Below are 187,553 nucleotides of genomic sequence, written 5' to 3'. Positions count from 1 at the left end.
CTGCACCATACATAGCGGTAACGGGATTCGAACCCGTGTTCCAGCCTTGAGAGGGCTGTGTCCTAGTCCCCTAGACGATACCGCCTCTGCTTCGCCTCTGGCGAAGCAGAGGCGTTATCACCGTTTCATTTCCTGTCGCAATCGCCGAGCGATTGCTCCTGGTCGTACCCGCCTCGAGCGAAGCAGAGGCGTTATCACCGTTTCATTTGCTGTCGCAATCGCTGAGCGATTGCTCCTGGTCGTACCCGCCTCGAGCGAAGCAGAGGCGTTATCACCGTTTCCTTTCCTGTCGCACTCGCCGAGCGATTGCTCCTGGCCGTTCCCACCACCATCGCCCATCGCACACCAGCAGGCCCCCGTAACCCGAAGCCTTGCAAAGTAATTGAGCGCCCCGTCCACCTCAACCGCGCACAAACATATACACCGGCCAGCGTACGAACGTCCTGCGACAGGCCAGGAGGGACTCGAACCCCCAACCGCCGGTTTTGGAGACCGGTGCTCTACCAATTGAGCTACTGACCTACACCCACCCGCGGGAACCGGCACCGCCCCCCGAGCAAACGAAGCAGGTCGCGACGGTCCCACGAGAAAAGGGGTGACTGAGGGGACTTGAACCCCCAACCCCCGGAGCCACAGTCCGGTGCTCTAACCAGTTGAGCTACAGCCACCAGCGAAACCGCAGGCGCGGAGACGACAGCGGCGAGCTTGCGCTCGCCGCAGATCGGGCACCCAACGGGGAGAGTTTAATCACCGCCCCGGACGTTATCAACGCTGGGCCCCGCGCCCCGCGCCCGTGCCGGTGCCGACTCCCGTCCCCCGCGCAGCCGCGCGCCGCGCCAGGGAGTCCCCCGCCAGCGCGAAGAGGGACATCGGGTTCACGGTGACCGTCCCGTAGCGAACGATCAGGTGGAGGTGCGGACCGGTCACGCGGCCGGTCGCTCCCACGGCGCCAAGGATCGCCCCACGAGCCACGGTGTCACCCACGGCCACATCCTGACGCGAGAGGTGAAGATACGCGCTGGTGAGGCCGCTTCCGTGGTCCACATACACCACGTTCCCGCCGTAATAGAACCGGTCCACGATCCGCACGACCCCACGATTGACTGCCCGCACCGCGGCGCCGGTCGCCCCGGCGAAGTCGGTCCCCATGTGGCGCGAGGTGATGGTGCCGTTGAACTCCCGTCCGCGGCCAAAACCACTCGTTATGCGCGACGCCCGAGGCAGACGCCACGCCCCCTCCCAGAGCGCCGGCGTGGCGTGGGAGGCCTCCGCGACCTGGCGCGCACGATCCGACTCCCGTCGAATCCGCGACGCGAGCGCCGAATCTGGTGCACGGGAAAATGCCGGCGAGACGCGAAGCCGCTCCACTGGATAGCTCGTCCGCGCCGGCACCACGCGCACTCGCACCGTGTCGGTCTGCTCGCCAGGCATGCAGCGAACACGGAGGGTCACGCTGCTGGACTCCGCATCGATCGGCAACGCGGCGAACGAAACAGCCCCTCCACCTCTCGGCACGAAATGCAGCGGCTGCCCAGCCACCTCGCCTTCCGGCCGAACCCCCAACGCCTCCGTCTGCTCGACCAGGACGCGGAAGAGTGCACCCGGAACGGGCGCGCGCGGTTCAATTGCCACAGCCAGAGAGTCCGCGCAGCTCCACCGCGCGCGCCCGGTCGCATTGGACTCGCCATGGGCGAGCGCCACCAGCGCGAGCGTCCCGGCGCCGACGACGCGCTTCACGACGACACGGCTCCCGCCCGGCCATCCGGACGACGTGCCGAACGGTACGGCAGCACGAACAGGTAGAGCCCCGAGAACACCAGGAGCGCCAACGGGAACAGCGGTGAATAGGTGACCCAGGCCGGCGGCTCGCCTCGGATCCTGAAGGCGAAGTTGGCGATGACGGTCACCGTGAACGCGATCGACACCCAGCGATGGAACTGCCGCACACCCTTGCTCCAGGTCATGCGAACCTCCCCCGCCCACGCCGGCGGGTGGTTTCTGTGATTTGTCCCGCCATGCCCACGCCCCCACCCACATACTCGGCGAGGTGCTCGCCGGTGATCGTCGATCGGGCAGCGACGAGTTTGGCCGGCGTCCCCTCGAACACCACGCGACCACCGTCATGGCCCGCGCCAGGACCGAGGTCGATGATCCAATCGGCATGCGCCATCACCGACTGATGGTGCTCGATCACGATCACCGACTTTCCGGCGTCCACCAGCCGGTCAAGCAGCCCGAGCAGTTGCTTCAGGTCAGCCAGATGCAGGCCGGTCGTCGGCTCGTCCAGCACATACACGCCGCCCGACTCCGCCATATGCGTCGCCAGCTTGAGCCGCTGCCGCTCGCCGCCCGACAGCGTGGTGAGCGGTTGCCCGAGACGCAGGTACCCCAGGCCCACGTCGGCCATCCGCTGCACGATGGCGTGTGCGGCCGGGAGGGCCGCGGCGCCACCGCCAAAGAATACCGAGGCTTCATCGACGGAGAGATCGAGCACGTCCGCGATGTTCCGGCCACCGAGCCGATACTTCAGCACCGCCGCCTGGAATCGCCGCCCTTCGCATTCCTCGCAGACCGTCGTCACGCCCGACATCATCCCGAGGTCGGTGTAGATCACGCCGGCTCCGTTGCACGCCGGGCAGGCACCCTCGGAGTTGGCGCTGAAGAGCGCCGGCTTCACGTGGTTGGCCTTCGCAAATGCCTTGCGTATCGGTTCGAGCAGGTCGGTGTAGGTGGCCGGGTTGCTGCGGCGCGACCCGTGGATGGCCGCCTGGTCGATCGTCACGACACCTTCGCGCGAACTCACCGCCCCATGGATCAGCGAACTCTTGCCAGACCCGGCGACGCCGGTAACCACCACCAGCACGCCTAACGGGATGTCCACGTCGACGTTCTTGAGGTTGTTGGTCTTCGCACCCCGGACCTTCATCACCCCGGTCGCCGTGCGCGTCGCGGTCTTGAGGGACGCCCGATCGCTCAGGTGACGACCGGTGAGCGTGCAGCTCGCCCTGAGGCCGTCGAGCGATCCCTCGAACGCGATGCTCCCCCCCGCCGCTCCCGCGCCCGGCCCGAGGTCAACGACATGGTCGGCAATGGCGATCATCTCCGGCTTGTGCTCGACCACGAGGACCGTGTTGCCCTTGTCCCGCAGGCGCAACAGCAGCTCGTTCATGCGCCGGATGTCGTGCGGATGCAGCCCGATGGTTGGCTCATCGAACACATAGGTGACATCGGTCAGCGACGAGCCGAGGTGCCGCACCATCTTCGTCCGTTGAGCCTCGCCGCCCGACAGCGTGCCCGACGGGCGATCGAGGCTGAGGTAGCCCAGTCCGATCTCGACGAACGAGTCGAGTGTGTGCCGGAGCGAGGCGAGGAGCGGCGCCACGGACGGCTCATGGATACCGCGCACCCACTCCGCGAGGTCGTTGACCTGCATCCTGCACACCTCGGCGATGTTGCGGCCGTTGACCTCCGACGAGCGTGCGGCGGCATTGAGTCGCGTCCCCGCACAGTCCGGACACCGCGTGAAGGTCACCGCCCGATCGACGAACGCGCGGATGTGCGGTTGCAGCGCGTCGACGTCCTTTGAAAGAAACGACTTCTGGATGCGCGGGACGAGCCCCTCGTGCGTGAGGTTGGCGCCGGCGACCTTCACCTTCGTGGCCTTCTGATACAGGAACTGCTCCCGCGCCTTGCGACTGAACGTGCGGATCGGCGTGTCAGGATCGATGCCGGCGGCGATGAACATGCGCACGCCCCAGCCGTCCGCGGTGTACCCCGGCACGGTGATCGCACCTTCGTTGAGCGACTTCCCCTCGTCGAACAGCTGCGTGAGATCGATGTCGTTGACCGAACCCATGCCCTCACATCGCGGGCACATGCCCCCCGCGATCGTGAAGGTCTTCTTCTCTGATTTCCCCTCCCCCTTCTCCACCGTGAGGCGCCCGACCCCGCTGACCGTCGGCACGTTGAACGCGAAGGCATTGGGGGACCCGATGTGCGGTTTGCCGATGCGACTGAACAGCACGCGCAGCAAGGCATTGGTGTCGGTCACCGTGCCGACCGTCGAGCGCGCGTTGGGGCCCATTCGCTCCTGATCGACGATGATCGCGGTCGTAAGACCTTCGAGCACGTCCACGTCCGGCCGGCCGAGCGAAGGCATGAATCCCTGCAGGAACGCGCTGTACGTCTCGTTGATCAGGCGCTGGGATTCGGCGGCGATCGTGCTGAACACCAACGACGACTTGCCGGAGCCGGAGACGCCGGTGAACACGGTCAGCCGATGCTTGGGAATCTCCACGCTGACGTTCCTGAGGTTGTTCTCCCGCGCGCCCTGCACACGGATCACGTCATGGCGCACGCCGGCGCGGGCGCCCGCGACGAGTGGGCTCACGGGAGCCGCCTCAGCAGGTCGACCAGCTTCCCGCCCATCATGTTCCAGCCGTAACGCGCGCCACCGAACTCCCGCTTCTGAGTCGCGGTGAAGCCGGACTGCACGATGGTCAGATGCGTGCCCGCATTGCTCGGCGCGAGGATGAACGTCACCACGGTCTCCAGAAACGGCACCGTCCACGTGTAGCTGAGCTTCCGCTGCGGCTCGATCTCGAGCACCCGACAGTTTACGGTGCCGTCCCAGCCTGGGTACGGCTGCGTGCGGAACATGAACGCAGCTCCGGGCTCGAGCCGGAAGTCGAGGGCCGGAAGCAACCACTCGGCGAGGAGTTCGGGCTCGGTCAGCGCACGCCAAACCTTCGCTGGCGCGTGCGCGAGGTCGAACTCCACGACAAGGGTCTGCGCGGTTGCCTGGGCCCTGGGGTCGGCGGATGTCATGGGTCCATGGTCTCCAGAAGGCGTTCGAGGCGTCGGCCGCGTTCCACCCAGAACGCGCTGTAGGTGGCGATCCAATCACGGACGGGCGCCAGTCGCTCGGCGACCAGCCGGTAACGACGCTCGCGACCCTGCCGCCGCTCGGCGACCAGTCCCGCATCGAGCAGCAAGCGCAAGTGCTGCGAGACGGCGGGTCGGCTCATGTCGAAGTGTGCGGCGATGTCGGTCACCGAGCGCTCCCCCCGCGTGAGCCGGTCCAGCATCTCGCGACGCGCGGGATGACTGATGGCAGCGAAAACCAGATCGGGTCGGGCGGGCGCAGTCGCCATGACTGCAATATGTAAGCGATAGCTTACGCGTCAAGTCAAAGCAGCCGAGAGAACCGGGGCGCCGCCGCCACGAACACCCACACGACGAGCACGAATGGCGCCGTCAGCGCCGGTACGCCCATCGGCTGCAGCGCCGCAGAGAGCGTGGCCGAGAGCACGGTCGCGAGGGCCACGGCGGTTGCGACGTACGCGAGCGATGTCACGCTCGGTGCGTACGCGGCCGACAGTGCGATGGCCGTGAGCACGCCGTTGAAGCCGAGCGCACCGCTGCGAAGCGCGGGCTCACCGGCGCCGAGTGCCCAGCCGAGGAGCAGCCCGGCGAGGGAACCAGCGAGAGCGGCAAGACACGCGACGCTCGAGCTGACGAGGAGGCCGAGGGCGAACAGTGCGCCGGTGATGACGTTGTCCTGCAGGAAGACCTGCGCGACACCTGACGCGAGCCCGTGGGCCACGGTCGACGTGCTGACGACGCCTTCGACTGTCGCCGCACCGGGAAGCCCGGCGATCGGACGTGCGTCAGTGGCCAGCACCGCGGCGAATCGGGACGCCGCGAGAACGAAACACAGGGTGGTGACCACGAACGGCGCGGTCAGCGCGGGCAGTCGGGATGCTGCAAACAGTTGGAGCAAGGCGGCCATGGCCACCGTGCTGCACGCGGCACCGAGCACCACGCAGATCCACGTCAGGACATTCGGTTCGAGGAAAACGACCAGCGCGACGCCGACCAGAGCGCCGTTGAAGCCAAAGAGGCCGGCGCGCACGTCGCTGCGATCGGCGTCAAGCAACACAGCGGTCGCCGTGCCAACGGCTGCGCCGATGAGCGTCGCCAGGCCGTAGAGCACCGAGTGCCAGGAGATACCGGCCAGAAAGATCAGTCCGGTGAAGCTGTTGTTCTGCAGCATGACCTGACCAACGCCACGCAGCACCGCATCGAGGAAAGCCACCGGATGCAGTCGACCGTCCGCGTCGTCGATCGCCAGGCCTGACGAGTTCCACCTCATGGCGCAGGCAGCCGAGGGCCGAGGGACGCGTCGCTCGTCTGCTCGAGGACGCCGGGCACGCCGTCGTCGACCGCGGCCTGCAGTCTTCGCACTTCTTCGAGGATCCCCATGAAACGGTTGCCGAAGGGCGTGAAGCGATACTCCACCTCGATGGGAGGCTTCTCGCCGAATGCACGACGCTCGAGGATCCCGAAGCGAATCATCTTCTGCAGCCGCTCGTTCATCACCTTGGTCGACAGACCTTCGCAGGCGCGCAGGAAGGCGCTGGGTCGGTGATGGCCTTCGGCGCACAATTGCAGCAGCCGCACCGACCACTTGCATCCGACGATGTTCTCGACCATCGCGGCGACGGGAACGGGTTGTCGCTGCACCACCGCCGCGGGTCCATCGAACCGGGTATCACGCTGGATCATCTGCTCCACCTTACCGAAAAGTGCGTTCCTGACGACGTGTCCCGACCAACATACGTTCGGCGGAGCACGGGCGCACAAGGCGCCCCATCACCCGACACTTGCGCAGGAGATGCCTTGAGCGACGCCGTCCGCATTCCAGGATACACGTTGGGCACCGGTGCCCTTGCTCGGTCCCCGGTGACGCTTTCCGACTTCGAGCTCATGAAGAAGAGCGTCCTCTTCACCGGCGACGACGTAGCCGCGCTCCGGCGGTCGCACGATATCGTGAAGGACCAGGTCGAAGCGATCCTCGATGTGTGGTACGGATTCGTGGGCTCGAACCCGCACCTGCTGGCCTCGTTCACCGGCACCACCGATGGCCAGCCGCTGAGTGCGTACCTGGGCGGCGTCCGGCGAAGATTCGGGCAGTGGATCCTCGACACCGCACGCGCCGAATACGACCAGGCATGGCTCGACTACCAGCACGAGATCGGACTGCGGCACCACCGCACGAAGAAGAACCGCACCGATGGGGCGGCGTCGAGCGCCATCGTGCCGTTCCGAGATCTCTTCCTGTTGATCTTCCCGGTGACCGTCACGCTCAAGCCGTTCCTCGCGGGCCAGGGGCGCACCGCGGACGAAGTCGATCGGATGTACGCGGCGTGGGTGAAGTCCTGCCTCCTGCAGGTGACCCTGTGGAGCCACGCCTATGTGCGCGACGGCGACTTCTGATCACTGCTGACCGGCCGCGCTCGGCGGAACGCGCCTGACGATGTTCCCGCCAGGCGCCTCCGAGACCGGACCCTGAGATCGACACCTCGGTTCGCGCTCGGCGGTGTTCCCGCCAGGCGCCTCCGGGGTCAGGCCGTCAGGTCGACACCCTCGGTACGCGCCCGGCGCACTTCCCGCCAGGCGCGCCGGGATCAGGCCGTGAGGTCAACACCGAGGTCAAACTTCCCGACGTAGCCGTTGCCCTTGCGGGACAGGTCGAGGAGCAGACTGGTGCCTCCGCTCCTGAAGATGTCGTCCTGGGCGTTGCGCAGCCATCCGGTGCGCTTCGCCGAATACGGCGCGCGCGCATACACCGCTTCGGTGTGCGCTTCGTCGAAATAGAGCTGCGACGTGAAGTCGTGGTGTTTGCCGCCTTCGACCGGCGTCCTCACCTTCACGTGCAGGTGAACGGCACGGCCTTCGTACCAGCCGGGATAGATCGTGTGGAAGCGCACGAGACCCGTGGCGTCCGATACCTGCAGCCCACGCAGGAACTTCTTGCCCCGCGTGTCGAACTTGCCCTGGAAGTCGACGACGTCCGAGTAGACGCCAACGGCATCGCACTGCCACAGGTCGACGGTCGCACCTACCAGCGGCATGCAGTTGCCCGCGACCACCTTCGTCAGGCGCAGCTCAACGTCGAGGGGCGTCCCCTGGCGCACCGAGCCATCGGTCGGGTCGGCGCGGATGTCGGTGCGGTTGAGCTTCTCGTCGACGAAGTAGGGCCCTTCCATCTGCTCGGGCCGCACGACGCACGCGGGGAGCCACCCCGGAGCGGTGCGCGGCGCGGCGGCGATTGCCTCGGCGTTGAGGGCGCGAACACCAAGCAGGCCGGCTCCTCCGATGCCGAAGAGCGTGAGCACTTCCCGCCGCGACAAGACTCTTCCTACCGGCGCGTCATCGTTTTCCATGGTGCGATTTCCCTGGTGTTTGGGAGCGAAAGGCTGGTGACCTCGCGGAGCGGTGATCTTACGACTTCAGGGAGACGCGTCCAGAGGTGCAGCCGACCTGAACAGCACACGAGCCCAGGGTACCTGCCGGCCTCGGTGCGGAGGGCCCTCCCCTCCGAAGGATCCCTCGTCGGTGACCCGCGGACTTGTACCGATGCTGCGCGCGGCGCAGGTTCGCCTCCATGCCCGCACCATTCCTTCCCGCCGCCCGCCGCCGAAACGCGTTGGCGGTGCTCGCGTTCACCGCCCTGCTCACGCTGCTTCCACGCGTGTTCGCTGCTCAGGCGCCGGATCGTTGGGCTCTGGTCGGCGGCACGGTGATTCCGGCAACCGGAGGCGCAGCGGTCACCGATGCCGTGGTGCTCGTGGAGGGACGGCACATTCGCGCGGTGGGCCCTCGTGCGTCGACGCGCCTGCCCGTGGGTACGCGCGAAGTCGATGCGCGCGGGCGCTTCATCCTCCCGGGGATGATCGACGCGAACGTGCATCTCGTGCTGATGATCACGCCCGAGTTCTACGTGAAGTACGAAGAGCGCTTTTCTGACATCGCCGTGCAGGGCGCGCAGATCGCGCTCAAGTTCGGGCTGACCACGGTCATGGACTCGTGGGGGCCACTTGGCCCGCTGCTCGAAGCACGTCGCCGAATCTCGAACGGCAGCGTCGAGGCCGCGCGTGTGCTGGTGGCCGGCAACATCGCGGGGCTCGGCGGGCCGTTCAGCCCGTATTTCATGGGCACATACGACCTCCGTGGCACCGACCTGCGCTACGGCGGCTGGGTCCACCCGATCATCCAGGCACGCATCAACGCGATGTGGGAGGCCGGGGCCGGTCCTGAACTCCTCGGCATGACGGCCACCGAAGCGGGTCGCGCGATCGCGACGTACCTCGGGCAGGGTCCCGACTTTCTCAAGGTGGCGGTCAGCGCGCACGGCATCGGGCCGGTCGAACCGTTGATGTTCTCGTCCGCCGCACTGGCGGCGATGCGAAACGCGACGCGGCAGGCCGGCAAGCACTTCCAGACGCACACGTTTTCGCTCGAAAGCCTGCGCGAGGCCGTGGCCGTGCACCCGCAGTTGCTCCAGCACCCGAACGTGATGAGCGTACCTCCGTCGACACCGGCGCAGCTCGCGATGCTCGACTCGCTGCTCGCGGAGATTCGGAGACTCGGCATCTACTCAGCGCCGCTCGCCGTGCCTCACGATGCGCAACAGGCGGTCTATGAATCGTGGACCGCTGATGACACGCGCCGCGACCCGCACCTGGGCGCGGTGATCCAGGGGCGTCAGCGCGGCAGCACGCGCGAAGCGTTCGAGGCGCGCCGCGTCCTGCTCCAACGATGGATTGCCAGCGGCGTGAAGTTCGTGATCGGCACCGACCAGGGACCGGAGGCCGCCGAGCTCGGACCCGTGGTCTGGGGACGCATGGGTCGGCGGCATTTCGAGGTCATGGAAGGCCTGCAACAGGCGGGCGCGCGTCCGATGGACATCATCGTCGCCGCCACGCGCCACGGCGCCGAAGCCTACGGACTGGCCGATTCGCTGGGGACGATCGAGGTCGGCAAAGTGGCCGACCTGCTGGTCGTCGACGACGACCCACTGCGCGATGTCGGCAACCTTCGGCGGATCCACCAGGTGATCAAGGGTGGACGTGTGGTGAGCCGCGATGCGTTGCCGACCGTCAAGGTGCTGGAGTTCGATCCGGCGGCGCGCTGGCCGCGTTAGGCCGGGCCCCGGCCTCAGGGCAGGACCGGGTTCCCCTTTCCGCGCACCACCTCGCCGCCTTTCATGACGAAGTTCACCCGCTCGAGTTCCGTGACATCGGCGAGTGGATCGCCGGGCACGGCGATGAGATCGGCAAAGTGTCCCGGCGCGAGGAGGCCGACCTTCTTTCCCCATCCCATGAGGTCCGCCGCGTTGACCGTCGCCATCTGGATCATCTGCATGCTCGTCAGCGGCAACTGTTTGAGATAGCGGAACTGGCGCGCGTTGAGCCCGTGCGGGTACACGCCGGCATCGGTGCCGAAGGCGAACCTGACGCCGGCCCTGATCGCGCGTCCCCAGTTGGCGTTCTGGTTCACGCGGAGCGTGCGCTCCTTCTCGATGATCTTGTCTGGCAGCCCCATCGCCTTCCCTTCCGAGAGGATCCACTCGTCGGTGAGAATGTCGGGGACCAGGTAGGTGCCGTGCTCGAGCGCGAGCCGCACACCTTCCTCGTCGATCAGGCCCGCGTGTTCAATGCTGTTTGCGCCCGCCTTGATCGCCATGCGGATCGCCTCGGCGCCGTGGGCGTGTGCTGCGACCCGCTTGTCCCACATCTTTGCCTCGGCGACGAGCGCGTTCATCTCCTCCTGCGAGAACTGGGGCGCTCCCACCGATTCCTCCTCGGAGAGCACACCCGCGCCGGCGGAGAACTTGATGAGGTTCGCGCCGTACTTGACGTTCTCGCGAATGCGCTTGCGGATCTCGTCGATGCCGTCGACGGTCCCGCCCGACGACCTGATCGCGAGGTACGGCGAGAAGCCGTTGAGATCGCCGTGGCCACCGGTGGCCGAGAGCGCCCGTGAGGCCACCGCCATCCGCGGGCCGGGGATGTCACCGCGATCGATGGCATTTCGCAGCGCGACGTCCACGTACTCCGGGGCCGCGACGTCACGAACCGAGGTGAATCCGGCTTCGAGCGTCCGGCGCGCATTCAGGTGCGCGGTGACGGCGATGTCGATCGGCGAGCGGCGGAACAACCCCTCGTAGTAGTCGGTTCGCGTGCTCGTCAGGTGTGTATGGACGTCGATCAGGCCAGGGAGCAGCGTGGCCGAACCGAGGTCGATCACCCGGTAGCCGCTCGGGATGGCGAGCTTTGCGCCCGCCGCAACGATCGTGTCGCCGTCAATGAGCACGACGGCATCGTCGACCCGCTGTCCCGCTTTGGGGTCGATGAGATGGGCGGCGCGCACCGCGATCCGGCGCGGCGCTGACGTCGGTGCCTGCTGCGCGCCGAGGGGCGCGGCGAACGCGAGGGCAACCAAGAGGGATGCACGCATGACGGTCAGGTGGGGGACAACGACGAACGCCATCGAGCGAGGCGTTGCCTCATTCTGGCGAGCCATGGGGCGATCGGATAGTCGGGGGCTACCTTCCCCCTGCCCTGGGCCACGTCGTGCCGCTGCGGTGCTCGGCGTCACGCCACCATGGCGATGTGGCCTGTTCGCCGGCTCCAGGGGGCCGCAAGCTCGGCAGGGGGCGAACGAAAGCGGCGCCGATCAGTTGATCGGCGCCGTCGCGGGCCCAATCGAACCCCAGCCGTCTTCAGTCCTTCGCGCGATCGAGATACTCGCCCGTGCTCGGATTCACACGGACGCGCTCGCCGGATGCGATGAACTCGGGCACGTTGATCGTCACGCCGTTCTCCAGCCTGGCCGGCTTGTAGGAGGACGTCTTGGTCGCGGTCTTCATGACCGGGGACGTGTCCACGATCTCGAACACGAGGTACTGCGGCAGTTCGATCCCGATCGGGCGGCCGTCATAGTACTCGGCCAGGATCTGCATGTTGGGCACCATCCACTGGGCATTGTCCCCCAGGGCCTCGGCGTCCATCTCGATCTGGTCGAAGTTCTCGGTGTTCATGAAGTGGTACGTGTCGCCGCCCGAGTAGAGGAACTGCAGCTCGTGCGTCTCCATGGACGCCTTTTCGATCGCGTCGTCGGCGCGGAAGCGATGCTCGAAGTTCGAGCCGTTCCGGAGGTTCCTCATCTTGGTCTGCACCATCGCACGCAGATTGCCGGGTGTGTGATGGCGGAAGTCGATCACGCGGCAGGGATCGCCTTCGAAGACGATCACCATGCCTTTTCGAATCTGGGTCGCGGGAACAGCCATTGGTCAGTCGGAAAGCGGTAAAGTTTTGCAGCCATGCAACTTATGCAGCAGCAAGCCTGCTGTGAAGGGCCCGGGGTATTGGGTAGCGGGTGAGTTTGGCCCTCTACCGGGTAGTGGCCTGACCCAGCTACCGGGGCCTGGCCGACCGGCCGCCGATCGCCGTGTGCCCTCGCCCCGGGGCGGGAGCGCGGGTCAGCAGCATCATGACTGGCGCGACTCTGCGATCGTCGGCGCGGGCGTGAAGATCGCGCAGCTGCGATCCGTGATCCCTTCGTCCGTGTCGACGCGAGTGTGACGATCGTGACCGACTCGAGTGAGGCCGCTTCCGTCGATTCGAGCACGCCCGCGGGCCGGATACGTGGGAGGCGTGTCGAGAGGTTTCCCTGAGGCGCCTCGCGAGGTTCCGCAGGCGGACAGCACTTGCGGAAGACCCGACGCAGTACGGGAGACCCCGATGCAGTTACGAGCGACCCGAGGGCTTCCAGGCGGCCAGGAGAGGCTGCAGGCCACGCCACACGTTGCCGGCGACCACCTTCGCCCCAGCGGGGTTGGGGTGGATCCCATCGCGCTGATTGAGGCTGGCAACGCCCGCGATCCCGTCCAGCAGGAATGGCAGCAAGGTCGCTTGCTCCTCACGGGCAACCAGTTCAAAGCTCTCGTGAAAACGGCGGGTGTACGCCTCGCCCAGGTTGGGAGGTGCCTCCATCTGCACGAGGGCGACCTGTGCGCTGGGCAGGCGCTCGCGCACGTGGCGGATGATGGCGCGCAGGTTTGCTCGCGTGGAATCGATGTCGAGACCCCTCAGGCCATCGTTGGCCCCGGTCTCGATGACGACGACCGCGTAGGGATTTCGCAGCAGCCAGTCGATGCGCCGGAGCGCGCCAGCGGAGGTTTCGCCGCTCAGGCCCGCATTCTGGATCGCGATCCTGTAACCCGCGGAGTCCGCCATCCGTTGCATGACGGAGGGATAGGCGTCGTTGGGATCATCCAGCCCGTAGCCCGCGGTGAGGGACGTGCCGACCATCAGCACCTCGGCCGTACCGGACGCCGGGGTCTCAGGCGTGGGGGCGGTCGCGGCAGAGGGCGTGGCCGAATCGGGCGCGGCGGTCCCGGACGTATCTTGTTTCGCGTTGCTGCAGGCCAACGACGCGCAGAGAACGACACTCAGTCCAAATCGCATGCTTGAAGCTCGACAGCTCACGAAAGAGTTCGACAGCGGGACGCATCGCCTGACGGTGCTGCGCGACGTCGGGTTCCAGATCGAGCAGGGCGCCCTGGTGGCGATCGTCGGCCCGTCGGGCAGCGGCAAGACGACGCTGCTCGGCCTGCTCGCCGGCCTCGATACCCCGTCACGCGGCCAGGTGTTGCTGGACGGCGCCGACCTCACGGCGATGACCGAGGACCAGCGCGCCCAGCTACGCGGCGAGAAAGTTGGGTTCGTGTTTCAGTCCTTTCAATTGATCCCGACGCTCACCGCCATCGAAAACGTGCAGGTTCCTCTCGAACTTCGTGGCGAGACGCGGGCAGCGAGCCGAGCCCGTGATCTCCTCGAGCGTGTCGGGCTGGCGGACCGCCTCGACCACTTCCCCTCCCAGCTCTCCGGGGGCGAGCAGCAGCGCGTGGCGATTGCGCGGGCGTTCGTGAACCAGCCGCGGATTCTCTTTGCGGACGAGCCCACGGGCAACCTCGACGGGGCCACCGGCGCGCGGATCGTGGCGCTGCTCGAACAGCTCAACCGTGAATCGGGTTCCACCGTCGTCCTCGTCACGCACGATATCGGGCTGGCCGAGCGTACTCAGCGCGTGATTCGCCTGGCGGACGGCGTGGTGGTGGAAGACCGCCGGACGGCGCACGCCGTGCCGGGCGGCAACGGCCACGGCACCCTGCCCTCCGCGAGCGCGCGCACGGCCGGGGAACCCGCGTGAACGCCGCCGGCCATTCCGGGACCAACGCGCCGCTCCGCGCGCTCTTTTCGCTGGCCTGGCGCGAGTCGCGCAGTACGCGCCGGCGGCTGCTGCTCTACATGTCGTCCATCTCGTTAGGCGTCGCCGCGCTCGTGGCGATCGACTCCTACGCGGGGAACGTGACGCGGTCGGTGCGCGAACAGTCAAAGGCCCTTCTTGGGGGCGACGTCGCGCTGTATCCTCGCGGCGCCTTCACCCCTCGTGCCGATTCCCTGCTCGACTCACTCGCGGGAGAAGGCCTGGCGATCGTGCGACAGTCGTCCTTCGCGTCCATGGCCCTCACGCCGCGCACCGGTTCCACGCGGCTGGCCCAGGTGCGCGCGGTGACCAGCGGCTTCCCGCTCTACGGTGAGGTCACGACGGCGCCCGCCGGCGCCTGGTCCGGGCTGCACGAGGCGAAGGTCGCCGTGGTCGACCCGTCGCTGCTGGTCTCGCTCGGCGCACAGGTGGGGGATTCGGTACGGCTCGGCTACGCCTCGTTTGTCATTTCCGCCGCCCTCTCCAGCGTGCCCGGAGACCCCGGCTTTGCGTCGACCTTCGGTCCGCGCATCTACATCAGCGATCGCTGGCTGGGCGAGACCCGGCTGCTCACGTTCGGGAGCCGCGCGGACTACGAGGGCTTCGTGCGACTCCCCGACGGCACGAACGTCGAGAGCTGGCTCGCGCCGCTGCGCGCGCGCTTCGACTCGTCGGGCGTGCGGGCCCGGACGGTTGCCCAGCGCGAGAACTCGGTGACCGAGGGCATCGACACGCTGGCTGACTTTCTCGGAATCGTCGGCATCATTGCGCTGCTCCTGGGTGGCGTTGGCGTGGCGAGCGGCGTGAACGCGTGGGTCGCCCGCAAGATCGATATCGTGGCCGTGCTCCGGTGCGTGGGCGCGACGAGCCGCCAGGTGATGTTGATCTACGCCACGCAGGCCGCGGCGATGGGGCTCATCGGAGCCGCGGCCGGCGCGCTCATGGGGGTCGGCATCCAGTTCGCGCTCCCGGGGCTCATCAGGGACTACCTCCCGGTGGACGTGACGACGCGCCTGGAGCCCATGGCAATCGGCACCGGTGTACTCCTCGGCGTGTGGATCGCGCTGGCCTTTGCGCTGCGGCCCCTCGTGGCGATTCGGCGCATTTCTCCGCTGCAGGCGATTCGACGGTCGGTGGATCCGACCGCCGGCCGGCGCCGCGGGGCGGACTGGGCCCTTCGCTTCGTGAACCTGTTCATCGTCGCCACGGTCATCGGGATCGCGGCGACGCGCGCAAACTCGCTCCGCGAACTCGCGGCGTTCAGTGGCGGAATCGCGGGCGTGATCCTGCTGCTCTGGGCCAGTGCCGTTGGCCTGTCGCGCGGCGCGCGACGCGCGCTCAGACAGGGATGGCCATATGTCGTGCGACAGGGCGTGGCGAACCTCTACCGTCCGGCAAACCAGACACGTGCGGTGATCCTGTCACTGGGGTTTGGCGCATTCCTCGTTTCGACGCTCTACCTGGTACAGGCCAACCTCCTGCAGCAGCTCCGCGTCACGCAGCAGTCCTCCAGAGGGAACCTGATCTTCTTCGATGTGCAGGGCGATCAGGGCGCCGGCATGGACACGATCCTCCGCCGCATCGACGGGGTACAGCTGATCGAGCGCACGCCCATCGTGACGATGCGGATCTCGGCGGTGAACGGGCGCCCCGTGACCCGCCAGCGGCTCAATCCAACGGACGCGGAGCGGCAGCAGCAGCGACAGTCGCCCGACAGCGCGCAACCGCGGGGCTGGGCCACACGACGCGAGTACCGATCCACCTATCGCGACTCGCTCACCTCATCGGAGAAGCTCGTTGCCGGGACCTGGTTCGGCGCGACGAAGGGACCCGGAGGCACGCTGATCGATGAGGTGTCTCTGGACGCGGAGATCGCGGCCGACCTTGGTGTGACCGTCGGCGACAGCGTGACCTGGGATGTGCAGGGCGCAAAGGTCGTGACACGCGTGACCAGTCTCCGCGAAGTCAACTGGGCGCGCTTCGAGACGAACTTCTTTGCCGTGTTCCCGTCGCGAACGCTCGAGGACGCCCCACAGACCTTTGTGGTACTCGCCGCAGCCCAGGAAGGTCGTCCGATCGGCGAAGCCCAGCGCTCCGTCGTGCAGCGCTACCCGAATGTAGCGAGCATCGACCTGACGATGGTCCGTCGCACGATCTCGGAGATCTCCAACCGCGCGACGCTGGCGATCCGCTTCCTCACGATCTTCAGCCTGGCGATGGGTGTGCCGGTACTCTTCAGCGCCGTGGCCGCCACGCGCCGGGAACGCGTCCGTGAGGGAGTGCTGCTCAAGACGCTTGGTGCGACCCGGCGGCAGATCGGCCGTATCCTGCTGTCCGAATACGCGTTGTTAGGCTCGCTTGGCGCCCTGTCCGGCATCGTGCTCTCGATGGGCGGCGCGTGGGCCATCATGCGGTGGACGTTCGAGCAGCCCTTTGCGCCGGCCACGCTGGCGGCGATCGGCATCGGCGTGGCCATGCTGCTGATGGCCGTCGGCATCGGCCTGCTCAGCGGTCGCGACGTCTTCAGGGAGACCGCGATGACCGCGCTGCGGGAGAACTAGCGGCGGTCAGTTGAGCCGCACCACCCAGATCCTGGCCCCGGAGTTCGTCACCGTCCCGCCGCCTGGCGTCTTCAGGTTGAGTGTCACCGCCGGGGAGCCGGCGGCGCGGCGGTGGAGGTAGTAGTTCCCTGAGCCGGAGAACGACGTCGAGGTGAAGGTGCCCGGGAAGCTGGTCACCAGCAGCGGATAGACGCCGTTGTTCACCCCGCTCTGCACGTCGCGCATGTCCCAGCTCGCGTATGTGTAGCGAGGGTTGAGTCCCGGGATGGCGAGGTTGTCGGTGTAGTTGGCGACCAGCCAGCCCCCGATGACTTCGTCGAACGTGCGGCCGGCGCGGAGCGTGAGGTTGGCGATATCCACCTCCGGGCCCTTCGCCAGGTTGCGGAAGAAGGCCCGCGCGTTGCCGCTGGAATAGTGGTCGGCGGCGTAGCGCACGAGCGCCCATGCGGCGCCCCGCTGCGCCAGCTCGGTGCGCGTGCGCGCCGAGGTCGGACTGGCGGTATCCGGGTGCAGCAGCCAGAAGCGGAAGCGCGTGAGGTTCTGGCGATAGAAGGCCAGGTAGTCGTTCTGCTGCGAAGCGCTTGGGTTCACATCGCTCGTCCGCAGGCTCTGGAAGTCACCAAAGCCACTGACGCGTCGACCCACGACCTCCTCGGCAAAGTGCGACAGCGCCTCGTTGAGCCACGCGACCTCGAAGGCCTTTACCTCGGGATTGTACTGCCGCACACTCTGGTTGATCATGTGCTGGAACTCGTGCGCGATCGTGCCGCGGGTCACCTGACGCACACCGGCGGTGGTCCTGGCATTGCCGTTGATCGTGGCGTTGGGGTCCGGCGCGAGCAGGTAGAAGATCTCCTGTTCGTTGGTCTGGTTGCGACAGTCGTTCGTCGCGGGGTACTCGTTGCGCCGGATGAGATCTCCGCCGAAGAAGAATCCGCCGACGATCCCGCCGGAGCCCGCCGGCGTGAGCTTGTTCACCTCTGGTGTATAGAGGATGCCGACGCGCTGGTCGTTGTTGAGGTCCGTGGGGGCTCCGAACCACAGGGTGTCTGCCGGGAAGATGACCTGATCGAACTCCTGCGCTATCTCGTTGTAGTCGGTCGTCGAGAGCTTGCCGGGTGGCGACGCGAGGTCTTCCATGATGGTCGCGCGCGCCGAGACGGTGCGCACGACGGCGCGCACCGTGATGAAGTCGCGGCAGATGTTCTTGCCGGTGTTGAGGTTCGGGACGCGGATGGTGACCGTGTCGCCGGGCGCGGCGACCGCGGCCGCTGCCTGCACCGACATTGCGCTCCCGGCGCCGCCGAGTGACCTACGGCGCCCCTGTGTCGAAGGCAACGCGTCACTCGTGACGGCACGCTCGTAGGCGCGCAGGCGGTTCTCGACGTCGTCGACCCGCTGCATCGCCTGCATGGCGAGAATAGCACGGGGATCGCGCAGACCGTAGCTCGAGGCCAGCGGGCGCGCGCTCGCCGATGTCGAGGACAGGGAAAACGTGAAGTTGAGCGTGTCGTCCTGCACCGGTTTCGCGTTGCCAACCACGTACAGGAAGTCCTGCTGCGCGGCGGGGGCGGTGAGCGTCGTGCACCCAAAGGCCGCCGATCCGCGCAGACGCCGGACTTCACCGACCGCGTAGGCGGTGGGCGCCGCGCAGGGATTGGGGTCGACGATGAACAGCGCGCTTGCCGTCGCCGAACCGCTGCGGGCCGTGATGGCGGCTTCGCCTGGCGCAACACCCTTCACCCACCCCGTGTTCGAGACCGTGGCGATTGCCGGATTGGACGAGGACCATTGCAGACTCGCGCCGGTCACGGTCTGCCCATTGCCATCGACCACGCGCGCGGTGAACTGCACGGAGTCACCGACGACCACGAACTCCGCCGAGACTGACAGGCTCACCGTCGTGGCGGACTGCCCCGGGTCAACCGTATCCTCGCTCCGGCAGGCAGCGAGGGCGACGAGGGCGAGCAACAGCAGTCGGTTCTTCATGCGCAGCACGGCGAGTGGTCGGTGGTGACACGCGGGGTACGCATCCGAGGGGCCGGAGCCGGACGTTCGCACGCGTCCCCGGCCTGAGACACTCAGGTACCCCTCATACCCTTGTTGAGATACGGCAGTGGGCCGCTACCGGACGGGCTCCACTCTGAAGAAGTCGATCCCCGCCGCCTGCTGGCCGAGGTCGACTGTCGCGACGCTGGTGAAGGTCCGAAGGTCGAAGATTTCGAGCGTCCCTGGCTCCGACCCCTTTCCCTCTTCGGTCACAAAGGCGTAGCGATTGTCGGGCGATACGACCACGCCATGCACCACCCCCTTGAACGTCGGGATGCGCTGCAGCTCGGCGCCGGTGGCGAGATCAAAGACGGAGAGCGACTTGCCGCGCTTGTTGGTGGCAAGGAGCAGCTTGCCGTCGGGCGAGACCGCGAGGTTGTACACGCCATCACCCGCGGCAAATCGGCGGGTCATTGCCCATGTGGCAAAGTCGATCTCCACGATCTCGTTGGACTTGTTGCACGCGACGTAGATGCGATCTCCCTTGACGGACGGTTGCGCCCAGGTCGGGGAGCACTGCACGTTCGTGGCACTGGCCATCGCCGCATCGTGGCTGGCCGCGCCACCGTGGCCCGCGTGCGGCATGGCGCCCGGGGCACCCTTCATCCCGGCCTCCTTGCCCCTCGCGAGCATGAAGTGCCGAGACACCTCGAGCGAACGGGTGTCGATCTCCGCCAGCACGTCATCCATCATGCACGCCGAATACTGGTGCGTACCCTGTGGGTTCACGCGCGAGCCGTGCGGCATGGTGCAGGTCGTGATGCGTGCGATCTCGACCATCTCATCGGTGGACACCACGGAGACGGACGATGGCACCATTTCGCCGTGCACATTGAAGTTGACGATGAACGCTAGCGAGCCATCGGGCGTCGTCTGGATGGTGGCCGGAAAGAGGCCGAGCGTGATGCGGCCGAGGAGCTTGTCGTCGGCGGTGCTGAACTTCCAGAAGGTGCCGTACGGCGTCCCATGCGCGATCGAGACGTAATACGCAGACCCGTCGGGCGAGACGCTCACGCCGTGCGGCCCATTGATCTCGGTCGGCATCATGCCAACGCGCTGTTGCCGCTCGATGCGCGCGCCCCTGGGGCCAAAGCGCACGAGGGCCAGCTGATCCGCGGACTCGGCGACGGTGAAGACCAGGTAGTCCTGGGTCGGCGGTTCGGGTCGAGGAGCGACCTTTCCCGCGGTGGACTGGGCCCCGGCATTCAGGGCCCAAAGCACGAACACCGCGGCAGCAACGCGTGAGCGGAGGGAGGACATGGGTTCAAGCTACACGTCAGTCCTCGTGGGCGGGATGGGCGGCGCCCTATATGCGCCGGCACGGGGCAGCCGGGTTCGTCGGCGCCGCGGGTTCAGATCCGTCCAGCCGGTTTGCTCCGTCCCGGGGTCGCCCTGCGCGGCCGCGTTCGCCACATCGCGCGTCGTTCGTTGCGACGGGCGGACCTAACGACGCAGCACGTACACCCCGCCCAACCGCAACGTGGTCACGTCCTGTGGCTGCGAGAACAACTCGCCCACGAGCCGCACGCGCGAGTTCACCTCGAGCGAGGCACCGGCAACCGCGGTCAGACGCGTGAGGTCCACTTCCACCTCCGTGGTGTCCACGTTGTTCAGCCGATCGGTGAACCCGACCCTGAACCGCGGACGCAGCGCCGTTGCACCGACGCCGAGATACGGCCGGAGCCGCGACTGCGCGCGGAAGGTGAGGACTCCCTCCACGCCAACCATGTTCGGCTCGTACGTGTCCTCCGACGGACGGTCGGCGTAGCAGGTGCCCGCGGGGTTGCCCACCTGGATCACGTCGGGCGAACACGTGATGGGACCCTTGACCTCCCCGATGGTGGCGTGCGCCCGCACCAGGACCGACGTGCGGCCGCCGCCGAGCGCGCGACCGTAGCCGAGCGCCACGGCAAACAGATTCGGCGTCGCGTCCATCACCGTGATTGGCGGGAGGTATGTGGCCTCCAGGGCAAACCCGGCGCCGAGGCCGATCGCCACCCGCGGGCGCGGAAACACCGGCGTAAGCTCGGTGTTCTCCGTCTTGCTGTTGGTGTAACAGGTCTCCGGTCGGCGGATGTCCTCGCTCGGCGTCGGCACATAGGTCGCGTCGAAGCCGAGCCGTACTTCGCCGCGCGCCATCGGGACCACGTTCCCGCCCGGCGAAAACGCGATTGGCGCCGCGAAGAAGGCCAGCATCTTCGCCTCCCGGCTATCGGATCCCGGGCGACAGACCTGGGCCTCGAGCTGGACGGCGCCAACGGTCACGACAGCGGCAAGGGCAACGCGGGCGAGATGGTTCATGGCAGGCCTAACGAATGGTGAAGGTCACGCGAACGACGGCCGTCACGTCCTTGTCGATGGACGTCACATCGTTGATACCGTAGTCCGCGATTTCGGTGGAGAACCGCGGGGTAATCTGGAAGACACCCATACGCGCCTCGCGCACTGCGCCGATCTGGCCACCGGTGCTCCGCACGATGGCTTCGGCACGGGCGCGTGCGTCGCGCGTGGCTTCTTCGAGCAGCTGTGTCCGGATGTCGGACAGCCGGGTGTACACGTACTCCGGCGCCTGCGCCTGAACCGGGATGCCCTCGGCGATGAGGCTGCTGATGCGCTGCGACGAGCGGGTGATGCCGTCGACGTCGGGCGAGCGCACCTCGAAGCTCTGTGACGCCCGATTCGTGAGGATGCGCCCGGTCTCGCGACCATCGTCGGTGAGTTCGGGAACTCCGGCCGCCTCGACGGGCCGGGCGGTCACCAGGGAATCTCCGATGCGCTCGGACGTAAGGAACTGCCTGACACGAACGGCGTGGCGTGAGAGCTCCTGTGACGCGGTGGCGAGCGACGGCGACTGTACCGCCACCGTGAGCCGCCAGACGACAAAGTCGGATCGGATCGGGCGTCGTGCCGAGCCCGTGACCGCGACCTCTTCATTGCCGCGTCGGATGTCCTTGAGCGAGCTCGAAACGGCGATGAGCCCGATGACGAGCCCGAGCGCGAGGGCGGCGAGCCCGTACAGGTGTTGGCTTTTGCGATCGTCCATGTGATGCAGAGGGTAGTCGGTGGGGGCGGTGGAGGCCGGTGTGGGCGACGAAAGGTGGAAGAGAGCCGATGGGGGGCGGGTTCCGGAAGATGGAAGCCGTCCCGATCTCGATCGGCCGACCCGGACGTTACCTGACGAGGAACGATGGGCCCCCGTGGGGCGCGCCACCCGGTGGCCCGATTCAGGATCGCGGGAGCGCCTGCAGCAGGTCGGCCAGCAGATCCTCCGCGTCCTCGAGCCCGACGGAGAGCCGGAGCAGGTTGTCCGGCGTCGGTGAATCCGGCCCTTCGATCGACTTGCGATGTTCGACGAGGCTCTCGGTCCCACCTAACGAGGTGGCCCTGGTGAACAGACGCAACCGACCGGTGACGGCCATGGACTCGGCAGCGCCACCACGCACCTGAATGGCGAGCATCCCGCCGAAGCGCGTCATTTGCCGGCGCGCGACCTCGTGCCCGGGATGGGTCGGGAGCCCCGGATAGTGGACCGCCTCCAGCCCTGGGTGCGCGGCGAGCGACTGGGCGAGAACAGACGCGCTCGCGCACTGCTGCGAAAATCGGCAGGCCAACGAGGCGATCCCCCGGTGCACCAACCACGCGTCGAACGGCGAGGGCACGGCGCCAGTGGTCGACTGCAGCAGCCGTATGCGCGCCCAGAAGTCGTCCGTGTGGCGAGTAACGAGGGCGCCGCCCAGCACGTCGGAGTGGCCGCCGTGGTACTTGGTGGTCGAATACATCGCGAGGTCCGCCCCGAGCGCCAGGACGCGCTGGCCGATCGGCGTACCCCAGGTGTTGTCGACCACCAGCCGCGCGTGCCCACCGTGTGCGATGTCCGCCAGGGCGGCAACGTCGCTGACAGTCAGCGTGGGGTTCGACGGCGTCTCGGCCCACACGAGTGCGGTGCTCGGCCGCATGGCCGCCTCGACCGCGGCCAGGTTGCTCGTGTCGACGATCGAGTGCTCCAACCCCCAGGTCGCAAACACCTGGGCGAGCAGCTTCTTTGTCCCGTAGTACACCTCACGCGGGCAGATCACGTGATCGCCCGGCCTGAGCGCCTGCAGCACCGCGGTCGTCGCTGCAAGCCCGGACGAGAACGCCGCCGCGTCGGCACCGGCGTCGAGCGCGGCCAGCGCGGACTCGAGACTCGTGCGGTTGGGCGCCTTTTCGCGCGAGTAGATGTATCCGCTGGCGAAGGATCCGTCTTCGTTGCGGAGGTACGTCGTGCTGAGCGTGATGGGCTCGGCGATCGCGCCGGTGGCGGGATCAGGCTGGCGGCCGGCCCGGACCGCGATGGTGGCGAGACGCATGGACAGAAGCTACATGCCCGAAGCTTCGCTGGCGCCTCAGCCGATGCGCAGTATGAGGAGCAGCACGTCGTAGAGCGCGTGCGTCCAGGCTGTGATGCCGAAGCCACGGAGCACGTACAGCCCACTGAAGGCGAGGCCGGCGACCGTCCGGAAGGTGAACGACGCCATCGTGAACTGATCGCCGTAGCTGCCGACGTAGTGGAACGCCGAAAAGATCACGGCGCCCGCCATGGTGGCGAAGAGGCCGCTCGCCCACGGCCCCCACGAAAATGCCGTGCGGCCGACCCAGAGCAGCGCGCCGACCAGGATGACCCTGAACAGCAATTCTTCGTAGAGTCCCGCACCGAGCGACACCATGAGCGTGGCCGGCGCGCCGAGGTTCTGGTCCGCCATGGCGAGGCGCGCCATGGGGCCCAGCAGCCGCGTCGTGATGGCTCCGACGACGGTGCCGAACACGACGGCGAGCACGAGCGACTCAGCGAACATCGGGATGAACATCCGGCCGTGGATGCCGCCATGCTTCCTGACGTCCCGGTAGACTGCGACGCCGACGACACCGGCGAGCACTGCGACAAACACCAGCGGCCCGCGGGCGCCGAAAAGGGCGATGAACGGCGCCTTGATCATGACGTCGGCGCCGTTGCGCACCCCACCGCTTGCGCCACTCAGCGCCGCGGCGAGCAGCTCGTAGAGCACGAAGAGCGGGAGGGCGAACGTGAAGCTGTAGCGCGGAGCCCGGCTGTCGTGCAGGTAGGTTCGGCGGGTGGATGGAAGCGGCGTCAGGCGCATGAAGGAACCTACGCGCCGCGGGTGGCCGGCGTTTCCCGCGGCCCGCGCGTTCCCGCGAACGTCGTTCCCAATGGCGGGTAGTGGGTCAGTTGACCCACTCCCCAATGGCGCCTTCAAGCCGAGGTCCGCAGGTTTCCGATCCACCGTGCGGGGCCAAAGGCTCCGTGAATCCTCAACAACGGATCTCCTCCATGGCCCGCGCTCGCACATGCCTTGTATACGTCGGCATCAAGTCGCACGTCGTTGCCTTCGACCGGAAGACAGGCGCTGAAGTCTGGCGTGTTCAGCTGCCAGCGAAGTACAAGAGCAGCGCCTCTTTCGTGACGGTGGTTCGCGACGCTGACGGGCTGTTTGCCGCGTGCGCGGGCGAGATCTTCGCCATCGATCCGAGGAACGGAACCTTGCAGTGGAAGGACGAACTCAAGAAGCTCGGCACGGGACTCGTCACGATCGCCACGGACCTCGGGGGTTCAACCGCGATCGAGGCGCTCGGCGAATATGCGGCGCAGCAGGCGGCCGCTGCGGCCAGCGCCACGCTCTGACAACGCCGTCCGGCGTCGGCCCTGGATCCGGAAACACATTGGGTCGTACGGCGCGACAGGTGCATGAACGGAAACGGCCGGGCGCGATGGCCCGGCCGTTTCACGTGGAGCTACGGACGCGCGCCTAGCAGCCTGCAGGCGGCTTGTTGATCGTGACGCGCGCCAGACACTCGGCGTTCGGAATCGGCATGACCCGGGCGACGAAGTGGTTCGGCCGGTCGAGCGGGAGCTGACCCAGCCGGCCATAACGCCGCATGTCGTGCCAGCGGTGTCCCTCGAAGAGCAGCGAGAGCCACGACTCGTACAACAGCGCGTCCAGCTGCTGCGCCTGCGTGGTGCCGAGGGAGGCGAGCGCGGTCAGGCCACCCGACGTCGTGCGTACCGCATTGATGTCCTGCAGCGCCGCGTTGGCGTTGCCGGTCATGATATTGGCCTCGGCGCGAAGGAGCAGGAGTTCTTCGGCGCGAACGACCGGACCCGGCGAAGAGTTCGTGGGATAGATCGCGAACTTCTGCGTGGCCGGAATGCCACCGGCACCCGGTGCGGGCACCGGAGCGGCCAGCGGCGTGAGCTTGGCCTTGCGCAGGTCAGCGCTGTCCGCCCCCGTAATCGGCTGGGCGTGCGCGTACAGCTGCCCGTTCACGACGGACGACGCCCCGTTCTGCGTATCGCCGGCTGTGGTCGAGTAGATGTGATACACCCCCTGGTCGAGGATCGTGCGCGTCACGGCCGACCCGAGCGCCGGGATCCACGTCTCGGCCAGCGCGGTGAGACCAGCCTGGTAGCAGCTGGCGCCGCAGCCTAACGACCCGCGATAGATGTTCGCCCGCGCCGCAATGGCCCGGTTGAACCGCAGGAAGGTCGACGGCGTGTTGAACCCGGTCCACCCGGTGTGCATGGTGAACGGGAACGCGGCGCCGCCGGCCTGCAGGTCCGCCTTGGCCGCGTCGAGCGTGCCAACGATGAACTTGTAGGCCGAGTCGCGCGTGACGAACGGCGCCGGCTGCGTGATGACGTCGGTGATCGTCACGGGAATGCCGAGCGTGTCCCGCGAGATGATCAGGTACAGCGCGTCGAGGGCCGCGATGGTGTTGGAGAAGCCCTTCGCCGCCCGCTTCTGCGCGTCGGTGAGCGTCGAGGCGTCGATGGTCTTGTTGAACGCCTTGACGTTGCGCATCTGCTGGAATCGCCCGTTCCAGTTCCCCGCCGCAAAGCCCGCCGGGTCCAGTTTGGGCCCCGGGATGCCGATGAGGTAGTTGGAGACGGAACGGGCGTCCGTGGTGGAGTACTGGTACGACTCGCGACCGAAGTAGCCGAAGTCGTTGACCATCCCGGACCATTGGTCGCGCTCGGCATCGAGGATACCGGTGGCGAGCAGCTGAATGCCGTTCGGGTCCTTCGCGACGCCCTCGACCGTCGGCCGGTTGTAGTCGCGGACGTTGAGCGCGTCGGGGTTGCACGCCGACACGGCCATGACGGCCGCGGCGGCGATCACCGCGCGTGCGAACTGGCGGTTCATGGAGTGCCTCGAGGGAATGAAGGTGGTTGTCATGAGGATCACCACCCGAGGTCGACGGAGAGGAAGAACGAGCGGGTCGGCGGGAACGGCGCAAGGTCGACGACGCGCGCGACCACGGAGCCACCGTTGTTCACTTCGGGATCGAAGCCGTTGAACGGCGTGATCATGAAGAGGTTGCGACCCGAGAACGTCAGGCGACCGGAACGGGCGCCGGGGATCTTGCTGAACCAGCCCTGCGGCATGTCGTACGACAGTGCCACTTCGCGCAGCTTGGCAAACGAGGCCTTCTGGACGTAGTAGGTCGCGTCCGAGCCACCGCCCCACGCGTTGTAGCGCCACTCACCCTTGGTGGCGCCGATCGCCGGGTCGGGTGAGGGATCGTCGTAGTCCCACGTGTTGCCGCCCTCGTCGTACAGGTTGAGCGTGAGGCTCGACATGTAGCCGCCGTGCTTGTAGTCCGCCACCGTGGTCAGGGTCAGGCGGTTCCACTGCACATCGTTGGCGAAATTCATCGTGTACCGGGCATTGCCATCGCCCAGCGGTGAGTTGCCCACCGTCTGGCCGTTGATCTTCTTGTTGCCGAAGATCATCGAGACCGGGTAGCCCTGGGTGAACAACAGGCGGCCGTAGGCGCCACCAAAGCCACCACCCGACGGCGCGCCGAACGGCGTCACGCCCGGAGGAAACTCGGTCACGTCCTGACGGTTCTGGTACCACGTGGAGCGCGAGGTCCACGTGAGGTTGTCGGTCTGGACCGGGATGGCGGTGAGACCGATTTCGTAGCCCTTCGACTGCATCTCGCCGCCGTTGATGATGCTCGACGTCACACCGGTCGATGGCGCTGGCACCGGGCGCACCAACAGGTCGGTGATGCGGCGGTTGAAGTACGTCGCCTCCACCCGCAGGCGATCACGCCACATCGACGCGTCGAAACCGACTTCGACCTCGTTGTTCACTTCGGGCTTGGCGTCCGGGTTGTTCACGACCGTCGACTGCACCACCGACGTGGCGCCGCCGATCTGGCCACCGCTCGCGAGCACGAGGAAGCGCTCGCCGTACTGCGGCTGGTTGCCGGCCTTCCCGTACGAGGCGCGGACCTTGAACTCGCCGACGCCCTGGATCGGATTGACGAACCGGTACGACGCTGACGCACGCGGGAAGTAGAAGTACTTCTCCGGGTCGCCGTTCACCGACGATCGCTCGGCGCGAACCGCGGCCGAGAGGTAGAGCTTCTCGCCAAAGAGGAGCAACTCCTCCTGTGCGAGGTACGCCTGGTTGCGCACGAGCTGGCGACTCTGCTCCGCCGTGAGGTTCTGGGCCTGTGCGTTGGCGTTCACCTGCTGCGGTCCGAGACCGCGCGCGATCAGGTTGTAGTCGTTCAGGGCGCGCTCTTCGTACTGGAGACCGACCTGCGTGGTCGCGTTCATCCACGAGAACGAGGTGTTGTTCCACACCGCGGACAGCGTCCCGTTCATGAAGCGGTTGGTGCCGTTGCCCTGAATCACACCGCCCGGGAAGTTGCCGGCCTGCGGCGTGCCAAGACGCAGCTGCTGCAGGGTGGGCGGGCCGTATACATACGACTCGTTGCTGTAGCGATCCACCCCACCGATCGCCGTCACGTTCACGTTGTTCTTGTCCGACGCATAGGCCGCGTACGTGCCACGCCCGGAGAAAATCATGCGCCAGATGTCCTCATCGTTCTTCATGAGGTCGTACGTCTGGAACGGATTCGAGCTGGTGCGGATCGAACCGCCCGGGAACGGATTGTCGACGATCATCCCGTTCGCCTGACGACGGCTCCAGTCGGTGATGGCCGGCGTGTAGCCAAAGGCGTAGAGCGGCGACGAGAATGTGTTGTCGTTGTTCGAAATGCCGCGGGCGCCCTTGGAGCGCAGGATGTTGGTGCCGACCGACAAATTGATCTTGGAACCGATCGAGTGGTCGACGTTGGCCCGGATGCCCTGGCGCTTGGCGTACGTGTTGACCGCCGTGCCCTGCTCGTCCTTGTTGTTGGCCGAGACGAAGTAGCGCGAGTTCGAGCCAAAGCCGCCAGTCAACGTCGCCACGGTCTCATACGACGGGTCGCTGCGACCGAAGAGCTGGTCGACCATGTCGTAGTACGGGCAGTTGGGCGTGCAGTTCGCGTTGATGACCGGCACCGCGTCGGCATTGCCGCCGTAGAAGTCGAGCACCTGCTGCGCGTTCTTCCAGTGGCGCGAACCGGGGTTGTTCATCAGGGTGAACGTGCCGACCCGCTGCGTCAGGTTGAAACGCGGGGCGCCGCCGGAACCGCGCTTGGTCGTGATCACGACCACGCCGTTGGTCGCCTGCGATCCGTAGATAGCCGATGCGGCCGCGGACTTCAGGATCTCGACGCTCTCGATGTCGTTCGGGTTGATGTCGGCCAGGCGGTTGGTGCCGTTCTCTTCGCCGGAGTTGAGCTGGCCGGTGAGCACCGACTGCCGGGTCGCGCGCACGGAGTTCGAGATGATGACGCCGTCAACGACGAAAAGGGGCTGAATGTTGCCGAGCAGCGACGAGGCGCCTCGGACCTGGACCTGAGCACCGCCGCCGGGCGCGCCGTTGTTCATCGAGAACTGGACGCCGACCGTCTTGCCCTGCAGCGCGTTTTCGATGGAGACCGCCGGGACGCGCGCGATGTTCTCCGCCGTCACGGCCGAGATCGCCGTCGCCGCGTTCTTGCGGTCGATCGTCGTGGCGGCACCGGTGATCGTCACGCCCTCGAGCTGCAGGACGTCCTTCTCGAGCGAGAAGTTCTGCGTGTTGGCGTTCGCATCCACGCGCAGCTGCGCGCGCTTGTAGCCGATCGCACGCACCTGGATGGTGACATCGCCGCTCGGCGCGCGCAGGCGGTACTGCCCTTGCTCGTTGGTCCGGGCGCCGCCGGCGCTCCCGACCACTCCGACAATGGCGTCGCTCAACGGCTGTCCGGTCCCTGCAACCGTGACCGTGCCGCTGATTTCGCGCTGTTGGGCAGCGGCCGGCTGGCTGCCGACCACCATCGCCAACGTCGCGAGGGTGAACACAAGGAACTTTCGCACTGGAACCTCCCCTGGGTAGGGAATGAAGGCACGCCGCCAGGTGCGGGCATGCGACCCGCAGGCGGCGCGTGGAGGTTGGGGCCCCCACGAGCCGGCAATTCTCGCTGGCGGCCGTAGTAAGTCAAGAAATCGTGACGAGAGGATTGGGGATGGCCGGACCCCTGGCGTGATGAACGGTGTCGGACCAGCGGTCGAACGGACGCGCGGTTCCCTCGGCACGCCCGTGTTCACACGTCGCTTCGCCGCCCCGGGGAGCACGGTTTTTCCTGCCATCTCGCAGCCGACTGGCTGAGTCTGAGCGAGGCGGCCGCCCAGGTCGGGACAGGCCCGCGGCGGCCTCTTGCCGAGGTCCGGTGCAGCCCCGAGGTTGGCCGTATCACCTCTTGAGCCCGCCCCATGCGCCGATCCGTCGGGTCCACCCTTCTCGTCCTCTGCGCGGCCGCGCCACTCGTCGCGCAGAGCACGACTCGTCAGGCAGCCTTCACCGCCAGCGACGCGCTGGATGTCACCACGTGGACCGTCGCCGACCTCTCTGCTGACGGCCGATGGATCGCCGCGACGTCCACCACGCGCCGCGCCTCCCTTGGCGTCGACTACCGACGCGACGGCGACCCGTCGTACATCCGACCGGCGAGCCTCCGACTGCAGGTCATCGATTCCCGCACGGGCGATTCGACTGCGGTCCTTCCCGGTCCAGCCAACGTCCGCGCCGTCACCTGGTCTCCCAACGGTCAGCGTCTTGGCCTTCTGTTGCTTCAGGGTGAGCGCTTCGTGCCGCACACGTGGGATCGCGCGACACGCCGGCTCACGCGGCACGTCGTGCCGGCCGGGAGCTATGTCGCCGAGAACTCGGATCTGCAGTGGACCGCTGATGGGTCGCGCATCCTGGTCGCCGTGCGTCCCGAATCCTGGCTCACGCGCGTCTCCACCGAGTTTGATCGCATGACCCGTGGGCCCATCTTCGTCCAGGACTCCCGCGATCCGTTCCTCGCGTGGGACGCTCTGCGGCGGCTGGGAAACATCAGGTCGGTGGTGTCCATCGAACTCGCCAGCGGCCGGGTTTCCACACTCGTGCCCGAAGGCATGATCTCGCAGTACCGGCTCAGCGCCGATGACTCGATCGTGACGTATGCCGACGACATCACCGCCAGGACCGACTACGACGTGATCTTTGGCAGCGAGCAGAAGCTGCTGGCGCGACGGGTTTCGAGCGGGGAAGTCGTCACGGTGCATCCGACGCTCAAGGGGATGACGCTGACGTGGGCGGACGACGGTCGCCGCTACGCCATGACGCGCGAGGGCCGGGTGTCGGTGGCGCGTATTGGGGTGAGCGGCCTCCGACAGATCGCGGGACCGGACAGCGGAAGTCGAGCTGCGGAGGCCGACACCTCGGCGACGGCGCGCGCCGCGCGGGCCAACCAGCGCTTTGCCGCGTCGCGATGGTCGCCGGCCGGCGACGCGCTGCTGCTCACCAACCCGCAGGGCTTCTGGATCGCGGACACCACGGGTCGCCGCACGCTGGTGCTGCCCACGGACACGTTGCCTTCGTCTCCCCGCTACGTCCCCGCCGCCTGGAGCACCGACGGACGGTACGTGTACTTCACCTATGCCTCACGCACGCGATGGGAGCGAGGACTTGTGCGCCTCGACCGCACGTCAGGCGCGGTGCAACCGTTGGTGCAGGACGCAAAGCTCTACCAGGGGTTCCGTCTTGCCCGCGCCGGCGACGTGATGGTGTTCTCGTCAGGCGACGGCAACCGCCCGACGGATCTGCACGTGGCCGACGGCGCCATGCAGAACGTGCGCCGCCTGACGAATGCGAACCCCTGGTTGTCCCAGCGAACGCTCGCACGCACGGAGCTGCTGACCTATCGCGACGTCGACGGGCGCACGCGCTACGGCGTGGCGTACCTGCCTCCCTCGGGCACCGGACCTCGCCCCACGCTGTTCAACGTCTACGAGGACTTCTTTGACGACACGTTCGACGCGACGGTGAACGTCCTCGTGTCGGCGGGCTACGTGGTCGTGAAGCCCTCGGTGGCGTTCGAGACCGGCTTTCCGGGAGAAGCGTGGCTCAAGGGCGTGACCTCGGCGGCGAATGCGCTGATCGACCGCGGGATCGCCGACTCGGCGAAGCTCGGCGTGTTTGGCACGAGCTACGGCGGCTACGCGACCAACCTGCTCATCACGCAGACGAACCGCTTCAAGGCCGCGGCGAACACGTCCGGCAAGGTGGACCTCATCTCGTTCTACACCGACAGCCCTCGGCTCGGCGTGCGCAACATCCACGCGGCCGAAAAGAGCCAGGATCGCATCGGAGCCACGCTGTGGCAGCAACCGCAGAAGTACGTCGCGCACTCAGCGATCATGTTTGCCGATCGGATCACGACACCCCTCCTGCTCCTCACCGGCGAGCAGGATTCGAACGTGCCGGCCGGGAACTCGCGCGAGATGTATTACGCCCTGCGTCGCCTGGGAAAGGAGGTGACGTGGGTCAACTACATGAACTCCGGGCACGGCATCCCCGGCACCAACGTCGCGGAGTTCACGGACTACCACGATCGCCTGCTGTCCTTCTTTGGCCAGCACCTCAACGGGCGGCCGGCGCAGGCGACGCAACCGTAGGCGGTGGCAGTGTCGTAGTGGTCAGCCTGTGCCAGGCGCGCGGGACCCGCGACCAACCTGTCGCACGTCGGGCGGCAGGCGGTCGAGCAGCGGGCGCAGGTCGGTCGCGCGATCGACCGTGGTCACGAACGTGATACCGTCGAGCGTCACCACGAGCAGGTTGTCGACGCCGAACAGCACCACGTCAGAGCCCTCGGCGTGCACGATGTTGCCCGTCGCCTCGACAAAATGCGAGCTGCCGTGGCCGCCGTTGCCGTCATCGTCGAGATCGCGGGCACGCTTGAGGGATGCCCAGGTGCCAACATCGTCCCACCCGAACTCGCCGGGAACGACGACCAGCATGTCGCTCCGCTCGAACAGGCCGCGTTCGATGGACGTCGACTGCACGGACGCAAAGAACGCGTCGTGGGCACCGTTGGCGAGCGCGTCCAGGGCCGTCGCCACCTCGGGGGTGAGCTTGCGCAGGGCGTCGAGCATCACGCGTGAGCGCCAGACGCACACGCCGGTATGCCAGACCGCGCGGCGCTCGATCAACGAGGCCGCCAGTTTCGCTGACGGCTTCTCCACGAACTGCGACACGAAGGCCGCGCCGCCGCCCGCAAAGGGCTGGTCGATGGCCACCGCGGCCGCGGGCACCGCGTAACCGAACGCCGGATCGGCCCGCCGCGCCGGACTCCCGATGGTGACGATCACGTCATCGCGCGCCGCCACGCCACCGGCGTGCCGAAGGGTGTGCCGAAAGGCATCAGGAAAGGACACCGCAATGTCGGCGTGCAGCAGCGCCACCAGGGTGTCGGGTCCGGCGCGTCGCGCCACCTCCTGGGCGCCGAGGGCAACGGCGGCCGCCGTGCCTAACGGTCGCGGTTCGACGAGCACGTTCTGCGCCGGTACCGTGGGGATTGCCGCCCGGATGGCGTCGGCAATGTCGGCGCTCGTGACCACCAGCACACGCTCGGCGGGAATGAGCGGGTCCAGCCGTCCGATGCATTCGTCGATCAGTGGTCCTTCGCCGAGCAAGCGCAGGAGCTGCTTGGGTCGCGACGGGCTCGACAGCGGCCAGAAGCGCGAACCAATGCCGCCAGCGAGCACCACGGCCCACATGGCAGCATCCGCGCCCAGCAGCGGGGTCGCCGAGCGCTGCTCGCCGGGCAGCACACTGGCGCCGGCTTCGGTGGCGATGATCGTCGGCGCGGTCGGGGTCGGGATCGACAACGTGAATCGGTGGTCAGGGCCTCGCGTGCTGGCGCGCGAGTGCGTGAAGGGTAAGGGCTCGGGGGTGGGCGCGGAACGGGGAGCGCGCGCGCGGGGTTCATTGGGTCGCGGAACCACCACCTCACGGCGCGGTATCGACGAACGGGCTCCGAGTGCATCTGCTGAAGCCAGGCGCGCCGAACCGCCACCGCCGCCCCAAATGCTCTCACCCCAGGACCTGAGTCGCGTCGACATGAAGGCGGTGCTGCGCGATGCCGCGCGCAAGCAGGGCTTCGTGACGCCGATGTTCGAGCACATCGCGCCCCGTTACGATGCGTTCACGCGACTCTTCAGCTTTGGGATGGACGCGAGGTGGAAAGGCACCATGCTCGGCTGGTTGGCGGCGCAGCATCCCGCGCCGGCGCGCATCCTCGATGTGGCGTGTGGCACCGGCGATCTGGCGCTGGTCGCTGCGCGGCGGTTCCCCAACGCGATGGTCACCGGCGTCGATGCCGCGGAGCGCATGATCGAGTTGGCCAGGTGCCGCACGAGTGCTGCGCGCAGCACCAGCGTGCAGTTTCTTGTTCAGGATCTCACCCGCACCTCGTGCGCGTCAGCGTCGATCGACGCGATGCTCGCGGGATACGCCTTTCGCAACATCCCGCGGCTCGACGACGGGCTCGCCGAGGCTGCGCGCGTCGTGCGGCCCGGCGGCTGGCTCTACACACTCGACTTCTATCGTCCGACCGCGGCCTGGTGGCGCGCCACCTTCCTCGGCTGGCTGCGAGCCAGCGGAAGCGCTGTGGGGTGGTGGTGGCATCGGGCGCCAGTGATCTATGCGTACATCGCCGACTCGATCGACGCGTGGGTCGACGTCGATGGATTCGAGGCTGCGCTGGCGCGGCACGGTTTTTCGGTGGAGCAACGACGCATCGTGCTGCTGGGTGGCGTTGCTATGCACGCGGCACGACGCCAATGAGGTCACGGCGCCAGTGGGCGCCCGTCGCGTCAGGCCGCGGGATCGCTCGTGGCGGAGCCGACGGGCTCGAGGTGCGTTAAAGATGCGCGGACCGATGCCCGGTGAGGGACGGAGGGCGCAGGCTCGAGGATCGACGACGGTTCGCGTCGGAGCGCGATCGAGAAGGTCGACCCGAGTCCCTCGGCGCTCTTTACCGACAGGCGCATCCCCATGCGCTCGCACAGTTGTCGGCTGATCGCGAGCCCCAGCCCGTTTCCTCCCTGCACGCGCGCGGAGGGGGCGGCGGGCTCGAAGGGTTCGAAGATGGTCCGTTGGCGGTCGGGCGCGATGCCCGGCCCCGTGTCGATCACGTCGAGGCGCTCCGGGACGCCGAGCGACGAGAGCCGCAGGACCACACGAACCGAGCCTTCGCGTGTGAACGCCAGCGCGTTGCGCACGAGGTGGATGATCACCTGCCGCAGATGGACCGGATCGGCGGCGACGGTGTGCACGCCGACGGGCACCTCGATGCCGAGCCGCACCTGCGGACGGACGCGAGGCTCGAGCCCTGCGATGACGTCCCGCAGGAGCGGCGCGAGTTCACACTGCTGCATGTCCACCTCGACTCGGCCGGCTTCGATCATCGCGAGATCCAGGATGTCGTCGACGAGGCCGAGGAGATTGGCGCCGCTGGTCCGGATCCGATGGAGGTGCTCGAGGTCACGGGGCGATGCGGTCGTCGAGAGCGAGCGCGTGAGCAGCGTCGAGAATCCGATAACCGAGTTGAGCGGGGTGCGGAGGGCGTGACTCATGCTGGCCAGGAAGGTGCTTTTCGCCCGGTTGGCGGCGTCGGCGCGCCGCGAGGCCTCCTCGAGGTCCGTGGCCATCTGCTTGCGCGCCGCCACATCGCGCTCCAGGACGTCCTGTGCCTGACGAAGACTCGCCGCCATGTCGACCAGCCGGCGCTCGGTGGCGTGCGCGCGACTGAGTTGAAGCTCCGCGTCGGCCCGCCGCGCCTCAAGCGCGCAGCGATGCCTGGCATTGCGAATCACCCGGCGACGCACGGCGCTGGCCCAGTCGGCAGCGACTCCCGTGAACAGGAGCCCGGCGAGGAGAAAGAGCACCGTGGCCGCGGCGCCAAGGAACGACGGAGTCGCCACGACGGCCAGCGGGAGATGTGCCGCGCTGCCCAGCAGCGCACCGAGCCAGACGAGTCGCGGCTCGTTGTAGAACGCCGTCAGGGCGGTCGCGATGAAGAACATGAAGCGACTCGAGTCGGCGAAGCGCAGCTCCCATGACACGAGCGCAGCCGCCACGTGCAGCATGAGCACGAGGGCCAGGCGCTGGCGCGCATTGCGACCTCGGACGAGCACAGCCAGGAGAAGGAGGCTGGTCGCCGCTCCCCCGGGGATCGGCTCCCGCTGCCACAGCGCCAGCACCACGGCCGCGAGCAGCAGACCGACGAGGGCCACGCGCGTGCGCCGCGTCGCGCGCTCATGAAGCGCCGCGAGCGCGCGCTCGACGAGGTGTCGCGAACGATCACTGTCTCCGTCGAAGTCGCAGGTGACTCGCGGAGCACGTGAGGCTGCCGATCCGGCCATGTGCTTCCCAGGCGGGTGATGGATGCACGGCCGACGGCCATGCCCCTTCCGCGGAAGTATCGGCGGGCGGCGGCGGGTTGATTAGCCGCGCGCGACTTCGGGCGTTGCCTCTGGCGCAGCGCCGGCCACCTCGGGCAGAACCCGCGGCGAGGCCGTGGGAAGGACGGGAAGGTGGAAGCTGATCGTGGTGCCCTGCCCCACGGCACTTGCCACGCTGATCGCGCCGCCGTGCGCCTCCACGATCCCGCGCGCGATGGCGAGGCCCAGACCCGTCCCCGCCGTGCGGCCGGATCGGCGGGCGTGCCAGAACCGATCAAAGATGTGCGGCAGCGCCTCGGCCGGAATACCGATGCCGGTATCGGAGACCTCGACGTGCAGCCCGGCGGGCGCCTCGCGCACCTCGATCGTGATGCGGCCCTCGCGATCCGTGAACTTGACCGCGTTGGCGAGCAGGTTGGCGATCACCTGTTCGATGCGAATCGCGTCGATGTGTGCCGGCAGCGCGCCGTTGGAGCGGAACTCCAGGCTGATGCCGCGCTCCGCGGCCGGCTCCGCGACCATGGCGAGCGCGCGACGCGCCACGTCAACGAGGTCGGCATCGTCCCGATCGATACGCAGGTGTCCGGACTCGATGGTGGAGACATCGAGCAGGTCCTGGATCAGGCGATTCATGAAGGCCACGCCGTCCTGGATGCCGCGCGCCAGTTCACGGCGCCCCGCGGCGTCGTCCGGCGGCTGATCGGCGAGGACGCGGGCACACATCGCGATCCCGCTCAGCGGGTTGCGCAGGTCGTGGGAGACGACCTGCAGGATCTCGTCGCGCGCACGCGACGCGCGACGCGCTTCGTCGTAGAGCATCGCGTTGTCGATCGCGACGGCGACGCGGTCCGCGAACGCGTGCGCGACCGCGACATCGTCGTCGGCCGCACGACGCGCCGGATCGGTGGTCACGAGCGTGAGCACGCCGAACACTCGACCGCGGGCACGCAGCGGGAACGACTGCGACGTGATCGCGCCGAGCGCCGTCACCGCGGGCTCGGTGCTCCCGCGGAGATCCTGAATCGCGTGCTGCCCGGTCGCGAGGACCCGCGCCACCGGGAATGGGTGTTCGGGTGCGGACTCGAGGCGACCCTCCATGCGCCGGAGCACACGGGTGCGGTCCGGGTCGTCGTGCACCGAACATCGGCGCCGCCACTCGCCGCTCGGCTCGACGAGGTCGAGGATCGCGCAATCTCCCAACAACGGGATGCCTGCGTGAACGGCTACGACCAGCGTGGGTTCCACCTCGAGCGACGACGTGAGATCCACGCCCGCGCGCGCCAGGAAGCGCTGGCGCTCGTCCGCCCGCACGCGCTGCGTGATGTCGCGCATGACAACCGTGTAGAGCCTGGATCCGTCGACATCGAGCCGGGAGATCGACGCTTCGGCGGGGAACTCCGAGCCGTCGCGACGCCGCCCGAAGATGGCGCGGCGCTCCCCCATGCGGCGGGCCACCTCGGGCCCGCGACCGAACGCCTCGACGTGCTGCACGTGTGCGGTGCGATACCGCTCCGGGAGAAGAAGCGCGAGCGGCTGCCCGATCATCTCCGAAGCCTGGTATCCGAACAGCGACTCCGCGCCGTTATTGAAAAGCGTGATCCGCTGATCGGCGTCGATCGAGATAATCGCGTCGGACGCGATCGTGAGGATCCCCTCGAACGTGCGCCGTGCCGACTGCAGTTCGTGTTCGACGGTGACCTGTCGGTGCCGGGAGCGCAGCGCCACGATCGCGGCGCCCATCGTGCCCAGCGCCGCGAGGCCGGAGAGCACCACCGCATCCCGCGGCAGCCCGCCAGCGTCGTCCCGGATCAGCGCGACGACCAGCGCCACGATGGCGAGCACACACGCCGACACCGAGAGGACGAACCCGTTCCGCCACGCCTGTGACGGTTCCGACATGACGACTCCCGTGCAAGGTGGTCCCGCCAGGGGTCACGTCTGGACGAGCAACCCCAATCTCAGCGCAAACTGCACGTACTGCGCCCGGTGGGACAAGCCAAGCTTCTCGTTGATACGCTGTTTGTACGTGTCGACGGTCTTCGGACTGATGAACAGTCGCTCGCCGATCTCCGGCGCGGAATATCCCTGTGCCGTGAGTCGCAGCACGTCGCGCTCGCGCTCGGTCAGGCGTGCAAAACGCTCCTTGTCGACCGTATGCGGATCCTTTTGGGTGAGTCCGCGGGCGAGCACGCGCGCAGCGGCGTGCCGCACGTAGACGTCGCCCTTGGCGACCGCGCGCACCGCGTCGACGAGCTCGCGATCCGCCGCGCTCTTCACCAGGTACCCGGCGGCTCCCGCCTCGAGGAGCGGCACGAGGTAGTCCTCCTCCGGGTGCATCGTCAGGATCAGGACGCGGGCCTCCGTGCCCTTCGCCGCGATCGCCTTGGTAGCCGTCGCGCCGTCCATGCCGGCCATCGACAGGTCCATCACGACGACGTGCGGTTGAAAGCGATCGACGAGCGTGATGGCCTCCTGGCCGTCGCGCGCCTCGCCGACGACGTCGATATCCCGCGCGGTGCCCAGCACGGCCTTGAGGCCGGCGCGCACCACGGCGTGATCGTCCGCCAGTACCACACGAATCAGGTCGGTTGACATCTGTCCCTCGTCAGGCAGGAGTGGATGCCGCGCCCGCCAGGTACGGCTGGGCAACGGTGGAGCGTGGACGACGCGGCAGCACGAGCCGCGTGCGCGCGCGCCCTGCGTCCCAGGTCTGCTGCAATGAGCCCCCCGCCAGTTCGATGCGCTGGCGGATCGACTCGATGGCTTCGGCGTCGGTGGGAACCCGGTGGTCGAATCGGCCGTTGTCCTCGATCGCCAGGTGGAGTGCGCCATCCGCGAAGCCGAGCGACACGGCGACCGCGGTCGCGTCGCGCACCATGACGGCCTCGCGCAGCGCCGACTGCGCGACGCGGTACACCAACGCCCCCGCCCCATCGCGAACATCGGCCATGTCTGCGTCAGCATCCAGCGACACCCGCGACGTGCCCATATCGCCGTACTCCTTGACCAATTGGTGCAGCGCGGCCCCGAGCCCCTCGTCTTCGAGCAGGCGCGGATGCGCCGCCTGTGAGACCGCGCGAATCTCGTCGAGGACGTCGGACGCAATGCGTCGAACGCGTTCGAGTCGCTCGCGCGCCGCGGCATCGCGCGTGGTGGCGGATGCCGCGCGCAGTTCGAGCAACGCCGCCGTAATCGACTGCGCCGTCGAGTCGTACAGATCGCGCGCCAGCTGGCTGCGCTCGCGATCGCCCTGCGTCACGACACGCTGCGCAAGCTGGTGCAACCGATCGCGATCGCGCAGCACTTCGTCGAACATCGCGTTGAGCGTACGAGCCACGCGCCGCATGTCGCCATCGGCAAGCGGCATCTCAGGTACGCGCGCACCCGCGTCACCGCTGCGGAACCGCTCGAGTGTTCGCTCGATCTGGCGGAGCGGGCCGAGCGCGAGCACGCCAAGACCGATACTCACGACGAGACTGGTGAAGAGTGCCGAGCCGACCACCGCGAGCCCTCGCGACCCATCAATGCCACGCGTACTCGTCACCACGAGACCGGCGATCGCCGCGATCACGATCACCGCGTTCGTGCCGGCAAGCTTGAGTACCAGTGGCGCCGCGAGCATCCGCCGCATCACGCCCGAAACGGGAGCTGCGGCCGACCCGGTTTCTCGTGGTTCGGAGAGTGCTGTCATGGTCGCGGTGCGTGGGCCGAAACGGGCCGACCCTTTGTGCTCCAAAGGATGGCGCCGGTCAGGACCAGGCAGTGTCGGGAGCCCACCCGTTTCCCGTCAGGAATAACCCTACGCCCCGCGCCCTGGGCCGCACCCTCCAGCGGCTGTGCCGAACCCGGCCTGCTCAGCGCAGCAATGTCAGGATCGTCTGGCCGTCACCATGCGCCACACGCAACACCAGGTCGTGGCCGGCAGAGTCCTTCATGATGTCCACCGAGCGTACGTCGCCGATTCCGCGCGTGAGATGGCGCGTGGACGACGGCTCGCCGAGCATGATCTCGATCCGGCGGTCGTGGTGGTCCCACGCCGCCCCCTGGAACGGATAGCCGCGGTGTTGCGCCTGTGCGCCAATCTCCGGGTCGTCGACTTCGAGGATCGCCGGACGTCCCGCGTTGTGTCGCGTGAATTCGTCCAGTCGGCGCGTCCACTCGGCATCGGGTACGGCCGAAAAGGCGCCGACTTCGCCGGCGCTCCCGGGAACGGCAAACACCGCACACTGCGCCCCGCGCACCAGCGCCGTGGCCGTGCTGCCCACCAGGAGACGGTCCACCAATCCGTGGCCCCGGCTCCCGGTCACGATCGCGTCCACGTGGGTCGACTTCGCGAAATCGAGCAGCGCGCGCGAGGCCGAGCCCGTAAGGGTGACGGTCTCGAGCGTGACGCCGGCGGGCACGGAGAGTTCGGCGCGGAATCGCGCAAAGGCGGCATCGACACCGGATCCGTATTCGGTGATCCAGGCGGCATAGATCGCGGGCTGCAGGTCGACGCGCGGGGCAACGTGGGCGAGGTAGACGATCTGGATCCCAGGGAGGTGGTCGAGCGCGGCCTGCGCCGCGCCGAGGCTCGCCTGGCTGAAGTCCGTGGCGATGAGCAGTCGCGCGGGCGAATGCGCGTAGCCCTGCGGCACCATGAAAACCGGCGTACGGGCCCGGCGCAGCACGTGGAGTGCGGTTTCTCCGCCAAACAATCGATCGAGCAGGTCGTGGCGCCCGATCCCGATCACCACGAGCCGCGCGTCCAGCTCATCGGTAGCGCGGGCAATGAACGTTGCCGGGTCACCCGCGCGCATCTCGACGCGGGTCGGTGGGCTCTCCCCCACCAGCTCGCGGATCTGGTCCTGGACCCGTTGCTGCATCGAGGCACGTCGCGCGGTCTCCGTCTCGTCAGGCGGCAGGAGGATGCCAAACTCTGTCGCGACGATTGGCGCGGGCGGTACCACCGCGAGTGCGACCAGCGACGCGTGCTCGAGCCGCGCCAGTTCGGCCGCGGCCCGCACCGCCGCATCGGCCCCGGTGGAGCCGTCCGTCGCCACGACGATGGGGCCAAGGCGGGTGGACCGTGCGCCAGGGACGGTCGGGGCTGCTGCAGACGTTGCGGGGACCGGGGTCATGGGAACCTCCTCGTCGTGGGCCAATGGGCCGCACCTCGCGACCCGCATCGAGTCTGGTTCCGGATGATACCCCGCAACATGGGCAACTCCCCGACCTGGGGGTGCGGGTTTGGGCGGCAGCGTTCCCGTCTACGCGCCCACGCGCTTCCGCAGCGTGGAATGCCGGCGACCGTACGTCCAGTAGACGACCACCCCAATGAACAGCCAGATGAAGAGCCGCTCCCAGGTGGCCCATGGCAGGCCGATCATCTGCGCGAGACAGGTGAGGGCACCGAGGATCGGCGTCCACGGCATCCACGGCGTGCGGAAGGGTCGTGGAGCGTCGGGGTTGGTCTTGCGCAGCACGATGATGCCGATGCACGCGAGCACGAACGCGAGCAGCGTTCCCATGCTCACGAGCTGGCTCAGCAGGTGCAACGGGAGCAGGCCGGCGGCGATCGAGATGATGACGCCGACCAGCATCGTGGACACGTGCGGTGTGCGGAAACGCGGATGGACCCTCGCAAACAGCGGGGGCAGCAGTCCGTCGCGGCTCATCGAGAAGAAGATGCGTGTCTGACCGATCAACTGGACCATCATCGTGCTGAAGAGGCCGAACAGGGCGGACACCTTGATGAACGGGCTGAGCCAGGTGAGCCCCGTCGCATCGATGCCGACGGCGAGCGGGTCGGCCACGTTGAGCTTGGAGTAGTGCACGATGCCGGTGAGCACGATCGCCACGGCGACGTAGAGGACGGTGCAGATCGCGAGCGACGACAGGATGGCGACGGGCATGTCCCGCTGCGGCTGTTTGGCCTCCTGGGCCGCGGTACTCACGGCATCGAACCCGATGAACGCAAAGAAGATGACGCCGGCACCACGCAGCACCCCGCTCCAGCCGAACTCGCCGAACACGCCGGTGTTGGGCGGCACGAAGGGTGTGAGGTTCGCTTTTTGCACGTAGGCGACACCGGCGGCGACGAACACGACGAGGACCAGCGACTTCACAACCACGAGCACGGCGTTCGCGTTCGCGCTCTCCTTGATCCCGACCACCAGCAGCGCCGAGACGGCGAGCACGATCAGCGCCGCGGGCAGATTGAACACGCCGCCGGCCACGCTGCCACTGGCCATGGTCACCGTCACGCCCGGCGCCGCGGTGAGCGCTGCCGGCAGCTCGATCCCCACGTCGCGCAGGAGCGACACGGCGTAGCCCGACCAGCCCACGGCGATGGTGGACGCCGAGAGCGCGTATTCGAGGATGAGATCCCAGCCGATGATCCAGGCGATCAGCTCACCGACGGTGGCATACGCGTAGGTGTAGGCGCTCCCGGCGACCGGGATCATCGCCGCCAACTCGGCGTAGCAGAGCCCCGCGAACCCGCAGGCCACCGCGGCCACGAGCATCGAGAGGACCAGCGCAGGCCCGGCGTTCTGCGAGGCCGCCGTGCCGGTGAGCACGAAGATCCCGGTGCCGATGATCGACCCGATCCCTAACGCGGTGAGGTTGAACGGGCCCAGCGACCGCTTGAGGACGCCGCGCTCGGCTTCGGCCGTGAGTTCGGCGACGGGTTTGCGCAGGAAGAGCGACATGCAGGTGGGGCGGTGGCGCGGCGGCATGCCGCACGCCCTGAGCATGCGCCCTCAGCGCGCTGACAGGGGTCAGGCCCGTGTCAGGCCCCTCGGACGACGCACCGCCCACGGAGGACGCCGCCATTCACGTGAGAATCCATGGCGCACCGGAGCGAGCAGGCCCACGAGGACCGCGTCGCGGGCCGCGCAACCATCGTGAGATTCCATGGCGCACCGGACCTCCCATCGTCCGCCCGTGGTCACCCCCCGACCCGTTCGCCCCAGCGGTATCCCCCCTTGAGCACCGTCACGATGTAGCGCGGGTTCGTGGGGTCGTCCTCCAGCTTGCGCCGCAGCTCCGCGACGTGGGTATCCACCGTGCGGCTCACGACGGAGTCATCATAGCCCCACACGTCCCGCAGCAGATCGACGCGCGGGACCAGCTCACCGTGGCGCCTCACGAGGGCAACGAGCAGGTCGAACTCCCGCGGACGCAGCGGCACCTCGCGGCCCCGGCGCAGCACGCGGCGGCCGCCAATGTCGATCGCGAGATCCCCGCTCTGCACATGTTGGGGGAGCACGCTGCCAGGAACCTCGCGCGGCCTCACTCGCCGCAGCAGGGCCTCGACGCGTGCGATCAGCTCGAGCAGACCGAACGGCTTGGCCACGTAGTCGTCGGCGCCAAAGCGGAACCCGCGCACCTTGTCCGCTTCTTCGCCAAGCGCGCTCAGGATCAACACCGGCGTCTCCTGCCCGGCCTCGCGCAGCGCACGCAGCACCCGGTAGCCGTCTCCGTCGGGCAGCATGAGGTCGAGGATGATCAGGTCGTGGCCGCCGGCGCGCGCGCGATGGAGCCCGTCGGTCGCCGTCGCCGCCACGTCCACTTCGTGGCCTTCGAACTCGAGGTTGCTGCGCAGGCCGCGCGCCAGGGACTCGTTGTCCTCCACAATCAGAATGCGACTCATCGCGCCACCAGCGCCTGCTCCGCGCGTTCGCGTCGCGGCGGCGGCGCCGTATCGAGTTCCACCAGAAACGTCGCCCCGCCCCCCTCACTCTCCTCGATCCAGGCGCGCCCCCGCATCGTGCTCACCAGGTCGTGTACCACCGCGAGGCCGAGCCCCGTACCACCCTGCCCCTGTGCGTGGGGAAGCCGCACGTACGGGAGCCACACGCGGTCTCGCTCCTCGGGGGGAACGCCGCGCCCCCCGTCGATGACCTGGATCCGCATGCGGCCATCGCGCGCGCGCACCACGACTCGGATGGGACGCTCGCGCCCCCCGTACTTGATGGCGTTGTCGAGCAGGTTGAGCACCACCTGACGCAGCATGGCACGCTCACCGGTGACGCGACTCCGATCATCCACCTCGACCTCGATTCGCACGCCTGACGCTTCAGCCAGCGGTTGCAGCATGGCCGCGGCTTCGTGCACCACGGGCGCGAGGTTCACACCGGCCAGCGTCGGCGCGGGAACGGCGCGTCGTTGTCGTCCGAAGGCAAGCACGTTTTCCACCATGTGCATCAGGCGACCCGCTTCGCGCACGATTGTTTCCGCGGCCTCACGGCGATCGGCAGGCGTCGGCGCCCGGTCCAGCAGCAATGTCTCGCCGTAGAGCATGATCTGGGTGAGGGGCGTGCGCAGCTCGTGCGACACGCTCGACGTGAAGTCGGCGCGCATCTGCGCCAGGTCGTGTTCGCGACGGAGCTGCACGAGCGCCACGGCCCCCAGCACGGCGGTCAGCGCGAGCAGCCCGATGAGCAGCGGCACGCGACTGCGCGACGGCGACCCTACCGACACGTTGCCGATCGCCGAGTTGCGGAGGGCCAACGTGGCGGCGAAGCCGGCCTCATCGAGCGCGACGGTCGCGACGTAGGGAGACGACGCGCCCTCGTCCGCCCCGAACCGCGACAGGTCGGTTGCGCTGTCGCGCACCACGAGGGTGAGCACGGTGCGGTTCTCACGGGCGGCGACGATGGACGCCGGAAGCAGCGGCGCATCGACGTAGATACGACTCGGAACCTCGGTGCCGAGCGCCGACGGACACACCGTGAAGGCATACAGTGCGATCGGCGCCCCCAAACGCACAAAGCGGACTCCGATGACCAGAAAGCGCTGCGCGGCGCCATGGCCGACCCGTGTCAGCAGGTACGGCTCCTCGGGAGGCGGCAATCGTTGCGCCGCGCGCCGCGCCGCGGCGGCCAGCGCGTCGCGGTCTGCGCCGGCGAGCGCGGCGGGCTGCACCTCCACCGCCCCTGATCGGAGATCGACGCGCACGAGCCGACGGTCCGTATCACTGACGCCGGCGCGGCACGGCAGGACGCCGGCCGCCGACTGCCCGAGCACGGCGAGCGAGACCAGCGGATCGAACGGTGAGACCGCGAGCCCGGTGGTGGCCGCGCCTAACGCCTGCCGCGCCTCACCCAGCCAACGTTCGCGGAAGCGATCGCGAAACTCGGTGGCCGCCATGGTCGCGTACTCGCGGAGGGCGCGCTCTGCCGTGCGACGCTGAGACTGCGCCGCGTTGTGCGCCTCGTAGGCGAGGAGCGCCGCGAGCAGCACCACCATCGTCGCCACGGCGACGACGAGTGAGACACGCGATGGGGAGAGGGTACCCGGACGGGCAGGCATGGTCGTACGGAACGTTAGCGACCCACGTCCCCGCCCGGGGTGGCCGCGAGCACCGCGTGGCCCTGACGTAGTCCTGACGCGGCCCTGACACACGCGGCCCCGATCGGGGCGCGCGACACACGCGCCGCCCCGACGATTGTCGCGTCAGCGTCCCTGGCCGGCCGATGGCACGCCAGGATCCACGTGCCGACGAACGAATCGCACCACCACATAGCCGCCGGCGGTGAGCAGCAGCAGCGGCAGGGCATACACGAGGAGATTGAATCCCTGTGGCTCCGGTTCCAACAGCACCCACTCACCGTACTTCTCGATGAAATAGGCCCGTACCTGGTCAGGCGTCCGGCCCTGGGCGAGCTGCTCGCGGACCAGGTGCTTCATTTCCACGGCGAGATCCGCGGGCGAGTCCTGGATCGACAGGCCCTGACACACCGGGCACCGCAACCCAGAGGAGACCTCGCGCGCCACGCGGTCAAGCGTTGAATCGCGCGCGATGATTGGCGCGGGCGCCGGTACCGGCGCACGCGGCTGTTGGAGCGCGGCAACCAGGGCCAACACGGTCCACATCGACATCACGGTTCTCGCGGTGTCGCAAGGAGGGAATCGAGCTTCGCGGCCAGCAGCGCATCCGTGACGGGCCCGATGTGCTTGTACGCCACCCGCCCATCGCGTCCGATGAAGAACGTTTCTGGCACGCCGTAGAGCCCGTAGTCGATCGCCGTGCGCTTGCGGGAGTCCTCAAGCGAAGGGTACGGCTGCCCGCCCATCTCCACGATCCAACGTTTGCCGTTGTCCGGCGTGTCGTCGTAGAGGACGCCGAGGAACTTCACGCCCTGTTTCTCGTAGTCGACCGCGGCGTCAGAGAGCGCGCGGTGCTCGGCGCGGCAGGGGAGGCACCAGGACGCCCAGAAGTTGAGAACCACCACCTGCCCCTGGAATTGCGAGAGGCGTACCGTGTCACCTTCGGCACGCGCCTGGCTGGCCTCACCCTTCGCGAAGATCGGCAGGGCGAAGTCCGGCGCCTGACGCCCCGGGAGCTGCGAGGGAACGGCCTTGGGATCGCGCGTCGTACCGTACGCGAGCAGCGCAATGATCGGCAGAGCGATCGCGCCGGCGATCGACGCCCGTCGCCAGTTCATGTCTCGATCCTCAGGTGGCGGCCACGGGGGCCGACGGCGTGCCGCTCGCCTCGCGCTCCGCTCGCTCCGTCGCCGTCGACTCAACGGGCGCCCGACGCGGCGCGGGCACCATGGCAATCAGCGCACCGAGACAGATGATCATCCCGCCCGCCCAGATCCACGGGACCAGCGGCTCCACGATGACGCGCAGCGTGGCGTTGCTGCCGTCCTGCTTGAACGACATGAGGTTCACGTACACGTCTCCCCAGGCGCGGCTGCGCACCGCCGGCGTGGGAATCGGCTGCTGCGAGGTGGGATAGAAGTTCATCCGCGGATCCATCCGCCCGACCTCGCGGCCCGCCTTGAGCACGGCGACCGTCGCGCCGATCACCGCGCGCTGTGGCTCCTGGCGGCCCCACACTTCTTCGAGGCGGATGTCGAGACCCTGCACGCGCATCGACTGCCCCTTGGCGAGCGTCGCCTCGTGTTCGCTCTTGAAGGTTGCCGACGCGGTGATGGCGACCGCGACCGCCACGACGCCGAGGTGCGCCACATAGCCCCCGTAGCGTCGACGATTGGTGTTGACGAGGCGAGAAAGCGCCGTGGTCGCGGCCTCGCCACGCTGACGCATGCGCGCGCGGGCGCCCGCCACGAACTCGCCAACGTTCGCCACCGCCGCGAAGCCCGAAAAGGCGAACGCGAGCACCGCGTACGGATTGCGGGCCCCGGCCAGGAGCCCGAGCACGGCCGCGACCAGCGCACCCCCAACCGGCGGCAACATCTTTGCGCGCAGTGTCTCCCGGTCCGCCGCTTTCCACGGAAGCGCAGGACCGACTCCCATGAGGAACAGGAGCGCCATGCAGATCGGGAGCGTCATGCGATTGTAGAACGGTTCGCCCACGCTCACCTTCACTCCGCGCGCGGCCTCGGCCACGATCGGGAAGAGCGTGCCGACGAGCACCGTGAAGCAAAACGCCGTGAACAGCAGGTTCTGCATCAGAAACACGGTCCCGCGAGAGGCGACCCCCTCCAATCGCCCGTCGCCGGAGAGGCGCTCGGAATTTCCGGCCACGAGGACGAAGCTGAGCAGGAGCACGATCGCGATCGCCGCGAGGAAGTAGAAGCCGATCGGTCCTTCGCCAAAGGCGTGCACCGACGACAGCACCCCCGATCGCGTGAGGAACGTACCAAGGATCGTGAGCGCAAACGTGGCGACGATCAGGTTGAGGTTCCACAAGCGCAGCAGCCCGCGCCGCTCCTGGACCATCACCGAATGCAGGAAGGCCGTGGCCGTGAGCCACGGCATGAACGACGCATTCTCCACCGGATCCCACGCCCAGTACCCGCCCCAGCCCAGGACCTCATACGACCACCACATGCCGGCGATGATCGCGGCGGTGAGGAACGCCCACGCACCCATCGTCCAGCGGCGCGAAAGACGGATCCACGCGTCCCCGTTCACCTCGCCCGAGGCCATCGCCCCGATGGCGAACGCAAACGGAACGGTCATCCCGACGTAGCCCAGGTAGAGCAGCGGCGGGTGCACACCCATCAGGATGTGGTTCTGCAGCAGGGGATTTGGTCCAGGGCCGTCGGTCGGGACCGGAGAGACGAGCCCAAAGGGATTGGCCGGACCAACGAGGAGGAACTGGAAGAAGATGCCGGTGCCCAGCATCGTCGCGCTGGTGTACGGAATCAGGGCACCGGGCCGCTCGCGGTTCCAGAACACCACGAGCGCCGTGAGCAATGAGAGCACCCACGCCCAGAACAGGATCGAGCCCTCGAGCGCTCCCCAGAGTGAAATCACCGTATAGAACAGCGGCGTGGCCCGGCTCCCCACCTGCGCGACGTAGCTGACGCTGAAGTCGTGCGCCGCGAGCGCATAGATCATGGCGAACGTCGCCGCCGTGACCATGCCGAACTGGATGAACGTCGCGGTGTAACCGGCCGCGAGCCACGTGGGCCGTTCGCGCCGGGCCCCGAGGATGGTGAGCACCAGCGCGGCCACGGACGCGCCTAACGCCACCAGCAGCGCGCTGGCCCCGAGGACGCGCGTCACGAGGTCGACCCGCCCTTGATCAGCGACCGGTACATCTCCTGCGGCTTCTCACCCGGTTTGGGCGCCCGGTACTCCTCCGAGTGCTTGATCATCAGGTTCTTCGACTCGAAGACGCCGTCCCGGCGAAAGCGCCCCTCGACGACGACGCCCATGCCGTCGCGGAACATCTGCGGCGGAGCACCCTTGGAATGGACCAGCACTTCGCTCGTCCCCTCACGCACGCGAAACCGGAGATCGAGCGCGTCGGCATCCCACTTGACCGACCCCGGCGCAACCTGGCCGCCCAGCCGCACCGCGCGATCATACGCCGCGTCGCCCTTGGCCAGCAGTTCCTGCGGCGTGTAGAAGTAGACGACGTCGCCCTCGATGTTGCCGAGCATCAGCCAGCCAAAGGCTCCGACCACGATGACGGTCGCGATCACCAACGTGGCGGTCCGGCGTCCGGTCGCGTTGCTCATGCGTGGCCCCCATGCGTGTTGCGCACACGATCGAAGCGGCGCACCGCCCCGGCGCGGACGTGCCGCAGAAAGAGTCCATACGCGAGGATCGCGATCCAGGTGATGGCGAACGCCGCGATGATGTACGGGCGATTGTCAGGCACGGATCCCTCCGTCGAGGAGCGCGGCGTGGTCCTCGAGGTCGTCGGCGGCAAGCTGGAGCTGCGCCGAGTGGTAACGATGCGCAATGAACCCCAGCACCACGAGCATCATCGCGAGCGCGTTCAGGCGCAACGGCAGGGTATATGAAGCATCGAGCGTCATCTCGGTGGACTGTACCTGGTGCAGCGTGCGCCACCAGCGCACGGACATGTACACGATCGGCACGTTCAGCGCGCCAAGAATACCGACCACCGCGCTCCATTGGGCACGGCGCTCCGGATCGTCGACGAATCGCCGAAGGATGAGGTAGGCGAGGAACATGAAGAACAACACGGCCGTCGAGGTGGTGCGCGGCTCCCATGTCCACCAGATCCCCCAGGCTGGCCGGCCCCACAACATCCCCAGCACGAGCGTCAACCCCGTGAGCAGCGAGCCAACCTCGGCGGCCGAGGCGGCCAGCAAGTCGTCGGTGCGTTGTCCCTTCCAGAGGTAGCGCAGGCTCGCGATCGCGACCACGAAGAACGCAATGAACGCGTTCCACGCGGCCGGCACGTGCACGTACATGATCTTCTGCAGGTGCGCCATGTCCCGATCGGGAGGGCTCGTCAGCACCCCATGCGCTTGCGCCGCGACCAGCCCGATCAGGCCCGCCACCGCCACCCACCCCCAGGCAAACCTTGGTGAGCGGTCTGTGGCTGCCGTCGACACATCGAACGTAGACACCGTCATCCTCACACCTCGATTGCGTATTCGAATCCCGCCAGCGACGCCGCAATGAAGATGGCGTCGTACGCGATCAGCAGCCGGACCCACGCTCCGGCCTCCCGCATCAGGTCACCCGAAAGCAGAGCGGTGGAGGCCTGCACCGAGGCGAGCAGGGCGGGAATCATCATCGGGAACAGCAGCAACGGAAGCAGGACCTCGCGCGAGCGACTCCGGCTCGACATGGCTGCATAAAAGGTACCCAGGGTCACGAACCCCACCGTGCCGAGCACCAGGACGGCCAGCTGGGCCCCCCAGCCACCGGACACGGTGACGTTGAAAAGCACCAGCGCCACGGGGATCACGATCAGCTCGACCAGAAAGACGAACGCCAGGTTCGCGAGCAGCTTGCCGGCAAAAATCGACCACCGGGAGCCGGGGTAGAGCAGCAACGGCTCGAGCGCGCCGCCGTCCAGCTCCAGCTGATAACACCGGTTGAACGCCAGAACGCCGCTGAAGAGGATCGCGAGCCAGATGGCCCCCACCGCGGCCTCGCGCATGGCCTCCGTGTCGGGGCCGAGGGCAAACCCGAACAGCATCAGGACGAGGACACCAAGGAACGTCACCGCGTTCACCGTGGCCCGCGAGCGCCGCTCCGCGGTCAGGTCCTTGAGCGCCACGGCCCAGGTGCGCCTCCAGTCGTCGCGAATGCTCATCCGAGGGCTCCGGACGCGAGGGCGATGCCCGACGATTCAGCAGCCCTCGGCGGGTCGACCGCGAGCCGGCCCTGGTGCATCGTGACCACTCGGTCGAGCAGTCCCATGGCGCTCTGCCGGTCGTGCAGCACGATCACCGCCGCCCCGCCCTGCGTCGCCACGACGTCACGCACCACGTCGTTCACGAGCGCAACCCCTGCCCGGTCAAACGAGTTGTAGGGTTCGTCGAGGAGCAGCACACGCGGCGATTGCAGCAGGAGCCGGCCCAGGGCGAGCCGCCGTTGCATGCCTGACGAGAAGGTGCGCACACGTTCGTCGCGCTCGCCGAGCAGGCCCACGCGTTCGAGGATGGCGTCGATCCCCTGGTGGTCGCGACCCAGCATGTTGGCGGCGAACGCCAGGTTTTCGAAGGCCGTCAGGTCGTCGTAGAGACCGGGGTTGAACGACATCAGGGCGATGACCGACCGCACCCACTCAGGCTCCCTCCGGACATCCCGCCCGAACACGCGCACGTTGCCATGCGTGGCGCGGAGCGACGTGGCAATGATCCGCAGCAGCGTGCTCTTGCCGCTGCCGTTGTGTCCCTCGATGCCGAGCACCATGCCGGTGGGCACGTCGAGCGAAACGCCGCGTAGTGCCCACCGACGCCCGAACCGCCGCGTCACGCCGTCGACAGAAATGGCGCAGGACGCGGCGGCCTCACGAGCAGGAGAATCCGGCGTCGCCACGGACCCAATCTAACGGGGTGGGGCGGACCGTTGCCGCCGGCAGTACTATTCCGCTCGCCAAGAGACCCGCGCGGGAGCACCCCGGTGGCCAACGTCGTCACGACCGATCCCCCCGTTCCGCCCCACCCTTCGAGCACGACGGGTGGCGACGCCAGGCTGCCCCGGAGCTTCTACTTCGCCGACGGCCAGCTCCAGCGCGACCTCAGTATCCGCGACCTGGCCGCCGCCTACCGCAATCCCCACGGCACGCTGTGGGTGCACATCGACATCGGAAGCCGCCAGCAGGTGGCCCTGCTCGAAAAGGTGTTCGGGTTCCACCCGCTGCCCATCGAAGACGTGCTCAATCCGCTGAGCCGTCCAAAGGTGGACCCCTACGACACGTTCCTGTTCGTCACGTTGCGCGCGGTGCGCTTTCACGACGCGACGGACGACCCGTACGACCTCGAAACCACGAATCTCTACTTCTTCATCGGCGCGAACTTTCTGGTGACCGCCCAGGCGGGCCCGTCGCCGCCAGTGGATCAGGTGGCCGAACTGAGCCTGCGCACGGCGGATCTCGTCGCGCGCGGCCCCGCCCGACTCGCACACCAGATCATGGACGTCGCCGTCGACGCCTTCTTCCCGATCCTCGAGCGAGTCGACGAGTTCCTCGACTCGCTGGAGGAGCGCGTCTTTGCGTCGTTCGACGAGGACGCCCTGCGCGACATCTTTGCGGTCAAGCGCATGGTGCTCTCGCTCAGGCGATACCTCGCGCCACAGCGCGAAATCTTCAACGTGCTCTCGAATCGGCCGTCGACGCTGCTGACGCCGGACCTCCAGCTCTACTTCCGGGATATCTACGACCACATGCTGCGTATCAACGACTCGATGGACACCTATCGGGATCTGCTGAGCAGCACGATGGAGTCGTACCTCTCGCAGGTGTCGAACCGGCTCAACCTCGTGACGAAGGGCCTGAGCGTCATCGCGACGCTCAGCGTCCCGTTCGTGGTGGTCAGCGGCATGTGGGGCATGAACTTCACGCGCATTCCGCTCGCCGAGCATCCGTGGGGCTTCGAGTTGATGCTGGTGCTCCAGCTCGGGATCGGCATCGGCCTGATCGCGCTGCTGCGCTGGCGAAAATGGCTCTGAGGCTTCCTCAGGGCAGCGGGCCCCGCCAGGCCGCGAGGCCCAGTTCGAGGAGCAGCACCGCGAGCGCGATGCCAAGCGGCCAGCGGTAGAGTTCTACATACCGCGTGTAGACCCGCGTGCGCACCGGTGTGCGCTCCAGCTGGTCGATCTCGGTAGTGATCCGGTCGAGCGCCGCCGCATCCCGCGCGCGGAAGTAGCGCCCGCCGCTCTGCTCGGCGATCTCCGTCAGCAGCGCATCGTCGATCTCGACAGGTCTGTTCTCGTAGCGCAACCCGAACACGCCTCGGCCCACCGGCACGGGTGCCATCCCTTCGGTACCCACCCCGATCGCGTAGATCCTGATGCCGAACGCGGCGGCGGCCTGGGCGGCCGTGCGCGGGTCGATCGTGCCGCGATTGTTCACGCCGTCGGTGAGCAGGACCATCACGCGCGAGCGTCCCGGCGCGTTGCGCAAGCGGTTCGCGGCCGTGGCGATCGCGGTCCCGATCGCCGTCCCATCCTCCAGCTGCCCTGGCTGCAGGTTCTCCAGCGCGGCGAGCACCACGGGATAGTCGGTCGTGAGGGGCACCTGCGTGAGCGCCTCGCCGCTGAACGCGACCACGCCGATGCGATCCGACGTTCGCAGCTGAACGAACTGCTTGACCTTGTCGCGGGCCACCTCGAGGCGGTTCTGCGGCTGGAAGTCCTCGGCGAGCATCGAGCTCGAGATGTCGAAGGCAATGACGATGTTGATGCCCTCGCTGTTCGATTGCGCCGAACGGCCCGCCATGCGCGGACGCGCCAGCGCCACCACAAGGCCGGCGAGGGCCAACGTACGAAACGTCACCAGGGCACGGGCAATCCAGCGACCGGCTCTTGGCCCTTTGGCCAGCACGCTGGTGCGCGAAAACACGATGGCCGCTCGCCCACCGTGCCGACGCCGCCAGAGCCACAGCGGGACCAGCAGGAGCGCAAGGAGGATCCAGGGACTCTCAAACGACAGGCGGGAGAACGCGAGCAAGGCCGAGGTCGTGACAGGGTGGTCCAGACAGCAGGAACAATGAAGCCGGTGCGCGTCGAGGTCGCTTGGGCGGGTCCGCAACGCTCGGCACCGCAGGCGCCGCCACCTGCCGGTCGCGGCCGTTCAGCGAGCGGTCCCGGCCACCGTGTACCCCCGAGCCCGCCAGTCGCCTCACCGTGAGGGGTCTCACATCCGCATGGTGACCCCTTCCCCTTCACTGCCACACCCTGTCGCTTCTTCTCCCCACGTGCGGCCCTCGGTCGGAGCCATCGCCCCCTATCTGCCGATACGACAACGGGAAAGATGGCGCCACGACAACGTTTGCGCTGGAACGCGGCGTGCATTGCAATCGTCTGGTTTCCTGATGTTCCCCTGCCCCTCCTGAACGAATGACCGAAGAATCGCTTCTCGCCAAATTGTCCGACGCTGTTCTGCTCGTGGGACGAGACGGGGTCATCGCGAAGGCCAGCAAGGGGGTGGAGAAAGTACTTGGGCACGGCATGCCCGAGCTGCGTGGTCGGCGCGTGGCCAGCTTGCTGCACGAGGATTGTGTCGCTGAAGCGACTCAGGCTCTGCTGCGCGTCGCCGAGGGGGCCGAGCTGCACATCCCGCAGCGGTGGCAGGTCCGCGGCGCGGACGGGGCGTTCGTTCACGTGGAGTGCACCGCCACGCGACTCGCCGATGCGCCCCCCGAGCGGAGCGTGGTGCTCGCCATCCGCATTGCGCCGGCCGTTGACGACGCCGCGCCGGTCAACGGGCTTCGCGATCCGCTCACGGGGCTCGCCTCGCGCGCTCTCTTTCGCGACCGGGTGCAGCACGCCCTGGCCCGCGCGCATCGCCAGCAGCTTCCGCTCGCGGTGCTCATCCTCGAGTTCGACGACTTCCGCGCCGGAGCACACCGCGCACAGGTCGGACAGATCGAGCGCATCATCGCCGCCGCGGCCAATCGGCTGACGACGTGCCTGCGCTCCTCCGACTCCGCGGCGCGCTTCGAAGGCGCGCGATTCGGGATCCTGCTCGAGGACATGGCCGACGAGAGCAACTTCGTCCAGGTGGCCGAGCGCATCGGTCAGTCCTTCGCCGTGCCGCTCACCATCGACGGCCTCGGGTTCGTCGGCAACGCGAACCTTGGCATCGCGAGCGCCACGCCTGACGACAGCCCCGACGACCTGCTGCGCCATGCCGACGTGGCTCTGCGCGCCGCCAGGCGGCGTGGGCGCGGCGCCTGTGAGTTGTTCGACGCGCGTGTGCACGAACCCGCGCTGGCCCACACGCGCCTCGAAGACGACCTGCGACGGGCCATCGATGCCAGCGAGTTTTCGCTGGTCTATCAGCCCATCGTCATCCTGCGCAGCCGCCGCATCGCCGGCGTGGAGGCGCTCGTGCGCTGGAACCACCGCACGCGCGGGCTCGTGCCTGCGGCCGCGTTCATTCCGGTCGCCGAGGAGACGGGCCTGATCCTGCCCCTCGGCAAGTGGGTGCTGCGCGAGGCCTGTCGTCAGGCGCGCGTGTGGCAGGACTCGATCGGCCCCGATCGCTCGCTCACCGTGACGGTGAACATCACGCCAAAGCAGCTGCTGCACGCCAGCTTCGTCGACGACGTGGCCGAGGCGATCTCAGCGAGCGGCATCGAGCCGCATCGCCTGGTGCTCGAGATCTCCGAAGGTGGCCTCGCCCGCAACAAGGTCGAGGCGCTGCAGCGCCTGCGGCACGTGCGTACCCTCGGCGTCCGCATCGCGATCGACGACTACGGCTCGCGCGGCGCCTCGCTCGGCGATCCCTCTGACATTCCGGTCGACATCCTCAAGATCGACCGCAGCTACGTGAGCCAGGTGACCCGACGGCCCGAGGAGCACGCCGCCACGCGCGCCATCGTGGCGTTAGGCAAGCTCAAGCGCCTGCGCACCGTGGCCGAGGGCATCGAGCGCGAGGAGCAGCTCACCGAACTGCTCCGGTTCAAGTGCGAATACGGCCAGGGGGCCTTGTTCTCCGAGCCGGTCAGCGCCGCCGGGTTCCTGGAACTGCTGCGCCGGGACTGATCGCGCACGTGCCACGCGGCCCTTTCACGAGCCTGGTCACGGGATTGTGACAGGGAGGGAAGAGTGGCTCCGCTGCGCTCGCAGCGTCACGCCACGATCCGGCGCCGTGCCAGGTACGGTGGCTCGGGGCCGGTTCGCCGCCCGGAGTGGCGCTCAGGCGCGGCGTGGCCTCACTCCGGCAACGCACTGGCACTCGTGAGGCTCGGCGCGCCCACGATGTACTCCTCACGATACAGTCGTACGAACTCGAAGAAGTACTGGATCGCGAGCGGCCCGAGCAGCACACCAAGGAGCCCGAAGTACTTCACGCCGGCGAACGCGCCGATGAGCGTGACCATCGGATGGATGTTCGACACGCGACGATACACCAGCGGACGGATGACGTTGTCCACGTTGCTCGCGATCACCGCGCCGATCACGATGAGGATCGCCGCCGAGCCGTAGCGCTGTTGCAGGAGGAGCATCACGCTCGCCGGGAGCCACACGAGTGCCGATCCCAGGACCGGGAGGATCGACGCGAATCCGGTGACCACCGCCCAGAACATCGGGTTCGGGATGCCCGCCAGCAAAAAGCCGATGCCGACCAGCGTGCCCTGCACCGCCGACGTCAGTACCGTCCCCAGCACGGTGGCATGTGTTACGGAGTAGAAACGGTCCTTGAGTTCCCCGGCGGACGCCTCGGAAAATGGCAGTACGCTGCTGAACACGCGCCACGACGTATCGGCGGAAACGAGCATGTAGTAGAGCGCGAAGAACGAGATGACCAGGTTGAGCGTCGCTCGCGCGGCGCCCCCAACGACGTCGAACGCCTGCTGCGAGAGCCATGTGAAGAAGGTGCCGCTCGCCTTGGCCAGCTCTGCTCCGATGTCCACGCGACCGATGCGCGGCAGCCGCCCGAGGCGGCTGAACAGGTCGGAGCCCTGCGCGGACCGGATCATCTCGGGCGCCTGATCGGCGACGAGGGCAACGATCCACATCACCGGGACGGCGATGACGAGGACCGCGAAGATGAGCGTGAGAGACGCCGCGAGTTCCGGCCGGCCGGTCTTTGTGAGCAACCAGCGATGCACCGGCGCGCACAACACGTAGAGGACCGCCGCGCCAAGCAGGCCGACGGCGAACGACGAGATGGCAATCGCGATCGCGATGCCAAGCACCACGATGAGCAGGCCGGCGCGTTCGCGCTTGTGGTGGAGGATCTGCATCGATTCCGGTCGAGGTGACGGGAGAAATCTGCACCTGACGCGGCGGCGTGTCGCCTATCGTCGCAGAATCCTGGCGCGGCCGGCCACTTCGGCCTCGATCCGGCCGCACATGATGTCACAGAGTCGAAACACCGACGAATCCGCGAGTCCGTAGTAGCTGTACAGCCCCTCCTTGCGACGGCGCACGAACCCGGCCGAGTGCAGCAGCGCGAGATGCTTCGACACATTGGCCTGGGTCAGGCCCGTGCGATCCACGATCTCACCGACGCTTCGCTCGCTGTCTCGCAGCACGCTCAGAATGCTCAGGCGTGCCTGGTCCGCCAGCACCTTGAATCGACCGGCGACCAGCCCGAGCAACTCGGGAGACATCTCCTTCGGCACGTCAGGACACTCCGGGAGAAAGGCAGGCACCTCTGGTGCCGAATGATAGCCAGGGCTGGCGCCTACAGATCCACGCCCACGGGGCGGCAGCCAAAGGCACGCCGTGCCGCGAGCATCCGTTCCAGCGGGCAGAACCCCGTGAAACTCGATTGCAGCAGGTTGAAGCCGACAAAGGCTGTGAACGCCAGCCAGGCCGGGTGATGGAGACGGGACAACAGGAGCGAGATCAGCACGAACGATCCGGCGAACCGGAAGAGCACGATGCGAGGGCACATGGTGGACTGGGTCCAGGGTGAGGTTGCAGCTCAGTCGAGCGCCGGCGCTCCGCGAGCACGTTGGCGCGAGGCGAGCTCCCAATAGAGCAGTGGTACGACCACCATGGTGAGCAAGGTGGCAACGACGGCGCCCGAGATGAGCGCGACGGCCAGGCCCTGAAAGATCGGATCGAGCACCATGACGAGCCCCCCGATCACGACCGCGGCGGCCGTCAGCGCAATCGGCCGAAAGCGCACAGCGCCGGCGTCAATCACCGCCTCACGCAGTGTCCGGCCGCCGGCAACCGACTGCTCGATGAAATCGACGAGCAAAATCGAGTTGCGCACGATGATGCCGGCCAGCGCAATCATCCCGATCATGGACGTCGCCGTGAAGAAGGCGCCACTGAGCGCGTGACCTGGCAGGATGCCGATCAACGTCAGAGGAATGGGCGCCATGATGACGAGCGGCGTCGTAAAGGACTGGAACCATCCGACGACGAGCACATAGATGAGGATCAGCACGGCGCCGAACGCGATACCCAGATCGCGGAATACTTCGATGGTCACCTGCCACTCTCCATCCCACTTGACCGCGAGTTCGTCCACTTGCGCGGGCGCCGTCGCGTTGTAGCGGGACAGGCGGTGTCCGTCGATGCGCACGGAGTCGAGTCGGCGATTCATCTCGAGAATCGCATACACCGGCGACTCGATCGTCCCGGCAACATCGCCGGTCACATAGATGGATGGCCGCAGATCCTTGCGGATGCGAACCCCCTCGCGCCGCACCGCTTCCACATGAACGAATCGGGCAAGTGGCTGCGGTCCGGTCGTCGTGGCTACCGGGATCGCCAGCAGCCCCTCGATCGAAGACCGATCGGCCAGGGCAAGGCGCGGCACGATCGTCACCGGTTCGCGCGCCGTGAGTGACGGAGCAAGACCCGTCGGCTGCCCCGAGAGCGCCAGCACGAGCGTCTGTGACACCTGCTCTGCGTCGACACCGGCCTGCGCGGCGACCGCGCGATCGATGCGAAACGTGCGCAGGCCCTGGGCATCCTCGATCGTCCAGTCGACGTCGACCACGCCGGGCGTACGCTCGAACACCCTCTTCACCTCAGCGGCCGCTCGCACGCGCAGGGAGTCGTTGGGGCCGTACACTTCGGCGACGAGCGTGGAGAGCACCGGTGGCCCGGGGGGAATCTCCGTCACCTTGGCCGAAGCGCCGTAGCCACGCGCAATCGAGTCGATGACGGGCCGCACCGCGACGGCAATCTCGTGGCTCTGTCGACTGCGTTCATCCCTGGATGTCAGGTTCACCTGCACGTCCACGACGTTCGCCCCGCGACGGAGAAAGTAGTGGCGAACGAGCCCGTTGAAGTTGAACGGTGCTGCTGTCCCCGCGTACACCTCGGTACTGCGCACCTCGGGCACCGCCCGCAAGCGCGCGGCAATCGCCTCGCCGAGCGCCTGGCTCGATTCGAGCGACGTGCCCTCCGGAAGGTCAACGACCACCTGGAACTCGGACTTGTTGTCGAACGGGAGCATCTTGACCTGCACGGCACGCACGGCAACCAGCCCCATTGACGCGAACAAGAGGAGCGCGGTCGCACCGTAGAACGCGAGGCGCGTGCTGCGCCGCTCGATGAGGGGCGTCATGATGCCCGTGTAGAATCGACGGAAGCGCCCTCCGTTCTCCGCTTCTGATGCGTGCTCGGCGTCGTCTACGCGCTGCGTCACATGTCCGCGAAGCAGCCGCAACGCAAGATACGGCGTCACGATCAGGGCAACCGCGAGAGAGGCGATCATCGCCACCGACGCGCCGACGGGGATCGGTCGCATGTACGGCCCCATCAGGCCGGATACCATCGCCATCGGCAGAATCGCCGCAATGACGGTCAGCGTGGCGAGGATCGTTGGGTTGCCAACCTCGTCGACCGCCTCCACCGCTGCCTCCTCGGGCGGCCTGCGGGCCAGCTGCATGTGGCGATAGATGTTTTCCACCACCACGATCGCATCATCCACGAGAATGCCGATCGAAAAGATGAGCGCGAAGAGTGTGATGCGATTGAGCGTATACCCCAGCGCGTAGTACGCGAAGATCGTGAGCCCCAGCGTCACCGGTACGGCAATGAGGACAACGAGAGCCTCACGCCACCCGAGGAACAATCCCACCAGCAGCGTCACGGAGATTGTCGCGAGCATCAGGTGCAGGATGAGTTCTTCGGCTTTCTCCGCCGCCGTCTCGCCGTAGTCCCGCGTAACATCGAGCGACACGTCGGCCGGGAGAATGCGTTCACGCGCCGCCTCGATCCGCTCGCGCACGGCATGCGTGACGGTCGTCGCGTTCGCGCCCTTGCGCTTTGCGACGGTGATCGTGACCGCCTGTCGCGGCGCCCCATCACGGGTCGCGTGCGTGACGTAGTCGGTGACGTCGCCGAACTCTTCATGCACCGTCGCCACATCGCGCACGAGCACCGGGACACCCTGCCGCGCCGTCACGACGACGAGACCCACGTCACTCGCCGAAGAGAGCCCGTTGCCGGCCCACACGCGATACACTTCGTTGCCCGCTGCGAACTCCCCCGCCTGCACGCGCGCGCTGGCGCCGCGGAGTGCCATCGCCACTTCACCAGGCGACACGCCACGGGCCGCGAGCGCCGACGCATCGATGTCCACACGCATCTGGCGCGGCTGACCACCAATGACGGACGTCTCCGCGACGTCGATCACCGTCCGGATCTCGTCCTCGAGGTGGAGCGCGACCTGGCGCAGCGCGTTCGAGGAGTACGTGCCGGAAGAAAGCGTCAGGGCCATCACCGGCACGTCGTCGATCGAGTGCGCCTTCACCAGCGGAGGCGTCGCGCCAGGCGGCATCACGCCGACAGACGCCTGCAGCTTTGCATGCACGCGCGTCAGGCTGCGCTCCTGGTCCTCCCCCACCGCGAACCGCACCGTGACCAGCGCGTGGCCGTCGCTCGACTTCGTATAGACGTGCTCGACACCGGGAATCTCCCACATGCGTCGCTCGACGGGACGCGAGACCAGGTTCTCGATTTCCGTTGGGCCCGCGCCGGGCAGGGCGACGATCACATCGATCATCGGTACCGAGATCTGCGGCTCCTCCTCGCGCGGCGTCGCGAGGAGTCCCAGCAATCCCACGGCAAGCGAGGCCAGCGTGGCCAGCGGCGTCAGGCGCGATGTGAGGAACGCGCGAGCGATCCGTCCCGAGATTCCCATGGGCTACTCCCGTGCGCCGAGAGCCGGCACGACGATGGTCTCGCCCACGCGAAGACCGGATAGCACCTCCACGCGATCACCGTAGGTCGCCCCGACGCGCACCCATCGCGTCATCGCGCGCGCGCCGTCTACGACGTTCACTCCCGCGAGATCCCCCTCTCGCCGAACTGACGCCGAGGGCACCAGGTGCACCGTTCGTGGCCCCTGCGGCAGGCGCATGGTCGCGGCCCCTCCAGCCACGAGGTGGCCCCGCGGGTTTGGTACCACCGCGTTGATCGTGAGCAGACCTGCCACCGCTGCCGGGACGATGCCTTCGATCGTCCCACGGGCCACCGTGCCCTCGACGAGAACCTCGACCACCGAACCCCGGGCGAGGCTTCTGACCGATGATGGCGACGCGGTCACCGACACGCGGAGGGACCGCTGGTCCTGCACGACGACGAGGGGAGTTCCCGGTGCCGCGAGCGCACCTGCATCGACGAAGCGGCGTGTAACGATCCCGTCGAACGGCGCCCGCACCACCGCGTACGCCGACACGGCCAGCAGCTCGGCCTCACCCGCGCGTGCGGCCTGCAACGCGGCACGTGCCCGTTCGAGGCCCGCCTCGGCCGCCTCCAGCTGAACCCGGGGCGCGGCGCTGTCAGCGAACAGCCGACGGATGCGCTCCGCCTGTTGGCGCGCCTCGGTGTGCGCCGCCTCCGCCGCGGCGATCGCTCCCTGCACCTGCGCGCGCTTGGCGTCGATCTCCTTCGAGTCAAGCCTGACGAGCTCCTGACCCTGTGTCACGGATTGTCCCTCCTTCACGATCACCGCGGTGACGGCGCCAACCAGGCGCGTGCTCAGGGTGGCCTGCAGGATCGGTTCGGCAATGCCGGCGGCGTCGAGCGTGGCGACGATCGTGGTGTCGCGGACCTCATAGCGGGTACCGCTCGAATCGGCGGTGCGGACGACGGCCTTGGACGCCTCGCGCGGGTCACCGCCACAGGCCACGAAGACCGCGATGGCGAGGAGAGGAGTAGAGTTGCGACCGAGAGGGCACATCATGGGGGAGGTCGGGAGGGTCAGCGCGCGTCGGCGTCCGGCGCGAGATCATCGAGAACGCGAAGTGTTGCCGGGTCCAGGCCTCGAGCACGGAGGCGCTCGGCCGTGGCAATGATCACGTCGAATCGAGCGGCGACGAGGGTGAGTTGCGCCTGCGTGGCGGCGGCCTGCGCGTCGAGCAGTTCCGCGATGGTCCCGAGCCCGCCCTCATAGCGACGTGCGACGATTCGCTGCGCGTCGGTGCTCTGGCGGACCATGCGCTCGACGATGTCGAGGCGGGCCAGGTTCACACTCCATCGGGACTCAGCGCGCGCGAGGTCGAGCGCGCTCTCGGCAACGGCGCCGTCACGCATGGCCTCCGCCTCACGGAGTCGCCCTTCACTCGCCAGGCGATCGCCGATCTCCGACGCTCCCGCGAACGGCGTCCAGGACGCCATCACGCCCACGGTCCAGTTCTTCTGGCCATCGAATGGCCGGAGCGCCGAGTTCCAGTCGTATCGTGCAAAGCCGTTGAGTCGCGGGACGTAGAGGCTCCGTGCACGGCGAACGTCCATCGCTGCCGCGTTGGCGCCGGCGTTCGCTGCGCGCACATCCTGACGGCCCGCAATCATCGACGTATCCGAACGCTGGGCGAAGCGACGCAGCGCATCAGCGGCTGGAAGCCGGGAAGGCAGCGTGAGCGTTTCGTCGTCAGGCGTGCCGAGCACGGTCGCGAAGGCCAGCCGCGCGATGGCCAGCTCACCCTTCGCTGCGACGAGCTGCGTCTCGATGTCTCCGGCCTTGACACCGGCCAGCATGGCGTCCGCGCTGGTAACCACGCCATTCCTCGCCAGGGTCTCGGCGAAGCGGAGGTGCTCGCGAGCCGCCTGCAGCGCAACGCCAAGCGTGGCCAGTTTCTCGGCGGCGAGCACCGCCCCGTAGTAGGCTCTGATCACCTCAACGCGTTGACCGGTCAGCGTCCACGCGGCGGTGGCGCTGGCTGCGTCATGAGCCTGCGCTGCCGCGCGTCGTCCGACCCAGGCATCGGCGTTGAAGAGCGGTTGTTCGAACACGAGGCCACCGAGGTGGTTCGTGACCGCCGACGGGTAGTTGAGCCGTGTGGGCTCGAAGTCCTGCTGGGTGATTGCACGCTGCCGCAGCAGGGTACCGAAGGCGCCGATCGGGTCGGTCGTGCGGGCAATGCCTGCCTCGATACGCATGGTTGGGAGCACGCCGCGGAGCGCCGCGATCGTGGCCGCGCGCTGCGTCGCCACGGCGGCGCGTGCCCGGCGGTTTGCGAATCCTGCCTCGTCCGCGCGACGCAAGGCCTCTGCGAGGTCGATGGGTCCTCCCTGTGCGGGTACGCACCGGGGGAGAACGACCGCCAGGGCGGCGAGGACTGCGAGCGTGACGTGGTGGACCGAGCGCATGTACGATGCCGGGCGTGTGGCCATACTATATAACTATGTAGTTATATAGCCGCATAGACACCACGACGCAAGCCTCGGCCTCCCGAACGCACGCGCGGGGCACCGGATCACCGATGCCCCGCGTTCGTCACAAGGCGGCCCGCCTGACCGGGCTAGATCCCGTTGACCTGCACGCAGCCCTTCGGAAGCGGCGAGCGCTGGTTGCACTCGTCCGCCGGGAGCGGCACGAGCGGGTACACGAGATGACTCGGCAACGCCTTGGGCAGCTGGTTGAGGCGCCCGTATCGGCGCATGTCGTGCCAGCGATGGCCGTACTCGAACAGCAGCGAGTAGCGCCGGTTGTACAGGATCTCCGTCACCAGGTCACCGTCGAACGTGTCGGCCAGCGGCGCCAGACCGCCGGACACGGTCCTGATGATGTTCAGGTCCGCGATCGCCGCCGCGCGGTTCCCGAGACCGTTGTAGGCCTCGGCACGCAGGAGGATCAGCTCCTCGTTCTTGATGATCGGAATCGAGGACACGTTCGTCGGGTAGATCGTGAAGCGCAGGTTCGACGTGATCCCCTGGTTCGAGAGCGTCGCGCCCGTCGTCACCTTGGACGTGCGAAGGTCTGGCTGCCCGTTGGCCCGGAGCTGGGCATCGGTCAGGATCGACGGGTGCGCCACCAGCGCGCGCGGCGCCGGGTCGAACAGGCCGTTGGTTGCATCGCCCGCGCTCGCCGAGAACACGTGATACGCTCCCGTGGCCAGCGTGGCCGTGGTGGGCGACGTCGTGGAGATGAAGCTCTCGTTGATGGCCGTCAGCGCGTCCTGCCACCGGCCGCGGTAGACCTCGGCGCGCGCCTTGATCGCGCGGTTGAAGCGGAGGAACGTCGCCGGCGTCGAGAGGCCCGTGAACCCGGAGTGCATTGTGAACGGAAACGCGGTACCGCCGGCGTTCAGGTGCGTCCTCGCTTCATCGAGCAATTGCGCCACCCGATCGAAGCCCTGATCCCGGGTCACGAACGCACCCAGGTTCTTGGCTGTGGGATCCACCTCGAGCACGATGCCGAAGGTGTCACGCACGCGCAGCTGATCGATGAAGGCCATCGCCATGAAGGTCTTGGTGAATCCCTTCACCGCTTCCTTCTGCGCGGCCGAGTAGTCCGGCACCTTGTCGACGATGTCGAGGATGGTCTGCGCGGCGAGCACCTGCTGGTACGTGGCCGACCATCCGAGGTCGGTCCCGAAGCCGCCGGGTGTGAGCGGCTGCGCCAGCCACGCGAGCACGAAGCGCGCTTCCGCCTGATCGAGGTTGTAGGACTCGCGCCCGAACACGCCGAGCGTGGACGCGTACCCGCCGATCGTGCCGCGCGCGCCCACGAGCAGCCCGAGCACGGTCGTGTTGACGACCGACGCCTTGGGTGCCGCGAGGAGCTGATCGATGTTCGGCGAGTTGAGATTGGGAACATTCACTTCCTTGCAGGCGCCCATCGCGGCCATCGTCCCGACGAGTGCGATCGTGGCCAGCCGCCGCGTGGCGGAATGGAATCGAAGTCGCATGGGTCAGAACTCCAGGCTGAGGTTGAGCCAGAACGTGCGGCTGGCCGGGTACGCGGCCAGTTCGCGGTTGCGCTGGACGGAACCGGGCACGTTGCCGGCGCCAAAGTTCTCCGCCTCGGGGTCGCCACCGCGGAACTGCGTCCACCAGTACAGATTGCGGCCGCTGAGCTGCAACCGCGCGTTGGTCACTCGCGACGTCAGGGACTGCACCAGGCTGTTGGGGACGTCGTAGCCGAGCGTCACCTCGCGCAGTTTGGTGTAGGACGCATCCTGGTAGTAGATGCTGGTCACCGAGAGGTACGTCGTGCGCCGGAACTCGCCAACTTTGCGACCGGAGGCCATCACGTCGTCGTAGTCGCGGCTGTTCTGGCCGAGGTCGTAGTGGCGCCAGGTGCCGTTGGCGAGCATGCCGCCCTGCTGACGATCGAGCAGCGCGAACGCGGTGAAGCGCCCGATCCTGAACTCGTTGGACCATCCACCGGTCCAGTCGGGATTGCCGTCGCCCATCAGCACGCCGTTGGGGTAGAGCTTGCGACCGGGCTCCGGGAGCGTGTCGTTGCCATAGAGCTGCGTCGCGGACTTGCCCTGTTCGATCTTCACCGCGCCCACCTGGAACGTGCTGAGCAGGAACGCCGGCACCGGCAGGTGTGTGATGGTGCTGCGGTTGAGCCCGAGGTTGAAGCGTGACGTCCACGTCAGCCCGGGGCGCTGGATCGGGAAGAGGGACACCGAGCTCTCCAGGCCGCGCACGCGCATCTCGGCGCCGTTCGAGATCTCCGAGGCGTAGCCGCTCGTCGGCGGCAACGTGCGCGTGATGAGCAGGTCGGAGATGTCACGCTGGAACGCCGTGAAGTCGAGCGTGCCGCGGTTGCCGAAGAGCGTGGCGTCAAAGCCGACCTCCAGCTCGCGCTGACGCTCCGGACGGAGGTCGGGCGCGGCGCGATTGGCGCCGATCCTGAACGCGCCCTGCCCCGCGATGTTCGACAGGTTGAGTGCCGTGAACTTCTGGCCATACAGCGGCTGGTTGCCGGTCTCGCCGTAGGCCACACGCAGCTTGAGTTCATCCACGCGACCGGGAGCGAGGCCGGGCATACGATACGACGCGGAGGCCTTGGGGAAGATGAAGAACTTGCCCGGGTCGCCGTTGTTGGAGCTGCGATCGGCGCGCGCGCCGACGGTGAGCAGCAGCCGGTCGTTGTACAGCCACTCCGTCTGTCCAAAGACCCCGAAGTCCTCGGTGAGAGCACGGGCTTCGTCCACCTCGCGCTGCGTGCCCGCGGTCACCACCTCGAGCCCACCGAGCAGTCCGAGTCCCGCGCCGCGGTTCGAGGCAAACTTGCGTCGCTCGTATTGGGTGCCCAACTGGCTCGTCGCCGTCCAGCCCGAGATCGGCCGCCATTCGTGTACCACGTTGAGGTTCATGTTCGCCTGCGTGTTGCTGCCGTCCGATACCACCGTCGTGCCGGGCAGTCCGTCGAGCGGCTCGTACTGCAGTTCAGGCGGCGAATACACCTCGTTGTGCTGCTGGAACACGTCCGCTCCGCCGTAGCCAACGAAGCGCAGCGACTGCTTGTTGTTGGCCCACACGTCCCACGTGAGCCTCGCATTCGAGATGTTGCGCCACACGCCTTCTTCGTTCTTGAACAGGGCAATCGTGTGCAGGGGATTGGAGTTGTAGAACGGGTTCACCGGCCAGGTGCCATCGGGCCGCTGCCGCAGGTCGAGGAAGCTCGGGATCTTGGTGAGCGTGTAGGCGATCGAGTTGCCGGCGTTGTCGTTGCCGAAGAGTCCGCGGTCGCTCAGCGTCCGAAGCACTTCCGTGCCCACCTGCAGCTCCATGCGATCGGAGAGCCGCTGGTCGAGGTTCACGCGAAGGCCATACTTCTGGGCGAACGTGTTCTTCACGATGCCGCCTTCATCCCGCGCGTTGCCGGACACGAAGTAGCGCGTGTCCTGCGAGCCACCGCTCACGCTGAGTGTGCCTTCCTTGTTGAACGGACGCTCGCCGTAGGCAAGGTCTTCGTAGTCGATGACGCGGTTGGGGTCGTAGTATGGCGTGGCGTTCGGCCACACCCCCAGGGCGTCCTGCAGCGTCTTGAAGCGCCGCGAACCGTTGCGATATGCCAACGACGCCGTGCCGGCGCCCGTGCGCAGGCTGAACTGCGGCCGACCGGCCTGGCCGCGCTTGGTCGTGATGATGATCACGCCGCCCGACGCCTTGGAACCGTAGATGGCCGACGCGGCCGAGCCCTTCAGCACGTCGATCGACTCGATGTCGTTGGGATTGATGTCGGCGATCCGGTTCACCGGGTTCTCCTGGCTCGCCGATGAAATGGCGCTGCCCGCCGCGCGAGTCACGCGGTTCGTGCCACTGCCGATCGACACGTCGCTGGTGATGACGCCATCCACCACGTACAGCGGCTGCGCGCTGCCCAGGATCGAGGAAATGCCGCGAATGCGCACGCGATTGCCACCGCCCGGCGCCCCGGTGCTCGTGGAGATCTGTGCACCGGCGATCTTTCCCTGAAATGCCTGGTCCACCGACTGCGCCGAGACGCGCGAGACCTGCTCGGCGCTCACGCTGGCGATCGAGGTGGGGAGGTTGCGGCGCGAGATGCCCGTCGCCTGCCCCGTGATCACCACCTGGTCGAGCTTGAGCGCGTCACGCCGCATCACGATCCGGACCGTGGTCTCACCCGCGGCCACGTGCGCCTCGACGGGCGGATACCCCAGCCGACGCGCGACGAGCGTCACCGCGCCATCCGGCACGCGCAGACTGAACGTGCCGTCTTCCCGGGAGAGCCCGCCGGTCGTCGTGCCGCGCACCTGGATTTGCGCCGATGCAATCGGCGCGTTGCTGCCTTCCTCGACGACGGATCCGGTGATCTGTCGCCCCTGCGCCCTGGCCTCGGGGCTCGCGAGCGCGAGTCCGGCGAGCAGGGCGAACCATCGACGTGACATGTGCGGAGGTGTGAAGGGTGGTCGGGTCGTGATCAGTAGGTCCACCACGGCGTGGTCGTGCCAGCCGGCATGTGACGCAGGCCGTGCTGCGCCATCTCCTTCAGCCGCTCGGCGGGAGTGAGCGGGCCACTCCAGCAGTGCGGCTTCTGGTCGCCGTACATGAAGAAGCCTTCGTAGTGCGGGTTCTGCGTCGTCTTCATCCAGGCCTGCAGATCGCGCGTCGCGCGGTCCAGAAAATACGTGTCTGCATCTCCGGTGTAGATGTGCAGTTTGTCAATGAGCTGGGGACCAACGGTGTTCCAGTTGCGCTTGAGATACTCCAGCAGGTCGTGATGCTCGCGCCAGTAGTCGGCAACCGTGCGGTCGATGACGCCCGTCTTCTTGTCGAACACCGGCTTGAAATAGCCATCGGCACCCACCGGACCGTAGACGGCCGACCAGATGTCGATCTGCTGCCCTGAACGGCCCTTCGTACCGTTCACCAGTTCCATCCAGTTGCGCTGCTGCGACGTCTGTCGCACCTCGCCGTTTACCTCACGTGAATTGATCGTCGGGGTGCGGTGCCACTCGGTGATCTGCTTGTAGTAGGCGTTCTCGTCCTTGTAGATGTTGATGCCTTCGACATCCGTGAACGTGACGGGATCCGGGCAATAGGCCCACGTGCCGCCGAAAAAGGCCGGGTGGTAGATCTGCAGGGCGAGCGCTTCCCACCCGCCGGTGGAACCGCCGTGCAGCCAGCGCGCCCAGGGCTCGCGGATCGTGCGATACCGCTTCTCGATCTCGGGGATCAGCTCCTGCATGATGGCGTCGCCATACGGGCCGACGTTCACCGAGTTCACGGCGTAGGAGTCGTCGAAATACGGCGTGGGGTGCTGGAACGTCGCGACGATCATGCGCGGGTAGTTGTCCTTCACCCACTCCCGGTGGATGTCGCTGCCTTCCTCGAACCGGAGCGGCGCGGCCGTGGAAAAGTGGCCCTGCTCGTACAGGATGGGATAGCGGATCGTCGACGTCTGGTAGTCGCGGGGCAGCAGCACCGTAGCGCCGAGGTAGATCGGGCGCCCCCAGAACTTCGTGAGCGTGGGCGACTCGAAGCGGAACCGCTCGACCCACGCCGTGTTCGTGGGCATCGGGATCGGCGGGATCACCTGATCCGCGACCAGGCGAACCGTGGTGGACTGCGCGGGGTCGATGCGAACGCGCTTGGGCACCGAGTAGAGATTGCCCGGCGATCGGTTCCACTGCTGCCCTTCCCACTGGTCGTCATGCATCCACACGACCTTGCCGTCAGCCCGCTTGAACTCGGAGTAGACGCTGATCATGCCCTGCACCCAGTAGTCGCCCGGTGGGATGTCGGCGAGATCCCACACGGGATGTCCGAGGTCGGTGCCATCGATCACGGCCACGCCACCCGGCGCCAGGCGTTGGAAGTCCCGCGCGAACATTGGCGTCCCGACGCGACTGATCTGCAGCCTGGGCTCGGCCTGGTTGGTGCGCGCAAAGATCACATACGCGCGTCCGGTCATCGCTTCACGACGCGCCGTCGCCGGTATCTCCACCTCGAAACGGAGTTTCGCTCGACCCGTTGGCCAACCCGGGGGCGTCGTGGCCTGGGCGGATACCGACGCCACCCAGGCGCCAAGCAGCGGGAGAACTGCCACGCAGAGTCGCATGCTTTGGAGGGTTAGGTTGTGCCAGAGAGCCGTCCGGATCCGCGGGCATGCCGCGCACCCGGGCAGTGGTCGGAAAACCGTGACACACCGCCGGGCACACCATACGCCCGGGACCATCCGGGCGCACCCCTCCGAACGCCACCGCGTGCGCCGGCGACCGCGAAGCATTCCCTTGCGGCCGTGGCATCCCCGGGAAACGCAACGGCCGGAGCAAGCGAACTCGCTCCGGCCGTGGGTACCACCCGTGGGCTCGCGCCTGCGAACCCGTTACCTATTGAAGGCTTGCCGGCCGGGTCGGGGCATCGCGCCCCGCGCCCAGGTCGTTCCAGTTGAGGATCGTGTTGAAGCCGAGGAAGTACGTGCCGTGCGTCTGCCACCGCCAGAACGGACGGATGCCGAACATCACCACGTGACCCTCGCCAACCGACGCATCCACCACCTGAGCACGGCCGCTCAGGAGCTGACCGTTCTGCAGCGTACCCGAGAGCAGCATGTCGGCCGGGTTCTGCGGGAACGACATGATCACGCGCGGACGGCCCTCATCGACGTTGATCCCGAACTGCCGGGCCATCTCGCGGAACTGCTCGGCCTCCGACGGGCCGGGGCGGGCCGCAGGCGGTCGGGACGCAGAGTCCCACGGCGACAACGTCAGGCGCGTCGCCATCGGCGTGATGTTCTGGCTCGGGCCGGCCGCGCCGCCCCCAAACCCTCCAAAGCCGCCGGCGAGACCGCCACCCACGGCCAGTACCGGCCCCTGGTTGAAGTACACCGGCAACTGCGTGCCCTGGTAGCCGTACATGATCGGGCTGCGCCGGTCCGAAATGATGCCGCGCATCACCGACCCGCGGGCGAACAGGTTGGCCGGCTCTTCGATCGTCACACCGGTCGAAAGGCCATACTCGGGGAAGATCGTCGTCGTCGACCCTTCGACGAGCAGCGTGCCGCCAGACTGGACGAACTTCGCCAGCTCCGTCAGCCCCTCGATGCCCATGCCGCCGCGGATGTCGTCGGCTTCATCGATGCCGCCGAGGTTGGGCGTGGCCGCTGACTTCTTGTAGGGCAGCGCCTGCGGGCCGTTCTTGGCGATGCCGTTTACCTGCGAAATCGCCGAACCGCCGACGTGCGGAAAGACGATGACGTCGAACTTGCTGCGCAGGTTCCCCTCGCGGAGGCGGATATCGGCCATGTAGGTGTATGGCACGCCATACGTATCGAGCGCGGCGCGCACCCACCCTTCGTCCTGCGTGCGCGCCCAGCTGTGCACATAGCCGATGCGCGGCACGTCGAGCTCGTGCGTCTTCACGACGGGCGCCGACGCCATGGCCCACGCCGACAGACCCAGTTCCTTGAGCGACGCGTCGAGTGCCGACCGGTCGCCACCGCTGATGATGAACGCACCGGCACGGAATCGCTTGCCGCCCGCCTCGAAGTCCTCCTCGGCGGCCTGCATCGCCACGTTGGCGTGGCGGAAGCGGAACTTGATGAGGTTGTTGTCGGTCGTGTGCTCCACCACGACGATGTTGCCGCTGCCTTCGATGCCGCCCGGCGCCTTTACATCACCCGTCACCGCGGTCATCGCGGAGGCGAGGATCGCCTTGTCGGCCACCGGATACACCGTGAAGTTGCGCATCAGCTGGTACGTCCAGCCGGTGTCGTCATACGGACGCGGGTTCCCCGGCGCAAAGTTCTGCAGCGAGAAGTACATGTCCGGGATGATGCGGTACGGCTGGTCGCCGCGGATGATGTAGTCGCCGGCCTTCACCTCGACGTTGCCGATGCGGCCCGCGGCGTTGGCGGTGTGGAACTCCACGCCCTGCACGCGCAGGTCGTTCACCACACTGGCCACCTCGGCCTTGCGGTACTGCGCGGCCGGGATCACCCAGGCAAACGTCGGGCCGGTCTTGCCCTTGTCGACCTGGCGCTTGGCCTTCACCCAGAAGTTGTCGAGATACGTGGCCTTGTTCTTTGCCACGTGGTTGAGCGTGATGAGGAGCGCCGACTCCTGGATGTTGGTGTTGTTGCGCGGGCCCCAGGCGATCGAGGCGAGCGGCGGGTTCGGGCGGAACCACTCGCGGCTCGTCTGTGTGGCGCCGAGCCGGACCGTCGATGTGTCCGGTCCGTAGGACTGCACTTCGTAGAAGCGGCCGGTCGCGTTGTGCGCGTGCGCCGCAAAGAACATGTAGTTCGGGACCCAGCCGTCGTAGAAGCCGTAGGTCCACACGCCCGGCACGCCGCGCTTGGTCATTTCCATGACCTCGTTCTTGGCCAGGATCCACCACTCGTCGATCGTGATCGCGTCGATGGCTTCGTTGTACGGACCGGTGCCGGTCGAGGCGTACAGGTAGTTCGACGCCTCGTGCAGGTCGTGCATGATCGGCGGGTGCCACTCGAGGAAGAACTTGTTGACGTGCTTCGAGAGCTGGAGGAACTGGCCGATGTTGTCGCGGTTGTTGTCGTGCGCGACGTATTTGCCCCAGTACATGAGCGGGAGCCGGGTGGCGCCCTGCGGCAGCTTCTTGTTGTAGTAGTACGTGTCGACTTGCTTCTCGCGACCGTCGACCTCGATGACCGGCGTGATGAGCGTGATCACGTTGTTGCGGATCGTCCGGATGTATTCCGACTCGTCCACGGCCAGGCGATACGCCAGTTCCTGCAGGGCCTCAGGGCCGCCGTTTTCCGGCGAGTGCATGCCCGAGGTGAGCCAGTAGACCATCTTGCCGTTCGCGATAATCGACTTCGCCTGCGCGTCCGTGGTCTTGCGCGGATCGGCGAGCGCCGCAAGGTCCGCCTTGACCTTGTCGAGGTTCCGGATCGTGGCCTCGTCGGCCACGGCGAGCACGATCATGTCGCGCCCCTCCTCCGACTTCCCGATCGTCCACGTCTTCACCCGGTCGCTCGCCTTGTCCAGCGCCTCGAAGTAGCGCTGGATGTCCTTCGCGTACGTCAGCTCACCCGGCTGCCCGACGATGCGCCCGTGGAACTTGAGCGGGCTCGGCACCGTGGCGGAGTACGGGAGGTAGTCCACCAGTTCCGTGGTGATGCGCGGATCGCGGGTGAACTCCTTGATCTTCTTCGTATACTCCTCGTCGATTCGCTGCTGCTGGGCGGCGACCGGCACGGTCGCGGCCACCAGGGCGAAGGCGAGGCTGGCGGACCAGCGATGGACTCTCATGGGGTAGGGGTGGGATATGGGGGGTCGTGGGAGCCGGACACGTTGCCACTGCACCCCGTTACGCGCAACGCCTCGATTGCGCTCACCCCCGGCCGCTGCGCCCTGCCCCGTCAGGGCTGCCGAGCACGGCACGCCTCGCTAGCTTGCCCGGGCACTTTCCCTGATCCCTCCCATGCAACGAACCTCGATCGTCCCCGCGCTCCTTGCCTGCGCCCTCGCCACCCAGGCGACGCGACTCCCGGCGCAGGATCGCCTGAAATCCATGCCCGGCTACGACCGGTTCACCCAGATGAGCCGCGAGATTCCGAACGCGGTGAAGTCTGGCGCGCTCGCCGTGACCTGGGACGCCGACGGCTCGGGCTTCCGCTACCAGCGCGACGGCAAGTCCTGGCGCTACGCCGTGGCGACGCGCTCGGCCGTCGAAGCGCCGGCCGCGGCCGCGACCGGCGCTCGACGCGGCGGACCGGAACGGGGCCGGCAATTCGACGTCGCGTGGGCGGCCGACAGCAGCCACCGCGCATTCTACCGCGACCGCAACGTGTGGCTCGCGAACCGCGACGGCTCGGGCGAAGTCGCGATCACGACCGATGGCAACGAAACAGCGCGCACCAAGAACGGCTCGGCGAGCTGGGTCTACGGGGAAGAACTCGGGCAGGTCACCGCGATGTGGTGGAGCCCCGACGGCAGCAAGCTCGCGTTCTATCGGTTCGACGAGTCGCCGGTGACGGACTACGTCCTCCAGATGGCGCAGACCAAGGTCCATGGCGCGGTGGACGTCGAGGCCTATCCCAAGGCCGGCGACCCCAATCCGGTCGTCGAACTCATGGTCTACGACGTGGCCACGCGCCGCACGACGCGCATCGACGTGCGCGACGGCAAGCCCTTCACCAACGACGTCGTCGGCCACTACGTGTACCGCGTCGGGTGGACCCCGGACGGCAGCGAACTCACGTTCAACCGCACCAACCGCCGACAGAACGTAATGGAGTTCACGGCGTGCCGCCCGGACACCGGCGCGTGCCGCGTGATCGTGCGCGAGGAGTGGCCGGCGTCGTGGGTGCGAAACAGCCCCCAGATGCGCTACCTCGCCGACGGCAAGCGCTTCCTGTGGATGTCGGAGCGCACCGGGTTCGCGAACCTGTACCTGTACGATCTCACGGGAAAGCTGCACGGCGCGGTCACCCGCCACCCTTTCGAGGTCGACCAGCTGGTGAGCGTCGACGAGAAGGCCGGCACGCTGCTGTACACGGCACGCAGCGGCGACAACCACATGAAGGTTCAGCTGCACCGCGTGCGCCTCGACGGCCGCGACGACGTCCGGCTCACGGATCCGGCGTTCAACCACACGGTCGCCGTCTCGCCGACCGGCCAGTACATCGTCGACGTGGCCCAGACGCATGACATCGCCCCGGTGACCCGCCTGCTGGATGCCAGGGGCAAGGTCGTGGCGGAACTGGCCACGAGTGACCTCACGAAGTTCGACCAGCTCGGTCTCCGTCGGGTCGAGATGTTCACCTACAAGGCCGCAGATGGTGTGACCGAGCTGCACGGCATGCTGCACCGGCCCTCGACGTTCGACTCCACGCGCGCGTATCCGGTGCTCGTGACCGTGTACGCCGGACCCGCCACCAACGGCGCACGCGAGACCTTCACGACGCCGCACCCGTTCACCGAATACGGCTTCATCGTGCTGTCGCTCGACTCCCGCTCGGCGGCGGGCCGCGGCAAGGCTTTCCTCGACGCGATCTACCAGAAACTCGGGACGGTGGAGATCGACGACCAGGCCGCCGGCGTACGCTCACTCTGGAATCGGCGCTACATCGACAAGGCACGTGTCGGCATCTTTGGCACGTCGTATGGCGGGTATGCTTCGGCGATGGCCCTGCTGCGTCACCCGGACGTCTTTGCGGCCGGCTCGGCCATGTCCGCCGTCACCGACTGGCGGCACTACGACACCATCTATACCGAGCGATACATGTGGATCCCGCAGGAGAACACGGCGGGGTACGACGCCGGCTCGGCCATGCCCTACGCCGACAAGCTCAAGGGCCGCCTGATGATCTACTACGGCACGGCCGATAACAACGTGCACCCAAACAATTCGATGCAGCTGATCCAGGCGCTGCAGCGCGCCGGCAAGAGCTTCGAGGTGCAGGTCGGGCCGGACCAGGGGCACACCCCCCTGCGCCCGGATCGCATGATGGAGTTCTTCATCGAGAACCTCGTGCTCCGCGCGCCGGTCGCCCAGTGACAGCTTCGGGTACCATCCGGGTGCTCGTGTGCGCCGCGCTGCTCGGCGGCGCGGCGGCGTGCGCATCGTCGGTGGGTCGAAGCCGGGTCGTCGCCGAGGCGGGCACGTACGACTATGTGATGCGAACCGGCGAGACCGGCGACCTCCGAGGACGGCTCGTCGTCGACTCCGGCACGGTCGTCCTCGAGCCGGAGAGCGGCCGCTGCCGCACGGATCCAGGCAGCGCCAACATCGGCAGCGCCGTGTACCTTTGCGACAACAGCGTCGACATCGGTGACCTGCGCGTTACCATCGATCGTCGCAACCCGTTGCATCGCAGCTCGTGGACCGGGTGGTCGACACGGAGCGTGACGCGGGAGGTGTGTGATCGGTACGCCGCCGATCAGGCGGGGCGACGCGTGTGCGTTGCCTCGCGCCGGGAGCAAGTGGAAGAGCGCGTCCGCGTCGGCGGTTCGCTCGACTTCACGCGGCGCCCGACCACGTAGCCCTCAGAACTCCAGCCGACTCAGCCACGCCCAGTCCGCCCTCGCCGCGGCGAGATCCTCGGACTTGCCCTCCTGCTCGACAAAGCAGGGCTTGTGCTCGATGTCCGGCACCGCGGCGAGCAGCGCCTTCAGGTCGACGATCCCCGTGCCGAGTCCCGTGTCACGCGACCGGTCCGGCACCACGTCCTTGAGGTGGAAGCTCCAGTAGCGATCACGATGACGTCGCAGATACGCCATCGGATCGCCATTCCCCATCACCATGTTGCCGACGTCGAGCTGCAGCCTGACGAGCGCCGGATCGAGCCGCGAGATGAACAGGTCGTAGGGCACCTGGCCATCGATCGGCTTCATGTGGTCAGGCTCGTTGTGAAACGCGAGCCAGACCCCGGCAGCGCGTGCCTCGGCGCCTGCGGCGTTGAACCGGTCCGCCCACTGCCGCCACACGTCCAAGGATGCCCGCGCCTCGGCCGGCAGGCCTGCGGCGATGAGGTACTGATGGCCCAGCAGCTTCGCGTCGTCCAGCGACTTGGCCCAGTCCTTCGTGAGAATCTGCGGCGCGATGTGCGCCGAGGGCGCCGCGAGTCCCGTGGCCTGAAGCGAAGCTTTGACCTGCGCCGGCGTGCGTCCGAAGTTGCCGAACGACCACAGCAGCTCGACGTCGGTGTACCCGATGGCGCGAATCCCGGCCAGCGTGCCCTCCGGATCCCTTCGCATCGCACCGCGCACACTGTAGAGCTCGAGCCCGATGCGAGTGAGCCGCCGGACGGCGAGGGGCGATCGGGCCACGACCCAGGCGGGGAGCGTCGCGCCCACGGTGCGCGCAAACTCACGACGATTCACGGAGACTCTCCTCTCGGTGGTCCGTCATACTGGGCCCGCCACTTGAATGGTTCAAGCCAACTTCCGCTCCGGTGTCGGAACGCCGCAGCGCCCACGCCCGCCCCGGCGCCGCACCGTGCGAGCGACCGCTGTCCCACCGCGCCCGCCTATCCGCCCGCAGTACCAGCACTACATTTGCCGGCGTTCGACCGCGCCCGCTGGCCGGGCCTGGCTGACCTAACGACATCCCAACGCCCCGAGGATTCCACGGCATGCCGCATTTCCCCGGACCCGACGTCGCGAATCGCCTGTCGCGCTCCCGCACCCTCGTCGCCCTCACGGCGGCCTTCCTCGTCGTCCAGGCGCCGCCAGGCGATGCCCTGGCGCAGGCTGCCGCCCGCACGGTGCGCGGCAACGTCGCAGGCGAGTGGCGATACTGGGGCGCCGACGCCTGGAGCACGCGCTATTCGCCGCTCGACCAGGTCAACGCCTCCAACTTCGACTCGCTCAAGGTGGCCTGGGAATGGCAGGGCGGCGCCTTCGGCAGCGATGAGTACTATCGCACCACGCCGATCTACGCCAACGGCCGACTGTTCACCGTCGCGACCACCCGCCGCGTCACCGTGGCACTCGATCCGTCCAACGGCGAGAGTCTCTGGATGTACAGACTGGATGAGGGCATCCGCTGGCAGAAGGCGCCGCGCCAGTTTGCGGGGCGCGGGCTCGCCTACTGGACCGACGGCGGACCTAACGAGCGGATCATCACGGTCACGCCGGGCTACCACATGGTGTCGCTCGACGCAAAGACCGGCCGGCCCGACCCGCGCTTCGGCCGCAACGGCGTCGTGGATCTCATGGACGGCCTCGGCCTGCCGCTCGTTCCCCTCGCCGTCGACGATACCGGCTCGCTCATCATCTCTGACGCCGCGCCCTACCGAAAAGCGAAACCCGGCGAGCGCTGGAACCCCGTCACGCGCACCGGCGCCGACGGCACGGTAGGTATCGACCCGAGCTACGGCCAGATCGCCAACTCGTCGCCCGCCATCCTCGTCGGCGACGTGATTGTCGTGGGCAACTCCTCGATCCACGGCTACTACCCGATCCGCACGAAGAACATCCCCGGCTACATCCGCGGCTTTGACGTGCGGACCGGCCGGCAACTCTGGAGGTTCAACCTCGTGCCCCAACCCGGAGAGTTCGGCGCCGACAGCTGGAAGAACGGCTCGAAGGTCGGGACCGAAGGCGTGGGCAAGAACGACGCGTGGGCGACGTATTCCGCCGACCCCGAACTCGGGCTGGTCTACATCCCGGTCGGCATGCCCCTCATGGACGAATACGGCGGTCATCGGCCCGGCTTCAATCTGTTTGGCAACAGTATCGTCGCGATCGACGCGCGCACCGGGTTGCGCAAGTGGCACTTCCAGATGGTCCACCATGACATCTGGGACTACGACACGCCGATGGCGCCGAACCTCCTCGACATCACGGTGAACGGACAGCGACGCAAGGTCGTCGCGCAAACCACCAAGCAAGGTTGGATCTACACCTTCGATCGGGCGACGGGTGAACCGATCTGGCCGATGCCCGAAACACCGGTGCTGCAGAGCGACGTGCCCGGCGAGCAGACCGCGGCGACGCAACCCATCCCGTCGAAGCCGGAGCCCTACTCGCAACAGGGCCTGCTGGAAGAAGATCTCATTGACTACACGCCGGCCATCAAGGACAGCGCACTCAAGATCGCGAAGCGCTGCCGCATGGGTCCGTACTACATCCCCGGTGGATCCACCGATAGCCCAACCTGGAAATGCGGCTGGTATTCACCGGGCGCGAGCGGTGGCGTGAACATCGATGGTGGCGCCGCGGTGGACCCCGAAACGGGCATGATGTACGTGGCCGCGCTCACCGGCCTGAGCGCGATCGCGCTCCAGAAGGACCCGTGCTCCGAGTTCCGCTACAGCTCGCCCCGTGACAACTGCGGCCTCGCTGGTGCGCTCCCACCCCCCGACGGCTATCGCGCGCCGGCAAGTCGCGGCGGTGGCTTCGAGGGACGCGGCGGGGTGCCGACCAACATCGGTGGCGTGTCGATCCTCAAGCCAAAGCAGGAAGGCGGCATCACGGCCTACAACATGAACACGGGCGACAAGGCCTGGTGGATCCCCAACGGGGGGCACCCAAAGATCACCAGCAACAGCCCGCTCTTTGCCGGCGTCACGTTGCCGCCGGGTGCCAGCCGCGGCCAGGCGCAGATCATCACCACGAAGACCCTCGTGATCTACGGCCAGGGGCGCACGGGCGGACCGCCGGACCAGGCACCTACCCTCTTTGCCGTCGACAAGGCCACCGGAAAGCAGGTCGGCGCGGTGCGCATCCCCGCCAAGACGACCGCCGTGCCCATGACCTACATGCACCAGGGCCGGCAGTACATCGTTTTTGCGACCGGCGCCGACACCAAGGTGTCGCTGGTCGCGCTGGCGCTCAACCGACCGAGACGTTAGGCACCGCCACCAGGCCAGACGGACGCGACGAGGGGCCTCCCACCAGGAGGCCCCTCGATCGCTTCTTCGCATCTCGATGGGGCCGACGCAGGGTCGCGTCGCACCGCCCGAAGCGCGTACTATCCGCCGACCCGCTCGGCCTCTCGCGGCATCACGCGGCCAAAGGCGCCCACACCCTGCCCTTCTCCCAACAGTTTGTTCTGGAAACGCTGCGCCTCGGAGATACGCTCCACTTCGATCGCGATCGCGTCGACCGCCTGCTCGATGCGCTCGAGGCGCGCATCACTCGCGGCATCACGATGCACCACCGGGGCCGGCGACCCTCGCCACAACCGGCGAGCCATCGCGAACACCAGGGGCGTCAGCACGAGCAGCGACGCGATGCCCATCAAGGGTCCGAGCCGGTCCCGACTTCGGCCCCCGCCAGCGTCGCCCGTGCCACCAACCCCGGGAAAGCCGGTCACGCGCTCCGGACGTGGATTGGCCGACAGGGCACGACCATTGACCTCGATCTCGCGCTCGAGGCTCACCAGCCGCTCGTCCAGGATCTTGAGCCGTCCCTCGAGGCCCTGACGCACCGCGCCGTCACTGGAGCGACCCAGCTCTCTCAGAATCTCGGACCGCCGCGACTCGACGGAGTTGAGCTGCCGAGACAGCTCATTGCGACGCCCTTCGAGCACCGCGCGCTCCAGCGCCGCCGAACGCGTGCCGGCCACGGGAGCAGTTGCCGGCGCCTGGGCGGTCGGCGCGGAGGGAGCGGGCGCTGCGGTCGCTTGTGGACTCATGCTCGGAAACTACGCAATCCGGTCACCAGTGTTTCCCGCGGGATCCGATGGGGGCCGCTCCGGCAACGACCGACCGAGGAGCCGCGTCGCCGACGGCGCGCGGCGGCCGCGCTCCGCGTCGGCTGATGAAGAGAACTCGATCGCAGGGGTAACGCCATCCAGTGACCCCTCTTGCCGCCAGGTGGCCGGGAGGCTGAAGCTCGGTCGCTACTGGCGCCCCCGGTGCGGATCGTTTTCAGACACTACCCCATTCCGCGAGCGATTGCCCGCACGTCCGCTCGAGGTCTCCACTCGGAGCAGCCCCTCCGCGCCGGGCCCGGTGCGCACAGGGGAATCAGTCGCCGACCTTGGCGGCGCGGTCGAGCGGTTTCCTCACAGCTGAGGCCGCACGACGCGTCGAGGCATGACCATTGCGCTCCACGCCTGCGTAGACGATGACAGTGGATGCCGATTCGGTCGCACTGCGCGGCGATCGGCGCGTGAGGGGGATCCGGGCGTGAGACAGTAAGCGTGCAGTATCGCAATTTCGACATCGAAGCCTGCGACTACGTGCGCGACGGCGACGTCGAGCGCTTCACCGTGCGCGTACTCCGGTCTCCGGTCGGCATGATGCCGAGCGATGAGGCCGAAGCGGTCTCGATCGACCCGTCGATTCACGCCTCGCTGCAGGGCCTGGAAGGTCGCCAGCTCGCGATGCGCGACGTCGCGCGCCTCGGCGCCGCACTCTCCGCGTTGCTCCTCCCGCCGCGCGTGCGTGACCTGCTCGACAAGAGCCTCATCGAGCTCGATGGGCCCGCCGAAGGGCTGAGGCTCCGCCTGCGCTTCGAAGCCCCGGCACTCGAGCGCTTCCCGTGGGAGTACATGTATCTCGGCGATCCCACGGATGGCGACGACGCCCCGGTCACGCGCTTCATCGCCCTCGATCGACGGCTCAGCATCGTGCGATGCCAGCAGTTGCCGGACGAACATGTTGCGAGTGAACCCGTCAAGGTCGACGCGCTGACCCTGTGCGCGTTGTTCGCCTCCCCCACCAACGACGCAACGTGGCCACCGCTTGCGCTCGAGAAGGAGCAGCAGGTCATCGAAGCCGCCCTCGACCCCACCTCGAACATCGCACCGCAATGGTTCCTGGCCGCCGACAGCGAAGCGCTGGACCGCGCGCTCGCCGCCGATCCACACCTGCTGCACTTCGCCGGCCACGGAGACTTTGACGACGACGCCGACCCGCCACGCGGCGCGCTGATCCTCCTCGGCCCCGACGGACGCGGCAGCCCGCTCGCCGCCGACCTGTTTGCGGCGCGGATGCGCGGCCGACCCACGCGCCTGATCGTCCTCGGCGCCTGCTTTGGCGGCAAGCGCGCGATGCATGCGACGTGGAGCGGCGTGGCCTCCTCATTGCTTGGAGTAGACGTTCCCGCGATCGTGGCGATGCAATACGACCTGATGGACGATTCCGCCATCGCGTTTGCCCGGAAGGTCTACACGGCAATTGCCGCCGGGCTTCCGCTCGACGCCGCGGTCGTGGACGGCCGGCTCGAGATCGTGAATCGCTGCGGCCGCGAAGAACGGGACTTCGGCGTGCCGGCCATCTACCTTGGCGCCCACGACGGTCCGCTGTTCCCGCGACTCAGCGCCGCCGACGCCGCCGATGACGCCGAGACCTGGGCACGGCTGCTCGCGGCCTCCCGTGCGCAGGTGGAGCGCCAGCTCGCGCGCTATCGCGGCACCGACGCCACGCCGGGCGCCTACCTCCCGTCTGCCTGCGTCGAGCGACCGCACGTCCGCAACGCGTTCGACGGCTTCCTGGCCGGGTCGCAGCGCGTGCTCATGGTCGTCGACGACGCCGGCATGGGCAAGACGACGACGCTGTGCCGATGGGCCGAGCGCCTGAGCGCCGATGGGCATCTGGTCTTCTTCTACAGCGCCGATGCCGCACTCCACAACGGGATCGAACACGAGCTGGCCAACGACCTTGCGCTCCGATCCCCCGACGATGTGGACCCGCTGCTCGACCGCGCGGCCGCGATCGCCGCCGCCCACGGCCGCCGGCTCGTGATCGTCGTCGACGCCCTGAACGACTACCAGGGACGCGACGGCAGCGACGCGGGCGACCTGCTGATCTCGCTCGATGCGTGCGCGACGCGCACCGCATGGCCCGCCTTCGCACTGCTCGGCGCCTGCAACACCACGACGTGGAATCGCCTCGCTCGCGAGGGCGTCCTGCCGCGCGTCACCCGGGACCGCTGGTTCACCCACCCCGGCGGTCACCTCGCACTCCAGCTCGGCCCGTTCGCGCGCGAGGAGTTTGCGGCGGCGTGGGAAGCGTATGCACGCCAGTTCCGCCTGACGACCGCGGCCGGTGACCTCTCACCCGACCTCGCGCTCCGCCTCCGCCGACCGCTCCTGCTCCGCATGGTCGCCGAAGCCTGGGCCGGCCGCGCCGGACCCGTGGCCGCGACCGACGTGACGCTCGACATCTTCGACCGGTTCGTGACGCAGCGCCTGACGAGCAGCGACGACGTTGCCCTGGCCGAACGCCTCGCCCTGCGCATGTGGACCACGCAGCGCGTCCCGCTGCGCGTCGACGAAATCCTCCACGATCCTGCCCTCGACATCGAGATCGCACGCGACGGCCGGGCCGTGCCGTGGACCACGCTCCAGGAACGCGACATCATCCGCGTCGAGCCGGGCACGCCGCTCACGGGTGATACGGTCACGTTCGTCATCCCGGCGATCGGCGCCTACTTCCTGGCGCGAGCGTTGCGCGCTGCCGGGCCCCAACCTGCCGACGTGATCACCGGTCTCGTTGCGGCGTCGCGCACGTTCCCACTGGCCTGGGGTGCCGCGCGCCTCTCCCTGCTGCTCGCCGCTGATCAGATGCTCTACGAGCGGCTCGCCGGTTCCCCGGTCGCCGAGATCCGTGAACTGGTGAGCGAAGCGTTCATCGAATACACCGACGTCGAGCCCGCACGCGCGCGCGAATCGCTGCAGCGCCTGATCAATGGCGATGACGCCGACGCACGGCGCACCGCACTCAAGGCCGCCTTCTATCTGGGTGCAGCCGCCCACGACCTGCTCCTCAGCGCCGCGTCCGCACCGTCCGACACCGTGCGCGACGACGTGCGGGACGTGCTCTACCTCATCTGGTTCAACGAAGAAACGGAGGTGCATCCGCCGGGTGACGCGTCGCTCGTCGCGATGTGGGAGCAGCGGCCCGGCTTTGCCGAGGCGTTCCTCGACGACCTGCTTGGCCGCATCAGCCTCATGGACGTGGCGCGCGGCGCCGTCGGGCGCGGCGAGCTGCTGTCGTTCTTCCTCGCCGTCACGATGGCGATCTACATCAACCACTGCGACCGGCGCGACGTGATGGAAAAGACCATCGCGTGGTACCGCACGCTCGCCGTGGACCGCCTCAAGCTCCCACGCCTCGACTGGATCCCGGGAAAGGCCCGCACGGCCGCCTCAAAGCTCGTGATCAGCGTGCTGTACCGCAAATACGGAGAGCAGGTGCTCGACGCACTGCGCCTCCGCGATGTCGAAGATGGGCGCGATCCCTTTGCGCTCGCGCCGCCCGACCGCGAGATCGCGCAGCGGGTGATCCCGGCACTGGATCCCTCGTCGACGCTCGCCGCGCACCGCGACGACCTCGCGACGATGCTGGACTCCGACGTGCCCGCGTTCCGCATCCTCGCGGCGCTCCCGATCGGCGTGCACGCCTGCGCGCACCCCGCACCGACCATCGCGCTCGTCGACGACCTTCGCGCCGCCGGATCGCCGCGGTCGAGGCTCTGGCTCCTGCTCGCGTTCACGGTGCTCGCCAATGACACCCCGGATGAATGGATCCCCGCGCTGGAGCGCTGGACCACCGAACTCGCACAAAGAGACCGCGCCATCCTCGATGGGACCGAGCCCTCGCTGCTCACCGCGCTCGACGCGGCCCTGCTCCCGCTCGGACTCGCGCTCGGCAAGCGTGCGCGCGAGTTCGAGGTCGTCGAACGCCTCATGCGCGCCGCGGCCACCGACGGCGATCACGCGCTGCTCGCGCGCCTGGTGCGCGCGCTTGGCGTCCCCGGGTTCTACCACCCGCATCCGGTGCTCCTGTTGCTGGCTCGATGCATGCCACTGCTGAGCGGTGCGGAGTCGAAGGGCGCGCTGGAGTCGTCGCTCGGGCTCATGCGGACCAAACACCGCACCGAGGTCGACACCTTCCTGCTCGACGCGTCCCTCGGCGACGATGCCTCGCGGCGCGTACGCAGTCACGCCGACCCGCGGCTCGTCAGGCAGCTGATCTGGTACGTGGGGCTCTTCAATCACGGCGTCTTCTGCGCGCATCGGTATCCCCGCATGCGGACCGGCATCGTGGCCCCGTGCTACGAGCTGGTCGCGAACGCGCCCAGTGCCCAGGCGTTTGCGCTCGAATATTCGACCGCCGCCGAGAGCCTGTTCTGGAAGAGCCGCTTCGACCTGCGTGAGTGGACGTTGCCGGAGCCGTGGGCGTGACCGGGCGGGCGGACACCCCAGCGCTGCGGACCCTGAGCGTGTGGTCGGTGCTCGACGACGCGTACCTCACGCTGCACGTCGCCGCCATGGGGTTCACCCTCGTCCTGCCACTGCTCGGCGCGGCCTTGTCGGGAAGTCCGGTGACACCGGCGCGGGCAGGGATGCTGCTGGCGATCGGCGCGTCGTTCCATGTCTTTGCCTACGCGCTCAACGACGTGTGCGACCTGCCGCTCGACCGTCGCGAGCCGCAGCGCGCCGACGATCCGCTCGTCCGCGGGCTCATCTCACCCGGCGCCGTATTCGCACTCGCCATGGCGCAACTTCCGGTGATGGCGCTGCTCGTTGGCTGGAGCGGAGGCGGACGGCAGCAGGCCTTCTGGCTCGCCGTCGGCGTTGCCGGGCTCGCGGCATACGATCGTTGGGGCAAGGCGTGTCCATGGCCGGTGCTCACGGACGCCGTGCAGGCGTTCGGCTGGGCCGCACTGCTCGCCTGCGGCGCCACCTCGATCACGCCCCGCGTGACCATCGCGGCCGCGGGCGTGGTCGCCTACATCCTGCTGGTAAACGGCATTATCGGCCCGGTCCGCGACCTCGAGAACGACCACGCGTGCGGGGCCCGCACCACCGCGCTCTGGCTCGGCGCTCGGGCGCGCGATGGCGGTGTCGTGCTTCCCGCGCGCGCCGCGATGTACGCGGCGATCACGCACGGGACGTTCGTCGCGACCGTGGTGTGGCTCGCCTGGCCCGCTCCTGTTGTTGCGCAGCTCGTCGTGGCCGGCCTGCTGCTGCTCGGCACCTGGATCCTGTGCTTCGTCGCGCCGGCCGCGCTGCGCGATCGACGCCGACTGCCGCGCCTGGGCGCCACCTACATCGGTACGACGCTCGGCGCGCTCGTCCTTGCCGGTGGCAGCGCGGTACCCGCGCCGCTCCCCTTCGCCCTGCTGCTGGCGTTTGGCGTTCCGGTGGGCCTGATGTGCGTGCGCAACGGACGGCGTTGGTGATGTCGGCAACGCTCGGTGCACTCGCGCGACTCATGCGCGTCGATCGCGGGCTCGCGGCCGCGCTCTACGTCCCGGTCGGGATGAGCCTGTCGTCGCGCCCGCTGCGCGTGGAGCCGGCCGATGCGCTCGTTGGCATGCTCGTCGTGGCGTGCCTCACCTGGTTCGGCAACGCGATCAACGACGTGGCGGATGCCGGCTCCGATGCGCTCACGCGGCCGGCCCGGCCCATTCCCTCCGGCCTCGTGTCGCCACAATTCGCCCGTCGCTTCGCGTGGAGCCTCGCGGCAGCGGGCATGGCGCTCGCGTTCACGCTGGGCGCACGAGCCGCGATCGTGGCAGCGGTGGCCATGCTGCTCGCCGCCGCCTACTCCCTCCGGCTCAAGAGCACTCTCCTCGCCGGCAATGCCGCCGTGGGCAGCTGCGTCGGCGGCGTCCTGCTGTTTGGCGGCGTCATCGCCGGCCGGGTGTCCCCGCCAATCCTCTGGGGTGCGGTGATGACCGCCCTCTACATCACCACCCAGGAAGTGCTCTTCAACATCGAAGACGAACCTGGCGACCGGCGGGCAGGACAGGCCACCACCGCGGCCCGACTCGGGCGGCCCGGTGCCATCCGCCTGCATCGCGCGCTGGCCATCCTCTTTCTCGGCGTGGCGCTCGCGCCCTTTGGCAGCGTGCCCGGCGCAACGGCGTACCTGATCGCGGTCCTGGCGTGCGCCGTGGCGCCCACCGTCATCGTGCTCGCACTCCTTGCCGACGCAACGGAATCCCGCATCGCCAGCGCCGTGCGCTGGTCGCGGGTGGCCTGGATGGGCGGCGTCGTCCCCCTGCTCCTCCTGCCCTCGTGAGGCGACGACCATGATGCGCCTGGCTGCATTCGCCGTGTTGGTATTCTCCGGCGCGCTCAGTGCCCAGGACTCGACCCTGGGCCCGGGGTTCGTGCGCGCCCCGCGTGACGAGGTGATCGCCGCCATGCGCGAGGAGCATCGGCTCGGCTACAACCTGCGGGCGACCGCCAACGGAGCACGCCTGCAGGCCGGCGTGCTGCTTCGTCTCGCCCACGCGGCGCACGCCCGCGACAGCCTCGGCGTCCCCTTTCTCGTGACGTTCGACGACTACGAGGCCGCGTTCCGCGAGGTCACCGGCGTCAGCGACGACTCGCTGCCCGTGTTCATCCGCATCGCGACCCGCTATCGCGAGAGCCTGCTCGTCGAACATCGCATGTCGCACGTGCTCGAGCGCATCATCGAGGGACGACAGCCCCTGCTCGCGCTCCGCGTCCGCGGCGGATGGGCCGACGCCTCGCAGAAGAGCTACTCCTATGAGGACAACTCCGGCTCTCCGCACCTGCGCGTCAGGCACGACCGGGATACGCGATACACCATCGTCGACTACGGCAACATGGTCCTGCACGACCAGATTCGCGGCATTGGCGGCCGCGCCACCTCCGGGGTGCTCGGGCTCATGTTCGACCTGCTGGGCGACGCGCGCGCGACTCAGTCGCGTTTTGCCTTTGCCGACAGCGGGGTGCAGGTCGCGCGCGTCTCGGCGAAGAAGGGCCCGTTCTCCGTGACGCAAACGGTGACCGTGCTGACGAGTGGTGTGGCCGAAAAGGGCACACCGAGGGGTCGGGACGACCTGAAGGCGATCGCGAGGACGCTCGAGCGGGAGCGCGTGTCGCTCGCTTACGTTGCTGACGCCCCGTTACCGCCGCGCGTGTGGCCGTGAGGTGCTTGGAATTGCAGACAGTTTGGATTGCTTCGGGCCGCAAACTTGTTGTGCGAGGCGGAGTTGGGCCTTGCGTGAAGAGGCCGGCACCGCTAAACTGTCAGGGCCGGTAGTCAATCCTTTCGACCGGCAGTTGCCGGGGCCTTCGCTCTCGCGTCGGCCCCATTTTTCGTTTTCGCACCAGGAGTTTTCAGCAATGGCACGTACTACCGGCACCGTGAAGTGGTTCAATGACGCCAAGGGCTTCGGCTTTGTGACGCCTGACGGCGGGCAGAAGGATTGCTTCGTCCATCACTCGGCCATCCAGGGCCAGGGCTTCAAGTCGCTGGCGGAAGGCGAGAAGGTGGAGTTCGACATCGTGCAGGGCCAGAAGGGCCCGGCCGCCGAGAACGTCGTCAAGCTCGGTCGCTAACGCATGGCCCAGGTCACCCTTGGCGACGGCGATAACGTCGAGCGTGCGCTCCGCACCTTCAAGAAGCAGGTGCTCCGCGCCGGCATTCTTCAGGAACTGCGTCGCCGCCGCCATTACGTGAAGCCCAGCGAAGCCCGTCAGCTCAAGGCTGCCGCCGCTCGCCGTCGTCTCCGGACCAAGAAGTAACCGGATGGCGAAAGAGGACATGGTGGAAATGGAGGGCGTCATCTCCGACGTCCTCCCGAGTGCAACGTTTCGGGTCGCACTCGACAATGGGCACTCCGTGCTCGCGACCATCGGCGGCAAGATGCGACGCTTCCGAATTCGCGTGCTCACCGGAGATCGCGTGAAGGTCGAGGTTTCCCCCTACGATCTCTCGCGCGGCCGCATCACCTTCCGCCACAGGGACTGACCTGCTGAAGACTCCCAAAGGCCCCGCCTACCAGCGGGGCCTTTGTGCGCTTCCCGGAGGACACGCAGCGGTCGCTGAGCCGCCGCTCGGCGACGCCCCTGCCAGGGCGGGTCTCCGTCCTCGAGGCCGCCGTCATCCTCGGAGTAACGGGCAGTCGAACGATCTGGATGCGCCGGCGTGCACACATGCGACGCCGCGATCGGCGTCCCAGGTGCGCGGAGCTCGCTCCGATTACCGAAGTTCAGAACTCGACGTCGGGGCGAAGACGTCGCCGTCCGCAGCCGACCAGGGTCATGGAGCCCGTCATCGCTCGCCGAGGTGCGACGCGGCACCGGAACGAGTGGTGTAGAAGTCCACGACGCGCACTGAGGTTATTTTCCCCGCGCGCAGCCCCCTCACCACGGTCGGCAGAACATGGAACACCCGCGTCGGCGATTCCTTGAATGGCTTGGCGGCAGCTCGCTCTTTGGGGCAGCCATGATCCCCTCGCTCAGGCCCCCACTCGGCGAGTCGCGCAAGGCGCCCGATCACGCGCCGCCGATCGCCGACACCTGGGACATGAGCTGGACCGAGCGCGTCGCCGGCCGGTATCGCGCGGTCTTCGATTCCCCGGAACCCGCCGACGGCGCCGCGCTGTTCCGCGCCGTGGCATGGTGCGACATGTACAAGGACGTGTACGGCACCGAACGCGGCGAGATGTCGCCGGTCGTGGTGTTTCGGCACAGCGCGATTCCGCTCATCATGCAGAATGCGTTCTGGGAGCAGTACGACGCCGGCAAGCGCTTCAAGCTCAAGGACGAGCGCGGCAAGTGGGCCAGGGCCAACCCCGTGAGCACCGGCGGCGCCGCCGCGAGCGGCAACAGCGGCAAGTACAAGGTCGAGACGTTCATGGCCGGCGGCGGCGTGGTCCTCGCCTGCAACTGGGCGTTTGCCCAACTCGTGGGGACCATCCGCGAGCAGGACAAGCTGGAGCCCGCCGCCGCCCGCGCCAGGGCACTCGACCTCGTGATCCCGGGTGTGATCCTCCAGCCCAACGGCATCTTTGCCGCGCTCCGTGCGCAGGAAGCGGGCTGTCACTACATCATGGCGTCCTGAGGCGGGCAGCCTTGCGGCGACATCAGGCGCGGCGCACGCCGTGCGTAGGTAGACACCCCGGAAGCGAACCCGCGACGCGCTGAGGCTGGGCGCGGGCGACGTGGTCCGGATGGCATGGACGACGGGGACGATCAACTGCCGGAAGTCGAACCCGCGACGCGCTGAGGCTGGTCGCGGGCAACGTGGTCCCGATGGCGCGGACGACGAGGACGATCAACGGGCGGCCGATCAGGACCGCTTCGATGGCACTCGGTCCCGGGTTGGGTTCTCCGTCCGTCGATCGGCGGCGGCGCCAGTCGCGCCTCTCGTCGTCTACTTGAGCCTCCCTGCGTGGATCGCCTTGAACGCGCCGCGACGCGGGCGCAGGACCCCTTTGACGCGCGCGTAGTACTTCGAGGCGTTTCGGGCGATGAAGTCGAGCTGCTCGCGATCACGGGTCTCGTGCAGCACACGCTTGCGGATCACGCACCGCACGTCGCCGTAGGGATCGAACAGCACCGTCGCACCGCCGTGGAGTTCCACCAGCCGGCCCTTGTGGAGTTTCACCACGCGCTGCGTGACCTCCGAGACCAGGTCGAACACCACTTCGCCGTTTGGCCCGATCCGGCGCGCCGCACGCACGGACTCTACTTTTGGCAGGTCCACGTCCACCAGGCCCGCGTGTTTGCCGGATTTCATCGCGGCGGCCCGGTCGACGAGTCCAAACTCGCCCCGATACCGCGCGTCCGTGACCAGTGCGCCGATGGCCATCGCCTGACGGCGCAGCTCCGTCGCTTTGGGGGCGCGCCCCGGGTCACCGTCAAAGGCGAGTTCCGAAAAGCTCAGCGCATTCACCCGCGGAATCGCGAGCTCCGGTCCGTTCCAGAACAACGCGTCTTCGCCGAGGTTCGGCACGTCCTGCGGATAGATCCGTCGACGCCGGAACGCGTCGATCCATGCCTCGCGATAGCCCCACGGATCGTCGGGGACCAGATCGTGATCGGCCGTCATCGCCGCCCGCAGGTAGTCGCCGAAGCGGATGTCCACCGGCGGGCAGTAGTCGATCGCCCGGATGCAGATGTTGAGGAACTGTCCCGCGAGCGTCGCCGCGAGGCCGGTCAGCGCTTCCAGCAACTCGGCCGGGAGCTCGGCGCGTTCGTCGAGAATGCCCGTGCCACCCGTCGCCAGCCGTCGGAAGCGGCCAGCTTTCCTGTTGTAGATCGTGACGAACGCCTCATAGATCGCCGCACACAGCGACCGCCCCCGGTCGTGCGGTTCGGTGTGCGCCGTGTACCGCGGCGGTACCTTGCCCGCCGCCGCGTCGATCGCATTGCGGATTGGCCCAAAGCCCCCCGACGTCTCCCCGAACTGCTGACCGATCGCCGTCAGGCGGTCCGTCTCCAGGCGCCCACGTGACGCCCGCAACGCCTCGCGCACCACCGCTTCGTGCGAGAACCGCTGCAGCAGGGCCACGATGTCGGCGAACCCCTCGTGGAACGCGGCGACGTCTTCGTGCGTCGTCGTCGTGAAGTGCGCCCGCAACCCGTCCAGCAGCGCGTGCGTGCACTCGTGCGCCACGATGTCGTGCGCGAGGCACGTGAACACGTAGCCCCCCGGGAGCGTCCGGCCCCGCGTCGACGCCTCGGCCGGGTAGTAGCCAAAGAGCAGTTCGCCCAGCTCCGGATCGTAGTACGCGTTCGGCTCACCCATCGCGAGCGGCTTGACCCGCAGCCGGATGGCGCTCCGCCCGTCGTCGTCAGGCAGCTCGAATCCCCACGCCACACTCCGCCCCAGCGCCTCGCGGAATCGTTGATACAACGAGCTGCACACCGCGTAGACCATCTGCGCATGGAACCGAGGGTCCGACTGCGTCGGCTCGAGCCCTCCGGAGAGCATCAGCTCGCGCGCGTCCAGATCGAGCGCGGGCAGTTCCTTGAGGATGTGGCGACCGTCGCCACCGAACTCGCTGCCCACCACCTCGAAGATCTTTCCCATCGGGCCCGGTTCGAGGGGCTCGTAGGGCACGTCCACGCGCGCGACGTTGCCATGGAGCTTGGACTCGGCGGGATCGAGGGCAAAGATCCGCAGCGGGCGCGTGCTCGGGTCTCCCGCGCGGCGTTCGTATGGCACGACGCGGCACGCCCGCTCGACGCGACTGCCCAGCGTGAAGGCGGGCGTGGTGGTTCGCTTCCTGGCCGTCATGTTCGATCTCCGTGGGGTGCGCGGCTCGTGCATCGAGCGCAGATGATCACCCCCCTCACCCCCCAAATGTCCGTGCCGTAGGCCACGGAGAGAAGGCCCTGCCGTGACGTCAGGGAGGGCGCCCGTCAGCCCTTCACCAGCTTGAAGCTGACCTGATAGCGGTAGAAGCTGATGGTGGGCGTCATGGACAGCGCGCGCCGCAGACGCTGGTCGTCTTCGAGGGCGATCACCGCGCCGAGCACCTGCTGGCCAACTTCGGCAAGCTGCTCCTGAACGAAGCCCATGTAGCGCAGCGTTTGTCCGACCACGACGTCGCTGGCCCGACCCTTCTTGAGCTCAACGACGAGGAGTCGCGTTCTGTCCTTGCTGATGGCCAGGATGTCGAGTGGCCCGGTATCGGTCTGGTATTGCTGCGCCCTCTCGCCGTCCTCCTCGTAGATGTCGTAGTCCTTGCCAAGTTCGGTCTGCGACCAGTTCACCACGAGGAAGTCCTCGAGGTGCGCCTCGAGGGCAAACGCCGAAGGGTTCTCCACGGTGACATCGGTGGAGATCAGGATCGGTGCGGCGGCGCCGGCAAGCAGACTCTCGATCTCCTGCCGATGCTGCGTGATGTCGCTCACCGTGCCGATGGAGCCGGTCGAGTTTCGCAGCGCCTCGCTCATGGCGATGCGCTCGAGGCCGACTCCGAGCCAGCGCACCGCACGGCGATGCGGGAGAATTTCGCCCGCTTCGTAGTGGTAGTCTCCCGTCACCTCGCCTACGCGATACTGGCCACTCCCATCCGGGCACAGCACCACGTCGCCCTTCAAGATGCCCTTCGATACGGTCCAGACCGCACCGCAGGCCAGGCCAGCGCTGATCCTGGACTTCCCGGGATGGATGGCGAGATAGACGGGGATGAACGCCTTGTTGAATGCACGCCAGTCCGTCGACAGCTTGCCGCCAAGGTCCTGATGCAGGTCGAAGTCCGTACCAATGAACCCGCCTGACAGGCAGGCTTCGGCGTGCACGCTCTTGGCTCCCAGCATCACGCGGTAGTAGGACTTCATGCGATGCGGCTGCTGGTGCTGCGCAGCGGATGGATCATATCCAGGTCGAAGGCAGGGTTCTCGCGCGGAGGCCCAGGGTGGCGTGTTTGGCATGCATGGCCTTGAAACTGGCGGGCGAGTTCCTCGACGCACGTCCTCTCCGGCAATTATCGGGGTGACTCTCGCCCGCGTGAAGGGCGACCCGGCCGCGCTCCAACCGAACCGAAAGGTCCTGATTCAACGCCTCGGTGCTCAACCCCGCCGTCAGGCCGGGAGAGCCAAGAACCGCTCGGAGTCGCGCAAGCGAGGGCAGGTCAGGTCGCGAGACAGCAGTGGTAGGGGCCCGGCTGCGCTCCTGACACGGCTCGGAAGCTGAGGCCATGGCGCGCTCGCAGTGTACCTCCACCCCCTGACGGCGGCGACCTGAGTCCGACAAGCAGCGACCCCACCAGGATACAGTCCGGTGGGGCGCCAAAGGGTCAGATCATGGGCCTAGGCAGAGTTGAACTGCCGACCTCACGCTTATCAGGCTCCCGAACAGGGGCTCGTGGGCGGCACCATGCCTGTAAGTCGTTGACGGACATCGCGATGTGCCGGGAACCCCTTGCCCCCAGACCGGGAGTTGCTGTGGGGAAACAGACAACCAACGGACTGCGCGCGATCGGGGACTCTCAGCGCACTTCCTCCCTCTCCGGAGCATGCGGGGGGTGCCCCACGGAGCGCCAAATGGGTATACGGCTAACGTCACTTGGCGCATCGAAGAAATGACTGTCGCTGCTGTTGCCAGGAAACTCGGGGGAAGGAGCGTCCTCGGAAGGGACGAGTCGGAGTACGACCTGATCGCGGCCGTACGTGCCGGGATTCCCGCGCGCGCGCTTGATCGAGTCTTCGAGGAGTTTGCGGCTTTCGTCGGTATCCAAAGCGACATCTATCGCGCCGTAGGAAGCGCACGCACCCTTCAGCGCAAGCGCAAGGAAGAGATCACTCTCTCGGCAGATGAGTCCGATCGTTTGGCCCGCCTGGCTCGTTTGATCGTGCGCGCCGAAAGCGCGTTCGCCGACGACGACAAGGCGCATCGGTGGCTTGCGAAGCCCAATCGGGCTCTTGGAGGGGCGCGTCCGCTTGCGTTGCTCGACAGTGACGCCGGCGCTCTCGCCGTTGAGCGAGTCCTCGGCCGCATTGAACACGGCATCGCGAGCTGAGTGGGGAGATTTGTATCTCTATCGCCTCTGCCGAGACCCGTTCAGCGCGCTGGATGGCGAAGGCGCACGGCTGTATGGCGGCCGCTGGAACTCGCCTGGCGCGCCTGTCATCTACACACCAACCTCGCTTGCGCTGGCGGCGCTGGAATATCTCGTACACCTGGACCCGACCGACGCGCCTTCTGATCTCGTCGCGCTGACCATTGAGGTACCCGACACCCTCGCAGTGGAAACCGTTGACGTAAGACGGCTGGGGCGCGAGTGGGCCAAACGCACGAGCTGCCCAACCTGCCAGGGCATCGGAGACAAGTGGCTTTCCGAGGCGACAACCGCACTGCTTCGTGTGCCCGCCGCACCGGTTCCGGAGGAGTACAACATACTGATCAACCCCAGGCACCCGGACGCGTCGAATGCGAGCATCATCGCCAAACGGCCGTTCGAGTACGACCCAAGGCTCCTCGGCTGAGTCGCCCGACCAAGACCACTGTCCCTCTCCGGGCCAGACCATCCTGCTGTGCTGCAAGAAGCCCGACGAACTCACGATGGCCGAAGCGCTCAGGAACCGGGCAGCGCTTCGGGCCGCAGCCGGGCGCTGAGGCCAGGAACCGCCCGTCGCGTGCTCGAACGGACAGCCCGACGTCTCACGAATGAGAAACCCCACCCGGACATAAGTCCACGCGGGGCTTCCAGATTCTGAAAAATGGGCCTGGGTAGAGTTGAACTACCGACCTCACGCTTATCAGGCGTGCGCTCTAACCACCTGAGCTACAGGCCCTTACAAAGAGCACGGAAACCTAGCCACCGCCCCCAACCCGGTCAACGGAGACGCCGCCCTGACGCTTGAGGGTATCATCCCTCGCCCGGTGTTGTCTGTGCGCGCACGGAACAAGGTTTGCAACCACGGGCGCCAATTGACGATGTTCCCCGAGTCTCGTCTAATACCGGCAAGCACTCACCCGCCACATTCGCTCCTTGCTCAGTCCCCTCGTGCTCGTCGGCATTCCGCTGGGGGTCATCGTGCTTGCGATGATCTTCGGCTACTTCCTGCCCAGCCTCAAACGCCGGCGCATGAAGTCCAGCCCCATCGCGATCGCCCCGTTCGGCCGCGATTCCAGGGCCATCGTGCCGCCAAGGCCTGAGCGACCGCCCACGCCGCCCTCCGCGCCAGCGCAGCCGCCCACCGCCAGCCAGTACGCGCCTCCGGTCCCAGCCCCGGTCGCCGAGCCGGTGGCCTATGAGCGTCCGACGCTCGGGATGGATGCGATCCAGGTGGAAGCGCGGGCCGCACGAGCCGCGGAAGCCGAAGAACCGGGCCGCGTGCTCAAGCTGCAGGTGGCGGGCGACCCGAGGCACGGCCACCGGGAGGGCAGCCACTCCCCAGCCTCCACGCTCCGGCTGGAAAAGCCGGTCGACGGCACGCTGCAGTTCCTCCCCGGCAAGCTGGAAGTCGTGGAGGGACGCGACGTGGGCCAGGAGATCCGGTTCGTCCGCACGGCCGGTCCGGACGGCCAGACGATTACCTTCGGCCGCGCCGAAGGGCCGCAATACCGCCACGTCCAGCTCCAGGAACACACGGTCTCGCGGCAGCACGCTCGCATGTCGCTCGAAGGGAAAACCTGGACGCTCACCAACCTCTCCAGGACCAATCCGGTCTCGGTCAACGGCCTCGCCATGAGCGAGGAATCGCCATCCGTCGTGCTCCGCGATGGCGACCGGATCGAGATGGGCGAGGTGATCTTCCGTTTCCGGTCTCGCTGAGCTCTCGCGACAGAAGGACCGATAGACTGTAGCGCAGCCGCAACGCTGGCTGGCGTCGTCACTTACAGCGCTTCAGATTAGCGGAAAGTCACACGGACGCGTCAATGCGTGCCGAGTGAACTACTTCCTTGTCGGCTCGACCAGGGCACTGGGCACGGGCGGTCTTTGCATTTGGGCGCGGTGAGCCCGAAAGCGAGCAGATGGAGTGAGATGCGCGTTTCTCTCGCGGGGCTTTTCATCATCCTCGGTACGCTGGCGACGGCGACGCTGGCGATCGTTGCCGCGATGTGGATGAACCGTCGTCGACGCGACGAAGAGCTGCGCGCGCACGGGAATCCGTTGCTCGTGGTTTCGGGCATGAGCGCTGGCCCGCTCGTCATGCCCGCGGGCTCGCGCGCCACACCGCCGGCAACCTCGGCGCATCGGTCGACCGCGGTCGATCAGCGGATCTTCGCGCAGCCGCTCATCGCGGACGTCGCGGTCCCGCTCTCGGGGCCGATCAGCGCCGTCGAAGACCCGGTCACGGCGACCACGGGCCGGTTTGCCCCGGGCACGATCGCACCTGAAGTGGTCATGGGCCACTCGCTGCGATTTCATCGACCGAGCGATGGAACGCTGCAGTTCCTTCAGGGTTTTCTGGAGGTTGTCGGCGGCCCGGATGCGGGTCACGAAGTGCGCTTCGTGCATCCCGCGCTGGGCGAGTCGCCCGACATCACCTTCGGGCGCAAGGAAGGCCCGCCGTATCGTCACGTGCAACTCCTCGAACCCACGGTGTCGCGAACCCACGCGCGGCTCTCACCCGAAGGGGACCGCTGGCGCCTCACGAACCTCTCGCGCACCAACCCGGTGGTCGTGAACGGCGCTGCGCTCGACGGCGTGAACAGCGCGCAGTTGCTGAACGACGACGACCTGGTGGAGATGGGCGCGCTCGTGTTCCGGTTCCGTGCGCGATGACACCGCGCTCCACGCCGCGGCGGAGGGGGCTCCGCCCGTGACCGAACCGAACGTGCGCGACGGCGCGACGACGGACGCGACGACGGGGTGGCCCGTCGAGCTCTCGGACGAATACGAGTTCCTGGGTGAACTTGGGCGCGGCGGGATGGCCGTGGTCTACCGCGCGCGCGAACGCGCGCTTGGCCGCGAGGTCGCCGTCAAGGTCGTGCGCCCGCGATTCCACGCCGACGAAGAAGCGGTCGCGCGGCTCGCCCGCGAGGCGCGCACGGTCGCGCAGCTCGAGCATCCGAACATCGTCTCGCTGCACGCGATCAAGCGGCTGAACAACGGGCTCGCGCTGGTGATGCAGATCGTGCCCGGGCACACGCTCAAGGCTGCCCTGTCCAACGGCGGACTGCCGGTCGATCGCGCCGAGGGCGTGCTCAAGGACATCGCGCGTGCCCTGGCGTACGCGCACCGGTGTGGCGTCGTCCACCGTGACGTCAAGCCGGAGAACATCTTCCTCGACGAGGTCACCGGGCGCGCCCTGCTTTCCGACTTTGGTGTCGCGCGCTCGATCACCGAAAACACCGAGCTGACGGCCACGGGCACGGCGATCGGCACGCCGACCTACATGTCGCCCGAGCAGATCGACGGCGGCTCGCTCGACGGGCGCAGCGACCTCTACGCCCTCGGCATGGTCGGATGGGAGATGCTCACCGGCCAGCGGCCCTGGATGGGCGAAAGCCTCTACAGCGTCATCTATCGCCAGAAGCACGACGCGCTCCCACCGCTCGACATCGCCCGCCCCGACGTGCCGCCGCGCCTCCAGTTCCTCCTCGAGGGACTGATGGCCAAGAAGCCGGATCACCGCTGGCCGAGCGCGGCGCGCTTCCTGACGCTGCTCTCCAGCACCGACAAGCTGCCGGGCCTCAAGGAATGGCAGTCGGCGGCGCGCAAACGAAAGAAAGCGGGCGCGCGCGGCCGGACGGTCGAAGTGCGCGCCGTGTCGCCACAGTCCTCGACGGTGCAGTTCCGTCGTGGAGATACGCCGATGGGCACCACGCCCAGTTCGGCCAACGAACAGTCGGCGACGGCATCCGGTGAAGTGCCGCGGCTGCCGTCTCCGTGGGGCCAGCCCACGATCTCGGTGCCGTTCGACCAGCCCGAGCGCAAGCGGCGCTGGCTCCCCGCGATCCTTGGCCTCGCCGGAGCGACCACGGTCGCACTCCTCGCGTGGATGCAGTTTCGCCCGGTCAACGCGACCACGCCCACGGCCGACTCCGCGCGCTTTGCCGACGCCGCCACGGTCGAGGCGCCGTTCATCGCACCGCCCGATACCGCCGTGGCCGTGGACTCGATCGCGGCGACCGGGGAGGCGCACCAGGTGGATTCCGCGGCAGCCGCGATCCCACCGGCCGCGATGACGCCGCCGCGTCAGGACTCGGTGCGCCAGCCGCCGACCACCGTTCCGACTTCGGTGCCGACCGTCACGCCCGCCACGGCCCCAGCAGATTCGGTCAAGCCGCAACCGGCCGAACCCGTCACGCCCGCGGTCGCCTTCTCCACCGATCGCGGGACGATCGCCGCCGGCGCGCGGCATTCCTGCATGATCGACGGCGACGGGCGCGCGCTCTGCTGGGGCAGCAATACGAGTGGCCAGCTCGGCGATGGAACGTTCGGTTCGCGGCGGACGCCCGCCCTCGTGGCCGGCGCGTTTGCGTTTGCGTTCGTCTCGTCCGGCGGTTCACACACCTGCGGCGCGAGCAGCGACGGTGACGCGTACTGCTGGGGGGCCAACGAAAGCGGGCAGCTCGGCGACGGCACCATGACGCCGCGCAACGCCCCGGTGCGCGTGTCCGGCAGCGCCTCCTTCCGGGTCGTGCGCGCGGGCCGGTTGCACACCTGCGGTCTCACGCGGAGCGGAGCCGTGCAGTGCTGGGGAAGCAATGCACGCGGTCAGCTGGGCGACGGCTCGCGGAGCGGACGCAGCACACCGGTGAGCGTCGCGTTAGGCGGCCCGGCCGGCGCCATCGCGGTTGGTGGCCAGCACACGTGTGCGCTCACGCGCAGCGGCGAAGCGCTGTGCTGGGGGCGCAATGACGCCGGGCAGCTCGGCGACGGCACGACCACCGACCACACCTCGCCCGTGCCGGTGTTGACCAGCGAACGCTTCATCAGCATCTCGGCGGGGAACTCCCACACCTGCGCGGTCACCACCGGTGGCGATGCCTGGTGCTGGGGACAGAATCAGTATGGACAGCTCGGGACCGGAGGCACGAGCGGTGGACCGACGCCGCAGCGCGTCGAGGCCAGCGGGCCGTTCAGCACCGTCGCGGCCGGCGACTATCACACGTGCGCACGGACCGCCGATGGTCGCGGCTTTTGCTGGGGGCGCAACGCCTACGGACAGGTCGGCGACGGATCCACCGTCGACCGCGGCCGGCCCGTGGCGATCCGCGGACTGGGCGCCCTGAGCGCGCTCAACGCCAGCGGGGCGCACACGTGCGCCGTCTCCGGCGGGGAAGCGTACTGCTGGGGCTACAACGTGGACGGTCAGCTGGGTTCGGGCGACCAGGAAAGTGCCAGCGCACCGGCGCGCGTGGCCGGGGCCAATCGTTAGGCCATGATCGCCCTGCACGCCCGACGCGTCGCGCTTCGCGCGCTCGCCTGCCTCCTCCTCGGCTCCGTGTCGTGCGACAATCCCCTGTCGCCCGACAGCGATTCCGTCGACCGGATCGACGTCACGCCGCCCGGCGTGTCGATGACCGTCGGCGAGAGCCGCACCATCGCGACGCGGCTGGTCGGCGCGGACGGCGCGACGGTGAATGGACGGAGCATGTTCTGGGCGACGCAGAACGCCGCGGTCGCGACCGTCTCACAGAGCGGCGTGATCACCGGAGTCGCTGCCGGCAACACGCAGGTAGCCGTGAGCGCTGGAGGCAAGTCGGCCATCGTACAGGTCGGCGTCACCGCGCGGCCCGTGTCGCAGGTCCGCATCACACCGGCGACCGCCAGCCTGCAGGTCGGGAACGCGGTGACGCTCCGCGCCGAGCCTGTTGATGCGACCGGAGCCGCGGTCGCTGGGCGCACCGTGTTGTGGGGCAGCACGCCGGGCACGATCGCGACAGTCACCTCCACCGGCGTGGTCACGGGCGTCGCGGCGGGTTCGGCCACGATCACTGCCACGGTTGATGGTGTCGTCGGCTCGTCGGTCGTGACCGTCACTCCGGTGCCGGTGGCCTCCGTCACCGTGAGCCCGTCGACCGGGTCGCTCGTGGTTGGCCAGACGTTGCAGCTCGGTGCGACCACCGCGTCGTCCACGGGCCAGACGCTCACCGGACGCGTGGTCACGTGGTCGTCGAGCGCGAATGCTGTCGCCACCGTTTCCTCCACGGGACTCGTGTCGGCCGTCGCAGCCGGGTCGGCCACGATCAGTGCGACGAGTGAAGGTCGCACGGGGACGGCGCGGCTCACCGTGACCGATGTGCCGGTCGCGTCGGTCCGCGTGACGCCGACGACGGCGACGGTGGCCTCCGGTCAGACGGCGCAGCTGGCCGCTCAGGCCCTGGATGCCAACAACAACGTGCTCAACCGGACGATCGCATGGAGCAGCGATCAACCGTCGATGGCGACCGTGTCGCAGACCGGCCTCGTCACCGGGATCAACGCCGGCTCGGTGCGCATCAATGCGAGCGTGGGCAACGTCACGGGCTCGGCGACCATCACGGTGACGCCGGTGCCGGTGGCGAGCATCACCATTGCGCCTAACGGCGCCACGGTGCTGGTGGGCGGCACCCAGCAGCTCACGGCCACCGCAAGGGACGCCAACGGGGTGACCCTCCCCGGGCGCATCGTGACGTGGATCTCCGGCGCGCCGAGCGTCGCGACCGTGTCGCAGAGTGGTCTGGTGTCGGCGGTCGGCCCGGGCTCCGCGGTGATCTTTGCCGGGACCGAAGGCGTCTCGGCGAGCGTGACGATCACCGTCACCACCGTTGGCGTGTCGGTGGTGCGGGTGGTGCCATCGACCGGGTCGATCCAGCAGGGCACGCAGCTGCAGCTCAACACGCAGGTGCTCGACGCCAACAACAACCCCATCACCGGCAAGGTGCCGACGTGGTCCTCGAGCAACGAGGCCATCGCGACCGTGTCGTCGACGGGACGCGTGCTGGGCATCGCGCCGGGCACGGTGACGATCACGGCGACCGTGGACGGGGTGATCGGCACCGGCACGTACGCCGTGTCGCCGGTGCCGGTCGGCGCAATCGCGCTGGTGCCGAGCGTGGCCACCCTCGCTCCGGGCGGAACACAAACCCTGGTGCCCAACCTCACGGGCACCAACGGGCTGCCGCTCTCACCGATTGGCCGCACGATCATCTGGTCGTCGTCGAACACCGCCGTCGCGACCGTCAGCACCACCGGCGTGGTGACCGCGGTTGGCCAGGGAACCGCGACGATCACGGCCACGACGGAGGGTGTGAGCGGAACGGCCACGATCACCGTGAGTTCGACGCCGATCGCGTCGATCACGGTGGCGCCCAACCCGGCGTCGGTGCAGGAAGGAAACGCGGCGCCGCTGGTCCTCACCGCGACGGCGCGTGACGCGAACAACAATGTCCTGGCGGGGCGCACGTTCTTCTGGTCGTCGAACAATCCGCTGGTGAGCGTGAATTCGTCGAACGGGCAGGTGACGGCGCTGATCGGCGCGGGGGGCGGTGTGGCCACGATCACGGCGTCGGCGCCGGGTGGTGGGCCAGGTGGGAGCACGCCCTCGGCGACGACGACGGTGAACGTCTCATGGGCACCGGTAGCGACGACAGTCGTTTCCCCGGCAGTTGCGACACTCAGCGTTGGGTCGACGTTGCCGCTGGCACTGACGATTCGCAATGCGGCCGGCACGCTCCTTCCCGTCAGTGGCCGAAGCGTTCGCTGGCTGAGCCTGGACCCCGCGTTTGCAACCGTTGGGGTGACATCCGGTGTCGTCACTGGCGTTGGATCCGGCTCGGCGCGCATTGAGCTTCTGGTGTACTCGCCGCTCCAGGACACGCTGACTGCTCCTCGAGATACGGCGCTGATCACCGTGCAGAACGTGGCGCCGGTCGCCTCGATCACCCTGGCGATCGCACCCGACTCACAGATCCTGGCCAGGCAACCATCGTTGACGGGTACCGCGACGCTGCGTGACGCGGCAAACAATCTGTTGCAGGGCCGCAGTGTCAGCTTCTCCACATCAAACCCTGCCATAGCTACCGTCAGCCCGTTGTCAGCGACATCCAATGCATCGGGCCAGATCACTGGAATCACGATCTCCGGCGTGGGAGCTGGCAGCGCAACCATCACCGCGACCCGCGACGTGTCCGCTACGTTCGTGGCGCGCATCCTCGATACGGTCTCGACGGTGTCTCTTGCAATGAGCCCGCAAGACTCCGTGATTGGCGCGCCCGGTGCCACGATCAACGCGACGGCCATCAGGCTGGCCGCGAACGGCGATACGCTCGGTATCCGCCCGACCACGTGGAACAGCGTCCACCCGACCTTCGCGACGGTCAGTCCGAGCGGGGTCGTCACCGCCGTCAACTACGGCAGCGCGACTATCACGGCAACCAGCGAAGGCAAGACGGGCTCGCGCGTGTTTAGCTTGTTGCGACCCGTTAGCAGCGTCATTGTCGGATCGCCCGGTGATTCCGTCATCGGGACCGGCACGATTCAGATGGTCGACACCCTCAAGGACGTGAACGGCGTCGTCCTTACGGGCCGACCAGTATTCTGGGACGTGAGTGCGGGATCGGCCTTTGCATCGGTGAACGCCTCCACGGGGGTGGTGACCGCCCTTGCTCCGGGCAACGCCACAATCCGGGCGACGAGCGAATCGGTTTCGGCCACGAAGGTCATCCGGGTTCTGGCGCCCGTTGCCTCGCTCGTCCTGTCGCCGCCGATGCCGGCTGACTCGCTCTTCGTAACGCAGACGCTGCCACTGGTAGTAACTGCCACGTCGTCAGGTGGCTCGCCCTTGCCGGGTCGCACGCTAACGGTCACGGCGCCAAATCCCGCCTTTGTGACGATCCCCGCCGGACCCTACGTGACCGACCAGAACGGCCAGGTGAACCTCCCAGCAACTTACGTCGCGGCTGGTAGCTCCACACTCACCGTGTCGGTCAACGGGCAGTCCGTAAGCCGCACGCTGCGCATGCTCCCTCCGGTCGCGTCAGTCACCCTCACGTCGACGACGATGGGTGATTCGATCATACACGCGGGTACAAAGCAACTGACGGCGAGGTTCTTCGATGCGGCACTCGTGGAGCTCTTTGGCCGCTCGGTATCGTGGTCTGTCCAGCCGGCTGGAGCAGCGTTTGCCTCAGTAAGTCAGGCGGGGATCGTGACGAGTCTCGCACCCGGCTCAGCCACCATCACTGCCCTCGTTGAGGGCCAGTCCGCCAACTTCCCGGTGCGAGTGCTTTACCCGGTGAACTCCGTGACGGTCGAGGCACCCGACTCGAGCATCTATGTCACACAGACCGTGCAGGCCACGGCGCAACCGCGTGACATCAACAATGCGGTGCTCAATCGCCCGGTGACCTGGAGTTCGTCCAATGCCAGCGTGGCCACCGTGAACTCGTCAGGCGTCGTCACCGCGGTGGCGGTCGGCAGCGCGACGATCACGGCCACGTCAGAAACCAAGACGGGCTCGTTCACGCTGACCGTGAGCCTCGTGCCGACGCACACCATCACGATCACGCCAACCTCGGTGACACACGGCACCACTCCCACGTTCACCGCACTGCTGGCCGACACCGCCGGCAATACGCTCACCGGGCGCACCGTCACGTGGAGCGCGTCCAACGCCAAGATCTCGATCAATGCGACGTCCGGGTCGGCGACCCTGGCTGACACCGGGCAGGTCTACGTCATCGCCGAGACGTCGCCGGGGACGGGCATGGGCGGCATAAAGAAGGACAGCGTGCTTGCCACCGTGAACCTCGTGCCCATCAACACCGTGACCGTCACTTCCTCGCCAGACTCCACGCTCGGCCTTGGCACCACGCAGCAGGTGGACGTGGCGGTCACCGTGGTGGGTGGCGGACCGGCGTTCGCCCCGAGCGGGCGCACGTGCTCCATCGTGAGCAGCGCCCCATCGATCATCAGCGTATCGGCGGCATCCGCCGTCACGATCGCGGCAGGCACCTTCTCCTTCAACGCCACCGCAAACGCGATGAATACGGGCTCGGCCACGATGACCGTGACGTGCGAGGGCAAGGTGGGCACCCTGCTCCTCACGGTCCAATGAGGCGTGGCTGTCACCGAGCGGCCGCATTGGCGGCAGCGCTCATCGTCGCGACCGCCACGCGCAGCAACGCGCAGGGCTTTCAGCTCAAGACGGCGCTCGCCGCCGGCGGGGTGACGGGTTGCGCGGCGTTCGAGGCGCCGACGCCCACCACCACACCGCCCAATCCCACCGCCGAGGCCGAGGCGCAACAACTCATCGCCGACGGTCAGGACGCGGCGCTCCTCGGTGAACACGCCGTCGCGCGCGACAATTTCGCCAAGGCGGCCACGCTCGTGCCGTCCAACGCGCGACTCGCGTATTATCTGGGCCGCGAGTACGAGGCGCTGCAGGACAACACCTCGGCCGTACGCGCCTACTGTCGGTACCTCGGCCTCGCCACCACCGCGACCGATGCCGACGAGGTGCGCGGGCGCATCGTGCGCCTCACGCCGGCCAATGAACTGGCTCGACTCGAAGAAGCGCGGGCCAACTTCCAGTCCGGCGTGGCCCTCCTGCGCCGGCAACAGTACGCTGCCGCCGATTCGGTGTTCGGCGCCGTGGCCACCACGGTGCCGAACGCACCCGAGCCGTACTTCAACCGGGCCCTGTCGCGCGCCGCCCGCGGGGAACGCGCCATCGCGATGCAGGACTTCGAGCGCTACCTCGACCTCTCGCCGCGCGCGGCCGACCAGGGGACGGTGCGCGCGGCGATGTCGCGCCTGCCCGATCGCGTGTACGGGCCGGGACAGGCGTTCGGCTCCGGCCTGCTCGTCCCCGGCCTTGGCCAGATGAACACCGGGCGTCCCGTGCTTGGCGTGCTCACGCTCGGCGTCGTGGGTGGAGCGATCGGTTTCGCCTGGCGACAGCAGGAAAAGACCGAGACGCAGACATTCACCGACCCGTTCGGCAATCGCTACACCGACACGGTGACGAAGGTGACGAGGCCCCGACTCGTGGCCGGCCTTGCCACCGCGGGCGCCGTATGGCTCATGGCGGCGATCGAGTCCAGCGCGTACGCGCGCCGCTCGCGTTCACGGGCCGCGGCCATCATCGCGCGCGATGGCGCCTCGCTCCCAGGCGGCGGCCGCCCATCGCTCGGCATCACCGTCGTGCCGCTCACGAGGGACCGCGTGGGTCTGGGACTCGCGATTCGCTAGCGCCGAGCGGCGGCAGCGCCGTCGCCGCCGCTCGTGAGGCAGACGAACGCCGTATCAGGCCAATCGCCGATATCGGGGTTGGTCTCAGCGTTGGACGAGCGACTCGTCCGTGCATGAGGCGCTGTAGGTCGACAGGACCGTAGCGGGAGCCGGCGGCGCGTTTCCGTTTGAATCTCGCTTCCCTCCCCCTGGTGACGAAAAAGGGGCGCCGCGGTGTGCGGCGCCCCTGGTCATTTCAGGCCGGCGATCGGCTCAGTTGTCGTCCTTGTCGTCGTACGGCTCGTCCTCGTCGTCTTCCAGATCGTCGATGTCCTCGAACTCCTCCTCATCGTCGTCGTCGTCATCGTCATCATCGAAGTCGTCGTCATCATCGTCGTCATCATCATCATCATCATCATCATCATCATCGTCGTCCTCGTCCTCATCCTCATCTTCATCCTCGTCGTCTTCGTCGAGGTCGGCGTCTTCGGGGTCATCGAAGGCCTTGTCGGGATCGTTGCTGTCCTCGTCCTCATCTTCGTCGCCGTCATAACCGTCCTCGTCGGCGTCGTCGAAACCGTCTTCGTCCTTGCGCGGCGACATGAATACCGGCACCGCGGTCATCCACGGCAATTCGGCGTTCGACGATTGCAACACGGGCAGCATTTCTCGAGTCTCCACCTGATGAGTGATTAGAGCGCAGCGCGTTCCCGTTCGCGCTTTGCCTCGCGTGAGAGCTTCTTGCGATCGATGGTATTCAGCATCCGTTTGCGCAGGCGAATCGACGCGGGGGTCACCTCGATCAATTCGTCGTCCTCGATATACTCCAGGGCTCCTTCCAGCGTCAACTCCCGCGGCGGCTCCAGCGTTACGTGTTCGTCCGCGGATTTGCTGCGCATGTTCGTGAGCTTCTTTTCCTTGGTCGGGTTGACGTCCATGTCCCCGGGCCGGGAGTTGTCCCCGATGATCATCCCTTCGTAGACGGGATCGCCGGGTTTCACGAACAGGGTGGAGCGCTCCTGCAGGTTGAAGAGCGCAAAGGCGACCACGGTGCCGTTCTCCATCGAAACGAGGGTACCGCGGGTCCGACCCTCGAGGGCGCCGACCCAGGCGGAGTACTCCAGGAACCGGTGGTGCATGATGCCGGTCCCTCGGGTGTCGGTGAGGAACTCGCTCCGGTAGCCGAACAGGCCGCGGGCCGGGATCCGGTAGCGCAACCGGACCATGCCCTGACCCGGGTTGCGCATGTCGATGAGTTCCGCGCGCCGGGGGCCCAGGGCCTCGATGACGACGCCGAGGTATTCCTCGGGAACGTCGATCATCAGCTCCTCGTACGGCTCGAGACGCTCACCCTGCGGCCCTTCGTGGAGAATGACCCGCGGGCGCGACACCTGGAACTCGTAGCCCTCGCGGCGCATGGTCTCCATTAGGATGGTGAGATGGAGCTCACCCCGCCCCGAGACCGACCAGGCGTCGGTGGCCTCGGTGTCCTCGACCCGCAGCGCGACGTTGCGTTCGAGTTCCTTGTAGAGCCGCTCCCGCAGTTGCCGGGAGGTGACGAACTTGCCCTCCTTGCCGGCGAACGGGGAGTTGTTGACCACGAAGTCCACGGAGATGGTGGGCTCCTCGACCTCGATGCCTTCGAGGCGATCGTGGTGCTCGACGTGACATACGGTGAGCCCGATTTCGACGCCTTCGAGCCCGGCCAGGGCCACGATGTCACCGGCCGCGGCGGACTCCACCTCCAGGCGCTCCAGCCCCTGATGGGTATAGAGTTTGGTGACGCGCGACGTTTCCGGCGGCAGCGCGGGGTCGTTGGACAGCAGGGCGACGCTTTGCCCGACCTTCACCACCCCGCGCTCGATGCGGCCGAGGGCGAGTCGCCCGAGGTAGGGCGAATAGTCGAGCGTGGAGACGAGCATCTGGAACGGCCCCTCTGCATCGTTAGGCGGCGCGGGGATGCTCCGGACGATCGTGTCGAACAGCGGCGACAGGCTCTCGGGCGGTACGGCAAGGTCGGTGGTCGCCACGCCCTCGCGCGCCGAGGCGTACACGAACGGCGTCGCGTACAGCAGCTCGTCTTCCGCCTCGAGGTCGATCAACAGGTCGAGCACCTCGTCATGCACGCGCGCCGGGTCGGCGCCGGGGCGATCGATCTTGTTGATGACGACGATCGGGCGCCGCTTGAGATCGAGCGCCTTCCGCAGCACGAACCGCGTTTGCGGCATCGGGCCGTCGAACGCATCCACGACCAGCAGCACGCCGTCCACCATGCGCAGGATGCGCTCGACTTCACCGCCAAAGTCGGCGTGCCCAGGCGTGTCGACAATATTGATCTTCGTCCCCTGCCAGGTGACGGCGGTATTCTTGGCGAGGATCGTGATCCCCCGCTCGCGTTCGAGCGGGTTTGAATCCATCACGCGCTCCTCGACGACCTGGTTCTCGCGAAATGCTCCAGCCTGTCGGAGCATCTTGTCCACGAGGGTGGTCTTGCCGTGGTCGACGTGGGCGATGATGGCAATGTTCCGGATTTCCATAGCCCTGAAGTATCTCCGGGCCGACTTTCCGGTTCAAGGCTCTTGCCCATTCCGGGGCCCAGTCGCACTCTGACCGTGCGACGAACCGTTCCGGAGGTGTCCCATGCACCAGGACCAGGAGCCACGACCGCACGACTACCCCCACGGCCGCGGGTACGGCCACGACTACATGAGAGGAGGCGAGGTCCTCGGAGGATACGGCTACAAGGACCGCGCCGAGTACGAACGAACGCGGGGCGAAACCACGGGGGACGAACCGGGCGCGCGTGACTCCGATGACACGACCGTCCAGTAGGTGAGACAGGGCGAGCTGATGGCTCGCCCTTTGTGCGCTCTCCCAACACCAACTCGAATCTGCCAGCAGGCCCGGCGGAGGAGCGCGAGCGTCCGCGCTGGATATGGGAGAGGAGTGGCCAGCCGCCCGGCTTACCGCCGGGCCCCGACGGGCGTGCGCGAGGTGGCTCCGCTGTTGCCCGGCGGCGCCGCGGGCGCGTCCACTTCGGCGAACGACACGTCGAACCCGCGCGCCTTGAGTTGCTGTACGATCCCGGCCTTGTCCGGTGACCGCAAGTAGGCCTCCTGCGGTTCGACCAGCCCGCGCTCCACCAGCGACACGAGCGCGTCGAGCATGGTGACCATCCCCAGCTTCTTCGACGTCTGCATGATCGACGTCATCTGGAACGTCTTGCCTTCGCGGATCAGGTTGCTCAAGGCCGGCGTCACGAGGAGGATCTCCATCGCCGCCACACGACCGCCGCCGATCTTCCGGCAGAGCGTCTGCGAGACTACGCCCTTGAGTGACTCGGACAGCATCACCCGCACCTGCGACTGACGGTCGGGCGGAAACTGGTCGATGATGCGATCGACCGTGCTCGCGGCCGTGGACGTGTGCAAGGTGCCGAAGACGAGGTGCCCGGTCTCCGCGGTCTCGATCGCGATGGAGACCGTCTCCAGGTCGCGCAGCTCGCCGACGAGGACCACGTCCGGATCCTCGCGGAGCGCCGCACGCAGCGCGTGTTTGAACGATTGCGTATGTGATCCCACCTGGCGCTGGGTCACCAAACACCCCTTGCTGGGATGCACGAACTCGATCGGATCCTCGATGGTGACGATGTGATCCTGTCGCGTGGCATTCACCAGATCGACCAGTGCCGACAGCGTCGTGGATTTTCCGCTGCCCGTCGGACCGGTGACCAGCACGAGTCCCCGGCTCAGCTGTGACAGCGCACGCACCTCTGCGCTCAACCCGAGCTCCTCGGCGGACACGATGCGGGTTGGAATCGACCGGGCGACCGTGCCCGGGCCGAGTCGATCGCGGAAGGCGTTGATGCGAAAGCGACCCGCGCCGTCGACTTCGTGGGCAAAGTCGGCGTCACCGGTGTCCGCGTAGAGCCGCCGCACATCTTCCGGCATGATCGACTGCACCATCGCGAGGAGGTAGTCCCCGGCAATCGCGGCTTCGCCCTCCATTGGCTCGATGTCCCCGTTCCTTCGCAGCAGCGGCAGGGAGCCTGCGCGTAGATGCAGGTCTGATGCGCCCGCGTCCATCTGGGCTCGCAGCAACCGCTCCATGGCCTCGAACGCGTCGGGGAACGCGACGGTGCCGCTCGGGATCGGGAGCGGCGGCGCCTCGAGCAGGCTGCCAGTCGCCAGGGTGCGCACGTCCAGCGCAGACGGCGCCTCGCGTACCGTCGCCGATGGCGCGGCGTCGGCGTCCTTCTGCAATCGCACGAGGAACTGGCGGCCGCCTAACGGGAAGGTGGAGTCGAGGCGGCCTTCGTCTTCGAAGGCGGCATACGCGAACGGCGGCACGATCTGCATCACGACCGAACGCCAGCTCTCCGCCGTCAGCGGAGAGCGTGTGAGTTCGCTCTGGCTTGCATCGGTGACGAGGCGGATCGGTGTGCCGGGGGCCAGCTGCAATTCGCCACCGGGGGACTGCGAGAGCACGTCGAGCAGTCGCTTGATCTGGGACATCAGGACACCTGCTCCACGTGTACGATGTTGTCGCGATTGACGAGCACCACACCCCCGCTGGTGTGAATCGGAAGGAACCGGAGAGGAAGGCGATTCAGGAAGTCGAGCACGCGCTGACGGGCCGACTCCATCTCGATGAGGATCGTGCCGGACACCTGCTGCCCGTCATCGAGCACCACGACGACCTGCGCCGGGGTACCGAGTGACCACGCGGACGTATCGACCTCGCCCCCCGAGACGTGCATGACGCGCACACGCGCCTTGCTGCACAGCAGCACGCGGCCGGCGGCGTTGGCGATCGGGAACCACGCGTCGGCCGTGTTCACGACGTCGGTGGCGCGCTCGTGACCGCTCTCGGTTCGCGTGTTTGCCTGCGCGAACAGGTCACCCTCGATCCGCTCCCCGCTCGTGGTGATCACCACGACGGGTACGCGGACTTTCTCGATGTGAAAGTCGTTGACGATCGTCCACATGGGCGACGTGCGCGGCATATCGGGTCAAGGACGCCCCGGCGGCAGCTCCTGTCACCGCCGGGTCGGGTGGGTTCTCCCTGAAAGCATCGTCACCGGAATCACAATTCTGGACTGTCCCGGCGGCTATCGGCCCCGCCGTGTGACCCTCCGCACACGACTCAGGCGTGTGCTTCCCGGCAGATCTCCTCGCGCTCGATCTGCACGGTGACATGGCCGATGCCGAACTCGCGCATCGCCGCCACGGACTGCTCCAGGAACTCCTGATGCTGCGCCGGCTCGGGGATGATGGCGTGCGCGCTCATCGCGATCGTTCCCGAGGTCACGGTCCAGACATGCAGGTCATGGACCGACGTCACCCCCGGGAGGGCCTCCAGCCGCGCTCGTACGGCACCGAGTGAGATGTGCGAAGGGGTCGACTCCAGCAGCACGTCGACGCTCTCGTGCACGAGACGCCAGGCCGAGCGCACCACGAGGAGCGTCACGATGACCGATGCCAGCGGGTCGGCGGCCAACCACCCCGTCCAGCGGATGATCAGCGCGGCCGCCACGGTCCCGACGGAGCCGAGCAGGTCGCCGAGAACGTGGAGGTAGGCACCGCGGGTGTTCATGCTGTGCTGGTGCAGGCCGTGAAGCAGCCAGGCGCACACCGCGTTCACGATCAGGCCGCCGACCGCGATGAGGAGCATGGTCGTGTCGGCCACGGGCTCGGGCGCCCGGAAACGCGCGATCGCCTCCCACACGATGGCCGCGGAGACGACGAGCAGGGCGGCCCCATTGATGAACGCGGCCAGCACTTCCCAGCGCAGGTAGCCGTAGGTCTTCTGCGGCGTCGCGGGCTGCCGGCTGAACCAGGCGACGAACAGCGACAGGCCAAGGGCCGCAACGTCGGTGAACATGTGGCCGGCGTCGGCGAGCAGCGCCAGCGAGTTGGCCACGATGCCGCCCACGACCTCGGCCACCAGGAACAGGGAGGTGAGCACCAGCGCCAGCAGCAGCCGACGCCGCTGCTGCTCATCGGCGTGGGAGTCGTGCGGGTGGGCGTGCGCGTGGGCGTGGTCGTGGTCGTGGCGCTGCAAGGTGCTGGCGGGCTGGGGTCTGGCTGCGGTTTGGCGGGTTTGGCGGGTCTGGCGGGCGAGACGGGTGTGTCGGCTGCGTCGGGCTGCGTCCGGTGCGTCGGCTGCGTGGGCTGCGTTGGGAAGGTCGGATGCGTTGGGGTGCGGCGGGTGCAGCGGGTGTGGCGGATGTGCGGGTGCAGCGGGTGTGCGGGTGTGCGGGTGTGCGGGTGTGGAGGGCTATGCGGTCGGCGGGCGGCGCGCAAGGCGGGCCGCACATCGACGGGTCGCAGGCACCGGATTCCGCAGACCGCGCGGCGCCCCCAATTTGCATCGACGTGTCGAGCGCCCTGACGGTCATCCTCCTGCTCCTGCTCAACGGCTTCTTTGTGGCCGTGGAGTTTGCGCTCGTGCGGTCGCGGCGCACGCGGCTCGAAGCAATGGTCCGCGGGGGGGACCGGGTGGCGGGCATCGCGCTCCGGGCCACGGGAAACCTCACCAAGGTGCTCTCGGCGTCGCAGCTGGGGATCACGCTCGCCTCGCTCGGGCTGGGCTGGGTGGCCGAGCGCGTGCTCGGAGCGCTGTTCGAGCACTGGTTCGCGAACCTTCCGGTGGCGATCGACGCCTCGCTGCGCGTGAGCATCGCGGCCGCGGTGGCGCTGACGGTCGCGACGTTCATGCACGTCGTCTTTGGTGAGCTGGCGCCACGCGCCGCCGCGCTCAACCACCCGGAAGTCGTCGCCAAGTGGCTGGCGCCTCCGCTGCTGGTGTTCGCCTGGCTCACCGCGCCGTTCACCTGGGTCCTCAACCGCTCCGCCGAGGTCGTGCTGCGGCTCTTTGGGCAGCAGGGGAGCGTGTCTGAGGAGACCGTGCATTCACCGGATGAGCTGCGCATGCTCGTCGAGCACGCCGAAGAAGGTGGCGCGATCCAGCCACAGGACGCCGAGCTGATCGAGGGCGTCTTCGAGTTCTCGGAGAAAAACGCGCGCGAGGTCATGACGCCGCGGACGGCTGTGGTGGCGATGCCGGTGGAGTCGACGATCGACGAGGCGTGCGCCATCGTCGAGGAGAGCAACTTTTCGCGTTACCCCGTCTACGAGGATTCGCTGGACAACGTGGTCGGAATCGTGCTGGCCAAGGATCTGCTGCGGGCGGTGCGCCGCAACACCGAAGGGTTCGAACTCCGGCAGATCATGCGTGAGGTGCACGTGGTGCCGGGGTCGCGCGAAGTGGAGGAGGTGCTGTCGGACTTCAAGCGGCGCAAGGAGCACATGGCTATCGTGCTCGACGAGTTCGGCGGCACGGCGGGGATCGTGACGATGGAGGATCTGCTCGAGGAGATCGTGGGCGAGATCCTGGACGAATACGACGAGCCGGAGCGCCGGGCGTCGACGTCGATTTCCGGGGAAACGCTGATCCCGGGGGAGACGCATGTCACGGATGTGAACGAGGCGTACGGCCTGGGCCTGACCGACGAGGACTACACGACGATCGGTGGCTACGTCTTTGGTGCGCTCGGCCGACTCCCGCAGCTCGGTGACCGGGTGGTGGTGCTCGGCACGACGCTCACCGTGCGCGAGATGGACGGGCGCCGGATCAAGACGATCGCGCTGGGCATCGACGGCGCTGGCGCGGACGGCGCGGGCGACGCTGGCGCCGCGGCTCGTCAGGCACCTTCGCGGTGAACACGCGTCGCGGCGATGCGCGCGGCCTCGCGCATCGCCGCGAGCATGCTTCCGTGGTCCGCGATGCCCTGCCCCGCGATGTCCAGCGCCGTGCCGTGATCGGGTGACGTGCGCGGGAACGGCAGACCGAGCGTCACGTTCACCGCTTCACCGAACGACGCCACCTTGATCGCGGTCATGCCCACGTCGTGGTAGGGAGCGATGACGGCGTCGAACGCGCCACGCATCGCGCGCACGAAGACCGTGTCGGCCGGAAACGGACCCGCAACGCCGAGCCTTGCGGCCACGGGCGCGAGCACGTCGTCGTCTTCGGTCCCGAACCGCCCGCCGTCACCAGCGTGCGGGTTCACCGCGCACAACGCGATCCGGGGCTCGGCGATGCCGAACCACGCGATGAGTCCCGCGCGTGTAACCGCGATGGCGTCTTCGAGAGCCTGCGCGGTCAGCGCGGACGCAACGGTGCGCAGCGGGATGTGGGTCGTGGCCAGTACGACCCGGAGTCGCGGTGACGCCAGCATCATGGCGACGCGCGCCCCGGTGAGCTGGGCCAGCATCTCCGTGTGGCCCGGGTAGTCGAAGCCGCCGGCGAGCAGGGCGGCCTTGTCGATCGGTGCGGTGACGATGCCGTCGACGGCGCGGGACTGGGCCAGCTCGATGGCGCGGGCGATGGCGCGCCCGGCGAGCTGACCCGCGCGCGCCGCATCCGACGACCCGTTGTGCCATTCGCCCACGGACTCCGTGACATCGAGTCCGCAGCCCGTGGGGCCCACGAGCACCCACTCGGCCAGATCCCGGGCGTGCGGGAGTGCTTTCGCGATGATCTCGGGCCCGATGCCTCGCGGGTCACCGAGCGTGAGCGCGAGTCGCGGCAGCGCGTCAGGCATGTGGGCTGACACGCAGACGCGGCCTAGGGCGACGCGACCTTCTTGGCGTCGGTGTCGAGCATGATGCCGACGAACGTCTCCTTGCGGAGGGCGTCCAGCAGCCGGCGCATGGACTTTTCCTCGCTCAGCTGGTCGCGGATCTGGTTGCGCAGATCCTGCACGGTGTAATCGCCCTCTTCGGACGCGGTGATCAGCTGTGCGACGACAAACTTGGGAACGCCACGCTGACGGTCCTCGACGGGGAACGGCGCCACGAAATCGCCATTGACCTTGCCGGTGAACGCCTGCTGGTACGACTCCGGCAGGCGGGAGCGCTCGAAGGGCTCCAGCACGCCGCGCGCCTCGTCGGAGGCGATGTCGTGATACCGGGCGACGAGGGTGTCGTAAGGCACTCCGGCCTTCCACTGCGCGAGCACCGAATCCGCACGGAGCCGCGCGCGCTCCACATCGGTGGAGTTGTACGTCGGCTTGATCAGGATGTGGCGCGCCTTCCGTTCCGATGGCTGGACGCGGTCCACACGAATGATGTGAAAGCCGAACTGCGTCTCGACGAGCGGACTGACCTGCCCCGGCGGCAGGTAGAACATCATTTCGTCGAAGGCCTGCACCATGGCGCCCCGGCGATTCCAGCCGAGGTCACCGCCCTGCACCGCCGATGCCGAATCCATGGACTCGCGCTTGGCGATCTTCTCAAAGTCACCGCCGTCGAGCAGTTCCTTGAGGATGGAGTCAGCCTTGGCGCGCGCAACCTTCTTTGCGGCCTCGGAGGCTGTGGTGGGGACGACGATCTGCCGGAACGTCACCGTGGCCGGTCGCTTGGGGAGCCGCGCCTTCTCGCGCTCGAACGCTTCGGTGATCTCGGCTTCGGAGACGCCCACGGTGACCATCTTGCCGTCCTGGCGCAGCTTCTGGACGAGGCGCTGCTGCATCGTCGCGCGCCGAGCCTGATCCATCATCCAGCGGCGGTACTCCTCGACAGTACCGAAGCCGTCGCCCTTGAGCGCCTGCGCGAGCTCCTGGTCGGACTTGAACTGGCCGCGCAGCTGCTTGAGCCGCTGCTCGACGTTTTCGGTGATATCGGCATCGGTCACGACGATCGAGGTGTCGGTGCGCGCTTTCTGCACCATGACCTCGACATCGATCATTTCACCGAGCACATCGCGCGCGAACTTGAGCTGCTCGGCGGGATCGGTCGGCATCTGGATGCCGCGCGCGCGGCGGATGTTCACCTGCTCGAGCACCTCGCTCCACAGAATCGGCGTCTGGCCGACGACCGCGACGATGCGATCGACGTCGATCCGGAGTGCCGTGGATGCGCTATCCTGCGCGCCCGCCGAACCGGCGGCCAGCGCGAGCGCTACGAGGGCGTGAGTGAAAGTCCGCATGAAGGTTGGTACCCGTGTTCCTCGATCGAGGTTGCCTGGGAGCAACGAGCGCGACGGGCCCGGTTCAGCGATCGCCGACACGGGCCCGTCACTCCACTCACTACTTCCTGGTCGAGTCCGGCTGCCCGCCTGGCATCGGCACCGCGGACTTGGGCATCGCGGCGGCCTTGGCCGAGTCTTCCTTCGCCCGGATGGCCTGCGCCGCCTGGACCGCACGATCGAGCCCGGCGGCGTTGACCTTCCACTCGTACTTCTTGCGCAGCGCCTGCACGACCGGCTGCGGGATTTCCACGAACTGCTCCTGGCCGTTGACGAGCCTGGAGAAGTAGCCGTCGATGCGCGCCGGGACGATCTTCTCGCGTTCGGCCTTGGTCTTTGCCGAATCCTGCAGGTTGCTCTGGGTGATGCGCAGTCCGGCGAATGCATTCTGCACGATCGCGGCAAACGACTTGTAGATCTCGGCGCGTTCCGTGGAGTCCACGGTGACCTTGGCGCTGTCGGCGGCCTTGAGGATCAGTTCATTGCGGAGCAGCTGACGGACCAGGAGCTGCATGACCGAGTCCGGCGCGCCGGCGATCTGCGAACGCACCTGGTCGGGATTGGGGAAGCCGTTGAGCCAGCGCACGACGTCACTCGCCCTGAAGGTTCCCAGCGTCGACTTGGCAACCGCCGTGTTGTCGTCTTCGTGCGCGGCGGGATCGGCGGCGAGGGCCTTCACCGTCTTGGCGACCGTGGGCTCGATCGTGATCTTCGCCGCGTTCTCGAGTCCCGTGATGTAGGTGCTCTCCGAGACCGTGCGCTGGCGCTGCACCCACTGCTGCTTGAAGGCCTCGGCGACTTCCGGGTAGGTGGAGCGACGCACGATGTGGTAGCCAAACTGCGTCTTCACCAGCGGCCCGATCTCGCCAGGCTTGAGTGCGCTGACGGCCTTCGCGAAATCAGGCACCATCATCGACGGAGCAAAGACGCCGAGGTCGCCGCCCTGGTCCTTGGTGCCGTCGGAACCGTACTGCTTGGCCATGGCCGCGAAGTTGGCGCTCGTGGTGCGGGCGAGCACGCCTTCGGCCTTCTTGAGCGTGGAGTCACTGCCCGTCGACTCCTGCCCCTGCGGCAGCGAGAACAGGATGTGGCGCGCGGCGAGGAGTTCACCCGTCGCGTACTTCTGCTCGAGGTTGGTGGTGTCGGCGACCCACGAATCGGTGAGCACCTTGTAGAACTTCTGCGTGCGGGCCTGGGTGATCACCGGCCACATCACCTCATCGATCAGCTTGCGATCGTCGAGCGAGTCCGCGTTGATCGCCGCTTCACCGAGGAGGTGGAAGTTCACCCATGCATCGGCGATGCTCTGCGCCACTTCGCGACGGACGGGCACCTGCGACTTGCCCATCATGTCGGCCATGGTCTGCACGGCCAGCTCCTGTGACCCCGCGCGGGCCACGACGTCCACGTGTGCGGTCAGCGCCTCCTTGAGGCCATCGCACGCCGAGAGAATCGTCAGACCGGCCAAGCCGAGAACGCGGAGGTGTTTGATCATTGGGGAATGGGTCGTGAGGCCGGCCGCATGAGCTGCAACGCGCGGACGAGTCCGTCGATGATGCCCGAGCCACCCAGCCGGGTGAGCTTGAGCGAGAGCGGGTGCGGACGCCGGACTTCGGCGCGGAACTGCACCTCCCCGAAGGCGGCCGACAGCGACTTGAGCCGCGGCACCACGGAGTCGCGAAAGGTAACACGGGCCTCGTCACCATGCACCAGAATCCCCTCGATCCCAAGGTCCCCGCCGGCCACACGCAGGGTGGTGCTGTTCAAGAGGTTGGCCGCCGGTGGCGGGAGCGGGCCAAACCGATCCTTGAGCTCCAACCGGACGGCGTCGACCTGTTCCGGGTGCTCCGCCGCCCCAAGCCGCCGATAGATGTCGAGCTTGGCCTCCTGGGACGGGACGTAGTCGTCCGGCAGAAAGGCCGGGGCGTCGATCGAGATGTCGGCAGGGGCGGCCCTGGGCGCGAGTTCGCCCAGCTGGACGCGACGCACGGTCTGCTCGAGCATGCGCAGATACAGGTCGAACCCGACCGCGTGTACGTGCCCCGACTGCTCGGCACCCAGCAGGTTGCCGGCTCCACGCAGTTCCATGTCCTTGAGCGCGATGCGATACCCGGCCCCCAGCTCGGTGTGGTGTTCCAGCACCTTGAGCCTTCGCTCCGCATCTTCGTCCACGCGATCGGGAACCATGAGATAGCAGTAGGCCCGACGGTGTGAACGACCCACGCGCCCGCGCAGCTGGTAGAGTTGCGCCAGCCCGAACGTGTCGGCGCGGTTGATGTACATCGTGTTCGCGTTCGGCACGTCGAGGCCGGATTCGACGATGAGCGTGGACACCAGGATGTCGACCTCGCCGCTGACGAAGCGGTGCATCACGTCTTCGAGATCCTTCTCCTTCATCTGGCCGTGGCCGACCGCGATGCGGGCCCGCGGCGCCACCCGCGCGATGTGGTCGGCGATGGCCTGGATCGTTTCGATGCGGTTGTGGACGAAGAACACCTGGCCGCCGCGATCGATCTCGCGGGCGATGCCTTCTTCCATGATGCCGTCGTCCCATGGCTCGACGAACGTGAGCACCGGCGAACGGTCGCGCGGCGCCGTCTGCATGAGCGTCATGTCGCGCAGACCGGCGAGCGACAGATGCAACGTGCGCGGGATCGGCGTCGCCGTGAGGGTGAGCACGTCCGTCTCCAGCTTGAGCTGCTTGAGCCGTTCCTTGTGCTTGACGCCAAACCGATGCTCCTCGTCGACGACGATCAGGCCGAGCGCCCGGAACGTCACGTCATCGGACAGCAGGCGGTGCGTGCCGATGACGATGTCGATGTTGCCGGCCTTGAGTTCGGCCAGCACCTGCGCCTGCTCCTTCGCCGTCTGGAAGCGGCTCATGGCCGCCACCTTGATCGGGAAGTCGGCCATGCGATCGGTGAACGTGCGGTAGTGCTGGTCAGCCAGGATCGTCGTCGGGACGAGCACGGCCACCTGCCGCCCGCTCTGCACCGCCTTGAACGCGGCACGGATGGCGACCTCGGTCTTGCCGTAGCCCACGTCGCCGACCAGCAGCCGGTCCATCGGTCGCTGCCCTTCGAGGTCGCGCTTGACGTCTTCGGTCGCCTTGCGCTGGTCCGGCGTGTCCTCGAACAGGAACGACGACTCGAGCTGCTTTTGCCATGCGGTATCCGCCGCATGGGGCGGCCGCTCGGCAACCTTGCGGCGGGCGTACAGTTCGAGCAGTTCCTGCGTCATCGCCTCGATCGCGATGCGCGTGCGATCGCGTTGCTGTGCCCAGCGACGGCCGCCGAGCTTGTGCAGCCTGGGTGGCGGGGCGTCATCGCCGACGTCCACACCCGAGCGGTAGCGTTCGATCTGGTCGATGCGATACAGCGGCACGTTGAGGCGGTCACCGCCCTCGTATTCGATCACCGCTACTTCGATGGTGCTCTCGCGGATGAACATCTGCTCGATGCCGCGATAGATCCCGACGCCGTGTTCGAGGTGGACCACGTAGTCGCCTGCCTTGAGCTGCGTGATGGTCTCGAGGACGGACCCGGTGGCGTATCGCCTCGCGCGCCGCAGCCGGCGGTCGCGCCGGAAGATCTCGTGATCGGTGAGGACGCGCAGGCCGGCGGTGCCCGAGGCGCCGGGCACCGGCCCGGCATCGTCCAGCGCCACGCCGCCCGAGGCCGCAACGCGCCGGCTGCCGGGCGGAATCACGAACCCGCCGTTGAGCACACCGATCGTCAGTGCCGCCGGCGACGGGTTCCACTCATCCTCGTTCAGCAGCTCATCGAGCCGCTCGGCCTGACCCGCATTGTCACACAGGATGACGGTGGGCGTGCCGTCGCGCACCACGCGGCGCAACAGGCGCACGTCGCGCGAGATGTTGTCGGGCGGCCGGATCGGGAACACGATCGCCTTCGCGTCACGCGCGGCGTCGACCACGGCCAGTCGCGCAAAGCGCGAGAGACGCGCGGTCAGGTCCCCGGGAGCCACGAAGGTGCTTTCGCGCACGACGACGTCATCGCCCCGACGCCTGGCGAGATCCGCGTGGTGCTGCGCCTCGTCCCACGTGCGCGCGAGTTCCGGCGACAGGTGCGACTCGTCAGGCAGCACGAGCACCGTGTCCGGGGGGAACAGCTCGGCAATGGAGACGCGCTCGGCGCCCAGGGCCTGCTCGACGCTCGGGGCGTCGACGGGAAGGATGACGGCCACATCGGTCGGTCGCGTGCTGAGCTGCGACCCGAGGTCGAAGTGGCGCAATCCCACGATCTCGTCGCCCCAGAACTCCAGGCGCACCGGCTCCGCCATCCCGTACGAGTACACGTCGACGATCCCGCCGCGAATCGCGAACTGCGCCACGTCGTCGAGCAGGGCCACGCGTTCGAACCCGATCGATTCGAGGTGGGTCGCGAGGTCTTCGACGCGTCGCGTGTCGCCCTGTCGCAACTCGAGGCGCGCCGCGCCCAGTGCGGTGGGAAGCCCCGTGCGCTCGAGCAGCGCGCGCGCCGTGGTGAGCAGCACGCGCACACCACCCTGCGCAACCCGTTCGAGCGTCTCCACGCGTTCACCGGCGATCTCGGCGTGGGGCTCCTCGCTGCCGAATCCCTCGCGCGCCGGATATAGCGCCACGGGGGCGGCATCCATGAGCAACTCGAGGTCCGCGAGCCAGCGTTCGGCTTCGCTCACCGCATCGGCGACCACCACGAAGAAGCGATTGGGATGGTGAGCCGCCAGCGCGGCCACCAGCACGGCATCGGTAGACCCGACCAACCCGGCGATGGGGCGGCGCTCTCCGGCGGCGGGAAATTCCGCCATCAGGCGACCGAACGGCGCCAGCCGTTCGAACGCATCCAGCACCAGCGGCAGCGGCATCAGGCGCCGGCCTGTTGCTCGGTGCGTCTGACGACGAACGTTTCGGCGGCGAGAAGGAGGAGCGCGAGGACGATCAGCGGCACCTGCAGCGGACGCCTGGAGCCCGAAGCAAACAGCGAGCGCCGCCACTGTGCGACGTCCGATGTCACGGCGACGGAGCGGCCCTGCAGTCGATCGCGCAACGCCGCGGGCGCGAGCCGGCGCAGGTCGGATTCCTCACCCTCGGGGTTCACGACGAGCGCGCCAACCCGTTGGCTGCCGCGCATCAGGAAGTACACGCCGGGGCGTGCAGGGGCGGCGTGCATCGCAGCAACGGGCTGCGACGTGCCATCGCTTGCCTCGACCGCCGTGACGCCGCTCGGCAGTCGCAGCGGTCCGGCGGGCGCCGCCTCCACCAGCGCCGTGGTTTCGCCCGCGAGGCGCTGCGCGACGATATCACCGAGCCACGGGACGAAGCCCGCGCGCAGCGGGAGATCGGTGGCCGAGGGATCGAGTGGCGAGCCGATGAGCACATACCCCTCACCGGCCACGACCCACGCGTCACCACCCGCGGTGGCGAGCGTATCGGCCACCGCACCCGACTGCGCGATGAGTGGCATGCGAGACGTGACCTTCACGCCCTCGAAGCGCTCACCGCGCGCCAACGTTTCGTCGCGCCGACCGGCGCCAAACCGCCAGGGCACGCCGAGGCGCTCGAGGGCCCGATTGGCCGTCCCGACGCGGCGAGGGTCCGAGGGCGCGATGAGGAGTGCCGGGAGTCGATCCACGACATCCGCCGCCGCGATGACGACGTCGGCGCCAGCCGCCACGCGCTGGCTCTGCACGAGCGCGTCGAACGCCGTCCGCGCAAAGGCGCCGGCCGATGCGTCGATTCGCACCAGGGGAGCCGCACCGACCCAAACCGCGAAATGGCGGGCGTCGTCGCCGCGCAGTTCGTCGGGCTCCAGTTCCACCACCCCGGCACTCCACCCCTGCGTCCGGGGCGAGCTGTGCACCGTGAGTTCCTCGCCGGCCCGCGCCGTGCCGCTCGCCAGGCGGGTCGCGCCTAACGCGATTCGGTAGGTCGCGGAGTCGGCACCCAGGGTGCGCGCCACCACGCTCCCACCCGGCGTCCAGCGCGCCGGCCTCGCCTCCGCCTGCACCACCGCGTGGTTGGCTGGCGCCGCCGGCGCCGCGGCCAGCACCGACACGCTGACACCACCCACCGTGACCGGCGCATCCCACGCCGTCGCCTGCCCGTCCGTAACGACCACCACCTGCTGCGCGCCCAGGCCCGCGCCGGCCACCAGTCCGCTCGCGCGCGTCACCGCGGTCGCGAGGTCGCCACGACCAGCCAGCGCATCGGTCTTGTCGATGGCGGCGAGCACCGTTTCGCGACTGCCACCCACCACCTGTCCGTCCGCGGTCACCAACCACAAACGATCCGAACTCGTGGCTGCCTGCGCCGCATCGCGCGCCGCCGCACGCAGGGTGGCCAGCAACGGCTGGCCGTTCACCACTGCACTCGTGCTGAGCGAGTTGTCCAGCACGATGGCCATGGCCGTGGGCACATGGCTCGTCCCGAAGAACGCGCCAAGGGGTCGGGCCGCCGCCAGCGCGAGCAACAGCACGACCAGCATGCGCAGCACCATCAACAGCAGGTTGCGCATGCGGATCTGGCGGATGTTCTCGCGCTCGGCGCGTGCGAGGTACTGCACGGCCGGAAAGTCCACACGCATGTGGATGCGACGCCGCATGAGGTGCAACACGAGCGGGACCGCGGCACCAACACCCAACAGCAGGAAAAGCGGCTGAAGAAAACTCACGGGAGGCGCTGGCGGGCGGCGAAGGCCTTGCGGAGCGGGACGCCGAACGGCTCGTCGCTGAAGACCACCTCGTACGAACATCCAAGCGCACCCAACCGATCGCGCCACTCCTGGATGGCGTGGTCCACGGTCCGCCGATATGCGTCTCGTACTTCGGACGCGGTGGCCGACACGTGCAAGGGCGTCTCCGTGTCGGCAAAGATCGCTTCGTTGGCCACGTCGAGTTCGCGCTCGGAGCGGTCCATCACGTGCAGCACCGTCACGTCATGGCCCCCGGCGCGAACGGCCTTGAGGCCACTGAGCGTGTCTTCGGGGTCGACGAGCATGTCGCTCACGAGGATCACGATTCCTGGCCGGCTCACCATGCGTCCGGCGTGCATCAGGGCGGCACCCATCTGTGAGTCGCCGCCACCACCGGGCTCTTCGAGCGCGCCGATGATGCGCCGCCAGTGAATCGTGCGCGCCTTGGGCGGGATCACGCTGCGCAGCTGGTCGTCGTAGCGCACGAGTCCCACGGCATCCTTCTGCCTGAGCAGCAGCAACGAAACGGCAGCCACGATCTGCTCGGCGTACTGGAGCTTGGTCAGGCCCGTGGCAGTTCCCTTCCAGTCCATGGACTTGCTGACGTCGAGGACGATTGCGGCCCGGAGGTTGGTCTCCTCCTCGAACTGCTTGATCATCCACTTGTCGGCCCGGGCGACGACCTTCCAGTCGATGTAGCGCAGGTCATCGCCGGGCTGGTACCCCCGATACTCGGCGAACTCGACCGAAAAGCCCTTCCGCGGGGACCGATGCAGACCCTGGAGAAATCCTTCCACCACCCAACGCGCCACGATCTCCATGCGGCCGAGTGAGGCCACCTGAGCCGGGTCGAGTAGGTCAGCGCGCGTTCGTGTGGATTCCATGGGCGGGGGCGGAAGCTAGGGACGGGGCGAAGGCGTTGGTAGGTGGCGGTGACGGTCGGCGGTGGACGGTGTTCGGTCGCAAGAAACGCTGGCAGGACGTGGGGAGTCGTATAGCTTGGGTGTAGAAGACTTGGGGAATCGTCGTTTTCCGACGTTGCGAGGCTCGGGAGAGCGGAGGGTCTGATGAGTCGCCTGGTTCGTTGCGTCACGCTGGGAGCACTCACATTGGCCGCGCGCGGCGATCTCGGCGCGCAGGACAGCACGGTCCGCGCGGCCGCTGCCCGCTGGAACTACCTCCTTCGTCAGGCCGGTGCCTCCGAACAGGGCGAGCCGGTCGTCCGCGTGTGGCTCGAACGCTCGATCTTTTCGGCCGGGGAGCCGGTGCGCGTCTCGTATCGCGTCGATCAGGACGCGTTCGTGGTCGTGGCCCAGGTCGATAATCAGGGCAACCTGTCGGTCCTGCACCCCCGTTCGGTCGGACGCAGCACGTTCGTGCGGGGTGGCCAGGATCAGCTGATCCGAAGCGCCCGACTGGGGACACGCGGGACCTTCGTGGCCGACGCGCGCTTTGGCGCTTCCGGATTCGTCTTTGCAATCGCCTCGGGAGCGCCGCTCGATCTCACGAGTCTGACGAGCCGCGACTTCTCTGCGTGGGTCACGGGCGTGCCGAGGGGCCAGCCCGTGGCGCGCTACATCGGTGACCCCTATCGCGTCGTGCAGCGGTTCGCGCGCGTCGTGCTCTCGGATCCCGATGACTGGGACTTCGATATCGCGTTCTACTCCGTCGACCGCCCGATCTACAGCACGGTCAACGCATTTTCGTATGGAACGGGCTGCCTTGACCAGATTGACGCGTATGACTCGTGGCTCACGCGGCCGATGGGCGGCGCGTACTACGATCAGCTCGGGTACGGCGATGAGTTTGGGTTCCGCTCAGCCTGCAGTCGGTACCGGTACCTTTCCTGCTTCATGCCGCTGTACGGGTACGGCTATGGAATCCCGATTTTCTGCGATCCTTACCGTCGCTCGCAGGTTGCCCAGACCCCGACGACTCCCCCGCTGGGCCCAAACGGAGAAGACTCCACACGGGTGAATCCGTGGGTGCCGGACAGCGTCCAGCGGCCGAACATCGAGAAGGGCACGCCCGGGCCGGCTGGTCCTCCACAGACGATGGCCCTCGATCCACGACGTCCGCTGCCGACGCGGAGCCTGCGGAACGACAGCGAAGACCTGTCCTTCTCCATCCCGGCCAGGGCGCTGCGCGGTCGTCGCACGCGGGACGCAGGAGAAGATCTGACGCGGGCGCCGCGGAATCAGTCCGGCGACGGCTTGATCCCGATGCCGGGTCGACCGGTACCAACGATGGCAGGCGGTCAGCCGATCGAGTGGGTGCGTCCGCCACGCGCCGTGGAACGCTCGGAGGGCTTCGATCGACTCCCCAACCGCGCGAGTCTCGACCGGGGTCGCGATCGGGATCGGAGTTCTGGCGGTGCGTCCACCTGGAATCCGCCTCCTCGGTCGAACAGCCCGACCTTTGATCGCGAGCCCATTCGCTCGCCAGGCTTCAGCAATCCCGCGGGACGGTCGTACGACCCGCCGTCGTTCACGCCGCCACCACGCCCCATGACGTCCGGCGTGGATTCGCGACCGATGTCGATGCCGGCAGCGACCTCGTCACCACCGCCGCCACCACCGCAGCCCGCGGCGTCGACGGGTGGCGCCAAGTCCGCCGATCCTCCGGAGCGCAAGCCACCGAGCGGCGACAAGTCTCCGTAACCCGGCGGGCTCGAGCCCGAGGAATCAGAGGGGGTTCTCCGATGCGATCGGCGGACCCCTTTAGATTGGTAGGCTTGGCCGCTCGAGGCGGTTCCGGCGCGCCCGGGACCGACCCGGGTGGACTCGACTGCAACCCCGGACCTGCCCGCACGCCGTGAAGCTCGACCTGATCCGCAACTTCTGCATCGTCGCCCACATCGACCACGGGAAGTCCACGCTGGCCGATCGGTTGATCGAAGCAACCGGGACGATCGAGAAGCGCGACATGAAGTCGCAGATGCTCGATACGCTCGATCTCGAGCGCGAGCGCGGCATCACGATCAAGCTCAACGCGGTACGCATGAGCTACGCGGCCAACGACGGGAACCGGTACGAGCTGAACCTGATCGACACACCAGGCCACGTGGACTTCACGTACGAGGTCTCGCGTTCGCTCGCGGCCTGCGAAGGCGCGATCCTGGTCGTGGACGCGTCGCAGGGGATCCAGGCTCAGACGCTGTCCAATCTGTTTCTCGCGCTCGACGCCGGGCTGGAGATCATCCCGGTGCTGAACAAGATCGACCTCCCGGGCGCCGAGCCTGATCGCCGAAAGCAGGAGGTGCACGACCTGATCGGCACCGACCCGGACGACATCCTGCTCGTCTCCGCCAAGGAAGGCCTCGGCATTCCGGCGCTGCTCGAAGCCATCGTGAAGCACGTCCCGCCGCCGCGGGGGCAGCCGGACGCCCCGCTGCGCGCGCTCATCTTCGACTCGTACTACGATCGCTACCGCGGCGCGATCCCCAGCGTGCGCGTGGTCGACGGATCGCTGCGCGCCGGGATGAAGATCACCTTTGGCGCCAACGACGCCACGTACGACGTGAGCGAGGTCGGGTACCTGCAGCTCAAGCAGACGAAGGCCGACGAGCTGACCGCTGGCGAGGTGGGGTACGTCCTCGCGAACGTGCGCACGGTGCAGGAGACGCGCGCCGGAGACACGATCTTCGACGCCGCCAACAAGGCGGTCGAGCCGCTGCCGGGCTACAAGGACGTGCACTCAATGGTGTTTGCAGGCATCTACCCCACGGACACCTCGCAATACGAACAGCTGCGCGATGCGCTGTCCAAGCTGCAGCTCAACGATGCGTCGCTCAAATACGAACCCGAGACCTCGACGGCCCTCGGCTTCGGCTTTCGCTGCGGATTCCTTGGGCTGCTGCACATGGAGATCGTGCAGGAACGGCTCGAGCGCGAGTTCAACCTCGACCTCGTCACCACCGTCCCGAACGTGGAGTACCACGTGTACATGCCGGGGTCGGAGGAACTGACGCTCATCGAGAACCCGAGCAAGCTCCCCGCGCCCGGAGACATCGAGCGCATCGAGGAGCCGTATGTGAAGGCGCGCATCGTATCGCCGACCGACTACATCGGGCCGATCATGACGCTGGGCACCGACCGACGCGGCGTGTACCTCGGCATGCGCTACATCGACACGACCCGCGTGGAGTTCGAGTGGGAGTTCCCGCTGGCCGAGATCATTCTGGACTTCTACGACCGGCTCAAGACCATCAGTCGGGGCTATGCGTCGCTCGACTACGAAATGGGCGACTACCGTCCGAGTCCGCTGGTCAAGCTCGACATGCTGATCAACGGCGATGCGGTCGACGCGTTTTCGGTGATCATCCACCGCGACAAGGCCTACGACTGGGGCCGGAAGGTGGCGGACAAGCTCAAGGAGCTGATCCCTCGGCAGCTCTTCGAGGTCGCGATCCAGGCGGCGATCGGCAACAAGATCATCGCGCGCACCACGGTCAAGCCGCTGCGCAAGGACGTGCTGGCCAAGTGCTACGGCGGCGACATCTCCCGCAAGCGCAAGCTCCTGGAGAAACAGAAGGAGGGCAAGAAGCGCATGAAGAGCGTCGGCAGCGTGGAAATCCCGCAGGAGGCGTTCCTCGCGGTGCTGCAGGTCGAGTAACAGGGCGGGTTGCTTGCAGCTTGCCGGTACTGGTACTGACTGCTGGACCTGATGTAGCTGGCTGGGCCGGAGCGCGAGGCGCAGCTCCAGCCAGCAGCACGGCTACGCTGCAAGTACGAAGCAGCGGTCAACGACGTCCCTGGATCTTCCCCCTTCGTACCACCACCCGCTGATCGCCCACGACCGGCAACGGCATCAGCGCGTGCGGATCCTTCATGTTGGGGCGCGCGTTCGCCGCGTGGTCCATTGCGGCCTTGCTCTGCTGCGACCATGCCACTGTAATCGCGCTGTCGCGCACCGCGAGTACCGGGAAGCTTGCGGCGACGGTTGCGTCGCTTGCAGTCACCGCCTCACCGAACGTTGCGCCCCCGTCGCGCGACACGCGCACCAGGATCCGCGGGATCGTGTCACGACCATCGTCCCACGCGGCGACGACCGTGGACGGGCCGTCGAGGGCGAGTTGCACGTGTGCCGGCCGCGAGAACGCGGCAGTCCCCAGCGCGACCGGGGCCAGGAAGGTCTGTGCGCCGTCGGTCGACTTCGCGTAGAACACACCGGCTGCACCCTCCTTCCCGGTCCACCACGCCACGTGCACGGCGCCATCAGCGCCAACGTGGAGCGCCGGGCCGGCGTGCGGGCAGCCGTCGAACACCCAGCCGTCGGCGTGAACGCGCTGCGCCGGGCTCCACGTTGCCCCGTGGTCCTTCGACGCAGCGACGACGATGTCGCGCACGTTCCCCGGCATGACGGTACGCCACGCCAGGTAGAGTGTGCCATCGGTGGCTGAGGCGATCGCCGTGCGGCAGCACGGGCATGACTCGGTGGAATCGGCGCGTACCGCCTGGCTCCACGTAGCGCCGCCGTCAGTGGACCGCGTGATGAACGTGCCGCTGCGGCGATTGTCGCGTGATTCGAGCCACGCCACGTAGATCGTGCCGTCGGCGGCCGCGTGCATGGCGTGAAAGTTCCGCGAACCGAGCACGGAATCGCCGGTGACGGTGGCCGGTGCGCTCCACGTCGCTCCACCATCGTGCGACGACACGAGGCGAAGCGTCGAGAACGGGAAGCGGCGGCCCTGGATCACCTTGCCGACGACGTAGAGGGCGTGCAGTGTGCCGTCCGGCGCATAGGTCAGCTTGGGCGGCGATTCCCCGTGCGCCTCGATCCCGCCCAACGGGTCCTGGAGTTCGCTCGGCTCGGCACCGGCGGTCGAGGTGAAGAGCCGACCGTCGCTCCCGCGGTCAGGCGCGCTCACCCATGCCACCGTACGCGCACCGGAAGGCGCCACGGCGAACATGGGAGCGGCACCGGCCGTCGCGCCTGCCGTGAGCACTTCTTCCGGCTGCAGCGTGACGTCCGGGCGTCCCGCGCAGGCGATGGAGGTAGCGGCAACCGCCGCAATCAGGCGTCGCATGTCTGCTTCCTCAGCGCTGCCAGGTCCACCGCGCGCCGGCGTACACCATGCGCGGGCTGCCCGGGGTGAACCGCTCGCGGTTGAACGCGTCGTACGTGGCGATTTCGGCGTATTTCCGGTCGTCGAGGTTCACGACGCGCGCGAAGATCTCGGCGCCGCGCACGTGCCAGTTGCCGTGCAGGGTCCAGAGCTGGAAGCCGTCGTATCGATGCGTGTTCTCGGGATCCATGTAGTAGCGACCCGTGTGCGACCACTCCACCGCGAGCCGACCACCGCGGAGGATCGCCGGCGTCCATGTCACGAGCGCGTTGCCGAGGGTATGCGGCGCCTGCTCGATGGTGCGGCCACCGTAGCTCACGTTGTGTCTCTGCACAGGGATCACCCAGTTGACGTAGCGCTGCGTCGCGGTGCTCCACGCGAGGTCGACGCGCACCGAAGGCACAAGGAGCGCGCCGAGCGCGGACTCGATCCCGTGATGGCGCGTCGCACCGGCATTCGACGACGTCGACGTCCCCGTCGCGTCGAGGATGCTCAGGATGTCGTTCTCCACGCGCATGTCGTACCACGCCACGCTGTACAGCACGCGGTGGCCGAGCACCCCACGCACACCGAGTTCGCGGCTCGTCGCGGTGACGGGATCGAGGCCGGTGGTGTTGAGGTTCGCGCCCTGCTGGAAGAGCTGGCCCTGCGCCGGCGCCCGGAATCCCTGGCGCCACGACGCGTGCACGTTGAGCTGCGGCGTCACGTCGACCGTGAGCCCGACTTTCGGGCTCCAGCGCGAGAAGCGGAGCGACGTGTCGGCTGGCACCCGGAAGCGACCGGTCTGCAGCACGGGAAGGTGCGTGTCGTAGGCGTAGCTGCTGTTGTCGTACCGGAGGCCAACGTCCAGACGCGCGCGCGCGATCGGCGACACCTCCACGTGCAGGTACGGCGAAGCCTGGCGATACGTGACGTCGTAGTCGTAGTGGACAGCCCCCTTCGTGTAGGTCGTCCACGCGTTGTCGTTGCCGGCCGAGCGGGGCGTGATGCCCTCGATCAGGACCGACCCGGGCGAGTAGTCCACGTCGACACCCGCAATGACGCGCGTGCGCATCGGCGTGAGGTCGCGCCGGACGCGCGCGAGCAGACCGTACGAGTCGTTGCGCGTGTCCCAGACCTCGGGGTTGAACGTGAGTTGCCAGTTGGGGAGCAGACCCAGCACGTTGTGTCGCGCAAACGGCGTGAGGCTGATCGACGTGGCGCCTCGATCGACTTCGACCGCGGTGGACCACCGGAGCGCCTGCACGTCGCGGAAGGCAATCGGCGAGAGGTTGAGGTTGGGTCGCGTGCCGAAGTTGGACGCGTTGAGCGCGACGACGTCGCGCTGGTCAACCGACGAGCCCGAGAGCACGGTGCGGAACGCGATGCCCTTCGAAGTGGCGAGATCGTGGCGAACGGTGGCACTCGTGCGCTCGTACGGGGCATCACGCTTGAAGCCGTCGGCCTTCGTGACGTTGAGGTCCATGCGAAGGCCCTGCGAGCCGGGTGAGAAGCCTCCGGTGGCGAGGAAGCGACGGTACCCGTAGTCGCCTGCCTCCAGCGCGAGGTCCACCGTGGGCGACGCGGGTGCTGGGCGCGTGAGCGCGTTGATCACGCCACCGATCGCGTCGCTGCCGTACAACGCCGTGCCGGGGCCCTTGAGCACCTCCAGCCCGCCGGCCTGCGGCAAGTTCACCTCGTACAGGGCGTTGTGATTGAAGAAGCCGGTGGAGCGCGTCGGGACACCGTCTTCCAGGTAGAGGTAGAGCGGCTTGGTCGTGATCGGCTGCCGGATCGCGGTCGAGTGCCCTTCGCCCGAGAGCTGCGACACGTGAACACCCGGGATGCGGCTCACAAGCGCGGCCGGGTGCGCCGCGCGTGCTTCCCGCATCGCGGCACCGTCGAGCACATCAATCGTTGCCGACGCCTCCGTGCGTCGCTGCAGCTCGCGCGTGGCCGAGACCACGACGGGAGTGATGACCTGCGCAGCGACAACGAGCATCACGTCCAGCTCGGTGGTGCTTGCTGCCGAGAGCTGGACATCGAGGGTGCGCGGCGTGTAGCCCACCCGCTGCACCACGATGACCTGCGGACCCGGCGGCAGGCCAGCGATGCTGTAGCGACCATTCGCGTCCGAGATCGCCCCACGCGTCGTGCCGCGCACGGCGACGGTCACGTCGCCCACGGGCAGCCGGGTCGAGGAGTCGGTGATGACGCCGCGCAGCGCGCCAGACTGCTGGGCACCGCTCGCCGTGAACGGGACGGCGAGAAACAACAAGAGGGAGGAACGGCGCAGGAAGCGCCGTGCATTGGCAGGCATCGGAAGATCCGTGGCTCAAGGTTGCGTGCACGACCGATGGGTCGCGAGCGCGCGAGAGGACGCGGCGGGAAGTCGCCGAGTCGTGACGGATGTGCCTGACGCGTGCGGCGGACCTCCGGAGGAAGGCGCCGAACTCCTGTGTCTACGACCGCGCGCTCACGTCAGGCGCGTCGACGCCGGGGGAGCCGTGGCGAACGGAAGAACGTGCGGGCCACGCAGCGGAACCGGCCGCTGCTCCCTCGCGGGCGGGCGGCTGCCGTCGTGCGCTGGTACCTCCGCGGAGAACCTCGGCGCGTCGACAACGACGAGTGCCGTGGTGCCGCACTGCGGCCCCGGGCAGCAGCACTTGTGCTGCTCCGGCTCCGGAGTATCGCCTCCGCCGTGATGGGCGTGTCCTGTTGGCGCGGACGCGGTGGCGGCCACGACCGGGCTGTGCTCCGGACAATGATGCATCGGCTGCGGCGCACCCAGGTACAGGGCGAGCCACAGCAGATAGATCGTTGCGCCGAGCTTGCGGATGGCCACGGGACGTCGCGACGTGAGGGTCGACAGCCAGTGTTAGATATACGTCGACCACCGTGATTTGGCTGTAGGGAAACGACCCAGCGCACGCTTGACCTCCTCGCTCATCGTCCAGACCTCGTTCATCGGCGATGCCGTGCTCACGACGCCACTCATCGCGGAGCTGGCTCGTCGCGGACCGGTCTCGCTGGTCGTCACCCGGGCAGCGGCCGCGCTGTTCGCTCACCATCCCGGCGTGTCCCGCGTCATCGTGTACGACAAGCGCGGCGCCGACGCGGGCGTCCGCGGCTTCCAGCGCATGGTGCGCGCACTGCGCACCGACGATCGGCAGGCGGTCGCCTACCTCGCGCAGGGATCTCATCGGAGCGGTCTGCTCGCACGGGCCGCCGGATACCGTGAGCGCGTGGGATTCGCGACCTCGACGGGCCGCCTCTGGTACACCACGCGCATCACCCCTACAGACGGTCTGCATCACGCCGATCGCCTGTGGCGACTCGCGCGGTCGCCGGACGCACCGACGGCGGATCAGCTGCGACCACGCCTCTATCCCGCCGCCCGCGACGAGGCGCGCGTCGAGGTGCTGCTCAACGAGCACGGCGCCCTTGGTGAACCATTGATCGCGCTCGCACCCGGCAGCGTGTGGGCGACCAAGCGCTGGCCCTTCTTTCCGGCGCTCGCCAGGGACCTCTCCGCGCTGGGGCGGGTGGTTGTCCTCGGAAGCGAGGCCGACAGCGCGCTCGCGCGAGATATCGCCGCCGCCTCACCCTCGGCCATCGATGCGACCGGACAGCTCTCACTCCTCGGCTCGGCCGCACTCATTGCGAGGGCACGTGTGCTGGTTACCAACGACTCCGCGCCACTGCACCTCGCCTCGGCGATGAACACGCCGACGGTCGCGATCTTTGGCCCGACCGTGACGCGGTTCGGTTTCGGCCCCCTCGCCCAGCGAAGCAGCATCGCCGAGGTGTCCAATCTCGCGTGCCGCCCGTGTTCGGCACACGGGCCGGCCACCTGTCCCCTCGGGCATTTTCGGTGCATGCTGGACCTGTTGCCCGACCGCGTCCTCATGGCCACTACGGCACTCCTCAACGAACGACGCTAAGTGGACCCCGTCTCCCACGGCATGCTGGGCCTCGCGCTGGCCCTCGTGGTTGGATTGGTCCTTGGGCTGCTCGGTGGTGGCGGCTCGATCCTGGCGCTGCCGATCTTCCTGTACGTGTTTCACGTGCCCACCAAATCCGCGGTGGCCATGAGCCTCGCGGTGGTCGGCATGAGCGCCGCGGTTGGGTTTGTGTCCCACTGGCGGCAGGGCACGGTGCACATGCGCATCGCGCTGCCCTTTGGAGCGCTGGCGATGATCGGCGCGTTCGCCACGGCGCGAATCGCCCACCAGGTACCCGCCCAGGTTCAGCTCACGCTGTTCGTGATCTTTGCCGGGGCCGCCGCGCTCCTCATGTTGCGCGATGGGATGCGCGCGCCCGCCAGCGCACCGGAGAGCAGCGTCGCGAACGTGCGCTTCACCCCGCTGCTCGCTGTTCAGGCCGTTGCCGTCGGCGTGTTGACGTCGCTCATCGGCGCCGGAGGCGGCTTTGTGATCGTGCCCGCGCTCGTCCTGCTCGCACGCGTGCCGGTGCGTGCCGCGGTCGGGAGTTCCCTGTTCATCATCATGGTCAACGGACTGTCCGGCTTCATCGGGTACATCGGGATCGTCCCCATTCATTGGCGACTCGCCGCCGAGTTCACCGGAGTGGCGGCGGTCGGCGCGATCATCGGGACGCGGCTCGCGCCTCGCGTACCGCAGCGGCGGATCAAGCAGGGGTTCGCGGTGACCGTGCTCGTCCTCGGCGGTCTCGTGGTGGCGCGCGGCGTCGGGCTCCTGGGCTAGGATAGATTTCGACGCGCGTCCGGCACACGATTTCCTTCACTCTTCGCGCCATGCCCGCGAGAAAGGCCTCGAAGTTCATTGTCGGTGTCGACCTTGGCGGCACCAACATCGTGGTCGGCTCACTCAGCGACGACGGCGCCACCGAATACGCCATGCGATCCGAGCCGACGCGCGCGACCCAGGGCGCGGACGCCGTGGTGGATCGCATGGTGCGCATGATCGACACCGTGATCGCCGAGACGATGGCGGCGGGGCTCAAGCGCGACCAGTGTCTCGGCGTCGGCGTGGGCGCGCCGGGGCCGCTCGATCGCGAGAAGGGCATCGTCATCACGACGCCCAACCTTGGCTGGACAAACTTTCCGTTGCGGCAGGTCATCGCTGACCGCGTGGGCCTTCCGGCCACGCTCGACAACGACGCGAACTGTGCGACGCTCGGCGAGTGGTGGCTGGGTGCCGCCAGGGGCGGGCGCAATGTGGTGGGCATGACCATCGGAACCGGCATCGGCGGGGGGCTGATCCTCGACGGCAAGCTCTACCACGGCGCCTCGGACGTGGCGGGTGAGATCGGGCACATGACCATCGACATCACCGGCCGACGCTGCGGCTGTGGCAACTACGGCTGCCTCGAAGCCTACGCCTCCGGGCCGAGCATCGCCGAGCGTGCGCGCGAGGCGCTTGGCGGCGACCAGCCCTCGATGCTCTACGCCATGGTGGACAACGACCTGTCGAAACTCACCGCCGCGATCGTGTACGATGCGGCCAAGCGCGACGACGTCGTGGCGCTCGAGGTGGTTCGCGAAACCGCCGTGTTCCTCGGGACCGGGCTCGCGAACCTCCTCAACGTCTACAACCCGGACGTCGTGGTGATCGCGGGCGGCGTAACGCAGGCCGGGGATCCGCTGTTCGTGCCGCTGCGCCGCGAAGTGCGCCGCCGCGCGTTTCGGCCGGCGGTGGACGCCTGCCGCATCGTTCCGGGCTCACTGCCGGGGACCGCGGGCGTGGTGGGCGCGGTGGCTACATTCCGACAGCAGGCCGTGGACGCAGTGTGACGTGGCATGACCGCTGAGAGGCCGTTCGCCAGCCCGGACGAGCGCCCTTCGGGCCCGCGGCGGCTGGGAGTGATCGGCTCCTTTGTCTGGGACGTGATCTACGGCCGGGACGCGCGTCGGGCGCCCATCGAGGAGTGGGGCGGCGTGACGTATGCCTTGTCGGCCCTCGACGCCGCGCTGACTAACGATTGGCAAGTCGTTCCGCTCGTGAAGGTCGGGGCAGACCTCGCGGCGCGCGCGCGCGAGTTCCTGCGCGGCCTGCGCCGCATCGCGCCTGATGCCGAACCGATCATCGTGCCGGTGCAGAACAACCGTGTCGAACTTCGATACACCAGCGAGGAACGGCGCTCCGAGGTGCTCACGGGCGGGGTGCCTCCCTGGCACTGGCTGGGGCTCAAGCCGTTGCTGCGCGACATCGACGCCCTGTACATCAACCTGCTGAGCGGCTTCGAACTCGACCTCGAGGTCGCGCAGTTGATCCGTCAACATTTTCGGGGCCCCATCTACTGCGACCTGCACTCGCTGCTGCTGGCGGTGCAGCCGGGCGGCCTGCGCACGCCGCGTCCGCTCGTGAACGCCGAAGGATGGTTACGGTGCTTCGATCTCGTTCAGGTGAATGAGGATGAAATGCGCCTCATTGCGCCGGATCCGATGGCGCTGGCGGCGACGGCCATGAACTGCGGCGTGTCTTCGTTGGTGGTGACGCTGGGTGCGCGCGGCGTGGTGTACGTGAACGCGCCCGGATTCCAGACACTGGACGATGCAGGGCGTCGCGGTGCTGCCGCGTTCGTGGCGGGCGCAGTGGAAACAGCGCGCGTGCCTGCGGATCGCGTGCGTGTCAAGGGGCCCGAACAGGATCCGACGGGATGCGGCGACGTGTTCGGCGCCACACTCTTTGCGCGGCTCGTTTGCGGTGATACGTTTTCGGTCGCGTTACCCTCCGCCGTGCGAGCCGCGGCGCGCAACGTCGAGTTTCGCGGTGCATCCGGCCTCGCGCACCATCTCCGCGGCGAATTGATTCCTTCGTGACCTCTGTCATTACCGTCCCGCCTTCGCTCGACGACCAGACGTTCGAACACGTGCTCGAGCAGCTCGCCCCACTCCCGCTCGATCAGAAGGTGCTGGTGGACGCGCGTCACACGCGCTGGTCGTCGCCGTACGGGCTGACGGCGCTGCTGACCCTGGCACAGACGCGTGCCGAGCGCGCGGCGTTCACCGGACCGGAGACGGAAGAGACGGCGAGCTACTGGCAGCGGGCCGGGTTCTACGATCACGCCGAGCGGTTGTTCGAGATGCACGGCCACGTGCCGCGCCCGCGAGGCTCGGCGGGCGAATCGAACGTGCTGCTCGAGATCACCGCCGTCGCGAAGAGCGACGACGTGCACGATGTCGTCGAAAAGATCCAGCTGAAGGCGCAGGCGATCCTCGTCAACGAGCTGAACCTCGACCCGTTGGCGACGATGCGCTTTGCCATGACGCTTTCGGAGGTTTGTCAGAACATCGTGGAGCACGCGGGCACGACGGGCTGGGTGGCCGTACAGACGTATCGCTATCGGCAGCGGCTCGGACGCCGCGTGGTCGTGATCGCGGTCTGCGATGCGGGCATCGGCTTTCGCAAGTCGCTGGAGAGTGCGCAGGGGCGCAAGCTGAGCGACCGCTGGGACGACGCGATGGCGCTCGAGGACGCGTTGATCCGTGGCGTCAGCCGGTTTCGCGACCCCGGTCGTGGTCAGGGCCTGGCCGGCGTGCGGCGCTACGTGGGCAAGTGGGACGGCAAGCTGGCCATCCGCAGCGGCACCGCGCGCATCGCCATCGTCCCCGGATGGGACGACGATGTGCCGCTCCGCGAGTCGCTCGCGGCGTTCCCGGGCGCCCAGGTCCAGATCACCATTCCCGAGCGGGTGGTGACGCGATGACGTACCATATCGCCATCGACGTCAGCTCCGTGCTCCGCCGAACGGTCTGCGACCTCTATTCCAACCTCGTCACCCGGCCCACCGGTGCGACGGTGCGCAAGGCCATCGAGGAAGCGCTTGCCGAGCAGCCCGAGCCGAACGTCACGGTCATCGACTTCTCGCACGTCACGCTGCTCGACTTCTCGTGTGCCGACGAGATCGTCGGCAAACTGCTCGATGCGTACCAGCGCGCCGGCGGCGCGCCGCGCACGTATTTCCTCATCCGGGGCGTACACGACGCGCACCTCGAGGCCATCGAAGCGGTGCTCGAACGCTATGATCTCGCGGTCATCGTCCAGGACGACGCGGGCACGCACAAGCTGGTTGGCACGCTCGACGATGGCGTGCGCCGCGTCTGGCAGCTCGTCCGCCAGCGCGGACCGATCCTCGCCCGCGATGTGGAGGCGGAGTTCGGCGAGCCGGCCGAAACCTGCGGCCGCGTGCTCGACGAGCTGTTTGCCCGACGGCTCGTCGTCCGGCGCGATGACGGCGGTGTCGCGCTGCCGCATCCGTCGTGACCATCCGGTCCAACCCGCCGCTCCACGTCATCGGGTTCATCGCCACGCGCCGCGGTGACGAAGACCGCGGCCCACAGGCGCGCATGTCCAGCGAAGAAGCCCGGGCCCGCCTGCTGAGCGATCGCGAACTCGCGTGGATCCAGGGCCCGCGACGCAGCGAGCTCGCCACGATCGTGCTCGACGACAGCATTCCCCGCGGAGGTGTTGTGCTCCGCGACATCGCCGGCGTTGGCGTCTCCGAGGTGATCCGGGTGCAGAAGCCCGACTACGACTCCGTCGACGACCGACGCCAGGTGTAGCGACCACCGGCGTCGCGTCCTTGCGGTGTGCGGGGGCGGGATTCCGGCATGCTCGCGGCGGAGGTTGGTGTAACGGTCGCCGGCATCGCGTCCTTGCGGTGTGCCGGGAACGGCCCGCAGATATGGAGGCCCGCCTTCTCGCCGATGCCGACGCCTCCCTCGCCCCTGCAGCTCCCGACGGTCGCCGTTCGTGGCCCGGGCGGTCCCACACACCCCGGCGCCCCCGTCGTCTTCCCGCTGGTGCAGTCCGTCAACTATCTGCAGCAAGTGGGTACCGAGGCCGGCCTGCTCTACCCGCGCTACGGTAACGCCCCAAATGCCGAACGCGTGCAGGCCACCATCGCCGCGCTCGAAGGCACCGAAGCGGCGCTGCTCCTCGCCTCCGGCCAGGGCGCGACCGCGTGCGCGCTGCTCGCCCTGCTCCGGCCCGGCGACCACCTGCTGGCCTCCGACTGGATCTACGGGGGCACGCGCGCCCTGTTCCTCGAACAGTTCCCGACGATGGGCATCGAGGTCACGCTCGTCGACCCCACCGCATCGCGCGGGTGGCGACAGCAGGTGCGCAAGGAGACGCGCGCCATCTTCGTCGAATCGCCCGTGAATCCGACGACACGTGTTCTCGACGTGCGCCAGCTGCACCGCCTGGCCGCAGAGAGCGGGCTCGCCCTCGTCGTGGACTCCACGTTCGCGAGCCCCGTGAACTTCCGCCCGGTCGCGCACGGCGCCGACGTCGTGATCCACTCCGCGACCAAGTACCTCAATGGGCACCACGACGTGCTTGCAGGCGTCGTCGCGGGCAGCACGCCCTACATCGAGGAAGTCAGAGGACGAATGATCCTCTGGGGGCAGGCACCTGACCCGTTCGCGGCCTGGCTGCTCGAACGCGGTCTCAAGACGCTCGACGTCCGCGTGAAGCGCCACAACGAGAATGCCATGCGCCTCGCACAATGGTGCGCCGCGCATCCGTCCGTGGCGTCGGTCCTCTACCCCGGACTCGGCTCGCACCCGGATCACGACGTCGCGCGCGCCACGCTCGCCGGGTACGGCGGCATGATGGCGCTGGTGCTGAAGGGCGGCGGGCCGGCCGCCGAACGCTTCGTCTCGCGGCTTTCGGTGATCACGCACGCCCCCTCACTGGGCGGCGTGGACTCACTCGTCAGCGAGCCCCGCTATACGTCCCACGCCAGACTCACTCCCGAAGAGCGCACCGCCGCCGGCATCCCCGATGGGTTCGTGCGCATCAGCGTCGGGATCGAGGACATCGCCGACCTCATCGCGGACGTCCAGCGCGCGCTGGGATAGGGCGAGCAACTCCCGCAACGGCGAGTCATTGGCCTCGTTGCGGACGGCGGCTGCAGCGACCGTCGGGCCGGGCAACGCGCGGTCGAACGCGGCTCGGTAGGACGAACCGCCACGGAGACGAGGCGCGGAATTCGTTACCTTCTGCTCGGTCAAAGTGTCCGAGAGAGAGACGGGGCACGCAACGTCGTCCCGCGCGGTCGCCTCATCCGATCTTCCGTTGATCCGGTTCGCCAACGTTTTCAAGGAGTACCCCCGCACCGGCGTCGCGCTCAACGACGTCAGTTTCTTCGTGGGCAAGGGGGAGTTCGTCTTTCTCACCGGGCCGAGCGGCGCCGGGAAAAGCTCGATCCTCAAGCTGATCTACATGCAGGAGTTGCCGACACGCGGCGACGTGTGGGTCAGCGGGACCAAGGCGCACGGCGTCAAGCGTCGCGAGATCGCGATGCTCCGACGCAAGCTGGGGGTCGTCTTCCAGGACTTTCGCCTGTTGGAGGACCGCACCATCGAGGCCAACATCGCGTTTGCGCTCGATGTGATCGGCACCCCGCCTGACAAGGTGCGCGCCAAGGTCTCGCGTCTCCTGACGCAGGTGGGACTGGCCTCCAAGGCCACGAGCTTCCCGAATGAATTGAGCGGCGGGGAACAGCAGCGCGTCGCCATCGCGCGCGCGCTGGCCAACGATCCCTTTGTGCTCGTGGCCGACGAGCCGACCGGCAACCTCGACGAGCGTGCGACGCGCGGTGTCTTTCAGCTCCTGCGGGAGATCAACGCGGCGGGGACCGCCGTGATCATGGCCACCCACAACCTCGAGCTGGTCAAGCGTTCCGAGTTTCGCGTGCTCGAGATCAACCGTGGGCAGGTCGTGTTTGACTCGGCGGACGAGAAGAAGCGCCGGGCCGAGGTGACGCCATGAAGCTCGTCATTCGCGAAGCCCTCATCGGGTTCCGGCGCGCGCCGATGCTCAGCGCGCTATCCGTGACGACGATTGCGTTTTCGCTCTTCGCGTTTGGTCTGTTCTCCCTGGTCGCCCTGAACTTGCGCGCGGCCCTGGCGCAGGTGGAATCACGCGTGGAGATCCGTGCGTTCCTCAGGGAAGATGCGACCGTGGAGTCGATCTCCGAGGCCATGAAGGCGATCGGTGCGTATCCCGAAGTGTCCCGCGTCGAATACATCTCACCCGAACAGGCGCTGGAGCGCGCCCGCAACGAGCTGCAGGAGTTTCGCGACGTCTTCGAGGCCGGCTTCCTGCCGGCATCGATCGACGTGCGGCTCGCCGACGGACACCGCGCCCCGCAGACCGTCGCCGACGTCGCGGCCCGCATCGGGGCCAGCGAGATCGTGGATGATGTGCGGTTCGGCGAAGAATGGGTGCAGAAGCTCTACACCATCCGGAACATCGCCACGGCCGCCGGTGTGATCCTCGGCCTCGCGTTCGCCGCCGTCGCCGTGATCATCATTGGCGCGACCATCCGCATGGCCGTGATGGCGCGCGCGAGGGAGATCTCCATCATGCGGCTTGTGGGCGCCACCGACGGCTTCATTCGTCGCCCGTTCCTGGTCGAGGGCTTCGTGAAGGGAGTCCTTGGTGGCCTCATGGCGCTCCTGCTCACGTGGGTCGCCTCGATCGTCATCAGTCGGTACTTCATCCGCACCGAGTTCTTTGGCGCTCAGCTCTCGCTGCTGGGCATCCTCGGCGGCGCCGTCATGGGCGTCTTTGGCAGCGCCGTGTCGGTGGGCCGGCAGATCCGCAAGGTGACGTGAGGCGCGCCGTGCGCATCGCGGCGCTGGTGGTCGTCGTCGCGCTTCCTGGCGTGCTGGCGGCGCAATCGACCGAACAGCGGCTGCGCCAACAGCAGAACGAACTGGACGCCATCAGGAAGGAACGCACCGACCTGCAGCGTCGCCTCCAGGAGTTGCAGGGCCGCGCACACGACCTGAGTGAAGAGGCCACCAACCTGCGGCGGCAGGCCGACGCGACCGCGCGACTCGTGCGCCAGCTCGACGTGCAGCTGGTGGAGATCCACCGCGACGTGGAAACCGCCGAGGATGCGGTGCAGAAGGCGCAGCAGGAGGTCGTGCGCAAGCGTTCATCGCTGCAGCACCGGCTCGTGGACATCTACAAGCGCGGCCCGATGTACACCACCGAAGCGCTGCTCTCGGCGCGGACCTTTGCCGAACTCGTGGGCCGCTACAAGTACCTGCACGAACTGGCGCTGCATGATCGCGCCGTGGTCAAGCAGGTCACGGGCCTGTACGACAAGATCGACGAGCAGCGCACGCTGCTCGTGCGGCTCCAGACCGAGATCGAGCGGAATCGGCTCGAGAAGGCGCAGGAGGAATCCCGGCTGCGTTCGATGCAGGGCCAGCGGCAGCGATCGCTGGCCGATGTGCGCCAGTCCCAGGAGCAGGTCCAGGACCGCCTGGCGCGTATCCAGCGCGACGAGGCGCGCCTGGCGCAGCTGCTGGCCTCGATGGAGGAAGCACGGCGTCGCAGCGAGGCAGCGCGTCCCAATGCCGGCGCCGCGTCGGGCAGCACACTCAAGACCACGGATTTTGGTCGACTCGACTGGCCGGTCGACGGCGAGATCCTCTACAGCTTTGGGCGCGTGATCAACCCGAACAACACCGCGATCCGATGGAACGGCATGGGCATCGCGGCGCCGTCGGGCACGAACGTGACCAGCGTTGCGCAGGGCGAGGTGACGTATGTGGCGCCCATCGGCACCTACGGCCTGACCATCATCGTGCAACACGGCGGTGGCGACTACTCCGTCTACGGTTCGCTGAGCCGAGCCGACGTGCGCGTGGGGCAACAGGTGACGAAGGGGCAGGTCATCGGAGCCGTGGGCCGCGCCGACCCGGAGATGGCGCCGCACCTGCATTTCGAGATCCGGCCCAAGGGCCGCGCGACGGATCCGCTGGGCTGGCTCCGCCGACAATAGAGCCGATCGCTTCAGGCATTCGCGACGTCCGCCGTTGGACCCGCAGGGCACGCCTCTCGGGGCGAAACCGGATGCATCGGCACTTTGCGTTACCGCGTTCGCGCACCATGCGTGCTTTGGCGCCCACTCGCACGGAGCGAATCCAGGCGAACGGGCTCCAGGACCAGGACCGCGGCGGCGGCGGACCATCGTATCGCGACGGGTACCGCGCGCGGGCGTGGGCGACGCCTTGGCAACAGCCGAACGAGGATCCGCGGCTGCGATGCCCCTACCCGAGGCTCAGAACTTGCTTCATGATCTTGCGATAAATATGAACCGGGCATAACGCTCCGGTTCAAAATGACTCAACCGCCTCGGCCATGCGGCTCGAGATCCAGAGCGATCAAACGGTGCTCCGCACCCTGTTTACGATCACCGGCGTGCTGGCGGCGGGAGACATCGTCCTTTCGCTGCTGCACAGCCTGGCCGGGCTGACGATACCGCGCCCGGTGTTCATGCTGCTTGATCTCGGGGTCGAAGGTGGCGTGCCCACGTTGTACTCCTCGGCGCAACTCGCGCTGGCGGCCGCACTCCTGGGCGTGGTCGCGGCACGCAAGCCGGAGCAGCGCTGGGGATGGATCCTGCTCGCCATCGGATTCGCGTTCCTGTCGCTCGACGAACTCGCCGCGATCCATGAGGAGTGGGGAGCGGTCGCGCGCGGGTCGGTGGAGAAGAAGGGGTTCTTCTACTTTCGCTGGATCGCGGTGGCGCTCGTGCTGCTGCCCGCCGTGCTGCTGCTCTTCCTCCCCCTGCTCCGCAGCCTGGAGGCCGGGGTGCGTCGGGATTTCATCATCGCGGGCACGATCTTCGTCGGGAGCGCGGTGGGCCTTGAAGGTGTGGGAGGCATGGTGGCCTCCGCCGGGATGTCCGACTCGCTCGGCTACAATCTGCTGAACGTGCTGGAGAACGGCGGTGAACTGATCGGCATCGCCCTGTTTGTCGGGGCGCTCCTCCGATTGCTTGCCGTCACACCGGCACCGAGCGCACGAGCGCAAGCTCCCCGAGAGATGGCGGGCGCATGATCACGCTGCACCTCGACGCACGGCGCGTCTTCCGCTGGAGCGCCTTGACCGGGGTCGTGCTCATCGGCCTGCACGTGGTGGTCACGGGCCTTCGGTTCACCGGAAGGCTGGACGCAACCTCACGATGGCCCGGCCTGACCTCGCTCACGGGTGAACTCAACCTTCCGGCCTGGTTCAGTTCCATGCAGCTGCTGCTGGCCGCGGGGCTCGCCGCGATCATCGCGCGGCGCGACCCGGCCCCTGCGACATCGCGCGGATCGGGCTGGAACACGCTGGCCATGATCCTGGTGCTGCACGCCATCGACGAAGCATCGGGAATGCACGAGCGCGGCGCCACGTACCTGCCGCAGGTCTTCGGCGGCGCGAGCTTCGCACAACATTGGCTGCTGGTCGGTGGCGCCATCGCCCTCGCGCTCCTCGCGTGGTTTGCGCCCCTGCTTCGACGCCAGGTGCCGGAGGCGCGCCGCGCGCTGCTGCGCGCGGGCGCGGTGTACTACGGTGGCGCCGTGGTCCTGCACGCCCTGGCGGTCTTCGTCGAATCTGGAGGGCACAGCACCCGTTTCCTCGCCGTCTCCACGCTCGAAGAGACTGCCGAGCTCCTCGGCGTCTCCCTGTTGCTCTACGCGTTGATCCGCCAGCAGGAGCTCGCGGCCGGCGCGGCGGAGCACGCGGCACGGGTCTCGCGCGCAGCCTAGCCGGCACGGGAGCCGCCCCGGTCGATGGCCAGAACTCCGTCGATCTCGGTGCGGTACGCGGTGTCGGCAGCCCGCAGTCGCTGTTGCGCTGGTGGTGCTCACCGTTGTTCGCATCGCGAGCGGACACTCCGCTCCTCCTCAGCGGAGTGTTGGGGTACGATCACCGTGGAGCATGCGCGCCACTTGCTGGTGATGGCGTAGGCCTGCATCGAGGGAGGAGGGCGCTCGACGCCGCGACGTTCGAGGTGCACTGGGCCGCCGGCAAAGCGCCGGCGTTCCCTGCCACAGCGACGCCCTTTCTCGCCCTCGCGAGTTTCGCCGTAGATTCCGCCGCCATGTCAGCCCGTCGCCGACCTGCAATCACGGAGCACGCCGTGCGGCGTGCGGCCGCGCGTGGCGAACGCGTCCTGGACACGACCGGAGCGACCGTCACACCCAGTGCGCGGGACGCCGCCAGGGTGCTGGGCATCGACCTCCGCGCTGCCGCCACGGCACCATCGCCAACCGCCGAGCCCTCGGCCGCCCACGGGGCACCTGGCGCGGCGACGACCGCGCCTGCGCGCGTGGCGATCGGGGCCGACCATGGCGGCGTGGCGATGAAAGACGCCGTGCTCGCGTGGCTGCGCGGAGCGGGCCACGCCGTCGACGATGTTGGCACGTTCAGCACGGACGCGGTGGACTATCCCGACTATGCCATCGCCGTGGCGCGGGCCGTGACCGAGGGCCGGGCCGATGTGGGCATCATGATCGACGGGGCCGGCATCGGCAGCTGCATGGCGGCCAACAAGGTCGCCGGCGTGCGCGCCGCGATGTGCCACGACGTCACGACGGCCTCCAACGCGCGCGAACACAACAACGCCAACGTGCTGACACTCGGCGGCACGCTCCTCGGAAACCGACTGGCGCTCGAGGTGGTCCGTACCTTCCTTGCCGCGATCTACGCCGGTGGTCGGCATGACGCGCGCGTGGCCAAGATCGACGCCCTCGACACCAACCGCCGTTAGGCTCCCCTTGCCCGCACGCCGGGCCCACCCCCAGTGCCATGCTCCGCGTCCTCGTCCCCTCCGCGATTGCCCTGCTGTTGCTCCCCGCGCTCGCCCCGGCGCAGGAAACGCCCACGCAGCGGGCCGCGGCCGGCAGCGTCCTCACCAGGATGGCGGCTCTCCATGCCAGCATCGACGCCAGAGGTCTTGCGCGACGCCTGACGAGTGCGGCCAGTCCCGCGCGGGACGCGGTGGTGGCGCGGGCGCGCGAACTCTGGGAGTCCGAACTGCAGGGCATGAGCGACGACATCACGCGCCACCCGGAGATCGGGTTCAAGGAGACGCGCTCGGTCAAGCTGCTGACCGATTGGCTGTCGGCGCACGACTTCGAGGTGACGCACGGCGTGGCCGGACTGCCCACGGCGTTCGTGGCGCGCTACCGCAAGGGGACGCCGGGCCCCAACCTGGGCGTGGTGCTCGAATACGACGCGCTGCGCGGCACCGTGCGTGACTACCATGGTGACCAGCACAGCGCGCAGGGCCCGGTGGGCATGGCGGCGGCGGTCGCCGTCGCGGAGTTCCTCACGCGCACACGCACGCCCGGCACCGTGACCGTGATCGGCACGCCCGCCGAGGAAATGATGCCCCCGCCATCCAAGGCGGTGATGCACGAGCAGAAGGTGTTTGCCGGCGTCGACGTGGTCGTGCGCTCGCATTCGTCGGTGAACACGCAGCGCCCCGCGCCGGGCTTCGGAACGTGCTGCCTCAACATCGACGGCGTGAAGTACGTCTTCAGCGGCGCCCCGGCGCACCAGATGACGCCCTGGGAGGGCCGCGATGCGCTCAGCGCGGTGGTGCGGTTCTTCGTCGACGTGGACGGACTGCGCAAGAGCCTCCGGCCCGAGGCCCGGGTGCAGGGCATCATCACCGAGGGCGGCAAGGCGCCCAACGTGGTTCCGGACCGGGCGGTCGCCGATTTCTACATCAGGTACCCGGACGAAGTCTACCTCGCACAGGTGCGCGAGCTCGTCGACAACGCCGCGCGCGGCGCCGCGCTCGCCACGGGCACAAAGGTCTCGATCGAACCGTATGGCAGCATGCGCGACGGCATCTCCACGGGCGCGCTCAACGAGGTCGCGTTTGGCTACCTGCAGAAGTACGGCGCCGCGCGCGTGCTGGCCGAGCCCCAGAAACCGCAGGGCTGGGAGGAGACAGGCAGCGTCTCACGCGACATCCCCGGCGTGGGCTTCAGCGCGTTCACGTCGCGCGGAGGCTTCCACACGTACGAGATGGAGGCGGACGCGCTGACCGAAGTCGGTCACACGGGGTTTCGCATCGACGCCATGGCGATGGCCGCGCTCCTGCACGATTTTGCGACCGACGCGGCCTTTCGAGACAAGGTGCGGCAGGAGTTTGCGGCAACCCGGTCGCTGTTCGGCGAATACGTACAGGCCCTGAAGGGGGCCTACCCCGTGCCGGTGGTGAAGTAGGGCATCGTTCGACGGGCACGCCGGCCGGAACGCGAGTGCGGTAGGGGGGGGTAGGGGGATCCCCGTTCCGGCGGGAGACGCGCCACAGGCGCCCGCTGTGGCGTGCCTGAGGCGCGCCGGACGGAGATCCGGGTGCCGCGGCGGTCAATGCCGGTCACCGCGGGCGCGGCACCACGCAGCGTCAGCCGGCACCGTGCCCATGTGGCCGCACCGCCGGTCGGGACCGGGCGATGCCCCCCGCTTAGATTGCGCTGATGAACCGAAAGGATGCGCTCGACTACCACGAACTGCCTCGACCGGGGAAGATCGCGGTCGTCCCGACCAAGCCACTGACCAACCAGCGGGATCTCGCCCTCGCCTATTCGCCCGGGGTCGCCGAGCCCTGCCTGGAGATTCAGAAGCACCCTGACGCGGCGTATCGGTTCACCGCGCGCGGCAACCTGGTCGCCGTGGTGACCAACGGCACCGCCGTCCTCGGTCTGGGAAACATCGGTGCACTTGCCGGCAAGCCGGTCATGGAAGGCAAGGGGAACCTGTTCAAGCAGTTCGCCGACCTGGACGTCTTTGACCTGGAGGTCGGCTCCGAGGATCCGGACGACATGATCCGGTTCTGCCAGCTCCTCGAGCCCACGGTGGGCGGCATCAACCTCGAGGATGTGAAGGCCCCGGACTGTTTCCACATCGAGGAGACGCTGCGGGCGACGATGAAGATCCCGGTCTTTCATGACGACCAGCACGGGACGGCGATCATCACGGGGGCGGCCCTGCTCAACGCGCTGGAGCTCGTCGGAAAAGACATCGGCGAAGTGCGGGTGGTGTTCAGCGGGGCGGGCGCGGCGGCATTGGCCTCGGCGATGCACTACGAGCGGCTCGGGGTCAAACGCGAGCACATCCTCATGTGCGACCTGACCGGGGTGATCTACGCCGGGCGCCTGGAGGACATGGATCCATACAAGGCCCGATACGCCGCCGAGACCTCGAAGCGCACCATCACCGAGGCCCTCGACGGCGCAGATGTTTTTGTCGGGTTGTCCGCCGCGGGCGCGGTGACGGGCGCCATGATCAAGGGCATGGCGCGCGACCCGATCATCTTTGCGCTCGCGAACCCGGTCCCGGAAATCATGCCGAACGAGGTGAAGGCCGTGCGTGCCGACGCCATCGTGGCCACCGGGCGCAGTGACTACCCGAACCAGATCAACAACGTCCTCTGCTTTCCGTTCATCTTCCGCGGCGCGATCGACGCGCGCGCGACGATGGTCAACGAGGAGATGAAGATGGCCGCGACGCGCGCGCTGGCCGCGCTCGCCCGCGAAGACGTCCCCGAGAGCGTCGCGGCCCTCTACGGGCTCCGGCGCGTCACGTTCGGACGGGAGTACCTCATCCCCTTCCCCTTCGACCCGCGGGTGTTGCTCTGGGTGGCCCCGGCCGTGGCGTGGGCGGCGGTCGCCAGTGGCGTGGCCGATGACTTCATCGACCTCGAGGAGTATCGCCAGTCGCTCGAGGCGAGGCTGGGACGAGCGCGCGGGATCATGCGCGGCATCATCAATCGCGCGTTGAGCGATCCCAAGCGCCTGGTGCTTCCCGAGGGCGAAGCGCGCAAGATGATCCGGGCGGCGCGCATTCTCGTCGACGAGGGCATCGCGCATCCGATCCTGCTCGGCGACGAGGCGACGATCCGGCGGCGTGCGGCGGCCGACGGAGTCTCGCTCGAGGACGTGGCGATCGAAGATCCGGCGGCGTCACCGCGTCGCGAGGCCTACGCGTCGCAGCTGTGGGAGAAGCGGCAGCGCAAGGGGCTGTCGCTTGCGCAGGCGCAGCGACTGATGTTCGACGGCAACTACTTCGGTTGCATGATGGTCACACGCGGCGACGCCGATGCGATCCTGACCGGCATGACGACGAGTTATCCCGAAGCGTTGCGCCCGGCCCTGCAGGTGATCGGCGCCAACCCGCGGTCCGGGCTCGTGGCGGGCATGTACATGCTCGTGTTCGATCGTCACGTGGTCTTCTGCGGCGACACCACGGTGAACATCGAACCCACGGCAGCGCAACTCGCCGAGATCGCGCTCGCCGCGGGCCGGATCGTACGGACCTTTGGTGAGGCGCCGCGGGTGGCGATGCTCTCCTTCTCGAACTTCGGGTCGGTGGACCACCCCGAGGCCCGGAAGGTGGCCGAAGCCGTCGCGCTGGTGCGACAGCGCGAGCCGACGCTGATTGTGGACGGAGAGATGCAGGCGGACACCGCGGTAGACGGCGTCACGCTGCAGGAGACCTTTCCGTTCGCAACGCTCAAGCAACCGGCCAACGTGTTGATCTTCCCGAACTTGAGTGCCGGAAACATCGCCTACAAGTTGTTGCACCGATTGGGCGGGGCCACCGCAATCGGCCCGATCCTGGTGGGCATGGCCCAGCCGGTCCACATCCTCGAGATGGGGGCCGACGTGCAGGACATAGTGAACATGGCCGCTGTCGCGGTCATGGATGCCCAGGAGCGCACCCGTCCCTCGGAGCGCAAGGAACCCGGCGCACCAACCCGGGCGCGCGCCTTCTCGTTTCTGTAAGTCGACCTTTCCTCGATCCGACCACCCATATGGCTTCGACATCGACCCCGACCACCACCGGCCTCGAAGGACAGGGCCTCTCCCCCAAGGGCCAGGTCCACTGGAATCTCATCACGCCAGCGCTCGTGCAGGCCGCGTGCGAGCGACGCGAAGGGACCCTGGCCGACATGGGGCCCTTCGTCGCCATTACCGCACCACACACCGGGCGCTCACCTAACGACAAGTTCGTGGTCCGGGAGCCGAGCACCGAGGCCGACGTGGACTGGGGCAAGGTGAACCAGCCCTTCCCCAACGCCATGTTCGACGTCCTGCTGAAGGACGTGCAGAGCTACCTGAGCAAACTCTCCGACCTGTTCGTACAGGATCTCTATTGCGGCGCGGATCCCAAGCACCGCCTCAAGGTCCGCTACGTGACACCGAACGCGTGGCACGCGAACTTCGTGCGGAACATGTTCATCCGGCCTGAGCTGGCGGAGCTCGCGTCGTTTGCGCCGAACTTCACGGTGCTGCACGCGCCGGAGTTCCGGGCCGACCCCAGGGAGCACGGGACGCGCAGCAGCACGTTCATCGTGCTGCACCTCGCGCGCCGCATGATCCTCATCGGCGGAACGCGCTACGCCGGCGAGCTCAAGAAGGCGATGTTCACCGTCATGAACTACCTGATGCCGAAGGCAGGCGTCCTGTCCATGCACTGCTCGGCGAACGTCGGCGCCAGCGGCGACGTGGCGCTGTTCTTCGGGCTCTCCGGCACGGGCAAGACCACGCTCTCCGCCGATCCCGAGCGCGGCCTCATCGGCGACGACGAACATGGTTGGTCCGATGAGGGCGTGTTCAACTACGAGGGCGGCTGCTACGCCAAGGTCATCAACCTGTCGAAGGACGCCGAGCCCGACATCTATGCCACGACGCAGATGTTCGGGACGATCCTGGAGAATGTCTCGCTCGACACCGATACGCGGCGCGTGATGTTCGAGGACCAGTCGGTTACCGAGAACACCCGCGCTTCGTATCCGCTGCACTACATCCGCAATCACGTCCCGAGCGGACGGGCCGGGCACCCGAAGAACATCGTCTTCCTCACCGCCGACGCCTTTGGCGTGCTTCCACCGATCGCGAAGCTCACGCGCGACCAGGCGATGTACTACTTCATGTCCGGCTACACGGCGAAAGTCGCCGGCACCGAGCGCGGCGTGACGGAACCTCAGGCGACGTTCTCCTCGTGCTTCGGCGCGGTGTTCCTCGTGTGGCACCCCACCAAGTACGCGCAGATGCTGGGCGAGCTGATCGATCGGCATGGCTCGAACGTGTGGCTCGTGAACACGGGCTGGAGCGGTGGCCCGTACGGTGTCGGCGCCCGCATGAAGATCGGGTACACACGCGCGATGGTGCGCGCGCTGCTGTCGGGCTCCCTCGATCAGGCCGCAACGACCGCGGACCCGGTGTTCGGCCTGCAGATTCCGAACGAGGTACGCGACGTGCCCACCTTTCTCCTCAACCCGCGGAACACGTGGCGCGAGGAAGCAGAATACGACCGGCAGGCCAAGCGGCTTGCCGAGATGTTCCGCAAGAACTTCGAGAAGTTCGGCGCCGTCGACCCGAAGATCGCTGCCGCCGGCCCCCAGGGCTGAGTCGGCCCACATGCACGCCTCGGCCACCCGCGTCACGCCGTCGTGACGTCGGGTGGCCGCTCCGCATTCTTCATGGATATCATCCGCGACCCGCTCTGGAACAACATCCGCGTCGACGCACGCGCCCTGCGGCTGGTGGATACGCCAGCGTTCCAGCGCCTCCGCTACGTACGCCAGCTGGGGTGGGCATGGCTCGTGTACCCCGGGGCGACGCACGCCCGGTTCGAACACGCGCTCGGCGCGTATCACCTCGCCGGCGTCGCGATCCAGCGCCTCGACGAGGAGGGCGCACTCACGGCGATCCCACCGTTGGAGCGCACCATCGTGCGGCTCGCCGCACTCCTGCACGACCTCGGGCATTACCCCTTTTCCCACGCCCTCGAGGAGATCGGCGCTCCGCATCACGAAGATGTGGCGCGCCCGTTGCTCACCGGTGGGCCGGTCGGTGCAATCCTTGGCGAGCTCGCTCCCGACGCAGCCGAGCGCGTCTTTGCACTCATCCGCGGTGAGTCAACATCGCCGTTGCAGGGACTGATCTCCGGATCGCTGGACCTCGACAAGATCGAGTACCTCAAGCGCGATGCGCTCATGTGCGGCGTTCCCTACGGGGAGATCGACGTCGACCGGCTGATCAACGCGATGACGCTGGCCACCGATCCAACGACCGGGCGGGCGTCGATCGCCGTCCGCGAAAAGGGACTGTCGGCCCTCGAGTCGCTGCTGTTCGCAAAGTACCAGATGTATCGCAACGTGTACTGGCACCACGCCGTGCGCAGCGCCACCGCCATGTACAAGCGACTGGTGGAAGAGGCGATTGCGGCCGGTGCGCTGGCGGTGTCGGAGCTGGCCGGCTTCACCGACGAAGCCCTGCTCCACACGCTGGAGGTGCGCGCGCCGTCTCCGTTGCTCACCGCACTCAGGCACCGCCGACTCTACAAGCGCGCGTTCGAGGCGCCGGCGGCGGAACTGCCTGACGAGTTCGCGGAGTGGGTGGCCAGCGATCGCCATCGAGTGGTGGCGGCCGAGCGTGCCCTGGCTGAGCACCTCGGGCTCGCCCACGGCGAACTCCTGCTCGATTTCCCCGAGAAGACCCAGATGCTCGGCCTCGACATGCCGGTGGTGCGACGCGACGGCTCGGTCGAGCGCCTCACCACGAGCGGCATTGCCGGAGTCATCAACCTCCCCGTGCTGGCCGATCAGCTCTACCGCTCGGCGCGCTGGCTCCGCGTCTTTGTCGCGCGCCCCGTCAGGGTCGAGCGAGCGTGGCTGCTGCGAGCTTTGGAGGCAGGTTAAGGCGCGACGGCGCGCCTGCGCGGCTACGGTCCGTCCGTCTTTTCCCGGCCACGCGCCTCGGCCAGCTTGCGGGCTATCCCGCGGTAAAAGGCTCCATGGTCGGCCTTGCCCTCGTCGTCGAACGCGCGGGCTGCGGCCTCCAGCGCATACAGGATGTTGCCGAGGTATAGCGCAGCGAGAGCCCCGACGCTCTCGGCCGGAGGATCATCCGGAGACAACGTCGCCATGTTTTGGCGTGGGCCGCTCACCCGTGTCCACGGGAGCGGAGCCGGTGATCTGGACCACGATGGCGGTGATGTTGTCGAGCCCACCGCGGTAGTTGGCCTCGGCAATCAGCGCATCCACCACGCGTCCCGCACTGGCGCGCGAGAGCAGCAGTTGCTGGAGGCGGCGGTCGTCGACCATGCCCGTGAGCCCGTCACTCGCCACGAGAAAGACGTCGCCTTTTCGGATCTCGCCGGAGTACGTGTCGGGCTCCACGTTGTCGCTCGCCCCTACGCAGCGGGTGATCACGTTGCTGTAGGGGTGGTAGCGCGCCTGTTCCGGAGTCAGCAGACCGGCGTCCACCTGCTCCTGCACATACGAGTGGTCCTTGGTGAGCTGCCGGAGCGCGCCGTCACGCAGCAGGTACACGCGCGAATCGCCGACCTGGCCGATGAGGAACCGGTCTTCGGACACGACCAGCACCGAGGCAGTGGTGCCCATGCCCTGCTTGTCGGATTCCTGGATCGTGCGTTCGTAGACCGCTCGATTGGCCTGCAGGATGGCGTCCACGACCAGGTCGGCTGCGCCGTCGCCAAGCGCGGGCAGCTCTTGCAGCTCCCGGGAGATGATCTGGACCGTCATCTCGCTTGCCACCTCGCCCGCCGCATGCCCACCCATGCCATCGGCGACGATGAAGACACCGCGTTCCCGCGTGGCGTGGGCGAAGAACGAATCCTCGTTCCCCGAGCGAATCATCCCCACATCGGTTCGGGCGGCGACGGTAAGATCCACCTACCGTCCCCCGCCTCGAACAGCTGCGTACAGCGCGAGTATGACGAGCACAGTGACCGTGAGCCAGAGGAGCGGGGAGATCCTGCCCCCACCCACCGCGTCATGGGCGTCGGACTGATCCGTCGTCTCTCCGTGACGCGGTTCAGCCCGTTTGGGGTCGGGAGCCTTGACCCCAACTATAACCCGCGTCTCCCCGGAAGGGCGAGCCACCGGCCCGGCCCCACGGAAGGTCATCTTCACCCCCCCGAACCGGACGTCGCTTCCGGACCCCACCCTGGCCTCCTCGGCCACCCGCTTCCCATCGACATAGGAACCGTTGGTCGAGTCGAGGTCGATCAGGTACCAACCGTCCTCGCGTCGCTGCAGCTTCGCGTGGTACTCGGACACGCTTTCGTCGTTGATCGACACGTCGTTATGTGGCCCGCGACCGATGGTGATGCGCGGTGAATCCAGTTCGTACCGCGTCCCTTTCGACGGCCCCTCGTTGATGACCTCCAGCGAGCCGAACATCGGCCGTTCCCGCTCCGGTACCGGTGTCGCGCCGGCCGCACCGGCCGCCGGGGCGGTGGGTCGCGCAGCGGCCGCGAACGCACCGGTGTGCTGCAACCCCGGATGCGCCGCGGGGTCGACCTGGGTCGCTTCTTCGTCGGCGTGGAAACGATATTCCTCGGGGCCGACGCGCAGCGTGTCCCCTCGACCGATCGGCAGTTCCCCGTGCACGCGGCCCTCGTTGACGAACACGCCGTTGGCGGAAGTGTCGAGCAACAGGTATCCGAGGTCGCCGGCGCGTATCGTTGCGTGCCGACGGGACACACTCTGCGCCGGGATCACGATGTCGCAGGATGGATCACGGCCGATCGTGAGCCCAGCGTCAGGCACCGGGTACTCCCGCCCATCCATCAGCGAGAGCAGGCGGCCTCCCACGCGTGAGGTGCGCGCCGCCGGACTCGGCACAGCCAGACTGTCGTCATGATGTCCTTCGATCTCGATCGTGTCGCCGAGTTGGGCCTCGTCGCCGTAGCTGAGCGAGAACTCACCGATGACGAGGCGGTCTCCATGCAGAACCGGGGAAGGCCCCTGCACCGCCACGCCGTTCAGGACCACGACCACCGAGCCCGGGCCCAGATCGACGCTCGCCGAGCCTTCGCTGGCGACGGTGACAACGGCGGCGACCGGCGTGCCTCCGAACGGTGAATCCGGGAGGCGAACCTCCGCTTCGGGTCCCCATCCCACCCGGTTGACGCCCGCGCGCAGCGGATATCGGGAGTCCCGGAGCTGGAGGAAGGGCATTCGGGGGTGCGGGGGACCGCGGATCTGCAGGGCAAACCGCCACGAGCGACGGCACGGGAGGACCGCCGACGCTCCCGAGAAGTGCGTGAAGCTATTGAAGCCCCGCGCAGCGCCGCAAGCCGTGATACCAGCGAGATATGCGTGGTGTGCGCCCCCTCATTATTCGTGGCCGGGAGCCGCGGCAGGGCGCGCCGAGCGAGACGCCAGAGGATCCTCCCCGGACCAGCTGCGTTGCCCCGGTGGTAGCACCGTGGATACCTCAACCGAGGCGTTCTAAAGGGGTCTCACGAGCGGGCATCGACAAGACCCAGCTCGCCGTTGCGGGTGGACACAACGGACGCCTCGACCCCAAGGACCAACCCGGCGAGACTCGCTCGGCGCGAGGCCAAGCGCGCCGCACGATTAGTTTCCCGCCCGTGAAGGACGCGATCATCGTTCGCGGCGCGCGACAGCACAATCTCAGAAATCTCGACGTCCGCATTCCCCGACGCGCGATCACGGTCATCACCGGGCCGTCGGGATCCGGCAAGTCGTCGCTCGCGTTCGACACCGTGTACGCCGAGGGCCAGCGGCGCTATGTCGAGTCGCTTTCTTCGTACGCGCGGCAGTTCCTCGAGCGCATGGAGAAGCCCGACGTCGACGCGGTGGAGGGCATCTCGCCGGCCGTCGCCATCGAGCAGCGAAATCCCACGAAGTCCTCGCGCTCCACGGTGGGTACGGCCACCGAGATCTACGATTATCTGCGGCTCCTGTGGGCGCGCATCGGCCGGACGTCGTGCCCGCTCTGTGGCAGGGAACTCGTTCCGGATACGGCGGAGTCGGTGGCCGCACGCGTCTTTGATGAGGCACCGGGTACGCGGTTCGTGGTCGCCTTTCCCTTGCGGCCTTCTGCGCGCGTGCGTGGGGCGGTCATCGAGGAGAACCTGCGGACGCAGGGATTCCTGCGTGTGGTGGTCGACGGCGCCGTGGTGCACCTCGACGACCTCGCGGCGCAGCGCATCGATCTCGCGACCATCGCGGAACTGCTCGTGGTCGTGGATCGACTCGCGGTGGATCCTGGCCAGCGAGGACGCCTGGTCGAGTCGATGGGTACCGCGTTCCGCGAGGGTGACGGCGACGCAGTGATCGTGCTGATGGCGACTGACGGCGGCGCGCCGCGCCTGCTGCGCTTCACCGAGCGCTTCGAGTGCCCCAATGACGGATACCGCGCACCACCACCGACGCCGCAGCTCTTCTCCTTCAACAATCCGCGCGGGGCGTGCGAGACCTGCAACGGGTTCGGCGCCGAGCTCACCTACGACGTCACGCTCATCGTCCCGGATCCCGAGCGGTCGTTGCGGGACGGCGCCATCGACCCGTGGACCAAGCCGCGCTACGATGGGCGGCGGCGCACGCTCGCCGACTTTGCGCGCCGCGAGGGGATTCCGTTCGACGAGCCATGGCGCTCGCTGAGCACCGCCCAGCGCGACGCGCTGCTGCACCGCACCTCGCGCGGTTACAAGGGCATCATCCCTTTTCTCACCGCGCTCGAGGAGAAGCGCTACAAGCAGTACATCCGCGTGTTCCTCCGGCAGTACCAGTCAGCGATGGAGTGCAGCGGGTGCCGCGGCGCGCGGCTCCGGCCCGAGTCGCTGAACGTTCGGGTGGCGGGATCGACGATCGCCGAAGTGAGCGACCGCACCATCGACCAGCTGCTTGCGTGGATGGACGGCCTCGAACTGACCCCGTTCGAGTCGGAGGTTGCTGCGCATATCCTGCGCGAGGCGCGGGCGCGCACCTCGTTCCTGCGAGACGTGGGACTCACCTACCTCACGCTGCAGCGCGCGACGCGCACGCTTTCTGGCGGAGAAGCCCAGCGGATCACCCTCGCCAACTCGCTCGGCGCCTCGCTCGTCGATACCCTGTACGTGCTCGACGAGCCTTCGATCGGCCTGCACGCGCGCGACCTCTCGCGGCTGCTGTCGCTCCTCGGGCGGTTGCGGGACACCGGCAACACCGTGCTCATGGTCGAGCACGACCTCGACGCGATCCGCGCGGCCGATCACATGATCGAGCTGGGGCCGGGGTCCGGGGAGGGTGGCGGCGCCATCGTGTTCGAGGGCGCGGTGCGCGACGCAGCGGCCAGCCCGCTCACCGGCCAGTACCTCACCGGCGCCATGGCGCTGGCCGTGCCCGCGAAGCGGCGACCGGTGAACCGGCAGCGACTCACGCTCACCGGCGCCCGTGAGCACAACCTGCAGGACGTGGACATCACGATCCCGTTAGGCGCACTCACGATCGTGACCGGTGTGTCGGGGTCGGGCAAGAGCACGCTGGTGCACGACGTGCTGCATCGTGCGCTGGAGTCCGCGCTCCACGGAGAGCATACGGCCCGGCGTCACCTGGGCGAACGCGTGGGGAGCTTTCGCGAGATGCGCGGGCACGAGGCGCTCGACGCGGTGGTCCTGGTCGACCAGGCGCCCATCGGCCGTACGCCGCGCTCCAACCCGGTGACCTACCTCAAGGCCTACGACGAGATCCGCCGGATCTTTGCCGGGCTGCCGGCGTCGCGGAGCAAGCGGCTTTCGCCATACCACTTCTCCTTCAACGTGAAGGGCGGGCGCTGCGAGCGCTGCGAAGGTGCCGGGTACCTGGAGGTCGAGATGGTGTTCATGGCCGACGTGTTCGTGCCATGCGACGAGTGCGCCGGGAAGCGCTTCAAGCCGGAAATCCTCGAGGTCACCCTCAACGGGCGCAACATCCACGACGTGCTCCAGCTGACCGTGGACCAGGCGATCCGGTTCTTCCCGTACGAGGAGAAGCTCGGACAGTCGCTCTGGCACCTGCAGCAGGTCGGGCTCGGCTACCTGCGACTGGGGCAGAGCGCCACGACGCTCTCGGGCGGCGAAGCCCAGCGCGTGAAGATCGCGCGCGAACTCGCGTTTTCGGCGCGCAGCAGCGGTCGCAAGCTCTACCTGCTCGACGAACCCACCACCGGGCTCCATCTCGATGACGTGCGCAAGCTGACGACCGTGCTCGACCGCCTCGTCGACGCCGGCCACACCGTGGTGCTGATCGAGCACAATCTCGATGTCATCAAGCTCGCCGACTGGATCATCGACATGGGCCCGGAGGGCGGGAGCGGCGGCGGGCGCGTGGTGGCGATGGGTCGGCCCGAAGACATCGTGAAGGAGCCGTCGTCGCACACGGGGCGGTTCCTGGCGCCGATGCTGCGCGGGTAGCACGCGGATCCTCGCGTGCGTCACCCCGACGGCCACAAGGGACCCACGCGTCGACGACGTGCGCGTGTTGTGCTGCGGGGCGCAGGGCGGTGGATGGTGATCCCCCCGACTCGGTGCACCTTGGTGGCGAACGCTACTCATAGGCTGGGCATTCGTCTTCGGGGATCCGTTGATGGTCATGCCATGATTCGTCTGGCACCCTCAACAACACGGATTGGGCGCGCTGGTTGCTCCCGATCGAGGATGATGCGACCCGCGCGCGCGTCGACCTAACCCTGCCCTGCCTCGAGGCGCCTCATCTGGATCCTCCGGACCAGTTCCGCGCTGACCGTGCGCGGGAGATAGCGTCCGATCCACGCGGCGACCCGGTTGCGGAAGCCGGTGAGAATCACGGGACGGCCGGCCATCGTGCCGCGAAAGGCGAGATCGGCGACCACCCGGGAGTCCATGGCGGGCGCCCCTCCCGGTTTCGCGCGGGGTGAGATCCCGGCGACCCGCGCGAAGCCCGTGCGCGTGGGTCCCGGGCACACCGCGCTGACCGTGACCCCCGTCCCGCGGCACTCGTTATGCAGCGCCTCTGAGAGCGACAGGACGTACGCCTTGGACGCGTAATACGTCGCCATGAGCGGCCCGGGCTGAAAGGACGCCACCGAGGCCACGTTCATCACGTGTCCCGCGCCATTGGCGCGCAGCCAGGGCAGCACGCCCCGCGTCAGGTGCGTGAGTGCGCTCACGTTCACGTCGATGAGCGTCCGTTGACGATCGATCGGCAGCTCGTGGAACCACCCGTGCGTGCCGAGCCCGGCGTTGTTCACCAGGGCGTAGAGTCGGTGGCGCTCGGGCGCGATGGCCTGGATGACCTGTTCGCAGCCGTCGCTGGTCGAGAGGTCCGCGACCACTACGCGGCACCGGACGCCACGGGTGGCCGCGAGGTCAGTGGCGACGTCCCGCAGCAGCGTCTCACGCCGCGCGACCAACACGAGGTCGAAGCCTGCCGTGGCGTAACACGCGGCCAGGTCGCGCCCGATCCCCTCGGACGCCCCGGTGATCACGGCCAGGCGGCGCTCCTTATCCTGAACATTCGGCACCCGGGGAGATTATCGCCTCGCTGGGGCACGGACCATCCGGAGGAGCTCGCAGGTCGCGGGTCAGTTCAACGGTCCCACCAGCGACCTCGCATGTGAGCATCCTGGCCCTTGCACACCGGAACGACCGGACCGGTGACGTGTCGCGACGCACGGCGGCGATCACCGCTGTGCGCACGCCCGGCTCGAACTCGGCCTCGCCGCCCAGTCGCGTACTGACGGGCCGGCGTTGCCCATCGCAAGATTGTGCGCATGCGATTCCTCCTCATGGTCAGCGTGGCCACCATCGGCTGCGCGACCGCCCCTGCGCGCGTGGCCGACCTTGCGCCGTCGCCACCCGCCGACGCCGTCGTGACCCTCTTGCACCTGAACGACGTCTACGAGATCACGCCCATCGAGGGTGGCCGCGCCGGCGGGCTCGCGCGAGTGGCCACGGTGCGCCAGCGACTGCTCCGCGAGCGCGGTCAGGTGCTCACCACCCTCGGTGGCGACTTCATGTCACCCTCCGCGCTCGGGACGGCGCGCGTCGACGGCGAAGCCCTGGCCGGTCGACAGATGGTGGCCGTACTCAACGCCATGGGCCTGGACTGGGCCACGTTAGGCAATCACGAGTTCGACATCGCGGAGCGCCTGTTTCAGGCTCGCGTACGCGAGTCGCGCTTTCGCTACGTGATCAGCAACGTGACCGACACCGCGGGTGTGCCGTTGAGCGGCACGGTGCCTCGGGCCATCGTGCGCGTGGCCACGCGCGGGGGCCGCGTGATCACGCTGGGGCTCGTCGGTACCTTGCTGCCTGCGACGCGCGCCCCGTGGGTGCGCTACCAGGACCAGTGGGCCGCCGTCCGTCGCGAGGTGCAGCGGTTGCGCGATTCGGTGGACGCCGTCATCGCGATCACGCACCAGTACTACTACGAAGACGACCGGCTCGCCTCGGAGGTCGACGGCATCGACGTGATCGTGGGCGGACACGAACACGACAACTTTCTGCTGCGGCGCGGTGCGCGTCGCACGCCCATCGTGAAGGCGGACGGCAACGCGCGCAGCGCCCAGGTGGTCACGCTGCATTTCGGTGCGCGCGGCACGCGGCCCGTGGTCACGACGGAACTCGTGCCGATCACCGACAGCATCCCCGAAGATCCCACCGTGCGCGCCGAAGTCGAGCGCTGGCTGGACGTCGCGTTCGCGGGCTACATCCGGGATGGGTTTGCGCCGCGCGAACTCGTGGCGACCATTCCCGAACCGCTCGATGCGCGCGAGTCTGTGATGCGCGCGCGACCGACGAACATGACCGAACTGATGCTGGCCGCCATGCGGCGCGAGGCGCCCGCGGCGGAGATCGGCATCTTCAACGCCGGCAGTATTCGCATCGACGACGTGGTGCCCGCCGGCCCGGTGACGCAATACGATGTCATCCGCATCCTGCCATTTGGCGGCCCGCTCGCGACCGTTCGCGTGACGGGTCGGCTCATCGCGCGCACCCTGCTCACCGGGAGCCGCAACGTGGGCATCGGCGGCTTTCTCCACACGTACGGCGCGGTGGTGCAAGGCGACCAGGTGATGGTGAACGGGCAGCCGATCGACCCCGACCGCGTGTACACGGTGGTGACGACGGACTTTCTGCTGACGGGGCGTGAGGCCAACCTGCCCTTCTTCGTCTTTCCGGCCCCGGAGGTCACCGACAGGAGGAACCTGCGGGACGTGCGGGTGCCGCTGATGGAGGAGATGCGGGCGCGGTGGGGCGCTCGCGGGGGACCGGGCGGAACCGCGCAGGCTGGTGGGCCGAAGGGCCGTGGATCCGGGTGATGGACGGGCCGGCGCCCCTGTCTCGGCGCCGGGAATCCGGCTACCAGTGCCTCCGTGCGCCGCTTAGTTTTCGCGGACCATTCCCGAGTAGCTCAGGTGGTAGAGCAGGTGACTGTTAATCACCCTGTCGGGGGTTCGAGTCCCTCCTCGGGAGCTTGTGGGGCCAGCGTTCACAGCGCTGGCCTCATGTCGTTTCTCGGGCACTTTGGCAGAGTAACCGTGTCACGAGTTTGCCCTCCGCTAGTCGCGCGCCTGAGCTCGCACCATCTCCTTCGCCATGGGACGGGCTTTCCATGGATGGACAGGATCATCTTCTCGTCCACGTGACGAGGTTCTCGGCGATCAGCCAAGGATCGTCCCCCGCCCGCAGCTGGTGGACGGTGTGGGTGTTGCGGCACTGAATCGACCCGGGATTCCCGGAGGCAAGACGTGGAGTGCGCCACTCTCGCGTGGGTCAGCTGGTACAGCACGCACCACGTAACGGAACTCTTGGGCTTCTTGCCACCGGCCGGCCCGCGCCGAACCTCGAGCTCGTGGGCACCCGCAAAGTCTCGGGCACCCGAACCAAACCCACAGGGAACCTTCACACTCCCTGCGATGCAACAGATGGCGCTTTCCCAAGCACCCACCGCGAAGTGCCTGCTTTAGCGCCGTTTCACGGAACCCATCTTCGCCAGGACGACGAGAGCTGACGCACCCAACTCCTCCATACGGCTCCGATAGTCGTCCGCGAAGGAATCGGAGGCTGCTCCGGCCCCCAACGCGAGGTTCTGGTGCAGAAAATCACGCAGCCACAGCTCGACTACATCAACAGAGCATGCACGGACCTCGACACCTCTTGAGGCTACGGCAACGAACGGCGCGCCGCGCGTGAGCAACCGACGCAGATCGAGACGCTGCGGTAGCTTGCCTGAATAGGGTCCCAAGCGAACGGCAAGCGATCGAGAATCCACTACCGAGGCGCTGCAAATCACCGGCCTTGCCAGCTGCTCGAGGTGGTGCTCGAACTCTACCGCGGTAAGATCGATGAGCGATCCCTCCACACGAAACAGGACATCTGATTCTGTGGCCGCGACGCCTGCTTCTATGCGACACCCGTGGAGACAAAGTTCGGCAGCAGAGCGGATGTCATTGCGCCCAGGAGGGATCACCTTTGTCATCCTAGTACTTGGCCGACTTGAACCAGCCCCACATTGCTCGGCAGAAGAGCTTCCCCGTAGCCGTTACGGTCATTCCACCGCGCGTATACGTCCCATAGTAGGTGCGGATTGCGAAGCCGAAAGACCGACCCGGCTGTGACCTCGTAAACACTCACAGTTCGTTCTGACCTTCAATGCTGATCGTGTTGAAGGAGATTTGGGGAGGGCACCCCGAGAATCCTGGGCCACGAACGCCGACGATGTCTTGACGCTTGCCGGGATGCCCCTGCGGCTCCCCTGAAGCTCGCGAGTAGCCGAAGCCTCCCCCGCCCCAGTATGGCGAGTAGTTGGTCAGCAGTCAAAGATCTGGATCGTTGGCAGAGTAGTAGAGAGTCGCGGTTTGGCTATAGGGTCCCTCCTCGGGAGCTGGAAGCGGACAACACGACAAAGCCCGTCGCGCCAGCGGTGGGCTCTGTCGTTCAGTGATTTGAGGGCAATTGTACACGCTCGGCAAGTCCGACCCGGGAGCCGACGCTGAACTCGGACAACCGACGGCATCCGCGTCGCCGGCGACCCTACTTGGTCACCGCCCCCATCTGCACCACCTCGAACGCCGAGGACGGCACGCGCTTGAGCGTACCCAGGTTCGCGTCACTCCAGCGTGGATCGGGAGCGCCCGAGACATACCACCCACTGCCATTGTCGGCCATGAACATCCCGTACGCCTTCATCGCGTTGAGAATCACGCGGACCTCGGCGGGATAGCCGCTCACGTCAAAGCTCGCCTTGAGCCGCACCCGCATGCCCATCGGCGGCAACGCGCTCGAGGTGTCGCTGCTCGCGAAATGACGCGCCGGCGTCACGAACCCGCGCCGAGTGCGTGGACAAGTGAAGCGCAGCGCATGGTCGATGCGCTGGCGAACCACCGCCTCGTCGTAGCGCACGAGCCCCGGAAAGATCGGCAGCCCGGCCGCGTCCGCGGACGTCCAGTACATCGGACGCAGCGCGTTCGAGTTGAGATCGAAGATGGCGCCTGAGCCGGCGCGCCAGCTGCGGCCACCGTTGATGGGATGCGCGTCGAACACTTCGTAGAGCTTCCAGTTCAGCGTATCGACGATCAGAACGTGTCGATCGCCGGTGCCGTTCGGCCCGCCTTCGATGGGCGGGTTCATGGGGATCGGATACGGACCGGGATCGCTTTCGCTGGCGTACTGGAACGTGATCGGGCGCTTGACCTGTTTGGCGCCCACGAGCACGTACGGAATCCCGTTGGGCGCGCCGTTCCACGTGGTGCCAAAGTCGGGATGCAGATTGCGCAGGCCACACGACGCGATGAGGGTCGAGGATCGGGGGTCCACGGGCGCCGCACTGATGTCGGTATTCCACCAGTTGTCCGCGGGAAACGGACGCCGGCCGTTGAGCGGTCCGTTCGCCACCCACAGATCGGCGTCGTCGGGAAGCACCGGGGCGCCGGTATCGGGCGAAGCGCCGGGATCGGCGGGTGCGCCACAGGCGGCCGCGGCGAGAGCAATGGCAAACAGGAGCGACAGTCGCATGGGGAGGCGTGAGAGCGTCCCCGCATGATGCGACCGCACCCCTCCGCCGTGCGGTGCCCCTGACGCCGCCACACAGGTGCGCTACGTCACCGGTTGCGCCCGCGGCGTGACGCTCGAGACCCTGCGCGCTCGGGGTCGGTACATTCCGCCATGACCAGGGCACATACGAACGCCGACGACCCCGTCTCACGCTGCGGCTGGTGCGGTAGCGACCCGCTCTACGTCCACTACCACGATACCGAGTGGGGACGCCCGGTCTCCGACGATCGGCGGCTCTTCGAGAAGCTCTGCCTCGAAGGGTTTCAGGCCGGCCTCGCCTGGATCACGATCCTTCGCAAGCGCGAGCACTTCCGTGCCGCATTCGACGGCTTCGACTTCGAAAAGGTGGCGCGCTATACCGCGCGCCATGTGACGACGCTCCTCGGCAACGTCGGGATCGTCCGGCATCGAGGCAAGATCGAGTCGACGATCAACAACGCGCAGCGAGCGTGTGACCTCATCGACGAACGTGGCTCCATCGGATCGCTCGTCTGGTCCTACGAGCCGCCGGACGCGAGCCGGCCGCGCCGCCTCACGCCAGCGGTGCTCTCCACGCTTGCCACGACGCCCGAGTCCACCGCGCTCTCCAGGGACCTCAAGAAGCGCGGGTGGACGTTCGTCGGCCCCACCACGATGTACGCGGCGATGCAGGCCATGGGCGTGGTCAACGACCACGTCGAAACCTGCCATGCGCGTGCCATCGTAGAGAAGGAACGATCCGCCTTCCCTCGCCCGCGCTGAACATGACCACCCTGCTCCGCCTGCTGGCCAACGCCGCCGCGCTCTACGCGGCGACGCGCCTGGTCGACGGCATCTCCTGGCGCGGCGAGCCCCTGGGTCTCGCCGGCGTCGCGCTGGTGTTCGCCGTCGTCAACAGCGTCCTCAAGCCGATCGTCCGGTTCTTCTCGTTCCCGTTCATCATCCTCACGCTCGGGCTCTTTTCGCTCGTGATCAACGGGGCCATGCTGTTGCTCACCTCACGCCTGTCCGAGACGCTGGGGCTCGGCTTCCACGTCCGCGGACTCGGCGCCGCGTTCTGGGGCGCGCTCGTCGTGAGCATCGTGAGCATGGTGCTCAACAGCGTGCTCCTCGACGAGAAGCAGAAGAAGGGGTAGGAGCTTCGGCTGGCACCAGCGCCTCCGACCAGTGCGCTGAGCGAGAGCCACGGGATCGGTGCAGAGCCTGACTTCGGCCGTGCGGAGACCCGCCTTTCTCGACGCCTTCGACGCAACAGTGATTTCGCGACGTCCTGGCGAGCCGTACGCCAGGAGCCTGGTTACTGCGCTCTCAAGCTCCCGAACTCTGTACGGCCCTGCTGCAGCGCGACGACGTCGTCGTCCGCCAGCTGCTCCACCATGCGCTGGCGGCCGCTTCGCGAAGCGCATCGCGAACCCCGCCACGCCGAGCGTACAGCGCGCACCATGTCGGGCAGGTGCCTAACGCACTGGCGAATCGGCGCGGCGACTGGACTCGGCGGGCGTCGCCGTCGTGCCGAGACCGGCCAGCGTCGGGTGTTCCCGGATGAGATCGGCCAACGCACCGCGACTGTCGACCCCGAGCTTGCCAAAGATGTTGGACAGGTGCGTACTGACCGTGCGCGACGAAATGTCGAGTTCGCGGGCGATGTCCTTGTTGCTCCGGCGGCGCGACACGCAGCGCGCGATCTCGAGTTCGCGCCCGGTGAGCGCGCCCGCGCCTTCCATCACCTGACGCGGTGGCAACCGCACCCCAAGCGAGCGCAGCTGGCTGCGCGTGCCCCGCAACTCGAACTCGGCGCCAAGCCTGACAAAGGTGTCGTGCGCGTGCCGCAACTGGCGCACGGCATCCTCGAGCCGACCATCCAGTTCGAGCACCTGCGCCGCATTTCGGCGCAGGCGCGCCGCGTGAAACGGGAACGGGATGGCCTCCAGATCGTCGGCCGCGGCCAGGAGGCGCTCGGACGCATCGCGCCGGTGATCCCGCAAGCGGGCAATCAACGCATCGATCGCGTCCGCCCAGGCCACGCCCAGTCGATGATCGAGGGACCGGGATTCCGCTCGCAAACGACGCCCAACAGCTTCTGCCCTGGTGAAGTCCTGGAGCCAGAGGGCGGCTTCGGCGCTTTGGGGCAGGAGACGATGAATGGCCCACGCGACGTAGCCATAGCGGTCGGCCAGCTCGAGCCCGCGCTCTCCCATGGCCAGTGCTTCACGCCACTCGCCGCGATGCAGATGCAGGGCGGCCCGCCCCGTATGCGCCAGCACGAGGTTGTGCACGTTGGCCGGTAGCGCCTCGCCCGCGCGATCCGCGCCGCTCAAACCCCAGGCCTCATCGAGGAGCCGAGTGGCTTCGTGCAGCTGATCCCGACCAAGATGTACCAGGCCGGTCCACACGAGGATGCGAGGGAGCAGCGTGTGCGGCGCCACCGCACGGGCCAGCGGAATCGTCGTGCGCGCAGTTTCGAGCGCCTCCTGCCATTCCCCCGAGATCGATGCGTGTTCGATCGCGACCTCGGCCGTCGCGGCCTGCAACGGCGGCGAGTGGAGGAGATTCGCCAACCGCTCCGCCTCGCGACGGTGCAAGGCGATGCCCTCTCCGTCTCCATGGAGCCCGGCCAGCGTCGCGAGCGCCCAGTGGACCGACCACGCCACCTCTTCATCGCCTGCCACGCGCGACGCCTCCAGCGCACGGGCAGAATGGTGTTCCACTTTCGCGATCGGCCCTGTCCATCCGTAGATGAGGACGAGTGCGCGATGCACACGCGCCCGCAACAGTGGATTGCCCTCGCGCTCGACGTCGTCGACCACCTCCTCCAGGAGGCGCGCCCCGTCCGCGCTGCGACCGATGGACTGCAGTGCCATGGCCGTCGCCACGCGCACGCGCACCACGAGGTCCGGTCGCGCGGCGAGGCGTGCTGCACGTTCGGCCTCGGCAAACTCCTCGAGCGCGCGGTCGACGCGGCCCTCGATCACGAAGGCGTTGGCCGTGCGTCGGCGTACCTCGGCGCGTGCCTCGTGGTTGCCCGCGGCGTCTGCCGCGTCGCGCGCGCGGAGCAAGAGCCGGCGCGCCTCGGGCGCGTTGCCCGCACGTTGCGTGGCGAGAGCCGCGTCCTCGAGGAGTCGAATGACCTCCAGCGGATCGAGCACCGGCTCGGGCTGTCGGTCAGCCACCGCGAGCGCGTCGCGCAACCATGCGGCGGCCTCGGGGTCGGCTCGCCTTGCCAGCGCATCGCGGCCGGCGCGAATGAGATGAGGAATCGAGGCGGGGGTCGCAGCGAGCCCCCCGTTTGCGAGGTGCAGCGCCACATCGGCTGCCGCGTCCGGTCCGGCGTATCGCTCGATCGAGGTGGCGAGGGCACGGTGCAGCGCCCGTCCCCGCGCCTCCGAGATGCCCTCGGCCACGGTCATCCGCACGATGTGTTGCGCAAACACATAGGGTCCGCCGCCGATCGTCGGCGCACACAGGATCTGGCGCGCACAAAGCGCATCGAGTGCATCCGCCAGTGCCGATACGGCGAGCCCGGTGACCGATTCGATCACGTCGAGCGTCGCGCGCGGCCCGGCGAGCGCCACCACGTCGGCCACCTGCAGCACGTCGCTGGCGTATCCTGCGAGCCTGGCCCTGACCATGGCGCGCACCGACTGCGGGATCTCGCCATCCATCGGGGTGACGAACCCCTTCCAGCCCGCGGGTCCGACGCCCAGCGTGCCGGCCTCGATCAACGCCTTGAGCGTCTCGTCGATGAAGAACGGAAGTCCGCCGGTGCGTTCGTGCAGCGAGTCCACGAACGCGGCCGGGACATCGGGTCCAAATACCCCGTGCAGCATGTCGGACACGTCCTGCCTCGTCAGCGGGCTCAGCTCGCGGCGGACGGTGCGTGGTCGCCCGGCGAGCGAACGATCCACCTCCTGCACCCGCTCGGCCATTCGGTCATCCGGCACGTACGTGTACGCGAGCAGCAGCCGTTCGGCCTCGAGCTGGCGGCCAACGAAGTGCAGCAGCTCGAGGGACGACGTGTCCGCGTAGTGGGCGTCGTCGAAGACCAGCACGAGCGGCTCGCGTTGCGAGAGGCGGTCGAGGAACCGCGCGAAGTTCCAGAACAGACGTCCGCGTCCGTCGGCGTCGCCCCCCGAAGCGGCGTGGGCCGGAGCGCGGGTGCCGAACGCCGGGACGATGCTCGACAGCTCCCACTCGGCGCCTCGCGCGAGCACGGCGCTCGGACCGCTCCCGAGCGCCGCGAGCAGGGGCGTGAGCGCATCCGACCACATGCCGAACGGTCGGCCGGCCTCGACGGCGTACCCGCGACCGACCGCGGTGACCATTCCCCGGGCGCGGGCCTCCGACACCAACACGTCGACCAGGCGCGACTTCCCCACACCCGACACACCGCGCATGCTCGCGACGCGGCCGCCCCCGTCCATGACGTCGTCGAGCGCGAGGCGCAGCGAGGCCACGTCGGATCGGCGCCCGACGAGGGGAAGGGCTGCGATCGGGCCGGGCTTCACTCCGGCGCCGCTGGACGCGCTCATGCCCTGCCATTGAAGGATATGGGCGTCAAGTCTCGCGCACTGGAACCCTTCCCCGCAATAGGGCGCACGCCCCCGACTCACCCGCGACCTGCGCCAGGTTCGGCATGCCGCGCGCCTTTAGTCGAACTGACCGCATGAACGGACCAGCCGCCCCCGCCTGCGCCGGGTGGCTTTCGATGCTGGTTGCACCGCCCTCATATTTGGGGACGCAGGTACGCCAGGCTCCGCATTCCCCTCCCCCACCGCCATGTCCCCCGGAGACCAGCAGTCCTCAGACTCCACGGCGCCGCAAGCCCTCGGCTTCCTGCGATCGCTCTGGCGCCTCAACCACCTCCTGGAACGCCAGTCACGGCTGATGGCGCGGGAACTCGGCGTGACGTTTCCCCAGCGCACCGTCATTCGACTCGTCGGCCAGCGGCCCGGCGTGTCACCCGGTGACCTGGCCAGCTACCTCCACATCGACCCGGGAACGCTGTCCACGATCCTGCGGGGTCTGGAGCAACGCGGCCTGATCGCCCGGGGCACCGATCCCGACGATCGCCGCCGCGTGCAGATCAGGTTGACCGACGCGGGTCACGCGCTCGAGTCCCCTTCCGCGGAAACGGTCGAGGCCGTGCTGGCCCGCGTGCTGGGCGACTGGAGCGAGGACCACAAGCGCACGTCGATCGAACTCATGAACGCGATCAGCGACGGCCTGGCGAAGGCAGGGCTCCCACAGCGACGCCGCCGACCCTGAGCTGCCGAGCCCAATGACAACGGGGGGGAGCCAACCGGCTCCCCCCCAATTGTCGTGCGACTGCAGGCTCTTACGCACTGCGATCGAGGCAGCCGGTGAACTTGGGGTTGTTGCGTTCGGGAGTCGTGACGGGGAGGCTGACATCTGTGCCAAAGTCGCCGCCCTTGAAATGAGGCCCGATCGGGAAGACGCTGTTCACCGGACGGTTGTACTGACGGATGAGGCGGCGCATGTCGCTGAGCCGCTGGCCGCGGCTGAACGTCCACAGCGCCTTCTCGCGGAAATGCAGGTCGATGCGTGCCGCCTGGTTTCCGGGATCCGCAAGTGCTGGTAGGGCGCTCACCGGGACGCTATGAAGCGTTGGCGGAGCACTTCGCAGAGCGTTGAGGATCGAGAGCCACTGCGTCGCGTTGCCATCACGAAGCGCTTTCTCCGCCTCGATGAAGCGGGCATCAATCCCGTTCACGACGTCGACCGAGGTCAGTTGGTCGTAAATCGCGGTCGTGTTGGTATAGGTCTGTCCATCCTGGCCGGCGCTGCTGCGTTTGGTAACTGGCAGGCGAGGGTCGTTGAGCGAGGCAAACGGAATTGCATTCGGCACCCGGATATTGCGCTGGTTGCCCTGGACCGAATCGCCCACGGTGTAGCGCTGCGCCGAAAGCCCCTGGCCCCAGATGGTATTCGTTTGGGACGTCGTGGAGAACGTCGATTGATATGCAAACGAGGTCGGGATACCGGCTACGGTCGCCGCCGCCGCATCGACCTGGTTCAGGCCGAGCTGCGCCCGCCCCTTGGCCACACGCGCGGCGCGCGTGATGAGTACGGACGTTGCGTCCGAGGCCGAGCCCACGGTGGTCACCGCGGAATCGAATGCCGCGATTGCCGCGTTGTACACCTGCGCGATCGTCTGCGGATCACCCAGAACCACGGTTTCGCCCGACCCGTCGGAGAGCGGGATACCGTTACAGAAATCGGACGCGAGCTGCAGGTCAGCGAAACCACGGGCGAAGTACATCTCGCCAATGGTGGTTGTGGCGCCCGGCAGCCACTCGCGGAGCTCGCTGATGGCCTGATTGGCCGACGTACGCGTGCGGTACAGCCGATAGAGCATACCGGTTATGGAGCTGTTGTCCTCCCGGATTCTCCGCTGGTCGGTCTCGTCGTTCTGGACGAATGTGGAACTCGTGGCCCATTCATCGGCGAGCAGGCCTCCGAACAGCCACGTGCTCTCGTTTCCAGCCGTGATGGCCGTGAGCCGGGAAATGGTGCCGTTTGCGAGGGCACGGGCGCCCTCGATCGACTTGGTTGCGCCGGGATTGATCAGATCGGGATCCGTGGCTTCGAGCAGCGAGTCGGTAATTCCGCTGCAGGCGGTCGTCGACAGGAGCCCGAGGGCCATGGCGGCACGGGCAAACCGCCCGCCCGAGAAAATGCGATGCATCAGCATGGTCTTGAGGTAGGCGTTAGCGATTGATGTTGACACGGAGGATGTAGTACGACGGCAGGCCGAGCGTCTGGAAGTCACCACCCGGGCTGTCGGCACCCGTGGTGAGCTGATAGTCGTTCTCCGGGTCCACGCCGCGGTATTTCGTCCACTTGGCGATGTTGCGACCCGTGAGCAGGACGCTCACCCCACGGCTCTTGAACAGCCGCTGTGACAGGCTCGGTGCCAACGTGTATTGCACGGTGAGCTCGCGGAATCGGAGCAGCTCGCCATCCTGGAAGAAGCCGTCGAGCGTCGCCGCCGGGTGGTTGCGGGTTGCGACCACCATCGCCTGGTCTTCGAACGATGCGTTGGGGTTCTGCAGACCACCGCAGTTCTGGCGCGACACACAGCGGATCCGCTCGGTGTTGTTGTACCACTTGTGCCCGCCGCGGTAATCCAGGAGTGACTGGATACGGAGGCGGCGGTTGAAGAGATCGAACCCGTTGGTCAGCGTCGCGACATGCCGGGGCTGGCTGTAGCCTCGGAACGTGAACGAGTCGGCCACGAACACTTCGTTGAGATTCTGGTCGGCGTTGTAGGTCAGGATCTTGTCGCCGTTCTTGTCGTTCCAGCCCGTAATGGCGCGCGCCCAGAGTCCGAACATGGGGTACCCTTCGACGGCACGCGTCGTGGTACCGATCTGCGGCGGCGTACCGCCGAGCGAGACGAGCTTGTTGGAGTTCGTCGACGCGTTGAGCGAAACGTCCCAGGCAAACGCACGGCGGTCGAGGAGCTGGGCGGTGACGAGGGCCTCGAGGCCCTGGTTCCGCACCGACCCGAGGTTCGTTCGCTGGTTCGTCGGACCACCGAGGGACGGTGGCACGATCGCCGAGATGATCGCGTCCTGTGTCTTCTTGCGATAATAGGTGAAGTCGAGCGACAACCGATTGTCGAACAGCTTGGTCTCGAAGCCCGTCTCGAACTCCGTGGATTTCTCGGGCTTGAGATTCGTGTTGCCGATGGAGCTATACGTGATTGCCGGCGTGTCGACACCCCGAGCGTTGGCGATCGTCGAGCCATAGTACCGAAGGGCATCATTCGGCCCTGGTTGCACACCGGATGAACCGATGGCGGCGCGGAAGCGGAAGGAGTTCATCCACGAGGCGTCCGGGAAGAACGACTCATCGGAGAGCAGCCAGGAGACCGAGCCCTTCGGGTAGACCACACTCTGGAAGTCCGTTCCGAACGCCGAGTTCTGGTCGGTTCTCACCGCCGCCGTAAGAAACAGGCGGTCATTGAGCGCCGCCGCCTGCTCGACAAAGATGCCCAGCGTCTTCTGCAACGTGCTGGCCTCGTCCGCCGTAGGAACGGCCCCGGAACCCGCCGTCTGGGAGCCCGGCGCGAGCTGCTCACCAGTGGCCGAGCCCAGCTCGAACAGGTAGTTCACGTACTGCACACCCCCCGTGGTCTTCATCTGGAGCCACTGCCTCGGCGCCCAGCTCGCCGTCGAACCGAGATCCACCGTAAAGTTTCGGATGTCGGTGCGCGTGTTCTGCTTGAAGCCTTCACGATACAGGGCCGTGATCGGCGGGCCCTCGCCGCGGAGGAGGAGATTGTCGTCGACGCGGTCGGTCAGGTCATTGCCAAGAGTCGCCCGATTCTGCAGCCAGCTCGTGGGACGCCAGTTGGCATTGACCGAGCCGATGAAGCGGTTGACGCGCTGACCGGCCTTCTCCTGCCACGTGTATCCTGGCGTCCACGCCCGGTATCCATAGAGCGGTGTTCTCAATCCACCGCCAACGAGGCGATCAGGCGCGCAGATCTTGCAGCCCGGGCCTCCGAACGCCTGCGAGCCGAGGCCGGCGGTGGCGTTCGACTCGAGCGTGAAGCGCTGACCGAGATTGATGAAGCCAGTGGACGCGGCGATATCGAGCGTTGGACTGACGGCCGCGTTGAGGTTCGCGCGAACACTGGTCTTGCCCAGAACGTTGGGACGCCTGGTATAGTCGTGCTTGGGAAGGCCGAGTGAATCGAGACGCCGCGCCTCGAATGGCGGCAGCTCCAGCACACCCGTTTCGTCCTCGCGCTCGCCCGACACGAAGTAACGGACCGCCTCGGTACCGCCAGCGACATTTGCGCCATACTGGAACCGATATCCGGTGCTGAGCGGGCTGACGTCGTCGTCCTTGAACAGGTTATAAGACGCCAGCGAATCGATCGTGCAGAATCCCGACGAAACCGTGGGCAGGTTGCACCCGTTGATGCCGAGCTTTGTGCCGTTCGATACCCGAGTGCCAAAAATCGTGAAGGCGGTCGGGTACTGCGTGTTGTCCTTGAGAATCCCGCTCTCGCCGTACAGTGTCCACCGGGCCGCACCGGCCCGGCCACGCCTGGTCGTGATGAGCACCACGCCATTCGCCGCATCGGTGCCGTAGAGGGTTGCCGCCGACGGACCCTTCACGATCTCCATGTTCTCGATCTCTTCCGGGTTGATGTCACCGATTCGGCTCGGCTGCGAACCGCCCGTGAAGAGGTTCGACGATCCCACGTTGTTCGACATGCGAACGCCGTCGATGATGAAGATCGGATCGTTCGAGAGCGACAGCGAGTTCTGCCCCCGAATGCGAATACGCGCACCGGATCCCGTCTGCGAGCCGCTGGTGACGACCACGCCGGCCGTGCGCGAGTTCAGCAAGTCGTTCACGTCACGCACGGGTGACGCCTCCATCACCTTGGCCACATCGATCGAGGCCACCGCGTTACCGATCTCGACCCGTCTCGTCTCCCCGGTCGCCGTGGTCACGACCGGTGCCAGGGAAACCGCAACCTGCGTCAACGCAAACTCCACGTCCACGGTGCCACCGGCGGTTACAGTCACCGGCTTCTTCTGCTCCGAGTAGCCGACGCGAATCACCCGGACCGTGTGCGCCCCGACCGGCACTCCACGAATGGAGAACGTGCCAGCGCTACTCGTAAGGCCACCGAGGGTCGTGCCCACGATGACTACCTGCGCCTGGTCGACTGGCGAGCCGTCGGCGCTCACACGAACGTTCACCGTTCCCTGCGTGCCCTGTGCGGGCAGGGTTGCCGCGCTGAGCGCGAGCAGCCCGAGCCCGGCACTCAGGCCAATTCCGAACGAGCGAGTACTCATTCCGATATGCCTCCTGCGGGTTGTAAGGCAAACACGACGAGCGCTTCCTTCCTTCGCCGAACCTGGCGCCAGGTACCCTGGGGGTAGGAGTTCGGGATAACCGAGGCCAGCGGAGCGCAATGGGCGTCGGCACTAGAGTAGGAAGCGGCGCGGCAGGCGTCAATGCAAATGGGACGCGCGGCAGTCCGCGTACCCGGGTAGGGTGCGCCTCGTGGGGGCCGCGGCGGTCGACGCCAGCACGCCGGGGCCGAAACCAGCGTGCGGTACCATATTTACGACTCTCCTTCCGCCCTACCTCGCTCACCATGGCCAGCCCGGCACCGCTCGTCGCCGTCATCATGGGCAGCACCTCGGACTACGAGCACATGCAGCACGCCTGCGCCATGCTCGATGCGCTTCAGGTGCCCTTCGAGTCCCGAGTCGTTTCGGCGCATCGCACCCCGGACTGGATGTTCGAGTTCGCCACCTCGGCCGAGTCGCGGGGGCTCCGGGCGATTATCGCTGGTGCCGGCGGCGCTGCACATCTGCCAGGCATGGTGGCCGCCAAGACCACTGTGCCAGTCCTGGGCGTCCCGATTCCAGCAACCCTGCTCAACGGCCAGGACGCCCTGCTCTCCATCGTCCAGATGCCGGCTGGCGTGCCGGTAGGCACGCTCGCCATTGGAAAGCCCGGCGCGATCAACGCGGCCATCCTCGCGGCCGAAATCGTCGGTAACGAACGCCCCGATGTCCGTGAGCGACTCAAGGCCTGGCGCGCCGCGCGTCGCGACGAGGTCCTGGGACAAACCCTCCCATGAATCCGGTCCTGCCTGGCGCAACGATCGGAATCCTCGGCGGCGGACAACTCGGACGAATGACGGGCATGGCCGCGCGCACGCTCGGCTACGACGTCCACGTGCTCGATCCCGACCCGCACTGTTCGGCGCGCGACATCGCAAGTCACCTGATCACCGCCAGGTTCGACGACGCCGACGCCGCCGCAGAGCTGGCACGACGAGCGCACGTCGTGACGTTGGAGATCGAGCAGATCGCGCGGCCCGCCCTCGACGCGGTGGCCGCGATCGCTCCTTTGCACCCATCACCAGACGCCGTCTTCACCATTCAGGACCGCATTCGGCAGCGCACCTGGCTCGATCGCCACGCCATCCCCGTGGGGCCGTTCCGTGCCGTCAGCACCGCCGATGAATGTGCCGCCGCCGTGGCGGCCCTCGGCCCTTCCATCTGCAAGGCGCCGATGGGAGGCTACGACGGGCGCGGGCAAGTGCGCGTGAGAACGCCCCAGGAGGCCAGGGCCGCCTTTGAAACGTTAGGCAGCGGACGCTGCCTGGTGGAGCAGTTCCTCCCGCTGGACCTCGAGCTGTCCGTGCTCGTTGCGCGACGGACCGACGGCACGTCGGCCGTCTATCCGCCCGCCGTCAATCACCACGTCGCGGGCGTCCTCGACTGGTCGGTGTGCCCGGGGCCGCTGCCGGCGCCCGTGGTGGCGCACGCGCAGCAGATCGGTCGCGCCATCGCCGACACCCTGAACGTCGTGGGGCTGATCGCCTGTGAGCTGTTCCTCACCACGGACGGCCGACTGCTGGTCAATGAACTCGCCCCTCGACCGCACAACACCTACCATCACACCGAGCGTGGATGCTCCACGTCCCAGTTCGAGCAACTGGTGCGCGCCGTCTGCGGGCTGCCGCTCGGTGAGACGCGGTCCACGACGCCGGCGGCAATTGCCAATCTCCTGGGCGATCTGTGGCAGGGTGGCCCGCCGGCGTACGACCGCGCGCTGGCCGTCCCCGACGTGCGCCTGCACTTGTATGGCAAGACGTCGGCGCGCCCGGGGCGCAAGATGGGACACCTCTCGGCCGTTGCCTCGTCGGTCGACGAGGCCCGCGAGCGCGTGTTGAAGGCGCGCGAGCAAATGCGGACGTAGCGGGAGGTGGTGCAAAGCGACGCGGCGCCACCGCAACCGATGGCGCCGCTGTTGATACCCGCCGCAACATGGGCTCAGATCGCCTTGCTCAGTCCACCAAAGCGGCGATCGCGTCCGTGGAAGTCTTCGATGGCCGCGTCGAAGTCGGCCGTCCCGAACTCGGGCCACATGCGGCGCGAGAACACCAGTTCCGCGTACGCGCACTCCCATAGGAGGAAGTCGCTCAGGCGCTGCTCGCCTCCGGTCCGGATGAGGAGGTCCACGTCGCCGGCGGAGCCGTCGTCGTGGTTCACCGAGGCAAGGAGCGCGGCGAACGCCTCGCGCGACGGCTGCCGGCCGCCGCAAGCCGACGCGGCGCGTACCATCGTGTCGCGCGCGGAGTAGTCCACGGCGAGACGCAGGTGGAGCGCCGCGCACTCCTGCGTCGCTTCTTCGGCGGCCCGGATCGCGGTGACCAGTTCGGGCGAGAGGCGATCACGTCGGCCAACGACGCTGATGCGGACGTCGTTCTCCACGCATCTGGGCGTTTCCGCGGCCAGGTGCCGGCGGAATAGCCGCATGAGCGCCGCCACTTCGTCCTGCGGTCGGCTCCAGTTGTCGGACGAGAACGCGTACAGCGTCAGGCAGCGGACGCCGGTGCGGCGCGAATGCTCCACGATCTGGCGCACGGTCCTGGCGCCGGCCAGGTGACCGAACGTGCGCGGCTTACCGCGCTGGTTCGCCCACCGCCCGTTGCCGTCCATGATGATGGCGATGTGGCGCGGGATGCGCGCCGCGCGCGCCGAGTCCTCCGCGTCGCTCCGCATATCTCTCACAGTCGTCCCTCTCGCGTGATCCGGATGATGGCTTCCATGTGTTCGAGGTAGCGCTCCAGCGCCTTGCGGCCGGTGGCTGTCAGCGTGTAGTCGGTCCTCGGGACCCGCCCCTCGAACGTCTTTGTGCAACTCACGTACCCGGCATCCTCGAGCTTTCGTGCGTGTACGCTCAGGTTGCCGTCGGTCGTTCCCATGAGCGCCTTGAGGTCGGTAAACGACAGCGAGTCGTTCACGGCCAGCGCGCTCACGATCCCGAGCCTGACCCGTTCGTGAATCAGACGATCCAGCTCGGCCGCGGTCGCATCGCGTGCTGACCGCGCCGGGGGCTGAGCGGGTTGGGTGGCCGCCGAGGGGCGCGCGCGCGCGGCGGTGCCTCGCCTAGCCACCGTACTTCCTCGCGATGGCGGTGCCGAACAACAGGTGCAGACCCCCAAACCCGGCCGCCATCAGTGCGTTCAGCAGGACATGTCGCGTACCCTCGGCCCACACGGACGCGAGGACCACCGGGGCGCCAAGCGCGGTGGCGCCGAGCAGCATGAACGAGGCCCCCATGACGGGCACGATTGGCGTGGAGAGCGCGCCGCCGGCCATGACCGCCGCTCCGTACATGATGAGCCACACCCCCGGCAGGGCGACGAACCAGCCGGCCCGTACAGCGACCGCCGTGATGACCGCCCCCGTGATGAGGGCGGGCAGAAACGCAAGCGCGAGTTTGCGCGCGAGGGCCCCGCTCAGGGCCACCTCCATCCGTCGCGCCTTGCGGTAGGTCGAACCGACCGAGGTCACGAGGGCCAAAGGTGCCGCCCCGATCCAGGTGAGGAACCAGCGCGGGTCGTTGAGGTCGTTCCCGGACACGGCGTAGGCGAGGAGCGCGATCACGCCGGTGGCCGAGATTCCGCTGCCGGAAATGGCCGTGAACGAGCCCGCTCGCTCCATCGTCTCGCGGATGAACCGGAGATTGTCGAGGGCGCGGTCGGAGAGCGCGGGAGGCGCGTCGGAGCGGTCGAGCCGGAGGGGCTGTCGGGGCGTCACGGCCGAAGGCTAGCCCAGCGCCCGGGTGTCGTCAAGTGCTTTACAATACAAAGCACACACGGAGATACGGCGAGCACACGCCGCTCGGTGCCGCGACTCTGTACGATCCTTCGCGATAACCGAAGCCCTCCACACGCGGTCGTGTCCGGACTGCCTCGTCGGGCCGCGCCCATCGCGCGGATGCGTTCGGCCGGGAGCCGGGCCGACGCCTGACTGACGCCGGCCCGACTCCCACCCCTTCGCTACATCGCCACCCGCGGCCCCAGGAGCTTCTTCGCCTCGAGGATCCGCTCGTCGAGTTCCTGTCGCAGCTTGGCATACCGCGTGATGGCATCGCGACCGATCTTCTGGTCCGACCGCGTCGTCATCGTGTAGAGGTACTGGATGTGCGCCTGCAGTTCCGGCTTGGAGTAGCGGACCGACGGCATGATCACCTTGGCACGCAGTTCCTCGAGCAGCTTGAGCGTGTCCGCCGCTGAGGTGGCGGTGCGCAGCCGTGCACGCCCTTCCTCGATCGCGACCGCCAGCTGATTCACCTCGGTGACCATGTCGCGGACCTTGAGGTTGTGATTCAGCTGCTCGCGCAGGTCGGCGAGCGTGACGCCATCCTTCGCCACGCGAGGGTCCTGCCGCAGCGTGAGCGGCTGCACCTGCGTCACGCCACCGGCGGTCAGGCGAACCTGATACGCGCCCGGCAGCACCATCGGCCCGTTGCGACCGCTGCGCGCCGGGTTGGCGTCCCACGGTCCGGCGAGCGCGAGATCCCACGTGAATCGGTTGTGGCCCGGCGTGCGCGTGAGTCGCGGCGTGCCGCTCATCTCCGTCACCATCTGGCGCATGCTGGGCTGCGTCGTGGCGGTCTCTCCCGCTCCTTCGCTCACGAACGAACGCAGGATCTTGCCGGCGCCATCCAGGATATCCAGCCGCACCTGACCGGCGATGCCGTCGCCGAGCCAGTAGTCGATCTGCGCGCCCATGGGGGGATATTGCGGATCCGCCGGGTCGTTGCGGCTGCTCTCCACGCCCCCGAACGAACCGGCGTATCGACGCCGGTGCACTTCGGCCGGGCGGAACAGGTGGACGCCAGACGCGAGCAGGCGATCGCTCGCCTGGCGCACGGGCTCGAGGTTGTTGAGGATCCAGAACGACCGACCCTGCGTGGACATCACGAGGTCGCCGCGGTGCACACGGAGGTCCGTCACCGGGACCGCCGGAAGATTGAGCTGGAACGGCTGCCACGACACGCCGTTGTTGAACGAGATGTACATCCCGAACTCCGTGCCGGCATACAGCAGGCCTTCGCGCTCGGGGTCTTCGCGCACGACCCGGGTGGGCTCGTCCTTCGGAATGCCGTTGTCCCCTGTCGTCAGCAGGGTCCACGTCCTGCCGTAGTCGTTGGTCCGGTAGATGAACGGACGGAAGTCGCCTAACAAGTAACAGTGCACGGCGTAATACGCCGATCCGGCGCGATGGGGCGACGGTTCGATGTTCTGTGTGCGGCACCCATCCGGCGGGCCCTTGAAGTTGTTGCGCGTGAAGTCGGATGACGTGGCCACGAGCCCACGCGGCGTGATGTCGGTCCAGGTGCGGCCGCCGTTGCGCGTGATGAAGAACGGCCCGTCGTTCGCTCCGGTCCAGATCACGCCCGGCTCGCGCGGCGATTCGCGGATCGCGTACAGCGTGGAGAAGTACTCCTCACCGGTGACGTCGATCGTGATTGGTCCGCCGCTGGAGGATTGCTGGCGCTCCGGTGGATTGAGCGTGAGGTCCGGCGAGATGGTTTGCCACGTGACCCCGCCGTCGCGCGTGCGATGCACGTACTGCGAACCGTAGTACACGGTGTTGGGCTCGTGCGGCGACACCTCCATCGGCGACACGCGCTGGAAGCGAAGATCCAGATCCTTGCCAGGGTTGCCGTAGAGCGACTGCCCGCCGTTCCAGTACGGCTGCTCCTGACCGGAGCGCATGCTCATCCGCGAGAACTGCCCCTTGCACGCCCCATACACGGTGTCCGGGTTGGTGCGGTGCGGCATGATCGGGCCGGTTTCACACCCCGGTCCCTGCATCCACTCCTGCATCGGCGAATCGGGTCGCCCCGTCGTGAGCGGGAGGCTCGGCAGGATCAGCGTCGAGTTGTCCTGTTGCGCGCCGTAGAGCCGATAGGGGTACTGATTGTCCACCGCCACCTGGTAGATCTCGGCCGTCGGCTGATTGTAGATCGACGACCACGTGCGGCCGCCATCGATGGTGACGTTGGCACCACCGTCGTTCGACTGCACCATGATGTCCGGCGCCTGTGGGTTGATCCACAGGTCGTGGTTGTCGCCGTGCGGCACGTTCTGCGAGCGCCAGGTGCGGCCGTTGTCGGTGCTCTTGTAGAACCCCTCGCTGTACGTCCACACCGTGTTGGCGTCACGCGGGTGTACGGTCACGCCCGTGTAGTAGAACGGGCGGGTGAGCATCGGCCCGAAATCGCTGAGGAGCTTCCAGGTCTCGCCGGCGTCATCGGACCGGTAGAGGCCACTGCCGGGCTTGGCCTCGATGATGGCCCACACCGAGTTGGGCGAGGCGGGCGACACGGCGAGGTTGCTCTTGCCGAACAGCTCCGCCGGCAGGCCGCCGCCAAGCTTGTTCCACGTGACGCCGCCGTCCGTCGACTTGTACACCCCGCCCTCGCGCGCCCCCGAGACGATCGTCCACGGCTTGCGCTCGGCGCGCCACATCGAGGCGTACACCACCGACGGATTGCCGGGCATCATCTCGACGTCGACCGCGCCCGTGGAATCCGATACGAACAACGTCTTCGTCCAGGTGCGTCCGCCGTCGGTCGTGCGATAGACGCCGCGATCCACGTTGGGCTTGAACGGATTGCCGATCGCCGCCACCAGCGCCACCTGCGGATTGGTCGGATGGATGCGGACGGCGCCGATGTTCCCGACCGACGCCAGGCCAACGTGCGTCCATGTGGTGCCCGCGTCGGTCGACTTCCACACGCCGCGTCCGATCGCGACGTTCGAGCGATATCCGTCGGAGCCCGTGCCGGCCAGGATGACGTTTGGGTCGGAGTCAGCCACGTCGATGTCCCCCATCGACCCGACCGTGAAGTAACGGTCGCTGACGTTGAACCAGGTCTGACCCGCGTTGATGGTCTTCCACACGCCGCCACCGGTGGGGCCCATGTAGAAGGTGAGCGGCTGCTGGGGGACGCCGGTCACCGTGGTGACGCGGCCGCCGCGCGCGGGGCCGACGTTGCGGTAGCGGAGGCCGGCGAACAGCGAGGGCGGGACCGCCTTCGTGAGCGTTCGGGCCGCCGCCGGGGTCGTGGCGGGCGCCGCCTGGGCACCGGCGATCGTCGCGCCGGCGAGGGCGAGCGGGAGCAGGAGCAGCGAGCGAGTCATGGCAACATGGGGTGGCGGCGAGAAACCTGGGGGATCCCGACGAAAAACGGCGCGGAGGCCATGTGCCCCCGCGCCGCAAATCTGGCCAACGGACCCGGCCGCGACCAGCTACTTGAGCGTCACGTACCGCTCGAGCCGGGCAACCTCCTTGGTGTTCACGTACTTGCCGATCTCCCGGCGGAACTGGGCGATGTCCTTGTAGGGGCGGTACTCCTTGAACTCGTGGAGCATCTTCTGGCCCAGTCCCGGGATCGTGAGCAGGTCGGCGTCCGTCGCCGTGTTGAGATTCATCGGCACGTAGACATAGCTCTCCAGGCGCGCCAGCTCGGCATCGTCCACGTACTTATCGATCTCGCGATGGAACTGCGCGAGGTTCTTGTAGGGACGGTACTCCTCGAACTCGTGCAGCATGCGGTTGCCGACGCCGGGAATAAGGAGGATCTCTTCCTTGCTCGCCGTGTTCAGATCGAGGTGCAGGAAGAGCTTGCCGTAGGTCGCCTTGAGCTGATCGGCATTCAACGTGGGGCTCAGGACCGCGTGCAGCTCGGCCATGCGCAGGAACGGTCGCTTGTCAACGATGGTCTTCACGAGCGCGGGCGTGAGGTTCGGCACGGTGCCCAGTTGCTGCTCGGTCGCGAGGTTGGGGTCGAGGAGTGAGGTCTTTCCGACCTGAGCCGACGCGCTTGACGTCAGCGCGACGAGGCCTGTGAGCGCGAATCCTCGCGCCAGGGTACGAGCGTTCATCTTCAGGCTCCTTTCGGGGGGTGTGGGCGCGACCGCTCCGCCGAAGCGTTCGGGTGTCGCCAGGTAAACAGCAGTCCGATCAATCCCAGCTGGATCATGGTACCCGGGGCGAGCGCGGGAGTGGCGCCCTCCATGGCGGCCTTGAACAGCGCCAGGCCAGCCAGCTCCGGTGTCCGCTCCAACTCCCATTCGACATTGCCCTGGTAGTGAAACCATGTGCCGATGGCGCCGGCGACAATGTAGAACGTCAGGAACACGTTGAAAGACCGCAGGAGCACGGGGCCCGGCCGCCACGCTGCCCCGGCGCCCAGCAGCGCGCCGACCCCGAGCAGCACGATCGGCACCCATTGCCGCCAGCCGTCCACGTGCTCCAGGAGCACCAGCTCGATGGCGGTACCGATGGCCCCAAAGAGGAAGACCGCGATCAGCGCCTTGCGGAAGAAGGCGACGAGCGCGCGATCGGCAGGATTGGCCGTGTCCGACATGCCGACAAACTTAGCAATGGACGTACCACCGTGGACCACGCCTCGAACCCCGCGGCCCTTGCGAGACGGTCGTCCGTGGGGCTACTCGGAGTCCGACCCCGCCTCCCTGCCATGCTGCTTCGAGTCATTTCCGCCCTCCTGCTTGCCACACCGGCCATCGCCCTGGTCACCTCGGGCCTTCCCGCGCAGTCCCACCTGGAATCGCGCAACCGATGGGAGCGGCTCTGCCAGATCCGCAAGGAGAAGTTCGACCGCATCCTCCCCGAAGCGATGCGCGAGAACCGCATCGATATGTGGATCGTGGCCATGAAGGAGGGTCACTACGACCCGATGTGGCCTACCCTCGGCGGGGGGTACGTGGGTTCGATCGGCTACTACATCTACACGGACCGCGGCGGCGACCGGATCGAACGCGCGGCGCTCGACATCGAGGACCACCACCGTGCCGCGTGCGGCGCGTACGACATCGACTCGGGCGGCGTGGACCTCGCCGCGTTCGTGCGCGCGCGCAACCCGCGTCGCATCGGCATCAACACGTCCGACGAGATGGGCATGGCGGACGGCCTCACGCACACCCTGCACGCGCACCTGGTCAAGTCGCTCGGCGCCGAGTTCGCCGGGCGTCTCGTCTCGGCCGAGAAACTGATCTCGGACTTCAGTTCCCGCCGCGTGGCGAGCGAACTCGTCGCGTTCGGCGATGCCGGGGAGGTCGGCCGGCAGATCGCGGAGCGCGCGCTCTCCAACGAAGTGATCACGCCCGGCGTCACGTCACTCGCCGATGTGGCGTGGTGGATCCAGGAGCAGATGCTCGTTCGCGGGCTGGGCACCAGCTTCGAAGTCCCGAGCATCTACATCACGGGTCCGAGCGGGATCGAAGCCACGTCGACCGACCGCATCATCCAGCGCGGCGACCTGGTCATGATCGACTTCGGCGTCGGCTACCTGAACATGTACACCGACCAGAAGCGCATCGCCTACGTGCTCAAGCCGGGCGAGGTGCGGTTGCCGGCGAGTTACCAGCGCGCGTTCGATCAGGCTGTCAAGGTGCGCGACGTGATCCACCGGACGGCGAAGCCCGGCAAGACGGCGCAGGCGATGATGGATGAAGTGAACGCGGCGATCGTCGCGGCGGGCTTCACGCAGATGCGGGGATTCAATCAGGTGCGCGAGGACGCGAGCACCGAGTTTCTCATCGGGTGCCACTCCGTCGGCGACTGGGGCCATGGCATCGGGCCCTCGATGGCGTTCTTCAATCGCGGACGCCTCACATACGAGATGCGGCCGACCAACCTCTTCTCGATCGAACTGTTCGCCTACACTCCGATCCCGGAGTGGGGAGGTCGCAAGCTGCGCATCCCGCTCGAGGACGACGCGGTCGTGACGACACGCGGTGTGGAGTGGGTGTATCCGGTGGCGTCCAGGATTGCGTTGATCCGGTAGCGCGCCTAACGCGGCGCCCTGGTCCACACGGGCCGCGTCGGCAGAGCGGCGGGATCGACCACGGCACCATCGGCGATCAGAACCTCGAGTCGCCGGATGTTGCGGATGTCGGCCAGCGGGTCGGCGCCGAGGATGAGGATGTCGGCTTCCTTTCCCTGTTCCAGGGTGCCGAAGCGGTCGAGCATCTTCGCAGCGATGGCGCCGTTCCTCGTCGCCGCGGTCAGCGCCTGCATGGGCGTCATGCCCAGTTCCACGAGCCCTTCGATCGCGGCCAGCGTACCGAGTCCCGGCTCCTGCCAGTCGGGCTTGGGGTCGCGTCGGAACTCAGGGGCGAGGCCCAGATAGTTGTCGGTGGCAGGGACCGTGATGCACCCGGCCCCGATGAGCTTCTGCGCATTGGCACGACGGATGGCGAGGCCCTGGTCGCCACGATCGCGGCGCTGTTCGGCTTCGGTGCGCTGGCGGGCCGCCAGCTGCTGCACACTGTCACGTCGCACGCGTCGCAGCGAGTCCTCGCGGGCGCGGCGGCTCGCGTATTCGCGCCACGGCGCGCCGGTCATCGTGTTGGCCAGCATGCCGCACACGACCTTGCGGTCGATGAAGAGCTGCACGAGCTCATCGGACATCGGGACGTCGAGCACCTCGGGGTGCTGTACGAGGTCCACACCGGCGAGGAGCGAGATGCGGAGCCCCTCCGGGGTCGTGGAATGCGTCTCAGCCACCAGTCCGCGCGCATGCACCGCCTCGACGATCACCTGCTGCGCGCGCTCGGAGAAGCCGATGAACACCGGATAGCCGAAATGCGACGTGCCGCCGTACTTGAGGAAGTCGACGCCGAGGTCGAGGTAGCGGTTGATGGCGGAGCGCAGGGAATCGGGCTCCAGGTTCACGAGCTCCTCGCCGCCGCCGCGCGTGATGGCGTCGTTCATCTGCTCCTGCAGGAGGCCGAGGTTTTCCGGGGGTCGGCCGGTGAACGAGAATGACCACGGCCCGCCCCAACCCACGATGTTCCCGGCGAACATGAGGCGGGGTCCGGGCGCCTCGCCGCGCCGGAAGATCTCGCGCGCCTGCCGGAGCGGCTCCAGCATGCCGTACGAATCGCGGATCGTGGTCACGCCCACCTTGAGGTGGCGCTGCGCGGCCTCCACGACGACATCGGTGAACCGGTCCTGATAGCGGGCAAAGTTCTCGAGTCCGCTGTAGATCGACACATGCACGTTGCCGTCGACGAATCCGGGCGTGATGAACTTCCCGGTCGCCGGGATCACGCGGGCGCCGCGCGGCACGGCGGTGGTGGCGCGCGGACCGACGGCGGCGATCCGGTCCCCGCGCACGATCAGCGTGGCGTCGCGCAGCGGAGGCCCGCCGTTCCCATCGATGATCGTCCCGCCGACCAGGGCGAGCACGGAGTCACGCCGCTGCGCGAACGCCGACGTGAGGGGAAGGACGAGCAGCAGCAACGCGAGTCGGGAACGCATGGCACCGGCGGTGAGGAGTGCGCGAAACTGTGGGTCGATCGCGCCGCTCGACAGGGCCACTTGACGACCATGCAGCGGCGTTCTCGATTCAGCGCGATGCCGGCACCCGCGCGGCCTGCATCGTTCGTGTGGCGACCGACGCGCGGCATGCCGCGTCGCTGATCGAACCTTCGTTCTCCGCGCTCTCCCCCGCTCTGCCTTTCCGCTCGTGACGCTGCCTCCCGCCATCGCCGCTGCCGTTGCCGACGTTTCCCTCACCTTCCCCTGGCCACTGATCGAGCGATACTCGACGCTGCGTCGTGAACATCCCACCGACGTCGCCACCGCGGCCGACGAGATCGTGCAGCGGCTGCACTCGCAGGGCGTACCGGTGGAGGTTCATCGTCCGAAGCTGTTCCTGAGCCTTCCGGGGCAGGCGTCGCTGCGGGCCGGCGCGCAGAGTTTCCGCGCCAAGCCGATGGCGATGAGCGTTGCGTTCCCCGACGGCGTCACCGCCCCGCTCGTGCACGTTCCTGCTCGTTATGCACGCAACGCCGACGAGATGTTCACGAAGGGCTTTGTGCACGACACCGAGGTCGACCTGCGCGGGAAGATCGTCGTGAGCGAAGGCTTCGGCATGCCGGGCAAGGTCGCGTACTTCGAGCAACGGGGCGCCATCGGCATGATCGCGGTGAATCCCGGCAGGAACGCCCACTGGGGCATCTGCACCACCGTCTGGGGGACGCCGGACCTTCGTGACCTGCCCCGCAAGCCCCGCATCGCGGTGGTCGCGGTGAACAACCCGGACGGCCAGGCGCTGATCGAACTCGCCCGCACCGGATCGAGCGTGACGCTTCACTCCGAAGTCACGGAAGGCTGGTTCGAGTCGCCCGTGCCGGTGGTGACGATCCCGGGCACCGAGGAACCGGGCGCGTTCGTCCTGCTTCACGGCCATTACGACTCCTGGGACTACGGCATCGGGGACAACGCGGTGGGCGACGCGACGATGCTCGAGGTGGCGCGCGTCCTGTGGCAGCACCGGGCAGACCTCAAGCGCTCGGTGCGCATCGCGTGGTGGCCCGGGCACTCCACCGGGCGCTATGCCGGCAGCACGTGGTTTGCCGACCACTTCGCGATCGACCTCTACGAACATTGCATCGCGCAGGTGAACTGCGATTCGCCGGGGTGCCGGTGGGCCACCGAATACATCGACGTCTCGCTCATGGACGAGACCGAAGCGTTCTGCGCCGACGTGATCCGCGACATCGCGGGCAAGGAACTCAAGGGCGAGCGACCGCACCAGGCCGGCGACTACTCGTTCAACAACATCGGCATCTCGTCGTTCTTCATGCTGCTCTCCACGATGACGCACGAACACCGCGAGCAACTCGGCTACTACGCCGTAGGTGGCTGCGGGGCGAACATCGAGTGGCATACGGAAGAGGATCTGCTGCACATCGCCGACCGTGACGTCCTGCTGACCGACATGCGGATCTATCTGGCCGCGGTGATGGGCGCTGCCAACGCGACGGTCGCGCCGTTCGACTTCCGGCGAACGCTCGCCACGTTCCGGCGAACGCTGGATGCCTACGAGGCGCCACTCGACGGCCTCTACGACTTCACCGCCGCGCGTTCCGCGATCGCCGACCTCGAAGGAGCGCTCGATACGCTCGACACCCACGCCCGCCACGTGTCCACGCTCCCGGTCACCGATCCGCGCACGCGCCGCACCAATCGCGCCCTCCGTCGGCTCGCCCGGCTCCTCGTGCCCGTGAACTACACGCGCGGCCCCGCGTTTTTCCATGATCCCGCCGAGACGACGCCAGCGCTTCCCGATCTCGCGGTGGCGTTACAGGCCCCGTCGATGACGCCGGCGGACCGCGGGTTCCTGCGCACGCACCTCGTACGCGGGGAGAACCGGCTCGTCGCCGCGCTTCGCGACGCACGGCGTACGGCAGAGCGGGCGATCGCCGGATGATGCGACGCCTCGCGGGCCTTGCCGTCTTCGCGACCATCGCCTGCGGCGGTGGCGACGCGCAACGCGCGGCCATCCTTCGCCTTCCGCTGATCAACGACCCGATCCTCAATCCGATCATCGCGCCGGACATCGGGTCGGTGATGGTGAACAAGGTGCTCTTCCCGGGACTGGTGCGCCCCGATGAACAGCTGCGCCCCACGCCGGACCTCGCCCTGTCCTGGGAGTCGTCGGAGGACGGCAAGGCGTGGACGTTTCACCTGCGACCGGGCGTCCGATGGCACGACGGTCAGCCGTTCAGTGCCGACGACGTGAAGTTCACGTTCGATCAGGTGGCGGACGTGCACTCGGGCTCGCGTCTGCGCTCGGACTTCGCGGCGATCGAAGGGGTCGATGTGGTCGATTCACTGACCGTCCGCTTCCGTCTCAAGGCGCCGTTCGCGCCGCTCCTCACCCTGCTCGGCTACAACGCGGGGATCCTGCCCCGTCACGCGTTCGCGGGCACGGCACTCAGCGACGCGACGACGTTCAATCGCTCGACACCAATCGGCACAGGTCCGTTCAAGGTCGAACACGTGTCACCGGGGGCGAACATCACGCTGACGCGCAACCCGTATTGGTACGGCGATCCCCCGGCCCTCACCGGCCTGGTGTTCAAGGTCGTCCCGGACGTGAACGCCCAGGTCGCGCAGTTGCGCGCCGGCGAACTCGACCTGGTCACCATCGAGCCGGCCAACCTGGGCAGCGTGCAGGACGTGGACGGCATCTCGGTCCGGGAGGTGCCGGTCGTGCAACACACCTATGTCGGTTTCAACAATCGCCTGTCGATGTTCGCCAGTCCGCGTGTCAGGCGCGCGCTGGCGTACGCGGTGAACCGCGAAGCGATCGTGCAGGGCGTCCTCAAGGGCCACGCTGACCTGCCGCGCGGCACGATTCCCGTTGCCCTGCGGGCCTTTTTCGATTCTGCTCTCGCGCCGGTGCCTCATGCGCCGGACTCGGCGCGTGCCCTGCTCGCCGCCGCCGGCTGGCGGCCGGGGCCAAACGGACAACTGCAGGACGCCGCCGGCCGGCCATTCGCGTTCGAGCTGTTGACAGACAAAGGCAATCCGGCTCGCGAGCAGGCCGCGCTCGCCGTGCAGCAAGACCTCCGTGCCGTGGGCATCACCGCGACGATTCGCGCGATGGAGTTCGCCGCGCTCGTCCGCGACAAGGTGTTGCCCGGCACGTTCGAAGCGGTCCTGATCTGGTGGACCACGCCCGGCGATCCGGATCAGTTCGCGTTTTACGCCTCCGGCCAGGACAACAACAACGTGGGGTGGAAGAACCGCACGGCCGACTCGCTGCTCGCCGCCGGCCGCGCGACGCTCGACACCGCGCAGCGCCGATCGATCTACAGCGCATTCCAGCGGCTCGAGCGCGACGACCCGCCCGTGCTCGTGCTCTTCTATCCACGCGAGATCCAGGCCGTGTCCTCGCGCCTGACGGGGCTGCCCGCACTCGGCGTCCGCGACGCGCTCCGCTACAGCGAGCGGCTCCGCCTCCGCTGACGGAGTGGTCCCGTGATCGCATTCGTGCTGCGACGACTGGCCCACGGCGCGCTCGTGCTCCTGGTGGTGAGCGTGGCGACCTTTGGGATCATGATGGCGTCGCCCGGCGGCCCGAGCCTGCTCGCCGACCCCAAACTCAGCCGTGAAGAACGCCAGGCCATCGAAGCGCGGCTTGGCATTGACCAGCCCGCGACGGTGCAATACGCGCGCTGGCTCGGCCGCGCCATCCGCGGGGATCTTGGGCACTCCTTTCTCTACCAGACGCCAACGCTCGCGACGATCAGTGCGCGGCTGCCCGCCACACTCACGCTGGCTGGCTCGGCGATCCTGCTCTCCCTTGTCATCGGCGTGCCGCTGGGCGCGCTCGGGGCATCGCGGCCGGGGAGCCTCGTGGACCGCGTCGCCTCGACGGGCAGCGTGCTGCTGCTCTCGACCCCCGCCTTCTGGCTCGGCATCATGCTCATCCTGGTGTTCGCCGTGCAGCTGCGGCTGCTCCCGGCCGGTGGCGCCACCACCGACGGCGGTGACGGTGCCCTGGCTGACCGCGTGCGCCACCTCGTGCTGCCCGCCACGGTGCTGGCGGCCGCCGGCCTCGCCGAGCTCGTCCGCTATAGTCGGTCGGCGACACGCGCCGCCCTGGCACAGCCCTTCCTGCGTGTCGCGCGTGCGCGCGGGGTACCGGTCAACGCGCTCCTCTGGCGCCATGCGGTGCCTAACGCGCTCATCACGGTGACGAGCGTGGTCGGGCTCCAGTTGCCTCGCCTCATCGGCGGTGCCGCGATCACGGAAACCGTGTTCTCCTGGCCCGGCATGGGCCGTCTTGGCGTGGAGGCAGCGCTCGGCAGGGACTATCCACTCGTCATGGGCGTGACGCTGCTCGTGTCGGCGGCCGTCGTCGTGGCAAGTCTTGTGGTCGACGTCGTGCAGATGGCGCTCGATCCGCGCATCCGCGCCTCGTGAGCGCCGCCCGGAGCCTGCTGGCCACGCGCCGCGCCCGGGTGGCACTCGTGGTCCTCATCGCCATCGCCGCGGCCTCGTACGCCGGGCCGCTGGTCTACACCGTCGATCCGGTGCGCATGGACCTCGCGCTCTCCGGGGCGCCGCCGAGTGCGCTGCACCCGTTAGGCGCGGATGAGAGCGGCCGTGACGTCCTTGGTCGCCTGCTCGCCGGCGGTCGCGTGTCGCTGGCCGTGGGCCTCCTGGCGATGCTGGTGGCACTCACCGTCGGCGGCACGGTCGGTGCGATCGCCGGGTATCGCGGCGGCTGGGTCGATCAGGTCCTGATGCGCTTCACCGATTCGGCGCTCGCGATTCCGGTGCTGTTCGTGGTGATCGCCGTCCTCACGTTTCTGGGTCCGTCCGTGCCCACGCTGGTGCTCGCGATCGGGGCCACGTCGTGGATGGGCGCCGCACGCGTGGTGCGAGGCGAGCTCCTGGTGCTGCGTGAGCAACCGTTCGTGGAAGCCGCGCGCGCACTCGGCTGCCGACCCGGGCCGATCCTCGTGCGCCATCTGCTGCCCCACCTCGTGCCCACGCTGCTCGTCGCGTCGGCGATCGGCGTCGCAACAGCGATCCTCATGGAGTCCACGCTCTCCTTCCTTGGACTCGGGGTGCAACCCCCCGCGGCCTCGTGGGGCAACATGCTGAGCGGCGCGCAGTCGTACCTGTTCACGTATCCCCGGCTCGCCATCGCCCCTGGCGTGATGATCCTGATGACCGTCGTGGCCGTCAACGTCCTCGCCGACGCCCTGGCCCCGCGCCGTGAGACCTGAGACCATTCGCTGCCGCTTGCTCTTTGTCCCTGCCCCGGTGCCACATGTCCCGCTCCCCTGACTTCCGTCTCGCGCTACCGCTGCTGCTCCTGGCGCTGACCCGTTCGGCAGAGGCACAGGCCTTTCGCGTGGAAGAGGCCACCATCGCGCAGATCCACACCGCGATGCGACGAGGAGCGTTGAGCTGTCGTCAGCTGGTTCAGGCGTACCTGCAGCGAATCGCCGCCTTCGACAAGCGGGGCCCCGCGATCAACGCAAGCGTGGTGGTGAACGATGCAGCGCTCGCCACGGCCGACTCCCTCGATCGTCGTCGGCTCCGCCAGGGGTTGGTTGGGCCGCTGCACTGCATCCCGGTGATCGTGAAGGACAACTTCGAGACCGCGGACCTGCCGACCAGCGCAGGCTCCCTCGCACTCGCCAATTGGCAACCGTCGCACGATGCGACGATGGTGCAGCGACTGCGCGCCGCCGGAGCGATCGTCCTGGCCAAGTCGAACATGGCCGAGTGGGCGTTTTCGCCCGTGGAGACCGTGAGCTCCGCGCTACCGGGCTACACGCGGAATCCCTACGCGCTCGATCGCGTGACCGCCGGGTCCAGCGGCGGGACCGCGGCTGCGGTGGCCAGCAGCTTTGGCGCGGTCGGCCTCGGCACAGACACGGGTAACTCGATCCGCGGACCCTCGGCGCACCAGGCGCTCGTGGGAATGCGCTCGACCATGGGGCTCACGAGCCGCGCCGGCGTGGTGCCGCTCTTCCTCTCGCAGGACATCGCCGGCCCGATGACGCGGACCGTGGCCGACAACGTCGCGGTGTTCCAGGTGGTCGTTGGCGCAGACTCCCTGGACCCGGTCACGGCGACGAGCCGCGAGCGCCCGATTCCCCGGTATGCGGACTCGCTCACAAACTCCGGACTGCGAGGCGCGCGACTCGGCGTGCTCCGCGCAGCGTACGAGTCGCCGACGCTCGACAGCGAAGTCGTGCGCGTGTTTGCACGCGCCGTCGCCGACCTCCGGACCCGGGGCGCCACGGTGATCGACACCGTCATCATTCCGGGCCTCGACTCGATCCGTCGGCTGCAGGCCGGCGCGTGTTCGCCCTTCAAGCACGACGTCGAGCAGTTCCTCGCGAGCGTCCCGGGAACACCGCCACCCGTGCGAACCCTCGACGAGGTGCTTCGCTCCGGCCGCTTTCATCCCTCCGTTCAACGCCGGCTCGAACAGGCGCGCGACGTGAGCGAAGCTCCTGAGGCCAGCGCCGGGTGTCGCGCCCGTGAGGCGTACCGGGCCGCGCTGCGAACGGCAGTCGCACGCGCCATGGATGCGGGTGACTTTGACGCGCTGATCTACCCGACCTGGAGCAACCCGCCACGGCTCATCGGCGACCTCAACACACCCGCCGGCGACAACTCACAGGTCTTTTCTCCGGCGACCGGGTTTCCGGCGATCACCGTTCCCATGGGCTACACCCGACGCGTACTCCCGGCGGGGCTGCAGATGCTCGGTCGCCCGTGGAGCGAGGGGACGCTGTATCGCCTCGCATTCGCCTACGAACAGGCAACCAGGCACCGACGTCCACCACGACTCGTCGGTGAGGCGC

General features: G+C 67.8%; 142 protein-coding genes, 5 tRNA genes and 1 pseudogene (1 of these 148 only partly in view). 62 read left to right on the top strand and 86 right to left on the bottom strand.

All coding sequences use genetic code 11. The annotated features are described in order from the left end of the window. Nucleotides 1-12: 12 nt before the first annotated feature. The 10 genes from IT361_12550 to IT361_12505 all read right to left on the bottom strand — a co-directional run bounded on the left by IT361_12550 (nt 13) and on the right by IT361_12505 (nt 6,567). Nucleotides 13-85: transfer RNA gene (locus tag IT361_12550), tRNA-Glu, on the bottom strand. Between the two features lie 364 nt (nt 86-449). Beyond that, a tRNA-Trp gene (locus IT361_12545) sits at nt 450-522 on the bottom strand. A 72-nt stretch (nt 523-594) separates the two neighbouring features. Beyond that, nucleotides 595-668, bottom strand: a tRNA-His gene (locus IT361_12540). A gap of 97 nt (nt 669-765) precedes the next feature. Beyond that, entirely contained in the window at nt 766-1,737 is a 972-nt protein-coding gene (locus IT361_12535; GenBank protein ID MCC6318506.1) for a M23 family metallopeptidase, read from the bottom strand. Beyond that, nucleotides 1,734-1,964 carry a hypothetical protein gene (locus tag IT361_12530; protein MCC6318505.1) on the bottom strand — a complete coding sequence of 77 codons (231 nt, stop codon included), beginning with the start codon at nt 1,962-1,964 and terminating at the stop codon, nt 1,734-1,736. The genes IT361_12535 and IT361_12530 overlap by 4 nt, the downstream gene beginning before the upstream one ends. Further along, a complete protein-coding gene (locus IT361_12525; protein MCC6318504.1) occupies nt 1,961-4,390 on the bottom strand; it encodes an excinuclease ABC subunit UvrA in 2,430 nt (809 codons plus the stop codon). Before IT361_12525 ends, IT361_12530 begins: the two co-directional genes overlap by 4 nt. Continuing rightward, nucleotides 4,387-4,827, bottom strand: coding sequence for an SRPBCC domain-containing protein (locus tag IT361_12520; protein ID MCC6318503.1), 441 nt, complete (start codon nt 4,825-4,827; stop codon nt 4,387-4,389). Before IT361_12520 ends, IT361_12525 begins: the two co-directional genes overlap by 4 nt. Beyond that, on the bottom strand, nt 4,824-5,153 hold the full coding sequence (locus IT361_12515; protein ID MCC6318502.1) for a transcriptional regulator: 330 nt from the start codon (nt 5,151-5,153) through the stop codon (nt 4,824-4,826). Before IT361_12515 ends, IT361_12520 begins: the two co-directional genes overlap by 4 nt. A gap of 35 nt (nt 5,154-5,188) precedes the next feature. Continuing rightward, nucleotides 5,189-6,154 carry an urea transporter gene (locus IT361_12510; protein ID MCC6318501.1) on the bottom strand — a complete coding sequence of 322 codons (966 nt, stop codon included), beginning with the start codon at nt 6,152-6,154 and terminating at the stop codon, nt 5,189-5,191. Beyond that, on the bottom strand, nt 6,151-6,567 hold the full coding sequence (locus IT361_12505; protein MCC6318500.1) for a winged helix-turn-helix transcriptional regulator: 417 nt from the start codon (nt 6,565-6,567) through the stop codon (nt 6,151-6,153). Before IT361_12505 ends, IT361_12510 begins: the two co-directional genes overlap by 4 nt. Before the next feature lie 201 nt (nt 6,568-6,768). Between IT361_12505 and IT361_12500 the strand changes: the two genes are divergently transcribed. Then, complete coding sequence (locus IT361_12500; protein MCC6318499.1) at nt 6,769-7,278, top strand: protogloblin ApPgb; 510 nt, start codon at nt 6,769-6,771, stop codon at nt 7,276-7,278. A 191-nt stretch (nt 7,279-7,469) separates the two neighbouring features. Here IT361_12500 and IT361_12495 read toward each other — a convergent pair whose 3' ends face one another. After that, a complete protein-coding gene (locus IT361_12495) occupies nt 7,470-8,228 on the bottom strand; it encodes a twin-arginine translocation pathway signal protein (GenBank protein ID MCC6318498.1) in 759 nt (252 codons plus the stop codon). A gap of 221 nt (nt 8,229-8,449) precedes the next feature. Between IT361_12495 and IT361_12490 the strand changes: the two genes are divergently transcribed. Beyond that, nucleotides 8,450-9,988 carry an amidohydrolase family protein gene (locus tag IT361_12490; GenBank protein ID MCC6318497.1) on the top strand — a complete coding sequence of 513 codons (1,539 nt, stop codon included), beginning with the start codon at nt 8,450-8,452 and terminating at the stop codon, nt 9,986-9,988. 14 nt (nt 9,989-10,002) lie between these two features. Here IT361_12490 and IT361_12485 read toward each other — a convergent pair whose 3' ends face one another. The 3 genes from IT361_12485 to IT361_12475 all read right to left on the bottom strand — a co-directional run bounded on the left by IT361_12485 (nt 10,003) and on the right by IT361_12475 (nt 13,160). Next, nucleotides 10,003-11,337 carry an amidohydrolase family protein gene (locus IT361_12485; protein ID MCC6318496.1) on the bottom strand — a complete coding sequence of 445 codons (1,335 nt, stop codon included), beginning with the start codon at nt 11,335-11,337 and terminating at the stop codon, nt 10,003-10,005. A 232-nt stretch (nt 11,338-11,569) separates the two neighbouring features. Then, nucleotides 11,570-12,136: an elongation factor P gene (efp, locus tag IT361_12480; GenBank protein MCC6318495.1), complete on the bottom strand. Its 567-nt coding sequence runs from the start codon at nt 12,134-12,136 to the stop codon at nt 11,570-11,572. 460 nt (nt 12,137-12,596) lie between these two features. Then, the gene (locus IT361_12475; protein ID MCC6318494.1) at nt 12,597-13,160 is read right to left on the bottom strand and encodes an arylesterase; all 564 of its coding nucleotides are present in this window, start codon (nt 13,158-13,160) and stop codon (nt 12,597-12,599) included. 154 nt (nt 13,161-13,314) lie between these two features. Here IT361_12475 and IT361_12470 point away from each other — a divergent pair, with 154 nt between their 5' ends. Further along, complete coding sequence (locus IT361_12470; GenBank protein ID MCC6318493.1) at nt 13,315-14,061, top strand: ABC transporter ATP-binding protein; 747 nt, start codon at nt 13,315-13,317, stop codon at nt 14,059-14,061. Further along, entirely contained in the window at nt 14,058-16,679 is a 2,622-nt protein-coding gene (locus IT361_12465) for an ABC transporter permease (GenBank protein ID MCC6318492.1), read from the top strand. Before IT361_12470 ends, IT361_12465 begins: the two co-directional genes overlap by 4 nt. Nucleotides 16,680-16,685: 6 nt before the next feature. Here IT361_12465 and IT361_12460 read toward each other — a convergent pair whose 3' ends face one another. From IT361_12460 to IT361_12435, 6 genes are all read right to left on the bottom strand, one after another. After that, on the bottom strand, nt 16,686-18,668 hold the full coding sequence (locus IT361_12460; GenBank protein MCC6318491.1) for an Ig-like domain-containing protein: 1,983 nt from the start codon (nt 18,666-18,668) through the stop codon (nt 16,686-16,688). Between the two features lie 135 nt (nt 18,669-18,803). Continuing rightward, a complete protein-coding gene (locus tag IT361_12455) occupies nt 18,804-19,988 on the bottom strand; it encodes a YncE family protein (protein ID MCC6318490.1) in 1,185 nt (394 codons plus the stop codon). A gap of 183 nt (nt 19,989-20,171) precedes the next feature. Continuing rightward, a complete protein-coding gene (locus IT361_12450) occupies nt 20,172-21,029 on the bottom strand; it encodes a hypothetical protein (GenBank protein MCC6318489.1) in 858 nt (285 codons plus the stop codon). 7 nt (nt 21,030-21,036) lie between these two features. After that, on the bottom strand, nt 21,037-21,771 hold the full coding sequence (locus IT361_12445; protein MCC6318488.1) for an SIMPL domain-containing protein: 735 nt from the start codon (nt 21,769-21,771) through the stop codon (nt 21,037-21,039). A gap of 181 nt (nt 21,772-21,952) precedes the next feature. Next, on the bottom strand, nt 21,953-23,077 hold the full coding sequence (locus tag IT361_12440) for a PLP-dependent transferase (GenBank protein ID MCC6318487.1): 1,125 nt from the start codon (nt 23,075-23,077) through the stop codon (nt 21,953-21,955). A gap of 36 nt (nt 23,078-23,113) precedes the next feature. Beyond that, nucleotides 23,114-23,866, bottom strand: coding sequence for a CPBP family intramembrane metalloprotease (locus IT361_12435; protein MCC6318486.1), 753 nt, complete (start codon nt 23,864-23,866; stop codon nt 23,114-23,116). A gap of 191 nt (nt 23,867-24,057) precedes the next feature. Between IT361_12435 and IT361_12430 the strand changes: the two genes are divergently transcribed. Continuing rightward, on the top strand, nt 24,058-24,408 hold the full coding sequence (locus IT361_12430; protein ID MCC6318485.1) for a PQQ-binding-like beta-propeller repeat protein: 351 nt from the start codon (nt 24,058-24,060) through the stop codon (nt 24,406-24,408). A gap of 124 nt (nt 24,409-24,532) precedes the next feature. Here IT361_12430 and IT361_12425 read toward each other — a convergent pair whose 3' ends face one another. Next, the gene (locus IT361_12425; GenBank protein ID MCC6318484.1) at nt 24,533-25,927 is read right to left on the bottom strand and encodes a RagB/SusD family nutrient uptake outer membrane protein; all 1,395 of its coding nucleotides are present in this window, start codon (nt 25,925-25,927) and stop codon (nt 24,533-24,535) included. Nucleotides 25,928-25,965: 38 nt separating this feature from the next. Further along, nucleotides 25,966-28,989, bottom strand: a complete 3,024-nt coding sequence (locus tag IT361_12420) for a SusC/RagA family TonB-linked outer membrane protein (protein MCC6318483.1) — start codon at nt 28,987-28,989, stop codon at nt 25,966-25,968. A 396-nt stretch (nt 28,990-29,385) separates the two neighbouring features. Here IT361_12420 and IT361_12415 point away from each other — a divergent pair, with 396 nt between their 5' ends. Further along, the gene (locus IT361_12415) at nt 29,386-31,614 is read left to right on the top strand and encodes a S9 family peptidase (GenBank protein ID MCC6318482.1); all 2,229 of its coding nucleotides are present in this window, start codon (nt 29,386-29,388) and stop codon (nt 31,612-31,614) included. 21 nt (nt 31,615-31,635) lie between these two features. Here IT361_12415 and IT361_12410 read toward each other — a convergent pair whose 3' ends face one another. After that, nucleotides 31,636-32,826 (bottom strand): mannose-1-phosphate guanylyltransferase, encoded by a 1,191-nt coding sequence (locus IT361_12410; GenBank protein MCC6318481.1) that lies wholly within the window; start codon nt 32,824-32,826, stop codon nt 31,636-31,638. A gap of 199 nt (nt 32,827-33,025) precedes the next feature. On the opposite strand from IT361_12410, the gene IT361_12405 reads away from it, so the two are divergent. Beyond that, nucleotides 33,026-33,784 (top strand): class I SAM-dependent methyltransferase, encoded by a 759-nt coding sequence (locus IT361_12405; protein ID MCC6318480.1) that lies wholly within the window; start codon nt 33,026-33,028, stop codon nt 33,782-33,784. Between the two features lie 29 nt (nt 33,785-33,813). On the opposite strand, the gene IT361_12400 is transcribed toward IT361_12405, so the two are convergent. From IT361_12400 to ccmA, 16 genes are all read right to left on the bottom strand, one after another. After that, the gene (locus tag IT361_12400; GenBank protein MCC6318479.1) at nt 33,814-35,364 is read right to left on the bottom strand and encodes a hypothetical protein; all 1,551 of its coding nucleotides are present in this window, start codon (nt 35,362-35,364) and stop codon (nt 33,814-33,816) included. Nucleotides 35,365-35,445: 81 nt separating this feature from the next. Next, entirely contained in the window at nt 35,446-37,302 is a 1,857-nt protein-coding gene (locus IT361_12395) for a PAS domain S-box protein (protein MCC6318478.1), read from the bottom strand. A 33-nt stretch (nt 37,303-37,335) separates the two neighbouring features. Further along, nucleotides 37,336-37,998, bottom strand: coding sequence for a response regulator transcription factor (locus tag IT361_12390; protein MCC6318477.1), 663 nt, complete (start codon nt 37,996-37,998; stop codon nt 37,336-37,338). A 10-nt stretch (nt 37,999-38,008) separates the two neighbouring features. Next, the gene (locus tag IT361_12385; GenBank protein MCC6318476.1) at nt 38,009-39,094 is read right to left on the bottom strand and encodes a hypothetical protein; all 1,086 of its coding nucleotides are present in this window, start codon (nt 39,092-39,094) and stop codon (nt 38,009-38,011) included. A 163-nt stretch (nt 39,095-39,257) separates the two neighbouring features. Next, nucleotides 39,258-40,523 (bottom strand): universal stress protein, encoded by a 1,266-nt coding sequence (locus IT361_12380; GenBank protein ID MCC6318475.1) that lies wholly within the window; start codon nt 40,521-40,523, stop codon nt 39,258-39,260. 129 nt (nt 40,524-40,652) lie between these two features. After that, nucleotides 40,653-42,095 (bottom strand): amino acid permease, encoded by a 1,443-nt coding sequence (locus IT361_12375; protein MCC6318474.1) that lies wholly within the window; start codon nt 42,093-42,095, stop codon nt 40,653-40,655. A gap of 239 nt (nt 42,096-42,334) precedes the next feature. Beyond that, a complete protein-coding gene (locus IT361_12370; GenBank protein MCC6318473.1) occupies nt 42,335-43,039 on the bottom strand; it encodes a response regulator transcription factor in 705 nt (234 codons plus the stop codon). Further along, nucleotides 43,036-44,700 carry a HAMP domain-containing histidine kinase gene (locus IT361_12365; GenBank protein MCC6318472.1) on the bottom strand — a complete coding sequence of 555 codons (1,665 nt, stop codon included), beginning with the start codon at nt 44,698-44,700 and terminating at the stop codon, nt 43,036-43,038. The genes IT361_12370 and IT361_12365 overlap by 4 nt, the downstream gene beginning before the upstream one ends. Nucleotides 44,701-44,844: 144 nt before the next feature. Beyond that, nucleotides 44,845-45,270, bottom strand: coding sequence for a cytochrome c-type biogenesis protein CcmH (locus tag IT361_12360; GenBank protein MCC6318471.1), 426 nt, complete (start codon nt 45,268-45,270; stop codon nt 44,845-44,847). Further along, nucleotides 45,270-45,836: a redoxin domain-containing protein gene (locus IT361_12355; GenBank protein ID MCC6318470.1), complete on the bottom strand. Its 567-nt coding sequence runs from the start codon at nt 45,834-45,836 to the stop codon at nt 45,270-45,272. The genes IT361_12360 and IT361_12355 overlap by 1 nt, the downstream gene beginning before the upstream one ends. Nucleotides 45,837-45,846: 10 nt before the next feature. Further along, complete coding sequence (locus IT361_12350; GenBank protein ID MCC6318469.1) at nt 45,847-47,874, bottom strand: heme lyase CcmF/NrfE family subunit; 2,028 nt, start codon at nt 47,872-47,874, stop codon at nt 45,847-45,849. Continuing rightward, the gene (locus IT361_12345; GenBank protein MCC6318468.1) at nt 47,871-48,332 is read right to left on the bottom strand and encodes a cytochrome c maturation protein CcmE; all 462 of its coding nucleotides are present in this window, start codon (nt 48,330-48,332) and stop codon (nt 47,871-47,873) included. The genes IT361_12350 and IT361_12345 overlap by 4 nt, the downstream gene beginning before the upstream one ends. Beyond that, a complete protein-coding gene (locus IT361_12340; protein MCC6318467.1) occupies nt 48,329-48,475 on the bottom strand; it encodes a CcmD family protein in 147 nt (48 codons plus the stop codon). The genes IT361_12345 and IT361_12340 overlap by 4 nt, the downstream gene beginning before the upstream one ends. Next, nucleotides 48,468-49,196, bottom strand: coding sequence for a cytochrome c biogenesis protein CcsA (gene ccsA / locus IT361_12335; protein ID MCC6318466.1), 729 nt, complete (start codon nt 49,194-49,196; stop codon nt 48,468-48,470). The genes IT361_12340 and ccsA overlap by 8 nt, the downstream gene beginning before the upstream one ends. A gap of 8 nt (nt 49,197-49,204) precedes the next feature. After that, nucleotides 49,205-49,891, bottom strand: a complete 687-nt coding sequence (locus tag IT361_12330; protein ID MCC6318465.1) for a heme exporter protein CcmB — start codon at nt 49,889-49,891, stop codon at nt 49,205-49,207. Beyond that, complete coding sequence (gene ccmA / locus IT361_12325; GenBank protein MCC6318464.1) at nt 49,888-50,619, bottom strand: heme ABC exporter ATP-binding protein CcmA; 732 nt, start codon at nt 50,617-50,619, stop codon at nt 49,888-49,890. Before ccmA ends, IT361_12330 begins: the two co-directional genes overlap by 4 nt. An 84-nt stretch (nt 50,620-50,703) precedes the next feature. Between ccmA and IT361_12320 the strand changes: the two genes are divergently transcribed. Further along, nucleotides 50,704-51,750 (top strand): magnesium transporter CorA family protein, encoded by a 1,047-nt coding sequence (locus IT361_12320; GenBank protein ID MCC6318463.1) that lies wholly within the window; start codon nt 50,704-50,706, stop codon nt 51,748-51,750. Between the two features lie 7 nt (nt 51,751-51,757). Here IT361_12320 and IT361_12315 read toward each other — a convergent pair whose 3' ends face one another. Then, nucleotides 51,758-52,732, bottom strand: a complete 975-nt coding sequence (locus IT361_12315) for a VWA domain-containing protein (GenBank protein MCC6318462.1) — start codon at nt 52,730-52,732, stop codon at nt 51,758-51,760. Nucleotides 52,733-53,139: 407 nt separating this feature from the next. On the opposite strand from IT361_12315, the gene IT361_12310 reads away from it, so the two are divergent. After that, the gene (locus IT361_12310) at nt 53,140-54,789 is read left to right on the top strand and encodes an EAL domain-containing protein (protein MCC6318461.1); all 1,650 of its coding nucleotides are present in this window, start codon (nt 53,140-53,142) and stop codon (nt 54,787-54,789) included. 170 nt (nt 54,790-54,959) lie between these two features. On the opposite strand, the gene IT361_12305 is transcribed toward IT361_12310, so the two are convergent. From IT361_12305 to IT361_12260, 10 genes are all read right to left on the bottom strand, one after another. Beyond that, the gene (locus IT361_12305; GenBank protein ID MCC6318460.1) at nt 54,960-55,994 is read right to left on the bottom strand and encodes an AI-2E family transporter; all 1,035 of its coding nucleotides are present in this window, start codon (nt 55,992-55,994) and stop codon (nt 54,960-54,962) included. Nucleotides 55,995-56,048: 54 nt separating this feature from the next. After that, a complete protein-coding gene (locus tag IT361_12300) occupies nt 56,049-56,363 on the bottom strand; it encodes a winged helix-turn-helix transcriptional regulator (protein MCC6318459.1) in 315 nt (104 codons plus the stop codon). A gap of 74 nt (nt 56,364-56,437) precedes the next feature. Beyond that, the gene (locus IT361_12295; GenBank protein MCC6318458.1) at nt 56,438-56,650 is read right to left on the bottom strand and encodes a DUF2892 domain-containing protein; all 213 of its coding nucleotides are present in this window, start codon (nt 56,648-56,650) and stop codon (nt 56,438-56,440) included. Nucleotides 56,651-56,680: 30 nt separating this feature from the next. After that, entirely contained in the window at nt 56,681-59,866 is a 3,186-nt protein-coding gene (locus IT361_12290; GenBank protein MCC6318457.1) for an efflux RND transporter permease subunit, read from the bottom strand. A 3-nt stretch (nt 59,867-59,869) separates the two neighbouring features. Next, entirely contained in the window at nt 59,870-60,910 is a 1,041-nt protein-coding gene (locus tag IT361_12285) for an efflux RND transporter periplasmic adaptor subunit (protein MCC6318456.1), read from the bottom strand. 17 nt (nt 60,911-60,927) lie between these two features. Continuing rightward, nucleotides 60,928-62,316 carry a TolC family protein gene (locus IT361_12280; protein ID MCC6318455.1) on the bottom strand — a complete coding sequence of 463 codons (1,389 nt, stop codon included), beginning with the start codon at nt 62,314-62,316 and terminating at the stop codon, nt 60,928-60,930. Between the two features lie 152 nt (nt 62,317-62,468). Further along, nucleotides 62,469-63,857: a RagB/SusD family nutrient uptake outer membrane protein gene (locus IT361_12275; GenBank protein MCC6318454.1), complete on the bottom strand. Its 1,389-nt coding sequence runs from the start codon at nt 63,855-63,857 to the stop codon at nt 62,469-62,471. A 3-nt stretch (nt 63,858-63,860) separates the two neighbouring features. After that, entirely contained in the window at nt 63,861-66,818 is a 2,958-nt protein-coding gene (locus IT361_12270; protein MCC6318453.1) for a SusC/RagA family TonB-linked outer membrane protein, read from the bottom strand. Between the two features lie 32 nt (nt 66,819-66,850). Continuing rightward, nucleotides 66,851-68,491, bottom strand: a complete 1,641-nt coding sequence (locus tag IT361_12265) for a hypothetical protein (protein ID MCC6318452.1) — start codon at nt 68,489-68,491, stop codon at nt 66,851-66,853. 271 nt (nt 68,492-68,762) lie between these two features. After that, the gene (locus tag IT361_12260) at nt 68,763-71,663 is read right to left on the bottom strand and encodes a hypothetical protein (GenBank protein MCC6318451.1); all 2,901 of its coding nucleotides are present in this window, start codon (nt 71,661-71,663) and stop codon (nt 68,763-68,765) included. A 172-nt stretch (nt 71,664-71,835) separates the two neighbouring features. Here IT361_12260 and IT361_12255 point away from each other — a divergent pair, with 172 nt between their 5' ends. Both IT361_12255 and IT361_12250 read left to right on the top strand, forming a co-directional pair. Next, nucleotides 71,836-73,914, top strand: coding sequence for a DPP IV N-terminal domain-containing protein (locus IT361_12255; GenBank protein ID MCC6318450.1), 2,079 nt, complete (start codon nt 71,836-71,838; stop codon nt 73,912-73,914). Further along, complete coding sequence (locus tag IT361_12250; GenBank protein ID MCC6318449.1) at nt 73,911-74,399, top strand: hypothetical protein; 489 nt, start codon at nt 73,911-73,913, stop codon at nt 74,397-74,399. Before IT361_12255 ends, IT361_12250 begins: the two co-directional genes overlap by 4 nt. A 3-nt stretch (nt 74,400-74,402) precedes the next feature. Here IT361_12250 and IT361_12245 read toward each other — a convergent pair whose 3' ends face one another. After that, nucleotides 74,403-75,239 (bottom strand): TIM barrel protein, encoded by an 837-nt coding sequence (locus tag IT361_12245; GenBank protein MCC6318448.1) that lies wholly within the window; start codon nt 75,237-75,239, stop codon nt 74,403-74,405. Between the two features lie 251 nt (nt 75,240-75,490). Here IT361_12245 and IT361_12240 point away from each other — a divergent pair, with 251 nt between their 5' ends. Further along, nucleotides 75,491-77,713 carry a PQQ-binding-like beta-propeller repeat protein gene (locus tag IT361_12240; GenBank protein ID MCC6318447.1) on the top strand — a complete coding sequence of 741 codons (2,223 nt, stop codon included), beginning with the start codon at nt 75,491-75,493 and terminating at the stop codon, nt 77,711-77,713. Nucleotides 77,714-77,832: 119 nt separating this feature from the next. Here the strand turns inward: IT361_12240 and IT361_12235 are convergent, their stop codons facing one another. After that, nucleotides 77,833-78,498: a hypothetical protein gene (locus IT361_12235; GenBank protein MCC6318446.1), complete on the bottom strand. Its 666-nt coding sequence runs from the start codon at nt 78,496-78,498 to the stop codon at nt 77,833-77,835. 510 nt (nt 78,499-79,008) lie between these two features. Here IT361_12235 and IT361_12230 point away from each other — a divergent pair. The 8 genes from IT361_12230 to IT361_12195 all read left to right on the top strand — a co-directional run bounded on the left by IT361_12230 (nt 79,009) and on the right by IT361_12195 (nt 87,643). Then, nucleotides 79,009-82,998 carry a CHAT domain-containing protein gene (locus IT361_12230; protein ID MCC6318445.1) on the top strand — a complete coding sequence of 1,330 codons (3,990 nt, stop codon included), beginning with the start codon at nt 79,009-79,011 and terminating at the stop codon, nt 82,996-82,998. Then, a complete protein-coding gene (locus tag IT361_12225) occupies nt 82,971-83,999 on the top strand; it encodes a UbiA family prenyltransferase (protein MCC6318444.1) in 1,029 nt (342 codons plus the stop codon). The genes IT361_12230 and IT361_12225 overlap by 28 nt, the downstream gene beginning before the upstream one ends. After that, a complete protein-coding gene (locus IT361_12220) occupies nt 83,999-84,844 on the top strand; it encodes a UbiA family prenyltransferase (GenBank protein MCC6318443.1) in 846 nt (281 codons plus the stop codon). The genes IT361_12225 and IT361_12220 overlap by 1 nt, the downstream gene beginning before the upstream one ends. 10 nt (nt 84,845-84,854) lie before the next feature. Beyond that, the gene (locus tag IT361_12215; protein MCC6318442.1) at nt 84,855-85,724 is read left to right on the top strand and encodes a hypothetical protein; all 870 of its coding nucleotides are present in this window, start codon (nt 84,855-84,857) and stop codon (nt 85,722-85,724) included. Nucleotides 85,725-85,920: 196 nt separating this feature from the next. Then, entirely contained in the window at nt 85,921-86,136 is a 216-nt protein-coding gene (locus IT361_12210) for a cold-shock protein (GenBank protein MCC6318441.1), read from the top strand. Nucleotides 86,137-86,139: 3 nt separating this feature from the next. Next, complete coding sequence (gene rpsU / locus IT361_12205) at nt 86,140-86,322, top strand: 30S ribosomal protein S21 (protein MCC6318440.1); 183 nt, start codon at nt 86,140-86,142, stop codon at nt 86,320-86,322. 4 nt (nt 86,323-86,326) lie between these two features. After that, nucleotides 86,327-86,548 (top strand): translation initiation factor IF-1, encoded by a 222-nt coding sequence (gene infA / locus IT361_12200; protein ID MCC6318439.1) that lies wholly within the window; start codon nt 86,327-86,329, stop codon nt 86,546-86,548. Between the two features lie 414 nt (nt 86,549-86,962). After that, nucleotides 86,963-87,643: a hypothetical protein gene (locus IT361_12195; GenBank protein ID MCC6318438.1), complete on the top strand. Its 681-nt coding sequence runs from the start codon at nt 86,963-86,965 to the stop codon at nt 87,641-87,643. 312 nt (nt 87,644-87,955) lie between these two features. Here IT361_12195 and IT361_12190 read toward each other — a convergent pair whose 3' ends face one another. Both IT361_12190 and IT361_12185 read right to left on the bottom strand, forming a co-directional pair. After that, nucleotides 87,956-89,824, bottom strand: coding sequence for a peptidase M4 (locus IT361_12190; protein MCC6318437.1), 1,869 nt, complete (start codon nt 89,822-89,824; stop codon nt 87,956-87,958). Between the two features lie 125 nt (nt 89,825-89,949). Next, a complete protein-coding gene (locus IT361_12185; GenBank protein ID MCC6318436.1) occupies nt 89,950-90,873 on the bottom strand; it encodes a DUF91 domain-containing protein in 924 nt (307 codons plus the stop codon). Between the two features lie 686 nt (nt 90,874-91,559). Between IT361_12185 and IT361_12180 the strand changes: the two genes are divergently transcribed. Beyond that, on the top strand, nt 91,560-92,054 hold the full coding sequence (locus tag IT361_12180; protein MCC6318435.1) for a DUF2384 domain-containing protein: 495 nt from the start codon (nt 91,560-91,562) through the stop codon (nt 92,052-92,054). Between the two features lie 10 nt (nt 92,055-92,064). Next, complete coding sequence (locus IT361_12175) at nt 92,065-92,520, top strand: RES family NAD+ phosphorylase (GenBank protein MCC6318434.1); 456 nt, start codon at nt 92,065-92,067, stop codon at nt 92,518-92,520. 235 nt (nt 92,521-92,755) lie between these two features. Here IT361_12175 and IT361_12170 read toward each other — a convergent pair. Beyond that, nucleotides 92,756-92,829: transfer RNA gene (locus tag IT361_12170), tRNA-Ile, on the bottom strand. 197 nt (nt 92,830-93,026) lie between these two features. Between IT361_12170 and IT361_12165 the strand changes: the two genes are divergently transcribed. The 5 genes from IT361_12165 (at nt 93,027) to IT361_12145 (ending at nt 103,166) form a co-directional block, all read left to right on the top strand. Beyond that, nucleotides 93,027-93,812, top strand: a complete 786-nt coding sequence (locus IT361_12165) for an FHA domain-containing protein (protein ID MCC6318433.1) — start codon at nt 93,027-93,029, stop codon at nt 93,810-93,812. 210 nt (nt 93,813-94,022) lie between these two features. Beyond that, entirely contained in the window at nt 94,023-94,766 is a 744-nt protein-coding gene (locus tag IT361_12160; GenBank protein MCC6318432.1) for an FHA domain-containing protein, read from the top strand. A 37-nt stretch (nt 94,767-94,803) separates the two neighbouring features. Next, nucleotides 94,804-97,368: a protein kinase gene (locus tag IT361_12155; GenBank protein MCC6318431.1), complete on the top strand. Its 2,565-nt coding sequence runs from the start codon at nt 94,804-94,806 to the stop codon at nt 97,366-97,368. 3 nt (nt 97,369-97,371) lie between these two features. Then, the gene (locus IT361_12150) at nt 97,372-102,030 is read left to right on the top strand and encodes an Ig-like domain-containing protein (protein ID MCC6318430.1); all 4,659 of its coding nucleotides are present in this window, start codon (nt 97,372-97,374) and stop codon (nt 102,028-102,030) included. Next, nucleotides 102,027-103,166 carry a hypothetical protein gene (locus IT361_12145; protein MCC6318429.1) on the top strand — a complete coding sequence of 380 codons (1,140 nt, stop codon included), beginning with the start codon at nt 102,027-102,029 and terminating at the stop codon, nt 103,164-103,166. Before IT361_12150 ends, IT361_12145 begins: the two co-directional genes overlap by 4 nt. A gap of 252 nt (nt 103,167-103,418) precedes the next feature. Here IT361_12145 and IT361_12140 read toward each other — a convergent pair whose 3' ends face one another. Both IT361_12140 and typA read right to left on the bottom strand, forming a co-directional pair. Continuing rightward, the gene (locus IT361_12140) at nt 103,419-103,811 is read right to left on the bottom strand and encodes a hypothetical protein (GenBank protein ID MCC6318428.1); all 393 of its coding nucleotides are present in this window, start codon (nt 103,809-103,811) and stop codon (nt 103,419-103,421) included. 26 nt (nt 103,812-103,837) lie between these two features. Then, a complete protein-coding gene (typA, locus tag IT361_12135) occupies nt 103,838-105,682 on the bottom strand; it encodes a translational GTPase TypA (protein MCC6318427.1) in 1,845 nt (614 codons plus the stop codon). Nucleotides 105,683-105,785: 103 nt separating this feature from the next. On the opposite strand from typA, the gene IT361_12130 reads away from it, so the two are divergent. Beyond that, on the top strand, nt 105,786-105,977 hold the full coding sequence (locus tag IT361_12130) for a hypothetical protein (GenBank protein ID MCC6318426.1): 192 nt from the start codon (nt 105,786-105,788) through the stop codon (nt 105,975-105,977). 131 nt (nt 105,978-106,108) lie between these two features. Here the strand turns inward: IT361_12130 and IT361_12125 are convergent, their stop codons facing one another. From IT361_12125 to IT361_12115, 3 genes are all read right to left on the bottom strand, one after another. Continuing rightward, nucleotides 106,109-107,254: a type IV pilus twitching motility protein PilT gene (locus IT361_12125; protein ID MCC6318425.1), complete on the bottom strand. Its 1,146-nt coding sequence runs from the start codon at nt 107,252-107,254 to the stop codon at nt 106,109-106,111. Nucleotides 107,255-107,658: 404 nt separating this feature from the next. Beyond that, nucleotides 107,659-108,150: a hypothetical protein gene (locus IT361_12120; GenBank protein MCC6318424.1), complete on the bottom strand. Its 492-nt coding sequence runs from the start codon at nt 108,148-108,150 to the stop codon at nt 107,659-107,661. A gap of 140 nt (nt 108,151-108,290) precedes the next feature. Then, complete coding sequence (locus IT361_12115; GenBank protein ID MCC6318423.1) at nt 108,291-109,208, bottom strand: cation transporter; 918 nt, start codon at nt 109,206-109,208, stop codon at nt 108,291-108,293. A gap of 314 nt (nt 109,209-109,522) precedes the next feature. Here IT361_12115 and IT361_12110 point away from each other — a divergent pair, with 314 nt between their 5' ends. Beyond that, nucleotides 109,523-110,869 (top strand): HlyC/CorC family transporter, encoded by a 1,347-nt coding sequence (locus tag IT361_12110; protein MCC6318422.1) that lies wholly within the window; start codon nt 109,523-109,525, stop codon nt 110,867-110,869. Here IT361_12110 and pdxA read toward each other — a convergent pair. The 6 genes from pdxA to IT361_12080 all read right to left on the bottom strand — a co-directional run bounded on the left by pdxA (nt 110,851) and on the right by IT361_12080 (nt 120,753). Then, nucleotides 110,851-111,753: a 4-hydroxythreonine-4-phosphate dehydrogenase PdxA gene (pdxA, locus tag IT361_12105; protein ID MCC6318421.1), complete on the bottom strand. Its 903-nt coding sequence runs from the start codon at nt 111,751-111,753 to the stop codon at nt 110,851-110,853. The genes IT361_12110 and pdxA overlap by 19 nt on opposite strands. Nucleotides 111,754-111,776: 23 nt before the next feature. Next, nucleotides 111,777-113,138 (bottom strand): peptidylprolyl isomerase, encoded by a 1,362-nt coding sequence (locus IT361_12100; protein MCC6318420.1) that lies wholly within the window; start codon nt 113,136-113,138, stop codon nt 111,777-111,779. Nucleotides 113,139-113,238: 100 nt separating this feature from the next. After that, nucleotides 113,239-114,672 (bottom strand): peptidylprolyl isomerase, encoded by a 1,434-nt coding sequence (locus tag IT361_12095; protein MCC6318419.1) that lies wholly within the window; start codon nt 114,670-114,672, stop codon nt 113,239-113,241. Continuing rightward, complete coding sequence (gene mfd / locus IT361_12090; protein ID MCC6318418.1) at nt 114,669-118,043, bottom strand: transcription-repair coupling factor; 3,375 nt, start codon at nt 118,041-118,043, stop codon at nt 114,669-114,671. Before mfd ends, IT361_12095 begins: the two co-directional genes overlap by 4 nt. Next, entirely contained in the window at nt 118,043-119,848 is a 1,806-nt protein-coding gene (locus IT361_12085) for a BatA and WFA domain-containing protein (protein ID MCC6318417.1), read from the bottom strand. The genes mfd and IT361_12085 overlap by 1 nt, the downstream gene beginning before the upstream one ends. Then, nucleotides 119,845-120,753, bottom strand: a complete 909-nt coding sequence (locus tag IT361_12080) for a DUF58 domain-containing protein (GenBank protein ID MCC6318416.1) — start codon at nt 120,751-120,753, stop codon at nt 119,845-119,847. The genes IT361_12085 and IT361_12080 overlap by 4 nt, the downstream gene beginning before the upstream one ends. 183 nt (nt 120,754-120,936) lie before the next feature. On the opposite strand from IT361_12080, the gene IT361_12075 reads away from it, so the two are divergent. Together IT361_12075 and lepA are read left to right on the top strand one after the other, a co-directional pair. After that, complete coding sequence (locus IT361_12075) at nt 120,937-122,529, top strand: DUF4384 domain-containing protein (GenBank protein MCC6318415.1); 1,593 nt, start codon at nt 120,937-120,939, stop codon at nt 122,527-122,529. A gap of 154 nt (nt 122,530-122,683) precedes the next feature. Further along, nucleotides 122,684-124,483 (top strand): elongation factor 4, encoded by a 1,800-nt coding sequence (gene lepA / locus IT361_12070; GenBank protein MCC6318414.1) that lies wholly within the window; start codon nt 122,684-122,686, stop codon nt 124,481-124,483. Nucleotides 124,484-124,610: 127 nt separating this feature from the next. Here the strand turns inward: lepA and IT361_12065 are convergent, their stop codons facing one another. From IT361_12065 to IT361_12055, 3 genes are all read right to left on the bottom strand, one after another. Next, complete coding sequence (locus tag IT361_12065) at nt 124,611-125,897, bottom strand: exo-alpha-sialidase (GenBank protein MCC6318413.1); 1,287 nt, start codon at nt 125,895-125,897, stop codon at nt 124,611-124,613. A gap of 10 nt (nt 125,898-125,907) precedes the next feature. Then, nucleotides 125,908-128,235 carry a TonB-dependent receptor gene (locus IT361_12060; GenBank protein ID MCC6318412.1) on the bottom strand — a complete coding sequence of 776 codons (2,328 nt, stop codon included), beginning with the start codon at nt 128,233-128,235 and terminating at the stop codon, nt 125,908-125,910. Nucleotides 128,236-128,391: 156 nt separating this feature from the next. Then, complete coding sequence (locus IT361_12055) at nt 128,392-128,760, bottom strand: hypothetical protein (GenBank protein MCC6318411.1); 369 nt, start codon at nt 128,758-128,760, stop codon at nt 128,392-128,394. Between the two features lie 88 nt (nt 128,761-128,848). Here IT361_12055 and IT361_12050 point away from each other — a divergent pair, with 88 nt between their 5' ends. The 5 genes from IT361_12050 to IT361_12030 are packed head-to-tail and all read left to right on the top strand — an operon-like array spanning nt 128,849 to nt 133,607. Continuing rightward, entirely contained in the window at nt 128,849-129,859 is a 1,011-nt protein-coding gene (locus IT361_12050; protein MCC6318410.1) for a glycosyltransferase family 9 protein, read from the top strand. Beyond that, complete coding sequence (locus IT361_12045; GenBank protein MCC6318409.1) at nt 129,860-130,642, top strand: sulfite exporter TauE/SafE family protein; 783 nt, start codon at nt 129,860-129,862, stop codon at nt 130,640-130,642. 50 nt (nt 130,643-130,692) lie between these two features. Continuing rightward, a complete protein-coding gene (locus tag IT361_12040; GenBank protein MCC6318408.1) occupies nt 130,693-131,691 on the top strand; it encodes an ROK family protein in 999 nt (332 codons plus the stop codon). Between the two features lie 6 nt (nt 131,692-131,697). Further along, complete coding sequence (locus tag IT361_12035; protein ID MCC6318407.1) at nt 131,698-132,720, top strand: carbohydrate kinase family protein; 1,023 nt, start codon at nt 131,698-131,700, stop codon at nt 132,718-132,720. Continuing rightward, nucleotides 132,717-133,607, top strand: a complete 891-nt coding sequence (locus IT361_12030) for an ATP-binding protein (protein ID MCC6318406.1) — start codon at nt 132,717-132,719, stop codon at nt 133,605-133,607. The genes IT361_12035 and IT361_12030 overlap by 4 nt, the downstream gene beginning before the upstream one ends. A 258-nt stretch (nt 133,608-133,865) precedes the next feature. Here IT361_12030 and IT361_12025 read toward each other — a convergent pair. Further along, nucleotides 133,866-133,925 (bottom strand): annotated as a pseudogene (locus IT361_12025) (hypothetical protein). 235 nt (nt 133,926-134,160) lie between these two features. Here IT361_12025 and IT361_12020 point away from each other — a divergent pair. The 12 genes from IT361_12020 to IT361_11965 all read left to right on the top strand — a co-directional run bounded on the left by IT361_12020 (nt 134,161) and on the right by IT361_11965 (nt 148,418). Beyond that, nucleotides 134,161-134,463, top strand: a complete 303-nt coding sequence (locus tag IT361_12020; protein MCC6318405.1) for a hypothetical protein — start codon at nt 134,161-134,163, stop codon at nt 134,461-134,463. Nucleotides 134,464-134,607: 144 nt separating this feature from the next. Further along, nucleotides 134,608-135,765 (top strand): aminotransferase class I/II-fold pyridoxal phosphate-dependent enzyme, encoded by a 1,158-nt coding sequence (locus tag IT361_12015; protein MCC6318404.1) that lies wholly within the window; start codon nt 134,608-134,610, stop codon nt 135,763-135,765. A 217-nt stretch (nt 135,766-135,982) separates the two neighbouring features. After that, entirely contained in the window at nt 135,983-136,678 is a 696-nt protein-coding gene (ftsE, locus tag IT361_12010) for a cell division ATP-binding protein FtsE (protein ID MCC6318403.1), read from the top strand. Beyond that, nucleotides 136,675-137,526, top strand: a complete 852-nt coding sequence (locus tag IT361_12005; protein MCC6318402.1) for an ABC transporter permease — start codon at nt 136,675-136,677, stop codon at nt 137,524-137,526. The genes ftsE and IT361_12005 overlap by 4 nt, the downstream gene beginning before the upstream one ends. Then, nucleotides 137,523-138,707: a peptidoglycan DD-metalloendopeptidase family protein gene (locus IT361_12000; protein MCC6318401.1), complete on the top strand. Its 1,185-nt coding sequence runs from the start codon at nt 137,523-137,525 to the stop codon at nt 138,705-138,707. Before IT361_12005 ends, IT361_12000 begins: the two co-directional genes overlap by 4 nt. Before the next feature lie 359 nt (nt 138,708-139,066). Next, entirely contained in the window at nt 139,067-139,768 is a 702-nt protein-coding gene (locus IT361_11995) for a hypothetical protein (protein MCC6318400.1), read from the top strand. Beyond that, nucleotides 139,765-140,463, top strand: a complete 699-nt coding sequence (locus IT361_11990; protein MCC6318399.1) for a hypothetical protein — start codon at nt 139,765-139,767, stop codon at nt 140,461-140,463. Before IT361_11995 ends, IT361_11990 begins: the two co-directional genes overlap by 4 nt. 335 nt (nt 140,464-140,798) lie before the next feature. Beyond that, on the top strand, nt 140,799-141,467 hold the full coding sequence (rpiB, locus tag IT361_11985) for a ribose 5-phosphate isomerase B (GenBank protein ID MCC6318398.1): 669 nt from the start codon (nt 140,799-140,801) through the stop codon (nt 141,465-141,467). 38 nt (nt 141,468-141,505) lie between these two features. Next, complete coding sequence (locus IT361_11980; protein MCC6318397.1) at nt 141,506-142,936, top strand: peptidase dimerization domain-containing protein; 1,431 nt, start codon at nt 141,506-141,508, stop codon at nt 142,934-142,936. Nucleotides 142,937-143,187: 251 nt separating this feature from the next. After that, nucleotides 143,188-145,497 (top strand): NADP-dependent malic enzyme, encoded by a 2,310-nt coding sequence (locus IT361_11975; GenBank protein ID MCC6318396.1) that lies wholly within the window; start codon nt 143,188-143,190, stop codon nt 145,495-145,497. 29 nt (nt 145,498-145,526) lie between these two features. Continuing rightward, nucleotides 145,527-147,125: a phosphoenolpyruvate carboxykinase (ATP) gene (gene pckA / locus IT361_11970; GenBank protein ID MCC6318395.1), complete on the top strand. Its 1,599-nt coding sequence runs from the start codon at nt 145,527-145,529 to the stop codon at nt 147,123-147,125. A 72-nt stretch (nt 147,126-147,197) separates the two neighbouring features. Beyond that, on the top strand, nt 147,198-148,418 hold the full coding sequence (locus IT361_11965) for an HD domain-containing protein (protein ID MCC6318394.1): 1,221 nt from the start codon (nt 147,198-147,200) through the stop codon (nt 148,416-148,418). A gap of 23 nt (nt 148,419-148,441) precedes the next feature. On the opposite strand, the gene IT361_11960 is transcribed toward IT361_11965, so the two are convergent. The 3 genes from IT361_11960 to IT361_11950 are packed head-to-tail and all read right to left on the bottom strand — an operon-like array spanning nt 148,442 to nt 150,704. Continuing rightward, on the bottom strand, nt 148,442-148,645 hold the full coding sequence (locus IT361_11960; GenBank protein MCC6318393.1) for a hypothetical protein: 204 nt from the start codon (nt 148,643-148,645) through the stop codon (nt 148,442-148,444). After that, a complete protein-coding gene (locus IT361_11955) occupies nt 148,623-149,414 on the bottom strand; it encodes a Stp1/IreP family PP2C-type Ser/Thr phosphatase (GenBank protein MCC6318392.1) in 792 nt (263 codons plus the stop codon). The genes IT361_11960 and IT361_11955 overlap by 23 nt, the downstream gene beginning before the upstream one ends. Further along, nucleotides 149,415-150,704 (bottom strand): FHA domain-containing protein, encoded by a 1,290-nt coding sequence (locus IT361_11950; protein ID MCC6318391.1) that lies wholly within the window; start codon nt 150,702-150,704, stop codon nt 149,415-149,417. A gap of 416 nt (nt 150,705-151,120) precedes the next feature. On the opposite strand from IT361_11950, the gene uvrA reads away from it, so the two are divergent. Further along, a complete protein-coding gene (gene uvrA / locus IT361_11945; protein ID MCC6318390.1) occupies nt 151,121-153,925 on the top strand; it encodes an excinuclease ABC subunit UvrA in 2,805 nt (934 codons plus the stop codon). Nucleotides 153,926-154,194: 269 nt separating this feature from the next. Here the strand turns inward: uvrA and IT361_11940 are convergent, their stop codons facing one another. Then, on the bottom strand, nt 154,195-155,013 hold the full coding sequence (locus tag IT361_11940; GenBank protein MCC6318389.1) for an SDR family oxidoreductase: 819 nt from the start codon (nt 155,011-155,013) through the stop codon (nt 154,195-154,197). A 249-nt stretch (nt 155,014-155,262) separates the two neighbouring features. Here IT361_11940 and IT361_11935 point away from each other — a divergent pair, with 249 nt between their 5' ends. Both IT361_11935 and IT361_11930 read left to right on the top strand, forming a co-directional pair. Then, a complete protein-coding gene (locus IT361_11935) occupies nt 155,263-156,813 on the top strand; it encodes a bifunctional metallophosphatase/5'-nucleotidase (GenBank protein ID MCC6318388.1) in 1,551 nt (516 codons plus the stop codon). An 81-nt stretch (nt 156,814-156,894) separates the two neighbouring features. Further along, nucleotides 156,895-156,967, top strand: a tRNA-Asn gene (locus tag IT361_11930). Between the two features lie 490 nt (nt 156,968-157,457). On the opposite strand, the gene IT361_11925 is transcribed toward IT361_11930, so the two are convergent. After that, complete coding sequence (locus IT361_11925; protein ID MCC6318387.1) at nt 157,458-157,973, bottom strand: hypothetical protein; 516 nt, start codon at nt 157,971-157,973, stop codon at nt 157,458-157,460. A gap of 554 nt (nt 157,974-158,527) precedes the next feature. Continuing rightward, nucleotides 158,528-159,508, bottom strand: a complete 981-nt coding sequence (locus IT361_11920; protein ID MCC6318386.1) for a hypothetical protein — start codon at nt 159,506-159,508, stop codon at nt 158,528-158,530. Between the two features lie 150 nt (nt 159,509-159,658). On the opposite strand from IT361_11920, the gene IT361_11915 reads away from it, so the two are divergent. Together IT361_11915 and IT361_11910 are read left to right on the top strand one after the other, a co-directional pair. After that, a complete protein-coding gene (locus IT361_11915; GenBank protein ID MCC6318385.1) occupies nt 159,659-160,288 on the top strand; it encodes a DNA-3-methyladenine glycosylase I in 630 nt (209 codons plus the stop codon). Between the two features lie 2 nt (nt 160,289-160,290). Then, entirely contained in the window at nt 160,291-160,662 is a 372-nt protein-coding gene (locus tag IT361_11910) for a phage holin family protein (protein ID MCC6318384.1), read from the top strand. 321 nt (nt 160,663-160,983) lie between these two features. Here IT361_11910 and IT361_11905 read toward each other — a convergent pair whose 3' ends face one another. Next, the gene (locus IT361_11905) at nt 160,984-164,055 is read right to left on the bottom strand and encodes an AAA family ATPase (protein MCC6318383.1); all 3,072 of its coding nucleotides are present in this window, start codon (nt 164,053-164,055) and stop codon (nt 160,984-160,986) included. A gap of 247 nt (nt 164,056-164,302) precedes the next feature. Here IT361_11905 and IT361_11900 point away from each other — a divergent pair, with 247 nt between their 5' ends. Continuing rightward, nucleotides 164,303-164,791: a MarR family transcriptional regulator gene (locus tag IT361_11900; protein MCC6318382.1), complete on the top strand. Its 489-nt coding sequence runs from the start codon at nt 164,303-164,305 to the stop codon at nt 164,789-164,791. Nucleotides 164,792-164,861: 70 nt separating this feature from the next. Here IT361_11900 and IT361_11895 read toward each other — a convergent pair whose 3' ends face one another. Next, nucleotides 164,862-166,274, bottom strand: coding sequence for a hypothetical protein (locus IT361_11895; protein ID MCC6318381.1), 1,413 nt, complete (start codon nt 166,272-166,274; stop codon nt 164,862-164,864). Further along, a complete protein-coding gene (locus IT361_11890) occupies nt 166,255-169,368 on the bottom strand; it encodes a SusC/RagA family TonB-linked outer membrane protein (protein MCC6318380.1) in 3,114 nt (1,037 codons plus the stop codon). Before IT361_11890 ends, IT361_11895 begins: the two co-directional genes overlap by 20 nt. A gap of 305 nt (nt 169,369-169,673) precedes the next feature. On the opposite strand from IT361_11890, the gene purE reads away from it, so the two are divergent. Both purE and purK read left to right on the top strand, forming a co-directional pair. Beyond that, a complete protein-coding gene (purE, locus tag IT361_11885; protein MCC6318379.1) occupies nt 169,674-170,165 on the top strand; it encodes a 5-(carboxyamino)imidazole ribonucleotide mutase in 492 nt (163 codons plus the stop codon). Next, nucleotides 170,162-171,292 (top strand): 5-(carboxyamino)imidazole ribonucleotide synthase, encoded by a 1,131-nt coding sequence (gene purK, locus IT361_11880; protein ID MCC6318378.1) that lies wholly within the window; start codon nt 170,162-170,164, stop codon nt 171,290-171,292. Before purE ends, purK begins: the two co-directional genes overlap by 4 nt. A gap of 74 nt (nt 171,293-171,366) precedes the next feature. On the opposite strand, the gene uppS is transcribed toward purK, so the two are convergent. The 6 genes from uppS to IT361_11850 all read right to left on the bottom strand — a co-directional run bounded on the left by uppS (nt 171,367) and on the right by IT361_11850 (nt 177,766). Then, nucleotides 171,367-172,098 carry a di-trans,poly-cis-decaprenylcistransferase gene (uppS, locus tag IT361_11875; protein MCC6318377.1) on the bottom strand — a complete coding sequence of 244 codons (732 nt, stop codon included), beginning with the start codon at nt 172,096-172,098 and terminating at the stop codon, nt 171,367-171,369. A gap of 5 nt (nt 172,099-172,103) precedes the next feature. Further along, nucleotides 172,104-172,493 carry a transcriptional regulator gene (locus tag IT361_11870; GenBank protein MCC6318376.1) on the bottom strand — a complete coding sequence of 130 codons (390 nt, stop codon included), beginning with the start codon at nt 172,491-172,493 and terminating at the stop codon, nt 172,104-172,106. Continuing rightward, nucleotides 172,486-173,139 (bottom strand): hypothetical protein, encoded by a 654-nt coding sequence (locus tag IT361_11865; protein ID MCC6318375.1) that lies wholly within the window; start codon nt 173,137-173,139, stop codon nt 172,486-172,488. The genes IT361_11870 and IT361_11865 overlap by 8 nt, the downstream gene beginning before the upstream one ends. 242 nt (nt 173,140-173,381) lie before the next feature. Then, nucleotides 173,382-176,489 carry a hypothetical protein gene (locus tag IT361_11860; protein MCC6318374.1) on the bottom strand — a complete coding sequence of 1,036 codons (3,108 nt, stop codon included), beginning with the start codon at nt 176,487-176,489 and terminating at the stop codon, nt 173,382-173,384. Between the two features lie 156 nt (nt 176,490-176,645). Continuing rightward, on the bottom strand, nt 176,646-177,281 hold the full coding sequence (locus IT361_11855) for a hypothetical protein (GenBank protein MCC6318373.1): 636 nt from the start codon (nt 177,279-177,281) through the stop codon (nt 176,646-176,648). A 2-nt stretch (nt 177,282-177,283) separates the two neighbouring features. After that, the gene (locus tag IT361_11850) at nt 177,284-177,766 is read right to left on the bottom strand and encodes a hypothetical protein (GenBank protein ID MCC6318372.1); all 483 of its coding nucleotides are present in this window, start codon (nt 177,764-177,766) and stop codon (nt 177,284-177,286) included. A 111-nt stretch (nt 177,767-177,877) separates the two neighbouring features. Here IT361_11850 and IT361_11845 point away from each other — a divergent pair, with 111 nt between their 5' ends. Then, a complete protein-coding gene (locus tag IT361_11845) occupies nt 177,878-179,206 on the top strand; it encodes an aminopeptidase P family protein (GenBank protein ID MCC6318371.1) in 1,329 nt (442 codons plus the stop codon). Between the two features lie 5 nt (nt 179,207-179,211). On the opposite strand, the gene IT361_11840 is transcribed toward IT361_11845, so the two are convergent. Then, a complete protein-coding gene (locus tag IT361_11840) occupies nt 179,212-180,684 on the bottom strand; it encodes an amidohydrolase family protein (GenBank protein ID MCC6318370.1) in 1,473 nt (490 codons plus the stop codon). A gap of 214 nt (nt 180,685-180,898) precedes the next feature. On the opposite strand from IT361_11840, the gene IT361_11835 reads away from it, so the two are divergent. The 5 genes from IT361_11835 to IT361_11815 form a co-directional block, all read left to right on the top strand. Beyond that, nucleotides 180,899-182,641 carry a M28 family peptidase gene (locus tag IT361_11835; GenBank protein MCC6318369.1) on the top strand — a complete coding sequence of 581 codons (1,743 nt, stop codon included), beginning with the start codon at nt 180,899-180,901 and terminating at the stop codon, nt 182,639-182,641. After that, entirely contained in the window at nt 182,641-184,185 is a 1,545-nt protein-coding gene (locus IT361_11830; GenBank protein MCC6318368.1) for a peptide ABC transporter substrate-binding protein, read from the top strand. Before IT361_11835 ends, IT361_11830 begins: the two co-directional genes overlap by 1 nt. A 90-nt stretch (nt 184,186-184,275) precedes the next feature. Beyond that, nucleotides 184,276-185,145: an ABC transporter permease gene (locus IT361_11825; GenBank protein ID MCC6318367.1), complete on the top strand. Its 870-nt coding sequence runs from the start codon at nt 184,276-184,278 to the stop codon at nt 185,143-185,145. After that, nucleotides 185,142-185,957 (top strand): ABC transporter permease, encoded by an 816-nt coding sequence (locus IT361_11820; protein ID MCC6318366.1) that lies wholly within the window; start codon nt 185,142-185,144, stop codon nt 185,955-185,957. The genes IT361_11825 and IT361_11820 overlap by 4 nt, the downstream gene beginning before the upstream one ends. A gap of 44 nt (nt 185,958-186,001) precedes the next feature. Beyond that, nucleotides 186,002-187,553, top strand: the 5' portion of a protein-coding gene (locus tag IT361_11815) for an amidase (GenBank protein ID MCC6318365.1). 5 nt of this gene lie beyond the right edge of the window; only the first 1,552 of its 1,557 coding nucleotides appear in the window; it begins with the start codon at nt 186,002-186,004; its stop codon lies beyond the right edge, outside the window.

The sequence above is a fragment of the Gemmatimonadaceae bacterium genome (assembly GCA_020846935.1).
In the GTDB taxonomy this organism is placed as follows: Bacteria; Gemmatimonadota; Gemmatimonadetes; order Gemmatimonadales; family Gemmatimonadaceae; genus RBC101.
Note: the sequence above shows the minus strand (reverse complement) of the source record. Positions and strands in the feature narration are given on the sequence as shown.

What these genes read in the sequence shown, in the direction of transcription:
- IT361_11855 (MCC6318373.1), bottom strand. Translation starts at nt 177,281, where the DNA reads ATGAACGCTCGTACCCTGGCGCGAGGATTCGCGCTCACAGGCCTCGTC.
- IT361_12290 (MCC6318457.1), bottom strand. Translation starts at nt 59,866, where the DNA reads ATGGGAATCTCGGGACGGATCGCTCGCGCGTTCCTCACATCGCGCCTG.
- IT361_11995 (MCC6318400.1), top strand. Translation starts at nt 139,067, where the DNA reads ATGCGGCTCGAGATCCAGAGCGATCAAACGGTGCTCCGCACCCTGTTT.
- IT361_12460 (MCC6318491.1), bottom strand. Translation starts at nt 18,668, where the DNA reads ATGAAGAACCGACTGCTGTTGCTCGCCCTCGTCGCCCTCGCTGCCTGC.
- IT361_12185 (MCC6318436.1), bottom strand. Translation starts at nt 90,873, where the DNA reads ATGAAGTCCTACTACCGCGTGATGCTGGGAGCCAAGAGCGTGCACGCC.
- purK (MCC6318378.1), top strand. Translation starts at nt 170,162, where the DNA reads ATGAATCCGGTCCTGCCTGGCGCAACGATCGGAATCCTCGGCGGCGGA.
- IT361_11840 (MCC6318370.1), bottom strand. Translation starts at nt 180,684, where the DNA reads ATGCGTTCCCGACTCGCGTTGCTGCTGCTCGTCCTTCCCCTCACGTCG.
- IT361_12330 (MCC6318465.1), bottom strand. Translation starts at nt 49,891, where the DNA reads ATGAGCATTCGCGACGACTGGAGGCGCACCTGGGCCGTGGCGCTCAAG.
- IT361_12305 (MCC6318460.1), bottom strand. Translation starts at nt 55,994, where the DNA reads ATGCAGATCCTCCACCACAAGCGCGAACGCGCCGGCCTGCTCATCGTG.
- IT361_12520 (MCC6318503.1), bottom strand. Translation starts at nt 4,827, where the DNA reads ATGACATCCGCCGACCCCAGGGCCCAGGCAACCGCGCAGACCCTTGTC.
- IT361_12300 (MCC6318459.1), bottom strand. Translation starts at nt 56,363, where the DNA reads ATGTCTCCCGAGTTGCTCGGGCTGGTCGCCGGTCGATTCAAGGTGCTG.
- typA (MCC6318427.1), bottom strand. Translation starts at nt 105,682, where the DNA reads ATGGAAATCCGGAACATTGCCATCATCGCCCACGTCGACCACGGCAAG.
- IT361_12475 (MCC6318494.1), bottom strand. Translation starts at nt 13,160, where the DNA reads ATGGTCGGCACGTCCCTCACCGCGGGCTACGGGCTGGATGATCCCAAC.
- IT361_12125 (MCC6318425.1), bottom strand. Translation starts at nt 107,254, where the DNA reads ATGGAGCGGTTGCTGCGAGCCCAGATGGACGCGGGCGCATCAGACCTG.
- IT361_12445 (MCC6318488.1), bottom strand. Translation starts at nt 21,771, where the DNA reads ATGGACGATCGCAAAAGCCAACACCTGTACGGGCTCGCCGCCCTCGCG.
- IT361_11965 (MCC6318394.1), top strand. Translation starts at nt 147,198, where the DNA reads ATGGATATCATCCGCGACCCGCTCTGGAACAACATCCGCGTCGACGCA.
- IT361_12430 (MCC6318485.1), top strand. Translation starts at nt 24,058, where the DNA reads ATGGCCCGCGCTCGCACATGCCTTGTATACGTCGGCATCAAGTCGCAC.
- IT361_11980 (MCC6318397.1), top strand. Translation starts at nt 141,506, where the DNA reads ATGCTCCGCGTCCTCGTCCCCTCCGCGATTGCCCTGCTGTTGCTCCCC.
- uppS (MCC6318377.1), bottom strand. Translation starts at nt 172,098, where the DNA reads ATGCGGAGCGACGCGGAGGACTCGGCGCGCGCGGCGCGCATCCCGCGC.
- IT361_12015 (MCC6318404.1), top strand. Translation starts at nt 134,608, where the DNA reads ATGCCGACGCCTCCCTCGCCCCTGCAGCTCCCGACGGTCGCCGTTCGT.
- IT361_12075 (MCC6318415.1), top strand. Translation starts at nt 120,937, where the DNA reads ATGAGTCGCCTGGTTCGTTGCGTCACGCTGGGAGCACTCACATTGGCC.
- IT361_12240 (MCC6318447.1), top strand. Translation starts at nt 75,491, where the DNA reads ATGCCGCATTTCCCCGGACCCGACGTCGCGAATCGCCTGTCGCGCTCC.
- IT361_12130 (MCC6318426.1), top strand. Translation starts at nt 105,786, where the DNA reads ATGCACCAGGACCAGGAGCCACGACCGCACGACTACCCCCACGGCCGC.
- IT361_12530 (MCC6318505.1), bottom strand. Translation starts at nt 1,964, where the DNA reads ATGACCTGGAGCAAGGGTGTGCGGCAGTTCCATCGCTGGGTGTCGATC.
- IT361_11910 (MCC6318384.1), top strand. Translation starts at nt 160,291, where the DNA reads ATGACCACCCTGCTCCGCCTGCTGGCCAACGCCGCCGCGCTCTACGCG.
- IT361_12235 (MCC6318446.1), bottom strand. Translation starts at nt 78,498, where the DNA reads ATGAGTCCACAAGCGACCGCAGCGCCCGCTCCCTCCGCGCCGACCGCC.
- IT361_12385 (MCC6318476.1), bottom strand. Translation starts at nt 39,094, where the DNA reads ATGACAGCACTCTCCGAACCACGAGAAACCGGGTCGGCCGCAGCTCCC.
- IT361_12270 (MCC6318453.1), bottom strand. Translation starts at nt 66,818, where the DNA reads ATGTCACGTCGATGGTTCGCCCTGCTCGCCGGACTCGCGCTCGCGAGC.
- IT361_11905 (MCC6318383.1), bottom strand. Translation starts at nt 164,055, where the DNA reads ATGAGCGCGTCCAGCGGCGCCGGAGTGAAGCCCGGCCCGATCGCAGCC.
- IT361_12505 (MCC6318500.1), bottom strand. Translation starts at nt 6,567, where the DNA reads ATGATCCAGCGTGATACCCGGTTCGATGGACCCGCGGCGGTGGTGCAG.
- IT361_11960 (MCC6318393.1), bottom strand. Translation starts at nt 148,645, where the DNA reads ATGGCGACGTTGTCTCCGGATGATCCTCCGGCCGAGAGCGTCGGGGCT.
- IT361_12355 (MCC6318470.1), bottom strand. Translation starts at nt 45,836, where the DNA reads ATGAACTGGCGACGGGCGTCGATCGCCGGCGCGATCGCTCTGCCGATC.
- IT361_12040 (MCC6318408.1), top strand. Translation starts at nt 130,693, where the DNA reads ATGCCCGCGAGAAAGGCCTCGAAGTTCATTGTCGGTGTCGACCTTGGC.
- IT361_12485 (MCC6318496.1), bottom strand. Translation starts at nt 11,337, where the DNA reads ATGGCGTTCGTCGTTGTCCCCCACCTGACCGTCATGCGTGCATCCCTC.
- pdxA (MCC6318421.1), bottom strand. Translation starts at nt 111,753, where the DNA reads ATGCCTGACGCGCTGCCGCGACTCGCGCTCACGCTCGGTGACCCGCGA.
- IT361_12145 (MCC6318429.1), top strand. Translation starts at nt 102,027, where the DNA reads ATGAGGCGTGGCTGTCACCGAGCGGCCGCATTGGCGGCAGCGCTCATC.
- infA (MCC6318439.1), top strand. Translation starts at nt 86,327, where the DNA reads ATGGCGAAAGAGGACATGGTGGAAATGGAGGGCGTCATCTCCGACGTC.
- IT361_11845 (MCC6318371.1), top strand. Translation starts at nt 177,878, where the DNA reads ATGCTGCTTCGAGTCATTTCCGCCCTCCTGCTTGCCACACCGGCCATC.
- IT361_12100 (MCC6318420.1), bottom strand. Translation starts at nt 113,138, where the DNA reads ATGCGGACTTTCACTCACGCCCTCGTAGCGCTCGCGCTGGCCGCCGGT.
- IT361_12370 (MCC6318473.1), bottom strand. Translation starts at nt 43,039, where the DNA reads ATGAGTCGCATTCTGATTGTGGAGGACAACGAGTCCCTGGCGCGCGGC.
- IT361_12195 (MCC6318438.1), top strand. Translation starts at nt 86,963, where the DNA reads ATGGAACACCCGCGTCGGCGATTCCTTGAATGGCTTGGCGGCAGCTCG.
- IT361_12295 (MCC6318458.1), bottom strand. Translation starts at nt 56,650, where the DNA reads ATGTGCCCTCGCATCGTGCTCTTCCGGTTCGCCGGATCGTTCGTGCTG.
- IT361_12150 (MCC6318430.1), top strand. Translation starts at nt 97,372, where the DNA reads ATGATCGCCCTGCACGCCCGACGCGTCGCGCTTCGCGCGCTCGCCTGC.
- IT361_11890 (MCC6318380.1), bottom strand. Translation starts at nt 169,368, where the DNA reads ATGAGTACTCGCTCGTTCGGAATTGGCCTGAGTGCCGGGCTCGGGCTG.
- IT361_12405 (MCC6318480.1), top strand. Translation starts at nt 33,026, where the DNA reads ATGCTCTCACCCCAGGACCTGAGTCGCGTCGACATGAAGGCGGTGCTG.
- IT361_11915 (MCC6318385.1), top strand. Translation starts at nt 159,659, where the DNA reads ATGACCAGGGCACATACGAACGCCGACGACCCCGTCTCACGCTGCGGC.
- IT361_12035 (MCC6318407.1), top strand. Translation starts at nt 131,698, where the DNA reads ATGACCGCTGAGAGGCCGTTCGCCAGCCCGGACGAGCGCCCTTCGGGC.
- IT361_12500 (MCC6318499.1), top strand. Translation starts at nt 6,769, where the DNA reads ATGAAGAAGAGCGTCCTCTTCACCGGCGACGACGTAGCCGCGCTCCGG.
- IT361_11920 (MCC6318386.1), bottom strand. Translation starts at nt 159,508, where the DNA reads ATGCGACTGTCGCTCCTGTTTGCCATTGCTCTCGCCGCGGCCGCCTGT.
- pckA (MCC6318395.1), top strand. Translation starts at nt 145,527, where the DNA reads ATGGCTTCGACATCGACCCCGACCACCACCGGCCTCGAAGGACAGGGC.
- IT361_12390 (MCC6318477.1), bottom strand. Translation starts at nt 37,998, where the DNA reads ATGTCAACCGACCTGATTCGTGTGGTACTGGCGGACGATCACGCCGTG.
- IT361_12450 (MCC6318489.1), bottom strand. Translation starts at nt 21,029, where the DNA reads ATGAACCATCTCGCCCGCGTTGCCCTTGCCGCTGTCGTGACCGTTGGC.
- IT361_12415 (MCC6318482.1), top strand. Translation starts at nt 29,386, where the DNA reads ATGCGCCGATCCGTCGGGTCCACCCTTCTCGTCCTCTGCGCGGCCGCG.
- rpiB (MCC6318398.1), top strand. Translation starts at nt 140,799, where the DNA reads ATGTCAGCCCGTCGCCGACCTGCAATCACGGAGCACGCCGTGCGGCGT.
- IT361_12365 (MCC6318472.1), bottom strand. Translation starts at nt 44,700, where the DNA reads ATGCCTGCCCGTCCGGGTACCCTCTCCCCATCGCGTGTCTCACTCGTC.
- IT361_12285 (MCC6318456.1), bottom strand. Translation starts at nt 60,910, where the DNA reads ATGATGTGCCCTCTCGGTCGCAACTCTACTCCTCTCCTCGCCATCGCG.
- IT361_12470 (MCC6318493.1), top strand. Translation starts at nt 13,315, where the DNA reads ATGCTTGAAGCTCGACAGCTCACGAAAGAGTTCGACAGCGGGACGCAT.
- IT361_12060 (MCC6318412.1), bottom strand. Translation starts at nt 128,235, where the DNA reads ATGCCTGCCAATGCACGGCGCTTCCTGCGCCGTTCCTCCCTCTTGTTG.
- IT361_12380 (MCC6318475.1), bottom strand. Translation starts at nt 40,523, where the DNA reads ATGACCCCGGTCCCCGCAACGTCTGCAGCAGCCCCGACCGTCCCTGGC.
- IT361_11830 (MCC6318368.1), top strand. Translation starts at nt 182,641, where the DNA reads ATGCGACGCCTCGCGGGCCTTGCCGTCTTCGCGACCATCGCCTGCGGC.
- IT361_12395 (MCC6318478.1), bottom strand. Translation starts at nt 37,302, where the DNA reads ATGTCGGAACCGTCACAGGCGTGGCGGAACGGGTTCGTCCTCTCGGTG.
- IT361_12210 (MCC6318441.1), top strand. Translation starts at nt 85,921, where the DNA reads ATGGCACGTACTACCGGCACCGTGAAGTGGTTCAATGACGCCAAGGGC.
- IT361_11950 (MCC6318391.1), bottom strand. Translation starts at nt 150,704, where the DNA reads ATGCCCTTCCTCCAGCTCCGGGACTCCCGATATCCGCTGCGCGCGGGC.
- IT361_12215 (MCC6318442.1), top strand. Translation starts at nt 84,855, where the DNA reads ATGATGCGCCTGGCTGCATTCGCCGTGTTGGTATTCTCCGGCGCGCTC.
- IT361_12510 (MCC6318501.1), bottom strand. Translation starts at nt 6,154, where the DNA reads ATGAGGTGGAACTCGTCAGGCCTGGCGATCGACGACGCGGACGGTCGA.
- efp (MCC6318495.1), bottom strand. Translation starts at nt 12,136, where the DNA reads ATGGCTGTTCCCGCGACCCAGATTCGAAAAGGCATGGTGATCGTCTTC.
- rpsU (MCC6318440.1), top strand. Translation starts at nt 86,140, where the DNA reads ATGGCCCAGGTCACCCTTGGCGACGGCGATAACGTCGAGCGTGCGCTC.
- IT361_11850 (MCC6318372.1), bottom strand. Translation starts at nt 177,766, where the DNA reads ATGTCGGACACGGCCAATCCTGCCGATCGCGCGCTCGTCGCCTTCTTC.
- IT361_12160 (MCC6318432.1), top strand. Translation starts at nt 94,023, where the DNA reads ATGCGCGTTTCTCTCGCGGGGCTTTTCATCATCCTCGGTACGCTGGCG.
- IT361_12275 (MCC6318454.1), bottom strand. Translation starts at nt 63,857, where the DNA reads ATGCGACTTCGATTCCATTCCGCCACGCGGCGGCTGGCCACGATCGCA.
- IT361_12400 (MCC6318479.1), bottom strand. Translation starts at nt 35,364, where the DNA reads ATGGCCGGATCGGCAGCCTCACGTGCTCCGCGAGTCACCTGCGACTTC.
- IT361_11825 (MCC6318367.1), top strand. Translation starts at nt 184,276, where the DNA reads ATGATGGCGTCGCCCGGCGGCCCGAGCCTGCTCGCCGACCCCAAACTC.
- IT361_12190 (MCC6318437.1), bottom strand. Translation starts at nt 89,824, where the DNA reads ATGACGGCCAGGAAGCGAACCACCACGCCCGCCTTCACGCTGGGCAGT.
- IT361_12495 (MCC6318498.1), bottom strand. Translation starts at nt 8,228, where the DNA reads ATGGAAAACGATGACGCGCCGGTAGGAAGAGTCTTGTCGCGGCGGGAA.
- IT361_12440 (MCC6318487.1), bottom strand. Translation starts at nt 23,077, where the DNA reads ATGCGTCTCGCCACCATCGCGGTCCGGGCCGGCCGCCAGCCTGATCCC.
- IT361_12490 (MCC6318497.1), top strand. Translation starts at nt 8,450, where the DNA reads ATGCCCGCACCATTCCTTCCCGCCGCCCGCCGCCGAAACGCGTTGGCG.
- IT361_11925 (MCC6318387.1), bottom strand. Translation starts at nt 157,973, where the DNA reads ATGACAAAGGTGATCCCTCCTGGGCGCAATGACATCCGCTCTGCTGCC.
- IT361_12140 (MCC6318428.1), bottom strand. Translation starts at nt 103,811, where the DNA reads ATGCTGCCCGTGTTGCAATCGTCGAACGCCGAATTGCCGTGGATGACC.
- IT361_12345 (MCC6318468.1), bottom strand. Translation starts at nt 48,332, where the DNA reads ATGAGCAACGCGACCGGACGCCGGACCGCCACGTTGGTGATCGCGACC.
- IT361_12065 (MCC6318413.1), bottom strand. Translation starts at nt 125,897, where the DNA reads ATGCGACGCCTGATTGCGGCGGTTGCCGCTACCTCCATCGCCTGCGCG.
- IT361_12260 (MCC6318451.1), bottom strand. Translation starts at nt 71,663, where the DNA reads ATGAGAGTCCATCGCTGGTCCGCCAGCCTCGCCTTCGCCCTGGTGGCC.
- IT361_12095 (MCC6318419.1), bottom strand. Translation starts at nt 114,672, where the DNA reads ATGATCAAACACCTCCGCGTTCTCGGCTTGGCCGGTCTGACGATTCTC.
- IT361_12515 (MCC6318502.1), bottom strand. Translation starts at nt 5,153, where the DNA reads ATGGCGACTGCGCCCGCCCGACCCGATCTGGTTTTCGCTGCCATCAGT.
- mfd (MCC6318418.1), bottom strand. Translation starts at nt 118,043, where the DNA reads ATGCCGCTGCCGCTGGTGCTGGATGCGTTCGAACGGCTGGCGCCGTTC.
- IT361_12120 (MCC6318424.1), bottom strand. Translation starts at nt 108,150, where the DNA reads ATGCCGCGCACGTCGCCCATGTGGACGATCGTCAACGACTTTCACATC.
- IT361_12080 (MCC6318416.1), bottom strand. Translation starts at nt 120,753, where the DNA reads ATGGAATCCACACGAACGCGCGCTGACCTACTCGACCCGGCTCAGGTG.
- IT361_12005 (MCC6318402.1), top strand. Translation starts at nt 136,675, where the DNA reads ATGAAGCTCGTCATTCGCGAAGCCCTCATCGGGTTCCGGCGCGCGCCG.
- IT361_11935 (MCC6318388.1), top strand. Translation starts at nt 155,263, where the DNA reads ATGCGATTCCTCCTCATGGTCAGCGTGGCCACCATCGGCTGCGCGACC.
- IT361_12280 (MCC6318455.1), bottom strand. Translation starts at nt 62,316, where the DNA reads ATGCGCTCGGTCCACCACGTCACGCTCGCAGTCCTCGCCGCCCTGGCG.
- IT361_12360 (MCC6318471.1), bottom strand. Translation starts at nt 45,270, where the DNA reads ATGTCGATGTGGACCGTGTTGGCCCTGGTTGCCGCGCTCCAACAGCCG.
- IT361_12255 (MCC6318450.1), top strand. Translation starts at nt 71,836, where the DNA reads ATGCAACGAACCTCGATCGTCCCCGCGCTCCTTGCCTGCGCCCTCGCC.
- IT361_12375 (MCC6318474.1), bottom strand. Translation starts at nt 42,095, where the DNA reads ATGTCGCTCTTCCTGCGCAAACCCGTCGCCGAACTCACGGCCGAAGCC.
- IT361_12220 (MCC6318443.1), top strand. Translation starts at nt 83,999, where the DNA reads ATGTCGGCAACGCTCGGTGCACTCGCGCGACTCATGCGCGTCGATCGC.
- IT361_11900 (MCC6318382.1), top strand. Translation starts at nt 164,303, where the DNA reads ATGTCCCCCGGAGACCAGCAGTCCTCAGACTCCACGGCGCCGCAAGCC.
- IT361_11990 (MCC6318399.1), top strand. Translation starts at nt 139,765, where the DNA reads ATGATCACGCTGCACCTCGACGCACGGCGCGTCTTCCGCTGGAGCGCC.
- IT361_12265 (MCC6318452.1), bottom strand. Translation starts at nt 68,491, where the DNA reads ATGCGACTCTGCGTGGCAGTTCTCCCGCTGCTTGGCGCCTGGGTGGCG.
- purE (MCC6318379.1), top strand. Translation starts at nt 169,674, where the DNA reads ATGGCCAGCCCGGCACCGCTCGTCGCCGTCATCATGGGCAGCACCTCG.
- IT361_12310 (MCC6318461.1), top strand. Translation starts at nt 53,140, where the DNA reads ATGACCGAAGAATCGCTTCTCGCCAAATTGTCCGACGCTGTTCTGCTC.
- IT361_12425 (MCC6318484.1), bottom strand. Translation starts at nt 25,927, where the DNA reads ATGAACCGCCAGTTCGCACGCGCGGTGATCGCCGCCGCGGCCGTCATG.
- IT361_12455 (MCC6318490.1), bottom strand. Translation starts at nt 19,988, where the DNA reads ATGTCCTCCCTCCGCTCACGCGTTGCTGCCGCGGTGTTCGTGCTTTGG.
- IT361_12435 (MCC6318486.1), bottom strand. Translation starts at nt 23,866, where the DNA reads ATGCGCCTGACGCCGCTTCCATCCACCCGCCGAACCTACCTGCACGAC.